Source organism: Pseudomonas sp. B6(2017) (genome assembly GCF_002112765.1).
GTDB lineage: Bacteria > Pseudomonadota > Gammaproteobacteria > Pseudomonadales > Pseudomonadaceae > Aquipseudomonas > Aquipseudomonas piscis.
In genome coordinates, this window is sequence record NZ_NEIQ01000012.1 from 1 (window position 1) to 229327 (window position 229327).

General features: G+C 64.4%; 204 protein-coding genes and 6 pseudogenes (1 of these 210 cut by a window edge). 91 read left to right on the forward strand and 119 right to left on the reverse strand.

Features of this window, described 5'->3' with window-relative positions; genetic code table 11:
- The coding region (locus CAG11_RS34550; RefSeq protein ID WP_177409153.1) for a beta-ketoacyl synthase N-terminal-like domain-containing protein at nucleotides 1-148 on the reverse strand (148 nt) is incomplete at its 3' end.
- Between the two features lie 423 nt (nucleotides 149-571).
- Entirely contained in the window at nucleotides 572-1555 is a 984-nt protein-coding gene (locus CAG11_RS20485) for a GlxA family transcriptional regulator (RefSeq protein WP_085597674.1), read from the reverse strand.
- A gap of 105 nt (nucleotides 1556-1660) precedes the next feature.
- Here CAG11_RS20485 and CAG11_RS20490 point away from each other — a divergent pair, with 105 nt between their 5' ends.
- Nucleotides 1661-2851: an acetyl-CoA C-acyltransferase family protein gene (locus CAG11_RS20490; protein ID WP_085597675.1), complete on the forward strand. Its 1191-nt coding sequence runs from the start codon at nucleotides 1661-1663 to the stop codon at nucleotides 2849-2851.
- A 247-nt stretch (nucleotides 2852-3098) separates the two neighbouring features.
- On the opposite strand, the gene CAG11_RS20495 is transcribed toward CAG11_RS20490, so the two are convergent.
- The 6 genes from CAG11_RS20495 to ectB all read right to left on the reverse strand — a co-directional run bounded on the left by CAG11_RS20495 (nucleotide 3099) and on the right by ectB (nucleotide 9003).
- The gene (locus CAG11_RS20495) at nucleotides 3099-4604 is read right to left on the reverse strand and encodes a sensor domain-containing diguanylate cyclase (protein WP_085597676.1); all 1506 of its coding nucleotides are present in this window, start codon (nucleotides 4602-4604) and stop codon (nucleotides 3099-3101) included.
- A 266-nt stretch (nucleotides 4605-4870) separates the two neighbouring features.
- Nucleotides 4871-5269: a hypothetical protein gene (locus CAG11_RS20500; protein ID WP_085597677.1), complete on the reverse strand. Its 399-nt coding sequence runs from the start codon at nucleotides 5267-5269 to the stop codon at nucleotides 4871-4873.
- A 9-nt stretch (nucleotides 5270-5278) separates the two neighbouring features.
- Nucleotides 5279-5902, reverse strand: a complete 624-nt coding sequence (locus CAG11_RS20505; RefSeq protein WP_053129770.1) for a LysE family translocator — start codon at nucleotides 5900-5902, stop codon at nucleotides 5279-5281.
- Nucleotides 5903-5958: 56 nt separating this feature from the next.
- Complete coding sequence (locus tag CAG11_RS20510; RefSeq protein ID WP_158091436.1) at nucleotides 5959-7272, reverse strand: SidA/IucD/PvdA family monooxygenase; 1314 nt, start codon at nucleotides 7270-7272, stop codon at nucleotides 5959-5961.
- A 10-nt stretch (nucleotides 7273-7282) separates the two neighbouring features.
- Nucleotides 7283-7747, reverse strand: coding sequence for a GNAT family N-acetyltransferase (locus CAG11_RS20515; RefSeq protein WP_022640982.1), 465 nt, complete (start codon nucleotides 7745-7747; stop codon nucleotides 7283-7285).
- Nucleotides 7744-9003 (reverse strand): diaminobutyrate--2-oxoglutarate transaminase, encoded by a 1260-nt coding sequence (gene ectB, locus CAG11_RS20520; protein WP_207245088.1) that lies wholly within the window; start codon nucleotides 9001-9003, stop codon nucleotides 7744-7746. Before ectB ends, CAG11_RS20515 begins: the two co-directional genes overlap by 4 nt.
- 463 nt (nucleotides 9004-9466) lie before the next feature.
- Between ectB and CAG11_RS20525 the strand changes: the two genes are divergently transcribed.
- Nucleotides 9467-9823, forward strand: a complete 357-nt coding sequence (locus tag CAG11_RS20525; RefSeq protein WP_256578646.1) for an aldehyde dehydrogenase family protein — start codon at nucleotides 9467-9469, stop codon at nucleotides 9821-9823.
- 199 nt (nucleotides 9824-10022) lie between these two features.
- On the forward strand, nucleotides 10023-10583 hold the full coding sequence (locus CAG11_RS20530) for a TetR/AcrR family transcriptional regulator (RefSeq protein ID WP_085597681.1): 561 nt from the start codon (nucleotides 10023-10025) through the stop codon (nucleotides 10581-10583).
- A 168-nt stretch (nucleotides 10584-10751) separates the two neighbouring features.
- On the opposite strand, the gene CAG11_RS20535 is transcribed toward CAG11_RS20530, so the two are convergent.
- From CAG11_RS20535 to CAG11_RS20545, 3 genes are read right to left on the reverse strand one after another with little or no spacing between them, the layout of a single operon-like run.
- On the reverse strand, nucleotides 10752-12191 hold the full coding sequence (locus CAG11_RS20535) for an efflux transporter outer membrane subunit (RefSeq protein ID WP_085597682.1): 1440 nt from the start codon (nucleotides 12189-12191) through the stop codon (nucleotides 10752-10754).
- Nucleotides 12192-12196: 5 nt separating this feature from the next.
- Nucleotides 12197-15328: an efflux RND transporter permease subunit gene (locus CAG11_RS20540; RefSeq protein WP_085597683.1), complete on the reverse strand. Its 3132-nt coding sequence runs from the start codon at nucleotides 15326-15328 to the stop codon at nucleotides 12197-12199.
- 27 nt (nucleotides 15329-15355) lie between these two features.
- Nucleotides 15356-16501: a MexC family multidrug efflux RND transporter periplasmic adaptor subunit gene (locus CAG11_RS20545; protein ID WP_085597684.1), complete on the reverse strand. Its 1146-nt coding sequence runs from the start codon at nucleotides 16499-16501 to the stop codon at nucleotides 15356-15358.
- A 159-nt stretch (nucleotides 16502-16660) separates the two neighbouring features.
- On the opposite strand from CAG11_RS20545, the gene CAG11_RS20550 reads away from it, so the two are divergent.
- Both CAG11_RS20550 and CAG11_RS20555 read left to right on the forward strand, forming a co-directional pair.
- Nucleotides 16661-17230 carry a TetR/AcrR family transcriptional regulator gene (locus CAG11_RS20550; protein ID WP_085597685.1) on the forward strand — a complete coding sequence of 190 codons (570 nt, stop codon included), beginning with the start codon at nucleotides 16661-16663 and terminating at the stop codon, nucleotides 17228-17230.
- Nucleotides 17231-17255: 25 nt separating this feature from the next.
- Nucleotides 17256-17459, forward strand: a pseudogene (locus CAG11_RS20555) (paraquat-inducible protein A); the annotation flags it as partial.
- Between the two features lie 519 nt (nucleotides 17460-17978).
- Here CAG11_RS20555 and gcvA read toward each other — a convergent pair.
- The gene (gcvA, locus tag CAG11_RS20560; RefSeq protein WP_085597686.1) at nucleotides 17979-18869 is read right to left on the reverse strand and encodes a transcriptional regulator GcvA; all 891 of its coding nucleotides are present in this window, start codon (nucleotides 18867-18869) and stop codon (nucleotides 17979-17981) included.
- A 127-nt stretch (nucleotides 18870-18996) separates the two neighbouring features.
- On the opposite strand from gcvA, the gene CAG11_RS20565 reads away from it, so the two are divergent.
- The 4 genes from CAG11_RS20565 to CAG11_RS20580 all read left to right on the forward strand — a co-directional run bounded on the left by CAG11_RS20565 (nucleotide 18997) and on the right by CAG11_RS20580 (nucleotide 21450).
- Complete coding sequence (locus CAG11_RS20565; RefSeq protein ID WP_085597687.1) at nucleotides 18997-19620, forward strand: glutathione S-transferase family protein; 624 nt, start codon at nucleotides 18997-18999, stop codon at nucleotides 19618-19620.
- A 17-nt stretch (nucleotides 19621-19637) separates the two neighbouring features.
- Nucleotides 19638-20666: an LLM class oxidoreductase gene (locus CAG11_RS20570; protein ID WP_085597688.1), complete on the forward strand. Its 1029-nt coding sequence runs from the start codon at nucleotides 19638-19640 to the stop codon at nucleotides 20664-20666.
- Between the two features lie 216 nt (nucleotides 20667-20882).
- On the forward strand, nucleotides 20883-21128 hold the full coding sequence (locus CAG11_RS20575; protein WP_085597689.1) for a hypothetical protein: 246 nt from the start codon (nucleotides 20883-20885) through the stop codon (nucleotides 21126-21128).
- A gap of 22 nt (nucleotides 21129-21150) precedes the next feature.
- Nucleotides 21151-21450 (forward strand): hypothetical protein, encoded by a 300-nt coding sequence (locus CAG11_RS20580; protein ID WP_085597690.1) that lies wholly within the window; start codon nucleotides 21151-21153, stop codon nucleotides 21448-21450.
- Here the strand turns inward: CAG11_RS20580 and CAG11_RS33290 are convergent.
- Complete coding sequence (locus tag CAG11_RS33290; protein ID WP_143494685.1) at nucleotides 21440-21625, reverse strand: hypothetical protein; 186 nt, start codon at nucleotides 21623-21625, stop codon at nucleotides 21440-21442. The genes CAG11_RS20580 and CAG11_RS33290 overlap by 11 nt on opposite strands.
- A gap of 311 nt (nucleotides 21626-21936) precedes the next feature.
- Here CAG11_RS33290 and CAG11_RS20585 point away from each other — a divergent pair.
- The 3 genes and pseudogenes from CAG11_RS20585 to CAG11_RS20595 all read left to right on the forward strand — a co-directional run.
- Nucleotides 21937-22098, forward strand: a pseudogene (locus tag CAG11_RS20585) (general stress protein); the annotation flags it as partial.
- Nucleotides 22099-22182: 84 nt separating this feature from the next.
- Nucleotides 22183-22596 (forward strand): CBS domain-containing protein, encoded by a 414-nt coding sequence (locus CAG11_RS20590; protein WP_085597692.1) that lies wholly within the window; start codon nucleotides 22183-22185, stop codon nucleotides 22594-22596.
- Between the two features lie 96 nt (nucleotides 22597-22692).
- A complete protein-coding gene (locus CAG11_RS20595) occupies nucleotides 22693-23550 on the forward strand; it encodes an SDR family oxidoreductase (RefSeq protein ID WP_085597693.1) in 858 nt (285 codons plus the stop codon).
- Between the two features lie 31 nt (nucleotides 23551-23581).
- On the opposite strand, the gene CAG11_RS20600 is transcribed toward CAG11_RS20595, so the two are convergent.
- From CAG11_RS20600 to CAG11_RS20615, 4 genes are all read right to left on the reverse strand, one after another.
- Entirely contained in the window at nucleotides 23582-24025 is a 444-nt protein-coding gene (locus tag CAG11_RS20600) for a DUF421 domain-containing protein (RefSeq protein ID WP_085597694.1), read from the reverse strand.
- Nucleotides 24026-24033: 8 nt separating this feature from the next.
- A complete protein-coding gene (locus tag CAG11_RS20605; RefSeq protein WP_085597853.1) occupies nucleotides 24034-24492 on the reverse strand; it encodes a hypothetical protein in 459 nt (152 codons plus the stop codon).
- A 78-nt stretch (nucleotides 24493-24570) separates the two neighbouring features.
- The gene (locus tag CAG11_RS20610; protein WP_085597695.1) at nucleotides 24571-25794 is read right to left on the reverse strand and encodes a zinc-dependent alcohol dehydrogenase; all 1224 of its coding nucleotides are present in this window, start codon (nucleotides 25792-25794) and stop codon (nucleotides 24571-24573) included.
- Between the two features lie 108 nt (nucleotides 25795-25902).
- Nucleotides 25903-26124 (reverse strand): PLDc N-terminal domain-containing protein, encoded by a 222-nt coding sequence (locus tag CAG11_RS20615; protein ID WP_085597696.1) that lies wholly within the window; start codon nucleotides 26122-26124, stop codon nucleotides 25903-25905.
- A 194-nt stretch (nucleotides 26125-26318) separates the two neighbouring features.
- Here CAG11_RS20615 and CAG11_RS20620 point away from each other — a divergent pair, with 194 nt between their 5' ends.
- A complete protein-coding gene (locus CAG11_RS20620) occupies nucleotides 26319-26594 on the forward strand; it encodes a hypothetical protein (protein WP_085597697.1) in 276 nt (91 codons plus the stop codon).
- Between the two features lie 204 nt (nucleotides 26595-26798).
- On the opposite strand, the gene CAG11_RS20625 is transcribed toward CAG11_RS20620, so the two are convergent.
- Genes CAG11_RS20625 through CAG11_RS20640 form a run of 4 tightly spaced genes read right to left on the reverse strand, consistent with a single transcriptional unit; the run spans nucleotide 26799 to nucleotide 31444 of the window.
- Nucleotides 26799-27887, reverse strand: a complete 1089-nt coding sequence (locus CAG11_RS20625) for a M28 family peptidase (protein ID WP_085597698.1) — start codon at nucleotides 27885-27887, stop codon at nucleotides 26799-26801.
- Nucleotides 27884-29065, reverse strand: coding sequence for a carboxylate-amine ligase (locus tag CAG11_RS20630; RefSeq protein ID WP_085597699.1), 1182 nt, complete (start codon nucleotides 29063-29065; stop codon nucleotides 27884-27886). Before CAG11_RS20630 ends, CAG11_RS20625 begins: the two co-directional genes overlap by 4 nt.
- Before the next feature lie 12 nt (nucleotides 29066-29077).
- Nucleotides 29078-30058 (reverse strand): class I SAM-dependent methyltransferase, encoded by a 981-nt coding sequence (locus tag CAG11_RS20635; protein ID WP_085597700.1) that lies wholly within the window; start codon nucleotides 30056-30058, stop codon nucleotides 29078-29080.
- 15 nt (nucleotides 30059-30073) lie between these two features.
- Complete coding sequence (locus tag CAG11_RS20640; RefSeq protein WP_085597701.1) at nucleotides 30074-31444, reverse strand: iron-containing redox enzyme family protein; 1371 nt, start codon at nucleotides 31442-31444, stop codon at nucleotides 30074-30076.
- Nucleotides 31445-31655: 211 nt separating this feature from the next.
- Here CAG11_RS20640 and CAG11_RS20645 point away from each other — a divergent pair, with 211 nt between their 5' ends.
- The 4 genes from CAG11_RS20645 to CAG11_RS20660 all read left to right on the forward strand — a co-directional run bounded on the left by CAG11_RS20645 (nucleotide 31656) and on the right by CAG11_RS20660 (nucleotide 33821).
- Nucleotides 31656-32270: a Yip1 family protein gene (locus tag CAG11_RS20645; RefSeq protein ID WP_085597702.1), complete on the forward strand. Its 615-nt coding sequence runs from the start codon at nucleotides 31656-31658 to the stop codon at nucleotides 32268-32270.
- Nucleotides 32271-32359: 89 nt separating this feature from the next.
- Complete coding sequence (locus tag CAG11_RS20650; protein ID WP_053129707.1) at nucleotides 32360-32863, forward strand: DUF4142 domain-containing protein; 504 nt, start codon at nucleotides 32360-32362, stop codon at nucleotides 32861-32863.
- Nucleotides 32864-32954: 91 nt separating this feature from the next.
- A complete protein-coding gene (locus tag CAG11_RS20655) occupies nucleotides 32955-33332 on the forward strand; it encodes an NUDIX hydrolase (protein WP_085597703.1) in 378 nt (125 codons plus the stop codon).
- Nucleotides 33333-33449: 117 nt separating this feature from the next.
- A complete protein-coding gene (locus CAG11_RS20660) occupies nucleotides 33450-33821 on the forward strand; it encodes a hypothetical protein (RefSeq protein WP_143494693.1) in 372 nt (123 codons plus the stop codon).
- A 17-nt stretch (nucleotides 33822-33838) separates the two neighbouring features.
- On the opposite strand, the gene cyoE is transcribed toward CAG11_RS20660, so the two are convergent.
- The 6 genes from cyoE to CAG11_RS20690 form a co-directional block, all read right to left on the reverse strand.
- Nucleotides 33839-34720, reverse strand: coding sequence for a heme o synthase (cyoE, locus tag CAG11_RS20665; protein WP_085597854.1), 882 nt, complete (start codon nucleotides 34718-34720; stop codon nucleotides 33839-33841).
- A gap of 14 nt (nucleotides 34721-34734) precedes the next feature.
- Nucleotides 34735-35073 carry a cytochrome o ubiquinol oxidase subunit IV gene (cyoD, locus tag CAG11_RS20670; RefSeq protein ID WP_065365316.1) on the reverse strand — a complete coding sequence of 113 codons (339 nt, stop codon included), beginning with the start codon at nucleotides 35071-35073 and terminating at the stop codon, nucleotides 34735-34737.
- 1 nt (nucleotide 35074) lies between these two features.
- Nucleotides 35075-35689 (reverse strand): cytochrome o ubiquinol oxidase subunit III, encoded by a 615-nt coding sequence (gene cyoC / locus CAG11_RS20675; RefSeq protein ID WP_085597705.1) that lies wholly within the window; start codon nucleotides 35687-35689, stop codon nucleotides 35075-35077.
- A gap of 2 nt (nucleotides 35690-35691) precedes the next feature.
- Nucleotides 35692-37665, reverse strand: a complete 1974-nt coding sequence (gene cyoB / locus CAG11_RS20680; protein ID WP_085597706.1) for a cytochrome o ubiquinol oxidase subunit I — start codon at nucleotides 37663-37665, stop codon at nucleotides 35692-35694.
- Nucleotides 37655-38566, reverse strand: a complete 912-nt coding sequence (gene cyoA / locus CAG11_RS20685; protein WP_085597707.1) for a ubiquinol oxidase subunit II — start codon at nucleotides 38564-38566, stop codon at nucleotides 37655-37657. Before cyoA ends, cyoB begins: the two co-directional genes overlap by 11 nt.
- 203 nt (nucleotides 38567-38769) lie before the next feature.
- Nucleotides 38770-38976, reverse strand: coding sequence for a metallothionein (locus CAG11_RS20690; RefSeq protein WP_085597708.1), 207 nt, complete (start codon nucleotides 38974-38976; stop codon nucleotides 38770-38772).
- Nucleotides 38977-39219: 243 nt separating this feature from the next.
- Between CAG11_RS20690 and CAG11_RS20695 the strand changes: the two genes are divergently transcribed.
- Entirely contained in the window at nucleotides 39220-39531 is a 312-nt protein-coding gene (locus CAG11_RS20695; protein ID WP_085597709.1) for a hypothetical protein, read from the forward strand.
- 271 nt (nucleotides 39532-39802) lie between these two features.
- Entirely contained in the window at nucleotides 39803-40135 is a 333-nt protein-coding gene (locus CAG11_RS20700; RefSeq protein ID WP_085597710.1) for a hypothetical protein, read from the forward strand.
- 65 nt (nucleotides 40136-40200) lie between these two features.
- On the opposite strand, the gene CAG11_RS20705 is transcribed toward CAG11_RS20700, so the two are convergent.
- Nucleotides 40201-40737, reverse strand: coding sequence for a hypothetical protein (locus CAG11_RS20705; RefSeq protein ID WP_085597711.1), 537 nt, complete (start codon nucleotides 40735-40737; stop codon nucleotides 40201-40203).
- Between the two features lie 257 nt (nucleotides 40738-40994).
- Between CAG11_RS20705 and CAG11_RS20710 the strand changes: the two genes are divergently transcribed.
- The 14 genes from CAG11_RS20710 to CAG11_RS20775 all read left to right on the forward strand — a co-directional run bounded on the left by CAG11_RS20710 (nucleotide 40995) and on the right by CAG11_RS20775 (nucleotide 52971).
- Complete coding sequence (locus CAG11_RS20710; protein ID WP_085597712.1) at nucleotides 40995-41552, forward strand: ATP-dependent Clp protease proteolytic subunit; 558 nt, start codon at nucleotides 40995-40997, stop codon at nucleotides 41550-41552.
- 102 nt (nucleotides 41553-41654) lie between these two features.
- A complete protein-coding gene (locus tag CAG11_RS20715; protein WP_085597713.1) occupies nucleotides 41655-42335 on the forward strand; it encodes a polysaccharide lyase family 7 protein in 681 nt (226 codons plus the stop codon).
- A 10-nt stretch (nucleotides 42336-42345) separates the two neighbouring features.
- Nucleotides 42346-43698, forward strand: a complete 1353-nt coding sequence (locus tag CAG11_RS20720; RefSeq protein WP_085597714.1) for a sodium:proton antiporter — start codon at nucleotides 42346-42348, stop codon at nucleotides 43696-43698.
- Between the two features lie 266 nt (nucleotides 43699-43964).
- Nucleotides 43965-44996, forward strand: a complete 1032-nt coding sequence (locus CAG11_RS20725; protein ID WP_256578648.1) for an acyl-CoA dehydrogenase — start codon at nucleotides 43965-43967, stop codon at nucleotides 44994-44996.
- Nucleotides 44993-45751, forward strand: a complete 759-nt coding sequence (locus CAG11_RS20730) for a PIG-L deacetylase family protein (RefSeq protein WP_085597715.1) — start codon at nucleotides 44993-44995, stop codon at nucleotides 45749-45751. Before CAG11_RS20725 ends, CAG11_RS20730 begins: the two co-directional genes overlap by 4 nt.
- Nucleotides 45748-46347: a class I SAM-dependent methyltransferase gene (locus CAG11_RS20735; protein WP_085597716.1), complete on the forward strand. Its 600-nt coding sequence runs from the start codon at nucleotides 45748-45750 to the stop codon at nucleotides 46345-46347. Before CAG11_RS20730 ends, CAG11_RS20735 begins: the two co-directional genes overlap by 4 nt.
- Nucleotides 46344-47066, forward strand: coding sequence for a glycosyltransferase family 2 protein (locus CAG11_RS20740; protein WP_085597717.1), 723 nt, complete (start codon nucleotides 46344-46346; stop codon nucleotides 47064-47066). The genes CAG11_RS20735 and CAG11_RS20740 overlap by 4 nt, the downstream gene beginning before the upstream one ends.
- Nucleotides 47067-47153: 87 nt before the next feature.
- The gene (locus tag CAG11_RS20745) at nucleotides 47154-48314 is read left to right on the forward strand and encodes a zinc-dependent alcohol dehydrogenase (RefSeq protein ID WP_085597718.1); all 1161 of its coding nucleotides are present in this window, start codon (nucleotides 47154-47156) and stop codon (nucleotides 48312-48314) included.
- A gap of 18 nt (nucleotides 48315-48332) precedes the next feature.
- Nucleotides 48333-49265 carry a DUF72 domain-containing protein gene (locus CAG11_RS20750; RefSeq protein WP_085597719.1) on the forward strand — a complete coding sequence of 311 codons (933 nt, stop codon included), beginning with the start codon at nucleotides 48333-48335 and terminating at the stop codon, nucleotides 49263-49265.
- Nucleotides 49262-50038, forward strand: a complete 777-nt coding sequence (locus tag CAG11_RS20755) for an endonuclease/exonuclease/phosphatase family protein (RefSeq protein ID WP_085597720.1) — start codon at nucleotides 49262-49264, stop codon at nucleotides 50036-50038. Before CAG11_RS20750 ends, CAG11_RS20755 begins: the two co-directional genes overlap by 4 nt.
- Nucleotides 50035-51243 (forward strand): cardiolipin synthase ClsB, encoded by a 1209-nt coding sequence (gene clsB / locus CAG11_RS20760; RefSeq protein ID WP_085597721.1) that lies wholly within the window; start codon nucleotides 50035-50037, stop codon nucleotides 51241-51243. The genes CAG11_RS20755 and clsB overlap by 4 nt, the downstream gene beginning before the upstream one ends.
- On the forward strand, nucleotides 51240-52193 hold the full coding sequence (locus CAG11_RS20765; RefSeq protein ID WP_085597722.1) for a lysylphosphatidylglycerol synthase domain-containing protein: 954 nt from the start codon (nucleotides 51240-51242) through the stop codon (nucleotides 52191-52193). The genes clsB and CAG11_RS20765 overlap by 4 nt, the downstream gene beginning before the upstream one ends.
- 281 nt (nucleotides 52194-52474) lie before the next feature.
- A complete protein-coding gene (locus tag CAG11_RS20770) occupies nucleotides 52475-52732 on the forward strand; it encodes a DUF6555 family protein (protein ID WP_085597723.1) in 258 nt (85 codons plus the stop codon).
- A complete protein-coding gene (locus tag CAG11_RS20775) occupies nucleotides 52729-52971 on the forward strand; it encodes a hypothetical protein (RefSeq protein ID WP_256578649.1) in 243 nt (80 codons plus the stop codon). Before CAG11_RS20770 ends, CAG11_RS20775 begins: the two co-directional genes overlap by 4 nt.
- Nucleotides 52972-52978: 7 nt before the next feature.
- Here the strand turns inward: CAG11_RS20775 and CAG11_RS20780 are convergent, their stop codons facing one another.
- Genes CAG11_RS20780 through CAG11_RS33835 form a run of 3 tightly spaced genes read right to left on the reverse strand, consistent with a single transcriptional unit; the run spans nucleotide 52979 to nucleotide 55023 of the window.
- A complete protein-coding gene (locus tag CAG11_RS20780; RefSeq protein WP_085597725.1) occupies nucleotides 52979-53734 on the reverse strand; it encodes a S9 family peptidase in 756 nt (251 codons plus the stop codon).
- The gene (locus CAG11_RS20785; protein WP_085597726.1) at nucleotides 53724-54821 is read right to left on the reverse strand and encodes a DUF3182 family protein; all 1098 of its coding nucleotides are present in this window, start codon (nucleotides 54819-54821) and stop codon (nucleotides 53724-53726) included. Before CAG11_RS20785 ends, CAG11_RS20780 begins: the two co-directional genes overlap by 11 nt.
- A gap of 52 nt (nucleotides 54822-54873) precedes the next feature.
- Complete coding sequence (locus tag CAG11_RS33835; protein ID WP_177409154.1) at nucleotides 54874-55023, reverse strand: hypothetical protein; 150 nt, start codon at nucleotides 55021-55023, stop codon at nucleotides 54874-54876.
- A gap of 339 nt (nucleotides 55024-55362) precedes the next feature.
- Here CAG11_RS33835 and CAG11_RS20790 point away from each other — a divergent pair.
- Nucleotides 55363-55530, forward strand: a pseudogene (locus tag CAG11_RS20790) (general stress protein); the annotation flags it as partial.
- Nucleotides 55531-55577: 47 nt separating this feature from the next.
- Here CAG11_RS20790 and CAG11_RS20795 read toward each other — a convergent pair.
- From CAG11_RS20795 to CAG11_RS20810, 5 genes are all read right to left on the reverse strand, one after another.
- Nucleotides 55578-56402 (reverse strand): sensor histidine kinase, encoded by an 825-nt coding sequence (locus tag CAG11_RS20795; RefSeq protein WP_371857907.1) that lies wholly within the window; start codon nucleotides 56400-56402, stop codon nucleotides 55578-55580.
- A gap of 114 nt (nucleotides 56403-56516) precedes the next feature.
- A complete protein-coding gene (locus CAG11_RS34555) occupies nucleotides 56517-56684 on the reverse strand; it encodes a hypothetical protein (protein WP_371857903.1) in 168 nt (55 codons plus the stop codon).
- A 187-nt stretch (nucleotides 56685-56871) separates the two neighbouring features.
- Nucleotides 56872-59352 carry a DNA ligase D gene (gene ligD / locus CAG11_RS20800; protein WP_085597728.1) on the reverse strand — a complete coding sequence of 827 codons (2481 nt, stop codon included), beginning with the start codon at nucleotides 59350-59352 and terminating at the stop codon, nucleotides 56872-56874.
- 143 nt (nucleotides 59353-59495) lie between these two features.
- Nucleotides 59496-60332 (reverse strand): Ku protein, encoded by an 837-nt coding sequence (locus tag CAG11_RS20805; RefSeq protein ID WP_085597729.1) that lies wholly within the window; start codon nucleotides 60330-60332, stop codon nucleotides 59496-59498.
- 198 nt (nucleotides 60333-60530) lie between these two features.
- Complete coding sequence (locus CAG11_RS20810) at nucleotides 60531-61334, reverse strand: phytanoyl-CoA dioxygenase family protein (protein WP_085597730.1); 804 nt, start codon at nucleotides 61332-61334, stop codon at nucleotides 60531-60533.
- Nucleotides 61335-61576: 242 nt separating this feature from the next.
- Between CAG11_RS20810 and CAG11_RS20815 the strand changes: the two genes are divergently transcribed.
- Entirely contained in the window at nucleotides 61577-62992 is a 1416-nt protein-coding gene (locus CAG11_RS20815; protein WP_085597731.1) for an amino acid permease, read from the forward strand.
- On the opposite strand, the gene CAG11_RS20820 is transcribed toward CAG11_RS20815, so the two are convergent.
- Nucleotides 62989-63885 (reverse strand): LysR substrate-binding domain-containing protein, encoded by an 897-nt coding sequence (locus tag CAG11_RS20820; RefSeq protein WP_053129604.1) that lies wholly within the window; start codon nucleotides 63883-63885, stop codon nucleotides 62989-62991. The genes CAG11_RS20815 and CAG11_RS20820 overlap by 4 nt on opposite strands.
- Nucleotides 63886-64188: 303 nt before the next feature.
- Here CAG11_RS20820 and dkgB point away from each other — a divergent pair, with 303 nt between their 5' ends.
- From dkgB to CAG11_RS20845, 5 genes are all read left to right on the forward strand, one after another.
- A complete protein-coding gene (dkgB, locus tag CAG11_RS20825) occupies nucleotides 64189-64992 on the forward strand; it encodes a 2,5-didehydrogluconate reductase DkgB (protein WP_085597732.1) in 804 nt (267 codons plus the stop codon).
- A gap of 4 nt (nucleotides 64993-64996) precedes the next feature.
- Nucleotides 64997-65962 (forward strand): TIGR03571 family LLM class oxidoreductase, encoded by a 966-nt coding sequence (locus CAG11_RS20830; protein WP_085597733.1) that lies wholly within the window; start codon nucleotides 64997-64999, stop codon nucleotides 65960-65962.
- Nucleotides 65959-66303, forward strand: a complete 345-nt coding sequence (locus CAG11_RS20835) for an adenylate cyclase (RefSeq protein WP_085597734.1) — start codon at nucleotides 65959-65961, stop codon at nucleotides 66301-66303. Before CAG11_RS20830 ends, CAG11_RS20835 begins: the two co-directional genes overlap by 4 nt.
- Nucleotides 66300-67469: an MFS transporter gene (locus CAG11_RS20840; RefSeq protein ID WP_085597735.1), complete on the forward strand. Its 1170-nt coding sequence runs from the start codon at nucleotides 66300-66302 to the stop codon at nucleotides 67467-67469. The genes CAG11_RS20835 and CAG11_RS20840 overlap by 4 nt, the downstream gene beginning before the upstream one ends.
- Nucleotides 67470-67665: 196 nt before the next feature.
- On the forward strand, nucleotides 67666-68553 hold the full coding sequence (locus CAG11_RS20845; protein ID WP_085597736.1) for an AraC family transcriptional regulator: 888 nt from the start codon (nucleotides 67666-67668) through the stop codon (nucleotides 68551-68553).
- 104 nt (nucleotides 68554-68657) lie between these two features.
- On the opposite strand, the gene CAG11_RS20850 is transcribed toward CAG11_RS20845, so the two are convergent.
- The 8 genes from CAG11_RS20850 to CAG11_RS20885 all read right to left on the reverse strand — a co-directional run bounded on the left by CAG11_RS20850 (nucleotide 68658) and on the right by CAG11_RS20885 (nucleotide 77368).
- Nucleotides 68658-71843, reverse strand: a complete 3186-nt coding sequence (locus CAG11_RS20850) for an efflux RND transporter permease subunit (protein ID WP_085597737.1) — start codon at nucleotides 71841-71843, stop codon at nucleotides 68658-68660.
- 9 nt (nucleotides 71844-71852) lie between these two features.
- Nucleotides 71853-73028, reverse strand: a complete 1176-nt coding sequence (locus CAG11_RS20855; RefSeq protein ID WP_085597738.1) for an efflux RND transporter periplasmic adaptor subunit — start codon at nucleotides 73026-73028, stop codon at nucleotides 71853-71855.
- A 329-nt stretch (nucleotides 73029-73357) separates the two neighbouring features.
- A complete protein-coding gene (locus CAG11_RS20860) occupies nucleotides 73358-73996 on the reverse strand; it encodes a c-type cytochrome (protein WP_085597739.1) in 639 nt (212 codons plus the stop codon).
- A 4-nt stretch (nucleotides 73997-74000) separates the two neighbouring features.
- Entirely contained in the window at nucleotides 74001-74435 is a 435-nt protein-coding gene (locus CAG11_RS20865) for a hypothetical protein (protein ID WP_256578652.1), read from the reverse strand.
- Nucleotides 74436-74437: 2 nt separating this feature from the next.
- Complete coding sequence (locus CAG11_RS20870) at nucleotides 74438-74959, reverse strand: methylamine dehydrogenase light chain (protein WP_371263417.1); 522 nt, start codon at nucleotides 74957-74959, stop codon at nucleotides 74438-74440.
- Nucleotides 74960-74967: 8 nt separating this feature from the next.
- Entirely contained in the window at nucleotides 74968-75603 is a 636-nt protein-coding gene (gene mauD, locus CAG11_RS20875) for a methylamine dehydrogenase accessory protein MauD (protein WP_256578653.1), read from the reverse strand.
- A complete protein-coding gene (locus CAG11_RS20880) occupies nucleotides 75603-76154 on the reverse strand; it encodes a MauE/DoxX family redox-associated membrane protein (RefSeq protein WP_085597741.1) in 552 nt (183 codons plus the stop codon). The genes mauD and CAG11_RS20880 overlap by 1 nt, the downstream gene beginning before the upstream one ends.
- Nucleotides 76148-77368, reverse strand: a complete 1221-nt coding sequence (locus CAG11_RS20885; RefSeq protein ID WP_085597742.1) for an amine dehydrogenase large subunit — start codon at nucleotides 77366-77368, stop codon at nucleotides 76148-76150. The genes CAG11_RS20880 and CAG11_RS20885 overlap by 7 nt, the downstream gene beginning before the upstream one ends.
- Before the next feature lie 263 nt (nucleotides 77369-77631).
- Between CAG11_RS20885 and CAG11_RS20890 the strand changes: the two genes are divergently transcribed.
- The 6 genes from CAG11_RS20890 (at nucleotide 77632) to CAG11_RS20915 (ending at nucleotide 82269) form a co-directional block, all read left to right on the forward strand.
- On the forward strand, nucleotides 77632-78648 hold the full coding sequence (locus CAG11_RS20890; RefSeq protein ID WP_085597857.1) for an AraC family transcriptional regulator: 1017 nt from the start codon (nucleotides 77632-77634) through the stop codon (nucleotides 78646-78648).
- A gap of 158 nt (nucleotides 78649-78806) precedes the next feature.
- Entirely contained in the window at nucleotides 78807-80168 is a 1362-nt protein-coding gene (locus tag CAG11_RS20895; protein ID WP_085597743.1) for an FAD-binding oxidoreductase, read from the forward strand.
- Between the two features lie 83 nt (nucleotides 80169-80251).
- Nucleotides 80252-80854, forward strand: a complete 603-nt coding sequence (locus CAG11_RS20900) for a TetR/AcrR family transcriptional regulator (protein ID WP_085597744.1) — start codon at nucleotides 80252-80254, stop codon at nucleotides 80852-80854.
- A gap of 19 nt (nucleotides 80855-80873) precedes the next feature.
- On the forward strand, nucleotides 80874-81626 hold the full coding sequence (locus tag CAG11_RS20905; protein ID WP_085597745.1) for a DUF3313 family protein: 753 nt from the start codon (nucleotides 80874-80876) through the stop codon (nucleotides 81624-81626).
- 59 nt (nucleotides 81627-81685) lie between these two features.
- Nucleotides 81686-81964 carry a transporter suffix domain-containing protein gene (locus CAG11_RS20910; protein WP_022644365.1) on the forward strand — a complete coding sequence of 93 codons (279 nt, stop codon included), beginning with the start codon at nucleotides 81686-81688 and terminating at the stop codon, nucleotides 81962-81964.
- Nucleotides 81961-82269 carry a hypothetical protein gene (locus CAG11_RS20915; protein WP_085597746.1) on the forward strand — a complete coding sequence of 103 codons (309 nt, stop codon included), beginning with the start codon at nucleotides 81961-81963 and terminating at the stop codon, nucleotides 82267-82269. The genes CAG11_RS20910 and CAG11_RS20915 overlap by 4 nt, the downstream gene beginning before the upstream one ends.
- 39 nt (nucleotides 82270-82308) lie before the next feature.
- On the opposite strand, the gene CAG11_RS20920 is transcribed toward CAG11_RS20915, so the two are convergent.
- Nucleotides 82309-82650 (reverse strand): hypothetical protein, encoded by a 342-nt coding sequence (locus CAG11_RS20920; protein ID WP_085597747.1) that lies wholly within the window; start codon nucleotides 82648-82650, stop codon nucleotides 82309-82311.
- A 238-nt stretch (nucleotides 82651-82888) separates the two neighbouring features.
- On the opposite strand from CAG11_RS20920, the gene CAG11_RS20925 reads away from it, so the two are divergent.
- Entirely contained in the window at nucleotides 82889-83137 is a 249-nt protein-coding gene (locus tag CAG11_RS20925) for a hypothetical protein (RefSeq protein WP_022644362.1), read from the forward strand.
- Nucleotides 83138-83203: 66 nt separating this feature from the next.
- Here the strand turns inward: CAG11_RS20925 and CAG11_RS20930 are convergent, their stop codons facing one another.
- Nucleotides 83204-83638: a nuclear transport factor 2 family protein gene (locus CAG11_RS20930; RefSeq protein ID WP_085597748.1), complete on the reverse strand. Its 435-nt coding sequence runs from the start codon at nucleotides 83636-83638 to the stop codon at nucleotides 83204-83206.
- Between the two features lie 73 nt (nucleotides 83639-83711).
- Nucleotides 83712-84431 carry an SGNH/GDSL hydrolase family protein gene (locus CAG11_RS20935; RefSeq protein ID WP_085597749.1) on the reverse strand — a complete coding sequence of 240 codons (720 nt, stop codon included), beginning with the start codon at nucleotides 84429-84431 and terminating at the stop codon, nucleotides 83712-83714.
- Between the two features lie 125 nt (nucleotides 84432-84556).
- On the opposite strand from CAG11_RS20935, the gene CAG11_RS20940 reads away from it, so the two are divergent.
- Together CAG11_RS20940 and CAG11_RS20945 are read left to right on the forward strand one after the other, a co-directional pair.
- Entirely contained in the window at nucleotides 84557-85180 is a 624-nt protein-coding gene (locus CAG11_RS20940; protein ID WP_085597750.1) for a TetR/AcrR family transcriptional regulator, read from the forward strand.
- A 128-nt stretch (nucleotides 85181-85308) separates the two neighbouring features.
- Nucleotides 85309-85872 (forward strand): transcriptional regulator, encoded by a 564-nt coding sequence (locus CAG11_RS20945; RefSeq protein WP_085597751.1) that lies wholly within the window; start codon nucleotides 85309-85311, stop codon nucleotides 85870-85872.
- 342 nt (nucleotides 85873-86214) lie between these two features.
- On the opposite strand, the gene CAG11_RS20950 is transcribed toward CAG11_RS20945, so the two are convergent.
- Together CAG11_RS20950 and CAG11_RS20955 are read right to left on the reverse strand one after the other, a co-directional pair.
- A complete protein-coding gene (locus CAG11_RS20950) occupies nucleotides 86215-87537 on the reverse strand; it encodes an MFS transporter (RefSeq protein ID WP_085597752.1) in 1323 nt (440 codons plus the stop codon).
- A 26-nt stretch (nucleotides 87538-87563) separates the two neighbouring features.
- Nucleotides 87564-88739, reverse strand: a complete 1176-nt coding sequence (locus CAG11_RS20955; RefSeq protein ID WP_085597753.1) for a M20 aminoacylase family protein — start codon at nucleotides 88737-88739, stop codon at nucleotides 87564-87566.
- A 143-nt stretch (nucleotides 88740-88882) separates the two neighbouring features.
- Here CAG11_RS20955 and CAG11_RS20960 point away from each other — a divergent pair, with 143 nt between their 5' ends.
- From CAG11_RS20960 to CAG11_RS20970, 3 genes are all read left to right on the forward strand, one after another.
- Nucleotides 88883-89833, forward strand: a complete 951-nt coding sequence (locus tag CAG11_RS20960) for a LysR family transcriptional regulator (protein WP_085597754.1) — start codon at nucleotides 88883-88885, stop codon at nucleotides 89831-89833.
- A gap of 86 nt (nucleotides 89834-89919) precedes the next feature.
- Nucleotides 89920-90300 carry a RidA family protein gene (locus tag CAG11_RS20965; protein ID WP_085597755.1) on the forward strand — a complete coding sequence of 127 codons (381 nt, stop codon included), beginning with the start codon at nucleotides 89920-89922 and terminating at the stop codon, nucleotides 90298-90300.
- 113 nt (nucleotides 90301-90413) lie between these two features.
- Complete coding sequence (locus CAG11_RS20970) at nucleotides 90414-92414, forward strand: U32 family peptidase (protein ID WP_085597756.1); 2001 nt, start codon at nucleotides 90414-90416, stop codon at nucleotides 92412-92414.
- A gap of 240 nt (nucleotides 92415-92654) precedes the next feature.
- Here the strand turns inward: CAG11_RS20970 and CAG11_RS20975 are convergent, their stop codons facing one another.
- Nucleotides 92655-92846 carry a PLD nuclease N-terminal domain-containing protein gene (locus tag CAG11_RS20975; protein ID WP_022644352.1) on the reverse strand — a complete coding sequence of 64 codons (192 nt, stop codon included), beginning with the start codon at nucleotides 92844-92846 and terminating at the stop codon, nucleotides 92655-92657.
- Between the two features lie 301 nt (nucleotides 92847-93147).
- On the opposite strand from CAG11_RS20975, the gene CAG11_RS20980 reads away from it, so the two are divergent.
- The 3 genes from CAG11_RS20980 (at nucleotide 93148) to CAG11_RS20990 (ending at nucleotide 95038) form a co-directional block, all read left to right on the forward strand.
- The gene (locus CAG11_RS20980) at nucleotides 93148-93843 is read left to right on the forward strand and encodes a peptidoglycan DD-metalloendopeptidase family protein (RefSeq protein WP_177409155.1); all 696 of its coding nucleotides are present in this window, start codon (nucleotides 93148-93150) and stop codon (nucleotides 93841-93843) included.
- A gap of 85 nt (nucleotides 93844-93928) precedes the next feature.
- On the forward strand, nucleotides 93929-94399 hold the full coding sequence (locus CAG11_RS20985; protein WP_085597757.1) for a YbaK/EbsC family protein: 471 nt from the start codon (nucleotides 93929-93931) through the stop codon (nucleotides 94397-94399).
- Between the two features lie 249 nt (nucleotides 94400-94648).
- Nucleotides 94649-95038, forward strand: coding sequence for a hypothetical protein (locus CAG11_RS20990; RefSeq protein ID WP_256578654.1), 390 nt, complete (start codon nucleotides 94649-94651; stop codon nucleotides 95036-95038).
- A gap of 46 nt (nucleotides 95039-95084) precedes the next feature.
- Here CAG11_RS20990 and CAG11_RS20995 read toward each other — a convergent pair.
- Nucleotides 95085-95978: pseudogene (locus tag CAG11_RS20995) on the reverse strand (helix-turn-helix domain-containing protein); the annotation flags it as partial.
- A gap of 163 nt (nucleotides 95979-96141) precedes the next feature.
- On the opposite strand from CAG11_RS20995, the gene CAG11_RS21000 reads away from it, so the two are divergent.
- From CAG11_RS21000 to CAG11_RS21010, 3 genes are read left to right on the forward strand one after another with little or no spacing between them, the layout of a single operon-like run.
- Nucleotides 96142-97500, forward strand: a complete 1359-nt coding sequence (locus CAG11_RS21000) for a glutamine synthetase family protein (RefSeq protein ID WP_085597759.1) — start codon at nucleotides 96142-96144, stop codon at nucleotides 97498-97500.
- 48 nt (nucleotides 97501-97548) lie between these two features.
- Complete coding sequence (locus CAG11_RS21005) at nucleotides 97549-98637, forward strand: polyamine ABC transporter substrate-binding protein (RefSeq protein WP_085597760.1); 1089 nt, start codon at nucleotides 97549-97551, stop codon at nucleotides 98635-98637.
- Nucleotides 98634-99947, forward strand: coding sequence for an FAD-binding oxidoreductase (locus tag CAG11_RS21010; RefSeq protein ID WP_085597761.1), 1314 nt, complete (start codon nucleotides 98634-98636; stop codon nucleotides 99945-99947). The genes CAG11_RS21005 and CAG11_RS21010 overlap by 4 nt, the downstream gene beginning before the upstream one ends.
- A gap of 12 nt (nucleotides 99948-99959) precedes the next feature.
- Here the strand turns inward: CAG11_RS21010 and CAG11_RS21015 are convergent, their stop codons facing one another.
- Both CAG11_RS21015 and CAG11_RS21020 read right to left on the reverse strand, forming a co-directional pair.
- Nucleotides 99960-100907 carry an alpha/beta fold hydrolase gene (locus tag CAG11_RS21015; RefSeq protein ID WP_085597762.1) on the reverse strand — a complete coding sequence of 316 codons (948 nt, stop codon included), beginning with the start codon at nucleotides 100905-100907 and terminating at the stop codon, nucleotides 99960-99962.
- Nucleotides 100908-101173: 266 nt separating this feature from the next.
- Nucleotides 101174-101929, reverse strand: coding sequence for a TetR/AcrR family transcriptional regulator (locus tag CAG11_RS21020; protein ID WP_022644339.1), 756 nt, complete (start codon nucleotides 101927-101929; stop codon nucleotides 101174-101176).
- Between the two features lie 378 nt (nucleotides 101930-102307).
- On the opposite strand from CAG11_RS21020, the gene CAG11_RS21025 reads away from it, so the two are divergent.
- The 4 genes from CAG11_RS21025 to CAG11_RS21040 are packed head-to-tail and all read left to right on the forward strand — an operon-like array spanning nucleotide 102308 to nucleotide 106952.
- Nucleotides 102308-102985, forward strand: a complete 678-nt coding sequence (locus tag CAG11_RS21025) for an ABC transporter ATP-binding protein (RefSeq protein ID WP_177409158.1) — start codon at nucleotides 102308-102310, stop codon at nucleotides 102983-102985.
- Nucleotides 102982-104181, forward strand: coding sequence for an ABC transporter permease (locus CAG11_RS21030; protein ID WP_085597764.1), 1200 nt, complete (start codon nucleotides 102982-102984; stop codon nucleotides 104179-104181). The genes CAG11_RS21025 and CAG11_RS21030 overlap by 4 nt, the downstream gene beginning before the upstream one ends.
- Entirely contained in the window at nucleotides 104174-105667 is a 1494-nt protein-coding gene (locus CAG11_RS21035) for a TolC family protein (protein WP_085597765.1), read from the forward strand. Before CAG11_RS21030 ends, CAG11_RS21035 begins: the two co-directional genes overlap by 8 nt.
- Nucleotides 105657-106952 carry an efflux RND transporter periplasmic adaptor subunit gene (locus tag CAG11_RS21040; RefSeq protein WP_085597766.1) on the forward strand — a complete coding sequence of 432 codons (1296 nt, stop codon included), beginning with the start codon at nucleotides 105657-105659 and terminating at the stop codon, nucleotides 106950-106952. The genes CAG11_RS21035 and CAG11_RS21040 overlap by 11 nt, the downstream gene beginning before the upstream one ends.
- A gap of 232 nt (nucleotides 106953-107184) precedes the next feature.
- On the opposite strand, the gene CAG11_RS21045 is transcribed toward CAG11_RS21040, so the two are convergent.
- From CAG11_RS21045 to CAG11_RS21090, 10 genes are all read right to left on the reverse strand, one after another.
- Complete coding sequence (locus tag CAG11_RS21045; RefSeq protein WP_085597767.1) at nucleotides 107185-108888, reverse strand: AMP-binding protein; 1704 nt, start codon at nucleotides 108886-108888, stop codon at nucleotides 107185-107187.
- A 19-nt stretch (nucleotides 108889-108907) separates the two neighbouring features.
- Nucleotides 108908-110206, reverse strand: coding sequence for an acetyl-CoA C-acetyltransferase (locus CAG11_RS21050; RefSeq protein WP_085597768.1), 1299 nt, complete (start codon nucleotides 110204-110206; stop codon nucleotides 108908-108910).
- Complete coding sequence (locus CAG11_RS21055; protein ID WP_085597769.1) at nucleotides 110206-111096, reverse strand: MaoC/PaaZ C-terminal domain-containing protein; 891 nt, start codon at nucleotides 111094-111096, stop codon at nucleotides 110206-110208. Before CAG11_RS21055 ends, CAG11_RS21050 begins: the two co-directional genes overlap by 1 nt.
- A gap of 3 nt (nucleotides 111097-111099) precedes the next feature.
- A complete protein-coding gene (locus CAG11_RS21060) occupies nucleotides 111100-112452 on the reverse strand; it encodes a 3-oxoacyl-ACP reductase (protein WP_085597770.1) in 1353 nt (450 codons plus the stop codon).
- A gap of 30 nt (nucleotides 112453-112482) precedes the next feature.
- Entirely contained in the window at nucleotides 112483-115032 is a 2550-nt protein-coding gene (locus CAG11_RS21065; RefSeq protein ID WP_085597771.1) for an acyl-CoA dehydrogenase, read from the reverse strand.
- 265 nt (nucleotides 115033-115297) lie between these two features.
- Nucleotides 115298-116743, reverse strand: coding sequence for an outer membrane protein transport protein (locus tag CAG11_RS21070; protein ID WP_085597772.1), 1446 nt, complete (start codon nucleotides 116741-116743; stop codon nucleotides 115298-115300).
- Nucleotides 116744-116865: 122 nt separating this feature from the next.
- Nucleotides 116866-117372, reverse strand: a complete 507-nt coding sequence (gene praB / locus CAG11_RS21075) for an alkane oxidation protein activator PraB (protein WP_085597773.1) — start codon at nucleotides 117370-117372, stop codon at nucleotides 116866-116868.
- 134 nt (nucleotides 117373-117506) lie between these two features.
- Nucleotides 117507-117998: an alkane oxidation protein activator PraA gene (praA, locus tag CAG11_RS21080; RefSeq protein ID WP_085597774.1), complete on the reverse strand. Its 492-nt coding sequence runs from the start codon at nucleotides 117996-117998 to the stop codon at nucleotides 117507-117509.
- A gap of 157 nt (nucleotides 117999-118155) precedes the next feature.
- Nucleotides 118156-119433, reverse strand: a complete 1278-nt coding sequence (locus CAG11_RS21085) for an alkane 1-monooxygenase (protein WP_085597775.1) — start codon at nucleotides 119431-119433, stop codon at nucleotides 118156-118158.
- Nucleotides 119434-119724: 291 nt separating this feature from the next.
- On the reverse strand, nucleotides 119725-120720 hold the full coding sequence (locus CAG11_RS21090) for an alpha/beta fold hydrolase (RefSeq protein ID WP_085597776.1): 996 nt from the start codon (nucleotides 120718-120720) through the stop codon (nucleotides 119725-119727).
- 260 nt (nucleotides 120721-120980) lie between these two features.
- Between CAG11_RS21090 and CAG11_RS21095 the strand changes: the two genes are divergently transcribed.
- Genes CAG11_RS21095 through CAG11_RS21105 form a run of 3 tightly spaced genes read left to right on the forward strand, consistent with a single transcriptional unit; the run spans nucleotide 120981 to nucleotide 124308 of the window.
- Nucleotides 120981-122549, forward strand: coding sequence for an NAD(P)/FAD-dependent oxidoreductase (locus CAG11_RS21095; RefSeq protein ID WP_085597777.1), 1569 nt, complete (start codon nucleotides 120981-120983; stop codon nucleotides 122547-122549).
- The gene (locus tag CAG11_RS21100) at nucleotides 122536-123435 is read left to right on the forward strand and encodes an SDR family oxidoreductase (RefSeq protein ID WP_022644322.1); all 900 of its coding nucleotides are present in this window, start codon (nucleotides 122536-122538) and stop codon (nucleotides 123433-123435) included. Before CAG11_RS21095 ends, CAG11_RS21100 begins: the two co-directional genes overlap by 14 nt.
- A 33-nt stretch (nucleotides 123436-123468) precedes the next feature.
- Nucleotides 123469-124308, forward strand: a complete 840-nt coding sequence (locus CAG11_RS21105; RefSeq protein WP_085597778.1) for a metal-dependent hydrolase — start codon at nucleotides 123469-123471, stop codon at nucleotides 124306-124308.
- Nucleotides 124309-124365: 57 nt separating this feature from the next.
- Here the strand turns inward: CAG11_RS21105 and CAG11_RS21110 are convergent, their stop codons facing one another.
- The 8 genes from CAG11_RS21110 to CAG11_RS21145 form a co-directional block, all read right to left on the reverse strand.
- Nucleotides 124366-125562: an MFS transporter gene (locus tag CAG11_RS21110; RefSeq protein WP_085597779.1), complete on the reverse strand. Its 1197-nt coding sequence runs from the start codon at nucleotides 125560-125562 to the stop codon at nucleotides 124366-124368.
- Between the two features lie 92 nt (nucleotides 125563-125654).
- Entirely contained in the window at nucleotides 125655-126515 is an 861-nt protein-coding gene (locus CAG11_RS21115; RefSeq protein ID WP_085597780.1) for an NAD(P)-dependent oxidoreductase, read from the reverse strand.
- A 124-nt stretch (nucleotides 126516-126639) separates the two neighbouring features.
- Nucleotides 126640-127224 carry a TetR/AcrR family transcriptional regulator gene (locus CAG11_RS21120; protein ID WP_085597781.1) on the reverse strand — a complete coding sequence of 195 codons (585 nt, stop codon included), beginning with the start codon at nucleotides 127222-127224 and terminating at the stop codon, nucleotides 126640-126642.
- 97 nt (nucleotides 127225-127321) lie between these two features.
- Nucleotides 127322-128083 carry an ABC transporter permease gene (locus CAG11_RS21125; protein ID WP_085597782.1) on the reverse strand — a complete coding sequence of 254 codons (762 nt, stop codon included), beginning with the start codon at nucleotides 128081-128083 and terminating at the stop codon, nucleotides 127322-127324.
- On the reverse strand, nucleotides 128083-129282 hold the full coding sequence (locus CAG11_RS21130; RefSeq protein WP_085597783.1) for an ABC transporter substrate-binding protein: 1200 nt from the start codon (nucleotides 129280-129282) through the stop codon (nucleotides 128083-128085). Before CAG11_RS21130 ends, CAG11_RS21125 begins: the two co-directional genes overlap by 1 nt.
- Nucleotides 129248-130087: an ABC transporter ATP-binding protein gene (locus CAG11_RS21135; RefSeq protein WP_085597784.1), complete on the reverse strand. Its 840-nt coding sequence runs from the start codon at nucleotides 130085-130087 to the stop codon at nucleotides 129248-129250. Before CAG11_RS21135 ends, CAG11_RS21130 begins: the two co-directional genes overlap by 35 nt.
- A complete protein-coding gene (locus tag CAG11_RS21140) occupies nucleotides 130084-131148 on the reverse strand; it encodes an acyl-CoA dehydrogenase family protein (protein ID WP_085597785.1) in 1065 nt (354 codons plus the stop codon). Before CAG11_RS21140 ends, CAG11_RS21135 begins: the two co-directional genes overlap by 4 nt.
- A gap of 47 nt (nucleotides 131149-131195) precedes the next feature.
- The gene (locus CAG11_RS21145; protein ID WP_022644311.1) at nucleotides 131196-131756 is read right to left on the reverse strand and encodes a carboxymuconolactone decarboxylase family protein; all 561 of its coding nucleotides are present in this window, start codon (nucleotides 131754-131756) and stop codon (nucleotides 131196-131198) included.
- 104 nt (nucleotides 131757-131860) lie between these two features.
- Between CAG11_RS21145 and CAG11_RS21150 the strand changes: the two genes are divergently transcribed.
- On the forward strand, nucleotides 131861-132772 hold the full coding sequence (locus CAG11_RS21150; RefSeq protein WP_085597786.1) for an AraC family transcriptional regulator: 912 nt from the start codon (nucleotides 131861-131863) through the stop codon (nucleotides 132770-132772).
- Nucleotides 132773-132775: 3 nt separating this feature from the next.
- Here the strand turns inward: CAG11_RS21150 and CAG11_RS21155 are convergent, their stop codons facing one another.
- Entirely contained in the window at nucleotides 132776-134263 is a 1488-nt protein-coding gene (locus CAG11_RS21155; RefSeq protein ID WP_085597787.1) for an MFS transporter, read from the reverse strand.
- An 89-nt stretch (nucleotides 134264-134352) separates the two neighbouring features.
- Between CAG11_RS21155 and CAG11_RS21160 the strand changes: the two genes are divergently transcribed.
- Entirely contained in the window at nucleotides 134353-135267 is a 915-nt protein-coding gene (locus tag CAG11_RS21160; protein ID WP_085597788.1) for a LysR family transcriptional regulator, read from the forward strand.
- Between the two features lie 8 nt (nucleotides 135268-135275).
- Here CAG11_RS21160 and CAG11_RS21165 read toward each other — a convergent pair whose 3' ends face one another.
- The 5 genes from CAG11_RS21165 to CAG11_RS21185 are packed head-to-tail and all read right to left on the reverse strand — an operon-like array spanning nucleotide 135276 to nucleotide 139044.
- A complete protein-coding gene (locus CAG11_RS21165; protein WP_053129481.1) occupies nucleotides 135276-135947 on the reverse strand; it encodes a methionine ABC transporter permease in 672 nt (223 codons plus the stop codon).
- Nucleotides 135944-136921 (reverse strand): methionine ABC transporter ATP-binding protein, encoded by a 978-nt coding sequence (locus tag CAG11_RS21170; protein ID WP_085597789.1) that lies wholly within the window; start codon nucleotides 136919-136921, stop codon nucleotides 135944-135946. The genes CAG11_RS21165 and CAG11_RS21170 overlap by 4 nt, the downstream gene beginning before the upstream one ends.
- On the reverse strand, nucleotides 136918-137721 hold the full coding sequence (locus CAG11_RS21175) for a MetQ/NlpA family ABC transporter substrate-binding protein (RefSeq protein ID WP_085597790.1): 804 nt from the start codon (nucleotides 137719-137721) through the stop codon (nucleotides 136918-136920). The genes CAG11_RS21170 and CAG11_RS21175 overlap by 4 nt, the downstream gene beginning before the upstream one ends.
- Nucleotides 137722-137748: 27 nt before the next feature.
- Nucleotides 137749-138786, reverse strand: a complete 1038-nt coding sequence (locus CAG11_RS21180) for an isopenicillin N synthase family oxygenase (protein ID WP_053129474.1) — start codon at nucleotides 138784-138786, stop codon at nucleotides 137749-137751.
- 42 nt (nucleotides 138787-138828) lie between these two features.
- A complete protein-coding gene (locus CAG11_RS21185; RefSeq protein WP_022638908.1) occupies nucleotides 138829-139044 on the reverse strand; it encodes a molybdopterin-binding protein in 216 nt (71 codons plus the stop codon).
- A gap of 232 nt (nucleotides 139045-139276) precedes the next feature.
- Here CAG11_RS21185 and CAG11_RS21190 point away from each other — a divergent pair, with 232 nt between their 5' ends.
- The 5 genes from CAG11_RS21190 to CAG11_RS21210 all read left to right on the forward strand — a co-directional run bounded on the left by CAG11_RS21190 (nucleotide 139277) and on the right by CAG11_RS21210 (nucleotide 147727).
- Nucleotides 139277-140098 carry an aldo/keto reductase gene (locus CAG11_RS21190; protein WP_085597791.1) on the forward strand — a complete coding sequence of 274 codons (822 nt, stop codon included), beginning with the start codon at nucleotides 139277-139279 and terminating at the stop codon, nucleotides 140096-140098.
- A 163-nt stretch (nucleotides 140099-140261) separates the two neighbouring features.
- Nucleotides 140262-143228 carry an ATP-binding protein gene (locus CAG11_RS21195; RefSeq protein ID WP_085597792.1) on the forward strand — a complete coding sequence of 989 codons (2967 nt, stop codon included), beginning with the start codon at nucleotides 140262-140264 and terminating at the stop codon, nucleotides 143226-143228.
- Nucleotides 143229-143369: 141 nt separating this feature from the next.
- Nucleotides 143370-146561 carry a hybrid sensor histidine kinase/response regulator gene (locus tag CAG11_RS21200; protein WP_085597793.1) on the forward strand — a complete coding sequence of 1064 codons (3192 nt, stop codon included), beginning with the start codon at nucleotides 143370-143372 and terminating at the stop codon, nucleotides 146559-146561.
- A 77-nt stretch (nucleotides 146562-146638) separates the two neighbouring features.
- On the forward strand, nucleotides 146639-147286 hold the full coding sequence (locus CAG11_RS21205) for a response regulator (protein WP_085597794.1): 648 nt from the start codon (nucleotides 146639-146641) through the stop codon (nucleotides 147284-147286).
- Between the two features lie 30 nt (nucleotides 147287-147316).
- Nucleotides 147317-147727, forward strand: a complete 411-nt coding sequence (locus tag CAG11_RS21210) for a TIGR03067 domain-containing protein (RefSeq protein WP_085597795.1) — start codon at nucleotides 147317-147319, stop codon at nucleotides 147725-147727.
- A gap of 41 nt (nucleotides 147728-147768) precedes the next feature.
- Here CAG11_RS21210 and CAG11_RS21215 read toward each other — a convergent pair whose 3' ends face one another.
- Nucleotides 147769-150054: an ATP-dependent DNA helicase gene (locus tag CAG11_RS21215; protein WP_085597860.1), complete on the reverse strand. Its 2286-nt coding sequence runs from the start codon at nucleotides 150052-150054 to the stop codon at nucleotides 147769-147771.
- Nucleotides 150051-151703 carry a VRR-NUC domain-containing protein gene (locus CAG11_RS21220; protein WP_085597796.1) on the reverse strand — a complete coding sequence of 551 codons (1653 nt, stop codon included), beginning with the start codon at nucleotides 151701-151703 and terminating at the stop codon, nucleotides 150051-150053. Before CAG11_RS21220 ends, CAG11_RS21215 begins: the two co-directional genes overlap by 4 nt.
- 202 nt (nucleotides 151704-151905) lie before the next feature.
- Between CAG11_RS21220 and CAG11_RS21225 the strand changes: the two genes are divergently transcribed.
- Nucleotides 151906-152130: a YgdI/YgdR family lipoprotein gene (locus tag CAG11_RS21225; RefSeq protein ID WP_085597797.1), complete on the forward strand. Its 225-nt coding sequence runs from the start codon at nucleotides 151906-151908 to the stop codon at nucleotides 152128-152130.
- Between the two features lie 10 nt (nucleotides 152131-152140).
- On the opposite strand, the gene CAG11_RS21230 is transcribed toward CAG11_RS21225, so the two are convergent.
- The 12 genes from CAG11_RS21230 to CAG11_RS21285 form a co-directional block, all read right to left on the reverse strand.
- Complete coding sequence (locus CAG11_RS21230) at nucleotides 152141-152530, reverse strand: hypothetical protein (protein ID WP_085597798.1); 390 nt, start codon at nucleotides 152528-152530, stop codon at nucleotides 152141-152143.
- Between the two features lie 167 nt (nucleotides 152531-152697).
- Nucleotides 152698-154551 (reverse strand): polyurethanase, encoded by a 1854-nt coding sequence (locus tag CAG11_RS21235; protein WP_085597799.1) that lies wholly within the window; start codon nucleotides 154549-154551, stop codon nucleotides 152698-152700.
- A gap of 108 nt (nucleotides 154552-154659) precedes the next feature.
- Nucleotides 154660-157770: an autotransporter domain-containing protein gene (locus CAG11_RS21240; RefSeq protein WP_371857904.1), complete on the reverse strand. Its 3111-nt coding sequence runs from the start codon at nucleotides 157768-157770 to the stop codon at nucleotides 154660-154662.
- 80 nt (nucleotides 157771-157850) lie between these two features.
- The gene (locus CAG11_RS21245; RefSeq protein ID WP_085597801.1) at nucleotides 157851-160847 is read right to left on the reverse strand and encodes an autotransporter serine protease; all 2997 of its coding nucleotides are present in this window, start codon (nucleotides 160845-160847) and stop codon (nucleotides 157851-157853) included.
- A 136-nt stretch (nucleotides 160848-160983) separates the two neighbouring features.
- A complete protein-coding gene (locus CAG11_RS21250) occupies nucleotides 160984-162669 on the reverse strand; it encodes a polyurethanase (protein WP_085597802.1) in 1686 nt (561 codons plus the stop codon).
- A gap of 47 nt (nucleotides 162670-162716) precedes the next feature.
- A complete protein-coding gene (locus tag CAG11_RS21255) occupies nucleotides 162717-164078 on the reverse strand; it encodes a TolC family outer membrane protein (RefSeq protein WP_031319918.1) in 1362 nt (453 codons plus the stop codon).
- Between the two features lie 2 nt (nucleotides 164079-164080).
- Nucleotides 164081-165397 carry an HlyD family type I secretion periplasmic adaptor subunit gene (locus CAG11_RS21260; protein WP_371857908.1) on the reverse strand — a complete coding sequence of 439 codons (1317 nt, stop codon included), beginning with the start codon at nucleotides 165395-165397 and terminating at the stop codon, nucleotides 164081-164083.
- 14 nt (nucleotides 165398-165411) lie between these two features.
- Nucleotides 165412-167199, reverse strand: coding sequence for a type I secretion system permease/ATPase (locus tag CAG11_RS21265; protein ID WP_085597804.1), 1788 nt, complete (start codon nucleotides 167197-167199; stop codon nucleotides 165412-165414).
- A gap of 210 nt (nucleotides 167200-167409) precedes the next feature.
- On the reverse strand, nucleotides 167410-167796 hold the full coding sequence (locus CAG11_RS21270) for an AprI/Inh family metalloprotease inhibitor (RefSeq protein WP_053129450.1): 387 nt from the start codon (nucleotides 167794-167796) through the stop codon (nucleotides 167410-167412).
- Between the two features lie 93 nt (nucleotides 167797-167889).
- Entirely contained in the window at nucleotides 167890-169341 is a 1452-nt protein-coding gene (locus tag CAG11_RS21275) for a serralysin family metalloprotease (RefSeq protein WP_085597805.1), read from the reverse strand.
- 286 nt (nucleotides 169342-169627) lie between these two features.
- The gene (locus CAG11_RS21280) at nucleotides 169628-170743 is read right to left on the reverse strand and encodes a P1 family peptidase (RefSeq protein WP_085597806.1); all 1116 of its coding nucleotides are present in this window, start codon (nucleotides 170741-170743) and stop codon (nucleotides 169628-169630) included.
- A 9-nt stretch (nucleotides 170744-170752) separates the two neighbouring features.
- Nucleotides 170753-172117, reverse strand: coding sequence for an APC family permease (locus CAG11_RS21285; RefSeq protein ID WP_085597807.1), 1365 nt, complete (start codon nucleotides 172115-172117; stop codon nucleotides 170753-170755).
- Nucleotides 172118-172322: 205 nt separating this feature from the next.
- Here CAG11_RS21285 and CAG11_RS21290 point away from each other — a divergent pair, with 205 nt between their 5' ends.
- Nucleotides 172323-173126 (forward strand): helix-turn-helix transcriptional regulator, encoded by an 804-nt coding sequence (locus CAG11_RS21290; protein WP_022638930.1) that lies wholly within the window; start codon nucleotides 172323-172325, stop codon nucleotides 173124-173126.
- Nucleotides 173127-173203: 77 nt separating this feature from the next.
- On the opposite strand, the gene feaR is transcribed toward CAG11_RS21290, so the two are convergent.
- The 4 genes from feaR to CAG11_RS21310 form a co-directional block, all read right to left on the reverse strand.
- The gene (feaR, locus tag CAG11_RS21295) at nucleotides 173204-174142 is read right to left on the reverse strand and encodes a transcriptional regulator FeaR (RefSeq protein WP_085597808.1); all 939 of its coding nucleotides are present in this window, start codon (nucleotides 174140-174142) and stop codon (nucleotides 173204-173206) included.
- A gap of 139 nt (nucleotides 174143-174281) precedes the next feature.
- Nucleotides 174282-174875 (reverse strand): DUF3156 family protein, encoded by a 594-nt coding sequence (locus CAG11_RS21300; protein ID WP_085597809.1) that lies wholly within the window; start codon nucleotides 174873-174875, stop codon nucleotides 174282-174284.
- Nucleotides 174841-176361 carry an APC family permease gene (locus CAG11_RS21305; protein ID WP_085597810.1) on the reverse strand — a complete coding sequence of 507 codons (1521 nt, stop codon included), beginning with the start codon at nucleotides 176359-176361 and terminating at the stop codon, nucleotides 174841-174843. The genes CAG11_RS21300 and CAG11_RS21305 overlap by 35 nt, the downstream gene beginning before the upstream one ends.
- A gap of 234 nt (nucleotides 176362-176595) precedes the next feature.
- Nucleotides 176596-178122 carry an aldehyde dehydrogenase gene (locus tag CAG11_RS21310; RefSeq protein ID WP_085597811.1) on the reverse strand — a complete coding sequence of 509 codons (1527 nt, stop codon included), beginning with the start codon at nucleotides 178120-178122 and terminating at the stop codon, nucleotides 176596-176598.
- A 225-nt stretch (nucleotides 178123-178347) separates the two neighbouring features.
- Between CAG11_RS21310 and CAG11_RS21315 the strand changes: the two genes are divergently transcribed.
- The 5 genes from CAG11_RS21315 to CAG11_RS21335 all read left to right on the forward strand — a co-directional run bounded on the left by CAG11_RS21315 (nucleotide 178348) and on the right by CAG11_RS21335 (nucleotide 183559).
- Nucleotides 178348-179682 (forward strand): aspartate aminotransferase family protein, encoded by a 1335-nt coding sequence (locus tag CAG11_RS21315; protein ID WP_085597812.1) that lies wholly within the window; start codon nucleotides 178348-178350, stop codon nucleotides 179680-179682.
- A 129-nt stretch (nucleotides 179683-179811) separates the two neighbouring features.
- Entirely contained in the window at nucleotides 179812-180477 is a 666-nt protein-coding gene (locus CAG11_RS21320; RefSeq protein ID WP_085597813.1) for a helix-turn-helix transcriptional regulator, read from the forward strand.
- Between the two features lie 89 nt (nucleotides 180478-180566).
- Nucleotides 180567-181382: a molybdenum cofactor biosynthesis F family protein gene (locus CAG11_RS21325; RefSeq protein ID WP_085597814.1), complete on the forward strand. Its 816-nt coding sequence runs from the start codon at nucleotides 180567-180569 to the stop codon at nucleotides 181380-181382.
- A gap of 36 nt (nucleotides 181383-181418) precedes the next feature.
- Nucleotides 181419-182801 carry an aspartate aminotransferase family protein gene (locus CAG11_RS21330; RefSeq protein ID WP_085597815.1) on the forward strand — a complete coding sequence of 461 codons (1383 nt, stop codon included), beginning with the start codon at nucleotides 181419-181421 and terminating at the stop codon, nucleotides 182799-182801.
- Entirely contained in the window at nucleotides 182798-183559 is a 762-nt protein-coding gene (locus tag CAG11_RS21335; RefSeq protein WP_085597816.1) for an SDR family oxidoreductase, read from the forward strand. The genes CAG11_RS21330 and CAG11_RS21335 overlap by 4 nt, the downstream gene beginning before the upstream one ends.
- A 437-nt stretch (nucleotides 183560-183996) precedes the next feature.
- On the opposite strand, the gene CAG11_RS21340 is transcribed toward CAG11_RS21335, so the two are convergent.
- Genes CAG11_RS21340 through CAG11_RS21355 form a run of 4 tightly spaced genes read right to left on the reverse strand, consistent with a single transcriptional unit; the run spans nucleotide 183997 to nucleotide 187805 of the window.
- A complete protein-coding gene (locus tag CAG11_RS21340) occupies nucleotides 183997-185088 on the reverse strand; it encodes a polyamine ABC transporter substrate-binding protein (protein ID WP_085597817.1) in 1092 nt (363 codons plus the stop codon).
- Nucleotides 185089-185134: 46 nt separating this feature from the next.
- Entirely contained in the window at nucleotides 185135-185476 is a 342-nt protein-coding gene (locus CAG11_RS21345) for a cupin domain-containing protein (RefSeq protein WP_085597818.1), read from the reverse strand.
- A gap of 55 nt (nucleotides 185477-185531) precedes the next feature.
- Nucleotides 185532-186938, reverse strand: a complete 1407-nt coding sequence (locus tag CAG11_RS21350; RefSeq protein ID WP_085597819.1) for an FAD-binding oxidoreductase — start codon at nucleotides 186936-186938, stop codon at nucleotides 185532-185534.
- A 51-nt stretch (nucleotides 186939-186989) separates the two neighbouring features.
- Nucleotides 186990-187805 carry an AraC family transcriptional regulator gene (locus CAG11_RS21355; RefSeq protein ID WP_085597820.1) on the reverse strand — a complete coding sequence of 272 codons (816 nt, stop codon included), beginning with the start codon at nucleotides 187803-187805 and terminating at the stop codon, nucleotides 186990-186992.
- 275 nt (nucleotides 187806-188080) lie between these two features.
- Here CAG11_RS21355 and CAG11_RS21360 point away from each other — a divergent pair, with 275 nt between their 5' ends.
- Nucleotides 188081-188350, forward strand: a complete 270-nt coding sequence (locus CAG11_RS21360; RefSeq protein WP_053129414.1) for a DUF1652 domain-containing protein — start codon at nucleotides 188081-188083, stop codon at nucleotides 188348-188350.
- Nucleotides 188351-188388: 38 nt separating this feature from the next.
- On the opposite strand, the gene CAG11_RS21365 is transcribed toward CAG11_RS21360, so the two are convergent.
- Entirely contained in the window at nucleotides 188389-190854 is a 2466-nt protein-coding gene (locus tag CAG11_RS21365) for a UvrD-helicase domain-containing protein (RefSeq protein WP_085597821.1), read from the reverse strand.
- A 273-nt stretch (nucleotides 190855-191127) separates the two neighbouring features.
- Here CAG11_RS21365 and CAG11_RS21370 point away from each other — a divergent pair, with 273 nt between their 5' ends.
- Nucleotides 191128-191823: a pirin family protein gene (locus tag CAG11_RS21370; protein ID WP_085597822.1), complete on the forward strand. Its 696-nt coding sequence runs from the start codon at nucleotides 191128-191130 to the stop codon at nucleotides 191821-191823.
- Nucleotides 191824-191901: 78 nt separating this feature from the next.
- Here the strand turns inward: CAG11_RS21370 and pgm are convergent, their stop codons facing one another.
- Nucleotides 191902-193548 carry a phosphoglucomutase (alpha-D-glucose-1,6-bisphosphate-dependent) gene (pgm, locus tag CAG11_RS21375; protein WP_085597823.1) on the reverse strand — a complete coding sequence of 549 codons (1647 nt, stop codon included), beginning with the start codon at nucleotides 193546-193548 and terminating at the stop codon, nucleotides 191902-191904.
- Between the two features lie 257 nt (nucleotides 193549-193805).
- A complete protein-coding gene (locus CAG11_RS21380) occupies nucleotides 193806-194828 on the reverse strand; it encodes a zinc-dependent alcohol dehydrogenase family protein (protein ID WP_022639901.1) in 1023 nt (340 codons plus the stop codon).
- A gap of 258 nt (nucleotides 194829-195086) precedes the next feature.
- Between CAG11_RS21380 and CAG11_RS21385 the strand changes: the two genes are divergently transcribed.
- From CAG11_RS21385 to CAG11_RS21395, 3 genes and pseudogenes are all read left to right on the forward strand, one after another.
- Nucleotides 195087-196001 (forward strand): LysR family transcriptional regulator, encoded by a 915-nt coding sequence (locus CAG11_RS21385; protein WP_022639902.1) that lies wholly within the window; start codon nucleotides 195087-195089, stop codon nucleotides 195999-196001.
- A 344-nt stretch (nucleotides 196002-196345) separates the two neighbouring features.
- Nucleotides 196346-196543: pseudogene (locus CAG11_RS34560) on the forward strand (hypothetical protein); the annotation flags it as partial.
- A 159-nt stretch (nucleotides 196544-196702) separates the two neighbouring features.
- Nucleotides 196703-198187 carry a glycosyltransferase family 9 protein gene (locus CAG11_RS21395; protein WP_371857906.1) on the forward strand — a complete coding sequence of 495 codons (1485 nt, stop codon included), beginning with the start codon at nucleotides 196703-196705 and terminating at the stop codon, nucleotides 198185-198187.
- Here CAG11_RS21395 and CAG11_RS21400 read toward each other — a convergent pair.
- The 8 genes from CAG11_RS21400 to CAG11_RS21430 form a co-directional block, all read right to left on the reverse strand.
- Nucleotides 198142-198933, reverse strand: coding sequence for a capsular polysaccharide synthesis protein (locus tag CAG11_RS21400; RefSeq protein WP_085597824.1), 792 nt, complete (start codon nucleotides 198931-198933; stop codon nucleotides 198142-198144). The two genes, CAG11_RS21395 and CAG11_RS21400, sit on opposite strands and share 46 nt — an antisense overlap.
- Entirely contained in the window at nucleotides 198933-200060 is a 1128-nt protein-coding gene (locus tag CAG11_RS21405; protein ID WP_085597825.1) for a hypothetical protein, read from the reverse strand. The genes CAG11_RS21400 and CAG11_RS21405 overlap by 1 nt, the downstream gene beginning before the upstream one ends.
- Entirely contained in the window at nucleotides 200057-200923 is an 867-nt protein-coding gene (locus CAG11_RS21410) for a histidinol-phosphatase (RefSeq protein ID WP_085597862.1), read from the reverse strand. The genes CAG11_RS21405 and CAG11_RS21410 overlap by 4 nt, the downstream gene beginning before the upstream one ends.
- A complete protein-coding gene (locus CAG11_RS21415; RefSeq protein WP_085597826.1) occupies nucleotides 200920-201948 on the reverse strand; it encodes a radical SAM protein in 1029 nt (342 codons plus the stop codon). Before CAG11_RS21415 ends, CAG11_RS21410 begins: the two co-directional genes overlap by 4 nt.
- Nucleotides 201949-202054: 106 nt before the next feature.
- Nucleotides 202055-203275: a hypothetical protein gene (locus CAG11_RS21420; RefSeq protein ID WP_085597827.1), complete on the reverse strand. Its 1221-nt coding sequence runs from the start codon at nucleotides 203273-203275 to the stop codon at nucleotides 202055-202057.
- 28 nt (nucleotides 203276-203303) lie between these two features.
- Nucleotides 203304-203447 (reverse strand): hypothetical protein, encoded by a 144-nt coding sequence (locus CAG11_RS33840; RefSeq protein ID WP_165605147.1) that lies wholly within the window; start codon nucleotides 203445-203447, stop codon nucleotides 203304-203306.
- Nucleotides 203444-204256 (reverse strand): ubiquinol-cytochrome C chaperone family protein, encoded by an 813-nt coding sequence (locus tag CAG11_RS21425; protein WP_085597828.1) that lies wholly within the window; start codon nucleotides 204254-204256, stop codon nucleotides 203444-203446. Before CAG11_RS21425 ends, CAG11_RS33840 begins: the two co-directional genes overlap by 4 nt.
- 19 nt (nucleotides 204257-204275) lie before the next feature.
- On the reverse strand, nucleotides 204276-204896 hold the full coding sequence (locus CAG11_RS21430; protein WP_085597829.1) for a helix-turn-helix transcriptional regulator: 621 nt from the start codon (nucleotides 204894-204896) through the stop codon (nucleotides 204276-204278).
- Nucleotides 204897-205412: 516 nt separating this feature from the next.
- On the opposite strand from CAG11_RS21430, the pseudogene CAG11_RS21435 reads away from it, so the two are divergent.
- The 4 genes and pseudogenes from CAG11_RS21435 (at nucleotide 205413) to CAG11_RS21450 (ending at nucleotide 215686) form a co-directional block, all read left to right on the forward strand.
- Nucleotides 205413-207286 (forward strand): annotated as a pseudogene (locus CAG11_RS21435) (AAA family ATPase).
- 2 nt (nucleotides 207287-207288) lie between these two features.
- Nucleotides 207289-207924: a 4Fe-4S cluster-binding domain-containing protein gene (locus CAG11_RS21440; RefSeq protein ID WP_085597831.1), complete on the forward strand. Its 636-nt coding sequence runs from the start codon at nucleotides 207289-207291 to the stop codon at nucleotides 207922-207924.
- Between the two features lie 14 nt (nucleotides 207925-207938).
- Entirely contained in the window at nucleotides 207939-214340 is a 6402-nt protein-coding gene (locus CAG11_RS21445) for an AAA domain-containing protein (protein ID WP_085597832.1), read from the forward strand.
- A complete protein-coding gene (locus CAG11_RS21450) occupies nucleotides 214337-215686 on the forward strand; it encodes a hypothetical protein (protein ID WP_085597833.1) in 1350 nt (449 codons plus the stop codon). Before CAG11_RS21445 ends, CAG11_RS21450 begins: the two co-directional genes overlap by 4 nt.
- 30 nt (nucleotides 215687-215716) lie before the next feature.
- Here CAG11_RS21450 and CAG11_RS21455 read toward each other — a convergent pair whose 3' ends face one another.
- Complete coding sequence (locus CAG11_RS21455) at nucleotides 215717-216787, reverse strand: AraC family transcriptional regulator (protein WP_053129365.1); 1071 nt, start codon at nucleotides 216785-216787, stop codon at nucleotides 215717-215719.
- Between the two features lie 184 nt (nucleotides 216788-216971).
- Entirely contained in the window at nucleotides 216972-217988 is a 1017-nt protein-coding gene (locus tag CAG11_RS21460; RefSeq protein ID WP_103325065.1) for a phosphotransferase enzyme family protein, read from the reverse strand.
- A gap of 214 nt (nucleotides 217989-218202) precedes the next feature.
- Between CAG11_RS21460 and fabG the strand changes: the two genes are divergently transcribed.
- From fabG to CAG11_RS21475, 3 genes are read left to right on the forward strand one after another with little or no spacing between them, the layout of a single operon-like run.
- A complete protein-coding gene (gene fabG, locus CAG11_RS21465) occupies nucleotides 218203-218976 on the forward strand; it encodes a 3-oxoacyl-ACP reductase FabG (RefSeq protein ID WP_085597835.1) in 774 nt (257 codons plus the stop codon).
- A gap of 29 nt (nucleotides 218977-219005) precedes the next feature.
- A complete protein-coding gene (locus tag CAG11_RS21470) occupies nucleotides 219006-220556 on the forward strand; it encodes an APC family permease (protein WP_085597836.1) in 1551 nt (516 codons plus the stop codon).
- Nucleotides 220557-220567: 11 nt separating this feature from the next.
- A complete protein-coding gene (locus CAG11_RS21475) occupies nucleotides 220568-221881 on the forward strand; it encodes an aspartate aminotransferase family protein (RefSeq protein ID WP_085597837.1) in 1314 nt (437 codons plus the stop codon).
- A gap of 330 nt (nucleotides 221882-222211) precedes the next feature.
- Here CAG11_RS21475 and CAG11_RS21480 read toward each other — a convergent pair whose 3' ends face one another.
- The 6 genes from CAG11_RS21480 to CAG11_RS21505 form a co-directional block, all read right to left on the reverse strand.
- Nucleotides 222212-224116, reverse strand: a complete 1905-nt coding sequence (locus CAG11_RS21480) for an acetate--CoA ligase (RefSeq protein WP_085597838.1) — start codon at nucleotides 224114-224116, stop codon at nucleotides 222212-222214.
- Between the two features lie 186 nt (nucleotides 224117-224302).
- Nucleotides 224303-224998 carry an anaerobic ribonucleoside-triphosphate reductase activating protein gene (locus tag CAG11_RS21485; protein ID WP_085597839.1) on the reverse strand — a complete coding sequence of 232 codons (696 nt, stop codon included), beginning with the start codon at nucleotides 224996-224998 and terminating at the stop codon, nucleotides 224303-224305.
- A complete protein-coding gene (gene nrdD / locus CAG11_RS21490) occupies nucleotides 224995-225162 on the reverse strand; it encodes an anaerobic ribonucleoside-triphosphate reductase (RefSeq protein ID WP_053129344.1) in 168 nt (55 codons plus the stop codon). The genes CAG11_RS21485 and nrdD overlap by 4 nt, the downstream gene beginning before the upstream one ends.
- Nucleotides 225163-225195: 33 nt before the next feature.
- On the reverse strand, nucleotides 225196-227208 hold the full coding sequence (locus CAG11_RS21495; protein WP_085597840.1) for a ribonucleoside triphosphate reductase: 2013 nt from the start codon (nucleotides 227206-227208) through the stop codon (nucleotides 225196-225198).
- A gap of 251 nt (nucleotides 227209-227459) precedes the next feature.
- Complete coding sequence (gene moaA / locus CAG11_RS21500) at nucleotides 227460-228452, reverse strand: GTP 3',8-cyclase MoaA (RefSeq protein WP_085597841.1); 993 nt, start codon at nucleotides 228450-228452, stop codon at nucleotides 227460-227462.
- Nucleotides 228453-228462: 10 nt separating this feature from the next.
- Nucleotides 228463-229327 carry the 3' portion of a peptidylprolyl isomerase gene (locus CAG11_RS21505; RefSeq protein WP_085597842.1) on the reverse strand. Its footprint extends 59 nt past the window's final position, so the window shows 865 of its 924 coding nt (coding positions 60-924); the start codon falls outside the window, past its right edge; the stop codon is at nucleotides 228463-228465.

Consider the following 229327-nt stretch of genomic DNA (forward strand, 5'->3'; position numbering starts at 1 on the left):
CCGCACAGCGGCCTTGAACCAGAAAGTCCCAATAACTCTCCAGGCTGGAAAGTTGCGGTGCGAAGCGACAGCTCATTCCGACAATCGCGATGGGCTGCAAGCCCACATGCTGACCAATACCTTGTGCAAGGCGCTGTTCGTCGTCCATGACGCACTCCTGAATATATCCATTTCGTTAGTTTTGCAGACCTCGAAACTTCATTCCCCAGTCAGTATTCCGTCCACTCGAAAGCCGCCATAGGCTCATATAAAAACCATGGATATCAATGGTTTGAGATGTCATTGAATATTAGAAAAAGCCGCTGGCACGCCGGCTTCAAGGCCAAAATCCAAAACTAGCAGAAACTTTTTCTGGCACAAGACGGCTACTTGAGCGGAATATAGCCAATCACGCTCAAGGCTATTTCCAATAAACCTGGAAAATAATTGTAGATATAACGATCTGCAACTAATTCGGCTCTATTTCCCACCCCGGCTTAACAAACAATTAGTCTTGTTATCTTTGCACTGCTGCGCAAATTGCCAATCGTTATATCGGCCTAGAGAGTTTTTTTGACCGACGGTAGTCCTCTCAAGCACCGCTGGCAAAACGCTCGCGATAGCTGCCTGGGCTGATACCGATGCGTTCGCGAAACAACCGGGAGAACGAACTCACATCCAGGTAGCCGACCTGGACCGCGACCTGGTCGATGTTCTGGTCGCCCTGCTCCAGCAGCACCTTTGCCGCATCCAGTCGCAGGTTCTGCAGGTAGTTCAGCGGCGTGCTTTCCAGGGCCGCCTTGAAACGCCGGACGATGGTCTTCTCGCTCACGCACAGGGCCTGGGCCATGTCGCTCATGCGCACCTCACGGTGCATGTGGTTCTGCAGCCACTGCTGCGCCTGGCTGACCAGCGAGTCGTTGTGCTCGCGGGCGACCAGCAGCGGCAGGAAGGCGGCCTGGCTGTTCTGGCTGACGTCGATGAGCATGGTCCTGGCGGTCTGCCGACTGACCAGTGGCCCGGAAAATCGCTCGATGATCCGTACCGCCTGCAGCAGGTAGGACGCTTGCGCACCGGCGCAGACCAGCCGCTCGGCCTCGGTCAGGATCGGCCGCGGCTGCAGGTCCACCAAGGGAAAACGCTCACGGAACTGGCGCTCCAGCCACCAGGTGGTGGTGGCCGTACGCCGGTCGAGCAAGCGGCTCTGGGCCAGGAGAAAGGTCCCGGTGCAATTGGCGGCGATCCAGGCCCCGCCCCGCCACTGGCGTACCAGCCAGGCGCTGACCGCTTGTTCGCGCTCCAGCAACTGGTCGAAGGCGCGCCCGCCGGCGTAGTGGATGCTGGGGATGAACACCAGGTCGTAACGGCTCCTGGAACTGATCTTGCGGGTCTGGAGGCTCAAGCCGTTGCTGGTGGTGATCGATCCACCAGCGCGGGAAACGAAGTGCCAGGAATAGCTATCCAGCCCGTCGTCCTGGCGCCGCAGGTGGGAATTGGCCACTTGCAGGATATCGGCGAAGCCGGTGGCACTGGAAGCGTAGCAGCCGTCGAAAGTGAGGATGGCGGCGCAAGGCATGCTGTCCGATCTCGCATAGAAATTGTCTTTATAGACAATATACAGCGCCAGGGCCGCTGCCTAGAGTGTCGCCACCGCAGTTTCCCTCAAGGATCGGATAGCGCTATGACTCAAGCATTTCCTGAAATCGTGGTGGCCGGTGCGGCTCGCACCGCCATCGGCAGCTTTGGCGGCGCGCTGCGCGACCAGCCACCCTGCGACCTGGCCACCCTGGTGGTGAAGGAAGCCATTGCCCGCGCCCAACTATCCCCGGCCCAGGTGGGCCAGATCGTACTGGGCAATGTGCTGCATACCGAACCCCGGGACATGTACGTATCACGCGTGGCGGGCTTGCAGGCCGGCATGGACCAGGCGTCCACGGCCCTGACCGTGAACCGCTTGTGCGGTTCGGGCTTGCAGGCGCTGGTGAGCGCGGCCAACGCCATCAGCCTGGGTGATTGCGAGATCGCCATCGGCGGCGGGGTCGAGAGCATGAGCCGCTCGCTGTTTGCCGTGCCCGCCGCCCGCTGGGGCGCACGCATGGGCGACAGCCAGTTGATCGACATGATGACCGGCGCTCTCAATGATCCGTTCGGCGCCGGTGCCATGGGCATCACCGCGGAGAACGTCGCCGGGCAGTATGAAATCTCCCGCGAGGAACAAGACGCCTTCGCCCTGGAGAGCCAGCGCCGGGCCACTGCGGCCATTGCCGCCGGGCACTTCCGGACGCAGATCGTGCCGGTCCAGATCACCACGCGCAAAGGCACGCTGACCTTCGATACCGACGAATACCCCAAGGCCGACGCCAACCTGCAAGCGCTGGCCGGGCTGCGGCCGGCGTTTCGCAAGGACGGTTCGGTGACCGCCGGCAACTCCTCGGGAATCAACGATGGCGCTGCCGCCTGTGTGCTGATGTCCGCCGCCGCGGCCCAGCGCCAAGGCATCAAGCCGCTGGCGCGGATGCTCGGTTATGCGGTGTCCGGGGTCGATCCGGCGGTGATGGGTACCGGGCCGATCCCGGCGGTGCGCCGGGTGCTGGAACGCACCGGCCTGGCCCTGGAGGCCTTCGACGTGATCGAGTCCAACGAAGCCTTTGCCGCCCAGGCGCTGGGAGTCTGCCGGGGCCTGGGCCTGGACCCGGCGCGCACCAACCCCAATGGCGGTGCGATTGCCCTGGGGCATCCGCTGGGCGCAAGCGGCACCATCCTGGCCATCAAGTGCATCTACGAGTTGCAGCGCATCCAGGGTCGCTACGGCCTGGTCACCATGTGCATCGGCGGCGGCCAGGGCATTGCCGTGGTCTTCGAGCGCCTCTGAGGCTCCTGGCGCCGGGCAGCGCGGTGAAGCCAGGGCGGGCCTGATCCATAGGATTGTCCCTGTGCGCCACCTGCCCTGATGCAGGTGGCGTCCTGGTCATTCGAACGATCAGTCATGCCGATCCTGAGTATCTTTTTCGCCAGCACCTCCCCGCATCGCCCCGGGCAACTGGATGCCTGGTTGCCGCAGCACCTTTGGCGCGTCGGTGTTGCCGGCCTGCCGCTAGACGCTGGCGCAGCTTTGCGGGTCAATCGACGGCATGCACCCGGGTCCGATTGCGGCCCTCGTGCTTGGCCCGGTACAGCGCCTGGTCGGCCAGGCTGACCCAGTGTTCCAGGGAGGCCTCCTGGTCGACCTGGACCATGCCGATGCTGACGGTGGACGCCAACTCCCCCACAGGCAGCGCCAAGCGGTGCGCGCTCCAGCATTCGCGCAGGCGCTCGAGCAAGGCCAGGGCCTGCTCGCGATTGGTCTGTGGCAGCAGCAATACGAACTCCTCGCCGCCATAGCGAGCGAACAGGTCCGTGCGCCGGACCTGGCTTTCGCAAACCGCACTGAAGGCCTTCAGCGCCTGGTCACCCACCAAGTGGCCGTGGTTGTCGTTGATCCGCTTGAAGTGGTCGATATCCAGCATCGCCAGGCACAACGAACGCCCCTGTCGACGGTCCTGGGCCAGCTCGAGCTTGGCCCGCTCGATGAAGGCCCGTCGATTGAGGACACCGGTCAAGGCGTCCCTGGCGGCAGTCTGGCGCAGCTCCTGCTCCAGGGACTTGCGCCCGCTGACATCGCGGATCTCCGCCACCTGGGTGCCATCGTCGAGGGCCGCGACGGTCAGTTCGGCGGCGAACTGGCTGCCGTCGCGGCGTACCGCCACTCGATCCAGCGGCACCCCATCGAACCGCCGCAGTTGTTGCTGCAGGTCGGCATCGGTTTCGAACAAGTGCTCCAGGGGACGCTCGTGGTAATGCTCGCGCTCGCAATCGAACAGGCGCTTGAGCACCGGGTTGGCATCGACGATCCGCCCGTCGCGGACGATCACCACGGCGGCGCTGGTGATGTTCATCAGGCGCTCGAAGCGCACCGCGCTGCGCTCGGCCGCCAGCAGGAAACGGCGCAGGCTGAGCAGGGTCAGGCCGAACAGGCAGAGGATCCACAACGGATAGCCAATGTTGAAAGCCAGCAGTTCGGCGGCCGCCTCCAGGCCTTTGCGCGGCCGCAGCGCCTGGAGCAGATCGAGGGCACCGCTGGCGGCTGCGCTCAAGGCCAGCAAACCGAACATCAGCGCGGCGAAGATCCGTACGCTGCGCAGCCGGCGATCGCCCGGCAGGCACAACAACGCACGACAGGCCAATGCCCGGACGAAGGCACTGACGAAGGTGTACAAGGCCACCACCAGCTCGGCTTCCAGCGGCTCGCCCAGCCAGTGCCACAACAGCCAGGGCACGGCGGTCAGGCAAACCGCCGGCACCAGCCACCAGGGCGCGGGACGCTCGAGGAAGCGGAACACGCCGATGACCAGCACCGCCTCCCCCGAGGTCAGCAGGCTGTAGCTCAACACGTTGTACGCCAGCCCCGCCGAGTGGCCACCGAACAGCAGCAGCAACTGGCCCAGCCCCACCAGCAGTATGCCGAGGGTCCACAGGCCCGGTCCCGGATAGGGGCGCGAGTAGTACCACAGCGCCAGGCAGATGATCGCGCTGGCGATCAGGATGTTGGTACCCAGCAATAGCGGGGAGAACAGCAAGGCATTCATGGCGTTGGGGAGTCCGGAAATCGAAGGGGCCGACTGCCGTGATGGCGGACAGCCGCCAGTAACGCCTGGGATACCAGGGCGGCCGGAGCTTCTCGATGCACGGGGTCAAGGCAGGGGCGCGATCATGGCTGGACCAGCACCTGGCGTTGCCTAGGGGTTTTCTGCCGGGCACGTCCGAACTTTAGGTGCCTGGGGTAAAAATCCGCCCGCCGGTTGCCGGTCGGGCGGAGCCTGGGTTGGCGGTCCCGGCCCCGGCCTTCAGGCAGTCAATGGGCAATCATCGACAGGGCCCGGATCAACTGCGCCAGGTTGCGCTGGCCGTCGGCGGCCAACCGGACGCCGGGGTGGTAGCGCAGGCTCGTTGCCGGCTCCTCGGCCTGCGGTGCCGGACGAGACCGGGCCGGGGGCTGGACCTGATATGGGCCGGGGGCGCGGGCCAGGTCAGCGGATTTCAACGACGCGGCATAGCCGACCCCGGGCTCCAGGCGCTCGAGCAACTGGAAGACACCGTCCAGGTCGCAGTCCAGGACCAGGGTCACGCCGGGGTAGGCCTGGGCCGGCGCAGCGCCAGCGCCTTGGGCAGAATCGTGTGGCTGATCGATCAGCAGCCAGCTGCGATGCTTGAAGCGCGCCCCCACCTCCTTGAGCAGATCGTTCCATTGCATGGCAGGTCCTCAACGGGCGGCAACCAGCACCGGGATCGCATTGTTCAGGGAGAACGCCACCAGGAACACGGCCAGCCCCACGTCGATCTGCCGCGTGTACTTGAGGAACAGCGCCTTGACCGGCCCCTGGCCGAACAGCAGCGCCACCAGGGAGTACCAGGTGACCTCCAGGGTCGAGCACAGCACCACCACCAGTACCTTCTCGAGATCCGAGCGTGGCGAGGAAAGAAACCCGGCATAGATGCTGATCATGAAGGCGATGGTCTTCATGTTGCTGATGTTGGTGATCACCCCCACGCGGTAGGCCTTGGTGAAACTGGTGGCTCCGGGCGCGCTGGCGGTCGGCGCGCTGGCAGTCCTGGCCAGCACGCTGCGGATGATGCTGTAGGCGATGTACAGCAGGTACAAAGAACCTGCCAGGGTGGCCGCCTTGGAGAATGCCGGATACTGGTCCAGCAGTACCGCCAGGCCCAACAGCGAGATGGTCGAAAAGAACACCCCTACGGTGCAGATGCCCAGGGTCGCGCCGATCCCCGTGGACACCGAGCCCAGGGAAGCGAAGCGACTGACGATGATGAAGTTGGGGCCCGGGCTGATGACCGCCAGGATATAGATCAATGCTGCGGTGAACATGGCAACTCCTTGTCATGGCGCGGCAGCCCGGCCGGGCTGCCGCCAGGGTGCGGGCTTCAGGCCAGCGCCGGCTCGGGTGAACGCAGTTCCTGGCCCGGGGCCAGCCGCTCCTGCAAGGCGGACAGGATGCGCTCCACCCGCAGCGAGATCAGGCTGAACGAGCCGGCATCGCCAAGCCCGTGGGAGCTCTCGCACAAGCCGTTGAGGAACACCGCCGGCAAGCCGTCCAGGGCCGTCAGGCTGTAGTCGCGGTTGACCACCAGGGCGCCCTGGCCGTCGCGGCGAAAGTCCTGGTGATAGGGCTCCAGCAGCGGCGGATAGAGCTCGCCGTTCTCTTTGTCGGCGATGTCCTTGAACCCGGTGGCCAGCACCAGTGCGTCCAGGGTGAGGTGCGAGGACTGCAACTGGTTGACCTCGGTCAGTGCCAGCTCGACCTGCCCTGCCGCGTTCAGGCTGGCGCGCTCCACGGCGGTATTGTTGAGGATGTGGATACGCTGCTTGCCCTGCAGCTTCTCTTCATGGATGCGCACGTACAGCGCGTTGATCACATCGGCATCGGCCGAGCTGTAGTTGGTACCGCGCAATTGGCGGTCGATTCGGGCCTTGGCCTCGCTGGAGAGCGCGAAGTAGTAGTCGATGAACTCGGGGAAATACACCTTGTCGCTGAATGGGCTGGTGTCCTTGAGGCGAAAGCTGAAGCTGCGGTGCAAGGCGTAGATGTCCTTGTCGGCGAACCGGGCACTCAGGTCGAGGACGATCTCCACCGCGCTCTGGCTGGAGCCCAGCACGCCGATACGCTGCACCTCGGGCGGCAGGTCGTGGATGTTCTCCAGGTAATGGTTGAGGTGGAATATGCGCGGGCCGGTCAGGCCTTCGAACACCGCGGGAACGTTCGCCGTGCGTCCGGTGCCCAGCACCAGGGTACGGCCATGGATCACCTGGTGATCGTTGTAGGTCACCTTCCACAGGCGCTGGCCCTTGAGCTGCACCGGTTCGACCTTGCTCACCCGGGCCGAGGATTCGACGCTATCGAGGAAATGCCCGGCCACCCACTTGATGTATTCGGCATATTCGCGGCGCAAGGGATAGGCCAGCGGCAGGTTCAGGTAGTCGAACAGGCGCCCGGTTTCCTTCAGGTAATTGACGAACCCGTAGTGGCTGCGCGGATTGCGCGGGGTGACCAGGTCACGCAGCGGGTTGTTCTGGATATCCGAGCCACTGAGCAGCATCCCGTCCTGCCAGTCCGGCTGGCGCTTGGCGTCGAGAAAACGATAGCTCAGCGGCGATTGCGCTTCCTCCAGGGCGATGGCCAGGGCCAGGTTGGAGGGGCCGAAACCAATACCGACAATATCGTAAACAGTACCTGACATGGGAAAGCTCCTATCCTTGGGCATGTTTGAGTGGAAGGTGGTAATAGTGATAGTCACTGTTCTCGATGAAACCGAACTGCGTATATATATTCCGCGCCTTCGGATTATCTTCGGCGCCTTCGATGAAAAGTTGCTTGGCCTGGGTATCGACCCCCAACTTCCGGGCGGCATTCAATAGTGCCAATCCGGCCCCTGCTCCCCTTTGCTCTTCATCGACATACAAGTCGTTCAATATCCATAAGCGCTCCAGGGTGACACTGGAGAAACTTGGGAAAAGTTGGCTGAAGCCGACGACCCGCTGGTCGAGTTCGGCGACGATGATGATCGACTCCCCAAGAAAGAAACGTTCCAGGATGAAAGCCAGCGAGCGCGACAAGTCGCTGGCCTGGCCATAGAACTGGCGGTACTTGTCCAACAGCGGCGCAATGGCCTGGGCGTCGTCGATCGAGGCATAGCGAGTCAGGACCTGGCTCATGGCTCACCCCTCGCGACGTCGGCGAAGGCCTGCTCGAGAAGCTTCAGGCCCTGGGTGATCTGCCCCAGGCTGATGGTCAGGGCGGGCAGGAACTTGAGCACCTGGTCGTCCACCCCCGAGGTCTCGATGATCAGCCCCAGGGCATAGGCCCGGGCGGCGATCTTCGGTGCCAGCCCCCGGTCCTGGAACTCGATGCCCCTGAAGAATCCCCGGCCCTTGAGCCGATTGGGCGCCTGGGCGGCGAAACCGGCAGACAGCTCCAGCAGCCCCTCGTGGAGGAACGCCGCCTTGGCCTTGAGCTCCTCGGTGAACCCCGACCGGCTCCAATAGTGGTCGATCACCGCCTTGCCAGTGACGAAGGCCAGGTTGTTGCCACGGAACGTGCCGTTGTGCTCTCCCGGCTGCCAGATGTCCAGGTGCGGGGCGATCAACGTCAGCGACATCGGCAAGCCGTAGCCGCTGATGGACTTGGACAAGGTGACGATATCCGGTGTGACCCCGGTGCCCTCGAAGCTGAAGAAGTCGCCGGTGCGGCCACAACCGGCCTGAATATCATCGATGATCAGCAGGCTGCCATGCTCCCGGGCTATGTCCCGTACCGCCTGCAGCCAGGCGGCGCTGGCGCTGCCGACACCGCCTTCGCCCTGCACGGTTTCCAGGACGATCGCCGCGGGTTTGTCCACCCCGCTGCCGGCACGCAGCATCTGCGCCAGGTATTGCGAGGTGTCCAGGCCATCGCCGAAGAAGCCGTCGTAGGGCATGAAGGTCACGTTGTTCAGGTTGACCCCGGCACCGGCGCGCTTGCGCGGGTTGGCGGTCAGGGCCAGGGAGCCCAGCGACATGCCATGGAAGGCATTGGTGAAGGCCACCACGTTCTGGCGCCCGGTGTACTTGCGCGCCAGCTTGATCGCCGCCTCGACGGCATTGGTTCCCGTGGGCCCGGGGAACTGGACTTTGTACTGCAGGTTGCGTGGCGCCAGGATCCGCTCCTGGAAGGTGGTGAGGAAGGCTTTCTTGGCCGTGGTCTTGAAATCCAGGCCGTGGGTGATGCCGTCGCGGGCGATGTAGTCGAGCAACGCCGCCTTGAGCAGCGGATTGTTGTGCCCATAGTTCAAGGCCCCGGCGCCACTGAAGAAGTCGATGAAGACCTCCCCCGTATCGCTGGTCAGCGTCGAGCCTTCGGCGGTCTGGAAGGTTGCGGTGAAGTCCCGGCAATAAGAGCGAACGTTGGATTCCTTGAGTTCGAAGATATCCAGGGACGAAGGAACAGCAGGAACAGCATCTACCAGCAAGTGATTTAGCGTGGCCGTCATGTCAGGTACCGTTTATCGATCCAATGAATGGACTAACAACGGAAAGAGCGTTTCCTCAGTGGCCAGGTAGCGAATGCCGAGAAGGCTTCAATCCTTTGCAGTCCGGATTTAAGTTTCATCCAATGAAACATGACCCGCTCTGTTGGCCAGCAGGAACAATGACGACTTTCGAGTTGCAGGCTAACAGCCCTGATAACTCTGCGGAATAATTATAATTTCATATGCATATAATTTAACCCGCGCATATATAGCCACCTGCAATGGCTCGCGAAAATGACAGCTTGAAATCACAGCGCCCCGCTGCCCTGACGCCCATCCGGGGAAGCCTGGCGCTTGCCCTTGGCCTGGGTGCAGGTGCCGCGCCTGGGGCGCAGCACCTGCCTGCGGGGCTCAACCCACCAGCGACTTGCCGAAGATCTGCCGGGCACTGGAGGAGGTCGTGGAGTACATCAAGGACCGCGACCAACCGCTGGCGCTCTACTTGTTCACCCGCCAGCCAGAGGTGCAGCGGCAGATCATCGCCCAGACCCAGTCAGGCGGCGTGGCGATCAACGACTGCGGATTGCACGTGGCCCAGCACGACTTGCCCTTTGGCGGTATCGGCGCCAGCGGCATGGGCCACTATCACGGCCATGAAGGCTTCTTGGAGTTCTCCAAGATGAGGCCGGTCTTCAAGCAGTTCGCCTGGCCGGCCTTTCCCATGCTCTACCCGCCCTGCGGCAAGCTCTTCGAGCGCTTGATGAGCCTGATGCTCGGGCGTTGAGCAACCCTGTCCGCCCCCACCCGAAGCGGTAAGGGCAGGGTTCCACAGATCTCCACCTGACACCCAAAAGAATCTTTAATGATACTAATGTCACAAATGAAGCCACAAAGACTCAGGCAAGTGATTACAATGTGCGGGTGCCGGCAAGGAGTGCTTCTTGCCAGGAATCTCCTCACTTGCCTGAAGCCCCGAACACCCCATGACACTGCATGACGCCCGCCTTCTCAAACAGCTGACCACTGCGCTAGTCAATCACCCACGTGCCACCATGAAGGAACTGGCGGAACTGGCCGGAGTGAGCAAGGCCACGCTCAACCGCCACTACGGGACCCGTGCCGGCCTGGAACAGCAACTCGAACTGCATGCCAAGAACGTGCTCGTCGGCATCACCAGCAACGCCGGGCTGCACGCCGCCGAACCGCTGGAGGCCCTGCGCCACCTGATCCGGGAGCACCTCACCCACCGCGACCTGCTGGCCCTGCTGATGTTCGAACATCGTCCCAAGGGGCCGATGCTGGAGCAGGAGGCGTCCTATATCGAGGATCTGGATGCGTTCTTCCTGCGCGGCCAGCACCAGGGGGTGTTTCGTATCGATATCAGCGCCGCGGCCTTCACCGAGCTGTTCATCAACCTGATCTACGGCATGGTCGATGCTGAACGCCGCGGCCGTGCGGCCAGTGCCAATTCCGTCTATTCCCTGGAGCAGATGTTCCTGCATGGCAGCGTCGCCCAGGAGGCCAAGTCGGGCAGGCGCCCATGAAAAAGGCCGGCTGGATCGCTCCAGCCGGCCTTTTTCGCCCCCTTACCAGGTCCGCCTGATGCTGTCCGGGCGGCGCACATGCAAGAGCGCCCGGCAACGATTGCACGCATCGTTACCCTCCTCGAGCGCCGCCCGCCGGGCTTGCTCCGGCGGGTGGCGGTCACTCATTCAGGGGCGGTCCTGGCGTTGCGCCAGTCGCTGGTCCTGGTTGTCCTTCCACCCACCACCCAGGGAGCGGAACAGGTCCACCAGGGCGATCTGCCGTTGAGTGCTGACTTCGATGAACGCCGTCTCGTTGGCGAAGTTGTTGCGCTGGGCGTCCAGGTAACGCAGGTGGCTATCGATACCGCCTTCATAACGAGCCTTGGCCAGCTTCAGCGATTCGTTGCTGGTGTTGGCCAGGGCCCGGCGTGCCTGCTCCTCGCGGCGCAGGGTATCGGTGGCCGCCAGGGCGTCCGCCACTTCGCGGAACGCGGTCTGGATCGTGCCCTCGTACGCCGCCACCGCCGAGTCCTTGCGGGCCTCGGCCAGGTTCAGCCCGGCGCGGTTGCGCCCGCCATCGAAGATCGGCAGCGACAGGGTCGGGATGAAGCTCCAGGAGCGCGAGCCGCCATCGAACAGGCCAGACATCTGCGCACTGGAGGTGCCGAAGCTGCCGGTCAAGGTGATCCGCGGGAAGAACGCTGCCCGCGCAGCGCCGATGTCGGCATTGCGCGCTTGCAGGCGGTGTTCCGCGGCGAGGATGTCCGGACGGCGCTCGATCAGCGACGACGGCGAGCCCGCGGCGATGTCTTGCACCAGTAGCGGCTGCTCCGACGGCTTCTCGGGAATCGACTTGGCCGCATCGGCGGTGCCCAGCAACAGCACCAGGGCATTGAACGCCTGTTGCTTCTGGCGCAAGGCGGCCTCCTCGTCGGCCCGGGACTGTTCCACCAGGCCCAGGGCTTCCTGGTAGTCCAGCGCGGTGGCGTTACCTACCGCACGGTGCCGGCTGATCAGGGCGAAGGAGTATTCGCGGCTGACCAGGGTCTGCTGGGTCAGGGCCAGGCGGCGCTGGGCACCGTCATGGGCCAGGTAGGCCTGGGTGACCTCGGCGATCAGCGCAATGCGTGCCGAGCGCCCCGCCTCTTCGGTGGCCAGGTACTGCTGCAATGCGGCATCGCTGAGGCTCTTGACCCGACCGAACAGGTCGACTTCGTATTCCGGCAACGACAGGCCGACCTGATAGGTACTGGCCACGCCGGCCCGGCCATTGCTGGAGAGGTCCGAGGGCAGGCGCTGGCGGTTACCCGAGGCCCCGGCGTTCAACCCGGGGATCCGGTCCGCCCGCTGGATGCGGTATTGCGCCCGGGCTTGTTCGATGTCCAGCAAGGTCTGGCGCAACGAACGGTTGTTGTCCAGGGCGGTGCCGACCAGGCGGCGCAGCTGCGGATCGACAATGAAGCTCTGCCAATCCAGTTCGCTGGCCTGGCGTCCCTGCTGGGCGGGTGAGTCGCTCCAGCTGTCGGCTACGGGCGCCGTCGGACGCTCGTAGGTCGGGGCCATGGAGCAGCCACCCAGGGCCAGGGCGATCAGCAGCGCCGATACGGTAAAAGCTGGGGTACGCATGCTGATCACTCCTGGGTCAGGGCTGGTTGTTCGGTGGCTGGCCGCTTGGTGCGCAGCACCGACAGCAGCCAGACGAAGCAGATCGGCACGAACAGCACGCCCAGCAAGGTGGCGCTGAGCATCCCGCCGATCACCCCGGTCCCGATGGCGCGCTGGCTGGCCGCACCGGCACCGGTGGCGATGGCCAGGGGCACCACGCCGAGGATGAAGGCCATGGACGTCATGATGATCGGGCGAAAGCGCAGGCGAGCGGCCTCGATGGCGGCGTCACGCAGGCTGTAGCCCTTCTCCCACAGTTCCTTGGCGAACTCGACGATGAGGATCGCGTTCTTCGCCGACAGGCCGATGATGGTGATCAGGCCGACCTTGAAGTACACGTCGTTGGGCATGCCCACGAAGATCACCGCCAGCACCGCACCCACGGCGCCGATCGGTACGATCAGCATCACCGACAGCGGGATCGACCAGCTCTCGTAGAGGGCCACCAGCAGCAGGAACACCACCAGGATCGCCAGGGCGAACAAGCCCGATGCCTGGCCGGCAGAGACCTTCTCCTGGTAGGACAGGCCGGTCCACTCGTAGCCGATGCCCTTGGGCAGTTGCGAGGCCAGTTGCTCCAGCTCGGCCATGGCCTGGCCGGTGCTGTAGCCTGGACCTGCGTCACCGACGATGCGGATCGACGGATAGCCGTTGTAGCGCACCAGTTGCACCGGCCCCTCTTCCCACTTGCTGCTGACGAAGGCGCTGAGCGGCACCTGGTCGCCCTTGTTGTTGGGCACGTACAGCTGGAGCACGCTTTCCGGAGTCATCCGCGCGCCCTGCTCGGCCTGGATCACCACCCGTTGCTGGCGACCGGCGTTGGTGAAGTCGTTGACCACGTCGGAACCGAAAGCCGAGGACAGGGTGGAACTGATGGTCTCGAAGTTGACGCCTTGGGCTCGGGCTTTTTCACGGTCGATCACCAGGCGCAACTGCGGCGCCTCGGCCAGGCCTTCCATCATGCCGTAGAGGAACTTCGGATTACCGTTGACCTGGCCCAGCAGCGTGTCCCGTGCTTGCAGCAGGGCCTCGCGGCCCAGGCCGCCACGATCCATCAATCGCAAAGCGAAGCCGCCGGAGTTGCCCAGGCCATCGATGGGTGGCGGCGAGACCGCCATGATGGTGCCGTCACTCGGCAGTGCGAAATGCTCGTTCAGCGCCGCCACTTCGGCAGCAGCAGACTCTTCCTTATCGCGTACCGACCAATCCTTGAAAACCGGGAATGCGAGCGCTGCGTTGTCGCCCTGGCCGGAGAAGCTGAAGCCGGAGACGAGAAATACCGCATCCACCGCCTTGCGCGACATCAGGTACTGCTCCAGCTCCTTGCCGGTGGTATCGGTACGCATGCGGCTGGCGCCGGGTGGCAGTTGCACGTCGACGATCATGTAGCCCAGGTCTTCGCTCGGCACGAAGGCTTCCGGCAGGCGCAAGTAGGTGTAGCCCAGCAGAGCGACGATACCGGCGTACACCAGCATGAAGCGTCCGGCACGCTTGACCAGCCCGGAACTGAGCACCGAATAGCGCTCGGTGACGCGGGCGAAGCCACGGTTGAAGGCACCGAAGAAACCGCGCTTCTCGTGATGGCCTTCAGGGATTGGCTTGAGCAGTGTGGCGCACAGGGCCGGGGTGAAGGTCAGGGCCAGGAAGCCGGAGAACAGGATCGAGATCGCCAGGGATACCGAGAACTGCTGGTAGATGACGCCTACCGAACCGCTCATGAATGCCAGCGGCATGAATACCGCGGACAGCACCAGGGTGATACCGACGATGGCACCGGACACCTGCTTCATCGCCTTGATCGTCGCTTCGGTCGGGGACAGGCCCTCCTCGGCCATGATCCGCTCGACGTTCTCCACCACCACGATGGCATCATCCACCAGGATGCCGATGGCCAGCACCATGCCGAACATGGTCATCATGTTCACCGAGAAGCCCAGCAGGTACATCACCGCCAGGGTACCGAGCAGGCATACGGGCACCACGATGGATGGAATCAGGGTGTAGCGCACGTTCTGCAGGAACAGGAACATCACCAGGAACACCAGGACCATGGCTTCGAGCAGGGTATGGATCACCTTCTCGATGGCCACGTCGACGAAACGCGAGGTGTCGTAGGGTACGGAGTACTGCATGTCGCTGGGGAAGAACTGCGACAGTTCGGCCAGGCGCGCCTTGACCAGCGTCGCGGTCTCGATGGCGTTGGCGCCCGGAGACAACTGGATCGCGCCACCCACGCCGGGCGTGCCGTTCAGGCGCGAGGAGATGTTGTAGCTTTCCTGGCCCACTTCCAGGCGGGCGACATCGGCCAGCTTGACGGTGGAACCATCGGGGTTGGAGCGCAGGACGATCTGGCCGAACTCCTGGGGATTGTCCAGGGTGCCCTTGACCGCCAGGGTCGCGGTCAGCTCCTGCTCACTGGTACCGGGCGCGCTGCCGAAGGCGCCGGCCGGAACCTGCACGTTCTGTCCACGGATGGCGCTGCTCACGTCTTCGATGGACAGGCCGTAACCCACCAGCTTCTGCGGATCGATCCAGACCCGCATCGCCGCTTCGGAAGAGAAGAACTGCAACTTGCCGACGCCGGGCAAGCGACGCAGTTCGTTGTTGATGTTGCGCGCGGCGTAGTCGCCCAAGGCGGTGGTGTCGTTGCGCTCGACCCCTTCCTTGTAGTTAAGGGCGTAGATCAACAGGAAGCCAGCGCTGGTCTGCTCGACCTGCAAGCCCTGGGTGAGCACGGCCTGGGGCATGCGCGCCTCGGCCTTCTTCAAGCGGTTCTGCACGTCGACCTGGGCCAGGTCCGGATCGGTGCCCGGCTGGAAGGTCACGACGATCTCGGCAGTACCGTTGGAGTTGTTGGTCGACTCGAAGTACAGCAGGTTCTTCGCGCCGTTGAGCGACTCTTCGAGCACGCTGGTGACCGAGTCCACCAATACCTTGGCCGAAGCGCCTGGGTAGGTCGCGGTCACGGTGATTTGCGGTGGCGCAACGCTGGGGTACTGCGCCACCGGCAACTTGGAGATGATCAGCAGGCCGGCCAGGGAGATGAACAGAGCCACCACCCAGGCGAAGTTCGGGCGCTTGATGAAAAAATCGGACATCAAAAAATCCTCGTGTCGTAACCGGGCTTATCGTTTCTGCTCGGTTTCCTGAGCCTGCTTGGGAGTGACCTTGACGCCCGGCTGCACGGCGGCCAGGCCACCGACGATGACCTGGTCACCGGCCTTGAGGCCTTCGATGATCTGCCAGCGCGAACCCTGCATGGTGCCGGTGGTGACCGCCCGGGCCTCGGCACGCTCGTCGGCGCCGACCACCATCACGTGGGAGCTGCCGTCGTTGCCACGCTTGACCGCACGCTGCGGGACGAGGATGGCTTGGTTGTCAGTGCCTTGCGGGGTCTTGACCCGCACGTACATGCCCGGCAGCAACACGCCATCGGGGTTGGGGAACTTGCCGCGCAGGGTGATCTGGCCGGTGCCCGGATCGACCGCCACGTCGGTGAATTGCAGCGAGCCCTGGCGCTCATAGGGCGTGCCCTCGACCCGCAGGGTCAGGGCCTTGCTGTCGCCTGCGGCCAGGCTGCCAGTCTTCAGCGCCTCGCGCAGGCGCAGGGCATCGGCGGCGGTCTGGGTGAAGTCGGCGTAGATCGGATCCAGTTGCTGGATGCGCGCCATCAGGGTCGCTTCGCCCTGGCCAACCAGGGCGCCTTCGGTTACCAGCGCACGCCCTACCCGGCCGGAAATCGGCGCGGCGACCGAGGCATAACCCAGGTTCAGGCGCGCGGTTTCCAGGTCTGCCTGGGCCGAACGGGTCGCTGCCTGGGCGCTGTGCAAGTCGGCACTGGCCTTGTCGTAGTCCTGCTGGCTGACCGCTTCGATCTTCACCAGCGGCTCATAGCGCTTGACCCGCGCCTGGGCTTCCTTCATCCCGGCCTGGGCCCGGGCCAGGTCGCCCTCGGCACGGGACACCGCTGCCTTGAGCGGCGCGGGATCGATCTGGAACAACAGATCGCCGGCCTTGACGTCGGCACCTTCCTCGAAGCGCTTCTTCAGCACGATCCCCGCCACCCGTGCCCGCACCTCGGCCACGCGTACCGGTTCGATCCGGCCTGGCAGCTCCGACGTCAGTGCCAGGGTTTCCGGCTTCACCGCGAACACATCCACAGGAAGCACCATCTCCGCGGCGCTCTGCTGCTCGCCCGAGGGACCACACCCTGCCAGTGCGATGACAACCGCCAAAGCACTGACCCTTCCTATTGCACGCAAATCGACCATGGCACACCTGACTATTGATTGAGAATGTCCAGAATGCTACTTTCAAACCCAAAATGAGTCAACAAAGACTCATATGAACTTTTTTGTCTCATCTATTGCGGAGCGCTGCGAGCTTTTTTGCACCATGCGCGCATTCGAGGACTCAACCAGGACTTGCGAATGACCCTGACGCCCCATGACGAACGATTCATCAAGGCGCTGGCCGTGGCCATCGTCGACCACCCACGCGGGACACTGAAGGAACTGGCTGAAGCCGCCGGCACCAGCCGGGCCACGCTGCACCGTTTTTGTGGCACGCGTGACCATCTGCTGGAGATGCTCGAATGGCATGGCAAGGAGGTGTTGCACCAGATCATCGAAGCCTCCCGCCTGCTGGATGCAGATCCATTGGAAGCACTGCACAATTTGATCAGGGAGCATCTCGCCCATCGAGAGCTGCTGACCTTCCTGGTATTTCAATACCGCCCGGATTTCCTCGACCCACACGCCGATGGCGCCCGGTGGCAGTCCTACATCAACGCGCTGGACGCCTTTTTCCTGGGCGGCCAGCACCAGGGAGCATTCCGCATCGACATCAGCGCGTCGGTGTTCACCGAACTGTTCATCACCCTGGTCTACGGCATGGTGGATGCCGAACGCCGCGGACGCGCGGCGAGCTCGAATACCGCCCAGACCCTGGAGCAGATGTTCCTCCACGGCGCCTGCCCCCAGGCCAGAACAGATACCTAGGCCACGCGCCTCCAGGACTTGCCCGATGCCCCAGACCAACCCCCGCGACTTGCCGAACCTGCCACTCCAAACCCTGGTCGCTAGCCATGAATGCGACCTGCTGATGTGCCGTGAACCACTGGAACCCGGTGAAAAGAGCTGCTGCCCGCGTTGCGGCTTCGAGTTGGCCGTGCACCGCCATCAATGGCAGCGCCGTTGCTTCGCCCTGTTGCTGACCCAGGTCTGGCTGGAAATGAGCATGTCGCCGCACCAGGTCTGGGAGGCGCTGGACGAGGACGAACGGGGCACACCCGACTGAGCCTTTCCCCAGGGTGTCATCAGAGATGCTTGAGCACTTCCCCGATCCCGGTGGCCGGTGGATGCGTATGGCTGGCGCGCGGCACATGGGCATTATCAGTCCCTTCGTTCGGCCTGGATCCAAGGGTGTGGATACCGGCTCCCAGTACCAGCGCAGCCATTAGCGAAAGCATGAGTCGACGCATGGAAACCTCCGCCGTCCGGAGGGAAACCGGACGCAGCTTTTTTGTTGTCAGGTCCTTGCAGTCTGCCTTCGCCCGATAACAAAAAGCTTAGCCTTGCGCGCCATGGAGTTGACATCTCATGCCGGCCGTACAGGTTGCTCGGAACATACCCGAGCGCTCCTGAACCCCTGCTGAAATTACCGGCAGCCACAGTCGCTTGAGCATAGCCTGCGACCCGGAACACGACGGGCAAGCCCCGGACTTTCTTCGCCCCTGCGGCTAGCGCTTCAAGCCGAGGCCTTCGCCTCTTGCCTGATCCAGGCCATGAACGCCTCCACTTCGGGCCGTCGCCAAGCTTGCGCCTGGGTCACCAGGTAATAGGCAAAACGCGCTGGCCAGGGCCTGTCCAGGGCCTGCACCAGGCGCCCGGCGGCAATCTCCTCGCGAGCATATTCCTGGGGCACCAACGCCAGCCCCTGGCCGGCCGCCGCCGCGCGGATCAGCAGGTAGTCATCCTCGAACGCCGTGCCGCGCTCGGCGCGCAGGTCCGCGGCGACCCCATGGGCCGCCAGCCATAGGGCCCAATCCGCGCGATCGGTATCTTGCAGCAGCGGCCAGGCCAGGCAATCGGCTGGCTCGCGAATGGGCTCGCCAGCAGCCAGCAGCGCGGACGCCGCGACCGGCAGCAACACCGGCGCCAGCAGGGGTTCCGTTACCAGCCCCGGGTAGTGGCCCAGGCCATGGCGAATGGCGATATCGACCCGGTCACGCTGTAGATCCACCAATGCCGCCGACGCCTCGACCCGCACCTCGATCTCTGGATGCTGGGAAGTGAAGCGCCCCAGTCGTGGTACCAGCCAGGATGCAGCAAAGGACGGCACGGTGCTGATGGTCACGGTGCTCCGGATGCGGTCCGCTTCCAGGGTCCACAAGGCTGCCTGGATCTGCTCGAAAGCCGCCAGCAATTGTGGGTGGACCCTGCTGCCCGCTTCGGTCAGTACCATGCGCTGGTGCCGGCGAATGAACAGCGGCATGCCGACCCGCTCCTCCAGTTGGCGGATCTGCTGGCTGACCGCACCCGAGGTCACCCCCAGGGCCTGGGCGGCATGCTTGATGCTGGCGTGGCGACCGACTTCGGCAAAGGCGCGCAATGCCAGCAATGGCAGGACTGGATTCATGGTTTAGCTCTTCTAAACAAGGCAAGTAGTTTAAATCGTTTCCTATCCACCTGATGCAAAAGGAAGATCCTCGGGAAGCGGCACACATAACTTTAGCTCTACTTAACCCGATGGAGATAGCCAGGCGATGCTCGATCTGTACACCGACAGCTCACCCAATGGTTTCAAGGTGACCATTGCCCTGCACGAGCTGCAGTTGCCCTACCGCCTGCACCCGGTGAACCTGGACACCGGTGAGCAACACCGTCCGCAGTTCCTCGCCCTCAACCCCCATGGCCGGATCCCGGTGATCCATGACCACGAGACCGGCATCACCCTGTTCGAATCGGCGGCCATCCTGCTCTACCTTGCCGAACGCGGCGGCAGTCTTCTGCCCCAGGACCCGGTCGGGCGCTGGGAAACCATCAAGTGGCTGCAATTCCATGCCTCCAGCGTTGGGCCGATCCTCGGCCAACGAGTGCACTTCGAGCTGTTCGCCCAGCAGCGACTGCCCGCGGCCATCGCCCGCTACCGACGACTGAGCGAGGAGCTGTTCGCGGTGCTCGACGCTCGCCTGGCCGAACACCCCTACCTGGCCGCGGACCAGTATTCGATCGCCGACATCGCCCATTTCGGCTGGACCCATATCGCCCGGATCATCGATTTCGACTTCAGCCAGCACCGCCACCTAAGCGCCTGGCACGACCGAGTGGCGCAACGTCCCGCCGTACGCCTGGGCGTAACCATTCCCGCGCCCGCCAGCGGCGCATGAGCAACAGGAGACAAACAATGCAGAGCACCCTGAACAACGGCGCCCCAGCGACGGCGAATTTTCATGGGCACCCCGGCTACCGGCGCATGTTCGCTCCCGAGCGCTTGACCCTCGGCCTGTTCCTGCCGCTGCGCTTCTACCAGGGCGACATGCAGGTCTTGGCCGGGCAAGCCGACTGGGTCGAGACCATCGACCGTCAGGGTTTTGCCGCCGTCTGGGTACGCGACGTACCGCTGTTCGATCCGACCTTCGGCGATGCCGGGCAACTGTTCGAGCCCTTCGCCTACCTCTCGTTCCTCGCCGCCCGGACCCAGCGAATTGCCCTGGCCACCGGCAGCGCGATCTTCACCCTGCGCCACCCATTGGATTTGGCCAAGTCGGCCGCCAGCCTTGATCGTTTGTCCGGTGGCCGGCTGGTGCTGGGCATCGCCTCGGGAGATCGGCCCGTAGAGTTCCCGGCCTACGGCCTGGAACATGCCGAGCGAGGCCAGCGCTTCGCCCAGGCGGTGGAGTACTTTCGCCAAGTCATGGCCGACGGCCCGCAGGCCATCGATTCGCCCCTGGGCCGTTTCGCCGGCGCCGAACTGCTGCCCAAGCCCAGCACTGGCGCGATTCCGCTGATCGTCACCAGCTCCTCGGGACAATCGCCGGAGTGGATCGCCCGGCACGCCGATGGCTGGCTGACCTACCCCTTCGCCACCCACACCGCCAGCGGGCCACGACAACTGGCCGAGAAGATCCGTGCCTGGCGCCAGCTGATTCCCGACGGCGGCTTGCGCCCCCACATGACCAACGAATGGCTGGACCTGGTGGACGATCCCGACCATCCGCGTACACCACTCAACGGCGGCTTCGTCTTGCGCACCGGACGCAAGGGCCTTTTGCAGTTGCTGGAGCAATGGCAAGAGGCCGGCGTCAACCACGCCGCGCTGGGCATCCAGTTCTCCCAGCGCCCGGTGGCCGAAGTCATCCAGGAACTGGCCGAGGAGGTACTGCCACATTTCCCCTCCCATCCCGGTCCTCCGGCGCTAGATGCCCGCTGGTAGCGCAGTAGAGGCAAAACGGAGCAACTTCCTGCGAGCCGCCATGGGTAATTCTCGTTGTCATGCGACCAACAAGCGGCAACTTGCAGGCAAGTTCAAAGTTGCTCCTGATGAGCTGCGCAGTTCAATACCGACGACTTTGCTATCAGCCTGACAGCATTTACAGCCTGGGCTACTGAGCTAGTCTTGATTTGCTCATGACCTCAAGCCGAAAAGCCCATGGACACCCTAAGCAAGTTCGAAATCGAGACGGCCCTTGCCCAGCGCTTGCCAAACTGTCGCGTGAACTGCGTGATCAATGCCGACGGCAGCCTCTCGCTGGACATCCTGGCGCCAGGATCGAACCAGTTCACCATTGCCAGCATCGACCGCAGCCACTACCACGGGGAATCGGGCATCAATCGACTGGTGCGCGAAATCCTCGAAGAGATGGTGGTTTCCCGGCGGTCTTCGCGCATGTCATGAACCTGCCAGGAGCGCTTGCACCATGCCCATGACGACGCCGCCACGCCTCACCACTATCAACTACCAGCAGGACACCCTGTTCGGGGTCAACGCACTAGCCTGCGAATGCCTGGTCCAGGTGACCGAACCCGGCGAACTCGGTGCCGGTAGCCTACAGCTCCTGGTCGACGCGCCCTGGCCCGAGCAACTGCAACACGCCCATGGACTGACATTCGACCGCGATGGCCACCCCTGCCACGGCGTGGTGCGCCATGGCCGGCGGCTGGCTAATGCTCAATTGCTGCTGGTACTGGAACTCCAGCCAGGTCCGATCAGGGCCTGAGGCGCTCCTGATCCGCCGGCCCGGGCTCCACTCGTGGTCCCGGTCGCGCCCGGGCCTGATCCTCGCGACGGACCCGCTGGTCGTCGGTCAAGCCCGGGCCCGGGTCCTGCTCCACCAGGCCTTGGGCCGGGGTATTCGATGGCGATGACGGGGATGATACGGCTCGATCTTGCATTTGTGTCCTCCTGCGGTGCGCTACTCGATGAAAGCTCTTCGTAAGTTTGAAAACTTACCCTTGCTGATGTTCAAAACATCCAGGCCCTAATCGCGCGTTAGACGGATAACTTATTTACGCGCCGCTTGCATATATACGGCATACCGGATCAACCCCTTGCGCAAAGTTGCCATTTCCAAGTTTCGAACCATTCGTCGCCGCTCATTCAATCAGTTCGACTTTTTAAAACTCAGCGTCCTCCCAATAAATGCCCGGTGCAATTATGGGCATATCTTTCCATTAACAAGAGGTATTCAACCATGGCCAATACCGGACACCCCAATCCTGGAAACTTTGCCAATGATCGGGAAAAAGCCGCCGAAGCAGGCAGGAAAGGCGGACAGGCCTCTGGCGGCCACAGCACCGGCGGCCGGCACAAGACATCCGGCGCCGGCAAGCAGAGCAGCCGCGGCGGCGCGGGCGGTCGTGGTTGATCGCCGGACGAGCGGGGTCGTAGCGAGCCCCGCTTTCTTCTACTTGCGCGGGTTCCGCGACCCGCTCCACCTCGGGAGACACCGATGAAAATCAACGAAATCATGACCCGCGACGTACAGACCACCAGCCCCGACCACAGCTTGCGCGAAGTCGCCAGCCTGATGGCCGATATCGATTGCGGGGCAATCCTGGTCAGCAGCCAGGATCGCCTGGTGGGCATGGTCACCGACCGCGACATCGCCGTGCGCGCGGTGGCCCGGGGCATGGCCTGCGACACCCCGGTCAGCCTGATCATGAGCAGCGATATCCGCTACTGCTATGACGACCAGGACGTGGACGATGTGGCCCGCAACATGGCCGACATCCAGTTACGGCGCCTGCCAGTGGTCAACCGCGACAAACGCCTGGTGGGTGTCGTATCCCTGGCCAACATCACTCGGGCCCACGACCACGGGGCCAACAGCACCCTGTTGCAGGGCGTTACCTGCACACACTGAATCCGTACCAATAATTGAACCCTCGTCCCGCGCCCGCTCGCCCCTGGCATGACTGCGGGGCAGCCGGGACCTGATCCGCCACCTCTGGAGGTATCCATGAAGTCCTATCCACGCCCCCCCTTCCCCGCCCAGCAGCAAGCAGTCCCAGGAGCCCAAGGCGCCATGGAGCCTTACCCCGATTGCGGCGAGCAGAGCTACCAGGGCTCAGGCCGCCTGGCCGGCAAGATCGCCCTGGTCACCGGGGCCGACAGCGGTATCGGCCGGGCGGTGGCCATCGCCTTCGCCCGGGAAGGCGCCGATGTGGCGCTGGCCTACCTGGACGAACACGACGACGCCCGCGAGACCGCGCGCTGGGTGGAACAAGCCGGACGCGAATACCTGCTGCTGCCGGGCGACCTGGCGGGCAAACAGCAATGTCGCGACATAGTCGCCAAGACCGTGGAGCAGTTCGGGCGCATCGATATCCTGGTCAACAATGCCGCCTACCAGATGACCCACCATGAGTTGGCCGATATCACCGATGAGGAATGGGTACGGACCTTCGATATCAATATCACGGCGATGTTTCGCATCTGCCAGGCCGCGGTGCCGCACATGGCCGCCGGCAGCTCGATCATCAACACCAGCTCGATCAACTCCGATGCCCCCAAGCCGACCCTGCTGCCCTATGCCACCACCAAGGGCGCCATCGCCAATTTCACCGCCGGCCTGGCACAACTGCTCGGTGCCAGCGGCATCCGGGTCAACAGCGTCGCCCCGGGGCCGATCTGGACGCCGCTGATCGTCTCCACCATGCCGCCAGAAGCTGTCACCCATTTCGGCGAGCAGACGCCCCTGGGTCGTCCGGGCCAGCCAGTGGAGGTGGCGCCCATCTATGTCTTGCTGGCGAGCGACGAAGCCAGCTACATCTCCGGCTCGCGGGTGGGCGTCACCGGCGGCAAGCCGATCCTCTAGCCCGCGCAAGAACCAGGAAGTCGCGACGGCCTCAAGGATAGGGAATGATCGAGATCTTGCCGTTGCGCTCCAGGATCGCATAGCGGATGTGCCCGATCTCCAGCACGCCCTGGCTGGAGCGGGCCGCTTCGAGGATGTCCTCTTCCACTAACCGCGCATGGTGCATGCGCTGGCGCAAAAGCCTGCCGTTTTCCACCAGAACCGTGGGCCCACCGTCGATCACCCGGGAAAACCAGCGCCAGCGCTGCTTGGCCAGCGACAAGCCGACATCGATGGCAATCAGCGTGACTATCACCAGCACCGCGTTGGTCAAGGAAAAGTCCTCTCCGAGCAGCGCTTGCTGGGTCGCCTCGCCAATCACCATCAGCAGCACCAGGTCGAAGGTGGTCAGCTCGGCCAGCGAACGCCTGCCGGCGATCTTGAACAACACCATCAATGCCAGGTAGATCGCTGCCGCCCGCCATACCGAGTCCATGAGGTCACCTAGGGATAAATGAATTGGTCGAAATCCAGGACCGGCCCAGCTGCCAACGCGATCCGGGTCGAATACCGCCCTGCGCCTTCGCTGCGCAGCCTCAAGTGCAACGACGCGCGGCCGTCGGCATCCGCCAGCAGCCACAGCCTGAGACCCTGGCCCACCGCGCTGGCCTTGAGCGGCTGGGGCAGCAAGCTCTCGACGCTGAAACCCTGCAGCAACTCGCCCCCCAACTCCAGTTCCAGGGGCTGGCCGGCGCTGCCACGCATGTGCACCACCAGGCTGTCGGTGGAACCGCTGCGCAGCAGCGCCTGGTAATGCACCTGTAACCGGCCATCGGCGCTGTGCAACTGACGCGAACTCAGCGGCCCCTTGGAGAACAGTCCGCCCAGGGTCAGCAGCACCAGCACCACCAGCAAGTACCAGCCCAGGCGCTCCAGGCGCCAGACCTTGCGCTGCAGGCCCATGTATTCGCGAACCGGCCGCTGCCGGCTATGCAACTCATCCTGCTCCACAGGCTCCTCCGCGACCGCCAGCGGCGGCCCTCAGACCACCAGTCCCGCAGCCCCCGGCAACGGCTCGGGCACGGGGGCCTGCTCCAGCCCCGGCACCAGCACCACCTTGCGGCACTCGTCCTGGCCCTTGTCGAACAGTTCGTAGCCCCGCGCCGCCTGCTCCAGGGAGAGCCGATGCGTGATGATCACCTCGGGCCGCAGGCGGCCGCGTTCGATATGTTCGAGCAGCTCGGGCAGGTAACGTTGCACATGGGTCTGGCCCATCTTGAACACCAGTCCCTTGTCGAAGGCATCACCGAACATGAAGCCATGGATGAAACCGGCATAGACCCCGGCCACGCTGACCACTCCGCCACGGCGCACGGCGGCGATGCACTGGCGCAGGGCCTTGCCGCTGCTGCCTTCGAGCTTGAGCGTGGACAACACGGTTTCGGTGGTGCTGCCCTTGGCCTCGAAGCCCACGGCGTCGATGACGCCATCGACCCCGCGCATGCCGACGGTCTGGCGAACGATGGTATCGGCCGGATCGTCGTCCTCCCCGAAATTGATGGGGATGATCCCGTAGGTACGCCGGGCATACTCCAGGCGATAGGCATGCTGGTCGACCATGAAGATCCGCTCCGCACCCAGCATCCTGGCACAGGCCGCGCACAACAGGCCTACCGGCCCTGCTCCGTAGATCGCCAGGCTGCTGCCTTCACCGATGGCAGCGTTGCACACCGCCTGCCAGGCCGTGGGCAGGATGTCCGAAAGAAACAGCACCTGGTCGTCCGCCAGGGTGCCAGGCACCCGGAATGGCCCGGTATTGGCCTTGGGCACCCGCACCAGCTCCGCCTGCCCGCCCGGAATGCCGCCGTACAAGCGGCTGTAGCCAAACAACGCGGCTCCCGGCGGGATGGCTTTCTTGTTGAGGATCGCACCGCGACCATCGTTGGTGGTCTCGCACGCCGCATACAACTGGTGCTGGCAGAAGAAACAGTCGCCGCAGGCGATCACGAAAGGGATCACCACCCGATCGCCACGCCGCACCCGGGTCACCTCCGGTCCCACCTCCTCGACTATGCCCATGAACTCGTGGCCGAACACGTCGCCATGTTCCACCGTGGGGATCTTGCCTCGGTACAGATGCAAGTCGGAGCCACAAATGGCTGTCGCAGTGACTCGCAGGATGATGTCGTCGGGCTGTTCGATACAGGGATCAGGCAAGGTTTGCACCGTCACCTTGTGAGCGCCCTGGTAGGTCATGGCACGCATCGGGTTTCCTCCTGGCCCCGGCCTGGATGCCGGGGCTCTTGGCGTTAGGGGGGAACTAAACGCTCTGGGGTTCCTTCGCCTGCGGTAGGCAGCGGATGAATGGTCGGCCTAACCCTTGCTGTGCTCGGGTGAGGACGGCCCCTTGGTCACGCCCCGCGGCCCGAGCACGCCCCACAGCCCAAGCCCAAGCACAGGCAGCAGGACCACCAAGGCCGTCCACAAGGCTTTGCTACCTGAGGAATTGTCGCTGCGCCATATGCTGTTGATGGCCCATAGATCGAGCAACACGAGGATCGCGCAGAGGCCGATCCATAGATAACTTGCGAGCATGATGCACCTCCGGGTTGATGCTTCTTTAGGCTCGAGGCGCATGTCCAGGGTTCACTGAATCTTTCATTCATGCACCCCGGCGGACCTGGCTGCGAAATAGCGAATCTTCCATGCCGGGCAATGGTCGACTGCAGTACCGCGACTGCAAGCGGCAACCTCTATCACCCCATCTAGCGCTGAGCGGAGAGCGACGAATGGACTACCTGGATGCACTGCAATGGCCAGCCATGCTGGTGACGGTGCTCGCGGCCTGGCTGATCGGCTCGCTACGCCCCGGGCGCCGAATGACCGGTTTCATCTGCTTCATGCTCAGCAACCTGCTGTGGATCGCCTGGGGCCTGTATGCCCACGCCTATGCCCTGGTGATCCTGCAGTGCTGCCTGGGGCTGATGAACCTGCGCGGGCTGGGCAAGAATGCCCGGCAACGCGAGACCGCCAAGCGGCCTGGACAAGGCTCGCCAGTACCCTAGTACCAGTCAGCCGAGCGAAGGCATCCTCTGCTGGAGCAGCCACTCGACGCTCGATTGCTCGCGATGGTGATTAACGGTAGCGCGTGCTTACTGGATAAACACAGGGCCCTGAAGTCCATCGCGGGCAAGCCTCGCTCCTACCCTTTCCTCAACTGAACGGCATGACGCCAGGTACCGGGCCAGGCGGATCGGCAAGGGGCGCGGTTAGGGACGATGCCCCAGGTATTCGGCCAGGGTACGGGCGCAGGCATCGATGGCGCCATCCAGCACCAGCTCGTAGCCATGGGTGTTCTCGGTGGCGATCCCCAGGCACCCCGCTTGCCCGCACAGGCCGCTACTGAGCACCGCGCTGGCATCGGAGGCGAAGTCCACCAGCAGGGCATACTGCGGCGTCAACCCGCAACGCTGCGCGGCATCGGCCAAGCCCGTGACCACCGAGCGGCTGTAGTAGCCCTTCCCGTCACCGGTGTTGATGATCGGATCCAGGCTCAATCGCGTCGCATACTCTTCAAGCACCGGGCCGACCTCCACCGCGATGCTGGTATCGCAGGCCAGGTGCGCAGCGGCATACATGGCCCCCGCGTTGGACTCTTCCTCGCAGGTGGTCAGCACCAGGTACACCTCGTGTTCCAGGCGCCCGCGCCGGTCGGCGAGCAACCGCGCACATTCCAGCACTGCCGCCAGCGGCGCCCGATCGTCCATGAAATGCGCGGCGATGGCATCCCCCACGCGCCAGGGGCTGCGCCAGTGCTGGCTCAGGACCACCCGCGTGCCCGGGCGCACGCCCTGGGCGCGCAGCTGCTGCGGGCAACAGCGGGTGATGACGTGTACATCCTTCCAGTGCACGTTGCCCGAAACCACGTCGCGCCCCTGGGGCGAGCCCGGCGTGGCATGCATCGAGCCGAAGGACAATACCCCCGGCAAGATCGCCTGGTCGCCGAGGATGTCCAGCGGGCACATGCCGAAGTTCACCGGATTGGCCCCTCCCAGGGCCACCACCTGCAGGGTGCCGTCAGGCATGACCCGCTTGACCACCATGGCGATCTCGTCCATGTGTGCCATCACGCAGATTCCCGATCCGGCACGTGGCGCGCCGTGGCCGGCGAACCGGCCGATGACGTTGCCTGCGGGATCGATCCGGGTCTCGTCGCAATAGCGCCGCAGGTGCTCGACGCAGATAGCCCGGACTTCGTCTTCCTGGCCACCCGGGCCGCGAGCCAGCAGCAGGCGCTGGAGCAGTTCCGGGCAGGCTTGGGGCCCCTCGGTGGGCGATGCGGCGGGTGCGACATTCATATTGGCTTTCCTTCGTTCATGGAGGCATGGGTCGTTTCCGGTCCTGGATCGCGGCTTTCCTGCAGCAGCAGGTCGACCACCGCCCGACAGCGGGTTTCGCGGTCCGCTTCTGCGGGTTGGGCGGCATGGCAACGCAGTTGCCGTTCAGCGCTGCAACCACCCCGCAGCAGCTGGCGCGCGCGTTCGAACAGCGACTCTTCGCCCAGGGCTTGCGCAGTGGCGCCAAATACCTGTTCAGCCAGGTCCAGCCATCGCCCAAGGTCCATCGGTGCCTGGTCCGGGCTCATCAGGTAGCGGCCCTGGGCTCCCCGGCGCCGGGCCTGGACACGGTTCTCCTTGAGCAGCCAGCGCCGGGCCTGGGTGTACTGGCTGCCCGCCGCGGGCGACAGGCAGGCATGTCGGACCATCACCGCGAACAGTCCGGCGAGGGTCTGGGCATCCGCGACCCGCGGGCAGGCATCGGTCATGCGCAGTTCCAGGGTCGGGTAGCGCAACGCCGGGCGAATGCCCCACCAGGCATTGTCCTCGGCACCCAGCGCGCCAATGCCGCGCAACAATCGCAGGTAGTCGTCATAGGCCTGGTGATCGTGCAGGTACTCGGGGATACCCATGCGCGGCCATTCATCGCAAGCGACCTGGCGGTAGCTGAGATAGCCACTGTCATGGCCTTGCCAGAATGGCGAGGACAGGCTCAACGCCAGCAACAACGGTGTCCAGGGCAAGACTTCGTTCATCACCGCGATCCGGTCCACCGCCGCCGGCACTTGGGCATGCACATGCAAGCCACTGAGCACGCTGCGCCGGGCCGCCAGGGCGAATTCGTCGAACAGCTGGCGAAAATGCGCCTGCGGCGTCGCCCGCTGCTCGTGCCAGTCAGCCAGCGGATGACTGCCGGCACAGATAAACCCCAGGCCGTGGCTGGCCAGGGCCTGGTCCAGGGCCGAGCGTACCTGGCGCAGGTAGGCGCCGGCCTGGGCGCTGTGGTCGAACACTGGCGAGGCGACCTCGATCTGCCCCTGGAACATCTCGTAGGCGAAGTTCTGGCCAAGGGCTTCGCGGCAGTCGCGCAGTACCTCGGGCGGTGGCTCGGCAACCATGCGTCGACTCCCAAGATCGGTGAGCAGGTACTCCTCCTCGATGCCCAGGCATTGCGGTTGGCCAGGGTCGAAAGCGCTCATGCCGTGCTCGCCTCAGGCCAGGCGAGTGACGGTCAGGGCCACCACGGCAATGCGCTCGACTTGTTCATAGCCTTGCTGTTCCAGCTCCTCGCCGAATACATCGGGGTCCAGTTCCTGGTAGGTCCAGCCGTAGCGCTCGCCTTGCAGCAACGCACGGGCGGCATCCAGGAACGGATCGCGACCGCGAACCATCGCCACCCCGGTGTACAGCAGCAAGGTTCCCTGTGGCTCCAGGCGCGGCAGCGCCTGGGCCAGGATGCGTAGCGACAGGTGCTCGCCCAGGGCCCCGCCGCCATGGCGATAGGCGCGCTGGCGAGGGTCCCGCATGTAGGGCGGGTTGGCCAGGATCAGGTCGAAATTCCCCTCGACACCGTCCAGCACATCGCTGTGATAGACGCCGACATTGCCGACCCCGGCCAATTCGGCATTGATTGCGCAGTAGCGCAAGGCTCGCGGATTGATATCCAGGGCCAACACCTGGGCCTCGGGCCGGGCACGCGCCACCAGCAAGGCCCCCGCTCCGGTGCCGCAGCCGATGTCGGCCACCCGCCGCACGACGGTGAAGCGCTGTTGCAGGCAGGCCTCGATCAGGCGTGCGAAACGATAGGTATCCGGGCCGAAGAACACCGCCTCGGCATCGTCGGTCGGATAGGCCGAGTGCACGAGCAGCAGCTCGTCCAGGCTCGACCAACGCACCGTGCTGTGCAGCCGCCCCGCCTCGGCCTGGATGATCCCGGCCTGGTACAAGAGATCCAGTTCCGTGGCCTCGAACAGGCTGGCGGCGAACGGCCGCGACCAGCCGAACACATCACGCAGGTCGGCGCTGCACGCGGCGTCCGGGCGCCGGTTGACCCGCTGGTGCGTGGCCGGGGTGGGCGTGACGAAGCGATAGCCCGCCGCTTGCAGGCGTCGCCCCAGTTGCAGCAAGGCCTGGTCGGCCTGGGGCCGGCTCGCCTGGCGCGGCGGACGGAAGGATGAAGGGCGTTGGTTCATGGCAGGCTCCCGAGGTCAGCGCAGGCGGTGGCGTAGATCGATGAAGGTGCGCGTGGCGAACAATCCCGCCGGCCGGCAATGCCGGGGCGCCGCCAGCCAGGGCAGCAGCAATTGCAGTTGCCGTTCGGCGTCTTGCTCGTGCAGCGCCTGGCGCAATGCCCGGGTCTCCGGATCCTGATCGTTGCGCTCCGGCAGGCCGTGGGACTGGATCCGGCGCTTGGGCGAAGGGTAGCGACCGACATCCCAGTCGCCGGCGATCCAGTCATGCAGCAGCTGTTTTTCATAGCCGCTGAACACACCGAACATGGCCGCGCCATGCCCGTGGACCAACTGCCAGAAGCGGCTGTCCTGCGGATCGTGGTTACGCTTGATCCAGCCCTTGTCCTGCAGGGCTTGCAGGAAGCCACGGATCTGCCCCGGCTGGTCCAGCCACTGGTTCACGCTCTTGCCATCGAAACGGCAGTAATCGCCATGCATGTGCCGTCCCGCCAGGCGCTTGCGCTCGAGCATCGCCACCAGCTCGCGCTCCAGGTCGAATGCCTTGATCACCGCTGCGGATCCCAGGCCCAGGTCGTTGAGCTGGTAGCCACGGGATACCCGACGCCAGAACTCCCCACCCTCCATGCCCACCGGCTGCAAGTCCCACAGCGCTTGCACGGCCTTGCGCGCATGCCCGCTGCTGGCATTGTCGATGGTCACGTGCAAGGTGAAGTAGTAGGGATCGATGCCCAACTCGTTCAACTCGTAGGCGCTGATCAACAGGTGCAAGGGCAACTGTTCATACCCCAGGTTGTAGCCCAGCACCTCCGGCATGAACGACTCGGCGCAATGGCCGAGGGCCAGCTGGATCGCCCCTTGGCGATAGTGCTCGTCGCTCAGGCCCGGGTCGCTGTCGCAGCCCTGCTCGGCCAGCAGCCTACGGTACAAGGCCACATGATTCTGCGCCGCCTCACCCTCGCCCAGCTCCTCCAGGTAGGTGCTGACCAGGCCGTCGTAGCGGTAGTCCCGCCAATGCGCCAACACCCCGTGCAACCAGGCGCCATCCACCAGCTTGGTAGGCGCCACGCCCTGCAGGAAGTACAAGGCATGGGCCTTGTTGCCGAAGAACCGCCGCCCGGCCCCCTGCCGGCGCTGGTCCAGGTAGTCGGCATATTGCCGGCTGACCGCCTGGCAGTTGTCCTCGACCATGGCCATCAGTTGCCCGGGATCGCCGGGCAGCACTTGGACCGCCGGATCCAGGCTTTGCAATTGCCGCTCCAGGAACTCCTGGCCCAGGCTGGGTGCCTGGGCATCGCCAGGCTCCAGCAACTGGTGGTACAGGCTCCGCAAGGGGGCATCGTGAGGTAACGCCGTCGGGCTACCGTGGAAAACTTCCAGCAGGCTCATGGCAGGCTCCTTGGATCAACACCAGCATCATTCGGGGGCGACAGGGTGTACGCCTTTCAAAGGCAGAGCGGCCACAGCGGCAAAAGATTCCATCGCGTTGCGCCAAGCACGGATGACCGGTGCCTTGAGGGATAAAACTTGAACCGCCGGATGCGCGCCCGCCTCCATATGCCAAGAAGCCGTGACACGGCATTCGCGTATCGGAGGTCCCATGAAAACCCACTTCGTCAAGCTACTGACCCAGCCGGAATCGGCCTGGGTCCAGATCCGTTCCGAAGAACAACGCAAGCCGCGGCAATACCTGCCCCACCTGCTGCTCTGGGCCCTGGTTCCCGCCCTTTGCCTGTTCATTGGCGTGACCCAGGTCGGCTGGAGCCTGGTCGATGCCGAACGGGTGCGCCTGAGCCTGGACAGTGCCATGCAGCTGGCCTTGCTGCTCTACCTGACCGCCCTGCTGGGCACCCTGCTGATGGGCGGATTCATCCGCTGGATGTCGCGCTCGTTCGAGGCCCGGCCGACACTCAACCAGTGCGTTGGCTTCGCCGCCTACACTGCCACGCCCTACTTCATCGCCGGCATCAGCGGCCTGTATCCCAGCCGCTGGCTGGCGGTGGCGGCTCTGCTGGCGGCCAGTGCCTATGCCAGTTACTTGCTGCTGGTGGGCCTGCCGAAGTTCATGTACCTGAACCAGGAGCGCGGGCGCTTGTATGCCGCCTCGGTCTGGGGCGTGGGCCTGCTGGTGCTGGTGACCATCCTGGTGAGCATGATCCTGTTCTGGTTCAACGTGCTGGCCCCCCAATACCTGCGCCCACTGGCGGCGCTTTGAACATGGGGCGAAAAAACTAAACCATTGGCCATGCTCCGTGTTCAACAGTAGGGCGACGCCTTTGTCGCGCCCTCCCTAAGGAGAATCTTATGAACCATAAACTCATGCGCCAACTGGGACTGTCGTTATTGCTAACCGTCAGCGGTTGCGGCCTGGCGCTGGCGGCCGGCAGCAGCGACTTCGTCGATGAAGCGGCCCAGGGCGGCATCAACGAGGTGGAGAGTGCCAAGCTGGCGCTGGAGAAAAGTACCGCCACCGACGTCAAGGCCTTCGCCCAGCAGATGGTCGACGACCACACCAAAGTCAACCAGGAACTGATGAACCTGGCCCACAAGCTCGATATCAAGGTGCCGGACGAAGCCTCGCTGACCGCCCGGGCGAAGAAGATGATCCTGGAAATGCGCGACGAGTCCTTCGACCAGGCCTATATCGATAGCCAGGTCGAGGCCCACGAGAAAACCGTGGCGCTGTTCGAAAAAGAGTCGCAGTCCAAGGACGACGCCCAGCTCAAGGCTTTCGCCCAGAGCACCCTGCCCCAACTGCGCATGCACCTGGACATGGCCAAGCGCTTGCAGACCCAGCACGCCAAATGACGCTGTGGTTGCTCCGGACATCACGCAGCCATGCCGTGCGGCTGCGTGCTGCCCCGTACTGGTCCCATGACGGCTACTCGCGAAGACAAGCATGAAACAACGCGCCACCGTGATCTGCTGCCAGGACCGGCAATGGTTGTATGTACGCAAGTCCAAGGCCGACTGGACCCTGCCGGGTGGGCGTATCGAGCCTGGCGAGACTCCCGCCGAGGCTGGCTGGCGTGAGCTGCAAGAAGAAACCGGGATTACCGCCCGGGACTTGCGCTACCTGATGCGCTATCACGATGGCGACTGCCTGCACCACGTGTTCCAGGCGCGCCTGGAGGAGCGGGAGCACCCCGTGCCCGCCAACGAGATCGCCGATTGCCGGTGGCGGCGAGTCGATCGCCAATCGTCAGTCAAGCCGCGCATCCGCCGGCTGATCGCCTCGGTCACGGCGCATTATCCCGACTTGCCGGTCGATCGCTGAGTGCAATTGCCATTCGTCGAGCCCCAGGCAACTTATTCAAACTTTGCCCACCAACGCCTCCTCCCACTCTATAAGGGGTCGCTACCCGGCCCTGGATACAGCACGAGGAACCTGCGAATGAAAACTCCCATTGCAAAACTCCTGATGGCGGTTGGCCTGGCTTGCGCCTGCAGCGGACCGATTTGGGCGGCCGGTACGGGCGCCAGCCCCAGCACCGGAGGCTCGTCTTCATCTTCCGGCGCCAACGATCCGGGGCCTGCCATGCCCCCTGCGGCCCTTCCCGGAGGTCCCCAGGGAGGCAACGGTGGCGATGCCAATGGCAGCAGCACCACCCCGGGCTCCGACCACGGCGGCAGCGAGAGCGGCGGTACTGGCAGCGGCAATGCAGGAGGAACAAGCGGGGGTGGCTCGGGCGGCAATGGCAGTACGGGCTCCGGCGGTTCCGGTAGTGCCGGTGGTGCCGGTGGTGCCGGTGGTGCCGGTGGCTGAGACGCTGTACCCCGGGGTCAGCCGCCCAGGGCGGGTGTCCCCCCGGCATCGAGCGACAGTCCCGGATGAGCCGTGGACATCATCAGGCTGCTGGCCAGGACCAGGATGATCGACCAGCCGAATATCCGCCGTGCCCAACGCCGTCCCTCGCCATGGCCAGGTCGCGCCAAGGCCACTGCCAGCCAGCAGCTTCCCAGGCCGCCGATCACCAGGAACCATGCCATGCTCATGGCGCTGCTCAAGCCCAGCACCACGGCGCTGAGGACGAAGGCCAGGATGCCGATCACGATCTGGCGCTGACCACGCGCCATCGTCAGGATCGGCAAACCGGCGGCACGCAGGTCCTCTCTGCGATACTGGGCAATGGCATGGGCATGGGGAATCTGCCAGCAACAGAACATCACCAGCAGCCAAAAGGCCGGGGCGTCGAAATGTGCACTGACCGCGCAATAGCCGATCACTGGCGGCATCGCCCCGGCCAGGCTGCCCACTGGCGTGCCGTACAGCGAGCGCCGCTTGAACCATAGGCTGTAGAAACCCACATAGAACAACAGCCCAAGCCCTGCCAGGGCGGCGGCCAGGTCGTTGCAGCAGCGCTGCAGCACCACCAGGCCCAGGCTGGCCAGGAGTACGCCGTAGACACTGGCCAGCCCTAGGGGACAAGCCCCCAGCGCCATGACACGGTGACAGGTGCGGACCATGCGGCGGTCGATATCGCGGTCGATGCAATTGTTCAGCACACATCCGCCGGCCACCACCAGCGTGGTGCCCAGGACCGTGGCCAGCAGGACTCGCGGCTCGTACCACTGGCCCCGGGACGCAAGGAAGTACCCCCCGAGTACCGCGATCAGGTTGCCGGCCACGATCCCCGGCTTGACCAGTTGCCAGGCCATGGTCATCAGCGCGGCGCCGTTCAATGGGCGAGCATGTTGTGATGGATGCTGTTCATGATCCACAGCGAAAGCCCTACCAGCAGGAAGATCACCACCGCGGAAAAAATCAGCGCAGTGAGGTTCCAGCGCTGCTCGGTGGCGGTATCCAGGTGCAGGAAATAGCGCAGGTGGACCAGGATCTGGATCACCCCCAGCCCCACCACCGCCCATAGCGTGACATTGCGCGGCAAGCTGGGGTACATCACCAGCGCGAAGGGAATCAGGGTCAGTACCAGCGACAGGGCGAAACCGACCAGGTAGGAACGCCGGCTGCCATGGCTGGAGCCAGCGCTGCTGCGTACGGAACTCTGGGTATACATATCAGGCCACTCCAAGCAGGTAGACGACGGTGAAGACACAGATCCAGATCACGTCCAGGAAGTGCCAGAAAAGGCTCAGGCAACTCAGGCGCGTGGCCTGGATGGCGCCCAGGCCACGGGAATGCACTTGCCACATCAACACCGCCATCCACACCAGGCCGCAGGCCACGTGCAGGCCGTGGGTGCCCACCAGGGTGAAGAAAGCGCTGAGGAAGGCACTGCGATCCGGCCCGTGACCTTCGCTGATCAGTTGGTGGAACTCATTGATCTCCATGGCGACGAAACCCAGGCCCAGCAGCGCGGTCAGGCCCAGCCAGCGCAACACCTGGGTCCGCTGGTCGCGGTTCATGGCCAGCATGGCGAAGCCGTAGGTGATGCTGCTCAAGAGCAGCAACAAAGTCTCGGCCAGCACATAGGGCAGCTCGAAGACGTCCATGGTCGACGGACCGCCAGCCACGCTGTCACGCAGCACCGCGTAGCTGGCGAACAGCGTGGCGAACAAGATGCAGTCGGTCATCAGGTAGACCCAGAACCCGAAGAGGCGCAGGGAGCCTGCATCTTCATGCCCCTGTTCATGGGAATGGGCGATGTCTTTTTCCAGCACGATATTGACCATGTTCAAGCCTCCGCCAGGTCTGCGAGCCGGGCCTTCTCGATCCGCGCCACTTCGTCGGCGGGAATGAAGTAGTCGGTATCCTCATCGTTGCTGCGCACCACCAGGGCGACCATCGTGGCCGCCAGGCTGGCCAGCGCCAGCCACCAGATGTGCCAGACCAGCGCGAAACTGCAGACCAGGGCGAAGGCACTCATGACCAGCCCGGCCGAGGTGTTGCGCGGCATGTGTATGGCCCGGTAGTCGGTACGGTTGAGGGTGCTGGTGCCGCGCTCCTTCATGCCCCAGTAGGCGTCGAGGTCGTCGACCACCGGTTGTTCGGCGAAGTTGTACAGCGGCGGTGGCGAGGTGGTCGCCCATTCCAGGGTCCGGCCATCCCAGGGGTCGCCGCTGCGGTCGCGGTTGGCCCGACGGTCGCGCACGCTGACCCACAGTTGCAGGAGCTGGCAGGTGACGCCACAGAGGATGATGCCCACGCCGATCAGCTCGAGCATCAGCCAGGGACGCCACTCGGGGTTGTCGAAGTGGTTGAGGCGCCGAGTCATGCCCATGAACCCCAGCACGTAGGACGGCATGAAGGCGAAGTAGAAGCCCACCAGCCAGCACCAGAACGACAGGCGTCCCAGGCGGTCATCGAGGGTGAAGCCGAAGGCCTTGGGAAACCAGTAGGTCAGCCCCGCCATGTAGCCGAACACTGCACCGCCAATGATCACGTTATGGAAGTGGGCGATCAGGAACAGGCTGTTGTGCAGCATGAAGTCGGCCCCCGGCACCGCCAGCAGGACCCCGGTCATGCCGCCGATGCTGAAAGTGACGATGAAACCCATGGTCCACAGCATCGGCGTGGCGAAACGTACGCGGCCGCGGTACATGGTGAACAGCCAGGTGAAGATCTTCACCCCGGTGGGCACGGCGATGATCATCGTCATGATGCCGAAGAAGGCGTTGACGTTGCCGCCGGCGCCCATGGTGAAGAAATGATGCAGCCAGACGATGAACGACAAGATGGTGATGGCGATGGTGGCCCAGACCAGCGACACGTAGCCGAACAGGCGCTTGCTGCTGAAGGTCGCGGCGATCTCCGAGAAGACGCCGAACGCCGGCAGGATCAGGATGTACACCTCCGGGTGGCCCCAGGCCCAGATCAGGTTGACGTACATCATCGGGTTGCCGCCGGCCTCGTTGGTGAAGAAGTGCATGCCCAGGTAGCGGTCCAGGGACAGCATCAGCAAGGTCGCGGTGAGGATCGGGAACGCCGCCAGGATCAGCACCGCGGTACACAGCGAGTTCCAGGTAAACACCGGCATCTTGAACAGGGTCATGCCGGTGGTGCGCATCTTCAGGATGGTGACGAAGAAATTCACCCCGGTGAGCAAGGTGCCGATCCCGGAGATCTGCAAGGCCCATATGTAGTAGTCCACCCCGACTCCGGGGCTGTAGCCCAGCTCCGACAACGGTGGATAGGCCACCCACCCGGTCCGGGCGAACTCCCCCACGCCCAGGGAAATATTGACCAGTGCCGCGCCGGCGACGAACAGCCAGAAGCTCAGGGCATTGAGAAAGGGATAGGCCACATCGCGAGCGCCGATCTGCAGCGGCACCACGAGGTTCATCAGACCGGCCACGAACGGCATGGCCATGAAGAAGATCATGATCACGCCATGGGCGGTGAAGATCTGGTCATAGTGTTCCGGCGGCAAGTAGCCCGGCCCGCCGGAGGCCGCCATCGCCTGCTGGGTGCGCATCATGATGGCGTCGGAAAAACCGCGCAGCAGCATCACCAGCGCCACCAGGATATACATGACGCCGATCTTCTTGTGGTCCACCGTGGTCAGCCATTCGCGCCACAGGTAGCCCCACTTGCGCTGGTAGGTGACGGCGCCAAGCACCCCGAGGCCGATGAGGCCGACCACCAGCAGGGTGTACATGATGATGGGTTCGCCGGTGGGCACCGCATCCCAGGTCAATTTACCGAACATCGTCCGAACTCCTTGTTTCGCCCAGGGGGTTGTCGGCGCGGGCCGCCTGGCGGGCGCTGCCACGGGCCTTGTTCATGCCTTCGTACTTGTCGACGATGACCTGGAACAGGCCCGGCTCGACGCTGGCGTAGTGCTGGATGGGGTGGCCGAGGGTGGGTCGGGCCAGCACGGCGTAGCTTTGCTGATCGAGGCGCAGCGGCCCCTGGCGCACCCTCTGGACCCAGGCCTCGAATTGCGCCGGCGTCTGGGACTGGGTGGTGAAATGCATGTCGGAGAAGCCCGGGCCGTTGTAGTTGGCGGCGATCCCGCGGAATTGCCCGGTTTCATTGGCGATCAGGTGCAAGCGGGTCTGCATGCCGGCCATGGCGTAGATCTGTCCACCCAGCGCCGGAATGAAGAACGAGGTCATCGCGGCGTCCGAGGTGATGGTAAAACTCACCGGGGTATGCACCGGCAGCGCCAGTTCATTGACCGAGGCGATCCCCAGGTCCGGATAGATGAACAGCCATTTCCAGTCGGTGGCCACCACCTGCACGTTCAGCGGCGGATTATCGGAAGCGATGGGTTTGTACGGATCCAGGGAGTGAGTGGTGCGCCAGGTGACGATGCCCAGTATCACGATGATCAACAGCGGCACGCCCCAGACCACCGCCTCGATCCGATGGGAACTGGCCCAGCCCGGCGAATAGCGCGCCCGCTTGTTGGTCGAGCGATAACGCCAGGCGAACACGAACATCAGCACGATGGCGGGAATCACCACCAGTAACATCAGCGCTGTGGCCAGGATGATCAGGTTGCGCTCGTCGGTGGCGATCTGGCCCTTGGGATTGAACACGATCAAGTTGCAACCGGATAAAAGACTGCAAGCAGCCGCCAACAGAAATCTATTGATAGTTTGCACTGTGAAGTTACCCCACAGTTGATAGTCTCAAGCGGCGCGAAACATTACGCCGCCCCATGATTTTTATTTTCTGTAGCCGCACGAACTGGCCATCGCAAGTTTGGATTAATCAGCCAGCCAGTTAGCTATCGAATGACTTTTAGCCTAGCTAGTTATACTTTCCATAATCAGCATGGATTCATATCCAGGAACTTCGGCGATAATCAGGCAATGGGGCCAACCCCTGCTTCACCACCATTGGCGGCCTCCTCGTCGCAGTGGCAATCGAGGTTGGTACAGGGCTCCCCACGGGGGTGATGATCAGCGCAGGCCTGGCAACAATAGGCCTTGCCGTCGCGCTCGAAAGGCTGTTGGGGATCGATCGGAATGTGACATCCAGGACAGGCGCAGCGCTTGGTCTCATCATTCATGGGGATTCTCCTGTTGATTTATCGAAGTTGTTCCAACCCTCTCGGGAACGCTTGGTCAACATTTGAAGGAGAGTTCTGGCCGATGGTTTAAATATTTTGCTACAACCCGGACGAGTGGTACTGGTAGCCCAATGACAGCAATTTGTTAAACCTTCCGTCGACACTTCTATAAACCAATAAAACACTCCACCAAGTCCGCCCTATACTGGCCAACTTGATTATCCGAAATCAGGAGGAACACCCATGAACCGGGGAAAAGTCTACGCGGCCTGGAAAACCCAGTCCCTGCCGGAGGCGTGCCATGAGCGCATGCTGGACAACGGCTGCCAGATGGATGTCCGAGCCCGCGAACTGCCTGGCGGCGACGTCGAATTGATGGTCTGCGTATATACCGCCCAAGGCCGGTGCATAGCCGAACGTTCGAGCCGTCTGCCCGGCAGCGAATGGTGCCTGGAGCACGCCTTGCGTCGCGGGGTGGACCAGGCCCAACGCATCGCCGGCGGCGAATCGGGACGCTTGCACTGCATCGACCCGACGCAGGACGAAGCGCTTTGAGTCCCTGCGGCCCGAGCTATGGCCAAGCCCTTGGCAAGCCTGCTTTTACTCAGAACTGATTTATTGGATAAGTCGATTTTTCAACCGGAGCCAGCATGTAAATCCAACGATTTTTCAGATGTTTATTTTTGCAGTACGTCCCTTGGCCGCCCGGTCAGATTATTACCAGTGCACGACAACGCGCATTGCCGAACCCGAGTCCGAAGCGCCCCGCAACCCTCTTTGGCGGTGGCGACACACTCCATCCACTCAAGATAAAAGGGACGACGTCATGTACAGCACCGACCAGCGCTTCCAGCTCCGCGCCTGCCGCAAATTTGCCCTCGAACAGAACCAGCGCCTGTTCAAGCAGGCCCATGACCTGAACCAGCAAGCCTATCAACTGCTGGAGCAGGCCCAGCCGGATCTAGAAACCTTCGAGCGCTATCACCTGTTGCGCAACAAGGCCGAGGAAAAATTCCACGAGGCCAGCGAACACCTGCGGCTGATCAACCAGGAATTCGCCGACAACCAAAGTCAGGCTCCAGCCCCTCTGCCCTTTACTCACGCCCAGTCTCGCCAGCGTCAACAGCCAAGACCGATCCTGCAGCACACCGGTCGCTAAGCCCGGGCCCACGCAGTTCCTGCGCCAGCGGTGCGCCCTGTACGGGCAGCCGCTGCCCCCCCCTTTCAACTCCCCGGGTTGGTCAGTTGGATATAGCTCGACCAGCCTCCCAGCAGCAACCAGAAGATCGCGAAGATCCAGGGTGTGCGCAGGGAAAACAGCAGCGACTTGCGATAGCCCCGGTGGGTCGACTCGCTTTCGCAGAACAGTGGCGACTCGTCATAGGCCAGGCCCATCAGCGGCTCGCTGCGCAGCAATTGCGCCTGCTTGAAATACCAGTGGTCGATGATGTCGTAGGCGGCACGGATGCCCGGCCAGGCATTGAGCGTCGTGAGGATACCCAGCAGGGCCAGCAAGGGCGGCACCAGCAAGGTGAACAGCTTGCCCCACTCGGGGTTCAGGTTTGACATGCACGAGGCGAAGGCGATCACCAGGAACGATTGCGCCGCCAGATAGGCATCGGTGCGGTTGGCCAGAATGCTGGTCTCGTACTGGATTTCCCGCCGATAAAAGTCCAGGCGCTCCTTGGGCGAACCGAACATCAAGGCATTGTGTTCGCTCAGTTCGGTGTCATCCGTCTGGGACGTCAGGATACGGGGCACGGCAATCTCCAGGGGTTGGGTCGATGATGGCGGCCCATGTAGGGCCAGCGGCCGGATGCCTGGGCCGCACGCACATGCATTAGGTCCGCAGCCCCAGGCGATGTTCAATCCGGTTTGCCAGGCCGGTCGATTCGGGGTTGCCCCGGGGACCTTCCCGGGCCTGTCTGCGGCAGAGCAGAACGTTTGAACCTTCGTCGGCGAGCCAGGCTCAACCAACAGGTAGAACGCCTACCTGAACGCCATGGGGAGAAAGTCCTATGACCGAACACATCGTTCATTTCCATTGCCAGATCGACCAGAGCACCAGCGAACGTTTTCGCGACTCGTGCCTGCAAGCCATCGAAGAAGGCGCCAGCTCGCTGCTGCTGAACCTGTCGACCACCGGCGGCAGCACCAACTTCGGCTTCACCCTCTATACCTTCCTCAAGTCCTTGCCGGTGCCCTTGTGCGCGATCAATGCGGGCAACATCGAATCCATGGGGATCATCCTGTTCCTGGCGGCCAACCGGCGCATCACCACGCCTCATTCACGCTTCCTGATCCATCCGATGAACTGGTATTTCAGCCAGAACTCGGTGGATCACCAGCGCCTGCGCGAGTACCTGTCGAGCCTGGACAACGACCTGGCGCGCTACGTGAAGATCTACGAGATCGAGACCGCTGCCGCCGAAACCCAGCTGGACATCTTCAAATGCCTGTCGGCCGAGGAAAAGGTCATCGCCGCCCATGAGTCGCTGGCCTACGGTATCGCCCACGAGGTGCGCCAGCCCGTGTTCGCCGACGACCTCAAGCACTGGAAGGTCAGCGGTGCCTAGGCGCGACCACCCGGCAGACTACGGGAACGGCCGCTGGCCTATGGCGTCATCCCGTTGAATGACCCTGAACCACAAGCCGCTTGCAGCGACGAGGAGTTCCCCATGGCAGTCGATATCCTTCCCTTCATGATTACCACCCCGGTTGCCAGTTCGCCGGGCAACCCCGTGGCCCTGGAGCTGATGGGCGCCCAGGCCCTGGCCCGGGTGCCCCAGGTCATCAGCCAATTGCCCGACGGCTCGATCCGCATGAGCGCGCCGACCCGTGGCGCCTCCAGCAAGAGCACCCACCGCACCCGTTGCGAATGGAAGGAGCCGCTGTACTGGTCCCTGGCCAGCGCCAACCTGCATGTCAACCGCCAGGTCATGCGCCTGGAGCAGGTCAATTCGGCGCAAAAAGTGGTGATTTCGCAAATGCACGTCAAGGACGACGACAGTCCGGCGGTCAAGGTGTTCTGGAACAAGGGCAGGATCACCTGGGGCTTTCGCGCCAGCTTCGACCAGGGCGAACCGGCCACCCGCATCATCGCCACCAACGTGCCGTTGCAGGTTCCCTTCGAAATCACCCTGAGCGCCACCACCGCTGGCCTGGTCCTGGTGGTGGTGACCTGCAACGGCGTCACCAGCGCCAGTACTCCAGGGCAATTGGACAGTAGTTGGAACGACCGCCGTTTCGACTTCCACGGCGGGGTCTACAACCAGGTCGACTACAGCGACAGCACCCCCGCCAGCGACGGCTCGGTGTGCATCATCAGCGAGCTGCAAGTCAGCCATACACTGGGTTGAAGCACAGGCCATGAGTTTTACGATCTGGGTCGCGGTGCTCGGTGCGGTGCTGCTGATCCTCGCCCTGACCTCCTCCTACCTGCGCTGGCTGCCGATCACCACCTCGGTGGTGTGCCTGGCCCTGGGCGTGCTCATTGGCCCGGGTGGAGTCGGCTTGCTGCAACTGGATATCCGCCAGGCGGCGGACTGGATGGAGAACCTGACCGAGGTGGCGCTGCTGTTCTCGCTGTTCGTCAGTGGCCTCAAGCTGCGGCTGCCGCTGGCCGACCGCAGCTGGTGGGTGGCCTTCGGCCTGGCTGGACCGGTGCTGGGCCTGGGCATCCTCGGTGTCGCGCTGGTGCTGCACGTCTTGCTGGATCTGGACTGGAGCTTCGCCCTGCTGCTCGGGGCGATCCTGGCGCCCACCGACCCGGTGCTGGCCTCCATGGTCCAGGTCAACGATGCCCAGGATCACGACCGGGTGCGCTTCGGCTTGTCCGGTGAGGCCGGGCTCAACGATGGCGTGGCCTTCGCCTTCGTGATCCTCGGGGTACTGCTGCTCAAGCAGGACAGCGCCCCGCAGCACTGGCTGGCGGACTGGATGCTCTACAGCCTGCTCTGGGCGATACCGGCCGGCCTGCTCTGTGGCTATGGCCTGGGCCATGGCCTGGGGCGCCTGACCTTGCGCCTGCGTATCCGCCACGCCGACAGTAGCGTCTCGCCCAACGACTACCTGAGCTTCGCCCTGATCGCCCTGGCCTATGTCGCGGCGGAACTGGTGCACGGCTACGGCTTCCTCTCGGTGTTCGCCGCCGGCCTGGGGTTGCGCCAGGCCGAAGTCCATGCCAGCAGCGCCGGCCACCCACCGGCGGAGCATCTGGTGCAGCCGGTGGTCGGCCACCTGCACGGCGACCCAGGCCAATCCGTGCACGGCGATGTCCAGGCCCTGGAAGAACGCCAAGTGGCGGCCGGCATCATGCTCGGTGACATGCTGTCGTTCGGCAGCCTGGTGGAGCGGGCCATGGAAGTGTTCATCGTCACCTTGCTGGGAGTGGTACTGCCGGCCCATTGGGATTGGCGGGCGTTGCTGCTGGGGGCACTGCTGTTCCTGGTGGTACGGCCCCTGAGCGTGCTGGCGATGCCCTGGGGCGCCCTGCTCGACCGCCACCAGCGCCTGCTGCTGGGCTGGTTCGGGATTCGCGGCATCGGCAGTCTGTACTACTTGTTCTATGCCCTGAACCACCAACTCGAACCGGCGCAGGCGACACTCAGCATCCAGCTCACCCTGTCGGTGGTGGCGTTGAGCATCCTGGTCCATGGCCTCAGCACCCAGCCATTGCTGCTGCACTACCAACGCTGTCGCCAGCAGGCCGAACGACGATAAAAACTGAACCGCGCCATCGCCGCTCTCCTCAATATGCTGACGTCGCCGCTGCGCTGCGCCCGAATCCCCTGGAGGACCCGTCGCCATGGACATCGAACGATATATCCGCAAATTCGCGTACCGGATCCGGGAAACCCAAGGGCGGGCGACCACCTCACCCGGGGGCAAGCACAGGCGGGCCGCCCCGTGCTGTGGGCTGGCCGCTGCCGTGCGAACCCACCCAGTTGGGCCAGGCCAAAGACTGAACGCAAGATCGAGGAGCTGATATGCACGGGAATTTTTCATTGACCAGGCTGGATACCTGCCTGCGTGAATGGCCATTGGGCTCCCCACTCGAGCCCCGTGCCCTGGCACGGCTCATGGAGCGACTGGTTGGCCAGGGTCTCGACCGGCTGCCGTTGCCCGGCCAGGGCCAGACCCTGCTGCGCTGGCAGGCCCTGGCCCGGGTGGCGGCCTGCGACCTGAGCTTGTGCAAGCTCTATGAAGGCCATACCGATGCCCTGGCGATCATGCGGTACTGGTCGGCGCCACTGCCTCCCGCAGACAGTACCTGGGGCATGTGGGCCGCCGAACCACCCCAGGCCAGGGTCACCCTGCACGCTACCCGGCATGCCGGCGCTGTGCGCCTGCGGGGGCTCAAGGCCTGGTGCTCCGGCGCCTCGCTGCTGAGCCACGGGCTGTTGACCGCCTGGGATGCCGAAGACCGCCAGTACCTGGTGGCCGTCGCACTGGACCAGAGCGGCGTGCAAGTCACGGGCAATGGTTGGCAGGCCGTCGGCATGGCCGCCAGTCAAAGCGTCGAGGTGGTGCTGGACGGCGCCCATGGGCAATTGGTCGGCCCGGCGCACGGTTACCTGCAACGGCCCGGGTTTTGGCAGGGCGGCGCGGGTATCGCCGCCTGCTGGCACGGCGCGGCGCAAGCCATCGGCCAGGCCCTGCGCAGGCATTGCACCGAACGTCCCGAGCCCCATGCCCTGGCTCACCTGGGCGCCGTGGACTGCGTATTGCAAGCCAGCGCCAACCTGGTGCGCAGCACTGCACGCTGGATCGACCAGCATCCAACGGCCGCGGCCGAGGTACCGGCACGCCGTCTGCGCGCCGCCTGCGAGGCCAGTGCCACGCAAGTACTGGAACACGTCGGCCGGGCCCTGGGAGCCACGCCCTACTGCCGCGATGCACACCTGGCCCGGCTGTTCGCCGACCTGCCGGTGTATTTGCGCCAAAGCCATGCCGAGCGCGATCTCGCCGTCCTCGGTGGCCTGGTGGCCGCGCACCCGGAAGGAGACTGGTTGCCATGAACGCCAATCCGATCATCGGCAACGGCACGTCGCCCGGGGCCTGGAACGCTTCGAGCCGGCTCGCCGCACTCGGGACGGTGACACCGCAACAGTTGGTGCCGGACGGAGCGCGCGCGGTGATCGTCTCGCCCCACCCCGACGACGAAATCCTCGCCTGTGCCGGCTTGCTCCAACAGCTGGCCCGGATGCAGCGCCAACTCGTGCTGGTCTCGGTCACCGACGGCTGTGCCAGCCATCCCGGCTCGCGCTACTGGACGCCGCGCCGCCTGGCGCAGGTGCGTCCCCGGGAAAGCGCTGTGGCCCTGGCGCGCCTGGGCCTGGCGCCGGAGCACATGACCTGGTTGCGCGCTGGTTTGCCGGACACCGCCGTGGCCCGCCACGAGCGAAGCTTGCAGGCTTTTCTGCAACGCTGCCTGCAACCTGGCGATGTGGTCTTCACTACCTGGCACCAGGACGGCCACAGCGATCACGAAGCCTGCGGTCGTGCCTGCCTGGCAGCGGCCCGAGAGGTGGATGTCCGGGTCCATGAAATACCGGTCTGGGCCTGGCACTGGGCCCTACCGGAAGATCCGCGCTTGCCCTGGCACAGGGCGCGCAAGCTGTTGCTGGATGCCCCGACCCTGGCCCGCAAGCGTCACGCGGTACACGCCTTCACCAGCCAGATCAGCCCCGACCCGCTGAACGGGAACGCCCCGGTCCTGGGCCCATTGACCCTGGAGCGCCTGCTGCGGGATTTCGAGGTGATATTCCTATGAGCGTCACCGACGACTATTTCGACCACTTGTTCGATGGCAACCCCGACCCTTGGGCCATGCGCTCTCGCTGGTATGAACAGCGCAAGCGCGACCTGACCCTTGCCGCCCTGCCCCGGCCCCACTATCGCCGTGGCCTGGAAGCCGGTTGCGCCAACGGCGAGCTGGCCCTGCGCCTGGCCGAGCGCTGCGACCGCCTGTTGTGCTGCGATACCTCGGCGCTGGCGGTACACGAGGCGCGCCAACGCTTGCAGCACCTGGACCAGGCCGAGGTACGCCAGGCACGCCTGCCCCGGCAATGGCCGGACGGGAGCTTCGACCTGATCGTCATCAGCGAACTGGGCTACTACCTCGACCTGCAAGACCTGCAACGCCTGATTGCCCAGGCCCATGACTCACTGGCCACGGACGGCACGCTACTGGCCTGCCACTGGCGTCACCCCATCACCGAATGCCCGCTGGACGGCGACCGGGTGCACCGGCAACTGGCCGCGCAACTGCAATTGCCCAGCTTGCTGCGCCATGTGGAGGCCGACTTCGTCCTTGAGGTATGGGGCACTCGTGCCACCTCGGTGGCCCAGCGCGAGGGCCTGGCATGATCGGGGTAGTGATCCCCGCCCACAACGAGCAAGCCTTGCTCGCCCAGTGCATCCAGGCCGTCGAGCAGGCTGCCCGGCATCCGCATCTGGACGGGGAACAGGTGCGGATCCTGGTGGTGCTCGATGCCTGCGACGACGACAGCGAAGCGCTCGTGGCGGCGGCTGGCATCCAGGGACTGAAGGTCGACGCACGCAATGTCGGTTATGCCCGGGCGGTGGGCAGCGACTACCTGATCGCCCAGGGTGCACGCTGGATCGCCTGCACCGACGCCGACAGCGAAGTCGCCCCGGATTGGCTGGTGGCCCAGCTGTCCCTGGGAGCGCAGATGGTCTGCGGTACGGTGCAGGTCCGCGATTGGGGCGAGCTGCACGAGGGCGTCCGCCAGCGCTATGCCCAGGCCTATACCCAGGCCGATGGCCATCGGCATATCCACGGCGCCAACCTGGGTTTCTGCAGCACGACCTATTTGCGTTCCGGCGGTTTCCTGCCGGTGTCGGCCCATGAAGATGTGCAACTGGTACGCACCTTCGAGCGCCTGGGTGCGCGCATCTGCTGGAGCCAACTGCCCCGGGTGACCACCAGCGCCCGCCTGCTGGGCCGCGCCAACGGCGGGTTCGCCGATTACCTGCGCCAGCTGGCGCTGGAGCAGCAGACGAGCACCGCACCGCTGGCGGACCAGTCGTCCCAGGCCTGCGGCAATAATTTGAACGGCGCCTGAACCCCTCCAGTCGGAACAGTGAAGAGTCCCGGCACCGCCTGCCGCACCTATTGCAAGGCGTTGCCCTGTTCCCCAGGAGGACCTGCCATGAAAGCCGTTGTATTCCATAGCGTGGGCGATATCCGCCTCGACGACGTCGCCGAACCCACCTTGCTGGCTCCCACCGACGCCATCATCCGCGTGACCGCCTCGGCGATCTGCGGTACCGACCTGCATTTTGTCCGTGGCACGGTGGCACCGATGAAGCCCGGCACCATCCTTGGCCATGAAGCAGTGGGCATCGTCGAACAGCTGGGCACTGACGTGCGCAATCTGCAAGTGGGCGACCGGGTAGTGGTGCCCTCCACCATCGCCTGTGGCAATTGCTCCTATTGCCGGGCCGGTTATTACGCCCAGTGCGACGACGTCAATCCCCATGGCAAGGAAGCCGGCACTGCGTTCTACGGCGGCCCCGAGATCACCGGGCCGTTCCATGGCCTGCAGGCGGAAAAGGCGCGGATTCCCTTCGCCCATATCGGCCTGGTGAAGCTGCCGGACCAGATCAGTGACGACCAGGCGATCCTGCTCTCGGATATCTTCCCCACCGGTTACTTCGGCGCACGGCTGGCCGAGGTCAGCGACGGCGACACCGTGGCGGTGTTCGGCTGTGGCCCGGTGGGCCAGTTCGCCATCGCCAGCGCCAGGCTGCTGGGCGCCGCCCGGGTGTTCGCCATCGACCACCATCCGGACCGCTTGCAAATGGCTCGCCGGCAAGGCGCCGAGACCATCGACTTCGACCAGGAAGATCCGGTGGCCACCCTCAAGCGGCTGACCGCCGGCATCGGTGTGGACCGGGCCATCGATGCGGTGGGGGTGGACGCCGAGCATACGTGCCATGGCGATGACGGCCAGCCAGCGCGCAGCGGACAATGGCAACCTGGCAACGCTCCGGACCAGGCCCTGCAATGGGCCGTCGAAGGCCTGGCCAAGGCTGGCACGCTATCGATCATCGGCGTCTATCCGCAGCAGGCACGCAGCTTTCCCATCGGCCTCTCGATGAACAAGAACCTGACCATCAACATGGGCAACTGCCACCACCGCAAGTACATTCCGACGCTGATCGACATGGTGCTGAACCAGCGCATCGATCCGGCCAGTATCCTGACCCAGACTCGGCCGATGGACGACGCCATCGCGGCCTTCGAGGCCTTCGACCGGCGCGAGCATGGCTGGATCAAAGTGCAACTGCGCCCGCAGCCCGAGCTTTGAGCGGCAGGAGCACCCAGCATGAGCAGCAAGGTCCATATCGGCATTTCCGGCTGGCGCTATGCCCCTTGGCGCGGTGATTTCTACCCCAGGGGACTGGCCCAGAAAGATGAACTGGCCTTCGCCTCGCGAGCGGTGGGCAGCATCGAGATCAACGGCTCGTTCTACGCCCTGCAGACGCCCGAGCGCTATGCCGGCTGGGCCGCACAGGTGCCCGCGGAGTTCGTCTTCAGTGTCAAGGCGCCGCGCTTCATCACCCATGTCCGGCGCCTGCGGGACATCCACGAGCCACTGGCGAACTTCTTCGCCTCGGGGCTGTTCCAGCTGGGCCGCAAGCTGGGGCCGATCCTCTGGCAGTTCCCGCCGAGCTTCAAGTTCGATCCGGCCCTGTTCGAGCAATTCCTCGCCCAACTGCCGCACCAGGGCCGTATGGCCCGGCAACTGGCCCGGGACTGCAACGAACGCCTGCGGCGCGAGGGCTACCTGGACATTCCCGCCGACGCAGCGCTGCGCCATTGCGTGGAGATCCGCAACGCCAGTTTCCTGGAGCCGGCCTTCGTGGCGCTGCTGCGCCGATATAACGTCGCATTGGTGGTGGCCGACACCGCCGGCAAGTGGCCCTGGATCGAGGAATTGAGCGCCGACTTCGTCTATGTGCGCCTGCACGGCGACCAGCAAATCTACAGCAGCGGCTATAGCGACCAGGCCCTGGAACGCTGGGGCCGGCGCATCGAGCTATGGCGCCAGGGCCGGCAACCGGCCGACGCCCGGCGCATTCCCGGATTCCAGGACATGGGGCGCGACCGAAGCGGCGCGCGGGACGTCTATTGCTACTTCGACAACGATATCAAGGTGCGCGCGCCCTACGACGCTCGTCATCTGCTGGAACGCCTCGGCCTGGCCGATACCCTGGCCGTAGAGCCCGGACATCTGCCCGAAGGCGACTGGCAATGAACGGCATGTCCCTGTCCAGGCCGGAGCAGGCACCGGCTGTGGCTTCGCTCAAGGTGCTGACGGTGAATATCCACAAGGGCTTCACCTTCCTCAACCGGCGCTTCATCCTGCCCGAACTGCGCGACGCGGTGCGCAGTACCGGCACTGACCTGGTGTTCCTGCAGGAGGTGCTGGGCGATCACAGCCACCACGCCAAGCGCTTCGACAACTGGCCCCAGCAACCCCACTACGAATTCCTTGCCGACAGCATGTGGCACGAATTCGCCTACGGGCGCAACGCGGTGTACCCCGAGGGCGAGCATGGCAACGCCCTGTTGTCGAAGTACCCGATCCTGGGCCACCGCAACCTGGACGTTTCGCAACAGGGCGACGAACAGCGCGGGCTGTTGCATTCGGTGCTGGCCGTGCCGGGGCGCGAGGTGCACGCGATCTGCGTACACCTGGGCCTGCGCGAAGCTCATCGGCAGTTGCAACTGGGCCTGCTGTGCGAACTGGTAGCGAGCCTGCCGCCACAGGCCACGGTGATAGTCGCCGGCGACTTCAACGACTGGCGCCTGCGGGCCGATGCACTCTTGGCCGAACAGGGATTGCACGAAGCCTTCGTTCGCCATCGCGGGCGTGCGGCCCGCAGTTTTCCCGCACGCTGGCCCCTGCTGCGCCTGGACCGCATCTATGTACGCAACGGCCGCACCTGCGACCCCCGGGTGCTCTCCACCCGACCCTGGTCGCACCTGTCGGATCACGCGCCGCTGGCAGCGCAGGTCTGGCTATGAGCCCCGGCTGGCGCGATGGCAACCGCATCGAGTTGCTGATCAACGGCGAGCAATTCTACCCCCGGGTACTGGCGGCCATCGCCGATGCCCGCCAAGAGGTGCTGCTGGAGACCTTCATCCTGTTCGAGGACAAGGTCGGCTGCGCGCTGCAGCAAGCCCTGATCGAAGCGGCCCGACGCATTTCCCGGGTGGAGATCACCGTCGACGGTTATGGCAGCGCCGACCTGGGCGCGGACTTCGTCGCACAGATGGTCGACGCCGGGGTGCGGGTCCACCTGTTCGATCCGCATCCCCGCTTGTTCGGCTTGCGTACCCACCTGTTCCGCCGCCTGCATCGCAAGGTGCTGGTGATCGATGGCCAACGGGCGTTCATCGGCGGCTTGAACTTTTCTGCCGATCATCTGCGTGACTTCGGTCCGATGGCCAAGCAGGACTATGCAGTGGACGTACGCGGGCCGGTGGTCGCCGATATCCGCGCCGCGGCCCTGGCCACCCTGGCCCAGGTCACTCCCGCCGGCCCCTCGCTGCCTGCGATGCCGCCTTGCGGCCCGGCAAGCATCCGGCTGGCGATCCGCGACAACCAGCGACACCGCGACGATATCGAGACCCAGTACCTGCAGGCGATCCGCGCTGCCCGCCAGCGCCTGATCCTGGCCAATGCCTATTTCTTTCCTGGCTACCGCGTGATCCGCGAGCTGCGCAATGCCGCACGCCGTGGCGTGGAGGTCAGCCTGATCCTCCAGGGCCAGCCAGACCTGCCCTGGGCTCGGGGGTTCTCACGGTTGCTGTACAACTATTTGATGCGCGATGGCGTGGCCATCCATGAATACGTCCGCCGACCACTGCACGGCAAGGTGGCCCTGGCCGACCACGACTGGGCCACGGTGGGCTCCAGCAACCTCGATCCCTTGAGCCTGTCGCTGAACCTGGAAGCCAACCTGATCATCCGCGACGTCGATTTCAACCAACGCCTGCATCGCCACCTGGAGCGGCTGATGACCCGCCACTGTCGCCAGGTCACCCAGCAGCGCTTGCTGCGCGGCCACTGGTGGCGCGGGCCGGTGATTTTCCTGTACTTCCACTTGCTGCGGCATTTCCCGGCCATCGCCGGCTGGCTGCCGGCCCACCGGCCGCGACTCGAATCGATACCGGGCCCGCCTGGACGCCAGTGCCAGCAGCCCCTGGAACGGGAGCACAGTTCATGAACGGCGGGCGCCATGGCTGGCTGGTATGCGCCCGGCGCCTGCTCAACCTGCTGTTCCTGGTGCTGGTGCCGGTACTGCTCTGGCGACTGGCCAGGAACCTGCAATGGCACGAGGTCAGCCAGGCCGTTGGCGCCTATAGCGCCACTACCCTGCTGCTGGCGCTGGGGGCCACAGTCCTGAGCTTTGCCTTGTACAGCAGCTACGACCTGCTCGCCGGACACTACGTACGCCACTCCTTGCCGACCCGCCAGGTACTGGCGCTGGGATTCGTGGTCTATGCCTTCAATCTCAACCTGAGCGCCTGGGTCGGTGCTATCGCCCTGCGCTACCGACTGTATTCGCGCCTGGGCCTGGAGGTGGGCACGATCACGCGGATCCTGAGCTTCAGCCTGGCCACCAACTGGCTGGGCTACCTGCTGCTGGCCGGCATGCTGTTCGCCCTGGGGCTGGTGCGCTTGCCGGACCACTGGACCCTGGGCAGCAGCGGCCTGCGCATGGTGGGTGGCGCGCTGCTGGCGGTGGCCGCCGCCTACCTGCTGGCGTGCCGCTTCGCCAAGCGCCGAACCTGGCGCTGGCGCAACCAGTGCCTGGAACTGCCCGGCACGACCATGTCGCTCATCCAGGCCGCGTTGTCATCGCTCAATTGGATGCTGCCGGCGCTGGTGGTGTTCCTGCTGTTGCCCGTCGGCGCCAGCTATCCCCAAGTGCTGGGGATCATGCTGATCGCCAGCATCGCCGGAATCATCACCCACATCCCGGCCGGCCTGGGTGTACTGGAAGCGGTATTCATCACCCTGCTCCAGCATCAACAGGGCAAGGGAGCGGTCCTGGCGGCTCTGCTGGGCTACCGGGCAATCTACCTGCTGCTGCCACTGGCCCTGGCAAGCATGGTCTACCTGGTGCTGGAACGACGGGCCAAGGCCCTGCGTCAGCAACGCCAGCGCGCCTGAGTTGTCCAGGCACAGATATGAACAACTAACAAGCGGACCGCGCCAATAAAGCCACGACCAGGAAAAGTTGTAACTTGCATGGCCATGCAACGCCTGCTCGTAGTGAGCAACTAGTTACCCAGCGCCATTAAAACGCCATAGTCGCTAAAAATTGAAAATAGTTTTTTGATAAAACATACGGCTCTGGCAGCTTGTACTAATTTGAATTGTCGAACAATCGATTTTACTTTGAATTCTTCACCCTGCATGGATATCGACTAGTTGTGTACAAGGAGATATTCATGAGTCAGGAAACCATCTACAAGATCCAATATCTGCTGCATGGCCAACCAAGATTCTTCATCATCAGGGCCAAGACCATGGATAACGCCAAGGCTTGGCATTGGGCCAGTTGCGACGCGGGGGTAGGGATCATTCCCAAGTCCGATCGTGACCCGGTCAGGAGAGTTTCCCGGCCACTGGCGGAAAAGTACGGGATAACCGACGTCAAGTGGTTCCAGTCGGCCCCGCTCTGTTGGACAACGGAGGGCCAGCAATGAAACCCCAATCGACCAGGAAACCAGCCGCCAGGGACTGGGACGCGGAGATAGCCGAAAACACCCGGATGTTCTACGAAGCCGACCGGCTGGATGACTTGGCCTACCAGATCATCGGCAATGGCGCCTGTGACCAACAGGTCTGGGCGCGCTATTCCCAGGCCAAGAACCGGGCGGACGGCAAACGCCGTGAAGCCTTCGCCCAGTGGTTGAGCATCCGGCGGGCCATGCAGCGCGGCTGATCCGCCCTCAGTTCCTGGGGCTGATGCTCAAGCGCTCGCCGACCACCATTTCCGTGACCCAATCCACCAGGATCGTGGTGTAGGCCTCCTGGGAGGTTTCGCTGGAGAGCGCGTGGTCGGCGTCGTCGATGATGCGATGGGTCAGCGAATGGCTGCGCTGGAAAGCCGCCCGATAACTCATGATGGTGGCGTGGGGCACATGCTCGTCGTGCTCGGACTCCACCAGCAACACGTCGCCACGAAACCCTGCGCAAGCCTGCAGCGCCCGATTGCCCCGCGCGTCGATGGGGCTGGCCCGATAGCGCTTGAGATCCTCGCGATCCAGGGCGCGCTTGGGCACCAGCCAGCCCTGATCGCGATAAATCGCCGGAACCCGGAGCGCCAGCCAGCGCACCCGGCGCAACTGGCTGAGGATGGTCGCCAGATAGCCACCGTAGCTGGTGCCCACCACCGCCACGGCCGCCGGATCGACGGCTGGATGGGCCACCAGGTGGTCATAGGCGGCAAGCACGTCCTGCAAGCTGTCCTCGCGCGTTACCTGGGCCTGGCGCCGATTGGCCGCACCGTGGCCGCGCAGGTCGAAGGTCAGGCACAGGCAGCCCAGGCCAGCGATGCCCCGGGCCCGGTTGAGGTCGCGCTCCTGGCTCCCGCCCCAGCCGTGGACGAACAACACGCCAGGGACCCTTGCCTTGGGGCTGAGCAGGTTGCCCACCAATCGTTGCGCTTGGACATCGATCAGGATCTGTTCGCTGTTAACCGCCATGGGCCTGCACCTGTGCATACTTGAGAAGAAAGCCGCCCGCCTCGTCAGGCCCGCGATATAGCAGCACCGCGTCCGGCGGCAATAGTTGCTCCTGGTCAGTCTCGCAGGTCCGGGCCCGCAGCCAATCCACCTGCGGCTGCTGGCGAAACACCTGCAGGGCCGCCAGTTCCGCGCCCGTGGCCCCGCCCACGCGCCACGACTGCTCCAGCACCCCGAGCCTGGACCGGCCATCGTGGCCCAGCCCGCATACCACGTCGTAGTTGCGCCGCGAAGCGAAGAAGCCTGGCAAGCAGGCCGTGGCCGCCGCGTCGTAGATCCGGGCATGCTCCACGGCCTGGCGCACTTGGGGATCCAGATCACGTTGCAGCAACTGGGTATAGTCCCCTCGCGCCAGCCACAGCTCGGAACCGGCGTATACCGGCTCGCCGCGCGGGTTGGGCCGCTGGTACTGACGACCGTGGTAGCTCATCAGCAAGCCGTCGATCAGGACCTGGCCCACGCTGTAGGTGCGGGCGTGGTGCAAGTTCTCCTCCAGCACCAGGCCCTGGCGACAGGTATCGCTGTCCAGTTGCCCGAGCCAATGTTCCAGGTCCTGGGCAGTGCGCAGCACCGCCTGGCCCACGCCGCCGCTGGCCTGGACCTGCTTGACGCGCAATTCGGCCGACCCCAGGTACTGGCGGGCGATACGCCGGGCATCGGCGATGTCGAATACCGTCAGCCCCGGCAGCACCACCTGGCGCACCTGGCGGCAGAACTGGGGATTCCAGCCGACAGGCCGATAAGCGGCGCTCCTAGGCAGCGGATGGGAAATCGCCTTGCTGGCCATGAAGGCCTGCTGCACATGACCTCCCAACAAGTCCTGGGCGCCGCTGACGCCCAGCTCAAGGCGCTGTTCGCCGATCAGAGTGCGCGTAGGCACCAGGTACATGCCGATACGAGGCATGGGCTCCTGCCAGTCGCCATCGAACGGCCAGCCGAGGATCTCGGCCAGCCAGCGGGCCAGGTTGAGGTTGGTCTGGCGCTCATGCAGTGCAGCGCCAACATGGCAGTGGGCCACGACCCTGCGAATGATGGAAGGTTCTGGCATCGTCCTGGCTCCCGTTCGAGCACTGCCATGGCTTGGCGCCGGCAGCGCGGTTTCACTTGTCCCGGGATTCGGGCTGGCTCATCTGTACCGAGGCCTTGGAGCGGTCCTTGTCCTTGTCGCCGCTGTTTTCAAAACACCCCTGCAAGGCCAGGAGAACAGCGAGCAACAGGGTTATTCGGGAACTCTTCACAACGTTGTTCATGGCACACCTCAACAATAAGGTAGGTAGTCATTCAGTAGAAAAACCTGACTGGCACAAGTTCAAGATTCAACGTCCCAGTAATGACCGACTATCGAGCCACCCATATGAATACCAAATACATCCATATGAGTGTTTATTTATAGGCTCAGGTTTAGCGAGCGCCGCTTGCTTATAAAAAATCGTCCGTAAACGAACTAGCTCATTGCCAGCCACTGCCATTCATCGCCACGGCGAAGATATTTTTCGACCTTGGGAATTTTCCTGTACTCCCAGTTAATGCTCACTATGTAGTGAGCACTGATATTTCATCACCAAGAGGAAATCATCATGACTACTAAAGGCAATAACAACCCGGGCAACTTCGCCAACGATCGCGAAAAAGCATCCGAAGCCGGGAAAAAAGGCGGTCACGCTTCCGGCGGCAACTTTGCCAATGACCGTGAAAAGGCCTCTGAGGCTGGCAAGAAGGGTGGTCAGCACAGTGGCGGCGGGCATGGCCGCAGCTGATACCTGAGGTGATTGCGCAAGGGCTCCGGCCCTTGCGCCTTTCATCCTTACGCCGCCGGGAGCGTCACCCGGAACGTGGTCCCCGCCTCCTTTGACGATTGCACCTGAATTTCCCCGCAGTGCCCCGCGACGATCTGTGCGGCGATGAACAAGCCCAGCCCCAGGCCTGAAGAAGCCCCCCGCTCATAACCGCTGCCGCCAGCGCTGAACAACAGCGGCATCGCCTCGGTGGCGATGGGTTCTCCATGGTTGTGCACTTCAAAGCAGATCTGGGTCGGATCACGCACCAGGCGCACCTCGATAGGCTGCCGAACATCGCCGTGTTGCACGGCATTGCCCAGCAGGTTGGCGAAGACCTGGCCCATGCGCCCGGGATCGAACAGACCATTGAGCGCTTCCCCCTCCGCGAACAAGACCCGCACCCCGGGGTAGCAGGCACGCACCTCGTCGACTATCTGGGTGCAGAGTGCAGTCAATTCCACAGGTTCCTTGCGGATCTGGATACCTTCGCCCAGGTTGGCCCGCGCCAGGTCCAACAGGTCGTCGACGATCCGGTTGGCTCGCCGCACGCTGGCACCGACCTGCAGCGCCAGATCCTGCTGGCGGCCCGCCGGTACCGAACGCACCAGCAGGTCGGCGCCCATCAACACCGCTCCCAATGGGGTTCGCAAGTCATGGCCGAGGATGCCCAGGAACAGCTTGCGAGTCTGCTCCAGAGCCGCCTCGAAGGATGCGATGGACTCAGTGAGCGCTTGGTCGATGGCCTCGTTGAAGCGCAGCATGTCGTCGGTGCGGGAGGCTTTCACCTCCTGCTCGTCGGACAACCACAAGCGCAGCACGCTGGCCCGCAAGGCCCGATACTCGGCAACCATCTGGTTCAAGGTGAAACCCGCCGACCAGCGCGCCTGGGCATGGTTCTGCGCCGCAATGTCGGCATCGGCGACCGGGCCACGGCCCTGGGACTTCTCGAACTGCTGCGCATCGCTCTACGGAGTGAGCATATCCTGGGCGATGCACCTGAGAATGTGCTCGGCCTGGTTGCGCAGGCCCTTGGCGTCCTGGGTCGGATAAGGGGTTTCGATGGATCTGGCGAACCTCTCCCATTCCAGCAGGATCGATTCCATGTGAGTGAGAATGAAATTGGCGAGTCGCATGGAGGCTCCTTGCGGCATCCCCAAGCCACGGCGGTCCGCTGCAACTGCCCCAACGGTGTCCTCGATGACCACGGGTGCCGACGTCATTGGATTCTCGCTGGCGACTCCACTTCAGGTGGCGCCGGCGGAAATAGAAGCATAGAAGCAATGACCGCCGTCGTTGCACCCGGTTCCAGGACAGGCGAAATCACGTCGCAGGCTCGCCTATCCCCAGCTTGCGACGCATCGCCGCGGTGATCGACTGGCGGGTGGCGGTATAGCCGGCCCAGGGATCTTCGGCTTCGTCCAGGCGTCGCGCCAGGTCGGCCAGGGTCCACTGCCCCGCTCCACGCAGCTGCTGCAATTCTTCGCGGTGCACCGGCACCGAGACCGGCAGGCCTTCCCGGGCCCGCAGGGAATAGGCACAGACCGTGGTCGCTCCCCGGCCATTGCGCAGGTAATCGATGAAAATCCTGCCCACCCGGTTGCGCGGCCCGGACACCGCCGACAAGCGCTCCGGAAACAACCCCGCCAAGTGCTGGACCATTGCCTGGCTGAAGGCCTTGACCTCGTCCCAACCGGCCCGCCGCACCAACGGCACCACCAGGTGCAGGCCCTTGCCACCGCTGGTCTTGATAAAGGCTCGCAAGCCCAGTTCGTCAAGCAGCGTCAGGGTCAGCTGGCAGGCCTCGACCATGGTCTTCCAGGGCAACGTCGGGTCTGGATCGAGGTCGAGCACCAGGCGGTCGGGGCGGTCGAAGTCCTTGCTGGTGGCGTTCCAGGTATGCAGTTCCAGCATGTTCATCTGCACCGCGCCCAGCAGCGCCGGCAGGTCCTCGATGACCATGGCCGCCTGGCCCGCCTTGGCCTTGGTAAAGGTCCGCAAGCCGGGAATCGCCAGTTGCGCGGCGTGCTTCTGGAAGAACAGCTCTCCCGCCAGGCCTTGGGGAGCACGCACCAGCGCCACCGGGCGCTGCTGCAGGTGGGGCAGGATCCACTGCGCCACCCGGGCATAGTAGTCAGCCACCTGCAGTTTGGTGGCACCGCTTGCGGCATCGACCAGGCGGTCGCCATGAGTGATACGCAGGCCATCTACCGCTGGCTCGGTCGTTTTGGCCGGTGCCGCTCGCTCCAGGACCACGCCAGTGGCCGGCTTGTCATCGCGCAGGCCATGGAAGACCCCGTGGCGTACCACCCCGTCACGGGTCATCTGGCTGTAGGAGACTTGCGCCAGCAAGCGCGGCTGCACCCAGTGCACCGTGGCCGCAGGCACCCCCGCAGGCGGTTCATCCAGCACCGGCCGGGATGTCTCCAACGGTCGCAACCGCTGGAGCAAGTGCTGGAGGGAAGCGCTGCTGAAGCCGGTGCCGACCTTGCCGGCGTAACGCAAGCCGCCCCGGTCCGGGTCGTGCAGCCCCAGCAACAGCGCGCCCAGGGCGCTGCGGCTGCCCTTGGGATCGGTGTAGCCGAGGATCACGAATTCCTGGCGTTGCTGGCACTTGAGCTTGATCCAGTCGCCGCTGCGCCGACTGACATAAGGGCTGTCGGGGCGCTTGCCGATCAGGCCCTCCAGGTGCATCTGGCAGGCGCCAGCCAACAGCTGCTGCACAGGCTGGTCGAAAGTCTCGGAATAGCGCAGCGCCGCCGCGCGGTTGTTGGCCAGCACGGCCTTGAGCGCAGCGCGGCGCTCGTGCAGCGGTCGCTGGCGCAGGTCCACGCCATTGAGAAAGGGCGCATCGAACAAATAGTAGCGGATGGATTGGTCGGCCCGGGCATCGAAGGCGTTCTGCAAGGCCTGGAAGTCGGCCACACCGTCGGCGTCCAATACCACCATCTCGCCGTCCAGCCAGGCCGACTCCAATCCCAGCTCGGCCAGGGCCCGGGCCTGGTTGGGCATCCTGGCCGTCCAATCCAGGCCGCTGCGGGTCAGCAGTTGTACTTGCGCTCCTTCGATGCGAGCCAGCATGCGGTAGCCGTCGAACTTGATTTCATAGAGCCAGTCGCCCGCTGGCGGCGTGTCCACCAAAGTGGCCAATTGCGGCTTGAGCGAGTCCGGCAATTCCTGGTTCGCAGTGGAGCGTGCCCTGCTCCCAGACCTGGGCCGGGAAGTGGACGCCGATGTCTGGCGCGGCGCCAGGGTGCGCTCGCTGAGCACGCTGTGCGGCTGCGCCTGGAGAATGTCGTACTCCGCTTCGGTGCGGGCCTGGTCATCGGCGGACTTGACCAACAACCATTGTTCCTTCTTGCCTGCCAGGCGGGTACGAAACAGATTCCACCAGCCTCCGAGCTTCTCGCCCTGCAAGCGAAAGCGCAGCTTGCCCCGGGCATAACCCTCGTGGGGGTCGCCCTCGGGAAACCAGCTGCCGCGGTCCCAGACAATCACGTCGCCCGCGCCATAGTGGCCTTCGGGGATATGCCCTTCGAAGCTGGCGTAGTCCAGGGGATGGTCCTCGACATGCACGGCCAGGCGGCGCACCCCGGGGTCCAGCGAAGGTCCCTTGGGAATGGCCCAGCTTTTCAGGGTGCCATCCAGTTCCAGGCGAAAGTCGTAGTGCAGGTGGCTCGCGTCGTGTTTCTGCACGCAGAACTGCAGGGCCTGCGCCGGCCTGGCACGCGGCCGCCGGCCCGCAGGTTCGGGGGTGGACTGGAAGTCACGTTTGTTGCGGTATTCCGTTAGCGGTCTAGCCATGGCGCTGCTCCACGTGTGGCGTGCCCGGCGGCCGACAAGGCCTGGGCCCTGTAACGGTGGAGACGGAGCCTTTGGAGAAGTTCAAGGCGCTTGCCAGCCTGGCCTACCGACGGTTGTCTGCCGCATGACCAGGGCTGCCTAGACTAGGAGGCCCGCCGTCGGGTGCGCTTGGCCGGCCTGTCCGGCTTGGCCTTGCCACCACCAAGGCTGCGCTTGAGCAGTTCGGTAAGGTCGAGGATATCGGCGCTCCGGTCTTGCGCCGCCTGCCCCGTGGGCACCGTGGCGATCCGGCCCTTGCTGGCTTTCTCTTCCACCAGCGCCATGATGCTGTCCTGGAAATCATCGTGATACAGCCCAGGCTCCCAATGGCCGCTCAAGTCCTCCACCAGCCGCTTGGCCATCTGCAGCTCGCGCTTGTCGAGCTTGGGCCGGATCACGCTGCTGTCCAGCTCCAGCCCCGCAAGACTGCGTACTTCATCGGGCCAACGCAGGGTGATCAACACCAGTGCATCCTCCAGCGCCCGCACCAGGGCCAGGTGTTGCCGGGTATGCAGAACCACACGGGCCAGGGCGACCTTGTCCGTGGCCTTCAGGGTTTCGCGCAGCAAGGCATAGACCTTGCCGCCGCGCCGGTCGGGACTCAGGTAATAGGGCGTGTCGAATTGCTGCAGGGGAATCTCCGCGGCGGCGATGAAGGAAAAGATATCGATGGTCTGGGTCGCCTCGGGCCGGGCCTGGCGGATCTCGTCCTCGCCGAGCACCACGTAGCGGCCCTTCTCGTACTCGATACCCTTGACGATCTGCTGCGGCTCCAGTTCCTCGCCGCTGATCTTGTTGATCCGCCGATAGCCCACCGGCTCCAGGCTGCGTTTGTCGAGCCAGTCGAAATCCAGCCCACGGCTGGCGACGAAGCTATTGAGGGATACCGGGATATGCACCAGCCCGAAGCTGATGGCGCCCTTCCAGATCGCTCGGGCCATGACGACCTCCTGCAAGGCAGTGACGGGAACATCCGCAGGACAACCTGTCCTGCGCATCTGGAAGATTCGACCGCAGGGGCAATACCCCGTTCCGACATACTCTCTGCGTGCCCTGCATGTGGCTGGCCCGCTGCCTACTCGCGCTTCGGACAACACTCCCAGCATGGAGATTAGGCAGGCGCTGCGCTGACCTTGGGATCACCCACGCCGCCAGACCACTGGGAACCAGTCTTCACGCATGGGATCGCCATCGTTCAGGTCGATGCCGGGAAATGGCGGCGAGGTGCGTCCCGGGCGCTGGATGTAACGCACGTCATCGCCCATGAACCGGGTGGAGAACGCCCGTCGACGGCCGCTCCCGTTATTGCCGGCGGCGCCATGCACGGTGCGGAAGTCGAAGACGATGGCGTCCCCCGGTTGCAGCTCCGGGGAGAGTATCGGGTACTGGCCGTTGTCCACGTCCGGCATGTCCATGAACAGGCTCTGGCCGGTGTGGTCGTCGGTGGCGCCGTAGAAGTCCTGGTTGCTGGCCCAGCTCTTGGGCCGTACCGGCTTGGGCCAGCGATGGGAACCCAGGACCACGCTCAGGGTATTGCTACGGGTCACCGGGTCCAGGGGAATCCAGTAGCTGGCCGTCTGCAAGCCGTCGACGCAGTAGTAAGGCAGGTCCTGGTGCCAGGGCGTGGGCTTGGAGGTGCCGGGCTCCTTGACCAGGATGTGGTCATGGAAGACCTGCACTTGTTGCGACTCCATCAATTGCCCGGCGATGGCCGCCGCCGGCGAGTTCAGCACGAAGTCCTGGAACGCCGGGATACGCTGCCAGTTGCAGTAGTCCTCGAAGAAGCGCCCGCCTTCGCCGTTGCCGACGTTCTCGATAGCGAAGGCGCTGGGTTCGGCCAGGTTCTGCTCGAAACCTTCACGCAAGCGCTCGATCCAGTCGCCAAAGACCCCACGCAGGACAATGGCGCCATTGCGTTGAAACTCTTCGATCTGCGGATTCATCAAGTCAGCCTCTTGTTGTTTTGATCCAGTATCGAGGCCCTGAACTTTTCCCGTAAACGACAGATTACTTATTCATCAATATAGGCACTTTATATAACCAATCGGTTGCCAGCCCCGGCATTTGCCCGGTTAATAGCCCTGCCTGGCCCCTCATCCATTGCCGGAACAGGAACACCGGCCCCTTGCGTTTCATCATCGGCAGTTGACGCCCGAATAATAAGAACAATCAGGAGTTACTTGAGATGAACGATAAACAGCCTTCCATGCGGCGGGGCCTGAGCACCCGTCATATTCGTTTCATGGCCCTGGGTTCGGCCATCGGCACCGGGTTGTTCTACGGTTCCGCCGCAGCGATCCAATTGGCCGGCCCTTCGGTCCTGCTGGCCTACCTGATCGGTGGCGCGGCCATCTACATCATGATGCGCGCCCTGGGCGAAATGGCAGTGCGCGACCCGGTATCGGGGTCCTTCGGGCACTACACCAGCCTGTACCTGGGACGCTTTCCCGGCTTTCTCACCGGCTGGAGCTATGCCTTCTCGATGCTGGTGGTGTGCCTGGCCGACGTCACCGCGTTCGGTATCTACATGGGCTTCTGGTTTCCCGACACGCCCCGTTGGATCTGGGTCCTGGGCATCGTGTGCGTCATCGGCGCGCTGAACCTGTGCAGCGTCAAGGTCTTCGGGGAAATGGAGTTCTGGCTGTCGCTGCTCAAGGTCACGGCGATCGTCGCGATGATCTTCGGCGGGCTGGCGATCCTGCTGCTGGGCATCCAGCCCGGCGGGGCGGCCCAGGTCCAGTCCGGCATCAGCAACCTGTGGAACCATGGCGGGTTCTTCGCCAATGGCATCGGCGGGCTGGTCGCTTCGTTCACCGTGGTGATGTTCGCCTTTGGCGGCGTCGAGATGATCGGCGTCACCGCCGGCGAGGCCAGGGAACCGCAACGGGCGATACCCAAGGCGATCAACTCGGTGCCACTGCGGATCCTGCTGTTCTACGTGCTGACCCTGTTCGTGCTCATGGCGATCTACCCATGGTCCAAGGTGGGTAGCGAAGGCAGCCCGTTCGTGCAGATCTTCAGCGCCCTGGGCATCGAGTCGGCGGCGGCCTTGCTGAACATCGTGGTGATCTCGGCGGCGATCTCGGCCATCAACAGCGATATCTTCGCCGCCGGGCGCATGATGTACGGCATGGCCGAGAATGGCCAGGCGCCGGCGAGCTTCGCCAGCCTGTCGCGCTTCGGCGTGCCCTGGATGACGGTGGCGGTGATGTCGCTGGCGCTGCTGGCCGGTGTGCTGCTCAATTACCTGGCACCGCAGAACCTGTTCCTGATCCTGGTGGCGGTGGTGACCTTCTCCATCGTCTGGGTGTGGCTGATGATCCTGCTGTCCCAGGTCATGATGCGCCGGCGCATGACGCCCGAGCAGGTCGCCGCCCTGGCCTTCCCGGTGCCGCTCTGGCCGGTCGGGCCGGCCCTGGGCATCGCCTTCATGCTGTTCATCTTCGGCGTCCTGGCCTGGTTTCCCGATACCCGCACCTCGCTGTTCGTCGGGCTGGGCTGGCTGGCGCTGCTGTCCATCGGCTACTGGCTGTGCATCGCCCGGGCAGGCAAGCAGCCGGGCGCCGTGAGCAAGCCGGTCCCGGCCGCCCCCGTGCCCTAGCAGGCAAACTGCTGGCTGGCCCACTCCTGGAAGGCCTGGGCCACCGGCGACGGACGCATGGCGCTGGACTGAGCCAGCACCACCGGCTGCGGACTGACGGCCTCCAGCAACGGCCGGCAGGCCAGCGGCTGGCCGTCATAGCTGCGATCGCCCACCGGCCGTGTGCAGGACAGCGCCACGCCATACCCATGGGCCACCAGGCCGCGCTGCATCTCGAAGGTCTGGGTCAGTTGCAGCGAGGCCGGTTGCAGGTCCTGGGCCCAGAACAACGACAGGAAGTACTCGCGGGTACGGGCGATGTCCTCGAGGATCAGGCACTCGGCGGCCAGGTCCACCAGCGAGACCTGCTCCCGGGCCGCCAGGGGGTGATCCACCGGCAACAGCGCATAGGGCGTCAGCCGCTCCAGTACCTGTGCCTCGATGTTCGGACTCAGGCCCACGCCGTAGGTCAGGGCCAGCTCGGCCTGGCCCTCCAGCAAGCGCCGGTTGACCCCCGCCAGGTCGCTCTCGAACAGGGTGATCGAGACCTGCGGGTGCAGCTGGCGAAAACCGGCCAAGAGGCGCGGAGCGAAGTACGGCCCCAGGTCCTGGAAGCACACCAGGCTCAGGTTGCCGCGTAGCCCGGCCTGGTGATCCTCGACGCCGACCATGGCCCCTGCCCGGCCCAGGATGTCCCGTGCCTGTTCCAGGAGCTTGCGGCCCGCCGGGGTCAATTCCAGGCCACGGCTGACCTGGCGGTGGAACAGCTTCTGGCCGAGCACGGTTTCCAGCTGGGCGATGGCCAGGGATACCGATGGCTGGGAAATATGCATGGCCCGGGCCGCGGCGCTGACACTGCCCTGCTCCGCGGCGGCGACAAAATACTCGAGCTGGCGAAAGGTGAATCCGATCATAGGCCTGGCCCCCTGATTATTGTTTGTCCCGATCATACAGCCGCCGCCCCCGGGCCAGCTCCGGTAAAGCCTGCGACGATGAGCTTCCCCGCTCCCCCCTCTACCCTGGAATCCATGCCCAAGGCGCGCAGCCCTGGGTTCGATTCGTGACTTCAAGTCAAAGGTGTTTGGTCAACCGATGGCTTAATCCGCCAGCGCCCGGTGGACATACTACGTCCATTCCCAAGCGGTCCTGCGCTCCGGGCCGCCAGGCCCGACCGGCAACGGCCGCGCCTATGCGCAACAATCACCAGGAGCAGATCCATGAGTATTCCATCCTTTGGCCTCGGTACTTTCCGCCTGACCGGCCAGGCTGTCATCGACTCGGTCAAGTCGGCGCTGGCCCTGGGCTATCGCGCGATCGACACCGCGCAGATCTACGGTAACGAAGCCGACGTCGGCCAGGCGATCGCCGAAAGCGGCGTGGCCCGCGACGAACTGTTCATCACCACCAAGATCTGGGTCGACAACTACGCCGCCGACAAGCTGGTTGCCAGCCTGCGCGACAGCCTGGCCAAGCTGCGCACCGACTATGTCGACCTGCTGCTGATCCATTGGCCGGCCCCGGGCAACGGCGTCGAGCTGGCCGAATACATGGAAGCCTTGCTGGAAGCCAAGAAGCTGGGCATGACCCGCCAGATCGGTGTCTCCAACTTCAACATCGAGCTGACCAAGCAAGCCATCGCCGTGGTCGGCAAAGAACAGATCGCCACCAACCAGATCGAGCTCAGCCCCTACCTGCAAGGCAGCAAGCTCACCGCATTCCTCAAGGAACAAGGGATCAGCATCACCTCGTACATGACCCTGGCCTACGGCAAGGTGCTCAAGGACCCGGTGCTGGCCGAGATCGCCGCCAAGCACAAGGCCACCGTGGCCCAAGTTGCCCTGGCCTGGGCCATGCAACTGGGCTATGCGGTGATCCCGTCGTCCACCAAGCCGGAGAACCTGGCCAGCAACCTGCTCGCCCGCAGCCTGCGCCTGGACGAGCAAGACATGGCGCGTATCGCCACCCTTGAACGCAACGGCCGCGAAGTCAGCCCTGACGGCCTGGCGCCAATCTGGGACTGATGCCATGACCACGCCCCTCGAACGCCTGACCGCCGGTGGTTTCAGCATCGGCCTGGAAGCACCGCTGGACCATGACTGGACCCCGGCCGGCGACCAGGCCCGGCGCCAAGCTGGCCGCCTGCCCGGCGAACCTGACCTCAAGCAGCATGCCTACCTGGCGCAACTGGCCGACCGCCTGGGCTTTCGCGCCCTGTGGATCCGCGACGTGCCGCTGTACGATCCGGCGTTCGGCGATGCTGCCCAGGTGTTCGAGGTGTTCTCCTACCTCGGCTACCTGGCCGGGATCACCCGCGACATCCTGCTGGGTACCGCTGCCGTGGTCTTGCCCATCCGCGAGCCGTTGCTGACCCTGAAGTCAGCCAACAGCCTGCAACGCCTGAGCGGCAATCGCCTGCTGCTGGGCGTGGCCAGCGGTGACCGGCCGGTGGAGTACCCACTGTTCGGGCGGGATTTCGAGGGGCGCGGCCATAACTTCCGCGAGCAGGTCGCCCTGCTCAAGGACGGCGCCAACGGCCACCTGCCCGAGGGCATGGCCGTGCTGCCAGCCAGTACCTCGCCCCTGCCCTTGCTGGTGGCAGGCCTGGCCCAGCAAAGCCCGGCCTGGATCGGCAACCACATGGATGGCTGTCTGGCCTACCCGGGCCCCCCCGACGACCACCAGCGGCGCGTTGCCGACTGGCGCTCGGTGGCGGGCAACAAGCCCTACAGCAGCTTCATCCACCTGGACCTTACCGAGCGTGCCGACGAACCCATGCGCCGCTGGCGCTTCGGCTTGCGTGGTGGCCGCAACGCGCTGATCGCCGAGCTCATTGCCCTGCGCGCAGCCGGTGTCGACCATGTCGGCCTGCATCTGCGACGCAACATACGACCACTGGACGAAACCCTGCGCGAGATCGCCGAGTACGTACTGCCACAATTTCATGCCACTGCTGCGACTGCATCACACCCACAACCGGAGGCCATTTCATGAGCAGTTCCCCCCAGGTACCGGCCTTCGCGGGCCGCAGCTTCCAGGTCGCCTACGACGGCCTGGTGGCCCATAACATCTACGCAAGCGATGGCCTGAGTATTCGCTACGCCATCGTCTCCGGGCCCTATGCCGGTGCCAGCGGCGAAGCCGCGTGCCAATGGCGACAAATCGCCGACGGCGTCTACGTGATCTCCTGGCAAGAAGCCGACGGCGCCACCGTGGTGCATGTCGACGACTTCGCCCGTGGCCATTCCCAGGCCTTCTTCACCGCCAGCGACCTGAGCTTCTATCGCATGCAGGGCCCCTTGACCGCCCTCGCCAACCAGGAGTGCCCACAATGAAACCCGGACGCGTTCTCTTCGCCCTGGCCATCGGGGCCTTCGGCATCGGTACTACCGAATTCACTCCCATGGGCCTGTTGCCGGTGATCGCCGAAGGCGTCGGCGCGAGCATTCCCAGCGCCGGCATGCTGATCACCGCCTACGCCATCGGCGTGATGATCGGCGCACCGATCATGACCCTGTTGTTCAGCCGCTTCGGCAAGCGCGCGGCGTTGATGATGCTGATGGGCATCTTCACCCTCGGCAACCTGCTCTCGGCCCTGGCGCCGGACTACTACACCCTGCTGGCCTCGCGGCTGGTCACCAGCCTCAACCATGGCGCCTTCTTCGGCCTCGGTGCCGTGGTGGCGGCCAGCGTGGTGCCCAAGGACAAGCAAGCCAGTGCCGTGGCCACCATGTTCATGGGCCTGACCATCGCCAACATCGGCGGCGTGCCGGCGGCCACCTGGCTTGGCCAGCAGGTCGGCTGGCGCATGGCCTTCGCCGGTACCGCAGTGCTTGGCCTGCTGGCCATCGCCGCACTCTGGTACGCCCTGCCCAAGGGCGAGCGTGGCAGCGTGCCCCATGTCCGCCGCGAACTGGCGGTGATCGCCCGGCCCAACGTGCTGCTGGCCATGGCTACCACGGTGCTGGGCGCTGGCGCCATGTTCACCCTCTACACCTACGTGGCCCCGGTGCTGGCGCAACTGACCGGCGCCTCGGATAGCTTCGTCACTCTGGGCCTGGTGTTGATCGGGGTCGGCTTCACCTTGGGCAACAGCCTCGGCGGGCGCCTGGCCGATTGGTCGCTGGATGGCTCGGCACGGATCTTCCTCGGCGTGCTGGCCTTGATCATGGTGTCTATGCCACTGGTACTGGGCAACCACGTCACCGCCGCCCTGGCGCTGCTGGTATGGGGCATGTTCACCTTCGCCGTGGTGCCACCGCTGCAGATGCGGGTGATGATCGCCGCGGCCGAAGCGCCCGGCCTGGCCTCGTCGATCAACGTCGGCGCCTTCAACCTGGGCAACGCGGTGGGCGCCGCGCTCGGTGGCGCCGTCATCAGCCAGGGCCTGGGCTACGCCGCGGTCCCGGTGGCCGGCGGCCTGCTGGCGGCGTCGGGGCTGCTGCTGGTGTGGTTGGGCGGACGACGCAAGGCCAGCGATACCGCCACTGACCTGGCATGACGCCAGGCCTGGGCGAAAGCCCGCTGCGCGCCGGGGATACGATCTGGCTTGAGGCAGGGCTGCCCTGTCCTTGAGCCGATCCCGGAACAGATCGCCCAATCCTCCGAGAGTTGTGCCTGATCCTGTAAACGAGCGCAGGAACGGATCTATCTGCGGATAAGATCCACAGGTCATCTCAACCGATCAGTGATCTGCCATGAACACTAGCGCGCTTGAAGAAGTTACCCAGCTCGTCGCTCGCCATGCCTTAGCCGAAGGAGCCAGCTCCACGGCCAACCCCAGCCTGGAAGTGGCGCGCCATAGCACCCGCCAGACCGCAATCCGCTGCCCACAATCCCCATTCTTCGGCATGGTGGTGCAAGGCCGCATGAGCATCCAGTTGGGGGGCACCGTCCGGCACTTCGTCCAGGGCGACTACCTGTTCGTGTCATTCAGCGTTCCCGTGGCCTTCCATATCGTCGAGGCCAGCGCAGACCAGCCCTGCCTCGGGTTCGGCATGGCGATCACCCCAGAACGCCTGCATGAAGTGCTCGCCCGGATGGACATCCCACCTCATCCGGCCAGCACTCATGATGCATGCAGCGTGGTAGTCGATCGGCTGACCCCCGAGTTGCTCGACGCGACGCTACGCCTGCTGCGCCTTCTGGACGCTCCTGGCGATATCCAGTCCCTGGCACCCTTGGTCGAGCAAGAGATCATCTATCGCCTGTTATCCAGCCCTTATGGCTGTAGGCTGCTGCAACTGGCGGTGGTGGACAGCTCGACCAATGGCATCACCCGGGCGATCGACTGGCTGCGCAAGCACTACATGCAACCCTTGCGCATACCGGAACTGGCCGGCCAAGTGGGGATGAGCGAATCCTCCCTGCACCATCATTTCAAGGCCATCACCGGCCTAACTCCCATGCAGTACCAAAAGCAGTTTCGCCTTCACGAAGCACGCCGGCTGATCCAGATCGAACGCCATAACATCGGCAATGCGGGGTTCGCCGTCGGCTACCAGAGCCGCTCGCAATTCACCCGCGAATACAGCCGGTTCTACGGTGTCTCGCCGTTGCAGCACCTGCGCGACTGCGAGGAGTAACTGGCACTTGAGCGATACAGCAGCGTAGTCGAGTGACGGTCCGGGCGTTAGGTAGCTGCAGGGCCGGCTGCACGTAAGCCTCGGCAACCGGCTCTCGCTGCAAGCTACAGGCCGTGACCGCTGGCCTCCCGCGCTTGACCCATGCTGCTCTGGCCATGCTGGACCAGTTTGCGCCCGGACAGCTTGCGCAGGCCGACATAGAACACCGGCGTCAGGAACAGGCCGAACAGCGTCACCCCGATCATCCCGGCAAGCACCGTCACCCCGGTGATTGAACGCACCTCCGCACCGGCACCATGGGAGAACACCAGCGGAATGGTCCCGGCGATGAAGGCGATCGAAGTCATCACGATCGGCCGCAAGCGCAGGCGGCACGCCTGCAGCGCGGCCTCGACTATCCCCTGCCCCTGGAACTCCAGCTCCCGGGCGAACTCGACGATCAGGATCGCGTTCTTGCAGGCCAGTCCCATCAGCACCACCAGCCCCACCTGCACGAAGGTATTGTTGTCGCCGCCGAACAGCTTCACCCCGAACAATGCCGAGAGCACGCACATCGGCACGATCAGGATCACCGCCAGCGGCAGGGTCCAGGATTCATACAACGCCGCGAGTACCAGGAACGCCAGGAGGATGGCCACCGGGAACACCACCAGCGCAGCCTTGCCCTGGGTGGACTCCTGGAAGCTCATGTCGCTCCATTCGAACTCGAAGCCGTTGGGTAAGGCCTCCCTGGCGACTGCGGATATCTTGTCCATCGCCTGCGCCGAGGACAGCAGTGCCGGATCGGCTTCACCCGAGAAGTCCGCCGCCGGATAGCCGTTGTAGCGCAGCACCGGATCGGGACCGTAGGTCTGGCTGATCCTGATCATCGAGGCGATCGGTACCATCTCCCCCCGTTCGTTGCGCGTCTGCAGGTTGCCGATGTCCTCGACACGCTTGCGAAAATCGCCTTCGGCCTGGGCATACACCCGCCAGGTACGGCCAAACAGGTTGAAATCGTTGACATAGGCGGAGCCCAGATACACCTGCAACGTCTGGAACAGATCCGCCAGTGCCACGCCCTGGGCCTTGGCCTTGATGCGATCGACCTCGACATCCAGTTGCGGCACGTTGGACTGGTAGCCCGAGAACGGAAAGCCCATGCCCGTCTCCTTCATCAACGCAGCCTGCAACACGCCGGTGGCTTGCTGCAAGGCGCCATAACCGGCACCGGCGCGATCCTGGACGAACATCGAATAACCGGCCCCGGTACCCAGGCCGAGGATCGGCGGCGGGTTCATCACGAACGCCATGCCTTCCTGTATTTCATTCATCCTGGCCTGGATCTCGCCCATGATCTGCTTGGCGCTGCGTTGGCGCTCGTTGAACGGCTTGAGAATCACATAAGCCACCGCATAGTTCGGGGTGTTGTTCTGCTGGATCGGGTTGAAGCCGGCGAACGTCAGCACATGGGCGACGCCCTCGATGGCCAGGGTGCTCTTGCCCAGTTCATTGACAACCGCATCCGAGCGGCTGATGGAGCTACCCTCGGGGAGCTTCACCACTCCTACCAGGAACAGCTTGTCCTGGGTGGGGATGAAGCCCCGGGGCACGTTATCGAACAACAGCCCCGTAGCCGCCAGCAGCGCTCCATAGATCACGAACGCTGCGCCACGCCGCTTGAGGATGCGGGACACCGCGCCCTGGTAGCGGTTGGAGCTGGCGTCGAAAAACCGGTTGAACGGCACGAACAACCAGGCCAAGGCACGGTCGATCCCTCGGGAGAGCCCATCCTTGGGCGCATCATGGCCACGCAGGAGCATGGCCGCGAGCGCAGGCGACAGCGTCAGCGAGTTGATCGCCGAGATCACCGTGGAAATGGCGATGGTCACCGCGAATTGCTTGTAGAAGGTACCGGTGACTCCGCTGAGGAAAGCCATGGGCACGAATACCGCGCACAGCACCAGGGCGATCGCGACTATCGGCCCGGACACCTCCTTCATCGCCTGGTGCGCGGCGGCCAGTGGCGTGAGGCCCTCGCCGATGTTGCGTTCGACGTTCTCGACCACCACGATGGCATCGTCCACCACGATGCCGATCGCCAGTACCAGGCCGAACAAAGTCAGGGTGTTGATCGAAAAACCCAGCACATGCAAGACCGCGAACGTGCCGATCACCGACACCGGCACGGCTATCAACGGAATGATCGAGGCACGCCAGGTCTGCAGGAACAGGATCACCACCAGCACCACCAGCACGATCGCCTCGGCCAATGTCTTGACCACCGCGTCTATGGCTTCGCGCACGAAAATCGTCGCATCGTAGTCCGATCGGTAGTCCATGCCGGGCGGAAAACTTTTCTTCAGTTCCTCCATCTTGGCGATCACGTCCCGACGCACATCCAGCAAGTTGGCGCCCGGCGCCTGGAACACGCCGATGATCGGGGCCTCCTGGCCATCGAGCCGGGTGCGCAGCGTGTAGTCGCTGGCCCCAAGCTCGATACGCGCGACATCGGCCAGGCGCACCACTTCCCCGTTCGGACCGGTCTTGAGCACGATATCGCCGAACTCGGCGGTCGTGCGCAGGCGACCCTGGGCGTTGATCGCGATCAGGAAATCGCTGCCGCCCTTGATCGGCTCGGCACCCAGCTGGCCGGCCGAAACCTGCAGGTTCTGGTCCTCTAGCGCACGCACCACATCGCCCGCGGTCAGGCCGCGCGAGGCGACCTTGCCCGGATCGAGCCAGACACGCATCGCGTAGTCTCCGCTACCGAAGAAACGCACCTGGCCGACCCCCGAGATACGGGAAAGCTGGTCCTTGATCTTGATATTGGCGTAATTGCGCAGGTACAGGCCGTCGTAACGTCCGTCCGGGGAGACCGGGGTGATCATCAAGGCGAAACTCGGCGACTGCTTCTGCGTGGTCAACCCAAGCGCCACCACTGCCGCAGGCAGGCGCGACTGGGCCTGGGCCACGCGGTTCTGTACGTCCACCTGGGCCTTGTCGGGATCGGTGCCAGGCTCGAAGGTGATCGTCATCATCAAGACGCCATCGGAGCCGGCCACCGACTTCATGTACATCATGTGCTCGACGCCATTGATCTGCTCTTCCAGCGGGGCCGCGACAGTCTCGGCGATCACCTTGGGGTTGGCACCGGGATAGGTAGCGGTGACGACCACCGTCGGCGGTACCACCTCGGGGTATTCACTGATTGGCAACAACGGAATGGCGATCAGGCCCACCAGGGAAATGACCACGGATAGCACTGCGGCGAAGATCGGGCGTTCGATGAAGAATCTCGAGAAGTTCATTGGCAGCCCTCACTTCGCCGTGATCGAAGTGGCTGCACCCATGGCCACCGTGCTGGCGTCCACCGGCGCGCCGGGGAACAGGATCTTCTGCAAACCGGCGACTATGACCCTGTCCTCGGGCGCAAGGCCGGCCTGCACGATGCGCAGGCCATCCGCGAAACCGCCAAGCTTGACGTCCTTGCGCAGCGCCTCGTTCTTCGCCCCAACCACGTAGACGTACTTGCGATCCTGGTCGGTGAGGATGGCCTTGTCATCGACCAGCATGGCGCTGAACTCACCGCTACCCTGGAGCTGCACCCGGGCATACAAGCCTGGGATCAACAAGCGCTGGGGATTGGCCACCACCGCGCGCAACGTGATGGTGCCAGTGGCGGGGTCGACCTGGTTATTGACGAAATCAACCACCCCGACGTGGGGAAAACCGCTGTCGCTGGCCAGGCCGATGCGCACCGGATTGGCCGAGCTGCTCCGCTGGCCGGCGCGGGCCAGTGCCATGTAGCGCAGGAAGCTCTGCTCGTCCGGCTGGAAGTAGAGGTAGAGCGGGTCCTGGGAGATCACGCTGGTCAACACGCTCTGGTCGGCCTGGACCAGATTGCCGACCGTCAGCATGGCCCGGCCGACTTGCCCGGCAATGGGCGAACGGACCTCGGTGAACTCCAGGTTGAGCTGGGCACTGGCCAGTGCCGCTTCTGCCGCGCGTACATCGGCGGCGCCCTGGGTCGCGGCGGCGCGGCGAGTATCGAACAGCTCGCGGGAAATCGCATTGACCGCAACCAGCACTTGCGCCCGCTGCTCTTGCACCCGGGCAAGCTCTGCCGTCGCTCGCGCCCGGGCAAGTTGCGCCTGGGCGCTGTCATAGGAGGCCTTGTACGGCCGCGGATCGATCCGATACAGCAAGTCGCCGGGCTTGACCTCGTCGCCTTCCTTGAATGCGATGCGCTCTATATAGCCGCTGACCCGCGCCCGGACCTCGACCGCATCGGTGGCGGCAATGCGCCCGCTGAACTCGTCCCACTGGCGCACCGGCTTGATCACCACCTGGGCCGCGCTGACCTGGGCCGCCGCAGGGACACCCGCTTGGCCGCTGTCGTCACTGCACGCCGTCAGCGCCGCTGCGATCGAGGCGATGACAACCAGGGAAGTCCCTGGCCCGAATGAAGTCCAATATCGCTTTAGGTCAGGCACAACCGTCTCCTTTGAGTGATTTCGGAGCGCGCCTGGCCCTGCGCCGGCATCAGTAGATGCAACGTTGCCGCGAGAGACAGGCGAGGGTCGAAATCGAAAGAGGGAATGAAAAATAAGTTGCGCACGACGCAACTTGCACAATCGGAAAGCCTGACCACTGGTTTGAGCTGGCCTGCGTTGGCTTTCGGCATGTGCACGATGCCATTCGGACCTTTGCGAGGGTTACATCGATGCCACGAAAGCCGTGCCCGATCCTGCGAGCGGACGCAGGGCTCCCCATGCTGTCCGGCTTGGCCACAGGTGCATGGAAGCCATGCACCGCATGCCGCTCAAGGCCCGGGCGCCCTGGCGGGCGCGGCTCCCAGCCCGGTGATGTAGTCAGCCAGGGCCTGGCGCTCGCTGTCCTGGCGAATTTGCAGGGAAATTCCGCGCATCCAGATACCCAGCGTACCGGCATGTTCTTCACTGCCCCGGATGCCCTGGGCGTAATGCTCGAGCTGGCGCTGCAGGTAGGCATCATCGAGGAGGTTGAGCCTGGGCGTCTTGAGATGGGCGAAACCCTGGCCTTGCGGACCATGGCAGCCAGCACAGGTCCCCTGGTACAGATCCCTTCCCTGGGTGGTGTTTGCCGTACCTGGCGCCTCGGCCAAGCCAGCCTCCAGGGCGGAGTAGTAGCGAGCCAGGCTGGGCAACACGGCATCATCCAGGCTCGCCGCCATGGCCCGCATCTGCAGGCCATGGCTGTCGCGCGCATCGTAGCCGCGGCGTCCGGCCTTGAAGTCCTGCAACTGGCTCAACAGGTAGTCGGCTTGCTGGCCGGCCAGGCGCGGTGCGCCCAGCAGCGGATTGCCCTGCCCCCGGTCGCCATGGCAGGCGACACAGGCCTGGGCCTCGGGAGGCGGCGCAGCGGCCATGGCACTACCAGTCGCGGCCAGCAGGAGCAGCCCGACATAGAGCGGTTTGTTCATCGGTTCAGGTTCCCTGTTGTAGTTCTTGCCGGGCGATCCGCTGCAGCAGCCGATTGCGGACCTGTTCGACGTTGGCCGGCACGCCCTGGCGCCAGGAATGCACTTCGGCCTCGGTATAAGGTTTGAAATCGCTGGGTAGTTGCTCGGCGCCAAAGCGCACCAGCATCCAGTTGAGCACGCCGGCCAGGGCCTGGTCGGAGAGTCCCGAAAGCGCCGAACCGGGCACCTGGACCAGGTATTCGCGACCGCCGGCAACGCCCAGGAACTTGCCCAACTGCCCCGGGAACGCCGGCACCTGGCGCTGGGGATTGCCTTGCCCGCCCGGCAGGTGGCAGCCCTGGCAGTTGAGCATGTAGTCCACCTGGGCAGGCTCGGTGGCGCTGGCCACCGGTGCATCGGTCGCCCATGCGACAAGGACCAGCAGCGCGAAGCGCGCCACGCTCACGACTCCTTCACCCCGATCACCACCGACAGCGAACAGTGGTACGGCATGTCCGCATGGCTGCCAGAGCACCAGTTCAGGTCGTTGGAACTCTGCGGCCGATACAGCGGCGTATCGCCCTGGTCGCGCTGGCACACGCAACGCCCGCAATTGCTCTTGCCGCAGCAGTCGTTGTAGGAAATCACATAGTCGCGGCCGTCGGCGGGGTTGCGGCAGGTGCCGATCCAGGTGATGTCCGAACGCACGGTACCGGGTGGGCAACTGTTGGCCGTCCCCCCGCAGCAACCGCAGAGGAAACCGTCGATGGCGCAATAGCGCCAGTAGTCGCAACTGTTCGGATCACCGCTCTCCACCAGGGCCGTACCGTCCTTCGCGAAGGCACCGGTGCGCAGTACCGGCAACAGGGTGGTGGCACCGACGCCTATCATCAGGGTCCCCAGGCCGCCGAGAAAACCCCGCCGCGAACTGCCGCGGGCGACCCGCCGGGAGAACATCTCGGCAGCTTCGTCGAACCATTTGATCGCCATGCTCAGTGCACCTGCTTGTAGAGTGAGTCGCCAGGCGCTTGCTGCGCGGCCTGGAAGGACTGGATCGAGGAATGCCCCGGCGCCTGGGCTTCCAGCAGGCTTTCCAGGTGTTCGCGGGAATTGATCAGGCCGTGGGCGGCCACGGTGCCCTGGGCATCGATCAGCACGCCATAGGGCAACTTGCTGATCTGGTAGGCCAGGCCCACTTCCCGGGACAACAGGTAGGGAAATGCCCACAGTTGCTGGGCCTCGATGAACGACCGGTGAGCCTGCGGCTCGCCGTCACTGGCCAGTACGATGCGCAACTGCGCCCGCTCATGCTGGGCCAGGGACTTGAGCACCGGCAGCAAGGTCTTGCACACCGGGCAGCTCTCCGACAGGAAGAACAACAAGGTCGATTGTCCCATCAGGCTGGCGCCACCCAGGCTCACCGAACCGCCGGTGAGACTGGGCAGATTGAAGCCTGGTGCCTGCTCGCCGGCCTGGATCGCCTTGCCCAGGGACAACGCGCCCACCGGCCTGATGCGTTCGTGCAGCACTCCGACCTGGCGGGCCAGGGCCCAGACCGCAACGATCAGGGCCAGGGTCATCAGCCAGGAAAACACCGTGGATATCAGCAGCGCCTGGATCATGTTCATCACAACTCCTTGAGCAAGGCGTGGTTGGAAATCAGTACGTGCGCCAGTTGGTAGATCGCCACCCCGGCCATGAGCGCCAGGCCCAGGGTCAGAGCGTCGAACCCCTGCAGCGGACGATCGGTCATGGGCAGCAGCAGGTTGAAGGCCATCAGCACCAGCAACAGGTTGCGCCAGACCAGGGCCGCGGCCGGCGGCTGGCGGCGAGCGCCCAGGTGGCAGCCGCAGTCTTCGACCCGTCCCAGGCTGGCGGCGAGCACCAGGGCATAGCCGCCCAGCAGGAGCGCCGCGGGGATGGCGCTCCAGCCCAGCCAGGGACTGCACAACAGGCCCACGGCCGCCAGCAGCTCCAGCGCCGGTAGCAACAGCAGCAGGACCCCGCGCAGCACCGCAGGCAGCCACTGGCCCCAGGCCTGGCCATAACTCTCCAGCACCAGGGCGAAACCTTGTCGATCGCGCAATTTGCCCAGGCCGCCCAGGCCCAGCAACAGGGCCAGGCCCAGGGCGCTGAACAGGTGGATCAACGGGTCGTGCAGCCAGCTGAAGGTCACCATGGCATCACCACGTTCATGAAGCCCAGCGGGATATCACCGATGCTGCGCAGGTGCTGGCCAGTGTCGGCGTCGTAGAGATTGATGCCCTGGCGCAACAGCGGGGCCAGCCCCGCGTCGCCCTCGGTGAGATAGACCCAGAGCGTGAACAGCTTCGGCATCGGCACCAGCCAATCCAGGCTGTACAGTCGCGGGTGCTGGCCCTGGCTGACGCCGATGGCGGTGCTCTGCTCCTTGAGTTCGATCCGAGCCAGGCGCTGCTGGCTGCGAATGTCGTAGACCCACACCTCGGTACCGGGCTTCTGGTAGTTCTCCGGCTGGTCCTTGTGCATCAGCACGAACAGCCGCCCACTATCGGCGTGCAAGGCGGTGCCATGGTTGCCGGCGATTCCCCAGCCATCGGCACGCTCGGCGTCGCTGACCAGCGACCATTGCTGCTGTAGTGCAACCCCCTGGGCATTCATGCGCAGGCTGTAGGCGCGGTTTTTCTGGGAGACGAAGAACCACTCGTCCCCACGGCGCATGCCGGTGGTCAGCAGCAGGTCCTGTAGCGGATCGAACAGCGGCGCAGTGCGCTCCTGGGAGGCCACATGGCCCTGCTCGTCGAGACGCAAGTGGAAGAAGCCGCCATTGCCGCAAATCGCATAGAAATCACGGGGGCCGGCCGGGTAGATGGAGGCACAGCCGGGGATCGGCACTTCCTCGACGAAACGCCGCTGCTGCAGGTCGACAATGGAGATCGACTGGGCCGGAGTGAAGTTGAGCACCAGCAGGAAGCGTTCATCGTCGGAAAGCACGCTGAGCCCGGTGGAGATCAAGGCGCTCATGCGCTTGGCCGGGATCGGGATCTCATGCTTGGGGCTCAGGGTCCGGGCGTCGTAGACGCTGACCACATCCGAACGAGTGCCGCGCACGCCGCGGCTGAAATAGATCTCGGTGGCATACAGCTCGTCGCGCTGTTGCGACATCACCAGGCCGTTAGACCAGGTCCCGGTGCTCAGCAGACCCAGGTTGCGGCCGTTGTCATCGAACAGGTAGGCGCGGCCATCGACCATGCTCGGTGCATTGCTGCCCCAGATCCAGAACCAGTGTTGGCCGCGGTGGCCATCCAGGACTTCGACCCCCGCCTGCTCGGGGACGAATCCGGCCAGGGCCGCGCCGCTGGCGATGGTGAGCGACAGGCCACAGAGCCAGTATCGAAATGAACGCATCAGCATAAGGAGGGGGTTCCTTGGCGTCGGCCCTATGGAGGCCGATCTGTTTTGGCCGAAGTCTATCCACGACCAGCAAGAGACGACTTGCCCGGCGATGACAGCTCGCTTGTCATCCCGTGCCACCCCCCCTGCCACGGCCGGCTGGTGCCCGCACAAAGACGGGCAAGCCTTGACTTGAAGGGCAGATCCCTGTGCAGTTGCCGCACTAGAACAAGAGGTGCGGCATGACGGCGATCCACAAGGCAAAGACTTCCCCCGACCGACCCATGTTTCGTCCCCCCACCCAGGCCTGGCCGGTGCGCACGGTGCTGTCCGAGGATTTCTTCCGGCGCTTCAGTCCACTGTTCGCCCCGCACCTGGAAGCGCTCGGCATCGATGACCTGCTGTTGCAACAGGCCGACGTGGAGATTCCGGGAGAGCAATACATCGCCCTGTGGGAGGCGGCCAGCAAGGACAACCCCAATATCGGCCTGGAGCTGGGCGGCCGGACCGAGGCCAATGACTTCGGCGCCCTGGGCCATGCGCTGCATTGCGCCACCAGCGTCGAGATGGCATTGCGCACGCTGCAGCGCTTCATCGTGGTGTTCTCCCAGGAGTCGACCATCAACGTGCAGTGCAATGCCCGCTCGGCCAGTGTCGAGTACCTGGTCAATGCCCCGGCCATTCTCTATCGCCGACAGGACTCGGAGTTCGCCATCGCCTCCATCCTGCGCCAGTTCGAGCTGATCACAGGCAGCGCGATCAAGCCACTGCGGGTGGACTTCGAGCATGACAAGCCGGCGGATATCTCGGTGCACAAGCGGGTATTCCAGTGCCCGGTGCATTTTCGCCAGCCATCGAACCGCATCCATTTCGCCGCCGATGCCATGCGCCTGCCGGTGGCCCACGGCAACGAGCGCCTGTACCAGGCCCTGGTGCCCTACCTGGAGCAGGAACGCCAGAACCGCAGTATCGGCGACGAGATCCTGCTCCAGGTCTCGCACCTGATCGCGACCGGCATGAGCAGCGGCGCCCTGTCACTGGATGACGTCAGCCAGCAACTGGGGCTCAACCGGCGCACGCTGCAACGCCGCCTGAAGGATCAGGACATCGAGTTTTCTTCGCTGACCGAGGACGTGCGCCGAGACATGGCCATGGCCTACATGCGGGGCTCGGACTATTCGGTGACCGAGATCTCGCTGCTGGTGGGTTATGCCGAATCCAGCTCCTTCACCCGCGCCTTCCGCCGCTGGACCGGCTTGTCGCCGCAGCAGTACCGCGCTTCCTGCCTGCCCCAGGGGTGAGTCCCCTGCCACCGGCGCGCCAACGCTGACGCGATCGGCCGGCCAGACTGGCACCGCCGGACAATTCGCCGGAACACCGGCTGGTTACCCTCAAGGCTCGCCCCCTGCCTGCTCCTGGTGCGTGGCAGGCGGCATCCCCCGGCCAAGAGAACAACAATATGACCTTGATCCAAGACCCACTGCGAAGCCCCCAATCCTTCTGGCAGCACGCCTATGGCGACTATCAGGCCAACCCTGCGCTGGACGAGGACCTGAATGTCGATGTCGCGGTGGTCGGCGGCGGCTTCACCGGGCTCAACAGCGCCTGGCAGTTCAAGCAGGACAACCCCAACGCCCGGGTGGTGGTGGTCGAAGCGGCGGTCATCGGCTTCGGGGCCAGCGGTCGCAATGCCGGCTTCAGCACCAAGCTGTTCGGCCTGGAGCCGGAACTGGTGCTGCTGCGCTGGGGCAAGCAAAAGATGATCGATGCCCACCACTACCTGAAGCTGGCGGTGGCTCATACCCGCGAGCTGATCGAGACCCATGCCCTGGGTAGCGACTATCGCCACACGGGGCTGGTACGCATCAGCTACTCGCCGAAGCAGTCGCAGCGCATGCGCAAGACCTACCAGTTGTTCCAGGACCTGGGCCTGGACAGCGACATGCAATGGCGGGAAGCGGCCCAGGTCCGGGACGATTTCGATTCGCCGCGCTTCAACGATGCCATCTACGAATCCGATACCGGCTACCTGGACCCGTGCAAACAGGTCCGCGGACTCAAGGCCCTGGCCGAGGCGGCCGGGGTGAGGATCCATGAGCTGACCCCGGTCAGCGCGATCCAGCCTGCGGCAGGCGCGGTGATCCTGCAGACTCCCGGCGGGCGGATCCGCGCCGACAAGGTGGTGCTGGCGACCAACGCCTATTCACGCCAGGTCCCCGGGCCCGAGCAACTCAAGGAACGCCAGTTTCCCCTCTGGACCTACCAGGTCGTTACCGAGCCCTTGAGCCCGGCCATCTGGGACAGCATCGGCTGGCAGCAACGCCAGGCCTTCGGCGATAACCGGCAGATGCTGCATTACTTCAGGCCCACCCTCGACGGCCGGATCGTCATGGGCGGTGGCGACGTGATCGCCCAGCGCAGCCCGGCCATGCAGGACGCGCCCTCGCCCAGCACCTGGCAGCACTGCGAGGCGCACCTGAAGTGGATCTACCCGCAGTTGGCGAACACCAGGATCGACTACCGCTGGGGCGGACCGGTATCGGTGAACCTGGACATGGTGCCGCAGATCAGCTTCATCGGTGACGAGCGCATCATCTATTCCGGTGGCTGCTTCGGCCATGGCGTGGCCCTGACCCACCTCAACGGCCGCACCATTGCCGACCTGCTCAATGGGTACAAGACCGAGCTGACGGACTTCTGGATCGTCAACCGCAAGTCGATCGCCATGCCCGGCGATACCCTGGCGTTCTGGGGCGGCAAGGTCGCACGCCGGGCGCTCAAGGCCTGGGATTGGTGGGAGGAGCGCGAACTCAGGGCCTGACATGGCCGATCACCGACCATTGACGGAGCGAATGGGCTGCCAACATAATGCGACTATTCAGTCCGATTATTAAGCAACTTCCCATGGCCCGTACCCGCAACGAACAACTGCATGAACAGCGCCGCGAACAGATCCTGTTGGCGGCCGCCCGTGTCTTCAAGGAAAAGGGCTTCCATGGCGCCCGCACCGAGGACATCTGCCAACGGGCGGGCATGAGTGCCGGCGCGGTGTTCCGCTATTTCCGCGACAAGCGCGAGATCATCGATGCGATCGTCGAGATCGAGATCGAGCGCTACACCAACCAGGTCCGGCAACTGCTCAGCAAGGAAGGCCTGCATGCGCTGGCCAGGATCAGCGCCGAGGAACTGCTGGCCGAACTGCATTCAGGAGAACTGGATCTCAGCCTGGACAGCTGGCTGGAAGTGACCCGTGGCAACCAGCACGGCCGGATGATCGAAATGGACCAGCGGATGCGCATCGAGCTGGGCGAGCTCCTGGCCACCGGACAGCGTGAAGGCTGGATTCGCCCCGAACTGTCGCCCCTGGGTGCGGCGGGCCTGGTGTTTTCCCTGTTCAGCGGCCTGTGGCTGGAGCTGAGCCTGGGCCTGGCCATCGACGCCAACCAGGCCGCAACAGCCCTGGGCGATTTCGTCCGGACCTACCTGCTTACTCCTCAATCTCAATGAAACCCAGGATCGCCACACTATGCAGAACCCTCTCTCGCGCCTGTCCACCGCCCGTGCCCGGGGCGGCCAGGGCATCAACGAAAAACGCCCCTCGCCGATGGGCTTTTTTTTGCCCAATAACGAGACGAAGTACTCCGTTTATTTTTCACCAAGCCAGCTCAAGAACCGTCATTGGCTACTGATCGCGATCGCCGTCCTCCTGCTCAGCGCTTGCACTACTCCCCAGGTCACGCGCTCGGGCCAGGCCAGGAGCTACCAGGGGCTGCACAAGATCGGTGAGCACGGCATGGGGATCACTCCCCAGGCGGCTCGCGGCGGGCACTATGCCCAGGTCCTGGTGGCACCGCTGCAAGTAACGGCGGCAGTCGCCCGGCAGGTCGCTCCCGAGGTAGCGCTGGAAGTCGAACGCACCCTGCGTCAATCCCTGGAAGCCGAGTTGAGCCGCAGCTTCATGCTTACACCGCGCAACCCTGGCGCCGACACCCTGATAGTCAGGACCCGCATCACCCGGGTCGCTGAAGCCTCGCCGGTCATCAATGCCATGACCACCCTGCTGCTGGGCCCGGTGAAGAACGGTGGACTGTCCGTGGAGTTCGAAGCCGTCGATGGCCGCAGCGGGCAACAACAAGCCTTGTTGCTACTGGCCGACGATGCCGGGTTCGCGGACATCCTCGACAGCTACCAACGCGCCGCCCATGCCCGGGCCCTGGCACGAAGATTCGCCGGTGAAGCGGCTGGCTTCTTCTCTCCACTCGGGCGTGCTGCCCGCTAAGACGAATCGGTGCGAGGGGCGGCGCAGGTTCGCCGTAACCTGGCAACAAGAGGTTGGACATGAAAGAAAAAACCACGGGGTTGCGGAAAAAAATTGGCTTGTCGCTGCTGGCGCTGGTGTTGCTTTACTGGATCGCGCTGCCTATCTTGCCGTTCCTCGAGATACCCCATAAGGCCCTGGTCATTCCCTCCCTGGCGCTGTTCGGCGAACTGCTGACCCTGGTGGTCATGGCCATCCTCGGCAAGGAATACTGGGGACAACTCAAGCTCGGGGCCCGGCGGTTGTTGCGCCGCCACGAAAAACAACCGCCAACCACGGATGACAAGCAAACACCATGAACCAGCCCCCTGCCCTCGACGCCCGCACGGTTTGCCAACGCCTGCGCGAAGCCGCCCTGGGCACCCATCGGCTACAGGTGCTGGATCGACCATGCAAGACTGATCCCCTCAGGGTGGATATCGAGGGTTGGCGCCTGATGCTGGAACTGGACGCTGGCCGTTTGCTGCACTGCCAGAGCTGCCAGGCCCCCGGAGGGTTGCAATGGCAACTCGACACCCGGCAACGCTTCGGTACCGATCCGGTCAGCCTGCTCAGCACTTGGGAACTGGCCCGGATCGAACACCTGCTCGAAACGGCGGGTTGAATCCGCCCCGGGCACACCAGGGCGACTCATTTCAGCCGGTTACAGGCAATCCTGGGCGGCCCGGGAAAAGTTCGAGGGCGCAAAGCTCGACGCCAGCAAATGGCGCTCGTACAGGAACACCTTGCCGCCATTGGGCGCCTTGTACGCCTCCAGCACGTTGTTGGCCGCCACTTTGCTGGGCACTACGATCCGGTAGCTGCGCTGGGTCTGGGAAACCGTGGGGGCCAGCGCCTGCTCACGTAATTTGGGCACTACGCAATCAGCGTATTCGGCGGGAGTCTTGTTCGTCTGCATGACCAGGGTCGGGTCGTTCGGGGCCGTGGCGCAGGCGCTCAGCAGCAGGGAACCTAGGGTCAAGGCAACAACGGGTGCAACACGCATCGGTGAAATCCTGGAAAAGTCTGGTTCGGTGCACAGCGGTTCGGCGTCACGGCGCCGCCGCTGCGTTCATCAATGGACTCCAGACGCCAGGGGGCGGCGTCTGTGACGGTGGCGATTTTCCCTGATTGGCGGGCGCAGCAGAATAGGTGTTTCTTGATTGTCACTATTACTTGAACCGATAGTTACGCCACGTGCAGACTGCCTGACAGCCCGAATACAAATAGAAAAGGAAATCCCCGTGCGAACTTTTGACCTGATTCGTGATGCCGTCTTGCCGGAATTCCGTGAGCGAGTGGCCGACTATCTCATCGACTATGAAACCGCCCTGGGCGATAGCGCGACCGACTCGCAAGAGCGACGCGCCGTTGCCTACCAGTTGCGTGGCTACCTGCGCGGCTTGAACACCACCCGGGTCCTGGGCATGGCTGACTGGGAAGAACTCGACCGGCGAGTGGTGGCGTCCTGGCTGAGCCAGCCACCAGCCTGAAGCCCCTGCCCGGCCAGACAGCACTCGGCGGCGGCCGATGGCACGCCGCCCCCGGATGCGAAAGTCCTAGGCCCCGGACTTGCTGGCGGCCAGGTAGGCCCCCAGGCGCCGGCCCATCTCTTCGCCCAATGCCTGCAACCCGCTCATGGGCCGAACCATCACCTCGAACTCGACGATCTTGCCGTGCTCATCGAAGCGGATCATGTCGATCCCCTTGAGCTGCCGGTCGCCGACCCGTGCGCTGAACTCCAGCACCACGCTCAAGCCGTCGGCCGTGGCCAGTTGCCGGTGGTAGGCAAAATCCTCGAAGACTTGCAGCACCGTGCGCAAGATGCTCGCCACCACGGGAGCCCCGGGATAGGCGGTGTGGGCCATGGGCGAACGGAACAGCACATTGGCGTCGAGCAACTCGGGCAGGTCGCCGAGATCCTCGCGTTCGACCATCGCGTGCCAGCGTTTCAAGGAAGCGTCGGCCTGGGGATGCAGTTTCAATGCGGACATCGGGTTCTCCTATCCAGCTTCAAGGGTACGTCTCAAGAACCCTCGGCCCGGTCGGTCCGGGAGCGAGGGCGTTTCAGGCGCCAACCGGCGCGGCAAAACGTTGGCGCAGCAAGGTCGCGGACTGCTCGGCCCAGATCCGGTAGGCCGGTGCTCCGGGATGAAAACCATCAGCGGCCAGCAGGCTGGCATCCAGTGGTAGAGAGTCGCCCAGCAGCGTCAGCTGGGGCTGATCCCGGCTCCACTGTTCCAGCAGGCGATTGAAGTGCCGCGCCCTGCTTCCCAGGTACCAGCGCAAAGGCTGCGGCAAGGCGATGAAGGCATGCATCGGTGGCAGGCGTGAGAGCAAAACCTGATGTACCCGGAATCGTTGCCGCAGGCGCTGTACCAGCGTCGCCAGGCACGCCAGCCAAGCCTCGGCGGTAATCGCGCTGGTGACGTCGTTGACTCCTACACACACCAGTACCGCATCGAAGCCTTGCCCGGGGCTGTCTTCGATCCTGCGCAACAATTGCCGGGTATCGAGGCCAGCCTCGGCCAGCAGTTGCCAGGACAGGCTGAAGTCACGGGCCAGGCAGGTCGCCAGCTGGCCGGCCAGGGCATCGTCCTGGTGGCTCACGCCGACGCCGGCGGCGGCCGAATCACCGACGACCAGCAGGCGCAGGGATGGGCCTTGGCCACAGCTGCCGGCTCGCGGGCCCTGGGGCTCGGGCAGCCTGGGGGTGCACCGACGCACATACAGCCCCTGGGCCAGCAGCAGCGGCCCCAGGACGATCCTGGACAGGCTCTCGATCATGATCCATGCACCCGATGGCAGTGGTGGCACGCAGGCTACGGCGCAATCTTAACAGCGTCAAGATTCTTCCTCATGCTAAGATTCGCCGCGCTCCAGCCCTTCTGTCCGACCTTTTCGAGCCATGCATGACCAAGAATTCCCCGCGCTCGCGCGACTCCTACCACGTGGGCAACCTGGCGCCGCAGTTGCTGGACGCCGCCCGGACGCTGCTCGAGGAAGTAGGCCCGACCCGGCTGTCGTTGCGGGCGGTGTCCGAGCGGGTCGGCGTCAGCTCCACTGCCGCCTACCACCACTTCGCCAACCGCACGCAGTTGATCGGCAGCCTGGCGGCCCAGGGGTTTCGCGAGCTGGCGGCGGTGCTGGTACTCAAGGACCGCGACAGCGGCGGCGTGCAACGATTGCGCAGCGCCTGCCTGAGCTATTTCAGCTTCGCCCGGGGCAATCCCGCGTTGTACCAGCTGATGTTCGGCCCGGAGTTCGCCGGCGGCGACATGCCACCGGAACTGGGCAGCGCCCGCGAGCAGGCCTTCGGTGAACTGCGGCGGATCATCGCCGGCCTGCTGGAGCAGGATGTGCAGAGCGCCGAGGTACGCCGGGCCGCCCTCGCCGGCTGGTCCTACACCCACGGCCTGGCGTCCCTGGTGATCCACGCAGTGCTGGACTTCCCCGAGGGCACCAGCGACGAGCGCTTCGTCGACAGCACCCTGCAAGGCTTGCAACAGCTGTTCCGGGCCAGCAATCCGGGCTGAGCCCCAGGCGATCAGCGGCAAAAGCCCGCTGGAACGATCATTTTCCTGGCCGAAGCGGTCATTTACGTTGAAGCCAACGACTATTTCTGCACAATGCGTGCAATTGAAAACTGACTAGAGGCCCACTGATGCTCTTGACCTCTCAAGACGAACGACTCATCAAGGCGCTGGCCCAGGCCATCGTCGACCGTCCGCGGGCGACCCTCAAGGAGCTGGCGGAACTCGCCGGAGTGAGCAAGGCCACCCTGCACCGCTTCTGCGGCACGCGCGACAAGCTGTTGCAGATGATGGAAGACCATGGGCAAGGCGTGCTCAAACGCATCATCGACGGTACCGACCTGCAACATGACGAACCCGTGGCCGCCCTGCGCACGTTGGTCAGCGAACACCTGGCCCACCGCGAGATGCTGGTGTTCCTGTTGTTCCAATACCGTCCCGACACCATGCTCAACGATGGCGAGGACGAGCGCTGGCAGTTCTACACCGATGCCCTGGATGCGTTCTTCCTGCGAGGCCAGCAACTGGGGGTGTTCCGTATCGACATCACCGCCCAGGTGTTCACCGAGCTGTTCCTGACCCTGATCTTCGGCATCGTCGATGCCGAGCGCCGTGGCCGCGCGGCCAGCGCCAACTCGGCCAATGTGGTGGAGCAGATGTTCCTCCACGGCGCCATCGCCACCAAGCCTGCCTGAGCCCTCACCTCTTGCTCCGGTGCCTTGCCGGAGCATAAAAAAGCCCCGCGGCCCTGGGGCCAACGGGGCAAAACTGGCTGGTTGCGGCCAACCAAAGGAGCTGGACCGGCAAATCCATCCGTACCATGGCCCCTGGCAGAGCGACGCGGCCATGGCACTGCGTGCTGCTGGAGCCCCAGGGACGGTGTCAGCGCCTTCCCTGCGCACACGGATTGCCGATGAAACGCCCGGAGCGGTTCCGGACTGGAGCGAAGATACTTTCATGGCTCCAATGAGTCAATATTGACTCACATGAATCATAAAAATATCCAACGATCCTGCCCCTGACTACCACCTCGCCGCTCAGTCCAGCTCCTTGCCTGCCGTTTCAGGCGCCAGCTTCAGCCCCGCCAGGCACAGCATGATCGCCGCGAACATGTACCAGGCCGGAGCATTGGGGCTACCCGTAAGGCTCACCAGGCCAGTGGCGAACAGCTGGGTAAAGCCGCCGAATACCGCCACACCGAGGCAATAGCAGATGGACATGCCGCTGGCCCGTATGCGCGCCGGGAACAGCTCCGGCAGCAGCGCCATGTTGGGCACTATGGTGTAGGTCAACGGGATGCTGAGCAGCGTCACCAGCGCCAGCAGCACACCGATATGCGGGTGCTGGTTGATCAGCAGGAACGCCGGGTAGATCGCCAGCAGCAGGATCGGCAGAGGCCAGAAGATCGACTTGCGCCGGCCAATGCGATCGCTCAAGCGCCCGGCATGGGCCGACAACAGCAAGGGTGGCAGGCAAGCGAAGATGGCAGCCCAGGTGGCGATCCCCAGGGGCATGTGCAACACGCTGATGGCGTGGTTCGCCAGGTAGAACTGAATGGTGTAGATCGGCACCGTGGCGCCGATCACCAGCAGCACTCCCGCCGCCAGTTGCCGGGGGTGGCCCAACAGCAGCCTGAGGGAATGGGCGGCGGTATCGCCGTGGCGCCCCTGGTGCCGGTGTACCGGGGGCTCCGGCAACCGGTGGCGGATGTATTCGCTTACCGGAATGGCCAGGATGCCGATGGCGAACACCAGCCTCCAGCCCCAGCTGTCCATGGCCTCGGCGCTCAGCAGGTTGCTCAGGGTCATCACCAGTACACCGCCAAAGACGATGCCCAGGCTCTGGCTGAAGGTTTGCCAACTGCAGTAGTAGCCCCGTGAATGCTTGTCCGCATACTCCATCAGCAGGGTGGTGGAGCTGCCGATCTGCCCGCCCACGGCGAACCCCTGGATCAGCCGCGCGATGATGATCAGCGCCGGTCCGAGCAGGCCAGCCTGGGCATAGGTCGGTGCCACGGTGAACAACAGCGAGCCCGTGGCCATCAACCACAGCGTCAGGCGCAATGCCGCCTTGCGTCCGGCGTGGTCGGCATACAGGCCGATGACCAGGCCACCCAGCGGGCGCATGACGAAGCCGGTGCCGAACACGGCCAGCGACAGCATCAATGGAATCAGCGAATCATCGCCGAAGGGAAAGAACAGCCGCGCCATCAGGGTCGCCAGCATGCTGTAGACCAGGAAGTCGTAGAACTCCAGGGCGTTGCCCAGGCAGATGGCGGCAATCGCTCGAGGGTTCTTCACCAAGGGAGGGGCATGGCAGGTATCGGTGATGGAGTTGATGGTTGTTTTTGTTGTTGTCATCGATGGTTCCTCTCAGGGTGTTCGGTTCAGGTCAGGAAACGCTGGGCCAGGCGCACCCAGAAACTGGCCCCCAAGGGCAAGGCCTGATCGTTGAAGTCGTATCCGGGGTGGTGTACCTCGCAACCGCCGGCGCCATCGCCGTTGCCGATCAGCAGATAGCAGCCGGGCACGCGCTCCAGCCAGAAGGCGAAATCGTCGCTGGCGCAGATCGGCCGCATGTCCGGCACCAGCCCCTCCTCACCCAGCCAGTCGCGGATCACCTGGGCGGCCAGTGCACTGGCGCCCGGATCGTTGACCAGCACGGGGTAGCCCTCGCCGAAGATCACCTCGGCCCTGGCGCCGAAACTGCTGGCATGCAGCTCGGCCAGGCTCTTGATCCGCTGCCTGAGCATCTGCCGGACCTCAGGCTGCAGGGCCCGGACGCTCAAGCGCAGTTCCGCGCGTTGCGGTATGACATTGGCCGCGTCGCCAGCCAGGAAGGCCCCGACGGTGACGATGGCGGTCTCGCTGGGCGGCGCGTTGCGCGAGACCAGGCTCTGCAGGGCCATGACCAGCGAGGCGCCGACCACCACCGGGTCCTGGGTCTTGTCGGGCATCGCGCCGTGGCCGCCGGCGCCGTGGATCAGGATCACGATGTTATCGGTACTGGCCATGCATGGCCCGGCCAGCACCCCGAACTTGCCCAGGGGCATGCCCGGCGAATTGTGCAGGGCGAAGATGGCGTCGCAGGGAAATCGCTCGAATACCTGCTCTTCGAGCATGTGCCTGGCCCCGGAGCCGCCATGGCCCTCCTCGGCGGGCTGGAAGAACAACTGCAGAGTCCCGCGCCAGGCAGGTTTGCGAGCCAGCTCCCAGGCCGCCGCCAGGAGCATCGCGATGTGCCCGTCATGGCCGCAGGCGTGCATCTTGCCCGGGATGCGGCTGCGCCAGGGGCGCTCGCCCTGCTCCTGGATCGGCAGCGCATCGAGTTCGGCACGCAACCCCAGGCGCGGGCCCTGGCCATTGCGCAGGGTGGCCACCAACGCGGTGCCGGCCATGGCCGGGTGGATCTGGTAGCCCCACTCTTGCAGGCACTGGGCCACGCGCTCGCGGGTGAGGAATTCTTCATGGCCCAACTCCGGCTGGGCATGGATCGCCCGGCGCAGCTCGATCATGGCCGGGGTGATTTCGGCGATGCCGGGGGTTATCCAGCTTTCATGCATGGGGAATGTCCTGAGTGACAAGGAAAGCCTGCAACGGCGATTGGACCGGTCTTGGCCCAGTGGCTAACCTAGCGCCGGAAAAAGCCCGGCATAAGCCGCAAATACGTTGTCGTGACAACCTTTGGTATTCAGGGGAAAGCGCCGTGAAGCTACATCAACTGCAAGCCTTGCTGGCCGTTGCCGAAGGCGGTGGGATTCGCGCCGCCGCGCGTATCCTGGGGTTGTCCCAGGCCGCGGTGACCCGAGCCTTGCGCGAACTGGAGGAGGAACAAGGCCTGGCCTTGCTGGTGCGCCATACCGGGGGCGCCAGGCTGACGCCGGCAGGCAAGGTGCTGCTCCCCCACGCCAGCCAGATCGCCAGCCAGTTGCAGCGGGCCCAGCACGAACTGGCGCAGTTGCGCGGCGCAACCCCGGCGCGGCTGTGCGTAGGCGTCACCCCCTGGCTGGGCCAGACCCTGCTCGCGCCGACGCTGCGGGCATTCCGCCTGGCGCTGCCCTCAGTCCAGCTGGAGATCTATGAAGGCCTGCAGGCAGTGAGCCTGCCATTGCTGCGCAGCGGCTTGATGCACCTCGCCCTGGGCCCGGCCAGCACCCTGCCGGCCCAGGAATTCGTCCACCAGCCCCTGGTTCGCTACCGCATGCAGGTCCTGGCTTCCTGTGGGCATCCGCGCGGCACGGCGCGCTCCCTGGGCGAGCTGCTGGAGGACGACTGGGTGATGAATTTCGGCCCCTCCGGCCCTGCCCCGCTGGTCCAGCAGTTGTTCGAGCGCCACGGCTGGAGCATCGCCGCCGGGCGTATCGTCGGCGCCCAGTCCAGTGCCATGCTCAGCAGCCTGATCGTGGATGCCGGCATGCTTGGGTATTCACCGGAGCCCATGCTGCTGTGCGCCCCCCTGCGGGGCCGGGCCCAGGCCCTGGACCTGGTCGAACCGCTGGAAGAAGCGCAAGTCAGCGTGATCCACCTGCGCGACCAGCCGCTGGACACCGCCGCGCTGTGCTTCGTCCAGTGCCTGCAGGACAGCCTGAAGGCCTGCGGCCGCTCCCGCAGCCCCGAGCAGCGCCAGCTGGCGGGGATGCTCGAGCTGCTCTTCTGAGCCCCTCACCGCGTACGCCTCGACTGGTAAATGCCGCCATTGATGGCATCATGCGAGGCCCGTTTTCCCAAGGACAAGAAAAGCCCATGGCCAACCACGATATCTCCTTCCTGCCCGACCCGGACGCCGACTCCATTTCTTCCGACGTTGCCGGCTTCGGCGGCCTGCTGGTCTCCACCCAGATTCCGACCCATGCCGACGGCAGCCTGGAGCTGGGCGACATCACCCGGCAAAGCGAGTGCACCCTGCAAGCGCTGAAAGTGGCCCTGGAACGCGCCGGCAGCTCCATGGACCGGGTCCTGCACCTGACCATCTACCTCACCGACATGGCTGACCGCCCAGCCTTCAACGAGGTCTACCAGCGTTTCTTCGCCAAGCCCTGGCCGGTACGCGCGGCCGTTGGCGTGGCGGCGCTGGCGGTTCCCGGCATGCGTGTGGAAGTCACCGCGATGGCCGCCAAGGCCTGACGCCAAGCGGCTGCGCCAGGTGCGCAGCCGCCACCGGGCAGTACACGGGTGCCGGGCAAGCGTTTCGCCGCTACAATGCGCGCCTTGCCCCTGATAAGCCTGATTAGAAAAACATGTCCTTGCCCAAACACCACCTCGAACTGCTCAGCCCTGCCCGCGATGTCGGTATCGCCCGCGAAGCCATCCTGCATGGCGCCGACGCGGTCTACATCGGTGGCCCGAGTTTCGGCGCCCGCCACAACGCCAGCAACGAGGTGAGCGAGATCGCCCAGCTGGTGGAGTTCGCCCGCCGCTATCACGCCCGGGTGTTCACCACCCTCAACACCATCCTCCATGACAACGAACTGGAACCGGCGCGCAAGCTGATCCACCAGTTGTACGACGCTGGTGTCGACGCGCTGATCGTCCAGGACCTGGGGGTGATGGAGCTGGACATCCCGCCCATCGAACTGCATGCCAGCACCCAGACCGATATCCGCACCCTGGCCCGGGCCAAGTTCCTCGACCAGGCCGGTTTCTCCCAGCTGGTACTGGCCCGCGAGCTGAACCTCAAGGAAATCAGCGCCATCGCCGCCGAGACCGACGCGGCCATCGAATTCTTCATCCACGGCGCCCTGTGCGTGGCCTTCTCCGGCCAGTGCAACATCTCCCACGCCCAGACTGGCCGCAGCGCCAACCGTGGCGACTGCTCCCAGGCCTGCCGCCTGCCCTATACCCTGAAGGACGAGCACGGCGGGGTGATTGCCTACGAGAAGCACTTGCTGTCGATGAAGGACAACAACCAGAGCGCCAACATCCGCGCCCTGGTCGAGGCCGGGGTACGCTCGTTCAAGATCGAGGGACGCTACAAGGATGTGGGTTATGTGAAGAACATCACCGCCTACTACCGCCAGCGCCTGGACGATGTGCTGGAGGACCGTCCGGACCTGGCCCGCGCTTCCAGCGGCCGCACCGCACACTTCTTCGTTCCCGATCCGGACAAGACCTTCCACCGTGGCAGTACCGACTATTTCGTCAGCGAGCGCAAGATCGACATCGGTGCGTTCGACTCACCGACGTTCACCGGCCTGCCGGTGGGCGTGGTGGAAAAGGTCGGCAAGCGTGACCTGCAAGTGGTGACCTTCGAGCCGCTGTCCAACGGTGACGGCCTCAACCTGCTGGTCAAGCGCGAAGTGGTGGGTTTCCGCGCCAACATCGCCGAAGCCCGTGGCGAGTTCGAGGAAGACGGTGAAAAACGCTATCGCTATCGCGTCGAGCCCAACGAGATGCCCGAGGGCCTGCACCGCCTGCGTCCCAACCATCCGCTGAGCCGCAACCTGGACCACAACTGGCAACAGGCCCTGACCCGCACCTCCGCCGAACGTCGCATCGGCCTGGCCTGGCAGGCTCGCCTGCGCGAAGAGCGCCTGGAACTGAGTGCCACCAGTGAAGAAGGCATCGGTATCAGCGTCGCCCTGGACGGTCCCTTCGGCGTAGCCAACAAGCCGGAGCAGGCCCTGGAGCAATTGCGCGACCTGCTGGGCCAGCTGGGCACCACCTGCTACCACGCCACCGACATCAAGCTGGATGCGCCCCAGGCCTACTTCATCCCCAACTCCCAGCTCAAGGCCCTGCGCCGGGAAGCCATCGAGGCCCTGGACGCCGCGCGTATCGCCGCCCACCCCCGGGGCTCGCGCAAAGCCGAGAGCAACCCGCCACCGGTCTACCCCGAATCGCACCTGTCGTTCCTGGCCAACGTCTACAACCAGAAGGCCCGTGACTTCTACCACCGCCACGGGGTGCAGTTGATCGACGCGGCCTTCGAAGCCCACGAGGAACACGGCGAAGTACCGGTGATGATCACCAAGCATTGCCTGCGCTTCTCCTTCAACCTGTGCCCCAAGCAGGCCAAGGGCGTGACGGGGGTGCGCACCAAGGTGGCACCGATGCAGCTGGTGCACGGTGACGAGGTGCTGACCCTGAAGTTCGACTGCAAGCCTTGCGAAATGCACGTGGTGGGCAAGATCAAGGGCCATATCCTCGACTTGCCGCTGCCCGGCAGCGCCGCAGACTCGGTGGTTGGCCATATCAGCCCCGAGGACCTGCTCAAGACCATCCACCGCGCGCCGCACTGACAGCTGGGCGAGCGCGGCGCAATGCCGTCGCGCTCGCGGCTCCGATCAGGGGCCACATCTGCCGACGGCATCCCCGGCTACAGCGCTGTCGGCCCCCCCCAGAAAGCTCCAGATGCCACAGCTGCCACAGCTGCCAGCCCATGCCATGGGCGATATCCGTCGCGCTCTACCTTTTCCGGCACCGCAAGCCGCCCCGGCTGTGCCGACCAGCGCGCCTCAGTCTCTGCCCGCCCCGGGATGCTAACCATGCGCTTGCCTTGGGCCCACGCATAACCAGAGCAAGAACCCCAGCAGCGGGACGAAGATGATCACCACTAGCCATGCCCCCTTGTTTTCGGAGCTGGCCCCGCTACGCAGCAGGCTCTTGATGGCCCAGAACTCGATCAGCAAGACGATGACGGCCAACGCGATCCAGATGTATTCGATGTGCATGGATTTCCTCCCGGTCTGTACTTGCTTAGGAAGGAACCTTTAGCCGGGGTTCAGTTTGATTGACCCGGGGCGTCACGACGGAGCCGGCGAACCAGGGCTATCTGGCGGGAGCAGGAGTCAGGCCACTATGGCCATGGCGGCTTTTTTTCCGACGGCGGGAGTTCGAAGCCTGTTGCGGTGGTCTACTACGCGCCGAGCGTTCGGCAAACAGGTATAGTTGCCGGCTTCGTCGCCCAGCGATTGGATTCAGCGCTGGCCGTGCGTTCCGGGCCCAGGCCCATCAAGACAGAATGGATAGCGTGTGTTCGCAAGATTCATATTCATTGCCCTGCTGCTGGCCCTCTCGGCCTGCAGCTCCAACTCATCCAGCTCCGGGCCTCTGAAGGCCGGGGAGTACCGGGTCAAGCGCGGCGATACCCTGTATTCCATCGCCAGCCGCAACGGCACGAACTGGAAGGAAGTGGCGCGACTCAACGGCCTGAAGGCGCCCTATACCGTGGAAGTCGGCCAGGTGCTGAAGGTTGGCGGCAGCACGCCCAGGACGACCCGGGTGGCCAGCAGCAAGACACGAACCTCCAGCAGCCGGAGCAAGGCCCCGCCGCCCCCGCCGCCGATGCCCAAGGTCACCCTCAAGGGCTGGACCTGGCCACTGCGTGGAGTGCTGATCGGACGTTTCTCGCCCACCGGCAAGCTCAACCAGGGCATCCGCATCGCCACCACCCAGGGCCAGCCGATCCACGCCAGCCTGGGCGGCAAGGTCGCGTTCGCCGGCTACATGCGTGGCTACGGCAACCTGATGATCCTCCAGCACGGCCCGTCCTACACCAGCACCTATGCCTACAACAGCAAGCTGGTGGTCAAGGAAGGCCAGATGGTGATCAAGGGCCAGAAGATCGCCGAGGCCGGCTCCCAGGACACCGATCGCGCCCAGCTGTACTTCGAGATCCGCGCCAACGGCGTGCCGGTGGACCCGTTGCGCTTGCTGCCACCGGGCTGAGTGCCCAGCCCAGCGGTTCATACGACCCCAGGCCGTGGCGCTGGCGCCAGCTATTCTCCGCCTTCCCATCCCAGGAGAAATTCCCATGAGCATCAGTAAACGAGCCCAACAGTTCCAGGACCTGCTCCACCAGCGTGGACTCGACCTGACGGTACAAGAACTCCCGGACTCGACCCGCACCGCCGACGACGCGGCCAACGCCCTGGGCTGCGAAAAAGCCCAGATCGTCAAATCCCTGGTGTTTCGGGGCACGCTCGACACGCCTGTGCTGGTCCTCGCCAGCGGTCCCAACCGAGTCAATGAGCAAGCCATTTCCCGTTTGCTCGGCGACAAGATCACCAAGGCCGACGCCGATTTCGTCAAGCAGGTGACCGGCTTCGCCATCGGGGGCGTGCCACCGCTCGGGCATCGGCAGGAACTCAAGCTGTTGGTCGATGAAGACCTGCTGAACTTCGATGAAGTCTGGGCCGCCGCCGGCACCCCCAATGCCGTGTTCCGGATTACCGGCCCACTGACCGCCATCCTGCCCAGGCACCAGGTGATCTGCGTCAAGTAGCCAAGCAGCGAATGCACCCGCGATCTACCCGACGCCTTGCCGCGTCGGGCGCCTCTGGAATCGGTTGACGACTGTCGAGCCGGCGTTTCTAATGCGTCGCCCCACGCAAGTCCCCATTCCAACGACAGGTGCAGGATGCACGTTCCACTCAATTGCGCAGTTCACGACGATTTGCAGCCCCCACTGCCAGCCAGTCTCCGGTTTCATCCCACACCCCGCTCGTTTGCTCCTTTCATCAGGGGCGCGCTATTGGCCCTGACGACGTTCGCACTCCATGGCTGCGTGGGCGCCTGGGTGGACATGCCTGAGGAACAGGTATCGAAGACTGCTGCCCACCGACGACTGATCGAAAATGCCATAACGCCCGTCATCACGCGCACGCAGAAGAACTCGCCCGAACGACAATGGTGTGGCGCCACACTCCTGGTGGTGATCCTGCCGATCCCGCTCAAGCTGCCGGTGTGCGAGTCCTACAGCAATGCCATCGCCTACGGCAACGACATCAACGGCACTGAGGTACCCCTGCTGCGCTCGAGCCGCAAGATCAGTTCGGACTTCCATGCCTGCGGCCCCTTCATGTTCCTCGGCCCCCTGATGCACGGCTACCAGGGTAATGCGCTCTGCGGAACATTCCGCTAATCGCGCTTGCGCCATCCCGTGGGTTGAAGATGGTGGCCCCGGGCGCGCGCCTCAGGGTCTGGCTCGGCAACTCCCCGAACAAGGCCCGATAGCTGCTGGAAAAACGCCCCAGGTGCCAGAACGACCAGTGCATCGCCACCTCGGCCACCGTGGTGTCCGCCGGGCCGCGGCTGAGCAATTCGCGATGGGCGCTGTTGAGCCGGCGCAAGCGCAGCCATTGGCTGGGAGCCATGCCGGTAAAGCCCTTGAAGGCGCTCTGCAACTGGCGCAGGGACACCCCGGCAACCTGGGCCAGCTCCAGCAGGTTGAGGGTTTCCTCGGGGACATCGGCGGCCCATTGCGCAACCCGCTGCATGATCGCCCGTTCCTCCGTGCGCCGTTGCAAACCACCGGGGTCCAGACGCACGCAGGCGTTGTCGAGGATGTACAGGCAATCGTCCAGCAACTGCTGGGCCAGGGCCTCGCGACTCGGTGGATCGAGGGTCTGTGACAGCCGGGTCAGGGTCGCGCTGAGCCAGCGACAGAACAACGGGTTCTGCTGGCAGGTCAAGGGCGCCATGAACAAACCATCGAGGCGCTCGACTCCCAAGGCCTGGCCCTGGACGAACTCGGGGCCGAACACCACCGCCACCTCCTGGTAGTTCTCGGGGGTGATCCAGATGTTGCGGCTTTCGCCATTGAGCACGTACAGCGCGTTGTCGCTGCGATCGAAACAGAACGCCAGGGCCCCTTCGGGGGCGTTGAAGTTCTGTTCGACCCGGGTATTCATGCGCTCTTCGTAGATTTCCACGCCCTGCAGGTCCAGGTAGCGCACCAGGCCATTGAAATGCCCGGGGGACATCTGCCGGTACTGCTGGACCCAACCTGGCGTGGCCCGGACCTGGTCGAGCACATCGAAGCTCTTGAAAGCCTGGACCTGAAGCGGATTGGACGTCGTCATGGGAAGACCTTACGCACTCTTTTGGTGCGTTTTGCTTCTGTTTAAAGTGGATAGATGGAACCACGAGGCTTGCCCAAGATAGTCGCCAATGCGCCGCAGGGGAAGCCTTGCCGGGATACTCCCGCTCACCTGGGTGCAGATGAAAACAATCATCGAGGTCTTTATGAACGCCCCTTTCGATCAGCTTTCCTCATGGCTGAAAGAGCACAAGATCACCGAAGTAGAGTGCGTGGTCAGCGACCTGACCGGGATCGCCCGCGGCAAGATCGCCCCCACCAACAAGTTCCTGCATGAGCGAGGCATGCGCCTGCCGGAAAGTGTCCTGCTGCAAACGGTCACCGGGGATTTCGTCGACGACGACCTGTACTACGAGCTGCTGGACCCGGCGGACATCGACATGCTCTGCCGCCCCGATCCCTCGTCGATCTTCCTGGTGCCCTGGGCCCTGGAACCCACCGCCATCGTCATCCACGACACCTTCGACAAGTTCGGCAACCCCATCGAGCTGTCGCCACGCAACGTGCTGAAGAAAGTCCTGCAGTTGTACACCGACAAGGGCTGGCAGCCGATCGTGGCTCCGGAAATGGAGTTCTACCTGACCCAGCGCTGCGAAGACCCGGACCTGCCGCTGCAAGCCCCCCTGGGGCGTTCGGGGCGTGCCGAGAGCGGCCGGCAGTCGTTCTCCATCGATGCCGCCAACGAATTCGACCCGTTGTTCGAGGATGTCTACGACTGGTGCGAAGCCCAGGGCCTGGACCTGGATACGTTGATCCACGAAGACGGCCCCGCGCAGATGGAGATCAACTTCCGCCATGGCGACGCCCTGGACCTGGCGGACCAGATCACCGTGTTCAAGCGCACCATGCGCGAGGCCGCGCTCAAGCACAACGTCACCGCCACCTTCATGGCCAAGCCGATCACCGATGAGCCCGGCAGCGCCATGCACCTGCACCAGAGCGTGGTGGACATCGCCACCGGCAAGCCGGTGTTCACCAACGACGACGGCAGCATGAGCGAGCTGTTCCTGCAGCACATCGGCGGTTTGCAGAAGTACATCCCCAAGGTGCTGCCGATGTTCGCCCCCAACGCCAACTCGTTCCGCCGCTTCCTGCCGGATACCTCGGCCCCGGTGAACGTCGAATGGGGCGTGGAAAACCGCACCGCCGGCCTGCGGGTACCGACCTCCAGCCCGGATGCCACGCGGGTGGAGAACCGCTTGCCCGGCGCCGATGCCAACCCCTACCTGGCGATCGCCGCGAGCCTGCTGTGCGGCTACCTGGGCATGGTCGAGGGCATCGCCCCCAGCGCCGCGGTAGAAGGCCGCGCCTACGAGCGACGCAACCTGCGCCTGCCGATCACCATCGAGGACGCCCTGGCGCACATGGAGGAGTGCCCGGTCATCGAGCAGTACCTGGGGCGCAAGTTCGTGCGTGGCTATGTCGCGGTCAAGCGCGCCGAGAACGAGAACTTCAAGCGGGTGATCAGCTCCTGGGAACGCGAGTTCCTGCTGCTCAGCGTCTGACCCCGGCGATCTTTCGCACAACAAAAACATCCCACAGAGGTGTCGAACATGCGTCTATTCAAAGCAGTGATCCCGGTCGCCCTGGCGACCTTGTGCAGCACCGCCGCCCAGGCCGAGCCCAGTGTCAGCGTGTACAACTGGAGCGACTACATAGGCAAGACGACCCTGGCCGACTTCCAGGCCCAGACCGGGATCAAGGTGATCTACGACGTGTTCGACTCCAACGAGACCCTGGAGGGCAAGCTGCTGGCCGGACGTACCGGCTACGACGTGGTGGTGCCTTCCAACCACTTCCTCACCCGCCAGGTGAAGGCCGGGGCCTTCCTCAAGCTGGACCGGGCGCAACTGCCCAACTGGAAGAACCTGGACCCGAAGCTGATGATCCTGTTGCAGCAGAACGATCCCGGCAACCAGTACTCGGTACCCTACCTGTGGGGTACCAATGGCATCGGCTACAACGTCGACAAGGTCAAGCAGGTACTGGGCATCGACCATATCGACTCCTGGGCGGTGTTGTTCGAACCGCAGAACCTGAAGAAGCTGGCGCAATGCGGGGTCTCGCTGATGGACTCGCCCGATGAGGTCATGCCGGCGATGCTCAACTACCTGGGCCTGGACCCCAACAGCCAATCGGCGGCCGACTACCAGAAGGCCGAGGCCAAGCTGTTGAGCCTGCGCCCCTACATCACCTACTTCCACTCCTCCAAGTACGTCTCGGACCTGGCCAACGGCAATATCTGCGTGGCGTTCGCCTACTCCGGCGATGCCTTCCAGGCCGCCAACCGGGCCAGGGAAGCCAAGAATGGAGTGAACATCGCCTATGCCATTCCCAAGGAAGGCAGCAACCTGTGGTTCGACCTGATGGCCATCCCCGCGGACGCCACCAATACCAAGCAGGCCCATGCCTTCATCAACTACCTGCTGGACCCGCAGGTGATCGCCAAGGTCAGTGCCCAGGTCGGCTACGCCAACCCCACGCCGGCCTCCCAGCAGTACATGGACGCCCAGCTGGTGAACGATCCCGAGGTCTATCCACCCAAGGAGGTACTGGACAAGCTGTACATCGCCAGTACTCCTTCCCCGGCGATCATGCGCGTCATGACTCGTTCGTGGAGCAAAGTGAAGTCCAACAAATGAACCAGCCACTCTCCCTGGGCGGCGCCAACGGGCACGCCCCCTCCTACTACGCCGCCTCGGTCGGCGCCCTCCCCGGCTACCCATCCCTGGAAGGCGACCTGCACGCCGATGTCTGCGTGATCGGCGGCGGTTTCACCGGCGTCAACACCGCCATCGAGCTGGCCCAACGCGGGCTCTCGGTGATCCTGCTGGAGGCCCGGCGCATCGGCTGGGGCGCCAGCGGGCGCAACGGCGGGCAACTGATCCGTGGCATCGGCCATGAAATCGGCGGCTTTGCCCGTTACGTCGGCCAGGAAGGACTCAAATACCTGGAGCGTGCCGGCATCGACTCGGTGGAACTGGTGGGCCGGCGCATCGCCGAACACGGCATCGACTGCGACCTGCGCTGGGGCTTCTGCGAGCTGGCCAACACCAAGGCCCAGTACGCCGCGTTCCAGGCTGAACAAGAGCACTTGGTGGGCCTGGGCTACCGTCACCCGACTCGCCTGGTGGCCGCGCAAGACATGCAACAGGTGGTGGCGTCCCGAGTCTATGCCGGCGGGCTGGTGGACATGGGTTCCGGACACCTGCACCCACTCAAGCTGGTGGTCGGCGAAGCCCGATTGGCCAGCAGCCTGGGGGTGCGGATCTTCGAGCAGAGCCCGGTGCTGGAACTGCGCCACGGCGATAGCGTGACGCTGCGCTGCGCTGCGGGTACGGTGCGCGCCGGGCGCCTGGTGCTGGCCTGCAACGCTCACCTGGAAGACCTGGAGCCACGCCTGAGTGGCAAGGTCCTGCCCGCTGGCAGCTACATCATCGCCACCGAACCGCTGCCCGAGGCCCTGGCCAGGCAACTGATCCCGGACAACCTGGCGCTGTGCGACCAGAAAGTCGGCCTGGACTACTACCGCCTCACTGCCGATCGCCGCCTGCTGTTCGGCGGCGCTTGCCATTACTCAGGCCGCGACCCGGTGGATATCGCCGGCTACATGCGGCCGAAGATGCTCAAGGTGTTCCCGCAACTGCGGGACATCGGTATCGACTTCCAATGGGGCGGCAAGATCGGTATCACCGCCAACCGCTTTCCCCAGGTCGGGCGCCTGCGCCAGTATCCGAATGTGTACTACGCCCAGGGTTACTCGGGCCATGGGCTGAACGTCACCCACTGGACGGCGCGCCTGCTGGCCGAGGCGATCCATGCCGGACACAGCCAAGGCCTGGATGTGTTCAGCGCAGTGCCGCACATGACCTTCCCTGGCGGCCGGGCCCTGCGCGCGCCGCTGCTGGCACTGGGCATGCTCTGGCATCGGCTGCGCGAGGTGCTGGGCTGATATCCGGACGCCTCAAGCAAAGCGTCGCTGCAGGAAGTCCAGCAACAAGCGGTTGACCTGTTCGGGACATTCGCTTTGCAGCCAGTGCCCGCAGTCTTGCAGCAGATGTTGCTCGAGGTCGACGACCCGGTCGGGCATGCGCTTGAGGGTATGGGCTTCCAGGACCCCGACCGGGTCGCTGTCGCCCAGCAGGAACAAGGTAGGCTGGACGATTCGGGCTTGAGCGAGAAACTCGCTGCGCTGCCAGTTGCGCTCGAAGTTGCGGTACCAGTTCAACGCCCCACGGAAACCGCGGCCGGCGAAGGTTTGCCGATAAGCCTGGAAATCCTCTTCGGAACACCAGGCGGGCAAGCCCTCGGGGATAGTCACGCCGTCGAACAAGCGGGCCTCGGCCGGCTTGGGTTGCAGCAACGCGTCGATGTTGCCCATGAACAAGCGCAGGCTGGCATCGATATCCGCATCCAGCTCAGCTTCGGCCAGCCCCGGTTCCTGGAAATACAGGATGTAGTTGAAGTGCGCGCCGTGCACCTGGCGCATGATGTCCGTAGCCGGACGCTTGGGCCTTCCGGCAAAAGGCACCGACATCGTCACCAGCGCCGCCACCCGCTGCGGTTCCAGCAGCGCCAGGTGCCAAGCCACCGGAGCGCCCCAATCGTGGCCGACCATGCACACCCGGCCATGATCGAAGGCGTCCATGGCCTGCTGGATGTCGGCGCACAGGGTCAGCAGGTCATAGTCTTCTAGTGCCTGGGGAGCCGAGCTGCGGCCGTAGCCACGCATTTCCGGGACGAAGACCTGGAACCCTGCCGCCACCAATGCCGCCACCTGGTGGCGCCAGGAATGCCAGCATTCGGGAAACCCATGCAGCAACCAGACCGGTCGGCCCTGCTGCGGGCCGGCCACGCGGACGCTGAGTTCGATGCCGTTGACGGCCAGAATGTGCTGCTGGAATGAAGTCATGGCGAGGGCTCCTGGCGAGTGCCAGGAAAACCTAGCAGATGTCCCGCCAGGTACTGAGCATCATCCACCGGCCGAATGATGCAGGTAGCGCACCTGCCCAGCGAGGTGAATGAGTGGGGGCTGGCGTTTCGTGTAGTCGCAGCCGCAGGCTGCGCAGCGGGCATCGGCTCAGGTTGATCCGCGAACTGCGACTGCTGAGCAGTCGGTCGCAGCCTCGCCAGCTAGCAGCTACGAGTCGCAAAGCAGGCTCGTTGGGCTGGGGAAAATCAGCTGGTGGCCAGCCCGGCCATGGACTGGCTTTGCTGGCGGATCGAGCGCTGGGTAGCCAGGACCTTGCCCAGCGCCTGCTCGGAATCCGGGTCCTGCATCGGCGCCCGAATGGCCGCCGACACCAGGCTGATCAGCTTGGCCATGACCTCGGCGTCGGTAGCCGGACGCCCCAGGCTCATGGCCTGCATCAGCAAGCGCAGCTCGGTACCGGCCATTACCCCGGAAATTGCCTTGAGGGCGAACTGCAAGCGCACCCCCAGCTCGTTGCGCGGCAGATCCGGCAGAGCCAGGGCGAACGCCTTGAAAAAGCGCTCGAACACCGGCTGGTAGTGTTCCTTGAGGTATTCCTGGATGAAGGGCGAGGTATCGCTGTACACCCGGCCAAGGAAGCGGATGAACGAACGTCCTTCCACCCCGCCGCTTTCATCACTGCGCTCCATGCCCATGGCCGGGGCGAACAACACCCCCAGCAGGGTTTCGCAGTCCAGGGGGCCATCGGCCTGCTCCTCGCACTTGGCCAAGAGTTCCAGGCGTTGGTCGTTGAGTGGGCCCAGGCGCTGCATGAGCAGGGCTTTCATCAGCGAGTCCTTGTCGCCGAAGTGATAGTTCACCGCCGCCAGGTTGACCTTGGCCCGTTCGGTAATCTGGCGCAGCAGCACGGCGTCGTAGCCGTACTTGATGAATAATGCCTCGGTCGCTTCCAGCAGTCGGGTCTTGGTGACATTGGGGGCACTGAGTTTCTTGGCGACCATGGAGGGCTAACCTTTACTGGATGAAAAACTGACCGTTCGAACAGTGTTTTAAAAAAAAATTTGATTTTTTATACCCGCGAGATTCCCTAAAAGCAAGGGCCTTAGGGACTCTCAAAGCGCCCATAGGCCGTTTTGTGACCAGTGGGTTCCTACCCCGAACCTGTCAAAAAAAGCTCTCGATTACCCGCCCTAGACGGCTGGCGCATGGGAATGAACGCAGTTACTATTCAAACAAGTTTTTTAAAATAATAAATAAAACCAGAGCTTGGCGCTGTCTCGAAAAAACCCTCCATGCCCTTCAAGGCGTGGTTTTTTTCGAACAGGCCGCCGAGCCAGCCGGCGCAGTAAGCAATGACAGAGACGATAATCGAACAAGGTTTGATCTCCCTGCAAGGCATAGGCAAGAGCTATCGGCTGGCAGAACAACCTCTGCATATCCTCAAGAATGTTTCCCTGTCCATCAATGCCGGCGAAAGCTGCGCCATCCTCGGCGCCTCGGGCTCCGGCAAGAGCACCCTGCTGAATATCCTCGGCCTGCTGGATCTGCCCGACAGCGGTGACTACCGCTTCGCCGGCCACGATATCTTTCGCGCCAGCCCCGACCAGCTGGCGGCGATCCGCAACCGCCAGATCGGCTTCGTGTTCCAGAGCTTCAACCTGCTGCCGCGCCTCAGCGCCCTGGACAACGTCGCCCTGCCCCTGAGCTACCGGGGCGTGGCCCGGCGCGAATCCCTGGAGCGGGCCATGCACGTACTCGACCAGGTCGGGCTCGGCCAGCGTGCCGATCACCGCCCGGCGGACCTGTCCGGCGGCCAGCGGCAACGGGTGGCCATCGCCCGGGCGCTGGTGGGCGAACCCTCGGTGATCCTGGCCGACGAGCCCACCGGCAACCTCGACAGCCACACGGCCCGGGACATCATGGACCTGCTGCTGTCGCTGAACCGCGAGCGCCAGGTGACCCTGATCATCGTCACCCACGACCCTGGCATCGCCCAGCGGCTGGAGCGGCAGATCCGGGTCAACAACGGCGTGGTGCAAGAGGTCTGCCCGGCATGAGCCTGATGCTCGAGCAAAGCGCCAGCCAGCTGCTGCACGAAGCCTTCGTCAGCCTGCGGACCCTGGGCAAGCGCTCGGTCCTGGCCTTGTTGGGCATCGTCATCGGCAGCTCTTCGGTGGTGGCCCTGATCAACATCGGCCATAACGCGGCAGAGGACGCCGCGGCGATTTTCCAGGACATGGGCACCGACACCCTGGTGGCACGCTTTCCCGGCAATGGCGACACACGCACGCCGATGCCGGAGGCTCTCGATGCCCAAGCGCTGAAGCAAGCAGTTCCCAGCCTGCTCGAAGTCGCCCCCATCGCCCTGCTCAGCGGACCGGTGGTGTTCAATGGCCGCACCGCCAATGCAAGCCTGGTCGGAGCCACCACCGGGCTGGCTGCAGCCATGCGCTTGCACCTGCGCGAAGGGCGCTTCCTGTCCGATTTCGATCAGGGCGAGACCTATGCGGTGGTAGGCCACCAGATCGCCCAGATCCTGGGCACCCCGGGACAGCCGCTGAGGCCGGGTGAGCGGATACGAATCAACGACTACTTGTTCCTGGTCATCGGCATTCTCCAGAGCCAGCCCAACGCGGTACTGGTGCCGGTCCAGGCCAACGACTCGGTGTTCCTCCCCCTGTCCGGCATGCGACGCATCTTCACTTCGCCGCAGATCAGCAACGTGGTGACCCGCGCCGCACCAGGCCAGGACATGGAGCAAGTGGCGGCGGCCATGACCCAGGCGTTGAAGACCATATTGCGCGGTAGAGACGTGGAGGTGCAGGTGCCGCAACAGATCATCGATGGCATGACCCGACAAAGCCGGACCTTCGGTTACCTGCTGATGGCCCTGGGTGGCATTTCCCTGGTGGGAGGCGGCGTCGGGGTGATGAACGTGATGCTGATGAATGTCTCCGAGCGGCGCCGGGAGATCGGTATCCGCATGGCACTGGGCGCACGCCAGCGAGACATCCGTAACCTGTTCCTGTTGGAAGCCGTGAGCCTGACCGCAGTCGGTGCGCTGTCCGGGGCGGTGCTCGGGGTCACATCGGCCTTCATCTACGCCAAGATGTCCGGCTGGCATTTTTCCCTGGCTGCCGCCTCGCTACCGCTGGGTATTGGCAGCACTCTTCTGGTGGGCCTGTTCTTCGGCTTGTATCCGGCGGTCTCGGCCTCCAAGCTGCAACCGGTGGAGGCGCTGCGCGATGAATGATTGGCGTCTCTGGACCCTGGCCTACCTGTGCCTGTGCCTGACGAGTCCCTGGGGCCAAGCCAGGGAGCTGGTCGCGCCACCTTCGGTGCCCACCATGCGCAGCAGTTACGAACGCAGTGCACTGCTCAGCCAGCAACTGACCGACCTGACCCTGGGAGATGCCGTCTACCTGGGATTGCGTAACAACCGCAGCATCCGCAGCACCTATCTGCAACGTGTGGCACAGAAGTTCGACTTGCGGGTAGCCGAGGACACCTTCAACCCCAAGCTGCTGATCACCGGTTCCTACCGTAGTTCCAGAAGCTCCAGCGACGCGGAACAAAGGGCCAGGGTGACCCCCACCACCAGCCTGCTCAGCGAATATGGCACCAGGCTGAGCATGGCCTGGACCCAGGACCTGAGCAGGGCCGACAATGCGGGGCGCTATCGCAGTGACGGCCTGGACCTGTCGATAGTCCAGCCGCTGCTGCGGGGCGCCGGGTGGGACGTGACCACTGCCCCGTTGCGACTGGCACGGCTCACCGAGCAAGGCAACCGTCTGAACCTCAAGGCGACGGTCGCCCAGACCATCAGCACGATCATCACCACCTACCGGGAGCTGCTGCGTTCCCAGGAACAACTGGCTATTGCCCAGGATGCCCTGAAACGTGCAACCACCCTGCTGGAAGTCAACCGGGCATTGATCACGGCCGGGCGCATGGCCGAATTCGAGATCGTGCAGACCGAAGCCGATATCGCCAGCCAGGAGCTGGGAGTCGAGGAAGCACGCAACCAGGTGGATCTCAACCGTCTGTCCTTGCTGCGCCTGCTGGCTCTGGACCTGTCATCGCGGATTCGCGCCAGCGAAGCCTTGCAGGCATCGAAGATCAGCATCGACCAACGTGAAGCCTTGCGCCTGGCCCAGGCCCAGCAACCCGAATACCTTGCCACCCTGTTGGGCAGCCAGCAGGCCGAATTGGGTCTGGTGATGGCCAAGGACCAGGCACGCTGGGACGTCAACCTGGTTGCGGGAGCCAACCAGACTCGCAACCGGTTCGACACCGACACTCGCAATGGCTCGGAACGCAATTGGAATGGCTACACCGGTGTCGAGATCAGTATTCCCATCGGCGACCTGAGTACGCGCCAGGCCGAAGTCCGGGCACAGGTCAATGTGGAGAACCAGGAGATCCTCCTGGCCGATGCGCGCCAGGTACTCGAGCGCGACGTCGACAACGTGGTGCGCGACCTGGGCACCCGCTGGCGCCAATACGAGATTGCCCAGCGAGCCAGCGAGCTGTCGAAACGCAAGCTGGAAATCGAACGGGAAAAGCTCAGCGCCGGTCGTTCCAGCAACTTCCAGGTACTGAGCTTCGAGAGCGACCTGCGCAATGCCGAGAATGCCCGGCTAAACGCACTGATCGCCTACCTCAACGCGCAAACGCAACTGGACCTGACCCTGGGCATGACATTGGAAAGCTGGGAGATTGCGCTCAATGACTTCTGACAAGCCACAGGCTGGCAAGCGTCGTCGCCACGCCCTACAGGCGCTCGCGCTGGCCGTGGGCATCGCCATCGGCGCAGCGATCCTGATCGATTACCGATCACCGGCAGCCGACCAAACTGGCACTGGCCGCTGGATCGCGATCCAAGGTGCCCAGCTCACCCACCAGATCGGCCTGGTGGGCAAGATCGAGCCGCAGAAGACCATCGTCCTGACGGCGCCTTTCGAAGGGAATGTCCAAGCCAACCTGGTAGAACAGGGCCAGCGCGTGGAGGCTGGGCAGGTGCTGTTGCAGATGGACCCGGCGCTGGTGGAAATCCAACTGCGCGACGCGCTTGCCGTACAGCTCAAGGCTCGTCGTACGGTCCAGGAACTGCGGGACTGGAACAACGGCAGCACGGTCGCCCGGGCACGACGAACCCTGCGTAATTCGCAGATGTCCCTGGCCAACAGCGAGCGCAAGCTGCGTGAAAGCCAGGACCTGTTCAAGCGCGGCATCATCCCGCGCAATGAACTGAACGACCAGGAACAGCAGGCACAGATCCAGCGCATGGACCTGACGGCCGCCCAGGGTGAGTTGCAGCAGGCGCTCAACCAGGGATCGGGTGAATACCGGCAGATTGCCGAGATGGAGTTGACCAATGCCACGGTCAAGTATGAAAGCCTGCGCAAGCTCCTGGAGGCCAAGGAAGTGGTCGCGCCCTTCGCCGGAATAGTCGTTCCACCTCCCGGCGGCAGCTCAGGCAGCAATCCGGCAACCACCAGCACAGGACCGGTACAGGCTGGCGCGCACCTGGGCCAGGGCCAGGTATTGTTCGGCCTGGCCAACATCGAACAGCTGAAGATCGTCAGCAAGGTTTCGGAACTGGATATCAACCAGCTGCACCAGGGCCAGCGCGTGGAGATCCTCGGCGATGGCTTCGATGGTGAACGCCTGGAAGGCGTGGTGGATATCGTCAGCAGCCTGGCCATCCCCAACGATTCGCCCGGGTCCAGCGCCCAGTTCCCGGTGACCCTGTCGATTCCCCAGCTGGCCCCGGAGCAACTGCAACGGGTGCGCCTGGGCATGAGTGCCCGGCTGACCATCATCACCTACAGCAACGACCAGGCGATCGTGGTGCCCCCCGCGGCGATCCAGCGCAGCGCCGAAGGCATGAGCGTGGAGTACCGCCCCGCAGCCGACCAGCCGGCACGGCGAGTACCGGTGACCACAGGTCAATCCACAGCCGAGGGCGTGGAAGTGTTCGGCCTGCAAGCGGGCCAGGTACGCCTGCCCGAGGGCCAGTGAACACCCAGGGATGACATGGCTTGCCAGCCTTGTGGAAACAGCGAAGGTAAAAAACGCCCCGCAGGGCAATGCCGATCGGTCAAGGAAATCAGGCGCGAGGCTTGCCCGCAATGGCGTTCAGTGCGCTGCGTTTATCCAGCCAATACGCGCTACCGCTAACGACCATCGCGAGCGAGCTTGGCTCCTGCAGGGGATCCTATGCCCCCGGCAGGAGCGCCCGGTTTGCTCAGGTTCAGCGCAGGGCCCGGCGCAGGACCTTGCCGACGGTGGTCTTGGGTAGCTCTTCGGTACGGAACTCGACGTAGCGCGGCACCTTGTAGCCAGTGAGGTACTCGCGACAGTGGGCGAGCAATTGCTCCTGGGTCAGGTTCGGGTCCTTGCGCACCACGAAGATCTTAACCTTCTCCCCTGTCACTCCATCCTCGACGCCAATGGCCGCCACCTCCGCCACCCCCGGATGCAAGGCCACCACATCCTCGATCTCGTTGGGGTACACGTTGAAGCCGGACACCAGGATCATGTCCTTCTTGCGGTCCACCAGGCGGATGAAGCCGCGTTCGTTCATCACCCCGATATCACCGGTTGAGAGCCAGCCATGGCGATCCAGGACCTTGGCGGTTTCCTCGGGCCGCTGCCAGTAGCCCTTCATCACCTGCGGGCCACGTACCTGCAGCTCGCCCTCTTCGCCGATGTCCGCCAACTGGCCGTCCTCGCGTATGAAGCGCACCCAGGTGGAGGGCAACGGCACCCCGATGGTGCCGCTGAAGTCGCTTTCACGCATGCGGGAAATGTCGATCGGACTGATGCTCACCACCGGCGAGCATTCGGTCAGGCCATAACCTTCGACGATCGGCACCCCGGTGACTTCCTTCCAGCGTTGGGCCACGGCGGTATGGGTGGCCATGCCTCCGGCGATCGTCAGCTTCAGGTCGGAGAAGTCGCGCCCACGGAACTCCTCGTTCTCCAGCAGGCCATTGAACAGGGTGTTGACCCCGACGATGCCGCTGAACTTCTCCTTGCGCAGGATCATCTGCACCCGCTTCACATCCCGCGGGTTGGCGATCAGGATGTTGCGCCCGCCCAGGCACATGAACATCAGGCAGTTCACCGTCAGCGACAGCACGTGGTACAGCGGCAGCAAGGTGACGTTGGTTTCCTGCTGGTTTTCGTCCAGTTGGTCGCCGACCCAGGCCTTGGCCTGCATCAGGTTGGCCAGGATGTTGCGGTGGGTGAGCATGGCACCCTTGGCATCGCCCGTGGTACCGCCGGTGTACTGCAAGAAGGCGATATCGTCCTGCGCAAGGTCCACCGGCCGATGCTCCAGCACCGCCGCCAGCTTCATCATCGCCGGGAAGCGAATCGAGCCTGGCAGGTTGAACTTGGGAACCTGCTTCTGCACGTGGCGCAGGACGAAGTTCAGTGCCGCGCCCTTGAAGGTGCCTACCAGGTCGCCGATGGAGGCCACCACGATGTTCTTCAGCTTGCTCCCGGGCATGGTCTGCTCCAGGGTGTGGGCGAAGTTCTCGAAGATCACCACCGTCTCGGCGCCGCTGTCCTTGAGCAGGTGGCGCAGTTCGTGGGCGGTGTACAGCGGGTTGACGTTGACCACCACCGCTCCCACCAGCAGGGTGCCGAACAGGCAGATCGGGTACTGCAGGCTGTTGGGCATCATCAACGCCACCCGGTCGCCCTTCTTCACGCCCTTGGACTGCAGCCAGGCGGCGAAGGCGAACACCCGCTTCTCCCACAGGTCATAGCCCATCTCGGTGCCGATGCTGACATAGGCCACCCGTTGTCGATACTTGTCCACGTGTTCGAGAAACACCTCGCGCAGCGACTGGTAGCGGTCGATGTCGGCTTCGATATCGCTGGGTACACCCGGCATATAGGCGTTGAGCCAGATACGCTCCACGGGCTGCAGGCTTACGACGCTCATTGGCAGTCTCCTTGTTATTTTATTTTTCGACGATGGCGGTGACACCCAACCCGCCTGCCGCACAGACGGAAATCAGTCCGCGGCCTCCACCGCGCTCGTGGATGGCCTTGGCCAGGGATGCCAGCAGGCGCCCGCCGGTGGCGGCAAAAGGATGCCCGCACCCCAGGGAACCGCCGTTGACGTTGAGTTTGGCCCGCTCGATGCTGCCCAGTGGTCCTTCGAGCCCGAGCTTGTCCCGACAATAGTCGGCATCTTCCCAGGCCTTTAGGGTACACAGCACCTGGGCAGCGAAGGCTTCGTGGATCTCATAGAAGTCGAAGTCGCCAAGCCCCAGCCCCTCCCGGGCCAGCATGCGCGGCACCGCGTACGCCGGAGCCATCAGCAGGCCCTCGGTGCCATCGACGAAGTTCACCGCCGCGGTCTCCCCGGTACGCAGGTAGGCCAGCACCGGCAGATTATTGGCTGCGGCCCATTCTTCGCTGGCCAGCAGCACCACCGAGGCGCCATCGGTCAGGGGCGTCGAGTTGCCCGCGGTCAGGGTGCCGTTGTTGCGATCGTAGGCCGGGCCCAGGCCGGCGAGCTTCTCCAGGCTGGCATCGGCGCGCAGGTTGTTGTCCCGCGCCAACCCGCGATACGGCGTCAGCAGGTCGTCGAAAAAACCCCGCTGGTAGGCCGCACTCAACCGCTGGTGGCTGGCCAGGGTCAGTTCGTCCTGGGCCAGGCGCTTGATCTGCCAGCGCTTGGCCATTTCTTCGCAGTGCTCGCCCATGGACAGGCCGGTGCGCGGCTCGCCATTACGCGGTAGCAACGGCTTGAAGAACATCCCCGGGCGCACCTTGAGCAGGCTGCGCAGCTTGTTGCCGGTACCCTTGGCGCGATTGGCCGCGAGCAGGGTGCGACGCAAGCCCTCGTTGATGCCGATGGGCGCATCGGAGGTAGTATCGGCCCCCCCGGCGATGCCCACCTCGATCTGCCCCAGGGCAATCTTGTTGGCCACCAGCAGCGCTGCCTCAAGCCCGGTACCACAGGCCTGCTGGATATCGTAGGCCGGAGTCTGCGGCGACAATGTAGTGGACATCACGCACTCGCGGGCCAGGTTGAAATCCCGCGAGTGCTTGATCACCGCCCCCGCGGCGAACTCCCCCAGGCGTTGTCCGGCAAGACCGTACCTGTCCACCAGGCCCTGCAGGGCCGCCACCAGCAGGTCCTGGTTACTGTCGTTGGCGTACACCGTGTTTGAGCGGGCGAACGGAATCCGGTTGCCACCGATGATCGCTACCCGGCGTACCGGCGCCGGATTGAAACTGTACTCAGTCATTACCGAGCTCCCCAGGTCAGTAGGCCGCGCATGTGGGGCTTGTCGCCCGCGTTGTTGCGCACTTCGAATTCATGGCGCGGGCCGTCGGGCACGCGACTCCAGAGGCTCACCGAGGCCGGCAGGAAGATCGGCAGCTTGAACTCGCAATCCAGCTGCGCCGCAGCCAGTGGATGCGGTGGTTGTTGTGCCGCCAGGGCCCGGCCCAGGGTCCACATGCCGTGGGCGATGGGCCGGCGGAAACCGAACAGCCGCGCCCCCAGCCAGGAGGTGTGGATCGGATTGAAGTCGCCGCTGACCTTGGCGAAACGCCGGCCCAGGTCCCCGGCCAGGCTCCAGCGTTGGGTACGTACCAGGGCCTGTTCGTCCACCTCCAGCGCGCCCGCCCAGGGTTCGCCCACAGGACCGGAGACGCCGCGGCGCAGGTACAGGCTATCGCCCTCCCAGACCAAGCCGCCGCCACTGAAGGCACGAGTGGCGATGGACAGGGCCTGGCCCTTGGGATGAGCCACCCAGCGCTCGGCAAAGACTTCCAGGCGCAGGGCCTGGCCCTCCTCCAGGCGCTGATGCTGGCGAATGCGGTTGGCCAGGTGGACCATGCCGCTGGCCGGATAGGGAAAGGTCCGGCTGGTGAGCAGCAATAGATGCAGGGGGAACGCCAGGGTATGAGGGAACGACAGCGGCACCCCATGCTCGCGGCGGAACCCGCAGGCCTGGGCATAACGGGCGACCTGCGTCGCCTGCAGCTCCACCGCCGGGCGCACCAGGCGCTCGGTGGGAAGCTGCGGTGCAGTCTCCAGCTTGGGCTTGCGCAAACCGCGCAGGCCGTCGTAGAGCAACTGGCCACGGGACGGTGGCGGCTCGATGATGCGAATCGCGGAATCGGCGCTCATGGCTCAGGCTCCCAGCAGGCTTTGCCCGCAAACGCGGACCACCTGCCCATTAATCCCGCCGGAGGCTGGATGGGCCAGCCAGGCGATGGTCTCGGCCACATCCACCGCCTGCCCGCCCTGGGACATGGAGTTCATCCGCCGTCCCGCCTCGCGGATCATCAACGGGATCTTCGCGGTCATCTGGGTTTCGATGAATCCCGGAGCCACGCCGTTGACCGTGATCTGCTGGCGAGCCGCCAACGGCGCCAGGGCCTGGACCAGGCCGATGACCCCGGCCTTGGATGTGGCGTAGTTGCTCTGGCCGAGGTTGCCGGCGATACCGGAAATCGACGACACGCAGACAATCCGCCCGCCTGGATTGAGCCCCTGCCCCTCCAGCAGCGCCTGGCTGAGCAGCAACGGCGCTTGCAGATTGACGGCCATGACCTTGCGCCAGGCGGCCTCGGTCATCTTCGCCAGGGTCTTGTCCAGGGTGATGCCGGCGTTGTGCACCACGATATCGAAGGCGCCCTGCTCGGCGACGAACGCCAGCAAGCGCTGGCCGGCATCGGCCGCGGTGATGTCCAGGGCCAGGGCGCTGCCGCCCAGGCTGTCGGCGGCCTGTTGCAGCTCGGCCTCGCTCTGTGGGATGTCCAGGCACACCACCTGGGCGCCTTCGCGGGCCAGGACCTTGGCGATGGCCAGGCCGATACCGCGACAAGCCCCGGTAACCAGGGCCCGGCGCCCGTCCAGCGGACGCTGCCAATCCAGCTGGCGAGGCACATCCACCGGTTCGCCGATACGCACCACCTGGCCCGAGACATAGGCCGAACGCCGGGACAGGAAGAAGCGCAGGCTGCTTTCCAGCTCGGCTTCGGCACCGGGCTCGACATACAGCAGCTGTACGGTGATGGCCCGACGCAGCTCCTTGCCCAGGGAGCGCACGAACCCTTCCAGCGCGCGCTGGGCCACGGCCTGCTCCAGTCCGGTGCAATGCTCCGGCGGGGTTCCCAGGATCAGCACCCGGCCATGGGCGGTCAGGCGCCGGACGTTGGCATGGAAGAAGCGGTACAGCTCGTCGAGCTGGGCCACATCGCCCAGCCCGGTGGCGTCGAATACCACGCCCTGGACCTTCACGGTCGAGGGTGCGTTGATGCTTGCGGCCTGCGCCGCCACGATGTCGGTGGCGGCGAAGATCCGTTGCAGCTCGCCCAGCAACCGCCCATCGGGCGCCGCCGCGAGGATCACCGGGTTGATCAGGTTGCCGCCCTGCCCCTCGCGGTTGCGCTGCAGCGGCACCGGTTGTGGCAGGCCGGTGCGCTGGGCCAGCCAGCGGCCCCAACCGGAATTGACGAACGAAAGATAACCGTCAGACATATAAGGATCCCGAACAAAACCAGTAGAGGGTCAATAGGCCGAATCGCTGGCCGCCACCGCGTCTTCGCTGCTGGCGCTGCGTTTGCGCGACGCTGGCTTGGCGCCCTGCTCGAAGTGCGCCTGGCGCTGCTGCAAGGCCTCCAGCAAACCGAAGTCCTGCGGGAAGTCGTCCACCTGGATCGCGTGGTCGCCGTACTCCACGTAGCGGTCGAGCAATTCGTCCTCGTCCTGGCTGATCAACTGCAGCTCCAGGGCCTGTACCCGCCAAGCGTCGAAAGCCGTGCGGGAAATCGGCAACGGCCCCAGGGTGCCCTGCTTGATCGCCGGCTTGAGTCGCGCCTCGATCAGCTCCACCTGCGGTTGCAGGCGGAACGCCAGTTCGCCGTAGGCCAGCTTGTCGATATCTGGTTGCGGAATATAGGAATCGGCCAGCAGGCGATCGCGGGTCGCGCCCGGGGTCTGTACCAGTTCGGCGACTTCCGCCAGCAGGCGGTCGCTGGGTTTGTGCTGGGGAATGCCGAACGGGAAGCTCAGGCCGCGAATGATCCGCGCCGCCGCCCTGGACGGGTAGTTTTCCAACACTTCGGCCAGGGCCTCATGAGCTCGCAGCAGCGCGTCCTGGGCAGCCCAGTGCACCAGGGGCAGGTCGGCCTGGGGCCGGCCATCGTCCTCGAAGCGCTTGAACACGCAGGACAGGATGTACAGCTGGGAGAGGATGTCGCCCAAGCGCCCGGTGATGCTTTCCTTGCGCTTGAGCGCGCCGCCCAGCACACCCATGGAGATGTCCGAGGCCAGGGCCAGCACCACCGACAGGCGCTCGACCTGGCGGTAGTAAGGCGCCAGGGCCTTGTCGGTGTTGCCCGGGGCCTTGATCAGGCGCCCGCCGGTAACCGCATGCACGGCAGCACGCACGGTGTTGGCGAAGACGAAGCTGATATGGCCGAACATGGCGCTGTCGAACGCTTCCAGGCCCTTGCGCCCGGTATCGCGGGCCGCCTCCATCTCGCGAAAGACGTAAGGATGGCAACGGATCAGCCCCTGGCCGTAGATGATCAGGCAGCGGGTCATGATGTTCGCGCCTTCCACGGTGATGGCGATCGGGCTCTGCTGGTAGGCGCGGGCCAGGAAGTTGTTGGGCCCCATGCAGATACCCTTGCCGGCGACGATATCCATACCGTCGTTGACGATGATCCGCGCGCGCTCGGTGACGTGGTATTTGGCGATGGCCGAGATCACCGAGGGTTTTTCCCCGGCATCCAGGGACGCCACCGATACCCGGCGCACCGAATCACAGGCATACAGGTGCCCGGACATGCGCGCCAGGGGCGCCTGGACACCCTCGAACTTGCCGATGGGCAAGCCGAACTGCTTGCGCATCGCCGCATAGGCGGTGGTGCCGCGGACCGCAACCTTGCCCAGGCCGACGTTGGACGACGGCAGGGAAATCGCCCGCCCGGCGGCCAGGCACTCCATCAGCATGCGCCAGCCGTTGCCTACCTGGGCCGCGCCGCCAATCACCCACTCCAGGGGAATGAACACATCCTTGCCGGTGGTCGGGCCGTTCTGGAATACCGCGTTGAGCGGCCAATGCCGGCGCCCGGTGTTCACCCCCGGATGGGTGGTAGGAATCAGTGCGCAGGTGATGCCCAGGCTGCCCTTCTTGCCCAGCAGGCCGTCCGGGTCTTCGGCACGAAAGGCCAGGCCCAGCACGGTGGCGATCGGCCCCAGGGTGATGTAGCGCTTGTCCCAGGTGACACGAAAGCCCAGCACTTCCTGGCCTTCGAACTGGCCTTTGCAGACCACGCCGGTATCGGGGATGGCCCCTGCGTCGGAACCGGCATAGGGGCTGGTCAGGGCAAAGCATGGAATGTCTTCGCCGCGGGCCAGGCGCGGCAGGTAGTGCTGGCGCTGGGCCTCGGTGCCGTAGTGCAGCAGCAGCTCGGCCGGGCCAAGTGAGTTGGGCACCATGACCGAGATCGCCGCCGCCGAGCAGCGGGTGGAAAGCTTCATCACCACCTGGGAATGGGCATAGTGGGAGAAACCTTTGCCGCCGTACTGCTTGGGAATGATCATCCCCAGGAAGCCGGCCTCCTTGGTGTACTGCCAGGCCTTGGGCGACAGGTCCTGCCAGACCTGGGTGGTCTCCCAGTCGTTGGCCATGTCGCACAGGGTTTCCACTTCGTTGTCCATGAACGCCTGTTCCTCGGCGCTGAGGCTGGCCGGTGCAGCGCCCAGCAGGCGTTTCCAGTCGGGCTTGCCACTGAACAGCTCGGCATCCCACCACACGGTGCCGGACTCGATGGCTGCGCGTTCGGTATCGGACATGGCCGGCATGATCTTGCGAAACATCGCCAGGGCCTTGCTGGTGAGCAAGACACGGCGCAGGGGCTTGACCGTCATCAGGGCCGCCGGCAGCACCACCAGCAACACGCCCAGGACCAGGCCCAGGGTGCCCACCAGGCTCAGCAGATGACCAGCCGCCAGCCACACCAGGCCGGCGCCCAGCCACAGGGCCGCGCTCGCCTGTCGATACGCCAGGGCCAGCGCCGCGGCAACTCCCACCAATAACCAGACAATCATGGAATACCTCTCTTGTTCTAACGAGACAGCTCCTTGGAGCCCGGGCGTTATGCCGGCCCCTCGGAAACCACACTACAAAGGAACCAAGCGCGTTTCAAATTTTATTTTGAAATTTTTATTTAACGAATTTCAGCAAAGCAAAATGGCCGAACGAAGTCAGCCTGGGGTTGGAAAATGAATGAAAACGGGCACTGGAACGGCCCGTTCAGCCAACGGCAGCAGCGCAATCCCTTGGCGCTGCCGTTGTGTCTTGCGGGGTCAGCCCTTAGAAGTGATAGGTCGCGGACAGGCTGACCACCTCACCCTTGGCGTTGACCTTGCCGTCCAATCGCGAGGCACCGAGACGATCCACGTTCTGGGTCTTGATCCTGGCTTCCTTGACGAACTGCCGTGAATAGGCGCCATCGATGGTCAGGCCGGGAATCGCCTTGATGTCATAGCCAAAACCCAGTGACGTGAACCAGCGATCGTTGTCCGGAATCCGCGGATCGCGGGTCGAGTTACGGGTAGGCGTCTGGTCATAGGCCACACCAGCACGCAGGGTCAACTGGTCGGTGAAGCGATAATCCCCACCCAGTGAGTACATCATGGTGTTCTTGTACTTGTAGGGGATCGACACCAGGGTATTACCCTGGGACTTCAGGGTCAGGTCCTCGAATGACGACCACTCGGTCCAGAGCATGCTGGCACCCAGGGTGAAGCGATCATCGAACACGTGTACCCAATCCAGGCCGATGGTGGCCGGGATGTCCAGCTTGGCCGTGGCTTTGGCACCATCCGGGTTCAGCGTCAGGCCAGGATAAGCCGCTTCCACCAGCGGTTTCCCGTTAATCACGGGCGCTGTCATAGCATTGCGCCCATACTCATCGGCATAGATGTTGTAGTTCCCTTTCATATTATTCTTGATCTTGGCGTGATAACTCAGGCCAAGAGTGTCGCGATCCGTGGGTTTCCAGACCACACCAGTGAACCAGCCCACCGAGGTGTTATCCACCTTGACGCGCATCAGGTTCGACCCGACTCCTGACGGCAAGAGGGCTCCTCCTAGTCCTGGGGAAACTGCGGCTGCGCCGGTAAGGTTGAGGTTCTGGCTGACGAAGCCCTTGCTGTGCTGGACGATTACACCGGCACCCAGGGAGAAATCGTCGCGAACCTTGAAAGACAGCGAGCCGGTCAGGCCCACGGTCTCGATCTTGGTGTCGACTGCGAAATCACGAATCTTGGAATCGTTCTCATCCCAGGTGCTGCGCATGCCCATGGGCACCACTTGGCTGAGACCGAAGGCGAGCCGATCATTGATCGGCATCACCATAAAACCTGTTGGGAGCCAGGCAGTGAAGCCACCCTGGCCACCGTTGCCATCCAGGGGCACCGGGCCACTGGTGGGAACACCATTGTTATCAACCGGCAAGATAGTTGCGGGGTTGCCCTGATAGTCGTAGGCATCGCCCTTGTATTTCATCTTGATGCGGGCATAGTCGACCGTCATCTGGGCCACGTTCTGATCGATAAACGCCATGGCCGCCGGGTTGTTGAACGCCGCACTAGGGTCATTCTTGAACAGCGAGCCACCACCAAAAGCCCGGCCCCATCCAGGAGCACCATAGGTGGGCGTGGAGAAGCCGCCTGCCTGCACGATGTCGATAGCGCCAAAACTCCCCAATATGGCCAGTGCTACTGCGGCCCGCAGCTGTTGTTTCTTATTATCCATGCCCCACTCCTTATTATTATCGATAGCAACCGACGCTGCAGGGCGGCCCTTGTCTGCAGATCACCGCCTCTTGCGAGGCGGTGTCCTTCAGCGGGTGATCAGCCCTTGGTTCCAGAGAATGCTTAAATCACTTTCGCTTTTGGCGATGGCTTGGCGTTCAGGACATCAACGGTGCAACCACCGGCCAGAGACTGAGGTGAGTTCAGGCTGATGGAGTTGGTAGCATTGCTCCAGGCCACGCTGATAGTGGTCGGACCGCAGTTGGTGGCTGGGAAGAACGAAATGCTGTAGCCGACGTTGGTCACAGTACCGGCGGTATCAGAGGAGGCGCTCAGGAGCCATGGCAAACCGGTGATCTTGGGCAGGTTGCACAGTGCATTGCTGCCACTGACAGTCGCCCCCGTGATGCTGGCCACGCCGTTGTTGATGGTGCCGCTGAAGTTGATATCGCAGGTTACAGCTGCACCAAACGACGAAGGCGAACGTACGGTGATGCTGCCGCCCGGAGTGGTGAAGTTGCCGCTCGTAGCTCCGCTATCGAAAACGATGCTGGCAGCGTTCGCCATGGAGGCAGCGCCCAGGCAGGTGAAGAGAGCAGTAGCGGACACGAGAGTTTTGATGCCTTTCATTGTTGTTTTTCCTCACATGTATGGCGATTTATTCGCCGGGGGTTAATGGCCCTGAACGAGATGACGCGGAGAACAACGACCGAGCTTCCCTTTCCAGCCAAATCTTCAATTCGTTTTCTAGGTACACCGTCGACTCAGGGCGCGACCCGGAACGTGGGTGGCATCTGGATCGATACGGTCTTGATGGTGCAACCGCCGTCGAGGCTGACCTGGGTCGCCTCGAGCTTGCCGGTGCTGTTGTTCCAGCTACCTTCGGCGGTGCTCGGCCCGCACTCGCCCCCCACCAGGGGTGCGTGCACCGTGACTCGGATACCTGACATGGCGCCGCTGGTTTCATCCTTGGCGACCAGCTTCCAGGGCAAGTGCGTGGCCTCGACCTGGCCACACTTGAGCCCGCCGCTGAAATCCACTTGCTCGACACTGGCATAGCTACCGTCGGCGCTGACCTTGCCGCTGACCTGGATGGTGCAGTCGGCGTTGATGATGCTCTTGGCGAAACTGATGGGGCCCTTGGCGGTGAACGGCGTATTGGCTGGCTCGATGCGCGCGGCCTCGGCCGCATTCATCAGCGACACACCCACCAGGACAACGAACAGCCGGGCTGCGAATAGCGGTGAGATGGACATCGGTGACTTCCTTACAGTTGCTTATTGTTGTTGTCGGTCAACGTGTTTAAGGACTTCTGTCTTGCTTTGCTCACCGCTCAAGGGGCCGAATCACAGGCGAACACAACCTATTCACGAGCACTTGAGGCGGTGAGCAGTAAAGCTAAAGAGCGGTATCTCAATCGGTTGCGTTGAAGCCGTAACGCTTGAGAATCTCGGCGCGCTTGGCCGGGTGGATGTTGGCCAGTCGCACGTCACCCGAGTAATGGGCCAGTACCCGGTGATCCATCAGCCGACGCCAGAGGAACGGCACGTAGGCCCAGACGATCATGGTGGCGTAGCCGTAGGGCAGTTGGGGGGACTCGTCGAAGTGGCGCAGGGCCTGGTACGCACGGGTCGGGTTGGCATGGTGGTCCGAGTGCCGCTGCAGTTGGAACAGGAAGATATTGGTGACGATCCGGTTGCTGTTCCAGGAGTGACGTGGCGAGCAGCGCTCGTAGCGACCGTTGGCCTGTTTCTGGCGCAGCAGGCCGTAGTGCTCCACGTAGTTCACCACCTCCAGCAGGGAGAAACCGTAGATGCCCTGGATCACCAGAAAGGGAATCACCGCGACACCGAGCCAGGCGATCAACACGCCCCACAGCACCGCGCTGTAAGCCCAGGAACTGAGTACGGTGTTTTTCCAGTGCAAGGTCGGCAGGCCCTGCTTGCGCAGCCGCTCACTCTCCAGGTGCCAGGCCGAGCGCAGGCTGAACCATACGGTGCGCGGCAGGAAGCTCCAGAACGATTCACCCAGGCGTGAGCTGGCGGGATCTTCCGGCGTTGCTACGCGAACGTGGTGCCCGCGGTTGTGTTCGACGAAGAAGTGTCCATAGAAGGTCGAAGCCAGCGCCAGCTTGGCCAGGAACTTGGCCATCGGCAGGTTCTTGTGCCCCAGCTCATGGGCGATGTTGATGGCGATGCCGGTGGCCGCGCCAGTGGACATGGCCATGCCTATATAGGTGAACCAGGTCACGCTGCCGTGCAGCTGCGAACGCTCGGTGACGAATGCCGCGAAGTTCGCCAGGCCGCCCTGCAGGTGCAGTTGCTCACTCAACTGGACCAGGCCGCCGGCCATGACCCAGTCCACCCCGTGGACCGCCATCCAGGCGGTGACGACCAGGGACAGCACCGAGAGCACGGCGCAGCTGTAGACGATGAAACGGTAGTAGGGTTGTTTTTCCAGGTCCGGAACGGCGGACTCAGGCGGGTTGCTGGTGTCTTCGCCGATCAGCCCGTCGATCAGGGGAATCAGGCCGAAAATCACCAGTACACCAATCCACCAGGAAAGCTGGACGCCGGTGAGGAGCGCGAACACTCCGGACAACAAGGGGGTGATCATGGGCAAGGTGCCCAGCCACCACAGGTGACGCTTGCCATCGGTCCAGACTTGAGGTGCCGCCACTGAAATATTCATGGCAGCCTCCGCAGGATGGCAGTCGACAAGGATGCTATAAAGGAAAGCGCATCAGCGCTGTCCGAAGCGTGAATGAATGAAGATGAAGCGTGAAATGGCGGTATTTTCATTATTTTAACCACTCAATTGCACTTTCAAAAAAAACATTCAAAACATTTTTTTAAAATAAATAGCGCGGTTCCGATAGCTCGTCAACTATTTTTTCAGTCTGTTTTGAATGTCGCCCGTAAAGCAGTTACAGCTGCTGCCAGAGTCGTCGCCAGGTACCGAAAGCACCTCCGCATCACGCCCCTAGCCTGCCCGTGAAGCCGCGAACGGCGGATGCAGCACCGTGGCGCTGCGTTGTGGCGCGGCCTGGGAAGCTACCTGATGGACCATCGCCACCACGTGCTCCACGGCGCTGATGGGCAGCATGTGCCCACGCCCCTGAACGATTTCCAGCATCAATCCCGGCACCTTGCCGACCATGGCTTCACCATGCCGGCGATAGCTGAGCACCGGGTCCCTGGAGCCGTAGATCAAGCCCACCGGCAGCTTCAGGCTCGGGTAATGCTTGACCATGTCGGGCAAATCCCGATTGACCACGGCGATCTCGCTGGAAGCGTTGTAGAAATTGTTCGAGCGCATGCCCAGCAGGCCGCCGCCGCGCACATCGAAATCCTCGGGCACCGAGTCCGGCGCGAATACCGCCTTGACCAGCTTGTGCCGACCGAGCATGGCCATGGGGGCCGCCAGCGTCAGCGACATCCAGCGGCGCAGCAGCGCCGGGCGCACCCCCAGGGACAGGAACACCAGGGGCAGCATGCGTTGGGGGTGGGTCAGCGGCGCGACCAGGACCAGTCCGGACACCGACTGCGGATGGTTCAACGCCAGGGACAAGGCGATGGCACCGCCCAGTGAGTGCCCGAGCACCAGGGGCTGGTTCAAATCCAGGGCGCGAATGAACTTGGCGACCAGGCTGGCTTGGGCCGGCAGGTCCGCCGGCGCCCCGCGACTATGGGTGGAATAACCGGAACCTGGCCGATCCAGGGTGATCACCCGGTAGCGGTCACGCAGCTGCGGCGCCAGGGAATGAGTCAGGTTGCGTCCACAGCCGGACAGGCCGTGGATCATCAGCAAGGCGGGCCCCCTGCCCTCATCGGTGTAGTGCAGGCGCTCGCCACCGACTTCGAGGAAACGCCCATTGATCGGCACTTGGCTTTCGATCCGGCGGTCGATGCGAAAACTCACCACCCAGAGCATCACGCTGACTACCAGGAATATCGCCGCCGCTATCAGCCATTCCATGACTCGCCCCCTCGAGCTGCCCCGCACCATGACCGGATCGGAATGATCCGGCTGGCTTGCCAACCCGGCCTGGTGCCGCCTGTGGCGCTTCGTTCCGCTTGCGGAAGAGCCCCGTAAATCCACAGGCGACGAGCGCAGGTGACATTTGCAGGTGATTTATTTAAATTAATTTTTAAAACATTATTTTAAATTGTGCAATCCTGAGTTTTCATCCACGGACGAAAGTCACCCCAAGCGTCAATACAATCGAGGTACACACAATGAATGCGTACTCGCCACCCGACGGCCCCGAGGTCGTCGATATCGCCATCATCGGCGCCGGCTTCGCCGGACTGTGCATGGCGATCAAGCTCAAGCAAGCCGGAATCACGGATTTCTTCGTCGCCGAACAGGCATCCTCCCTGGGGGGCACCTGGCGCGACAACCACTACCCCGGCTGCGCCTGTGACGTGCAATCCCATGTCTATTCCTTCTCCTTCGCCCCCAATCCGAACTGGACCCGGCAATTCGCCCCGCAGCCGGAAATCCACGAATACCTGGAGAACTGCGCCCGGGATTTCGCCCTGGCGCCCTACCTGCGCTTCAACATGGCCCTTGAGCAGGCAGTCTTCGATGAGGATCGCGAGCGTTGGCAACTGCGCTTCAGCGATGGCCGCCGGGTCAGCGCACGGGTCCTAGTGTCCGGCATGGGCGGCCTGTCGCGACCGGCGATCCCGGACATCCCTGGGCTGGAGGACTTCACCGGCAAGCGCTTCCACTCCCAGCAGTGGGACCATCGCTATTCTCTGCAAGGCAAGCGGGTGGCCGTGATCGGCACCGGGGCCAGCGCGATCCAGTTCGTACCCAAGATCGCCCCGCGGGTGGCCCAGCTCAAGCTGTTCCAGCGCACCCCGCCGTGGATCATGCCCAAGCCCGACCGCAAGCTCGGCGCCCTGGAGCGCTGGGCCTTCAAGCACCTGCCCTTCACCCAGCGCCTGGCGCGTTCAGCGCTGTACTGGGCCCTGGAAAGCCGGGTAATCGCCTTCGCCCGACGGCCCAGACTGATGAAGGTGGTGCAACGCGTAGCCCTGCGCCACTTGCGCAAGCAAGTACCCGACCCATTGCTGCGCCAGCGCCTGACTCCCGACTACACCATCGGCTGCAAGCGCATCCTGATTTCCAACGACTACTACCCGGCGCTGTCCCGGGGCAACGTCGGCGTGGTCAGCGATGCCATCCAGCGAATCGAGGCCGATGCCGTGGTCACCGCCGACGGCAATCGCCATCCGGTGGACTGCATCATCTTCGGCACCGGCTTCCAGGCCACCGACCCGCTGCCCCATGGCCTGCTCTTCGGCCGTCGTGGCCAGGACCTGATGGACTACTGGTCCCGCGGGGCCCATGCCTACCTGGGCACCTGCCTGCCGGGCTTCCCCAACCTGTTCATGATCATCGGCCCCAACACCGGGCTGGGGCATAACTCGATGATCCTGATGATCGAGGCCCAGGTGGACTACATCCTCAAGGCCCTGGAGCGGATGCGCCAGGAAGGCATCGCCACCCTTGAGGTCAAGGCCGACGTCGAGCGCCAGTACAACCAGCGCCTGCAGCAACGCCTGGCCGGGACGATCTGGTCCACCGGCGGTTGCCGCAGCTGGTACCTGGACCCGCGCAGCGGGCAGAACACCACGCTCTGGCCCGGCTCCACCTTGAGCTTTCGCAAGGCCGTGCAGCACTTTGAGCTGCAGGACTACCTGGCCAGCCGCCTGCCGGCTGCCGCTGTCGCCAGCGCGCCGGTCGTCGCGCGCCCACTGAACCTGCAAGAGGCCGCCACCCATGAAGAACTTTAACGGTAAAGTCGCCGCCATCACCGGCGCCGCCTCAGGCATGGGCCGCGCCCTGGCCATAGCCCTGGCCCGGGAAGGCTGCCACCTGGCCCTGGCCGACAAGAACCCCCAGGGCCTGGCCCAGACCGTGGCCCAGGCCCGTGCCGCCACCTTGTTGCCGTTGCGCATCAGCAGCCAGGAACTGGACGTCGGCGACCGTGACGCGATGTTCGCCTGGGCTGCCGCCAGCGCCGCCGAGCATGGCCAGATCAACCTGATCTTCAACAACGCCGGCGTGGCCCTGTCGAGCACCGTCGAAGGCTCGAGCCTGGCGGACCTGGAGTGGATCGTCGACGTCAACTTCTGGGGCGTGGTGCACGGCACCCAGGCCTTCCTGCCCTACCTCAAGCAGGCGGGCGAAGGTCACATCATCAACACCTCCAGCGTGTTCGGGTTGTTCTCGCAACCGGGCATGAGCGGCTACAACGCCACCAAGTTCGCCGTGCGCGGCTTTACCGAGTCCCTGCGCCAGGAACTGGACCTGCAAGGCAACGGGGTCTCGGCCACCTGCGTGCATCCAGGCGGCATCCGTACCGAGATCGCACGCACCAGCCGCATCAGCGACAACGTCAAGGGGTTCTTGATCGACAACGAACAACAGGCCCGCGACGACTTCGAGAAACTGTTCATCACCTCGGCAGAAACCGCGGCCAAGGTGATCCTGCTGGGCGTGCGCAAGAACAAGCGCCGGGTGCTGATCGGCCGCGATGCGCATTTTCTCGACCTGTTCATCCGCTTGCTGCCCAGCGCCTACCAGGCCCTGGTGGTGTGGGCCAGCCGGCGCATGGCGCCCAAGCCTGGCAAACAGCACGCACCAGTCTACGAACCCCAGGACGAGCGCGGCCTCTAGGCCGCCCTTGCCATGTCTAGAGGAGCGACAGCCATGCTGCCCATCCGCCGCGACATCAAGGTCGAACTGCCTGCCCAGCGCATCTGCGACTGGCATGAACAAGGCAGCCACGTGACCCATTTCTTCAATGCCCTGTCCCTGCTGTTTCCTTCCGGCGAGCTGTTCTTCATGGACAGCGTGCGCCACTACCGCGAGCGCATCCACGACCCCGAACTCAAGCGCCAGATCCAGGGTTTCATCGGCCAGGAGGCCATGCACAGCCGCGAACACCAGCACTACAACGACCTGCTGCAGGACGCCGGCTTGCCGGCCCACCTGCTGGACCGAAGGTTGCGGTTGATCCTCGACTTCCAGAAGAAGCACTTCGCACCGGCGTTCAACCTGGCCCTGACCATCGCCCTGGAGCACTACACGGCGATCCTCGCCGACCTGCTGCTGCGCGACCCCAGCCGTTTCGGCGCTTCGGTCGAAGGCTACCGGCAGATGTGGCAATGGCACGCCCTGGAGGAAACCGAGCACAAGGCGGTGGCCTATGACGTGTGGAACACCGTGCTCAAGCCAGGGCCCAAGCGCTACCTGATCCGTACCGGCACCATGCTGTTCACCACCCTGACCTTCTGGCTGGTGGTGTTCGATTTCCACGTGCGCATGTTGATCGCCGATCGCAAGCGCGGCGGCCACTGGCGCGGAATGTGGCAGGTGATCAAGTACCTGTACGGCCCCAAGGGGGTGTTCCCACGGATCGCCCTGCCCTGGCTGCAGTACTTCAAGCCGGGCTTTCACCCCTGGGACCATGACAACCGCCACCAGCTGCAACGCATCGATGGCCTGGTGCAGGACATCCAGCAGACTCGCGCCGCAGCGACCAAGTGACGTGGGCCAACCACCCTCGATCGACAATCCGCCGGCAGCGGCCATGGCTGCCGGCACTCATCCGGCCAGCCGCTGACCGGGCTTGAAGGCATGCCGATGGGCACTCCAGACCAGCACCAGCCCCACCACGGCCAGCGCCGCCATCGCCCAGGGGAACGACCCCGCACCATGGCGTTGCAGCAGCAGGCCGCCCACCACACCGCCGCCGGCGATCCCCAGGTTGAAGATGGTCACCAGCATCGACTGGGCGACCTCGGCGCCCTCCCCGGCAGCATCCGCCACCGCCGTCTGCAGCAAGGTCGGCGCGCCCCCGAAGCTCAAGCCCCAGGCGACGATGGCCGGCCACACCAACCACGGCTGTTCGGCACCGATCCCCAGGAGCAATGACGCCAGGGCGAAGCCGGCCAGGCTGCACAGGGTCAGCCCACGCAACCAGCGGTCCACCAGCAGCCCGGTGCCCCAGATGCCCAGCAGCGAGGCCAGGCCGAACAGCAGCAAAGCCCGGTCCAGGGCGCCGGCCAGCCCCAGGGATTCGAGGAATGGGGCGATGTAGGTGTAGAGAATGTTGTGGGCCAGGATCCAGGCGAAGATCACCAGCAGCGCCTGGACAATCCCCGGGGCCAGGAAAATCTCCAGCACCGGTTGGCGTCGTTCGGCCTGCTGGCCGGGATGATCGGGCACCGCCAGGCGTACCCAGATCCACAGTCCCAGGGCCAACAGCGACAAGCCCCAGAACACCAGTTGCCAATCCATCCAGCTGCCCAGCCAGGTGCCCAGGGGCACGCCCAGGCACAGGGCCAGCGGCTGGCCCACCCCGACCACTGCCAGGGCCCGCCCCTGCAACGCCGGGACCACCAGGCGCCGAGCGTAGCCGGCCAACAAACCCCAGATCAGCCCTGCGGCCATGCCGGCGGCGAACCGCACGGCCAGGGTCAAGCCGTAATGAGTCGAAAGCGCCGTGAGGCTGTTGCACAACAGCAAGCCGCCGATGGCCAGCAGTAGCAATGGTCGGCGCCGCCAGCTGCGGGTCGCGGCGATCAACGGAATGGCCGCCACCACCGAGCCCAGGGCATAGACGCTGATCAACTGCCCGGCCATGGCCGGGTCGATGGCCAGGCCAGTGCTGATCTGGGGCAGCAGCCCGGCAGGCAGGGTCTCGGTAACGATGGCGATGAAGCCGGCCAGGGTCAGGGCCAGCAGGCGCCAGACCGGCAGCCGGCTGGCAACGGCCGGTACAGGTGGGTGGATAGTCATCCGCAAGGTACTCACGCAAGAAGAGAACAAAGCGCCGCCAGGCACGGTCGGACCGCGCCTGTACACGCCCAGGATCGATTGGAGCAGCAGGCTCAGGCCAGGTAGGAGGCGGCCATGTCCTTGTCGCCGTGGCCCAGGTCCAGTGCACGCTGGAAACGCTGGATGCCGGCTTCGGCCAGGTCCACCCTGACCCCAGCCTGCTGCGCCGCGGCCACCATCAATTGGGCGTCCTTCAGGGCGTTGGCCAGGGTGAAGCTCGGACGGTAGTCGTCATTGAGCATGGCGGCGGTCTTGGCCTGGAAATAACCGCTGTCCAGCGGACCACCCGTCACCAGCTCCACCACCAGCGCCGGATCCACCCCCAGCCCCTTGGCCAGGGCCAGGCTTTCCGCCGCACCGTGGGTCAGGGCCAGGACCCAGCTGTTGAGGGCCAACTTCAAGCGGCTGGCGCCGCCGGGCTGCTCACTGGCCCACAGCACCCGCTTGGCAATGGCATCGAACAGTGGCTGCAACTCGGCCCGGTGCGCCTCGGGCCCGGCCCCCAGCACCAGCAGTTGTCCCTGCTCCGCCGGTTGCCGGGTACCCAGTACCGGAGCGTCGTAGAACACCAGCTCCCGGGCCCGGGCAAACGCCTCCAGCTCGGCGCAGGCCTGGACGCCCACCGTGGCCATCTGCAGCCACAGCGTGCCCGGTTGCAAGGCACTGGCGGCCTGCTCCATGGCTGCCAGCACCGCCGGCCCGTCCTTGTGCAGGGTGATGATCACCTCGGCCCCGCCTACGGCTTCGCTCGCCTGCGTGCAAAACCGGACCCCATCGGCTGCCAGTGCCTGGGCCTTGTGCAGCGTGCGGTTCCAGGCCCGCACGGCGAACCCCTGGCGTTGCAGGTTGCGCGCCACCGCGGCGCCCATGATGCCGATACCCAGTACAGCCACGGAACGCAATTGCTTGGTCATCTTCGATTTCTCCGGTTTCAGCAAATTAATGGAATGATCATTCCAATACAGGGTAAAAAAACCGGCCATTCCACCGGATGGCCGATCGACAATCAGTCTTGCCCATGGTTCGCAGCCTGGGGAACTAGGCCAGGCTGGCCAAGGCTACCTCCACCACATCCAGCAGCCGCCGACGGCGCTCCTGCGGCAAACTGCCCTTGCCCAGCACCCGCAGGCCCTGGACGGTGCATACCACGAAGCTGGCCAGGGCCCGCGGATCCTTGTGCGCGGCGACCTGCCCCTGCTCCTGGCCGCGGCGCAACAGCCGCTCCAGGGCGGCCTCGATACGCTGGAAGTTCTGCGCCACCAGTTGCGCCACCAGCGGATCCTGCCCGGCGACCTCGAGCGCGGCATTGGCCGCCAGGCAGCCCAGGCGCTGGTCGTCTTGCAGTTCGTTGTCGACGATCTTCATCAACAGGCGCCGGACCAGCTCCGGGGCCGGGGCGTCTTCGGCCAGCAGCTCGACGTTGGCCGTGGTCAATTGCTGGTAGCGCTTGAGCGCGCAGGTGTACAGGCCGTGCTTGCTGTCGAAGGCGTTGTACAGGCTGCTGCGACTCAGGCCAGTGCCCTCCACCAGGTCCTGGATCGAGGTGGCGGCATACCCGCGCTGCCAGAACACCTGCATGGCCGCATCGGCGATCTGGTCGGGGTCGAACTCCTTGGGACGCACGGCAAGTACCTTTTCTGGAATGAACGTTCCACAATTTAGAGGTACAAGCGCTGTTCGTCAACCGCCCCGGAGAAGGCTCCAGGGCGGCGAGCTGGGTTCAAGCGTGGACCCAGCGCCGATGCAGGTCCCGGGCCAGGGCATCGAGGACAAAACCGAGGACGCCGATCAGCAGCACCATGGCCATCAGTTCCGAGTAGGCCAGGCGATCGCGGGTATCGAGGATGAAATACCCCAGGCCGGCACTGACCCCAAGCATCTCGCACGGCACCAGCACGATCCACAGGATGCCGATGGCCAGGCGCACGCCGGTCAGTACATGCCCCAGCACCCCCGGCAGGATCACCTTGCGCAGGGTTTCCCAGCGCGTGGCACTCAGGCTGCGGCTCAGTTGCAGCCAGCGCGGGTCCAGTTGCCGGACCCCGGCTGCGGTGTTGAGCAGGATCGGCCACAGGGCGGCGAAGGCCAGCAGGAAATAGATCGGCTGGTCGCCCACGCCCATCAGCATCACCACCACCGGCATCCAGGACAGCGGCGAGATCATCCGCAGGAACTGGAACGCCGGGGTAGTGGCCGCCTCCAGATGCCGATAGCTGCCCACCAGCAAGCCCAGGGGCACGCCGATCAACAGGGCCAGCAGCAGCCCCACCAGGATCCGCTTGAGGCTCACCCAGGCATGTTCGTACACCTGGGGTTGCCCAAGCAGCTCGAACAGGCTGGCGAACGTCGCCTCGGGAGAGAAGCGTGCCGCCAGTCCATCGTCACCCGCCAGGTGCACGCCCAGCCACCAGCCCAGCAACAGGCTCGCCAGCCCGGCCAGCCCCAGGCCCCAATGCCCCAGGGAGGAAGGTCGCTTGTCCATCAAGGGGCGAACTCCTCACTGCGTTCGAAGCTATCGGCCAGGCCGAAAGCCTTGAGCCCGCCGACGCTGGCGATGGCGTTGCGCACGAAGCGATCGTCGACCAGGTCCCGGGCGGTGTGCTGGGGGTCGAGAGCGGCAAGGAAACCCTTGTCGCCTTCGATCAAGGTGTCCTTCAGGCGCTTGACCAGTTCCTCGGTGTAGCTGGGGAACGGATACGGCTGGAAGTCGATGCGCTGCTCGTCCCATTGGCCGTTGCGGATCGCTCCACTGGCCAGGTAAGCCTCGCGGTCCGTGGCGGCTGGCGCCAACACCCGGTCCAGCACCTGGGGCGCGTGGGGGGTGTAGCGGTTGCTGCCGTCCTTGGACAGCAACCGGGCGGCTTCGGCGCGGTGCTCGCGGGTCCAGAGCTGGGCCTTGACGATGGCGTTGACCACCTTCTGCGACCACTCGGGACGGTTGTTCAAGTCTTGCTCGTGCATGAACACCACGCAGCAGGCATGGTTACGCCAGACATCACCGGTGAAGCGTTGTACCCGGCCGACCTTGAGTTCCTCGGCCAGGGCATTGAAGGGCTCGGCGACGATGTAGCCGGCAATGCGCTTGCTGGCCAGGGCCGGCGGCATGTCCGACGGCGGCAGCACTACCAGGTTGACCTCGTTGGCACCCAGGGCGCTGCCTGCGGCCTTGCTCACCGGCACCAGGCCGTTGTCGCGCAGCAGCTGCTGCAGCACCACGTTGTGGATCGAGTACCAGAACGGAATCGCCAGGGACTGTCCCGCCAACTGCCGGACCTCGGTGATACCGGGAGCCACGGTCAGGCCGGAACCGCCGACATGGTTCCAGGCCACCACCTTGGCCGGCACCTTGCTGCCGTAGCGGGCCCAGACGGTCATCGGCGACAGCAGGTGGATGACGTTGACCTGTCCGGAGATGAAGGCCTCGATCACTTGGGCCCAACTGCGTAACAGCACCGGACGCTCGGCCTTGATTCCCTCGGCCTCGAACAGACCGTTGTTGTGGGCGACCAACAATGGCGTGGCATCGGTGATCGGCAGGTAGCCGATGCGTACCGGCGCATCCGGCTCCAGGGCCGCGCGAGCCTGCAGGCTGTTGAGCAGCGGCAAGGCGCCACCGGCGGTCAGTAGCGCGCTGAGCTTGAGGAAGTCACGACGCGTGTGGGTGAAGTCGTCCAGGCACATGGTCAATCTCCGACGGTGCAGGCAAAGGGGAAGTGAGAGGATTGCGGCTCGCCCGCCGAAGGGTCTTGAGAATCTCGATGCGCAAGGCGCCCAGTTCCTCGATCCGTTCGGCGCGCGGAGCCGGCAGGTCGATGCGCCACTGGCCGAGGATGTGCGCCGGGCTGTTACCCAGTAGCAGCACCCGGTCGGACAGCAGCAGGGCCTCGTCGATATCGTGGGTGATCAGCAGCGCCGCAGTGCGGTGCTGGCCGATCACCTGGAGCAGCAGTTGCTGCATGTCGGCCCGGGTCACCTCGTCCAGGGCGCCGAAGGGCTCGTCCAGCAACAGCACCTGGGGTTGGCGGGCCAGGCAGCGGGCCAGCGCGGTACGCTGGGCCATGCCGCCCGACAACTGCGCCGGGTAGCGCTGGCGCGCATGTTCCAGGCCGACATCGGCGATGGCCTGGTCGATGCGCTCCTTGCGCTGGCGGGCACTCAGGTGCGGCTGGCGAGCGAAGTCCAGGCCAAAGGCGACGTTATGTTCAAGGTTCAGCCAGGGCAGCAGGCTCGGGTCCTGGAAAGCCACCGCAACCCGTGGATGGGGGCCTTCCAGCACCTCGCCGGCCAGGCTCACCTGGCCCTTGTGCGGTGCCTGCAAACCGGCCAGGACCCGCAGCAGGCTGGATTTGCCGACGCCGCTGGGCCCCAGTACCGAGACCAGTTCCCCGGCTTGCAACTGCAGGTCGAAGTCTTCCAGTACCGAGTGCCAGCCATCTGGCCCGTGGTATCCCAGGCTCACCTGCCGGGCGTTCAACAGGCCGCTCATGCAGCGTTCCGCGCCTGGCGTTGCAGCTCGGCGCGCAGTTGCACCAGGCTCGGGGTGACGATGGGCACGAACGCCGACTCACGCCAGCGCCGGGCGAAACCACTGCCGTGCTCGCACAGGTAGGCCTTGCCGCCACTGGCCTGCAGTTCCAGTTGCACGGCACTGGTAGTGGCCTCGGCCAAGGCGATGCGCACCCGGAACAGCGCCGCTGGCTGGCTGAGGAAGCGTCCATCGAGCAGGCCGGCCTTGAGCTCCGTGACGCTCTGCTCCAGCGCCTGGCGCTGCTGCTGAAGAGGCTCCTGGAGTATCGAGCGCTCCCCCAGGTGGCTCTCGACTTCGGCCAGGGCCCGGCGCGCCAGGCCAATGGACAAGGCGCATTGCAAGCCGAGGAACCCAGGGCGCACCGCCGGCAGGAACACCCGGGCGTCGTCGTGCAGCAGCCAGTCGCGAGTGAGCTGCACCTGTTCCAGGTCCAGGGCCGCGGTGTTGCTCGATTGCAGGCCCATCAGTTGCAGGTCGTCGGAACGCTGCAGGCCCGGCAAGGCATCGGGGATCGCCAGGATCAAGGGCGCACCGCCCTCCTCGCGTTCCACCGCCGCGGCCACCACGAACCCGCTCCTGCGCAGGTTGGTGACCCAGTGCAGGCGCCCGTTCAGGCTCCAGCCGTATTCCTGGTCCCGGGCGCGGACCTGCAGGGCCTCGATTCCGGAGAGGAACTTCATGGCGTTGGACAGCCCGGTGGCACCGGCCAGCTCGCCACTGAGCAGCGCTGGCAACAGGCGCTCGCGCAGGGCCTGGTTGGGGCTGTGCAGCAAGTACTCGATGAAGGCCCGCTGGCCCCAGCAGACGAACGCTGCCGCCAGGGAATGACTGGCCACTTCGGCCATGGCCTCCAGGGTATCGGTCAGGTCGCCGCCGCTTCCCCCCAGGTCCTGGTCGATGCCGATCCGTAGCACGCCACCGGCCGCCAGCTGGGCGAGCACCGACTGCGGGTCGCATTGCCCCAGGTCCAGTGCCTGGGCCTGGGCATCCAGCCATTGACTCAATTGCGTATCGAGCATGTGATTTCTCCTTGAAAAAGGCGCCGCCAACCTGCCGGCGCCCTGGCTCATTGACCTTGCGCGGACCAGCGATACTTGGCCAGCTCGGGGTTCAGTTCAGTACCGGCGAACACGTTGGCGAAGTTGCACAGGGTCGCCAGGCTGATGCCCAGGATCACCTCCAGGGCATTGCCTTCGCTGTATCCTGCGGCCTTGAATTCGGCATAACGCTGGTCACTGACCTTGCCCCGGGTGGCGATGACTTCCCGGGCGAAGGCCGCCAGGGCCTCCAGCCGGGCCTCGGGCAAGGTGCTCTGCTCACGCAGGGCGCTGACCACCGGATCGGCGAGTTTGGCCTTGTTCAGGGCCACGGCGGTATGACCTGCGACACAAAAATCGCAACCATGGGTGGTCGCGGCAATCAATTGCACCACTTCACGCTCGGCCAGGCTCAGTTCGGACTTGGCGTTGAGTCCCGAGACCGTGACATAGGTTTCCAGGGCAGCCGGGGCATTGGCCAGGATGCCCAGCAGGTTGGGAATGTAGCCTGAGTTCTTCTGGGCGTTTTCCAGGAATGGCCGGGCCGCTTCTGGAGCGCTGGACAAGGTGTGTAGAGTGACGCGGGACATGGAGTGGACTCCTGCTGTGTAGGTGTGCGTCAAGTCTGTTGGTTATAAGAATTCCGATCCATATTCTAAAGTAGCGATTACTTGCTCCTGAGTATTTCCCTTAGATGATTTCGTCGAACCCAATGGTTGATTGGTTATTAGAAGGCCTGGAGCTGGACGCCAGCCTGTTCCACGTCGGACGCTACTGCGGCGGCTGGCATGCCAGTACCCAGGGCCTGGCCCGGGCCAGTTTCCACCTGATCGTGCAGGGGCACTGCTGGCTGCATATCGACGGGCTGTCCCAGGCCGAGCGCCTGGAGGCTGGTGATGCGGTGTTCCTGTTGCAGGACCTGGACTACCGGTTGTCCAGCGCGCAGCAGGCCCCCCAAGCGCAGCAATTGCCACGCATGCCCATGGCCGCCCTGGACCTGGGCGCCCAGGATGGGGTCGGGCTGGTGTGCGGTTTCTTCCACTTCAAGTCCGGGCTGTCGTCGCTGATCATCGAAGGCTTGCCCGGCTGGATCGTGCTGCGCGCCGGCGATCCATCGCTCGCCGCGGCCCGGGCCCTGTTCCAGCTGATTCTCGAGGAATGCCGGCGCGACCCCGCACCATCCGCCGCCCTGCTGGAGCGCCTGAGCCACTTGCTGTTCCTGTATGTGCTGCGCCAGCAAGTCAATGATCGCCAGGACCTGGGTGGCCTGGTGGCGCTGGCCCGGCACCCGGCCTTCGCGTCGTTGCTCGAGCAGTTGATCCAGCATCCCGGCCAGCCCTGGCCCCTGGAAAGCATGGCGGCCCTCACCGGCCTCTCGCGCTCGGCGTTCTTCAAGCGCTTCAACGAGCTGGCCGGGCAGTCACCGGGACAGGTACTGCTGGCCTTGCGCATGCGCCATGCCTGCCAGTTGCTCAAGGCCAACCAGACCGTTGAACAAGCCGGCGCCGCCGTCGGTTACCAGTCCATCGCCGCCTTCACCCGAGCCTTCACCAAGGCCGTGGGCCTGCAACCGGGGGCCTATCGCAAGCAGCATGAGGGACGCTGAGCCTCAGGAGCGGCTCGGGCACCCCAGCGACCGTGGCTGGCGCAAGGCCAGGGCGCAACAGCAAGCCGCGACCAGGGTGATGGCGGCCATTACCTGCAGCAACTGGGCGAAAGCCTGGCTATAGAGCTGCCACAGCAAAGGCTGCGACAGCGCATCGGCCAACGTCGGCAGCACGGCCCCATCGCCCATGGCCAAGGCAGTGGCCGCAGCCGCCACGGCACTTGCGCCATATCCCGGCAAGCCGCTGGCCAACCCACCAGCGAGCAGGTCCTTGAGCAAGGCCAGGCCGGCCGCCACGCAGATCGCTTCTGCGCAGGCGCGCATGGTGGTGAAGATGCCCGTAGCCATTCCGGCCCGCTCCACCGGCACCACACTGACCGACAGATCATCCATCAGCCCCCAGGGCAGGCCGGTGCCGATGCCGATCACCAGCATCGACCAGAGCAGCGCCATGGCCGGCTGTCCCACCGGCACTTGGCTCAACCAGAGCAGGCCGCCGGCAGCGATCACCAGCCCCAGGCACGACAGGCTGGCCGCGCTGCACCAGCGAACCAGCAGGCCCGCCACGAACGGCACCACCGCCATCGGCGCCGACAAGGCGATCATCATCGCCCCGGCACGCCAGGGGCCCAGGCCTTCGATGCCGATCAGGCGCAATGGCAGGAGAATCAGCAGGACGATGAAGCAGACAGCGGTCGCCACCGGCAACAGCTGGATCCCGATGAACCTTCGGTAACCGAACAGGCTCAGGTCCAGCATTGGCCGCCGGTGCCGCAACTCGATGTGGATGAACAACCCCAGGCTCAGTGCTGCGCCCACCAGCAGGCCCAGGACTCGCAGGCTAACGAGGCCATCCTGGGGGATCTGCATGATGGCGAACGTGAGCAATACCAGGAATGTGCTGAAGGTGAAGATGCCTGGCTTGTCCAGTACCTGGGCCCCGGGATCGCGGCTCTCTTGCATACGCGGTACACCGAAGATCAGCACCGCGCCACCTATCACCGCACCCAGCAGGAAGATCGATTGCCAGCCCGCTAGCTGTACCAGGGCCCCGGCGATCACCGGCCCGGAGGCCAGGCCCAGACCGAAGGCGCTGCCCAGCAGGCTGAAGGCCCGGGCCCGGGCCCGACCTTCGAACGCCTGGGCCAGGGCCGCCGCGAATCCTTGCAAGCCCCGCAACAGATCCAGCAGCCAGACCTCGCGGCAGAAACCGATCAGCAGCGACAGCGCGGTGAAACCGGCCATGCCCAGGACGAAGATGCGCTTGCGCCCGTAGCGATCGGCCAGGGTTCCGGCCAGCATCACCGAACTGCCGAAGCTCAGGGCGAAGGCGTTGATCACCCAGGCCAGTGCCACCGGGCCACCGCCCAGGGCATGCTCGATGGCGGGCAAGGCCATGGCCGGGCCGGTGTACTCCAGGGGCAGGATCAGGCCAGCGGCGCAGACGGCGAACAAGATCCAGTAACGATCGGTAGCAGTGGAAGAAGACATGGGGCCGGGCTCGAAATCCAGTGAGCCTGTGATGCTATTGCTGCGCCTTGCGCATTGACATGACTGCGATATCAAAATCAAATTGCGTCATGCGCAAGAATCCAGACAACGCCGCATGGCGGGTATTTTTCCGGGTAGTGGAGCGCGGCAGCCTGACCCTGGCCGCCGAGGACCTGGCCCTGGAGCCCTCCTCGGTCAGCCGCCAGCTCACCGCCCTGGAGCACCGGCTCAATACCCAGTTGCTCAATCGCAGCACCCGCAAGGTCAGCCTGACACCGGCCGGCACCCGGGCCTATGAACAGATGCGCCCGCTGCTGGAGGAGATGGACGCCTTGCTGGCCAGCCTCGACCAGGGCACTCCCGAGCTCTCTGGACGCCTGCGGGTCAGCGCCCCGGTGGCCCTGGGCGAACGTCATGTCAGCATCTGGCTCGCCGGTTTCCAGCGCCAGCATCCGGCCGTGGTCCTGGACCTGGTGCTGTCCGACCGGGCGCTGGACCTGATGGCCGAAGGTATCGATGTCGCGCTGCGGGTGGGCCACCTGCGGGCCTCGTCCCTGGTGGCCCGGCCCCTGGGGCAGTTGTCCCATGGTCTGTACGCCAGCCCTGACTATCTGCGAGTCCATGGCGCCCCACTCCAGCCAGCGGATCTGGGCGAACATCGGGCGCTGGTCTACTCCTGGATGACCGAGCAGAACCCGAGCCAGCTGCTGCTCAGCCAAGCCGGCGAGGTGGCGAAAGTCGAGCTCAAGGCCAGCTTCTTGCTCAACAGCCTCGGCGCCATCCACAGCGCCCTGCTGGCCGGTGCCGGACTGCACGCCGGGCCGGACTGGCTGCTGGCGCCGTCGGCACGCCGTGGAGAATTGGTGAAGCTCCTGCCCGACTGGCAGCTACCCGCCCTGCCGGTACACCTGGTGCGCCTGCACAGCCGTTTCGTGCCCCAGCGCATCAGCGCCCTGTGCGATTGGCTGGAGCAATGCTGGCAGCAGTTGGAAGACTTGCGCTGAGCGTCAGTTCAGCGTCGATGAGCCAAGGACCTGACCAGGCGATCGCCGGCACTCTGCACCCCCTGGACCAGCAGCACCAGGATCACCACCGTGGCCACCATGACCTGGTTGTTGAAGCGTTGGTAACCGTAGCGGATCGCCAGGTCCCCCAGGCCCCCGCCACCAATGACCCCGGCCATGGAAGAAAAACCGATCAGCAGCACCAGGGTCAGGGTCAACCCGGCCAGCAGCGCCGGCAGGGCCTCGGGCAGCAGCACCTTGCCAATCACATGGCCGACATGTCCGCCCATGGCCAGCACCGCCTCGATCCGGCCCTTGTCCACCTCGTCCAGGGCGTTCTCGACGATCCGGGCAAAGAACGGGAAGGCACCGATGGTGATCGGCACTACGGCGGCGGTGCTGCCCAAGGTGGTCCCCACCACCAGTCGGGTCAGGGGGATCAGGGCGATCAGCAGCACCACGAAGGGCAATGAGCGCCCCAGGTTGACCAACATCCCCAGCAAGCGATTGAGTCGCACCATGGGGAGCAGCCCGTCCTGGCGACTGACGAACAGCAAGATACCCAGGGGCAAGCCGATCAGCACAGTGAACAGCGCGGCCAGCAGCACCATGTACAGGGTTTCGCCGGTGGCGTTGAGCAGCAGTTGCGCCAGTTCGGTCCCATCCAGTGCCAGGCTCATAGCCGCTCACTCCGCACGCCGCGCTGGGCCAAGGCGCCCAACAGCTGCTCGAAGCGGCCTGGGTCCGCAGCGCCGGCAGCGATGCGCAAGCGCCCTACCCGCTGGCCAGCCACGGTCTCCACTCCGGCGGCCAGGACCTGCAGCTTCAGCGCCTGCTGTTGGCTCAATTGTTCCAGTAGCGGCGCGGCGCGCTGGTTATCGAAAAAGGTCAATTCGGCCTGCAGTTGCTCGCCTGCCACGGGCAGGTTGTAGCCCGGCAGCAGTGCCCGCCCGAGCGCGGACTGCGGGTCCGCCAGCAGGCGCTCGATCGGCCCGCACTCGAGCAACTGCCCGCCAGCCAGCGAGGCCGCGTGGCTGCAGATCGAGCGCACGACCTCCAGCTCATGGGTGATCAGCACTATGGTCAGCCCCAGCTCACGGTTGATCCGTTGCAACAGCTGCAGGATCGAGGCCGTGGTTTCCGGGTCCAGGGCACTGGTAGCCTCGTCCGAGAGCAGGTAGCGCGGACCGGCCGCCAGGGCGCGGGCGATGCCTACCCGTTGCTTCTGGCCACCGGACAACTGCCCGGGAAACGCCAGGGCCTTGTCGCCCAGCCCCACCAGTTCCAGCAGCTCCAGGACCCGGGCGCGGCGTTGCGCCTTGGCCAGGCCGGCGATCTCCAGCGGTACCGCGACGTTATCCTGCACCGTGCGCGAATGCAGCAGGTTGAAGCCCTGGAAGATCATGCCGATGCGCCGGCGCTGGCGACGCAACTCGGCCCCGGACAGGCAGCCCAGGTCCTGGCCGTCCACCAGTACCCGCCCGCTGCTGGGGCGCTCCAGCAGGTTCAGGCAGCGCAACAGGGTGGACTTGCCCGCGCCGCTGCGGCCGAGGATGCCGTAGATCGCCCCGTCGGGAATCTCCAGCGATACCTGCTGCAAGGCCGCCGGCTGGCCGTCACCGTAGCTCTTGCCCAGTTGCTGGACCTGGATCATGGCTGCTGGCCCGTGACCGGGAGTACCGAACCAGCGAAGGTCCGGGTGATGAAGCCGGCCACTTCGGGCGACGCCAGGTCCTTGGCCAGTTGGCGAATACGGGGATCGTCCTTGAGTTCGGGCGTGGTCACCAGGATGTTGGCATAGGGGTTGTGCTCGGCCTGCTCCAGGCCCAGGGCATCCTTGGCCGGCACCAGCCCGGCCTCCAGGGCATAGTTGCCGTTGATCACCGCCAGGTCCACGTCCTCCAGGGCCCGGGGAATCTGCGGCGACTCGATCTCGAGGATCTTCAGGCGCCGGGGGTTCTCGGCAATGTCCTTGGGAGTCGCCTGGTCGCGGGCCGGATCACTGAAGCCGGGCTTGAGGCGGATCAACCCATGGTCCTGCAACAGGTACAGGGCGCGACTGAGGTTGGTGACGTTGTTGGGCACCGCCACCGTACCGCCCTGGGGCACTTGGTCGAAAGCCTGGTGCCGCCGGGAATAGATGCCCAAGGGTTCGATATGTACGCTGGCCGCCACGGCGAACGGCTGCCCGAGGGCCTGCTCCTGGGACTTGAGGTATGGCAGGTGCTGGAAGTAGTTGGCGTCCACGTCGCCATGGGCCAGCAGCTCATTGGAATTCACACCATTGGGAATCTCGATCACCTTGAGCTCCAACTGTGGGTCGAGCTTTTGCACATAGGCGAGGATCTGGGCGTGGGGCACCGGGTCGGCGGCGACTCGCAACGGTTGCGCGGCGGCGCCCAAGGGGCCGAGCCCGATCAGCAACGCCAGGGCGGACAGATAGGTCTTCTGCATGGGCAATGTCCTTGATCGACGATAGGGTCAGGCACTCACGGCCTTGGGCACCAGGGCATCGGCATAGAAGCGCCGGGCCACATCCGGATGCGAACGCAGGCGGCCCTTGAGGTAGTTCCAGCCAACTTCTCGAAACAGCGGGTTGTGCGGGTCGCTGGCCGGGCCGCGGGCCTCGTCTCGCAGCGCTGCGGGCAATGGATACAGCGGCACTCGGGCATCCAGCTGGGCGCCGAGGAAAAACGCCAGGGACAGCCGCTCGCGCCCCGCCGGTGGCGACAGGACCCGGTGCACGGTAGCCCGCAGGTAGCCATGGGTGGCCAGCTCCAGCAGCTCGCCGATGTTCACCACCAGGGTGCCTTCCCGTGGCGGGGCATCGATCCAGCGGTCCTCCTGCACTTGCACTTGCAAGCCTGCCTGCTGGTCCTGCAACAGGAAGCTGAGGAACCCCGAGTCCTTGTGCGCCCCGACGCCCTGGTTGCTCTGCCCGGGCACCTGGCCCGGATAGCGGATCAGCTTGATATGTTCGTTGGGACGCTCCCCGTACAACTCATCGAACGCCGCCTCCGGTAACGACAACGCCTGGGCGAAGGCGCGCAGCAGGCGCAGGGACATGCCGGTCATCGCCTGCTGCCACTGAAGCAGCAGCGGCTTGAATTCAGGCAACGGCCCAGGCCACTGGTTGGGTCCTTGCAGGCGGGCCCAGGCTGGACTGTAGGGTTCAAGGTCCAGGGCCGGGCGCTCGGCTCCCAGGTCGAACTGTTCGCGCAGGTCCGGCTGGCCACGGGTGATTTCCGACGCCGCGCGGGTGTAGCCACGAAAGTGCGGCGAGTGGATCATGTCTACCGCAGCCTTGTCGGCCTCGGGCAAGGCGAAGAAGGCCCTGGCCTGGTCCTGCACCCGACGCAACAGCTGGCCATCGATGCCATGCCCGCTGAGGTAGAAAAAGCCGACATCCCGCGCCGCCTGGCGCAGGCCGTCGAGAAAGGCCTGGCGCGGTTCGGGCGCGGCGTCCAGCTGGGCCAGATCCAGGACAGGTAATGCAGTGATATCCAGCGAATGCGACATGTTTCACTCCCCTGTGAATGACCATCTCCGAAAAGCGATGGCTCAGAGCTTGGCGAGGGAAACCTCGGTGGACTTGACGAAGGCGATCACTTCGCTGCCGACCTTCAGCTCCAGGTCACGCACCGAACGCGTGGTGATCACCGAAGTGACGATGCCCGAAGCGGTCTGCACATCGATTTCCGAAACCACCTGGCCCTGGTGGATCTCCTTGATCACGCCCTTGAACTGATTGCGTACGTTGATCGCTTGAATGGTCATGCGGGCACATCCTCTGTTGGTACCGGACTCAGGAGTTGAGCGGCTGGCGATTAACATGCACCTTCGATCAAAGCCTTAAAAGGAATAAATAATTAGAACTTTATTCTTTTTAGAGATATGCCAGGTGCCACCTTCCTACCCTCATTCCCACGCCTTCGGTGCTTGACCGGCACTGGACGCTTTGTTTCCCTGTGCCCTTCCCTCATCGATCCACAGATGCCAGGAGATAGTCATGCGCAGGTTGCAGCTCGCGGGTATGCAGGTTCCAGTCATTGGCCAAGGCACCTGGCGAATGGGCGAGGATCCTCGGCAACGAGAGCGCGAAGTCGCGGCATTGCGCTGCGGACTCGACCTCGGGCTGAGCTTGATCGACACCGCCGAAATGTACGGCGAAGGCGGCGCCGAGGAAGTGGTCGGCCGAGCCATTGCCGGACGGCGCGACGAGGTCTTCCTGGTCAGCAAGGCCTATCCCCACAACGCCGGCCGCAAGAGCCTGCCCCAAGCCTGCGAGCGCAGCTTGAAACGCCTGGGTACCGAGGTCATCGACCTGTATCTGCTGCACTGGCGTGGCCAGTATCCGCTGGAGGAAACGGTCGCGGCCTTCGAGCGCTTGCGCCAGGACGGCAAGATCCGCCGCTGGGGCGTCTCCAACTTCGATGTGGCGGACCTGGACGAGCTCGATACGCCGGCCTGCGCCACCAACCAGGTGCTGTACAACCTGGAGTCCCGAGGGATCGAGTTCGACCTGTTGCCAACCTGCCAGCGACTGGAAATGCCGCTCATGGCCTACTGTCCGATCGGCCAGGGCGGCGCCTTGCTGGCCGAACCGGTGCTGCAACAGGTGGCACGGCGCCACGGCGTTACACCGGCCCAGGTGGCCCTGGCCTGGCTGTTGCGCCAGGACGGCGTACTGGCCATTCCCAAGGCCGTACGCCCTGAACATGTACGCCTCAATGCCGAGGCTGGCGAGCTGCAGCTGCAACCCCAGGATCTGCAGGAGCTGGACCGGGTGTTTGCGCCCCCCGCTCGCAAGCAGCGCCTGGGAATGGTCTGAGGCATGTCCGTACCTGAACCCGGACAAGGTTCCAGGTGAATGCCCGACGCCCGCCATGACCCCAGGTGGGCTATGGCGTTGTACTCGGAAAAATCTAATTTGCCGCCGATGATTTAAGAATTGTCTGATCCCGGCCTGTCATGCCCACAATTACAGTTGGCGCATGAGATTAAAAAGCTATCTACATCAGATCAATCCTCTCTTTTCCTCTCCCGAAGCAGCCCGCCGGCTGCTTCGTGTCGTTGCGCTGATTTTCCTGATCGTCCTGCTGGGCGCCGTCTACAACTTCCTGCGCTCGACCCTCAACAACGAGCTGTCTCAGCGACGCAGTTACATGAGTAGTGCCATCACCGAAGCCCAGGCATTCTTCACCACCCGTGAAGCCCTGCTGGAAAGCCTCAGCCTGGCCACCGTGTACCAACCCCTGCCGATCACCGACGATCTCACGCCAAGCAACGATTCCTCCGAAGAGATCCACCTGCGCCTGGGCTCCCATGGCGAACAAGAGTGGGGTCTCTGGCTCACCCAGCGCATGCGCGACCATCTCAAGCACAAGCAACTGACGCTGTTGTACGTCCAGGCAGGGCCACAGCCTGAAGTCCAGCAATTGTTCAGCCCCCATCACGAAACCGCCGATCTGCCCCGCCCCCTGCTCGCCAGGTTGTCCAGCCTGACGCCCGACGAGGTGCCCATGGGCGATGAGCTGTGGCTGACGGATCATTCTTCCGGGGCTGCCCGGCTATACATCTTCACCCGCCTCGACGAACGCTTCGCCGACTCCGGCTGGCTGGGCCTGGAGATGGACGGAGGGAGCGTTTCCGAAGCCCTGCAGAACCAGGACGCCGGTGACTTCATAATGTTCAGCTCCCTGGGCGGGCTGCTCCTGAGCAGCACTCCCAACCGCCAGTTGGTCGAAGCGGTGCAGCGGGTCAAGGGTGAAAGCTTCTTCGGTTTCCTGGGCGGCCGCTGGTGGCCCGACCACGTAGTGATCCGCAAGCAACTCGGCACTTCCGATTGGCAGTTGGTGTACTCCTTCGACCTGTACACCCTGCTCAAGACCCTGTTGCCACAACTGCTCGCCGCGTCGCTGATCAGCCTCCTCGGCATGGCCCTGATCGGCTTGCTGGCCCACTGGATCGAGATACGTCTGATAGCCCCAGCCATGCATCGGCTCCAGGCCCTGATCGAAAGCGAAGCGTTCAGCCGCGACGTGATCCAGATCGCCCCCGTGGCCCTGTGTGTATTGCGCCGCAGCGATGGCCAGGTAGTGCTGGAGAATGCCCTGTCCCAGCAGTGGCTGGGCAACGGCAGCGAACGCGAGCAATTATGCGCCGGCTGGATCGGCCGGGCGTTCGATGCCAATCGCTCCGATGGCTCGGACTATTTCGAGACCGCCGGTGGCCGTCACCTCTATATCAGTTCTGCGCCCACCCGCTACAAGGGCGAAGACGTGCTGTTCTGCGCTTTCAGTGACATCACGGCGCGCAAGCAGATCGAGGCCACCCTGGAAGAAGCCAAGCGCCTGGCCGATACCGCCAACGAAGCCAAGACCCTGTTCCTGGCCACCATGAGCCACGAGATCCGCACGCCCCTGTATGGAGTCCTCGGGACCCTGGAGCTGCTGGCGCGCACCCACCTTGACGAGCAACAACAGGACTACCTGCGAGCCATCGAAGGCTCCTCCGGTACCCTGCTGCAACTGATCTGCGACGTGCTCGACGTATCCAAGATCGAGGCCGGGCAACTGGCCCTGGAACTCAGCGAGTTCAATACCCTGGAACTGGTGCACGAGCTCATCCAGAGCTATGCCGCAGCCGCCCAGGCCAAGGGCCTGCAACTCTATGCCTGTGTCGACCCGCAATTGCCGGAGATGCTCCTGGGCGATGTCACGCGGATCCGCCAGATCCTCAGCAACCTGTTGAACAACGCGGTCAAGTTCACCGATTCGGGACGTATCGTCCTTCGGGTCAGGGGCGGCCTCCACGACGGCCAGCACCACTACTTCGCCTGGCAAGTGTCCGACACCGGCCGGGGCATCTCCCGAGACGATCAGGCGCTGATCTTCGAGCCCTTCTACCAAACCGAAGGCAACACCAACGTCATCGCCGGTACCGGCCTGGGCCTGCCTATCTGCCAGCGCCTGACCCTGCTGATGGGTGGCACCTTGCGCATGGTGAGTGAACCGGGGCTGGGCAGTAGCTTCAGCCTCACCCTGCCACTGGAAGCTGGCAGCACCACGCCACGGCTCGTGCTCGCCGGCCCATCGCCTGCGCGGATGATCCACGTGGTATCGCCGATACGCGAACTGGCCGAATCGGTGACCGGCTGGCTACGTCGCTGGGGCGCGCGGGCCCAGGTCGGCCTGTCGGGCCGCAGTAGCCATGACAGCGACAGCGTGCTGATCGAAGTGCACCCCGGCACCATGGAGCAGCGACTGGAACCCGGCTGGACCGGACCATTGGTACTGGCCAGCGGTGACGGGCACCACGCAACACGCACCCACGAAGGTGCCTGGCAGGTCAACAGCAACAACCTGCGGGCGGTCCATCAGGCCGTCAGCCAAGCCTTGGGAACCTGGACGAATCACGATGAAGAACACCATGAGAGTCGTGAGCTGAAGAAGCTCAGCCTGCATGTACTGGTGGTCGAGGACAACCTGATCAACCAACTGATCCTCAAGGACCAGCTGGAAGAACTGGGCTGCAGCGTAGAGCAGGCAGCCAATGGCGAAGAAGCGCTGGGCATCTGGGAGAACGGATACTTCGACATGGTGCTGACCGATGTGAACATGCCCAGGCTCAACGGCTACCAGTTGGCCAGGGAGCTGCGTCGCCGCGGTTGCTCGATACCCATCATCGGGGCGACGGCCAATGCCATGCGCGGAGAAGAACAACTGTGCCTTGACGCCGGGATGAATCATTGCCTGGTCAAACCCTTCGCCTTGAGGGCGCTATTCAACTACCTGGCGTTGTATGAAAAAACCATCCATGAAGCCCCCAAGCATTTCGATCGCCGAAAGCCCACGATTACCGGGCCGCGACACTCTGGTGCCCCACCACCCGGGGACGAGCCCCGACGCACCAGGCCGACCTTGAGCCGAACGCTAGCCCCGCGACCGGGCGCCGGCTGATTCGCAGGGGCTCGGCCAGCGGGCCGGGCCATCCGACATCGATCCCCCCGCCCACTGTCCCGGCCCTCTGCGGGACGTAGAACCGTATTCAAAGAAACAGCCCCGTCATCGGGTCTTAGCCATGTGCTCGGTATATCAGTGATGAAGTACACCCCCCTCTTCCTGGAGTACCTGGTTCGCTACCAGACGCGACTGAACCTGGGCCTGTTGATCCTGCTGGGTCTGGCCGTGCTATGCAGCAGCCTGGGCTGGGTAGCGATGCACCTGGCGGAGCGACAGTCCGACCACCTGCGGGTGCACTTCACTCGATTGATGGAAAATATCCAGGAACAGGAGCTGTTCCTCAAACATGCAGCTAGTCTGGCCCCAGCCAGCTCGCATCTGGGCAACACCCGCTACCCACTGCCGTTGCATCCTGCCTCCGGGTCCCTGGCCCATGACAATTGCAATGACCGGCAACTACCGGGCTCCCTGGTCCTGGATCGCCCCCTGATCGCCAATGACCTGCCGCGACTGCTCATGGTGGGCATGCATCTGTCGACGTTCTATCGCAGCTTCTGGTCGGACTCTCGCCACAGTTCACCCAAGGTGCTGCTGCTCAATGCCTGCAGCGGTCTCGACCTGGCGAGCCTCGCGCCCCGCACCCGATCCGGCAAGCCTGAATCACGTGATGATGCCGTCGGTCCGTCGCTACCAGAGCTACGCCTGGCGCTACTGAAGCAGCAACACCTCGCCTCGCAGCAGGTTAACTGGCAACCCTATTCACAATCCGGCTCGAACGGCAGCGGTGCTCAACTGCTGGCCTATACCACTCTGCGCTTGGCTCCGACACAGCTACAAGTGGTTGGAGCCGACGGCTGGATGAAGATGGTCTCGCTGCTGGCACTGGACGAAACCGGCAAGCAGGAAGGCCTTCTGGCTGCGCCAGTCTATGACGACTTCACCCTGATCGACCCGGCCGGCACCCTACTGACCGGCTCCCGAGGATCGGCAACGGCCCTGCACGACGGCCTGAACTTCGGCCACCAGGGCATCACCCTGAAGCTCACCAGTCACACCCCGCCCCTCTGGACCGGGCTCTACGGCATCAGCTACCGCAAGCTCTACGGGCAGGCACCATGGGTCACGGCCAGCCTGCTGGGGTTGATACTGGCAGCGGCCACCTGGGGTTGGGGGGCCAGCCGCTGGCAACGCAACCGCAAGCCGGTCGCGATGCACACGCCACACGAGCAGGTAGTGGAAAGCGAGGCCTTCAGCCGCACCATCATCGAGACCGCCGCCACGGGCCTATGCGTGCTGCGTCGTGAAGACTTCAAGCTCCTGCTGGAAAATCCCCACGCCCGACAAGGAGCAGGCAGCAGCGACATGCTATCGATACTGGAGCAAGACCCGCACCGTATCGACAACGGCGAGTCTTGCCTGGCCGTCGGCGGGCGCCACTTGCAAGTGAAGTTCGTCGCGACCCGCTACCAGGACCAGGAGGCGGTGCTCTGCGCCTTCAACGACATCACCCGCCAGGTTGAAAACAGTCGTGCGCTGAAGCAGGCCAGGCGTGCAGCGGAACTGGCCCGCGAAGCCAGGGCCCGCTTCCTGGCGGTCATGAGCCACCGGCTGCGAACGCCGCTGTATGCAGCACTGGGGACCCTCGAGCTGCTCGGCCTGACCCCATTGGACCCACGCCAGACTGACTACCTGCGCACCAGCCAGCGTTGCTCGAATGCCCTGCTCCAATTGATCAGTAATATCCTCGACGTCTCCCGGATCGAGGCCGGGCATATCAGCATCGCTGCGGTGGAGTTCTGTCCGCTGGACATGGCAGAGGCAGCCCTGCAAGAGTTCGCGGCCGCCGCCCAGCAGCGGGGCCTGCTGCTCTACGCCTCCATCGACCCCAAACTGCCGGATCTGCTGCGGGGGGACGGCCGGCGGATCCGCCAGGTACTCGACAACCTGCTGGGCAATGCCATCAAGTTCACCGACAGCGGCCGGGTGGTGTTGCGCCTCCGGCTACTGGAATCGGTTGGACAGCGAGCCTGCATCGAATGGCAGGTCTCCGATACCGGCATCGGCATCCCCCCCGCGGATCAGGCACGGTTGTTCGATCTGCATCAGCAGTTGGGCGATACTTCCAATCGTGCCGGCTTGGGCCTGCCCCTCTGCCAGCAGCTCTGCACCCTGATGGGTGGACGATTGCAGGTCACCAGCGAACCTGGCTTGGGCAGCAGTTTTTCCCTGCGCCTGGAGTTGCCGCGCCTTCCCGGTTCCTCGCCAAGACTGAGGCCTCTTGCGGAAGGGCCACCCGTGCACGTCCGGGCACCGGTACCGGAGCTGCTGAAAAACACCTGCGACTGGCTCAACCGCCTGGGCATCCAGGCCTCGCCGGCACCTGCCGACTGGAGCCAGCAGCCCCAGCAATGGGTACTGGTCGACTTGCTACCCAAAAACACCCTGTGCTCCTGGCCAGGACCACGGGTCAGCGCGCTATGCGCACCATCCCCGGAGCAACAACCCCAGGACCAGGAATGGATAGTCAGCGCCTACGATATCCGGGCCATCGCCGAGGCGGCCTCCCAGGCCCGTCAAGGGCGACAGTCTGCCGTGGCGCCACCGGCCGATGGCACCAGGAGCCCGCTGCGCCTGCACGTACTGGTGGCCGAGGATAACCCCCTCAACCAGGCCATCATCCAGGAGCAGCTACAGGCCCTGGGCTGCCGCACGACCCTGGCGGCCGATGGCGAACAAGCCCTGCAGCACTGGCAACCACAGCTGTTCGACGTGGTGCTGGCGGACCTGGACATGCCGCTCATGGACGGTTACGAGCTGACCAGGCAACTGCGCCAGCGCGACCCTCGACTACCGATCATCGGCATCACCGCCAATGCCCTGCGTGAGGAGCGCAGTCGTTGTCTCGCCGCCGGGATGAACGCCTGGATCGTCAAGCCCATGGACCTGCAGCACCTGTGGCGGCAACTGTCACAGCTCTGCCCGCCCACGGCCGGCACGCTTGCGCCTGCGTCACAACCGTCCGCCCCCAGCGAACCCGAGCACCCACATTTCCCCCAGCTCTCTGCGAGGATGCGCCCGTTGTTCGTCCAGACCATGAATCACGACCTGCAACGCCTGGATCACACGCTCGCAAGCACCGACCTGCAAAGTGCCGCCGAACGCCTGCACAGCATCGCCGGAGCCCTGGGCGCAGTTCAGGCCCCGGCCCTGGCCAGGGCCTGTGCCGAGATGGAATGCCGCCTGCAGGACGAGCCATGGAGCTCATCCCTGGAGCAGCAGGTCCGGCAACTGATGCAGCGGTTGTCCGAACTGCTGGCGTTTCTTGAATAACCAGTGGCGGTGATTGCATATGCCGCCCGCCCTACGTTCACCCAGCCGATTGGCGTACTACACGGATTGTCTCTGTCATGGAAAAACTCAAAGTAATCATTGCCGATGATCACCCCATCGTACTGCTCGGCATCCGCGAACTGATGGAACGCGACGAACGCTTCGAGATCGTCGGCGAGGCCATGTGCTCGGGGGAGCTGGTACGGCTGCTGGAGAGCCGGCACGCAGACCTGGTCATCACCGACTACAACATGCCCGGGGATTCGCCCTACGGCGATGGCCTGAAGCTGGTGGAGTTCATCACCCGTAACTTCCAACACGTGCAGATTCTGGTTCTGACCATGATCTCCAACCCGCTGATCCTCAGCCGCCTGCATGAACTGGGAGTGATGGGAATCATCCAGAAGAACCAGCTGCACGAGGAAATCCAGCTGGCTCTCAAGGCCTTCGCGCAGAAGGGTATCTACCGTAGCCAAGCGCTCTGTAGCCAGTCGGTGGTGGAGTCGAACATAGCGCTCAACGAGCGGATCGCGACCTTGTCACCCAAGGAATATGAGATATTGCGCCTGTTCATATCCGGCAAGAGCGTCAGCGATATCGCTCGTAGCCAGAATCGCAGCTCCAAGACCATCAGCGCCCAGAAGATCTCCGCCATGCGCAAACTGGAGGTGCAGAGCGACCTGGACCTCCTGACCTATTGCATTGGCCGCAATCTCTTCAGTTGAAACCCACGCGCAAAAGGAATCGCCCCGACCATGAACCCGTCAACGGAACGTGACACCAGCCTGCTGGACCTGGAACGCCTGCAAGGCGCCTGGGAACAGACCGGGATGGAGGACAGCGGCATCGTCAACCCGCCCGACGAGCACAGCGCCCCGGGCGCCCTGACCTGGATCGAGGGCGAACGCTTTCGCGTGGTGACCGTGGATGGCCAGTTGCTGCTGGCCGGCAGCTTCACCCTCGATAGCAGCACCACGCCCAAGTCCATTACCTGGGTCGACTCGATCGGCGCCGATGCCGGCCAGCCATTGCCGGCCAGCTACGAGCTGACGGACGACGAGTTCGTCTTCATCGCCGCCGATAGCGGCCAACCCCGGCCTACCCGCTTCCACACCGGCCCCGGGCAAACCCTGCGGCGCTTCGCCAGGGTTCGTCAGGGCCGCTGAAGTCCAAAACCCTGCACGCCCCATCGACGGCGCAGCAACTGCTACTGGCAGTCCTGCGCCGTTTCCTCTTCGGCGATAGCCCACCAGCGCGGCAACAACCGACGTACCTGTGGCTCGGCAAAACGATCGTCGATCAGCATCAGCACCCCTCTATCGGCCTGGCTGCGGATCACCCGCCCTGCCGCCTGCACCACCTTCTGCAAGCCGGGGTAGAGGTAGGTGTAGTCATAACCTGCACCGAACAACGCGCCCATGCGCTGCTTCATCTGCTCGTTCAAGGCATTGAGCTGGGGCAAGCCCAGGGTGGCGACAAAAGCCCCGATCAAGCGCGAACCCGGCAAGTCGATGCCTTCGCCGAACGCACCGCCGAGTACGGCGAAACCTATGCCCCGCCCCTCGGCCTGGAACCGCTGCAGAAACTCCTCCCGCAAGCTTTCGTCCATGCCTCGCGACTGCAGCCAGATGGGAATTTCCGGATGCTTGCGGGCCAAAAGCTCGGCCACCTGCTGCAAGTATTCGAAACTGCTGAAGAACGCCAGGTAGTTGCCAGGACGAGCCGCGAACTGGCCGGCCATCAACTCGACGATGGGCACCAGCGAGGCCTGGCGCCGGGCATAACGGGTCGAGATCTGGCTGACGATGTGCACATCCAGTTGCGTGGCCGCGAACGGCGATTCGACATCCAGCCACACGGCACTATCGGGTACACCCAACAGGTCGCGATAGTAATGCTGGGGTTCGAGCGTCGCGGAAAACAGCACCACGCTGCGGGCCGCCTCCAGGCGCGGGCGCAGCAGCGCCGCCGGCACCACGTTGCGCAGGCTCAGGCGCGACAGGCTGCGCCGGGCGTTCAAGGTGCGTTTGCTGACATCGAAGATGAAGGGCTGCTCGTCGAACAGCTCCGCCACCCGGGCAAACTGCAGTAGCTCGAAATACAACCCCTGCACAGCCGCGTCCAGGCCCTGGGGGTGTTCATTGAAGTAGTCGCCGATGGCCGCCACGCACAACCCCAGGGCCTTGAGCCAGGCGCCGGGCAAGCACCCATGGGCCTGGTACGGCGCAACCTGGTCCTTGTGCAGGGCATTCCACTCGCGATTCAGGCGCTGCAAGGGGCTCTTCAGGGCCTGCGGCGCATTCTTGCGCACCTGGGCCAGTTGCTGCTGGTCGAGGCTGGCGCTGTACATGCCGCGACCGCGCTCCACCAGGTTGTGGGCTTCGTCCACCAACACCGCCAGTCGCCACTGGTCGGCCTGGGCCAGGCCGAACAACAAGGCCGTGAAATCGAAGTAGTAGTTGTAGTCGGCCACCACCAGGTCGCTCCAGCGGGCCATTTCCTGGCTCAGGTAATAGGGGCAGACCTGATGTTCCAGGGCCAGCTGGCGCAACGCCTGGCGATCCAGCAATGGCACCTGGCTGGCTGCCTGGCGGGCCGCCGGCAGACGCTGATAGAAACCCTTGGCCAATGGGCAGGACTCGCCATGACAGGCGTTGTCCGGGTACTCGCAGGCCTTGTCCCGGGCCACCAGTTCCAGGACCCGCAGCGGCAACCCGGCATGCTCGGCGAACAGCACCCTGGCGGCATCCAGGGCCAATTGTCGGCCCGGGGTCTTGGCGGTGAGGAACAGTACCTTGTCCAGTTGCTGCGGGGCCATGGCCTTGAGCATGGGGAACAACGTGCCCAGGGTCTTGCCGATACCGGTGGGAGCCTGGGCCAACAAGCAGCGACCGGTACTGACCGCCTTGTACACCGACTCGGCCAAGTGGCGCTGGCCGGGGCGGAACTGCCCATGGGGGAAAGCCAGCTCGCGACAGGCCCGGTCCCGCTCTGCGCGGTGCTGCAACTGCTGTTGCGCCCAATCCAGGAAGATCGCGCATTGCTGCTCGAAGAACGCCTGCAACTGCCCGGCGCTGTACTCCTGTACCAGGGCGGTTTCCTCTTCGCTATGGATGTCGAAATACACCAGTGCCACGCGGATGCCCGGCAACTGCCGACTCTGGCACAGCAGCCAGCCATAGACCTTGGCTTGGGCCCAGTGCAGTTGCCGATGGTTGTCGGGCATGCGCGACAAGTCGCCGCGAAAGGTCTTGATCTCCTCCAGCAGGTTCTGCCGGGGGTCGTAGCCATCGGCCCGGCCCTTGACCAGCAACGGGCCATGCTGGCCCTCCAGGGATACTTCGCTCTGGTACTCGGGATTGCGCCGGGCGGCCACCGTGCGATGCCCCTGCATACCCTCCTGGGCGGTGGGCGATGGAGTGAAGCGCAGGTCCAGGTCCCCGTGCTTGGCGCTGAACTCGCACAAGGCACGCACCGCGATGCGATAACTCACGCCGGGGCGTCCTGCCATTGCACGTAGCACACCGCCACCGGCATGCCGTGCTCCTGGCAGAAGTCCAGCCAGCGCAACTGGTTGTCCTGCAAGCGGTCGCCCGGGCCCTTGACCTCGATCATGCGGTAGCTCTTGTCCTCGGGCCAGAACTGGATCAGATCCGGCATGCCGGCGCGGTTGGCCTTGATATCCAGCAGCAGGCGTTCGAACCAGTGCTTGAGGTGCGCAGCCGGCAGGCAGTCCAGGGCCAACTCCAGCAGTTCCTCGCTCAAGGCTCCCCAGAAGACGAAGGGCGATTGCAGGCCCCACTTGGCCACGAAACGCTGGCGGATGCTGTCGCGGTAACGACCATCGTCCAACTCTTCCAGGCAGGCCTGGAACAGCTCGCGGCGGCGCTCATGGAAGTCCTCGCTCAGCAAATCCACCGGACCGCGCTGGAACGGGTGGAAGAACGCGCCTGGCAACGGTGCGAAGATCGCCGGCCAGCAGAGCAATCCGAACAATGAATTGACCAGGCTGTTCTCCACATAGTGCACCGGGGCCAGGGGTTGGTGCAGATGAGCCTGGACCACCTGCTCCACCGCCAGGCCCTCGCCATCGCGCGGCAGGCACAGCTCCAGGCGCGATACCTCACGGCTCGCCACCCGGGCCACCGGCGGCCCACCCAGCTTGCGTCGCAGGCGCGGCAGCATGCGCAGCAACTGCTGGGCCTCGGCAGCGCTTTGCGGCGCCGAAGCGGCCTGCTCGGCCAGTGCCAGGGCGCCAGGATAGTCGGCGCTGCGCTCCAGGACCCGGATCAGGCGCAAACGGGCCCCGGGATAGGGGCAGCGCTGGTAGATCAGCCTCGCCTGCTCCCAATCCGCCAGGCGCTCGCAGTGCTGGCCCAGCATGAACAGCAGCTTGTCGCGGCGCTTGTGCAGCCAGGGGTTGGCGCTGTCGAAGGCGCTGATGCGAGCCAGCAGCCCAGGCAGCTGTGCGCCGGCCTCGAACGCTTCCTGGCACTGATGCAGGTAGATGAAGCCATCCACATCGGCGCGGCTGCGCAAGCCCCGGGCATCGGCGCTGATCTGCACGGTCTCGTAGCTGTAGACCCCAAGATCCGCCAGGACGAACTCCGACCAGTCCTGGTAGAGGTTGCCGAAGAACATCAGGCGCAGGCGATCGCACAGGTCCATGACCGTCAGGCTCAGCAACCGATCCTCCAGCTGCGGGCACCACTGGCCGAATGCCCGGGCCCGGGGATAGGCCTCCTGCAGCACTTGCAGCCACTGCTCCTTCCTGGCCTTGGCCGGCAAGGCCTGGTCCTTGAAGCACAACTGGATCTCGGGCTTGGCCAGCAGGCCGAACAGTTCTTCCAGGGGCAGTGGCGCCTGGTCGTCGATCCAGCCCAGGTCGAGCAATGGCGCCAGGGCCCGGGCCGTATCGCCGATCTCCGGATAGCTCAGCCGGGCCAGGCGAAAATGCCGCCCCTTGCGCATCACCATGCGCACCAGCAGTGCCTGTGCCGGCTGCCCAAGCGAAGCGAAATCGGCGATGAAGCGCTGCTCTTCGCCGCTCAGCACATCGGCATAGCGTTGCTCCAGCCAGCCCAGCACTTGCTGGAAGTTATGCAGGTAGTAAAGAGGGTTCTCGAGGGGGTTGGAAGTCACGGAAGAAAGGCGCCACGGCAGGTCTATACTGGTTATGCGTACAGATAACAGCCGCTACCCCTGCCTGGCAAACGTTATTGGATAAATGGTGGAGAGAAGTTTTTTTCCATGGACCAGCGAACTTTCGTCGTCTTCACTACACCAAGGGCCAGGACTTATAGTGCCCGCGCAATGCGGATACCCCATCGATATCGAGGTCTGTATGAACCTGAAGAACCTGGGCCTGCCCCTGGCCATCCTCGCCACCCTGGCCCTGACAGGCTGCTCCACCCCCACCGTGGTAACCCTGCAAAACGGTACCCAGTACCTGACCCGCGACCAACCCAAGACCAAGACCGCCGACGGTTTCTATGAGTTCCAGGACATCTCCGGCAAGACCATCCGGGTCAAGGCCGACGATGTCGCCACCGTCCGCAAGGAAAAATGACCCGCCCGGTTCAGGGCGACCAGGGTGACCAGGGCAAACCGCCCTGCCCCGGTTCACAGAACACCCCGGCAGCCTTGCCACGCTTGACCAGTTCATCCCTTACCTGTCGGCAGCGCTGACGCTCCCGGGCGTTGGCATTGTCGATGCTGATATTGCCGGTAGCGTCCGGTACCTTGTTGTCGCCCAGGCGCAGGTTCACCACTGGCTGCTCGGGCTCCAGCCGGAAGCGGCTACTGGTGGTCGGTTGGCTGTCTGCTGGTACCGGCTGTCCCGCCGGCAGTTGGTCCGGGCTGATCCCGTAGCGTTTCAGGATCGAACTGGGAGGCAGCTCCCCGGCCGATGCCAACGTGGCCCACAGGGCCAGCACCAGGCCGCTCGCATACCTCTTGCTGCTACTCACTGTCAAAACTCTCCAATACCTTGAATCGATTGCACCGCGCGTCATGTGCCTGAAGTAACGCATCGACGCCACGACACTTTAAGAATATTGGAGTCACTGGCTGACCATATGGTCACTTGATTGCCTAAAAACAGCGCGAGTCCTGTCGAAGTCGCGCTGCTCGCCTGTCAGGCGATGGTGATGCCGGAACCGTTGAGCTGCGTGAGGCTGACGCCCACCAGCGTCACCGAGTCCTGGCCGAAGGTCAGTACCGTATCGTTGCCGCTACTGCTGGCATGGGCCCGGTAGTCCTGTTCCGGCAGGACTCCGCTGACGCCCATGAACACCAGCTTGTCGCCGCCTTGATAACCGACGATACGGTCCTGGCCGAAGTGGCCGGTGAACAGGAAGGTATCGTTGCCGCCCCCCGACTCCATCAGGTCGTTGCCGGCCCCGCCGACGAATACATCGTTGCCCTGGCCACCGATCAGGTGGTCGTTGCCATCCAGGCCGAACAGCCAGTCGCCGCCGGCATGGGCCTTGAGCACGTTGTCGCCGGCATCGCCCCGCACCGACGAGGCGTAGCGGGTCAGTTCGCCACCAACCTTCAGGCCCTGGTCGGTGACCTGGTGCACCACGTCGTCCTTGAGCAAGCCCCAGAGGAACCCCGGCTCCTTGCTCTGGATCGCGCCAATGTCGCGGGTGATGCTGATCCCGCCGTTGGCGTCGCGTACATACAGGGTGCCGGCACCGTCGCTGGCGAAGCTGTAGTCGCTCACCGAGTGCTGCAGGTCGAGGACGTTGCTGCCCTTGCCGCCGAGGATGATGTTGTAGCCGCCGGCGTCACGGAAGGTATCGTTACCATCGCGACCCTCCAGGTAATCGTTGCCGCTGCCACCCTGGATCAGGTCGTTGCCGTCGGTGCCGATGATGAAGGTGCTGCCCTTGTGGGTCTCGGCATTGCGGTTCAGGTCCTGGACCCAGGTGCTGGCCCGGGCCGGGTCCGACAGGTTGGCCACCACGATGGTGGAGTCCTTGCTGGTGTACTCATAGAACTTCGAATCCAGCACCCGGGTCAGGCCATCGCCATAGCCGGTGGGCAGGTGGGAGATCCAGGTGGAGATCTTGAGGATCGAGAACGGCACCACGTTCCATAGGGTCGAGGCGTAGTGGTCGTTGAAGTTGACGATGTTGTTGGTGGCCGACGCCTGATGGGTATCGTGGATGCCCACCGAGGCCAGGTTGAAGCTCGAGCCGTCGAGGGCGCGGAACACCGGGTCGTTCTCATAACCGATGTTCAGCACCTTGTCGCTGGCACTCTGGGTCGGCGAGGCATAGGCGATGTAGTTGGCGTCCTTGAAGAAGCCCGACCAGCGTCCACCACTCAGGTCCGCCAGGCTGTTGACCGCCAGGCCGCCGAGGCTGTGGCCACTGACCAGGATGTCCTTGCCGGACAGGCCATTGGCCTGGGCGAAGGCCGCGACATCCCCCAGCAGCTCGCCGAAGGCCTCGCCGGCGTAGTTCTTGGCGTAGTCCTTGGGCCCCAGGGCTGCCAGCAGGTCGCTGATCAGGTCGCCGATAGAGTCGCTGATCAACGACTCCCGCGGCCCACTGGTACCGCGAAAGGCGATGCCGATGGAACTCAGGTGCCCTTGTGCATCGTACTTGCCGAGGATCTCCACCTGGGCCGTCTCATAGCCGTTCTTTTCCCCGAAGAAAGTCCCCCGGGCATCGACCTTGCCGGTATAGCCCAGTTGCTGGGCGCTGATGGTGGACCAGCCCGCCTCGTTCAGCGCCTCCTTGGCGGCCTTTTCCGAATCCGGGTTCCAGGGGATGCCGGGGATCACCCCCTGGGAATCGCTACTGCCGATCAGCGCGGTGATCAGGGTCGCCGGCAGGCCGAGGCCGAAGCCATTGTGCTGGTAGCCCACGGCAAAGCCGTTGTCGAGGTTGTGGTAGGAATACAGCGTGATGGCCATGGCATCGGTGAACAGCGCCTTGGATTCAGCCGTACTGAGGTTTTTGTAGTCATAGACACCCATGGTATTGCCTCTCTTTTGTTGGAGTTTTCAGAGATAGCTCGTGCCCCGCGAACCCGTTGCCAGGTTCGCGGGGCTGGTACAACACCTTGCATATCCGTTGCCGGGGCCTCAGAACGCCCAATCCAGGGTCAGGCCGACCCCGTGGCTCTTGTCGCGACTACCCAGCAGTGCGTTGTAGTCCAGGTTGACCCGGGCCTGGCGGCCCAGGGCGATTCCCGCCCGTGCGCCGACCACGGCCGCATCGCGATCCAGGGACAGCGCCTGGACCTTGTAGGTATCGCCCTGGCCAGCGAAGGCCAGGTGCTGGTCGGACCCGGTGGAACTCAGGTTGTGCTGCCAGCCCAGGGTGGCGGACAACTCCAGCGCCTGGCCGCCGGACAACTGCAGTTGCTTGCCGGCACGCATGCCCAGGGTCGAGAGCCAGGCATCGCGATTGTCCTGCCCTCCCTTGAGCGCGGCGGCGCCGCCATGTTCCTTGAAGCTGTCGCTGGCGATATGCACATAGGTCAGGTTGGCGAACGGCTCCAGCGCCATGCTCGGCAGCGCGACCTTCCACGCGGCCTCGCCGAACACCTGGGTGCTCTGGGCATCGCGCTTGCTCTTCTGGCGATCGGAGACCTCGTTGTACTGCAGCTCGCGCTTGGTCTCGATGCGGTGCCAGCTGTGGCTGCCGCCCAGGCTCAGGCGCACCTGCTCCAGCTCCTTGCCGGCATAGGCGCCCAGATGGTAGCTGTCGACACTGGCCGAAGAGTGACGGTCATCGCCCATGCTCAGCGAGCTGTCGCTGTAGCCGGTGAAGACCCCGACGCGGGTGTCCTCGCTCATATGCCCGTCGATACCCAGCAACATGCCGCCAATCGAACTGCTATAGCGCGCATGTCCGGAGTCACCGTCGGCCTTGCCCCAGGCTCCCAGGGCCTTGACCCACAGGCCGTTGCCCTGGCCTTGCGCTGCCGGAGCGGCGGCGATGTCCTGCTGACGGGTACGCTCGCCCACGGCATCGCGCAGTTGGCGGCTGTCGTTGAGCAGCAGGTTACCCACCGCCGGGTGGATTTCCCCGGACAGTTGATCGAAAGCCTGCTGCGCGCTGCTGGCATTGGCCGACAACAGCAGGCTCTCGTAGACCGGATTGCCCGCGCCAAGCTGATCGGCAGCCGCGGCCACCGAACGCTGGTTGGCGGTCAAGCCGACACTGGCGAAGGACGTGGCGTTGCGCTGCACGGCCAGTTGGACCCCGCTGCCGGTATAGGCCAGGCCACCCCCGAGAAACAGCGAATTGGACTGCACATTGGCGAAACCACCCTGTACCCCACCTGCGGCATCCAGGATGTCGAATTGCCGTCCCACCAGGCTCGTGGCTTGCCGGGACTGCAACGAAACCCCGGGGTTCTGCAGATCCAGGGCAAGGTTCGCACCGCCCAGGCTGACCTTGCCATCGCTGGCCAGGCGGTCGCTGCCTGCGGCGTCCACCTCCACGGCATAGGTCGAGCCCGGCTGGAAGGTCACGTCGGAACTGACGTGCAGGGTGCCGATGGAATTGCCCGGGGCCACCACGCCGCCGGCATTGGCCACCAGCGCGCCGATCCGGCCATTGCCGCCCAGCACGCCGCCGTCGTTGACCGTCACCGTCGATTGCAGCGAACCATTGACCGCCAGGCGTCCCTGGTTGACCAGGGTCGGCCCGGAATAGCTGTTGTTGCCGGTAAGCACCAGGGTGCCGATGCCCTGCTTGGTCAGGCCGCCGTGGCCGGAGATATCGTTGCTCCACAGGTCCAGCATGCAGCTCAGGTCGTTGCAACGCCGCTGGGTCGGCTTGCCGGCATCCACCAGGGCGCCGACTCCCGGCAGGTCGACCACGAACTGGCTCGGGCCGTAGCCGCCGGCGATGCGGAACTCCTCGGGAATATCCTGCTCGGTAACCAACATGCCCGGGCCACGGATGCCCTTGTCCAGGTTGATCATGCCCCAGCCGTACAGGGCATCGATGCCCGGCGCGCCCAGGTCGGTGGCAGTGGTACGCAGCACGCTGGCGATCTGCGCACCGCTCATGTAGGGGAAGCGCTCCATCAGCACCGCCGCCGCTCCTGCGGCATGGGGCGCGGCCATGGACGTGCCGTTCTTGTTGGCGTAGCCCAGGGTCAGGTCTTCCAGGCTGGTACCGCCAATCACCGCGCTGTAGATCCGGGTACCTGGGGCCGATACGCAGAAGCTCGCGGTATAGCCGCAGCGGGACGAGAACGTACTGATCACGTACGGATTGGCGCTGCTGGTGTCGGGGTTCTGCTGCAATGCCGCCACGGTCATCCAGTTGGGAGCGATTTGCGGGACGAAATAGCCCAGTCCGGCAATCGCATCGGGGTTGTTCAGGTTGTAGTCGTTGCCGGCGGCGAAGATGGTCAGGACTCCGCTACGGGCCGCAGCGATGGCGCCGTCATAGGCTCCGCCGGGCAAGGTGCCCAGCAACGGCTGGATCTGCGCGAACTGCGCACGGGCGTCGTCCACGGTGAAATGCGGGAAGTCCGGATTGCGCCCACCCTTGGCGAAGCGATCGGTGATGCCGATGCCCCAGCTGTTGTTGATGATCCGTGCGCCGCTGTTCACCAGGCTGTCCCAGCCGGCCTTGTACACCGCGCCATCGTTGCCCAGGACGATGCCGTCCTCGGGGCCGGGGTCGCCGTTGTCGGCGCTGATGATCTGCGCGTCATAGGCTACGCCATGCATCTCTACGCCATCACGGTTGCCAGCGGCGATGCCGCCGACGTGGGTGCCGTGGGAACCCAGCTTGCCGTCCGAACCCACCGACGGGCTGCCGTCATAGCGGAAGGCATCGCCGGCCTTCACCGGGATGTAGGGGTCGGTGTACTGGCGGGTGCCACTGGTGATGAGGGTCACGATCTTGTCCTTGCCGGCGAACTCCGGGTGCTTGGCATACACCGGTTGGTCGAAGATCCCCAGCTTGACGTCCTTGCCGCTGTAGCCGGCGGCATAGGCGCTGTCGGCGTTGATCGCCCCCAACCCCCAGTCGGCCTTGAATTCACTGCTGCGCCAGCTGCTGGCATCGCCCAGCCTTCCAGTCTCGACGTAGGGCGCGGCCTGGGCCGTGCCCACTAACGCTGCCCAACCCACCAGCACTCGCCCCAGTGGGGCCAGGGACCAGCCCTGCCCGAGCGCGCGGTCATCCTTTCTGACTTGCTTCACTACGACCTTCCTTAGCTGCATTGATGAAAAACTGCGTTGGTCAAACTCCGTATTGCGACGCCTGGCTGGCAAGCCCATGGGCTCGCCAGTGCCACGGCGCTTCAGAAACGCCACTGCAGGTTGAGCCCTGCTCCATGCTGTTGCTCACGACTGGCCAGGCGTCCCTGGTAGTCCAGGCTCAGATCCAGGTCACGGGTCAGCCCGACCCGGGCCTGCAGGCCCACCAGCGCGGCGTCGCGCAAGGCCGGCGCGGCTTGCACCCGGAACGGCAAGTCGCTACCGGCAAAGGCCAGGTGCTCGCGATCCTGGGTCCCGCTCAGGCGGTGCTGCCAGCCCAGGCTCGCCGCCAGTTGCAGGTCCTGTTGCGGGCCCAGTTGCCATTGCTGGCGCCCACGCAAGCCCAGGGTGCTGAGCCAGGCATCACGCTGCTCGTCACCGGTATGCAATGCCGCAGCGTCGCCCTTCTCGTGGAAGGCATCGCGATCCAGGTGCTGGTAGGTCAGGTTGGCGAAGGGTTCCAACTGTACCGCCGACAACGCCAGGCGATAGGCCGCCTCGGCGAACAGCTGCTGGCTGCGGGCATCGAGCCGTGCGCGCTGGCGGCCGGACACCTGGCCATAGTCCAGGTCACGCCGGACCTCGGCGCGGTGCCAGCTGTAGCTGCCGCCCAGGCTCAAGCGCCACTGGTCCAGGTCGTGACGGGCATAGGCGCCAAGGTGGTAGCTGTCGACCGTGGCCCGGGAGTGGCTGCCGCCCATGCCCAGGGAGCTGTCGCTGTAGCCGGCGGCAAGGCCGGCCCGGGTCTGCTCGTCGAAGTCACGGTCCAGGCCCAGCAGCAGGCCGCCCAGGGAACTGCTGTAGGATTCGCTGCCCTGCACGCCCTCGATCCGCCCCCAGCTGCCCAGGCCCTTGAGCCAGAGCTGGGCACCCGACTCGCCCGATGTGGTGCCAGTGGCGTTGGTCTGCGGGGCCCCACCTTGCGCACGCTCGCCCAGCGCATCGCGTACCACCGCGCCCTGGCTGAGCAGCATCGAGTCCAGCGCCGGGTAGATCTCCCCGGCCAACTGCCGCAGGCCATCCCGGGCCTGGTCCGCCGAGGTCGAGAGCAACAGGCTTTCATACACGGGGTTGCCCGGCCCCAACCGCTCCACGGCGCCGCCGCTGGCGCGCTGGTTGGCCGTGGCCCCGACACTGTCGAAGGTCGCGGCGCTGCGGGTCACGTCCAGCTGCACGCCGTTGGCCGAATAGTCGAGCAAGGTCCCGAGGAACAGGTAGCCGGGCTGGACCTGGGCGAAGCGCCCGTTGACTCCGCCCGCGGCCTGCAAGATGTCGAACTGGCGCCCCACCAGGCTCGCCACCGGACCGCCGGCCAGCAGGTTCGGCTGGGCCTCGGGCACCAGGCTGAGATTGGCGCCAGCGATACTGGCCTGGCCGCCAACCACAAGCCGGTCGCTGGCCGTGGGCGACAACTCCACCCGATAGGTCGAGCCCGGCTGCAAATCCAGGTTGCCGGCGACATTCAAGGTACCGATGGAATTACCCGGGGCCACCACGCCCCCGGCGCTGGCAGTCAGGGCAGCGATCCGGCCGTTGCCGCCCAGGGTGCCGCCGGCGTTGACCGTCACCGCCGACTGAAGGTTGCCATTGACCGCCAGCAACCCGCCATCGACCCGGGTCGGACCGCGGTAGCTGCTGTCCCCCGCAAGCACCAGCCAACCGGCGCCGGACTTGACCAGGCTGCCCTGGTAGACCCGTTGCGCGGCGGCCGCGTCCCGGGCCATGCCCAGGGCGTAGTCAGTGCGATCCTGCTGGCTGGCTCCCGCTGCCAGGCCATTTTCCCAACCGCGGTCCTTGAGGGTCTGCTGCCAGGCTTGGCGTTCCGCGGCATCCTCGGCTTGGCGCTGCACCAGGGCCTGGTCGGAGATCCCGTTGCTCCAGATATCGCCCTGCCCACGTCCCAGGTTGACATCGAATTCCCCCAGCAACTGCCCGGGGCCGTGCAACGCCCGATCCAGGTCCGGCACCCCCCAGCCCACCAGGTTGCTTGGCCCCTGGGTCGGCGAGCCATCGAGCTGGCGCGAGGTGGTCAGCAGCACTTGCAGGGCCTGCTGGTTGTTCAGGTAGGGATAACGCTCCATCACCAGGGCCAGGGCCCCGGTGGCATGGGGTGCGGCCATCGAGGTGCCGTTGTAGGTGGCATAACCGCCACCCGGCACGGTACTGGTGATCGCCGCGCCCGGGGTGGCCAGGCACCAGTACTTGGCGATGCCGCACTGGTTGTATTTCTGCTGGTTGTTCTTGTCCAGGCCCGACACCGCCAGCCAGTGGCCTTCCAGCTCCGGCTGGAAGTACGGCAGCGCCGAACGCACACTGGCATTGGCATAACCACTGTTGCCGGCGCTGAACACGTTGATCACACCGCGGCGCGCCACGTCGCCGGCGGCGTCGAGCCAGGTGTCCTGCTGGAAATGCTGGGCATAGGCCGCGCGCAAATCACCCAGGGTCTGGTAGCTGACGTCCTTGGGCTGGCTGCCCCAGCTGTTGTTGATGGCCCGCACCCCGGCATCCACCAGGGCGCCGTAGACCGCCTTGAAATAGCGCGGATCGGGGTCGGTGCCGAATAGCAACTTGTCGTTCTTGTTGGTGTTGCCCACATACACCTGGGCATTGAAGGCCACGCCATGCATGCCCACGCCGTCACGGGCCGCGCCCATGGTGCCGGTGACGTGGGTGCCATGGCTGTCGTTGGCGCCATTGAGTATCCCGGACACGCTGAACGGGGTGCCGTCCAGGTACTGGCCGGTGGCGGTAACCGAGTGAAAACGTCCGGGACTGGCCTCGGGGTGGGCGGCATCGAACCCCGAGTCCAGGGCACCGATGCTGACCCCGGCGCCGGTGATCCCGGCGGCGTAGGCCTGGTTCGCCTGCATGCGCTCCAGGCCCCAATCCTGCTGGTATTCGGCCGAACGCCAACTGGCGGGGTCGCCCAGGCGGCCGGACTCTTGATAGGCCGCCGCAGCCGACAGCGGCAACCCGGTGGCGAACGCCAGGCACAGGGTGCCTGTCAGCGTCTTGAGCTGATCACATCTCACATCCATGTCGATGACTTCTCTTGTTTTTGTTGTCGGACCGCCCATTCCGGGTCGATCGGTGTGTCGCTGCATTGCCTGGCCGCAAGCCCGCGGCCCTATCGAGCCGGAGGCGGTCGCCCGCCCCTGGCCTGTTACTTGGACTTCAGGCGAAAACGAAGCTCGAGCCGTTGACTCCCTCCATGCCGACGCCCAGCAGCGTCACCGAGTAGTCGCCCACCTTGAGCAAGGTGTCGCCACCGCTCTGGGACAGGTGCTGGCTGTAGTCGAAATGGCCATCGACACCCGGCACTCCCATGAACACCAGCTTGTCGCTGGCCTGGTAACCGTGGATCAGGTCATCACCGAAGTTGCCGCTGAACAAAAAGGTATTCACCCCGCCACCACCGGACTGCATCACGTCGTTGCCGCTGCCACCGACGAAGGTCACGTTGGGTCTGTCGCTACCCAGGAAGTCGTTGCCATCATGGCCGAACAACCAGTCGCCATCGACCCCGGCCAGCAGGGTGTTGCCATAGCCATCGCCATTGAGGGAATGGTTGTAGGCGTACCACGCCTGGCCGTCGAACATGCCGTCGGCGCTGAGGCTGTAGGTGACGTCCCGACCGCCCCACTGCCAGAAACTGCCCTGCTCGTGGCTGACCAGCGCGCCGATATCGCGGGTCATGCTGATACCGCCGTAGGCATCGCGGATGTACAAGGTGCCGTCGCCGTCGTTGGCGATGGAGAAGTTCTGCAAGGGTTGGCGCAGCTCCAGCACGTTATGGCCCTGGCCACCGTGGATGATGTTGTAGCCGCCGTCATCGCGGAACCGATCATCGCCGGCGCCGCCATCCAGGTAGTCGTTGCCCTTGCCGCCGCGCAGCAGGTCGTTGCCTTCGGTGCCGATGATGAAGGTGCTGCCGCTGTGCTGCTCAGAGTAGAGGTTGAGGTCCTTGACCCAGACCTGGTCGCGCTTGCCCTCGGACAGGTTGGAGATCACCACCGTGGAATCGCGACTGGTCAGGTCATAGAAATCCGAGGCGATCAGGCGATTCAGGCCCGCGGCGTAGTCCACCGCACTATGGGCCGACCAGGACGCGGGGTTGAGGATGCTCTGGGGCACCAGCTTGCCCAGCAGCGACGAATAGTGATCGGTGAAGCTGACGATGTTGTTGGTCGCCGACTCCTGGGGCCGGTCATGGGTGCCCAGGGATGAGCCGTTGAAATGGGTACCGTCCAACACCCGGAATACCGGATCGTTCTCATAACCGATGTTCAGCACCTGATGACTGTCGGCGCTCTGGGTCGGCGAGGCGAAGGCCACATAGTTGGCATCCTTGAAAAAACCGCCCCAGTGCTCGCCGCTCATGGCCGCCAGGCTGTTGACCCCCAGCCCGCCCAAGCTATGCCCGGTGACCAGCACGTCCTTGCCGGCCAGGCCCTGGGCAGCGGCGAAGGCAGCGACCTTGCCCAGCAGGTTGTCGAAGGCCAGGCGGCTGTAGTTGTCGGCAAAGCCCGGGGAAAACGCCGCCTGCAGGTCGTTCACCGCATCGGCCAGGCTGTCGGTGCCGCGAAAGCTGATGCCGATGGACAGCAACTGCCCACTGGCGTCGTACTTGCCGAGGATCTCCACCTGGGCATCGCTGACCGAGGCTTGCTCGCCGCAAATGGTGCCCTGGGCGCTGACGTTGCCCTCATAGCCCAGCTGCGTCGCGCTGATCGGCCGCCAGGATGTGCCCGGCAAGGGCTGCCCCGTAGGGGATGAGGCGTACAGGGCCAGGTTGATGGCGTCGCTGTACTGGGCTTTACCGGCACTGCCAAGGGCGTTCTTGTAATCGAAGATGCTCATCTGCTTTCTCCTTTTTCATCCCTGTGCCCGCGTCCTTCGGCAAAGGCCTAGGGCACCGCGCGTTGACCGAAGGCCTCGTCGACCCGGGCCAGGTCAGCTTCACGCAGGGTTCCTGCGTAGTAGTGCAATTTGGTCCAGGCCATCAGGTAGTCGTAGCGGGCCTGGGCCAGGTCGCGTCGGGTGGTGTACAGCTGCTGCTCGGCGTTCAGCGCGTCGAGGTTGACCCGCTCGCCCCCCAGGATGCTCTGCTTGGTGGAGACCACCAGCGCCTCGGCCGAGGTCAGGGCCTTCTGATAGGCACGCAGCTTGTTCACCCCTGATAGACAGGCACTGAATTGCCGGCGCAGTTCAATCAGGGTTTCCCGGGTCCTGCCGTCCAGCTCGTACTCGGCCTGCTCCATGTTGCGACTGGCCTGGCGCGTCGAGGCCGAGACGCCGCCACCGGCATACAAGGGCATGCTGATCTCGATACCGATGGTGTTGGTGTCGTAGCGCTGGTTATAGGTGTTGCCGCTCTCCGATTCGTTCTTGCGCGACATCGCGTAGGCGCTGAGCCTGGGCAGGTGTCCGGCGCGGTTGCGTTCCACTTCGTAGCGGGCCACCTCCACCCGCTGGCGCTGGGAAGCCAGCATCGGGTTGTTGCTCAGGGCCATTTCGTGCCAGCTGTCGTAGTTGGCCGGGCTCAAGGCGAACGACTGGAAGCCCTCCTGCAGCGGATCCAGGTCACGCACGTCGATGGCCGGTTCGCCAATCAGCGCCGCCAGCTCGCGCAGGGCCGCGTCTTGCTCGTCCCGGGCCTGGATCTCCTCGGCGGTGGCCAGCTCGTAGCGCGACTCGGCCTCGAGGATGTCGGTACGGGTGCCCTCGCCCTGCTCGAACAGATGGCGGTTCTGCTGGAATTGCTGGTCGAAGGCCTTCTTCTTGGCCAGGGCGATGTCGATCTGGTCTTGGGCGAACAAGGCCTTGGTGTAGTAATCCAGGACCCGCACCAGCAGTTCCTGGCTCTTGCTGCGAAAGTTCTCGTCGGCGAACAGCGCCTGGGCCACGCCCTTGCGGTAGTTGGCGTAGGCCTCGTAGTCCAGCAAGGGTTGCTGCAGGGTCAGGGACGAGCCATAGCTGTCGTAGTTGCGTTTATCGGTCTGGCTACCGCCCCGGGGGTCCGGATAGGTGGCCTTGGAATTGTTGTGGCCCTTGTTGTAGCTGTAGCTCAACTTGGGCAGCAACCCGGCCCGACCGATGATGCGGTTCTCGAGGCCGGCGTCGCGTTCCTTGATGGCGCCAAGGAACACCGGGTCGTTGCGCAGCGCCAGTTCGTAGACCTGGAACGGCCCCATGGCCTGGGCTCCCTGGCACACCAGCAAGGACAAGGTTGCAGCGAGGATGGAAAACTTACTCATGCGACGCGACATCCTTATTCTTCGGTCAGGGCGGAACCAGCCCGGTCGATCAGGGGCTTGAACAGGTAGTTGAGCAGCGAGCGCTCGCCGGTACGCACGAACATCTCGGCCGGCATCCCGGGCTTGATCATCAGGCCGTCGAGTTTTTCCATGGCCTGGTCGCTGACGCTGCTGCGCAGCACGTAGTACGGCATGCCGGTGCGCTCATCGATCATCTGGTCGGCCGAGACCAGGCTGACCTCACCGGAGACCCGGGGGGTGCGGCTCTGGTTGAAGGCCGTGAACAGGATGTCCACCGGCAGCTGGGTGCCGACCTTGTCCACCAGGTTCACCGGCAGCCGCCCTTCCACTTCCAGGTGGGTGCCCTGGGGCACGATTTCCAGCAAGGTGTCGCCCTGGCGTACCACCGCGCCCTCGGTATGCACCCCAAGGTTGACCGCGATGCCGTCGGCGGTGGCGATGATCTCGCTGTGCTGCAGGTCGAACCCGGCGGATGTCAGCTGCTGCTCCAGGGTCTGGGTCTTGAGCTGGGCCTCGGCCAACTGGCTGCGCACCTCCTTCTGGTACTCCTCGCCGTGCTGCTGCAGCTTGAGCCGGGACTCGAGGATGCCCTGCTCCACCCGGCCACTTTCCCCGGTGTTCTGCGCCAGCTCCTGCTGGACCTGGGACAACTGGCGCTGATACTCCAGCAAGCGGTTGCGCGGTATATAGCCGTTGTCGGCCAAGGGTTGCAGGTTAGCCAGCTGCTGGCGCAGAGAATCGGCCTGGTTGCCCAGGTCGTTGCGGGCCCGACGCATGCCCGCCAGTTGCGCGGTGGCGCCTTCGATATTGGCGCGGATCCCCGCCTGTTCGCGCATGAAGGCCTCGCGCCGACTGCTGAACAGCTGCCGCTGGCCCTCGAGCACCAGGGCCAGGCGTGGGTCGTCGCTGCTGGTCAGTTGTGCCGGGAAGTCCACCTGCTTGAGGTTGTCGCGTTCGCTGCGCCAGCGCGCCAGGCTGGCCATGGCCATGCGGTACTGGGCCTGCAACGACTGCACGTCCGCCGCCACCTGGGTCTGGTCCAGGCGGAACAGCGGTTGGCCCTGCTTCACGCTTTCGCCTTCACGCACCAGGATCCGGCTGACCACACCGCTGCTCATGGATTGCACGGCCTTGCGCTTGCCGGACACCACCACCGTGCCCTGCACCGGGATCCCCTGGTCCAGGGGAGCCAGGGCGGCCCAGAGGAAGAAGCTGCCGGCGCCGGCCAGCGCCAGGAACCAGCCCAGGCGGGCGAAGAAACCGGCGTCGCGTTCGACCCGTTCGGGCACGTAGTCCTGTTCGATCATCATGTTGCTGTCCTTGCTCATGCGCCTTGATTCCGCGTCGGGGCCTGATACTGGCGGCTCATGCTCAAGCCGCCGGGAGCCGCTGCGGCAGGTCGCTCCCGAGGTGCTTCCGGGGCCTGGGCTTGCTGTGCGCCGGCCAGGGCCTTGAGCACTTCCTGGCTGGGGCCGAAGGCTTGCAGGCGTCCTTCATTGAGCACCAGCAGCTTGTCGGCCAGGGCCAGCACCGAAGACCTGTGGGTTACCAGCACCACGCTGGTACCCCGGGCCTTGAGCTGGGCGATCGCCGCCGCCAGGGCGCTCTCGCCCACGGTGTCGAGGTTGGAGTTGGGTTCGTCGAGCACCACCAGGCTCGGGCTGCCATACAGCGCCCGGGCCAAGGCCACCCGCTGCTTCTGGCCGCCGGACAGGCCGCTGCCGTCATCGCCCAGGATCGTGTCGTACCCCTGGGGCAGACGCAGGATCAGCTCATGCACCCCGGCCATCTGCGCGGCCTGGACCACCTGCTCCGGATCGGCCTGGCGAAACCGCGCGATGTTCTCGGCGACGCTGCCGGTGAACAGTTCGATGTCCTGGGGCAAGTAGCCGATGTAGGGGCCCAGTTCATCGCGGTTCCAGCGGTGGATATCGGCGCCATCCAGGCGCACCGTACCGGCCAGGGTCGGCCACACGCCCACCAGCACTCGGGCCAGGGTCGACTTGCCGGAGCCGGAAGCACCCAGCACCCCCAGTACTTCACCGGCATTGATGCTGAAGTTCACCTGCTGCAGGGGCGCCATGCGCCGCCCGGGCGGGCCGGCGCTGACCTGTTCGAAGCTCACCTGGCCCTTGGGCGCGGGCAGCGACATGGCGCTGTCACCCGGAGGAAACTCGCGCAGCAGTGAATCCAGCCGGTTGTAGGCCAGCTTGGCGGCGCTCCACTGTTTCCACACCGCGATCAGCTGGTCGATGGGACTCAGGGCCCGGCCCATGAGGATCGAGCCGGCGATCATCATCCCGGCGGTCATGTCGCCCTTGATCACCAGCCAGGCGCCCAGCCCCAGCACCAGGGATTGCAGGCACAGGCGCAAGGTCTTGCTCAGGGAACTGATGACCGCGCCAGTGTCGCTGGCCTGGTTCTGCAGGCCGAGAAACCGCGAGTGCACGCCGAACCAGCGCTTGCGCAAGGAGCCGAGCATGCCCATGGCCTGGATGGTCTCGGCGTTGTGCAAGTGGCTGGTGGCCAATTGCGTGGACTGCTGCGAATACCCGCTGGCCTCGCTCAAGGGCTTCTTGGTCATGGCCTCGTTGAGGAATGCCAGGGCGATCAGCAGGGCTGCGCCCGCGGTGGCCATGACTCCGAGCCAGACGTTGAAGGCGAAGATCACCAGCAGGTAGATGGGGAACCAGGGAGCGTCGAAGAATGCGAACAGCGCCGGCCCGGTGAGGAACTGGCGGATCTGGGTCAAGTCGCCCAGGGACTGTCCGGCATACCCCTCGCCGCGGGCGAGGTTGCGTTCGAACGCGGCCTGGTAGACCCGCAGGTTGAAGCGCCGCTCCAGTTGGCTGCCGATGCGGATGACGATGAAGCTGCGCAGCACTTCCAGCAGGCCGATGAAGACGAAGAAGCCCACCACCATCAGCGACAGCATCGCCAGGGTGGTCTCGTTCTGCGAAGACAGCACCCGGTCATAGACTTGCAGCATATAGATAGAAGGAACCAGCATAAGCAAGTTTATCAGCGCGGTAAAACAGCCAACGCTGATCAGGATGCCTTTATATTCGCCCAGTGCCTTGAACAGTGGTGCGGGATGAGTGTTCTTCACCATTTTTTAACCATATCCCTGAGCTGTTAATCCGCGTTCGATTGCGAGGAGACAATGTAGTACATAACTAACAAAGTGCTCTTCTTAGTTCATAAAGCCTGCGGACACAGACAATTCGGACAGCTGTTTGCAACAGCAGCCCGAACATACTCCTGTCGGTCAAGCGAAAGACCATCTAGTGGCCGTCGAATACTAGACGAACATCACCAGCCGTTAATTAGCGGCGCGCTGCAGGACTATCAGACCGTCACTTTTCAGGCGCGCCTCGTACAGGCCCTCCTGCTGGCGACTGAAAAAGATCACCCTGGAACCTTCGCGCCCGGTGATGGAGATGCCGTCGGGTTCGGGGAACCAGCCCACGGCGGCTTCACCGATCCATCTGGACAGGCATTCAGCGCCATCGCCCAGGGCCGAGCCCTGCAGCAAGTCCAGCGTGCAGGACTCGCCCGGCTGGGCCGCCTGCTGCAATTGCCAGTGTCCAACCAGCTCCGAGGGGTCCGCCAAACGCAGGCTGCTTGCCATGGTCATCGCTCCATAAAACATCGTCAGCGTCGCCAGCAGCCGCAAGGCCGCCTTGCAACTCAAGGTGTGTGGGGTCATAGGGTACTCCGTCAGCGCAGTAGAATCGCTCAGCCCCAGGGCCGATACAACAAAGGAAGGCGACGCATGTGCGTCGCCTTCCGCCTACTTCACTCAGGCGACGATGTCGCTGACTGCTGCCTGGCCGACGGTGGTGACCAGGAAGTCCGCCACGCCGTGCCCGGAGAAGTCCACCGACAGGGTGCTGACACCACCGGAGGTGGTGAGGATGGCATCACCCGCCGCGCCGGTGAAGGCGTTGACGAAGTGCAGGCCGGCGCCCTTGGTGATACCGGTCAGATCGATCTTGTCCTGGCCACTGACGAAATCCATGATCTGGTCGGCCGCACCCGGCTTGGAGTCGGTGCTGGCACCGAACACGAAGGTGTCCGAACCGGAACCGCCCCACAGCTTATCGGCACCGCCGCCACCGTAGATGATGTCGTTGCCGGCACCACCCTTGAGTTGGTTGGCGACGTTGTTACCGATCAGCAGGTCGTTGCCCGAACCACCGATGGCGTTCTCCACGGTCACGCCCTTGGCAATGGAAACGTTGCCGATCAGGCCACCAACGTCGGAGAACGAAGTCTCATTGAGGTTGATTTTCTGATTCTGGGTAAAACCGGAGAAATCCAGGGTGTCATTGCCACCACCGTCCCACACCGAGAACACCAGCTTGTCGGCCGACGAGCTCGCGCTGTAGAAATCGCGCCCGGTGTTGGAGTTGAAGCCGTAGGTGGTGTCACCGGCACGGGTGGCGTAGTTGGCTCCGTAGAGCTTCTGGATCGCCGCGATGTCATCGATCAGCGGACCGGACGCATAGGCTTCTACCCCGCCCTTGCTGAAGTTCTGGCTGGTATTGCTTTCACTCCAGTAGCTCATGATGCTGTAGCCGCGGGTGTCCTGCCCGTAGGTCGCATCCTTGTAGGTCGGGTTGCCGTTCCCGGCGTTGTAGTCGCCAGGGTGGGCCAGGCCCAGGGTGTGGCCGATCTCGTGGGTCAGGGTCTGACGGCCATAGTTGTTCAGGTCCGGGGTCTTGTTCGGGGTATAGCTGCTGTTGATCAGGTACCACGAAGTACCGTCATAACCCGCGCCAGTGCCCGGCAGGTAGGCAAATGCCGCTGCGCCATCCTGGCCGCCGCTGTAGTTGCCGAAGGTCATGTGGCCGTCACCACCGGAGGCCTTCTCGGTGAAGACCACGTTGGCCACATCGGCCCAGGATTGCATGGCCAGCACGGCCTGGGCTTTCTGCTGGGCGTTGAACTGGCTGAACCCGGAGATACCATGCTTGTTCATGGTGGCCTGGGTCGCCGAGGTCAGGAAGGTATAGGTCAGATCGATCTTGCCATTGCCGTTCAGGTCCTTGTAGGAAGCACCATCACGCAGGATCTGCGTGGCAGCCTGGTCGACCGAGAACGAAGGTTTGCCATTGACCGTGAGATTGCCGCCACGATCGTACTGGTGGCTGAAGCTATTGACCTGGTTATAAGCCGAACTTGCTGCTGCCAGTGGCACCAGTTGTTGTTCAGCTGCATCAATAGCGTCATTCACTTTTACTTTCGACATAAACACACTTCCTTGTAATCAATGGAACAGTTTTTGTCCGATAGCGACAATCCCTGGCGAGATCGTCCTATCACTCGCCCTAAGTAGGCGCAAGGAAACTGACACAATTTGAAATCGGGCGTCCACTACTTTTTTGACGTCAAATTCCACTGTTCCGCAAAACTCCAGCAAACAATGACTGCCCAGTCAAAATATTCCCTTTTCAATTGCTGGACAGCACTCATTGTCTGACAATCTACAATTTAATTATTAAATATCGCTCCTGTTGAATTATGCCGACTGTGTCTCAATTTTCTGGTACTTGCTTATTGTTCCAACCACTGAGTTGCAATGCATTCCTCAATATTTGTGGGGTCAGGGCCGGTACTTGCACGCCGTCGTCGCTGGTCATCGGCTCGCCGGCCAGCAAGGCATTGATGATCGCCTCTTCCACCGCTTCGGCGGCAGCGCTGAACAGCGGCGAAATATGGTCGTTGTTGAGCATTGCCAGCGGTGAAGTGAAGCCCAGGTCCTTGCGCGCGTAGTCCGCCGCCGGCAGGTCCCGGTTTCCCGTGGCAAAGGCCAGGAAGATATCGCCGCTGGAATCCTCGGTACCGCCGCCGGTACGTGCGATACCGACGGACGCTCTCTGGGCCAGCCGTTGGCACTGGTGCGGCAACAGCGGCGCATCGGTGGCCAGGATCACCACGATCGAGCCCATGCCCGGGGTTCCGCGCTCGGCGAAGGGCGAGACGATATCGCGCAGTTGGCGCCCTACTGGATAACCATCGACCCGCAGCTCCTCGCGCTTGCCATGGTTGGCCTGGACCAGCGCGCCGACGGTGTAGCCGCCCTGCTCCGGCGCCAGGCGCCGGGACGCGGTGCCGATCCCGCCCTTGAACTCATGGCAGATCATCCCCGTGCCACCGCCCACCGCACCCTCGTCCACCGGCCCGGATTCGGCCAGGGCCGACGCTTCGCGCACCTGCTGCGGCCCCACATGCTGGCCCCAGATATCGTTCAGCAGGCCGTCGAAGGTTTCCATCACCACCGGCATGCACCAGTACACCGAAGGATCGGCCAGTTCCTCGCGCTCCAGGGCGATCAGCGCATCGCGCACCACGCCCACGCTATGGGTGTTGGTGATGGCGATCGGCGTGGTCAGGGTGCCCGCCTCGCGGATCCATTCCAGGCCCGTGGCATCACCATTGCCATTGAGTACATGGCAACCGGCGAAACACGGCTGCAGGCGCGCATGCCCGGCGCGCGGCTGGATCAGCGTGACGCCGGTGCGCACCTGCTTGCCGTCGATCTCGGTCTTGAGGGTGCTGTGGCCGACCCGCACCCCCGGAACATCGGTGATCGCATTGAACGGGCCGGGTGTTCCCAGCCCCAGGCTGATGCCCGCTTGACGTGCTCGCATAACCACTCCTTACAGTTTCTGGAACGCCGGGCTGTACCGGCCATTGGTGCAGTAGAGGATCACCGACAGCGCCAGCAGGCCGATGATCACCATGATGTCGCGCAGGGACGCATCGAGAAACAGGTTGACCAGCAGGTACCCGGCACCGATCACCGCCAGCAGGGCCGGCAACGGCCACAGCGGCATGCGATAGGGATGCTCGCGATCGCGTAGCAACACGCGGCTCATCAGTGCGCTCAGAGCCACCACCAGGTACACCAGCATGATCAACAGCACGCTGAAGGACGTCAGGTCCGCCAGGTTCGAGCTGAAGCTGAGCACCGCCGAGGGAATCGCCAGGAACAGCGTGGCCAGCCAGGGCGAATCCCAGCGCGGATGAATGCGGGTGAACAGGCGATTGATGCCTGGCGTCCACAGGGCATCGCGACCGCTGCTGAACACCACCCGGCCGATCTGGATGACGATGGCGACGATGGCGTTGAACACCGAGAGGAAGATCCCGGCGCTGACCACCCGGGCCAGGGTTTCGTTGCCATGGCTGGTGAGCAGGTAGCCGATGGGATCGGGGCTGGCGAGCATCTGGCTCAGCGAAGGCGCGCCGATGAGCAGCGCGGTGAGCGGCACCAGCTCGATGATCACCACCAATACCAGGGACCAGAGCACCGCCTTGTGCACCCCGCGCCCGCCGCACTTCATGTCTTCGGCCAGCAACACCGCCGGACCGTAGCCGTTATAGGAGAACAGGCCGATGCCCACCGCGCCGATCACCAGGGCCCAGGGCGCCAGTTGCAGCACCCCATGGTCGACGATCTGCGGCTGCAGCAGGATGCTCACCGGCTGGCTGGCGTTGCCGAACCCCAGCCAGACGATCACCAGCAACGCCGCCACTTCCAGCAACAGGCAGGTGCCGGTGATCCAGGCATTGAGCTTGATGTTGAGAATCCCCAGCAGGTAGCTGCAGGTGACGATCACCAGCGCCACGGTCTGGGAATCGTACTGGGTGCCCAGGGCATTGTTCAGGTAAGTGGCGGCACCCGTGGCCAGTACCGGCGGGATGAACAGCAACATCACCAGCACCGTGAGGAAGGTCGCGTAGCCGGCCAGTCCGCCGAACACCCGCTTGGCATACACATACTCGCCGCCGGCGCTGTTGTGGGCCCGGCCCAGTTCGGCGTAGCAGAAGGCGAACATCAGCGCCAGCAACCCGGCCATGACGAAGGCCAGGAATACCCCGCTGCCGGCTTGGTGGATGGCGAAGGGGGCGATCACGAACACCGAGCTGGCGGGGGTCACGCCAGACACGGTGATGGCCACCACATCGAACACGCTCAAGGTGGGTTTCAGCGCGCCATCGGGCGCGGAGGGAGAGCTCATATCGTTATCCTCGTGCTTATTGTTGGTCTGAGGCAGGAACGAGATTCATCGGGCGGGTGCGCTCTGGGTCGCACTTGACCGCAGCTACTCTAGGCAGTGGCGCGATGGCGAGAAATTCCCCTATTGGAGTACTCCCCCTTGACGGCATCCGGCAAATCGACGAAACCCTGCCAGGACACTTGCAATAGACCTTGGAGTAAAACCTTTGAGTAACCTGTTCAGGGAAGTCGGCCTGCACGCCAGCCTGGGGCGTACCCTCTCGCTGATCGGCCACCCACGCCTGTGGAAGCAGTTGATCCTGCTGTTGCACCAGGCCACGCCGTTCGACAACGCCCTGGCGATCTTCTACCCGGTGGACGGCCCGCCCCGGGCGCTGGAGGAGTACGACGCCGAACCCAGCAGCAAGCCGGCGTCGATGCTCACCTACCTCAATGGCCTGTATCTGCTGGACCCGTTTTTCCAGGCCTGTCGCGAGGGCTACCCCAGCGGCCTGTACCGTCTCGAAGAAGTGGCGCCGGACCACTTTCGCCAGAGCGAGTACTTTCTCAACTACTTTCACGACAACGTGCTGGAGGACGAAGTGCAGTTCATCCTGCAACTGCCTGGGGCCGGCACCCTGTCGCTGTCGCTGGGCAGCCAGCGGTTGTTCAGCAGCGAAGCCATCGGCCAGCTCACCACCTTTGCCGCCTGGGTGCTGCCCCTCATGGAACAGCACTGGCAGCACAGCCAGGCCCGCCCACAGCTGCCGGCCGCCGAGGAAATGGCCAGCCAGATCCGCGATGCCCTGAGCCATTTCGGCAGTGGCGTGCTGTCGGAGCGGGAACTGGAGATCGCCCGGCTGATCCTGCGCGGATTTTCCTCCAAGGCCATGGCCGAACGCCTGAAGATCTCCCCGGACACCGTCAAGGTCCACCGCCGGCACCTCTACGCCAAGCTGGACATCTCCAGCCAACCGGAGCTGTTCTCGTTGTTCATCCAGTCCCTGGGCCACGACCTGGAAAATCCCTGAGCTTGCGAGGCTGCGACAAGGCCCGCAGGGCCTTCTGGAAATCGCCTCGCCCCACCGACGCCGGCGGCAAAACGCCCTCAGGCATTCAATGAACGCGCGCGGTAGTCCCGGGGCGACTGCTCGAAGTGTTTCTTGAAGGTGCGGCTGAAATGCGCCGAATCGGTGAAGCCCCACTTGAAGGCTATATCGGTGATCGATTCGTTGCGCAGGTGCGGATTGCTCAGGTCCGCCGCACTGCGCTTGAGCCGCGAACGCTGGATGAAGCGACAGACACTGTCGCCCTGCTCCTCGAACAGTCGGTACAACTGGCGCACCGAGATGTTCAGCTGGCCGGCCAGGGCCACCGGGGTCAGCCCCGGCTCGTTGAGCGATTGCTGGATCAGTTGCCGGGCCTGCTCGCGCAGGCACTGGCCATGCAGGGTTTCATCGTGACCGGCAAGGCTGTCGGCGGTCTGGCGCAGGGTCGGGCCGAGCAAGGCGATCAGCGCCTCCTGCAAGGCCTGGCCCTCCTGTTGCGCCGCACAGCCATGCAGGTCGCCGGCGCAGATCTGCTCCACCAGCAGGCGCATCAGCCGGCCACTGGCGCAATTCTGCGACAACTTGCCGAACTTGCGTTGTTGGGCCGGCAGGTGCCGGTAGACCTCCTCCCGGCACAAATGGAACGAGGCATGCTCGATCAAGCCATGGGGCACGATTTCGCAAGCGCCGGCGGAATCCAGCAAGGCCATGTCGCCAGGCGCCAGTTCCACGCTCTCGCCATCCTGGCTCAGGCGCGCATGGCCGCTACGCTGGACGATCAGGAAACAGTGCCGATCGTCGGCCTGGTCGGCCCGGGTGCCTTGCCGGGAAATCAGCCCGGCATTGGTGCGGATCTGCGCCACCTCCAGCCCGGCATAGTCCTGCAAGCCCACTTCGCCGATGAACAGCGCGGGGTTGTGCGCCGGGCGGGCATCGAAACGACCGCAGACGCCCTGCAGGGCGCCCAGCCAGGAACTGAAACTTTGGGAAGCAAGCACTGTGCACCTCCAGGAGCCGGTTCGGGCCGCCATTGTTTTTATGGCGATATCATTAACATGTTATCTATTTGCCAGGCAAGGCGCCCGGCAGCAGGAATAACCTGTCACGGCTCGAGCAGGGGTCGTGCCAATGGACGCTTCAGTAATCCGCCAGCAAGCGCTGCAGATGACCGAGGCTGCCCAGCAGCGCCTCTCGTTGCACAGCATTCAAACGGATATAGCGGCGCATGCCCGGCAGGCGATTGACCACCTCGCTGGCGCCGAAGTGCTCCAGGCGCACCTGCCAACCCTGGTCATCGCGGTGCAGCTCCAGGCGCTTGAAATCCAGGGGCAGCAACTCGGCCAGCAGCTGTGGGTCCTGGCACAGGCGCTGGAGAAGGGGCGCCCAGCCGGCCTGCTCGCCGTCACGCACGCGAGCGGCAAGCCCCTGGCGGCGAATTGCCCCGGTATGGCGCAAGCTGATGCGCGCCCGACCCGGGCCGGCAGCGGGCACCCGCATCTGCCATTGGCACACCACGATATGCATCAGGAACTGCGCCTGGGGGCACTCCGCCACTTCGAACTCCAGGCCGCGCCGAGGGCAACGAAAGCGCCCCTGGGCTGCGCCCTGGCCAACATAGTCGAGCCCCGCCAAATCCCGGCGCAACTGGCCCAGGGTCAGCCCCGGGCGATAACCCGAGGGTGGCCGGTGCCACAGTTCAAAGAGGTTTTGTCGCCAGCTTGAAAGGTTCATCGGCCACCTCCTGCCGAGGGTTCGGGAGATCTTCCGGGGCCAGGCCCAGGGCCTGTTCCAGCACATCTTCCACCGGTACCGGGCGAAACGGATTGACCTTCTGCACCACCAGGGTCCAGACCAGCGCATACGCCGCGGTCAGGCCCAGCATGCTGCCGAACGGCAAGTAGATGTCCCTCGGGTTCATCCCCGGTGGAGTGATGAACCACATGCCCAGCAGGATGCCCACCGAAGAAAGGATCTGCGGCAGCGGGAACCACGGCGACTTGTAGGGCCGTGGCAGGTCCGGCCGGCGAATGCGCAGCATCACCACCGACAGCGTGACCAGCAGATACGCCGTGCTCCAGGCACAAACCGCCGCCAGCACCAGGTGCATGATGCTGTCGGTGCTGCCGCCCAGCCACCAGGCGTGCAGGCAAGGAATCAGCACCGCCACGGCGATGCACAGCAATGGCGTCTTGAAGCGCGGATGCAGGTAGGTGAATACCTTCGGCAAGGCGCCGTCCTGGGCCATGCCATAGAGGATGCGCGGCAACCCGGCCATCAGCGTATTGATGGTAGCGGCACCGGCGAACAGCAGGCCGATCCCCAGCCAGATACGCCCGAACGGCCCCATGATCTGCTCGGCGAAATGCGGGATGGCCATGGGTGTCTCCAGCAGATGCACGCTGCCGTCCTCGCTCAGGGCGACGTTGGCCACCTGGCGCTTCATCGCCGCGCCATAGATGAACATGCACACCGCCACCCCCACCAATCCCAGGGCCATGGCCCGGGGAATGGTCCGCGCGGCCTTGCGTACGTCCGGGGTCAGGGGCGTGACGAACTCGCAGCCGACGAACATGAACATCGCCATGCCTACCAGGGACAGGATGGTGGGCAGGTCGGTGCCCACCGTGGAAGCGCCGAACCAGCCATCGAGCTGCACCGCCGGGGCCTTGAGCACGCCCATCACGCCGAAGATGATCAGGGTGCTCCACATGCCGAATGTCAGGATCACCTCGGCGCGGCTGAAGGCCGTGATCCCCACGGCGTTGAGCAGGCCGAAGAACAACACCAGCCCCACCCCCACCAGCCAGGCGCTGCCGCTCTGCTCCAGCAGGGTATTGAGGGACTCGAAATTGACCAGGGCCATGACCCCGCTGAGGATGGTTTCCGCGGTGCCGGCGAACACGTGGACGATCAGGTAGGCCGACAGGGTGCCGGTGATGGCGAAGAAACGCCCCAGGCCGCAGGCCAGGTAGTCATAGACCGAACCGTTGGTGGGCAACAGGCAGGCCGCCTCGGCGAAGGTGGTGGACTGCGCCAGCATCATCAGCAGGGCGATCACCATGGCCGCGGCGAAGGCCCCGCCGCCGATGCCGAAACCGGTGGTGGCGGTGAGGATCACCGGGCTGGCCATGATCAGGCCCACGGCACTGGCCAGGGCCGTGGGAAAACCGACGACACCCTGGTGCAGGTGCCGGTTGAGTCTGTCGTTGAGCGACATGCTGGTAAACCTCGAAAGCATGGGTTGATGATTATTGTTCTAGGCATTTCAAGGGCACGCGCGGCCGCCATGCTCGGCTGTCTGGCGCAGCCTGGAGTCGTCCCGCAGGGCTGGCCTGCGAGGTCTGGCTCAATAGCAGGCCGTTGAAAAACGTAGGCGAGGCAACCAGCGCAAGGCGAAAACAGGCGAAAAAGCGCAGTTTACGAGTGGTAAATGAGCATTTTGAGCCTGTTTTCAACGCAGCGATGGCAACGCAGGTAGTTTTTCAACGGCCTGATAGGCGATGCACACCGACTTGTTCTCGGTGTAGGCCTCGATGGCCGCATGGCCCATCTCGCGACCGATACCGGACTGCTTGTAGCCACCGAAGGGCATCGATGGGTCGAGCATGTTGTGGGTGTTGACCCAGACCGTACCAGCCTTGATCTGCGGGATCAGCTGCATGACCTGCCCCAGGTCGTTGGACCAGATGCTCGCGCCCAGGCCGTACTGGTTGTCGTTGGCCAGCGCCACCACCTCTTCCAGGGTGTCGAAAGGCATGGCGACCACCACCGGGCCGAAGATTTCCTCGCGCACCAGCTGCTGTCCGGACTGCACATCGGCCACCACCGTGGGCCTGACATAGAAGCCGCGCTCGCCAAAGGGCGTTCCACCACACAGCACCCGCGCGCCCTCCTCGACTCCGCGCTCGACCATCTGCAGTACCCGGCGCTGCTGCTTGGCCGAGACCAGCGGGTTGATCTGCGCCTGTTCGTCCAGGCCCGGGCCGATGCTCAGCGAGCCGGCAATGGCCACCAACCGGTCGAGCACCTGCTGATAGATGCCGCGCTGGATGTACAGCCGCGAACCAGCAGTACAAACCTGGCCCTGGTTGAAGAAGATCGCCGCACTGGCGCCAGCGGCAGCGGTGTCCGGGTCGCAGTCATCGAGCACGATCACCGGCGATTTGCCACCCAGTTCCAGGGAAAATCGAGTCATGTTGTCCACCGCCGCATGGCCGATCAGCTTGCCCACCTGGGTGGAGCCAGTGAAGGCCAGCTTGTCGATGCCCGGATGGGCCGCCAGCGCCGCCCCGGCCCCGGCACCAGTGCCGGTCACCACGTTGACCACCCCGGGGGGGATTCCCGCCTCCAGGCACAACTGGCCCAGGCGCAGCGCGGTGAGCGGGGTCTCGTCCGCCGGCTTGAGCACCACGGTGCAACCGCAGGCCAGGGCCGGGACGATCTTCCAGATGGCCATCAGCAGCGGGAAGTTCCACGGCACGATGGCCCCCACCACGCCCACCGGCTCCGGCACCGTGTAGGCCCGGTACTGCGCGCCGGGCACTGCGGCGATGGACACATCCAGGCTCTTGCCCTCGATCTTGGTCGCCCAACCGGCCATGTAGCGGGTGAACTCCGCCGCCGCGCCCACTTCCAGGGCCCGGGCCAGGTGGATCGACTGGCCGTTGTTGAGGGTTTCCAGTTGCGCCAGCTCCTCGCCATTGGCCTCGAGCAAATCCGCCAGTTTCAGCAACAGGCGTTCGCGATCGGCCGGGCGCTGGGCTTTCCAGCTACCTTCGAAGGCGCGCCGGGCAGCGCCCACCGCCAGGTCGATGTCGGCCTGGGCGGCCATGGCCACTTCGGTCAATTGCTCGCCGGTGGCCGGGTTATGGACCGGCATCCGCGCCCCGGAGAGCGCCGGGCGGCTATGGCCGTCGATCAGCAGGCCGTGCTGGCTGTCTATGAATGCGGCGACACGTGGGTCGATGGCAACGCTCATCTTCAATCCTCATGGTTGTACCTGTTGACCGAGACTCTGAGCCCAAAGCCCGATGCCGTCTTGATCCTGGCTGCCGCAAAACTTGGCGCTGGCTGCCAAGCCCGACAGCCTCGACAAACACCTGGCAGCCTGGATCAAATGCCCTGGCACACAGAGGCAAGCAACACGTCGGCCAATCGCGCCCTAATGGCCCCAAGCTGTTCGAGCCCTATCAGGAGATCCAACGTGAGCCAAACAAGCCATTTCTGGCATCCCATGCTGCACCCCAAAGAGATGAAGCAACGCGAGCCGATCCGCATCGTGCGCGGCGATGGCTGCTATGTGTACGACGACCAGGGCCGTCAACTGGTGGATGGCGTGGCCGGGTTGTGGAACGTCAACGTTGGCCACAACCGCAAGGAAGTGAAGGCGGCCATCACCGCCCAGCTCGACGAGCTGGAGTACTTCCAGCTGTTCGACGGAGTCAGCCATCCCCGCGCCGAGGAGCTGTCGCGGGTCTTGATGAACCTGCTGGAGCCTGAAGACATGCGCCGCGTAGCCTTCAGCTCGGGCGGCTCGGACGCCATCGAAAGCGCCCTGAAGCTGGCTCGCCAGTACTGGAAGCTCGAGGGCCAGGCCGATCGCACCAAGTTCATTTCCCTGCGCCAGGGCTACCATGGCACCCACTTCGGTGGTGCTTCGGTCAACGGCAACACGGTGTTCCGGCGCAACTACGAGCCGCTGCTGCCCGGTTGCTACCACATCGACACCCCGTGGCTGTACCGCAACCCCTACAGCCAGGACCCGGAGGAGCTGGGCAAGATCTGCGCCGACCTGCTGGAGCGGGAAATCCAGTTCCAGAGCCCGGACACCGTGGCGGCCTTCATCGCCGAACCGATCCAGGGCGCGGGCGGGGTCATCGTGCCGCCGGCCAACTACTGGCCATTGATCCGCGAGGTTTGCGACAAGTACGGCGTGCTGTTGATCGCCGACGAAGTGGTCACCGGCTTCGGCCGCAGCGGCTCGATGTTCGGCAGCCGCCTGTGGGGGGTCAAGCCGGACATCATGTGCCTGGCCAAGGGCATCACCTCGGGCTACATCCCCCTGGGCGCCACCGTGGTCAACCGGCGGATCGAGGAAGCGTTCGAGAAGAACGGCAACTTCACCGGCGCCATCATGCACGGCTACACCTACGCCGGGCATCCGGTGGCCTGCGCCGCGGCCCTGGCCTGCCTGGACATCGTGGTCAAGGAAGACCTGCCGGCCAACGCGGCGAAGATGGGCGACTACCTGCTGGCCAAGCTGCAGCCGTTCGTCGAGCGCTTCGACAGCGTTGGCGAAGTGCGTGGCCAGGGCCTGATGGTGGCCCTGGACCTGGTGGCCGACAAGAGCACCCGCGAGCCCATCGACCCCACCAGCGGCTACGCCAACCAAGTGGCGCAGATCGCCCGGGAACACGGGGTCATGGTGCGCCCGGTGGGCACCAAGATCATTCTCTCGCCGCCGCTGGTGATCCAGCCGGCGCAGGTGGATGTCATCGTCGACGCCCTCGCCCAGGGCCTGAGCCAGGCCCGGCGCTGACCGGCCCACCGGCGCTGCCCGCATTCGCGGCGGGCAGCGCCGGCACTCTCCAATGGCCGGCCGCCATCGCGCGGCCCGCTACCTGCGCCAGCCCCGAGCCCCTGCCCAGCGGGCAGCCAGGAGTCTTCCATGCACGCAGCCGCCATGCCCCATGAGCTGGGCCAACGCTGCATCGCCGCCTTCACCCGGGTAGTGCCCGCCAGCCTCTGCGCCTTCTACCGCATCGACCCACAACTGCAAGCCCAAGACTTCGCGCTGTACCGCATGCCCGAACAGATGCACCAGGCCTACCTGCAACGCTATCGGCGCTACGACCCGCTGCAACCACAGCTGTGCGCAGCCGCCGGACGCCCGGTGCTGTCGCTGCACATGGGCATGGCCCGCCAGGATCGTCACGACACCCTGGTGTACCAGGGCTTCCTGCAGCGCCACGGAGTGCTGGATGTGGTGGAGATCCTGGCCTGCGACAAACAGCGGCCCATCGCCGGGCTTTCGCTGCTGCGCGACGCCAGCCTGGGGCGCTTCAGCAACGATGAGCTGATCACCCTGCAAGCCCTGCAGGGGCTGCTGGAAATCGCCGCACGAGCCCCGTACCCCGAGGCCGACCCGCGCTTGGCCGGGCTGACGCCCCGCGAGCGGGAAATCGCCTGGCTGCTGCGCGACGGCGCGGACAACAAGACCATCGCCCGGCGCCTGGACCTGGGCCTGCCCACGGTCAAGACCCACCTGATCAACCTGTTCCGCAAGGTCGGCGCGGGCAACCGCACCGAACTGGTAAGCACGCTGTTCCTCTGAAACAGCCAGGACTCAACCATCCGGTTGATGGGCAGGCGCCGCACCAGGCCCGAACATGCAGCTCTACGACAACGAACAAGAGCCTTGCCATGAACCTGCAACCTGAATGGATCACCGTCGGCGCCCTGGCCGACGGGTTTGCCGGCGACAACCATATCCTCCCCGCCCTCGACGATCTGGCCGGACGCCACCTGACCCTGCACTTCGACAACGGCTGGCAGATCGAGCATCGCTTCGGCGCCGCCACCCTGAGCTGGAACAACGTCGGCGAAAGCGCCGGCGAGGAACTGGCCTACCGCGCCACCTCCGTGCGCCCCGGCCTGTACCTGGTGGATTTTCTCAAGCAGGACCAGGGCGCCACCCATTCGGTGAGCCTGGTCCTGGACCTGGAGCGCCAGTGCTTCACCGCCGTCCTCGGGCAGATGCCCAGCCGTGACGAAACCCGGACCGATCTGTTCAGTCGGGCCCTGGCCGGCGGCGAGCTGACCAGCGTCAAGGCGCAGTTCCTGCACGGCGCCATCGACGGCCCGTGCACCGCCGACACGCCACGGCACGCCCCCACAGAGGAACTGATCGGCCTGCGCAACCAGTACGTCTACAGCGCCAGCGAGGCCTACGAACACGTCTACCTCAATGCCGACTTCTACAGCTGGCAGTGCCTCAAGGGCGTCGAGCAAGGGTTGGCGGACACCGACCGCTGCCACTACTACAAGGTCGCCGAGCAACTGTACCTGTTCGTCTGGCGGGAAAAGATCGTCCCGACCCTGGGCCTGGTGCTGATCGACCTCGCAGCCGGGCGCAGCGACGGCAAGATCTTCGGCTACCAGGGCGCGGACTTCGAAAGTTTCGCCAACTTCCCGGTGGGCGCCCTGGCCCGGGTGCTCAATCGCACCAGCCATTGCTGAGCCTTTGCCACCGCACATTTTTCACAGGACCTTGCCATGACCCTGGGACTCGACCTGCAACGCGTCGCCGACTGCTACCAGAGCGAATTGCAACTGTTTGCCGAGCGCCATCCACGCTCCGGCGCCTTCTACCGCCAGAACCTCGAGCATTGGCTCTACGGTGCCCCGCTGCACTGGATGCAGCAATGGCCCGGCTCGTACCCGATCATGGTGGCCGATGCCCAGGGTGCGACCCTGACCGACTGCGACGGCCGGCAGTACGTCGACTTCGCCCTGGGCGACACCGGGGCCATGTTCGGCCACGCCCAACCGGTGGTGGCAGCAGCCATCGCCGAGCAAGCGCGGCATGGCTCGACCCTGATGCTGCCCACCGCCGACAGCCTGTGGGTCGGCCAGGAGCTGAGCCGGCGCTTCAAGCTGCCCTATTGGCAGGTCACCACCTCGGCCACCGATGCCAATCGCTTCGCCTTGCGCCTGTGCCGGATGATCACCGGCCGGCAGAAAGTGCTGGTGTTCAACTGCAACTACCACGGCAGCGTCGACGAGTCCCAGGTGGAGCTCGATGCCAGCGGCCAGATGATTCCCCGCGAAGGCGTGCATGCCAACGGCCTGCATCACGAGGCCACCACCCGCCTGGTGGAGTTCAACGACCTGCCGGCCCTGGAGGCGGCCCTGGCCCATGGCGATGTGGCTGCGGTACTCACCGAACCCTTCATGACCAACGTCGGCATGGTGCCGCCGGCGCCGGGATTCCATGATGGCCTGCGGCAACTGACCCGGCGCTATGACGTGCCGCTGATCATCGACGAGACCCATACCCTGTCCTGCGGCCCTGGCGGCTATTGTGGCGAGCATGGCCTGGAACCGGACTTCTTCGTCCTCGGCAAGTGCATCGCCGGGGGCATTCCCACCGCGGTCTGGGGCGCCAGCCAGGCCATGGCCGAGCGGATCTGGCAGGTGCTGCCGCACTTTGCGCCGGGCCAGGCGATCAACCATTTCGGCTTTGGCGGCACCCTGGCCGGCAACGCCCTGCAGATGGCCGCCATGCGCGCCACCTTCAGCGAGGTGATGAACGAGGCCAACTACCAACGCATGTTCCAGCTGGCCGAACGCCTGCGGGCCGGGGTCGAGGCGATCATCCAACGCCACCGCCTGCCCTGGCACGTGACCCGCATCGGCGCCCGGGTCGAGTACCTGTTCATGCCCCATGCCCCGCGCAACGGCGGCGAAGCCCACCATGCGCGGCACGGGCTGATCGAGGCCTACCTGCACCTGTACCTGCTCAATCGCGGGGTGCTGCTGACGCCGTTCCACAACATGGCCCTGCTGTGCCCCAGCGCCAGCGAGGAGCAGGTGGACCTGCACAACCGCCTGCTGGACCAGTGCCTGGCCCAGGTGCTGCCGGGAGCAGGTTCATGAGCGGCGAACAGGCAGGACGCATCGCCCTGGTCACCGGCTCCGGCCAGGGCATCGGCCGGGCCATCGCCCAGCTGTTCGCCGCCCAGGGCGCCAAGGTGATGCTGGCCACCCGCAGCGCCGCCTCCGGCGCCGAGACCCTGCGCCTGATCCGCGAGGCCGGCGGCTGCGCCGAGCTGCTGGCCATCGACCTGGGTACCCGGGCCGCCGCCGAGCAGGCCGTGGCCGCTACCGAACAGGCCTACGGCGGCCTCGACCTGCTGCTGCACAACGCCGGGATCTTCCCCATGCAGCGGCTCGCCGAACTGGAGGACGCGACCCTGGACAGCACCCTGGCGGTCAATCTCAAGAGCTGCTTCTGGCTGGCCCGGGCCGCGCTGCCGGCGCTGCGCCGGGCCCAGGACCCGCGGATCGTCGTGACCTCCTCGGTCACCGGGCCGCGCACGGCGATTCCTGGGCTGGCCCACTACGCGGCGTCCAAGGCCGGGGTCAACGGGTTCATCCGCGCTGCGGCGCTGGAGCTGGCGGAATACGGGATCACGGTCAATGGCGTCGAGCCGGGGTTGATCGCCACCCAGGCCACCGACAACCTGGGGGATGCCGGTGCCCTGGCCAGGCACATTCCGCTCAAGCGCCTGGGGGCGCCACAGGACATCGCCTGGGCCATGGCCTTCCTGGCCTCCCGGCAGGCCGGCTACATCACCGGGCAGACCCTGGTGGTGGATGGCGGCGCACTGCTTGCGGAGAACACCCAGATCTAGCAGGAGGTTGAAAACTACCTGCGTTGCCATCGCGGCGTTAAAAACACGCTGGTGCTCCAGCCCGGTCAAAATGCTCATTCAGGGTCTTTTGCCATTTCGCCGCGACCGCGCCGGAGCCAGTTTTAGCGCGGGGCTAGGCACGAGACGCGAAGTTTGGCCGTCCAAATGAGCGCTCGAGGAACGAGGCGCCGCGCTAAAACCGGCCCGTCCCTTCGGGTTGCGCGACAAATGGCGCCATACGTCGTTGCAGGACTTGGCAAGGGAACGACCATTGCCTGCGTCCTACGCCTAGCCTGGCGCCATTTGACGCAGCAACGCGGTTTGCGCCGAAACGGCAACAGACCCTAGCACTCGTAAACTGCGCTTTTTCGCCTGTTTTTGCCTTGCGCTGGCTGCCTCGCCTAGGTTTTTCAACGACCTGTTGGCGGCTGGGGCTGTCAGTTGCCGCTGCGGACCTTGTTCCACAAACGGGTGCGGAGCCGGTCGATATCCAACGGCATGGCCTGCAAGGCGAACAGCTTGTCCATCATCGCCGGACTCGGGTAGATCTTGGGGTCGCCCTTGATCGCCGGATCCACCCGGCTGTCGGCTTGCTGGTTGCCATTGGCGTAATGCACGTGGTTGCTGACTTCGGCCATCACCTCTGGATGCAGCAGGTAGTCCATGTAGGCGTAGCCGGCCTTCTCATCCGGGGCGTCCACCGGCATGGCCACCATGTCGAACCACAGCGGCGAGCCCTCCCGGGGAATCGAGTAACCGATCTGGATACCGTTGCCGGCCTCCTTGGCGCGGCTTTCGGCCTGCAGGATGTCTCCGGAAAAGCCCACTGCCACGCAGATGTTGCCGTTGGCCAGGTCGCTGGTGTACTTCGAGGAATGGAAATAGCTCACATAAGGCCGGACCTTCATCAGCACGGCTTCGGCTTTTTTGTAGTCCGCCGGATTCTTGCTGTGGTGCGCCAACCCCAGGTAGTTCAGGGCCGCCGGTATCAGTTCCGGGCCGTTATCCAGGATCGCCACCCCGCACTTGTGCAACTTCTGCATGTACTCGGGCTTGAAGATCAGGTCCCAGGAATCCAATGGTGCATCGTCCCCGAGCACTGCCTTGACCTTGGCCACGTTGTAGCCGATGCCCGTGGTGCCCCAGAGGTAGGGGAAGCCGTACTGGTTGCCCGGGTCATTGACTTCAAGGGCCTTGAGCAGCACCGGGTTGAGGTTCTGCCAGTTGGGTAATTGGGTCTTGTCGAGCTTCTTCAGGGCCCCGCCCTGGATCTGCCGGGCCATGAAGTGGTTGGAAGGAAAGACCACGTCGTAACCGGATTTTCCGGTCATCAACTTTCCGTCCAGGGTTTCGTTGCTGTCATAGACGTCGTAGGTGAAACCGATCCCGGTCGCCTTCTGGAACTGGCGGTTGGTGTCCGGTGCAATGTAGTCGGACCAGTTGTAGATCTTCACCGTATCGGCGGCCTGGACCAGGGCGGCGGCCAGGCACAACGGGCTCAGCAGCAAAGCGCGAGTCTTGCGGGTCATGGAGCGATACCTGTGGTTGGTTTTGTTATTGGCAGGCAGTTGACGATCAGAAGATCAGGACGTAGGTCTTGCGCACAGTCTCAAGAATGTCCCAGGGCCCGGTGCTGTTGGCCGGCAACATCAAGGCATCGCCGGCCTGGATGTGCACGGTTGCGCCGTTGTCGGGGGTGAAGGTGCAGCGGCCCTGGATGAAGTGGCAGAACTCCTGGGCGACGATCTGCCGTCGCCAGCGTCCTGGCGTGCACTCCCAGATGCCGGTCTCGACCCCGTCGCTGCGCTCCACGGCGGTGACCGAGGTCACGGCCAACGGCTCGCCAAGTGGCACGGCGACCGGAGCCGATTGCTCGAGGATGGCCGTGGCGGTGTTCTTCAATTGCGTGATGCTCATGGTGCTACCTCAGGCGGAAGCGCCGAGCGCACAGCGCCCGGCAGGTGAAGCCGGGTCAGTGCATGAAGCCTTCCATGAACCCGGCGATCCGGCTGGCCATCCTGCGCCGCCAGGGAGCCGTGGCCGGATTGGCCAGGGTCTGGTCTTCGTGAACGAAGCTTTGAATGATCGCGTTGTAGCCCAGCCAGCGGCACGGCTCGGGCTCCCAGGCCCGCAGTCGCTCCAGGCCGCCTTCGGGCAGGACCCAGGGCTGGCGTACCAAGGGGCTGTCACGCTGCAGAATCAGCTCGGCCAGCGTCCGGCCGCCCAGGTTGCTGGCCCCCACTCCTTCGCCACCGTAGCCACCGGCCAGGGCGATGCCCTTGCGGCGGTCGCAGAGCATGTGCGGATGGAACTGGCGCGACATGCCCAGGTTGCCGCCCCAGGCATGGGTGATGCGCACGTTCTTGAGTTGTGGAAACAGCTCGCCGAACAGGTAGCGGCGCAATTGCACTTCGTCCTCGCTCAGGTTGAAGTCGTGGCGCAGCTTGCCGGCGAACTGATAGCCACCCCGGGCGCCGAACACCAGGCGGTCGTCCAGGGTGCGCTGGCCGTAGGTGACCTGGCGACTGCCCTCGCTGAAGGCCTGGCCCTGGCTCAGGCCGATCTCGTCCCAGGTGGACTGGGGCAGCGGCTCGGTGGCCACCAGCAGGCTCTGCACCGGCAGTTGGTAGCGCCCCAGGGGTGCCAGGGTCACCGAATAGCCCTCCACCGCCGGTACTATCCAGCGGCTGCGCACCGCCGCCCGTGGAGTCTGCAGGCTGCCGGACTGCCAATGGGTCACCGGGCTGTTCTCGTAGAGCGCCACCCCCAGGCGCTCCACCGCCCGGGCCAGGCCGCGCACCAGCTTGGCCGGCTGGATGGTGGCGCAATGGGCAGCCTGGATCGCCCCATAGGCATTGGCCACGCGCAGTTGCCCAGCCAGTTGCTCGGGAGTCAGCCACCGGTAGTCGGCCTCGCCCAGTCCCTGGTCATGCAGATGCACCAGGTACTGGCGCAGGCTGGCGTGCTGCTCCGGATAACGAGCGGCGCAATACAGCACGCCGCCCTTGCGGTAATCGCAGTCGATGCCTTCACGTTCGATGACGCTGGCCACCTCATCGGGTATGCCATGCAGCAGTTCATAGGAGGCCCGGCGCTGTTCGGGCGGTAGCGGTGCCAGCAGGCGGTCCTCGCCCAGCAGGTTGCCCATCAGCCAGCCGCCATTGCGCCCGGAGGCACCGAAACCGGCGATCTGTGCCTCGAACACGGCGATCTTCAACCCAGGTTCCAGGCGCTTGAGGTAATAGGCGGTCCACAGGCCGGTGTAGCCGGCGCCGATGATCGCCACGTCCAGGTCCAGGTCCCGTTCCAGGGCTGGCCGGGGGGTTAGCGGCTCGTCGAGCTGATCCATCCACAAACTGATATTGCGCCAAGCAGGCATGCCAACACTCCGCCAACCGAACTTTCGAGGGGCCGATGCTAGTGCCCGGCCTCAGGCGCTGTCTTGTGCCCGTGCACGCAAGGAAATTTCCCGGGCATAGGCCTTGGGGGTCTGGCCGGTGTGCTGGCGAAAGCAGTTGTAGAACGCCGACAGTGAATTGAAGCCCGCGGCGAAGGCCAGCTCATCGATCCGCAGCGGCGGCACAGCCTGCTCCAGAGCCGCCAGCACATGTTGCAGGCGCGCCTGGTTCACGTAGCGGTAGAAGCTCTGGCCCAACACCTGGTTGAGCAGGTAGGAAATCTGGTTGCGGCTGTAGCCGGATTCGCCGGCCACCCGTTGCAGGTCCAGCTCCGGGTCCAGATAGGGTTGCTGGTGCTGGAAATACTGCTCCAGGTCGTCGGCCATGCGTCCCAGCTGGCGCGGCGACAACCCCAGGCGGCTGGCTGCCGGGCGCGGGCCGCCGGCAGCCTGGGCCGAAGCCCCCTCGCGCACCAGGGCCGCATATTCGTTGACCCGCCAGATCAGGCCGTCGCGTACGGTGATCGCTTCGCTGGCCCGGAACGACGCCAGCCCCTGGCCGCCCCTCAGGGTCACCTGGTATTGGATAAAGGCCGTGTCGCCATCCAGGCGGATGCGGTCGCAGTGCTCCAGAGTCTCGTCCGGGGCCCGCGGCATGCTGGCCTGCACGTATTCGCGCAGGTCGGCCAGGGCCAGCGTGCGGTTCTGGAAGAAGTCGTTGTATTGGATCTGCGGGTGATACAGCGCCAGTACCCCCTCGAGATCGCGCAGTTTCCAGCACAGGTGGTAGCGCATCACCGTATCGCCGGTGATGGCGGCTTGCAGGGGCCCGTCGTCAGCGGCAGCCATAGATTTTCCGAGAAGAAAAAAGTGCAGCTTGCCGAACTTGCCGACAAGCGGCAATCACCACCCCGATAACCGGGACAAACAACACGCTCGGTCATCCAATGCAGGCGTGACTGGCATCAAACTTTCATGAACGAACCGCCGGACGGTGGCCAAAAAAACTGCAAGCGCCCATGACCCGGTGCTATTTTTAGAGCCTCAACCGAGCGGCTCAGCGACGAGCCCTCGTTCCTACCGCGAGCACAAGGAAGCGCTCAATGAATCAAGGTGGGCCATCGATGAACACAGTCTGGGCCAGCAAAGTCACCTTCCCCAACGCCTGCCAGCTGATGCGCTGGCATTTTCATCCCATGGGTTTCGAAGCCAGCATGGATGCGCCTGGCAGCATGATCGCCCGGCTCTTCGACCGCGCCAGCGGCGAAACCATGATCGCCATCGCCGGTATTCCCTGCGCAACGGTGATGAGCGCCGCAGACGTCGAACGAATAATCGAGGCGGTGGAGGATGAGCTGGAAGCCTTCTCGCCCTCCCTGGCCCTCAAGGCCTGATCCCCCTTCACCCAGGCCCGCCCAACCGGCGGGCTTTTTCATGACCGCTGTCGCAGATCCTGGAAATACGGCTTGTCCTTCGGCACCCGGTCCGAGGCCCTCGGAGCATTGCCCGCACTGGAGTCCTGGCGCTCGACATACCAGTAGCAATGCTTGACCGCACGGGTGATACCCACATAGGCCAGACGCAGGATCTCGTCTTTCTGGGCGCTGTCGTAGGGCGTGGCGTCGCCGTCCTTGCCCAGCCCGGCCATGCGATACACCTGGTTCTTGTAGGGTGAGCTGCTCAGGTGCTGGCAATCGCCCAGCAGGAACACCACATCCGCCTGCAAGCCCTTGGCGCTGTGATAGGTCAGTTGCTTGAGCCGGCGAGCCGCCAACGGCAAGCTAGAATCAACATTAACTATTTGTGAAATACTGTTTTCAATCAATAACTTATCGCTACTTTTTCGAAACAACATCAATATCGAATCACCCTGTCGATAGTGCTCCGCCAAACACAGGGCCAAGCCTTCGTCATCCCGATCCAGCACCTGCACCGGCCATGGCTCGCGGGCCTCGCCGCTGGCCTTGGCCTTTTTCCCGGCGATGGCCGGGGCCGCACGGACAATGTGCTCGGCGGCATCGATCACATGCTGATGACTGCGGTAGTTCTCGCTGAGCATGACCCGGGTGGTGCTCGGCGAAACGAACTCCTTGTTGAACTCGATGAAGTAGCGCGGTGAGCTGCCACGCCAGCCATAGATCGACTGCCAGTCGTCACCCACGCACAACAGCGAGGAATGCTGCGCACCACGCCCGACATGCAGCGCCGCGCCACGGCGGCGGATCTCGCCGAGGCTGGCCTTGATCCAGGAGACGATCTGCGGTGAGACATCCTGGAACTCGTCGATCATCAGGTGCGACATCGGTCTCAGGCAGGCGTCGGCCAACAGCTTGAAGTTCTCCGGCGAACGCTCGCTGAACAGGGCGAACATGCGGTTGTAGGTCATGATCGGTGGCGACTGGTCCAGCAGATGGTCCTCCAGGGCGCGCCAGAACAGGCTCAGTGCCTCGAAGAAGTACCGATCCGGGTCGTCCTGGGCAAAGCTCATGCGGCCCACGGCGTCGCCCACCTCCAGCCCCAGGTTCTCGATGAACCCGGCGGCGGCGACGAAACAGTCCAGCAACGGCGCCGAAGCCAGCTCGCCCTTGACCCGGTAATCGAAGCCAGGGCCGGCGCTGGCCTGGGCCGAAAAAGCGCCGAGCGCGCGCCTTGAATCTTCATAACTATCAAGCCAAATCAATGGTTTATGGCAGAAAGCTTGAAACAAGGTGCGCTTTACCGCCCACTCCGCACGGACGCTCAGCTTGGCCCCGGGCCGGGTAATCTGCGGGTTTTCCCGCGGGTCGAAGCCCAGCACCACCCAGGCATCGAGTTCGGCGCAGTAGCCATGGCAGTGGAACGGTGCGCCGTTGATCTCGAAGCGCTGGCGCTTGGGTTCGATACCCTTGATCGGCCAGGCCCCGGCCCTGAACCACAGGTCCTCGAGGGTGTCGCACAGTTCTTCGTCGCGCTTGGCCGCCAGTTCGGTGACGGCCATGCGCTTTTGCACATCCGGGTGGTCACGCTCCAGCTCCTTGAGTTGCAGGGCATGGCGCAACAGCGGTTTCAAGGCCAGGCGAAAGCGCTCGTCGTTGTTGTACAGCGCCTGGTAGCAGGCATTGAGGTGCTGGCGCTGGGCATCGTTGATGCGCAGGTCGAAGGGGTTGCTGTCCAACTCGGCGTCGAGGCCCGGCTGCCGCTCGTTGAGGTTCTCGAACGCCTGCAGCCGCTCGAACCCAGGCAGGCTGCGAACCATGGGCAGGATCCGTGAATGGAAGGTGCGCACCAGGTCCCGGGCCTGCCGGGCATCCAGTTGCCGGCCCCACAGGGCGAACACCTGGATCAGCTTGGCGATGAAATCCTTGCGCGACTCCCGGGTGAAGGTCACCACGGTCATGGAGTCCAGCTCGAACCCCAGGTAGTGATGGAGCAACAGCAGACGCAGCACCAGCGAGGTCGACTTGCCGGCCCCGGCGCCAGCGATCACCGCGGTGGCTGGAGTGTCGCTGAAGATCATTTTCCATTGCGCGGCGCTGGGCTGGGCCTCGGGCGCCAATAGGCGCGCGACATCGGCCTTGAAGCGCTTCTTCAGCTCGGCGTCCAGGGGCAGGCGCCAATCGTCGAACAACCGGTCATCCACGCCAGGGGGCCTGTGCTCGGTATCGCGGCTGTCGCGGATCAGCAACACCTGGCGGCCTTCCTCCAAGCCTTCGAGTCGCCCCTCGCGGTAGCCGTACTCCACGCCCGCGGTATGGCCACTGCGAAAGCCATCGGCCTGGCCGTGCAGCCAGGAAGCCCGATGCTGGGCTCGCAGGCGGGTCAGGCCGTGGCCGAAGAAACGCGCCGCCAGGCGCTTGAACAACGACATCTGGGCCAGGGGCATGAGCTCGGGGGGCAGATCGGGGGTGTGTTGCGACACGCGGACTCCAGGGTGTGGTGCTTGAGCGGTAATGGTCGCTGGATTTTCTCGGAGCATCCAGCGAATTGCTTGCAGGTCATCAACTTAAGCGATGAAGCGAAGGTTTGACACCAGCTTTCGGCCCGATAAAGCATCTAATTTATCGATTGGATAAAGGCATTTTTTGCGCTTTTTATCGATCAATGACTGATAGAAGATGCACGCCATCAACCCACGGCTATCGTCCTTGGCCAGGTACAACATGCCATGACGAGCCTTGATCAGGAGACGATCATGCTTGAACTCAGACCCTTCAGTTCCCTGGGCGGCGCCAACCACGGCTGGCTGGATGCCCATCACCACTTTTCCTTTGCCGAGTACTACGATCCCGAGCGCATGCACTGGGGCAACCTGCGGGTCTGGAACGACGATGTGATCGCCCCTGGCACCGGCTTCCCGCAGCATCCGCACCGGGATATGGAGATCATCACCTATGTGCGCGAAGGCGCCATCAGCCACCAGGACAACCTGGGCAACAAGGGGCGTACCGAGGCTGGCGACGTGCAGGTGATGAGTGCCGGTACCGGCATCGCCCACAGCGAGTACAACCTTGAAGACACGCCAACCAAGATCTTCCAGATCTGGATCATCCCCAACCAGGCCGGCTCTGCACCTTCCTGGGGTGCCAAACCGTTTCCCAAGGGGCAACGTGAAGGCTTCGTGACCCTGGCCAGCGGCAAGGATGGCGACGCACAGAGCCTGCGCATCCGTGCCGATGCGCGGTTGGTGGCAGCCAACCTCAAGGCCGGTGAAAGCGCCGAGTATCGCCTGGACGCCGGGCGCCGGGCCTACCTGGTGCCGGCCACCGGGATCATCGAGATCAATGGCTTGCGCGCCGAAGCTCGAGACGGCGTCGCCGTGCAGGATGAACAGGTGCTGCGGGTAACCGCCGTACAGGACAGCGAGATCGTCCTGGTGGACCTGGCCTGAGACTAGGCGCGATACAGCGGCGAATAAAAAAGGGCGACCGAGATGGTCGCCCCTTTTTCATTGCCGGCAATCGCCTGATCAGTTACCGCTGATGGCGCCATCCACCAGGGCCTGGGCTTGCTCTACCAATTGCTTGAGGTGATCGTCGCCGATGAAGCTTTCGGCGTAGATCTTGTAGATGTCCTCGGTGCCCGACGGCCGAGCGGCGAACCAGCCGTTCTCGGTCATCACCTTCAAGCCGCCAATGGCCTGGTCGTTGCCCGGAGCGTGGCTGAGGATCTGCTGGATCGGCTCGCCAGCCAGCTCAGTGGAGGTCACCTGCTGTGGCGACAGCTTGCTGAGCAACGCCTTCTGCTGCGGGTTGGCCTTGGCATCGACCCGTACAGAGAACGGCTCACCCAGCTCATCGCACAATGCACGATAGGCCTGGCTCGGATCGCGACCCGTACGGGCGGTCATTTCCGCCGCCAGCAATGCCGGGATCAGGCCGTCCTTGTCGGTGCACCACACACCGCCATCCCGACGCAGGAACGAAGCACCCGCACTTTCTTCGCCGCCAAAGCCCAGGGAGCCATCGAACAAGCCATCGGCAAACCACTTGAAGCCCACCGGCACTTCATACAAGCGCCGGCCCAGGCGGGCCGCCACACGGTCGATCAAGCCGCTGCTGACCACGGTCTTGCCTACCGCGGCATCTGCGCGCCATTGCGGACGGTTCTGGAACAGATAGTCGATGGACACCGCCAGGTAGTTGTTCGGTGCCAGCAGGCCACCGCTGGGGGTGACGATGCCGTGGCGGTCGTGATCCGGGTCGCAGGCGAAGGCCACGTCGAAGCGCTCCTTCAGGCCGATCAGGCCCTGCATGGCGTGGCTGGAGGATGGGTCCATGCGGATCTGCCCGTCCCAGTCCACCGACATGAAGCGGAAAGTCGCGTCGACTTCACGGTTCACCACGTCCAGGTCCAGCTTGTAGTGCTCGGCGATCGCCGACCAGTAGCGCACCCCTGCTCCGCCCAGCGGATCCACACCCAGACGCAGCTTGGCGTTGCGGATGGCATCCAGGTCGATGACGTTGATCAGGTCGGCGACATAGCTATTGAGGTAGTCGTGGCGATGGGTAGTGTCGGCCTTCAGCGCCTGCTCATGGCTGATGCGCTTGACCCCGGCGAGCCGGGCCGCCAGCAGTTCGTTGGCCTTGGCCTCGATCCACTTGGTGATATGGGTATCGGCCGGGCCGCCGTTGGTGGGGTTGTACTTGAAGCCACCGCTTTGTGGCGGGTTGTGCGACGGCGTGATGACGATGCCGTCCGCCAGGCCCGAGGTACGACCGCGGTTGTAGCAGAGGATGGAGTGGGACACCGCCGGCGTCGGCGTGTACTCGTCGCCTTCGGCGATCATCACGGTCACGCCGTTGGCGGCCAGCACTTCCAGGGCGCTGGCCCCGGCCGGGGTGGACAGGGCGTGGGTATCGATACCGAGGAACAGCGGGCCATCGATGCCCTGGGCTTCGCGGTACAGGCAGATGGCCTGGCTGATGGCCAGGACGTGCCATTCATTGAAACTCAGGTCGAACGAGCTGCCACGGTGCCCGGAGGTACCGAAGGCCACGCGCTGGGTAGGAACCGATGCATCAGGCTGACCGGTGTAGTACGCCGTAACCAGTCGCGGGATGTCGACCAACAACTGCGTTGGTGCCGGTTTGCCCGCAAAAGGACTGAGAGTCATGCAAAACCTCAAAAAAAGGATGGTTCGGAAATGCCGCGCAGTTTACTGGCAGTTCGACCATCGCGCGACGGAATCTATCCCGGAATCGACAGCAAGATTTATCGACGGATATACGCCCGCAATACCGGCCATGGGCGGTAGCAGGGAGCAAGGAAGGAAAGAAGGAAAGAAGGAAAGAAGGAAGGAAGGAAGGAAGGAAGGAAGGAAGGAAGGAAGGAAGAAGCGCCAGGCCCCGCGACTGGGGGCCTGGGATCGGGTCATGCCGGCTCGACCTGCAAGGCGACTCGTTCGCGGCATGGGCATTCGTCCATGTAGCGGTGCGCCTGGACGAACTCGTTGAACGGGAACACCCGGGTCTTGAGCGGCAGCAATACCCGGTCGGCGGTCAACTGGTTGATGTCGCGCAGGGCGCGCTGCAGCGCCACCTGGTCCTGGCTGATGCCCAGCTCGGGCTTGCCGGTGAAGTTGCCGATGCAGTGCACGAAGAACTGGATGTTCTTCTGGAACGCCGCGCAAGCCGGGAACGGTGTCTGGTTGCCACCCTGCAAGCCGTACAGCACCAGGCTGCCACGGGGCGCCAGGACATCGCCGAGCATCGACATCTGCGGCCCGCCGAGGCCATCGAAGACCACGTCGACCCCACGGCTGTCGGTGAGCTTGTTGACCTGCATCAGCAGGTCCTGCTCCTCGGTGACTATGACTTTTTCCGCCCCCAGGGACAGCAGGTATTCACGCTCGTCGGCATTCTTGGTGACCGCGATCACCCTTACGCCCAAGGCCTTGCCCAGCTGCACGAAGGCCGGTCCGGCGCAGTGGCTGGCATCGGTGACCAGGGCGAACTGCCCGGGCTTGACCCGGGCCAGGTCGGCGTAGGCGAAGTAGGCGATCAGCAACGGCGTGTAGTGCACCGCCGCCTCGATCGGGCTCAAGACCTCCGGATAACGGGTCAGGGCCGAGCGCGGCAAGACGATCTGCTCGCCATACACCGGGTAGTCGTTGGGGCTCTCGGCGGGGAAGCTGGCGACCTTGTCGCCGACCGCCAGGTCCTCGATCCCCTCGCCCACGGCGGTGACCACACCGGCCATCTCATGGCCCAGGCCGGAAGGCAGGCGGGCATGGGAGGAAGCCAGGTTCTGCCGCCAGAGCACGTCATACCAGCTGATACCGATGGCTTCGACTCGTACCTGCACTTCGCCTGGCGCAGGCAACGAGGCCGCATGCTCTTCGCATTTGAGCACCTCGGCCGCTCCAAACTTGTGAAAACGAATCGTGCGGGACATCGCAAACCTCGTCAAAAAATAACCTCTAATGCCGCGGACTTTATCCGGGCTTTGAAAGCAAGACTATCAGTGCCTATTAATAGTCGACATGCCTGTCATCGATTCCGTGCCCTTGAAAATCGGGGCTGGGCGGTCTGCGAGCCGCCTGCCAGGCAATTAGCCGGTGCAGAGTAGCAGTCTTTACCCGTAAGATTCACGCCGGCCATTGTTTCGATATGGCCGCTCCAGTCAAGCTCGCTGAATCTGCCAGGACTCCAGATGAATCGTAATGACCTGCGTCGTGTCGACCTGAATCTGTTGATCGTGTTCGAAACATTGATGCACGAACGCAGTGTGACCCGCGCCGCCGAGAAACTGTTCCTTGGCCAGCCCGCCATCAGCGCGGCCTTGTCGCGCCTGCGCAACCTGTTCGACGACCCGCTGTTCGTGCGTACCGGCCGTAGCATGGAGCCTACCGCCCGGGCGACGGAGATCTTTGCCCTGCTGTCCCCGGCCCTGGACTCGATCTCCACCGCCGTGAGCCGCGCTGCCGAGTTCGACCCGGCCACCAGCAATGCGGTATTTCGCATCGGCCTGTCCGACGACGTCGAGTTCGCACTGCTGCCGATGCTGCTCAAGCGCCTGCGCGCCGAAGCCCCAGGCATCGTGCTGGTGGTGCGCCGGACCAACTACCTGCTGATGCCCTCGCTGCTGGCTTCCGGGGAGATCTCCATCGGCGTCAGCTACACCACCGACCTGCCGGCTAACGCCAAGCGCAAGGTCCTGCGCCGCAGCATGCCCAAGCTGCTGCGCGCCGACACCGTACCCGGTCCACTGGGCCTGGACGACTTCTGCGCCCGCCCCCACGCCCTGGTGTCGTTCGCCGGCGACCTGAGCGGCTTCATCGATGAAGAACTGGAAAAGCTCGGGCGCAAGCGCCATGTCGTGCTGGCGGTGCCGCAATTCAACGGCCTGAGCACCCTGCTGGCAGGCACCGATATCCTCGCCACCGTCCCCGACTACACCGCCGAAGCTCTCACCGCCGCCGGCGGCGTACGTGCCGAAGACCCGCCCCTGCCGGTGCGCAGCTTCGAAATGCACATGGCCTGGCGCGGCTCCCAGGACAACGACCCCGGAGAGCGCTGGCTGCGCTCGCGGATCCAGATGTTCTTCGGCGACCCTGACAGTCTTTAGAGGCTTCGCGCATGCTTGTTAGCTGGTCAAAAATATCCTGCACATGTAATCGCCCCTCCGAGTGCGGATGCCAGGCCTCCGGTGGATACGCGCCCTCATGGCGGAGACCGTTAAAACCCTTTAAAGAATCGCCGCATTCAACATGCCTGCCTCACCAAACTTCTTTGGACAACCGCGGCTTCCATGGTAGGACCTGGCTCCCTTCGGCTGATGCGTCATTCGCGTGCTTAATTTACCAGGTAGGCGGAAAGCATCGAGGCCCCCTGAAAGGCCACCATCCAACTCGCTGAACTTTCAGACAGCAATACTGGAAAATACGCGCAAGGAACAATACCCTGCCAAGGATGCACCCTAGACAAGTTGATCTGTCAGGGATTGCTTCGTTTCAGACCCCGCGCTGGATGCATGACCTCGTCCGCTTCCTGCCACTGAAAAGCCAATTCGTCCTGTCAGGCAATATCCGCGACCTCCAGGCCTACGAGGTCGCCCCAGGCACAATCACGGCCCAGAGTTTCAACCAGGCCCTGTGCGACGCCCTGCTCGGATAGTCAGGTCTCAAAATCTTCTAAAGCTTTTCGTCCGCGACTCAGAAAGCGTCAACGACAGCTTTGACTCAATGAAAGTAGACTTTGAGCCGATGACCCTAGGTGATTTTTTAAACGCTCATGCACTACACATCTATGACTCGTTGGAACTCATGCTTGAAAAGTTGTGCACGTCGGTTGGCCCGCCTGCTGGCCGACCGATCGCTGAAAGCAACTGCTGCTAATGTTAATCCTCATATCGTGGTGTTGCGCTGGGATGCAAAGCTGGGCGACGCCATCGTGTCGTCCTTCTTTTACCGCGAAGCCCGCAAGCTTAACGTCCGGGTCACCGTGATCACCGTTGCCGAACTCGCCGAGTTGCATGCCTTGGACTTTGCAGCGGATGAGGTGATGATCACGCATGCAGCGCCCGGCCCTCTCGAACTTTGGCGGCTGGCTCGGAAGCTGAACAGAGTCGATGCCGTGGTACACCTGGTCGGTACAATCCAGCCTGCTGAAATCGTATTCCTTCGATTGCTCAACCCTGCCCTGATCTACTCGCTCGATGACAGCCTGCGCTGCGTCAATCGCAAGTTCGGCGCAGCATCCTGGGGACTGGACACGGCTGCTCGGTATCGCCAGGTACTCGTAGACTTGGGTGCTGCACAGGTACGAGGCGAGTACATCGTACCGTTGCCTGCGCAGTTGCCCGCCCCTGAAGTGGCGCCCCACATTCTTTTCAATCCCTACGCGAGCCGTGCCGAAAAGAGCCTGGCCGCTGAGCGCTCGACTACCTTATTGCAGGCAGTCGCCGAGACCTTTGCGTCACGCACCATCGGTATTCTCAGCAGCCCCGCCACCCTGGCCGATGCCCAACAGTTGGAAGCCAAGGTGGCACGTGCTAACGTCAAAGTGGTGGACGGGTTGGCATCGCCAAGGGATGTCGCCGGCTACCTTTCCCACGCGCAGGTCATCGTCAGCGTCGACACAGCGATCGTGCATATGGCGGTTGGCCTTGGCACCGCCCTGGTGGCCATCTATCCTGCACTAGAAGAAGCATTCAACCCTTGGCTGCCCCCGCCTAGCGCAAGAACCCGCGTGATCTACAGCCAACAGTCGACGGGACGCACCGGCAGAAACATGAACGCATTTCCGAACCACATGGTAATCAATGCGCTCGAGTACCTGCTGTCAGCATCGGACGTCCTGCAACTGGAAGCCAAAATCGTGGCGGGCCTAGGCGTGGCTAGGGGAACTCTGGCTCGTCAGTTGCCACTTATCAGTGAGCACTTCCCTGAAGTTGCGGCCTGTCACCCAGGGACTATCAACGTCACGCTCGATCGACCTTTGCTACTGACAAAGCCAGACCATCGTACGGCCCCCCTGGCTTGGACACCCAGCGGAAGAACCACTGAAGTGTTCGACCTGCTGCGTGTAGAACTTGAGCTGGGCTCATCCCCAGCCCGTATCCCGGCTTGGTTGTATGTCGCGCATGGCTCACCGCACCGCGATACGCCGACGGTGCATGAGCTAATCGCTCCCACCCTGGATCTGACCGACATACGTCGCTGCCGACTGCACATACGCGCGGATGCAGTGACACTGCCAACCACCGATCAGCCAATCTCGGCCATCAGCTCCTCAACTTGCGCCAGCCAGTAGTCGAGACTCGTCTCCAAATGCAGGAACAGGTTGGCCAGCAGCGTTCCGCCAGCCAGGAACTCTGCAACCGTCTCAGAACGTACAGAGGTACGCCTGAAGTACGTGTTATAGAGCTTGAGCAGAGCCACATCCCGCTGCAAAAAATCGGCGACGCCGACATCCCGACGTCGCATGACTTCGCAATTGGCGAAGTTGTAGCGCGGATGGTAGCCAGGGTCGACGACCTCGTCCGGGATAATCACAAGGCCATCGTCTCTGCAGGCGACGATATCCTTGATTCGGCCCGGGTTGCCCCAAGTATGTGCACGGGCACTCAAGCCTTGTTGTAACGCCTGTGCGAGCAAGGGGTTGCCTGGTTGTGACGCGAAAAGACACTCGCTGTACCAGTGCAGTTTGGCGCTTATGCCCTGAGGAAAAACCACCTTGCTCGGGTCGCGTAGAAACAGGGTATCGGCATCCACCCAGGCACCACCATAACGGTGTACGAAGGCCATGCGGATGAAGTCACTCTTAGCAATGATGTCCTCGACTCCTGCGGCCAAGCTGAACGCCAACGGCTCGAAGGCCCAGTGTCTTTCGAGTATGTCCGGTCCAAGGTAATTCTCGACCGTGCGCGGGGTGAGCAGCAGCAGTCGATCTCCCAGCGCCCTGCGCATCGATACCAGGGCCAATGCGACATAGGACGGTATGGGTTGCCCTGGCGCATGCTCCCAGTATGTGACGTACGGAACGTTGACATCCCTCATCACAGGTCCGCCCTGCCGACACCATCAAGCAAACCGAGGTTGGTCAGGTAAGACCGGAGCAATAGCAGCGACGGCATGCATTGGGCTTGGGCCAAAAACTCGTTGCCCAGAGCGGCTTTGTACAGGTCAAGCCATGTGAGCGCCGGTACCTTTGGCAGAAATGCCCCGAGCGCATTCTGGTTGCCCTCTCCAAACACCAGACGTAGCGTGCGCAGGATAGGCCGGTAGCCCGGAGCTGACAGTAATTGTGCCAGGGGATCATCCAACCGCTGAGCGATTGCCACACCATTCAAACGGTCCTCAATCATGGCATCGGTCAACGCCACCCTCGGATCAATCGCTACCGGATAAAGCGCTCTGAATGACTTTGCACCATTGCACAGGGACTCGTACAACACCTTGTCAGCAGTAGAGCCAGTGACAAGTACGTCATCGCCAAAGATCACATGCACTCCGCTCCAGCGGTAGAAGTTTTCGGCAGGAATGACATGATCCTGCACGCGGTTTACCTGCTCACGTTCCTCCAGACTCAGGCTTGCATAGTTCTCACAGGGTGGCGCCAGTCTGGGCAGTTTGACATTGATGATGGTGGGTAAAGCCAGATGTGCCAGCTTGAGGTTCACTGCCTCGACCACCATGTCATAGAGAACGTTGGCCGTGGACGGTACGTTGCGCCATCCCGTGGTCATCATCACCACGCAGTCACCACTGGCTTTGGCATCACGGAACATTGCTGTCCATTGCGAGCATGGGTCATCCAGTTCGGCATACAGGTAATCGACCAACCTGCGAGCTAGGTAACTAATGTCGTCAACCCCACCATATTTCGCCCGACTGTAGATCGCTGCAAGTTCACTGGCTTCCTGACCGGTACGCATGTCATGAAAATGGCCCTGTGGGCCCGGCTCCAGGCAGTACAGTGCAGTGCCGCCTAGGATCGTGACGTACTCGCCCATCTCGATCAGACCACGCCTGAGCATATCGGCAGCAAATGCCCTGAATCCATTCTTTACATCATCGCCGCAAGGATGCGCTAACGCCTGATGGAACAGGGAAATTTGAACTTCGTCCGGCGCCTGCAGAACTTCGGACCACGAACGCGCAGCAATGGAGGAAAGCAGAGTCATGTCCGTGCAGCCCCTTGGTTCAATGTAATGGTCGTGCCCACAGGCAGCAGAGTATCGATGTCGACATCGACTCTCCTACGATCCTTGTAATAACTGATGCGCGATAGCCCTAGCGGCCTCAGCGCGGACATCAGTTCAGCCACGCCCGCGCCTGCGTCCTCAGGCGCATGGGTGTCAGACCCGATGGTGAACGGCACATCGTGGGCGATGAGTTGGGGCAATAGACGTTGCGATGGGTACGACCATAGCCCCTGCACTTCCTGCCTTGTCAGTGGAGACAAGCTCGACTTGCGTAACCCGGAGGCATTCAGCTCGAATGCCATTGCGCTGCGCGCTAGCGGCTTCAACAAGCGCTCGAAGCGACGCAAGAAGACGTCCTCTGGCAAACCGCGCAGCAGGGTGTCGGCATGCCCAATAGCGTCGAACAAGCCGCAAGCCACAAGGCCTTCAAGGTAGTCGAAATAGCGATCGAGAAAAGCCTCAGCGGCCAGCCGTGGCAACTCCCAGACTTTGACCATAGCTTCTCCCGGCACCTCCACGTAGTGCACCGAGCCGATCGCGAAGTCCAGCGGGTAGCGCGCCATTAGATCACGGGTGAAAGCTTCGGTCCCTGGCATATAGTCGAACTCCAGCCCCTGCAGGAGCGTAATCTGTCCCTGGTACGCCGTCCGCGTTCGCTCGATGTCGGCAAAATAGCGATCAAGCTCGCTCGCCAAGAGCCGGTTGTTCGTATCCACCGGGAACGGCGCATGATCAGTGATGGTGAGGGTGCGCACACCAGCTGCGATGGAGGCACGCACCAGCTCATCGACGGAACCAGTGGCATGCTTGGAGTAAACAGTGTGGCTGTGAGAGTCAATCATGCTGCCTCCCATGCCTGGAGCAAGCCGTCGTGGTTAGCCAGCTCTTTGACCAGCCAGTAAGGATTGTTCACCCGGGCGATGATCGAGCTCACAAGGTCGGGCTTCTCCAGCTGTCTCAGCAGCTCCGTCAGTGGCTGGGTGTAGAGTGCTCGGGCCAGCGGGTTGTGCAACAGGCGGGCCTCCAACCTTGGCCAGTCCAAATCGTCGAAATGCATGTTGCCCAGGCGTTGGGTTTCGATACCGTACAGGTACACATCGCCATTGGGCTTGATGGTCACATCCATTCCGTTGGCCTGGGGCGCCTGATTCAGGCTGCCGAAGGTGAAGTGCTTGTTGACCTTGGCTTCGATGGCAGCAATGTAGCTATGCATATTGAGATAGCCCTTGGATGTACCTGCGGCAGGATGCACCAAGTTTTTGTAATCGATGCCAAAACGCTGCTGTCCTACCACAAGCACGTCCTCCAGCGGCCCGACCTCGATGAAGTCCGCCTCGAGCCCCCAATGCTGCAGTTCCTGGACGAGATACTGACGCGTGAAGTTCCTGTCGGTATCGATGGAGCGGAACGAGAAGCTCAGCCCCGACGGCTGACGCTGGTTTAGGTAGTCAAGACTGAATCCATGAGCACGCCATTTGACTTTCTCGATGTGGTGGCTATCGGCACTGAGGCGGATGTTGCAGGTGTCGCCATTGGCAGTCACGATGCGATCGGTCTCATCGTAGAACTCTGCCATCCTGGCGTGTGGGAAGAACCCGCTGGTGATGAACTCGAAGCGCTTGCCTCCATTCGAGAGACCAAGTATTTCGTGGAACACCTTTGCATTGTTAAGCGGCTCGCCTTCGCCGCTGATGGAGATGCGCTTGACCGAAGGTTCGTTGATCAACACTGAGAGGTTCTCCCGCGCCAGTGTTGACAGTTCCATGCTCATGCCCGCCTTATGCTTGTCAGCGTACATACAGAATGCGCAGCCAATGCCACAGATCTGAGTGATGTCGATGTACAGCAAATGGCCTTGAAGTTCCATGTCCAATGTCCTATGAGCTTGACTCTGAGTCGAAGCAAAGTGGTTTCTAACGGGCGCGGGTTGCCGCAGCCACGCTTGCTAGCTGTAGTGGGCTGCCGCCGTGTGTTCAGTAAGGGATGTTGACCTGCAACTGCTGGATCTGTACTGAGTGGGGATGGATGATGTGGGTCAACAAACGGCGCTGCTTGATCGCCGGCTGCTCTGGATAGTCCGCAAAGCGGTCATTGCTGACGATGTAGGCGCCCTGATCGTAAGCGGCTGCGGCGAGCAGGCCTTCGTCCGCCTTGGCATCGTTGCCCATCACCATGACATTGGCCTGAGGGAACAGCGCCCGAAGCTGGGCTTCGTCGGTAGACAAACGGGCACAGATGCCAGGGTCGAATATCAGCCTCACCTTGTAGCTCTCGCAGAGGTGCGGCACCAGCGCAGTCAGCGCTTTAAGCCCGATGAAAGTCCCTTTGCCGTTTTCCGAAGGTAGGTAGCACAGGTTGTTGCCATCGATCACCAGCGTCTCGATGTGCTTTTCCAGCAGTCGCATGATGTCCTGCAAGCGCTCCTGCAACTTCTCCACGTGACGCTCGAGCTTACGCCGCTTGACGTTCAGCTCACTGAGCACCGCTTTGGGTTTGCTGTTTTCAAAGAAGCTTTCACAGGCCTGGTGGACCATTGCCCGCGCCTTTGCGCTGTCAGCATTCGACAGTTCCCATTCGAAGCCGCGTGCCTTGGCGATGTCATTATCAATCTGTTCCAATTGCCGCTGGAGGCGTTGCCATTCGCGCGCCACCTCTCCCGCCATAGCTTCCCATTTTTCGCTGGCACTGCGGGTAACCTCCATCAACTGGCGCAGGTGCAGCAGCTCCTCGTTCAGGCCTGTAATGGTGGCACTGGTTTCCAGTGGATCGAAGCTACGAAAGCGCCTGAGGTCGGCAGCCAGACGCTGCTCTTCAGGTTCATGGCGGGCCAGTTCGGCATGGGCCTCGCTGCGCGATTGAGACAGCAGTGCGAGTCGTTTTTCCAGTTCAGTGGCCTGATGAAGGGCAACCTTTTGCTCAGGGGATCGCCACAGCATTGCCAGCCAACCTCCCGCCATGCCCTCATGGGTCAATTTGAGCTGGCGAGTCGACTCGATGGTCGAGGTGAGCTTGCCAAGCCGCTGCTTGATCTCAGTGGTGATCCGTTTGCGGTGGGCCAGTTGGCTACTGGCCTGCTCGCAATCAAATGAGCCATACCACTGCGTATCGCCCTGGAGCCTTTGGATATCCTGGTTGATCGAGCCGGCCTTCTGGGTCAGTGCGGCGAGGCGAGCCGCGTGCTCATTGCTGTACATGATCAGTCCTTTCAGTCAAAGGCGATGCTTAGGCATCGCTGTTCGCGTTCCGCTGCCCTGCGCGAAAAGCCGCGCGACCTGCCCACTGCAACGCCACAACTGCGGCGGCACCGGCGGCAAAACAAATGGCGTTGGTTAACAGAAACTCCAGCGGAGAAATCGTTGTGTTCATGTCAGGCTCCTCTGCTCCAGGCGTACGCCGCAATTGCCGCAAAAGCGGCTAACGGCATCGACCGGTTTCGCACAGGCTGGACACACCTTGGCCAGCAGCATCTTCTGGCGCATATGACCGATCTGAATGACGCATGGCACGGTCACTCGGTATGCTGGGCTGGCCAGATCGAAAGCAGTCCACAGGCCAGTGATGGCCCAGCCGACCGGGCCGGCGAGCACAGCCAGCCCCCGGCCCAAACCCGCGCTACCGGCCATCACCACGCCACGCCCAACCAAGCTGCTCATGGTTGCACTGGCAACCACCGCTGCCATGCTGTAGGCGTTTGAGGCGCTCAGGCTGGTGAGCAGTGCAGCCAAAGCACCTGGGCCCATACCTGGGCGATAGCTCGACCCGATCGACTCAAAGAAAGTCACCTTGTCAGCCTCGCTCATACGCCCAACCGACTGCTCGACCACTTTGGAAATAATGGACATTTCCATAATTTCACAGTTGCCCAGGCCGCTCTTGGCTACCCCAACATGCGAAGCCACGTCATTTAACAATTCCTTGTAGGGCACGCCATTGCCGCCACGGAAGACGTTCATCAGCGAGTTACCACCAAAGCGGGTGAGTTCCTCGGCAACCAGACCGCGCTCGTACTCGGTAATCTCGCGATCCTTGGCTGCACTCAGTTGCCGACATGTTGAAGACGACAACGAAATGCGCCCTTTGCCGCTGTCGGTGATGACGTCGATCAGCAATCCGATATCGTCGCTGCTCGCATGGGTCAGAACGTCTACCAGATCAGGGTCCTGGATCATGGACATGGGGTACTTCCTCTGTTGTTCAGTCGATATTGGTCGGGGTATGCGGGGTGCTATCGCTAACCAACGCACCGGCGATGGCCGCGAGCCAGGCCCTGGGCTGAGCAGCACGCACTTGACGCAGCATCAGTGCGTCTAGCTTCAGGCAATTGCGCCGGCGCCACTCATCACGAGCGTTGACGCGGCCGACCTCAGGCGAAGCGCCTACGCCAATAGGACGAACATCAGGATGAACCTTGCATTCGCGCAATATTTTTTCTATCGGATTGCTCAGGGCTAACTTGTCTTCGCTCTGAAGTTTCACCGCAGCAGCCAAATAGTCACTGCTACCCCCTACGGCCTGTCCCAGGGCCAGCCAGTCCTGCGGGCGCATGAGTAGGAAGGCCGGTGGCACACCCAAGACTTTGGCGATACGGGCCAAAGTGTGAAGGTCCGGATTGGGAGCGACATGATCCTGTGGCGATTTCAACGCTCGCAGTGTGCTGCGTGCGATACCAGTTTGACGTTGAATGCAGCTGGCTGTTATCGGACCGGGTCTTCCGCTCTCGCGTTGCTTCCCGCCGACGGCGAGCACTGCGTTGAGGTTTTCGCTGAAGTAATGCCCCAAAGTCTTGGTAGGGGCGGCGGGTAGATGACTGTCCATGCTGATCTTCTCCACATTGCGATGACGGGAGGATAAGCATGGCCATATGCCATTTCAAATGATATCGGAGCGCCAGCACTCCAAGTCAGATCTTTAATGGAGCCCACACGCTCCGTTTTTTTTGCAAATATCAGAAAAACCCTTTGCCACCTTGATAATCCGTTGCAGTCGACTCCAATCCTTAAACAAGTTTGTCCGCCCGGCCGTACGGCCATGGCGGTACAAGGAAACCCAGTGTGCGTCACCTCGATAGCTGTCAGAAATCGCTCGATCGCACATCCTGCTGGGGGTATCGATGGGTATTTCTGGGGGTACATTTCTACTTCTGCTAACCAAAAAACCCGTAATAGAGCCATGTACAAATGCTCTGTGGCGACCCTGACAGCCTCTAAGGCCACGCCCGGGACTTTCCATCGATCTGCAGGCTCGCTGACCAGGTCCACGCCAGTATCGACCGGCACCATCAATAAGCAGGAAATTTCCTAACCCGAAGCTGGAAAACCTGAGCATGGGGCAATACCCTGCCACCACCGCCCAAGGTTACGAGCTGAAACATGTCAGGGAATACACCGTTTGAAAGCCCACGTTGGATGCGTGACCTGGTCCGCTTCCTGCCACTCAAGAGCCAGTTTGTCCTGTCCGGCAATATCCGCGACTTGCAGGCCAGCGAGGTGGCCCCCGGCACGGTCACGGCCCTGAGCTTCAACCAGACCCTCTGCGACACCCTGCTCGCGGCCGGCTACGCCCATGTACTGACGTGGGACCCGGTGACCGGCATGCGCGCCATCGGCAAGCCGGACAGCGATCCGGCGGCGGGCCAGACCCTGCTCAAGGAGCTGGGCCTGACCCCGGTGGATGGCGCCGCCCCGGCAGGCCCCGATCTCTTGGCCGCCACCGTGCAGCGCCTGGTGAATCGCGCCGGCCCGCCGATTGCCCTGGTCATCGACTTCGCTTCGCGCCTAGTGGTGCGCAACGATTCCCTCAGCGCCGCCGAACACCAGCTGTTCACCCAGGCCCTGGTGCACTCCCACCAGGCCCGCAGCCGGCCGCTGCCGGAGCTGCGCAAACCCTTCTTCAATACCCTGCTGTGGCTGGTGGAAAAGGAAGGCGACCTGCCCGACTGGCTGCTGGTGGACAACCCGCGGCTGCGGCACATTCCGGTATCCCGGCCCGACCAGCTGACCCGCCGCGCCCTGGCCCCGGCCCTGCTCAAGAGCCTGGCCGGCAGCCAGGAAGCCAGCGAGGACAGCACGCGCGAGGCGGTGGATGCCTTCGTGCAGAATACCGAAGGCCTGCTGCTGCTCGATCTGAGCGCCATCGCCCAACTGGCACGGGTCGAGGGCGTGGCCATGGAGCAGATCGCCGATGCCGTGCGCCGCTACAAGATCGGGGTCACCGAAGATCCCTGGCTGCGCATCGACCGCCAGCAGATCCGCCAGGCCGATGAACGAGTGCACCAGCGGGTCAAGGGCCAGGATCATGCGGTGACCCACATGCTGGACATCGTCAAGCGGGCGATGACCGGGGTCGGCGCCAGCCGCAAGGGCAACCGGCCCCGGGGCGTGGCCTTCCTCGCCGGTCCCACGGGCGTGGGCAAGACCGAACTGGCCAAGACCATCACCAGCTTGCTGTTCGGCGATGAAAGCGCCTATATCCGCTTCGACATGTCGGAGTTCAGTGCCGAGCACGCCGACCAGCGCCTGATCGGCGCGCCGCCCGGTTATGTCGGCTACGACGTGGGCGGCGAGCTGACCAACGCCATCCGTGAAAAACCCTTCAGCGTCGTGCTGTTCGACGAAATCGAGAAGGCCCACCCGCGCATCCTCGATAAATTCCTGCAGATCCTCGACGACGGCGTGCTCACCTCCGGGCGCGGCGACCGGGTGTATTTCTCCGAGGCGCTGATCGTGTTCACCTCCAACCTGGGCATCTATCGCCAGGGCGACAACGGCGAGCGCGTTGCCAACGTGCTGCCCGGCGAACCCTTCGAACAGATGCAGGAGAAGGTCCACAACGAGATCGACCGCTACTTCAAGCTGGTGCTGAACCGCCCGGAGATCCTCAACCGCATTGGCGAGAACATCATCGTCTTCGACTTCATCCGCGAGGATGTGGCGATCCAGATCTTCGAGCAGATGGTCGACACCACCTTCAAGGACCTGCAACAGCAACAGGCGTTGTTCATCGAATTGAGCCCCCAGGCCCGCCAAGGCCTGCGCACGCTGTGCCTGCATGACCTGTCCAATGGCGGCCGGGGCATTCGCAACCAGCTCGAGGCGCGCCTGCTCAATCCATTGTCCCGGGCCCTGTTCGACCAGGATGCGCAGCCGGGCGAGCGTTTCTCGATCACCGCGCTGGACGCCGGCGGGCTGCTCATGGAACGCCGCTGAAGATGCAACTGAGCCTGTCGCGGGTGCATTTCCCGGTCACCACCCTGGGCCCCGGGCGGCGCCTGGGCATCTGGTTCCAGGGCTGCAGCATCCGCTGCCCCGGGTGCATTTCCGCCGATACCTGGGGGCCCGGCCAGCGGCGCCTGGACATCGACCAGCTGCTCACGCAACTGGTGCCCTGGCTGCGCGAAGCCGACGGCATCACCCTGTCCGGCGGCGAGCCCTTCGATCAGTTCGAGGCCCTGCTGCTTTTACTCCAAGGGCTGCGCCGCCAAAGTCCGGTGGACATCCTGGTCTACAGCGGCTATCCGCTGGAGCGCCTGCAACCCCAGCTACGCAAGGCCCAGGGCCTGATCGACGGGCTGATCAGCGACCCCTACGAGGAACGCCTCGAACAATCCCTGGCGCTGCGCGGCAGCGACAACCAGCGCCTGACCCTGCTCACGCCCCTCGGCCATGCGCGCCTGGCGTCCTATGAGCGTCCACTGGAAGCCGCCGACAAGGCCCTGGACCTGATGTTCGACGCCAATGGCAGCGTCTGGATGGCCGGCATCCCCCGACGTGACGACCTGCTGCACCTGCGCGACCTGCTGCAGGAGCAAGGCCACCAAATACAGACCAGTGCGCACCGCCACTGAATGGAATTCTCCCGATGATTCGCTTCTGCCCCAATTGCCAGACCGAACGCCCGCTCCAGGAGCTGTTCTGCGAAGGCACCGTCGACCAGCACCCTTGCAACTGGGACCTGGCCGGCGAACCACCGCGCGCCGACGGCTGGCGGCCCCAGGTCATCGTCACTCAAGACGCCCTGCCGCAAGATCCCATGCCCCGGCACGGCCCAGGCCAGGGCAGTCCAGGCCAGGACAGCCCGCCGCCAGATGCCCCGGCCCAGCCCGAGACCATCGCGCCGGGCCTGGTTTGCAGCAACGGCCATGCCATGGAACCAGGCGACTTGATGTGCCTGGAGTGCGACGCGCCCCCGGCCCAGGACCAGGCCCAGGTTCCTGGCAACGCAACGCCTGGGCCGGCACTCCCTGATGCCGGAGACGACCCGGCCAGCCCCAGCCAGACCCTGATCGACGGCTGGGCGTTGATCCGCCAGATCAGCAGCACCGACGGTGTGCGCGAACGCTACCTGGCCAGCCACCAGGCAACGCCACTCCAGGCGGTGTTGACGCTCTACCGCCCCGGCGCCGAACCCGACCCGGCGATCTACGATGTGATCCGCCGCCTGCCCCGTGCGCATGTGCCCGAGATCATCGCCACCGGACGCTGGGACGGCCGGGCCTACGAGGTCATCGAAGAGCTCAGCGGCGGCACCCTGGCGGACCTGGGCAGCATCATTCGCGACACCGACAGCGTGCGCCATGTGGTCCGGGAACTGGGCCAGGCGCTGCATGCCTTCAACGAAGCCGGGCTGCGCCATCGCGACCTGCGCCCGGCCAGCCTGCTGGTACGCGCCCGCGAGCCGCTGGACCTGGTGATCAGCGGCTTCGGCTCGGCGCGCCTGTCGGAGTTCGACCTGGATATCGTGTCGCCCCTGGAAACCAGCCGCTACATGGCCCCGGAAGCCATCGCCGGCGGGGTAGCCGCGGCCTCGGACTGGTGGAGCCTGGGGATGATCCTGCTCGAGCAGTTGACCCAGGGCGCCTGTTTCGAAGGCATCCATGCCAATGCCTTCCTTATTCATGTACTGGCCAACGGGGTGCCGATCCCCGATGACCTGGACCCGGGGCTCGACCTGTTGCTGCGCGGGCTGCTGGCCCGGGACCGGCACCAGCGCTGGCAGTGGCCCGAGGTCGAGGCCTGGCTCGATGGCCATCCGGTCGCGGCGCCGGCCTCGTCGTTCCAGGAGCGCGACGACGGCGAAGGCGCCACCTTGCAGCTGGGCCAGCGCCACTACCACAAACCCCGGGTGTTCGCCCTGGCCGCGGCCCAGGCCGAACACTGGGCCCAGGCCCTGGACCACCTGCTGCGCGGGGTGATCGTGACCTGGGCCGAACAGCTCGGCCTGCCCTCCTCGCTGCTCGCCGGCCTGCGCCAGGTGGTCCAGCATGACGGCCTGGAAGACGACTTGCGCCTGATGCTGGCGCTCAAGCTGCTCAATCCGCAAGTGCCGCTGATCCATCGCGGCGACATCGTCACCCCAGGCTGGTTGCTCGAACACCCGTTGGAAGGCTACCGGCTGATCAGCGGTTCGGCTCCCGATCTGCTGGAGCAGCTGCAGACCGACAACTGGCTGTCGCGCCTCAAGCTGCGCGCCGAGCAGGTGCGCCAGCGCGCCCTGCACCAGCAGGTCGAACTGGTGGAAGAGACCCTGCGCATCTACCTGCTGTCGACCTCTCGCGCCAGGCTCGCCACCCAGTGGCAGGAGCGCCAGCGCCTGCTGCCGGATACCGAGCATCCTGGCCTGGCCTACCTGTCGGAACGGCGGGTGATCGCCGAAGAAGACCTGATCGTGCTGCTCAGCGCCGCCATCGAGCAATTCCGCTCGGTCGACTCGATCATCCAGGAAGCCACCGAGCTGGCTCAGCGCACCGAGGTCGGCTGGTTCGACAGCGAGCAAGCAAGCGCACTGCTTGAGCACCCGCGCCAGGAACTGTACCGCAGCGTCGACGAACGCATCCGTGGTTTTGCCCGCAGTGGCGTGCCGGCGGTGGATGAGTGGGCCGAGCAGTTTCGCCTGGAACGGCGCATGCCCCTGGCCAAGGTCCTGGTGCTGCTGGCCATTCCCGAGAGCCAGTGGCTGGAGCCGCAAAAGCAGCACTACGTATCGCAGATCCTCGACTTCTTCGAAAAGAAGGTGGTCACCGCGGTGATGCGCGGCCCGCTGGTGCGCATGAACATCGGCAAGACCACCGCCCGCGTCGACCTGGCCGAATTGCACAGCGAACGCCGCCCCGCCGCCGCCCTGCTCGACCACCTGCTGCAACGCAACGAGCGCGCGGTGAACCTCGACCCGGAATGCTTCCAGGCCGATCCGCGGATCGAGGCCCGACTGCATGCGCTGTACCGCCAGAGCGCGTTGTACAAGCGCGATACCGGCATCGACGGTCTCTACCTGGGCTTCCCCTTCTTGCTCAGCCGCGATCCGCGCGGCAACGCCCGCCCGCGGATCATCCCGTTGCTGCTGTGGCCGGTGAAACTGCTGCTGGAGCTGGGCCAGCGCGGCAACGCGCGGCTGGCCTTCGACGGCGAACGCGAAGAGGTGCGCCTGAACCCCGCACTGGACAGCGTGCTCGGCGCCGAGACCTGCAAACTCTGGCGCAAGACCGCCGATGAATTGCTCGGCCGTTCGTCCATCCGCACCAGCGACGTGATGGATGCCTTCGGCATGCTCGCCGGCGTACGCTCGCGCACCTTCGCCAGCCTGCCGGCCGGCACGGTTGAGGTCGCGCCCTACCAGGAGGAACTGGCCTGCGCGGCGGTGCTGTTCCACGTCACCTTCATGGGCCAGGCCATTGGCGAGGACCTGCGCCAGCTCAAGTCGCTGTCACCCAACGGCACGGGCCTCGAGACCGCCTTGCGTCTCAGGAATGGCGAGGACGAACAGCCACCGGCCGATCCCGGGGAGCTGCAGCGCTATTTCACCGTGGCCAGCGACCCGTCCCAGGAAGCGGCAGTGCTCCAGGCCCGGCAAGGCCCCGGCCTGCTGGTGGAGGGGCCTCCCGGCACGGGCAAGAGCCAGACCATCGTCAACATGGTGGCCGACGCCATCGGCCGCCAGCGCAGCCTGCTCATCGTCTGCCAGAAACATGCGGCGCTGGAGGTGGTGCACAAACGCCTGGTGGCCGAAGGGCTTGGCCAGCGCATCGTCATGCTCAACGACGTCAACCGCGACCGCGAGCCGATCATCCGCAGTATCCGCGAGCAGCTGGAGGCCCTGTTCGTCGCTGGCGGCGACAGCCAGGGCTGGTTGCGCCAGCGTGAACAGACAGCGGCGCGCATCGAGGCCCTCGAGGGCGAGCTCGATCGCTACCACCAGAGCCTGCATCACCCGGACCCGGCCAGCGGCCTGAGCTATCGCCGCCTGTTGGGCGAGCTGATCGAACTGGAAGATGGCCCCGCGCCCCTGGAGTTCCCGGCCCTGCGCCAGCACCTGGCGCCCCTGGACCCCGCCAGCCTGACCCGCCTGGAAGAGCGCTGCGCGCCGCTGGTTCGCCTGTGGTTGCCGGCACGCTACGAAGGCAGCCCCCTGGCGCAGCTGCAAGCCTTCGCCGCCGATCGCCCGACCCTGCAAGCCTTCGACGACAACCTGCGGGACTTCGCCCAGGCCGAGGCCGATCGCCAGGCCACGCTGCAAGCGCATCCGGCCAGTTTCGAGATCGACGACCCCGCGCCCTACCGCGCATGGAGGGCGGCACACGTCGCCACCTTGCTCGACCTGGAGCCGCAGCAGCGGCTGCGCCTGGCCCGCTGGCTACCGCTGTTCCGCCTGCGCGAGCATGAGCCGCTGCCCCGTGGCGAGGCGATCCTCGACGAGCTGCGGCAATTGCAGCAGCAACTGCGCCAGTTGCCGGAAGATCGCTACCAGGCGGCGCTGTCGCCCGCCCTGGGGCTGATCGACCACAAGCGCCTCGGCAGCCTGGGCCAGGATTGCGCCAAGGTCATGGCCGCCCGTTCCTGGTGGTCGCGAATCAACCCCTTGCACCTGCTGCGCCGTGGCCGGCTGCGCGAGTTCCTGCAGGAACAGGGTGAAAACCGGGTCGAGGAAGTCCTGCCCACACTGCACGCGGCCATCGACCTGGAGCGCCAATGGCGCCCGCTGCGCGCCGAACTCACGGCCCTGCAACGGGAGCTGGGACTGGACGCCCCGGCCCCCGAAGCCGGCCTGGAGCTGAGCGCGACAGTCACCCACGACATCCGCCAGCTGCTGGAGATCCAGGTCCTGGCCCAGGCCCTGGCCCAATCGCCCCGCGCCCGCCAGGCCGACGCTGCGGTGCTCAGCGGCGACAAGCGCGAGTTCGAAGCGTTGCTCGGTGACCTGGACGCCTCGCTGATTCGCCAGGGCGTACGCCAGACCAGCCTCGACCAGCTCAAGCTGCTCGGCCACTGGCTGGGCGCCGAACTGCTTGGGCAACTGCAACAGGCTATCGAGCACAACCAAAGCAACGAGTTGCCCCTGGCCCGCCTGCAACAAGCCCTGCCCTGCCTCGGCGCCTACCAGGCGTTCCGTGGCCGAGCCAGCCTGCTGGGCCCAGAGGAGCTGGAGCTGCTGGCCCTGCTACGCCAACGCCAGGCGCAATTGGACGCCCTGGCGCCCGAGCAACTGGAAGCCGCCGTGCGCCGCCTGCTGAACCGCGAGGCGCGGCTGGGCTGGAAGCACCGCATCGAGCAAGCCAACCCCGAGTTGCTGTACGGCCAGGACGAAACCCAGGCCAAGGTCGCCAGCCTGGCCCAGGCCGATACCCGCATGCGCGAGCTCAACCGCGAGCTACTGGCCAAGGGCATCGACCCCTCGCGCCTGGGCAATCGCAAGCAATGGGAAGACGTGACCCGGCTCACTGGCAAGCGCTCGCGGCGCTTGCGCGAATTCATCGAGCTGGGCGCGCCGCTGGGGCTGATGAACCTGCGCCCGGTGTGGCTGATGAACCCGGACGTGGCCAGTCGCGTGCTGCCGCTCAAGGCCGGCCTGTTCGATACCGTGATCTACGACGAAGCCTCGCAGATGCCGGTGGAGTTCGCCCTGCCGACCCTGTTTCGCGGGCAGGTCACGGTGGTCAGCGGCGACGAGAAGCAGATGCCGCCGACGGCGTTCTTCTCCAGCCGGGTGGAAAGCGACGAAGCCGAACTGTTCGACGGCGACGAGCCCGACGCAGAAGCCGACCAGGAGCAACGCGAGGCCTTCGAAGACACCTGGAACCGCCGGGAGATCAAGGACTGCCCCGACCTGCTGCAACTGGCGCGCAATGCCCTGCCCAGCACCACGTTGCAGATCCACTATCGCTCCGCCTACCGCGAGCTGATCGGCTTCTCCAATGCCTCGTTCTATGGCAACCGCCTGAATGTGCCCGTGCGCCATCCACAAGCCAGCATCGAGCGGGTCAAGCCGCTGGAGCTGATCCAGGTCGAAGGCCTGTACCAGAACCAGAGCAACGCCCAGGAAGCCGAGCGTGTCGTGCAGTACCTGGCCGAGCTGTGGCGCCAACCCTACGAAGAGCGCCCCTCGGTCGGCGTGGTGACCTTCAACCGCAAGCAGGCCGAGCTGATCGAGGAACACCTGGAGGCCCACGCCGCCCAGGACGAGGTGTTCCGCAGCGCCTACGCCCAGGAGCGCGAACGCAGCGAGGACGGCGAGGACATGTCGGTGTTCGTCAAGAACGTGGAGAACGTCCAGGGTGACGAGCGCGACGTGATCGTCTTCTCCTCGACCTTCGGCCGCAACAGCCAGGGCACCTTCCGCCGCAGCTTCGGCGTACTTGGCCAGACCGGCGGCGAACGGCGCCTGAACGTGGCGGTCACCCGCGCACGGCACAAGGTGGTGATGATCACCTCGATGCCCATCGGCGACATCTCCGACATGCTCAATACCCACCGTGCGCCGGCCAGCCCCAGGGACTACCTGCAAGGCTACCTGGAATACGCCCGGGCGCTGTGCGCCGGGGAGTTCGCCTACACCGGCAAGCTGCTCGACCGGCTGCAAACCGACCGCGGCAACCTGCAACGCGGCCAGGGCCAGGATCGCGACGGCTTCGCCAGGATCGTCGGCCAATACCTCCAGGCCCAGGGTTGGCAGGCCGCGCCGGCCAGCGAAGGCGACGCCTTCGGCCTGGACTTCGCCATCGAAAACCCCGGTACCGGCACCTACGCCATCGGCATCGAATGCGACGCCCCCAGCCACGCCCTGCTGGAACGCGCCCGCGCACGGGAGATCTGGCGCCCGTCGGTCCTGCGCCGGGCGATCCCGCATATCCACCGGGTGTCGTCCCAGGCCTGGTACCACGACGGCGATAACGAACGCGCCCGTCTGCGCGAGGCCATCGAACGGGCACTGCCGTCCGCCCAGCCAGGTCCGGTCACGGCCCCTTCCAGCGATACGGAGATCTGCCCATGAGTGGTCCCAAGGTTGTGCGGATCGTCACCCGCGAAGAAATCATCGCCCTGTGCGAGGGGCACCTGCAGCGCCTGGAACAGGCCATGGCCCGCTGGGAAGCCCAGGCCGCCAGGCTCGGCGAGTTGAACGAGGAACAACGCAACGCCACCCGCGCCCGCGCTGAGCGCCTGCGCGCCCTGCTCGGCCAGGAACAGTTCGCCCAATTGCAGAAAGCCGTGCCAATCGAGATCGAGTACCTGCGCCGCGACCAGACAGAACGTGAGGAACGCGCGGTGCTGCGTGCGACCGAGCAACGCCAGCGCCAGCGCCGCCAGCAAGAAAATGCCGCGACCCTGCTCGGCGCCCTGCGCGCCGCACAGGCAGCGGTTGCGCCCGAGCTGTTGCAAGACGTGGCGCGCCTGGCCGAAGGCACCGACCTCGCCCATGCGCAGCAGGTCCTGGCCCAGGGCTTCAGCCAGCTGGCCAGGGTCGACGAGACGGACAGCTTGAGCGAGCGCCAACGCGAACTGGCCCGGCAACTGCGCGAAGAGACACCCCAAGCCAGCCTCGAACAGTGGATCGCCGCGCAACAGCCAGCCGAGCGTGATCCGCGCCTGCAACGCATCGACCGGCATATCGCCGAACTGCAACTGCTCCAGGGCGCACCAGCCGCGACTCCGTTCCTGCAACGGCTGGCCCGGGCCGAAGCCCAGCAGCAGGCGCAGCAGCGCAACCTGTTGCTCGACAGCCTGGTGATCGAACTGGCCGAGGCCACGCGCGACTTCCAGCAGCGCCGCGGACTGCTTGGCCAGGTCCAGGACCTGGCCAGCGAACTCCATACCCATGCCACGACCGATCACGCGGCCCTGCTGCGCCAGGTCGCCGAGTGCCACGAGCACAGCGACCTGGCGCTGCTGCAAGCGCTGAAGTCCGAATGCGAGGTCGCGCTCACCGCTGTGCTACAGGCCCAGGCTGCACTGGCCCGGCGCCAGGCCATGCTTGAGGGGCTGGCCCGGCTCGGCTACGAGGTTCGCGAAGGCATGGCCACCGCCTGGGCCGAGTCCGGCAAGGTGGTACTGCGCAAGAGCGCCACCCCAGGTTACGGCGTCGAAGTCGGTGGCAAGGCCGACAACGGCCGCCTGCAGGTGCGCGCTGTGGCCCTCGACCCACAGCGGGACAAGGGGCGCGATCGGGATATCGAGACGATCTGGTGCAACGAATTCCAGCGCCTGCAAGCGCTGCTCAAGGACAGCGGCGGCGAACTGCTGATCGAACGCGCCTTGGGGGTGGGCGAGGTGCCGCTCAAGGAAGCCACGGTCATGGACGAGGAACGAGAAGCGGCGAACCTCCAGCAGCGGAAGCTTTGAGCTCGCCGCAAGCTCGCCCCCTCTCTCGGTTCAGGCCGACCCTGGTTCCAAGCCGCGATGGGCCTGGCGCCACTGGATCGGGCTGACGCCGTACCAGCGGCGAAAGGCCCGGGAAAACGCGCTGATTTCCGAATAGCCCAGGGCCAGGGCCAGCTCGGAGATCGGCAGGGTCGATTGCTGCAGGTAGTACAGCGCCAGTTCCTGGCGCACGGTGTCCACCAGGCTCGAGAAGGTCAGGCCGCTTTCTCCCAGGCGGCGCTGGATGGTCCAGCTGGGCATGCGTAGGTTATGGGCCACTTGCTCCAGGCACGGGTAACCCTCGCCGAGCAGGTCGCGCACCTGGGCCCGCACCTCGGCGACCATGTCCGGACGGGCCTGGTCGCCGCCGGCCACCGCGAGCTTGTGCAGGCTCTCCAGGAGGATCGCCAGCAGCTTCGGGTCGTGCCCGGGCATCGGCCGCTGCAGCACGCTGCGGCGAAACACCAGGGCGTTGCAGGGTTGGCCGAACAGTACCGGGGCATCGAACACCTTGCAGTGCTCATGCCAGGCCTCGGGCTGCGGATGCTCGAAATGCACCCGCTCCGGCGCCCAGTTCTGGCCCAGGGCATGGCGTATCAGGTTGGCGAACATGCCCAGGGACAGCTCGGCATCCTGGCGCTTGCGCAAGATGGCGCCGTATTGCACCTGGTAGTCGAAGCGACACAGCTCGCCGTCCTCCACCAATCGCAGCAGGCTGCCCTGCTGGTGCGCCGGAAAGGCCCGGGCGACGTTGCGCAGGCCCTCGCCAAGGGTCGCCGAGCACATCCCCACATAACCCAGCAGGCCCAGGGAGTCCGGACGGAACTGCTGGCCATAGCGCAGGCCGAAATTATGGTTGCCGGTCTGCCGTGCCGCCTCCTCGAACACCGAGCAATACTGGTTCAGGTCCAGGCTCAGGGTCGGGTGCAGCAGTTGCTCGGGATCGATGCCGGCCATGCCCAGGATGCGTTCGGGATTACCGCCGTGCATCTGGATGAAATCGCTCAGGCCGCTGGCGGCCGAGGCCAGGACGCCGACCTGGCTTTCATGGGGACGGCTCGTGGACGTGGTGATGAGGGGCACCGGGAACCTCCTTGCGCAATCACCATGGACGGGGGGCTGGACTACGCAAGTTCCATTCCAGATCCCCGCCTGGCCCCGCTGCGCCGGGCTCCGTGGTCTCAAGCCCGGCACTGTCGGCGCTAGGCGTTGCTCGGTGCCGGGCGACAGTGCACCGGTGCAGGGCGTAGCGGTTTGTAACATCGATTCAGTACCCCCCGTGCGCCAGGACACCCCGCAAGCCGTCATCCAGGTAGCGCCGGCATAACCCCAGGGTCTGCTGCACCCACTCGCGCCCCAGGCACTCGACCTGCGCCGTCCCCCGGTGGGTTCCGGTCCAGGCCAGCAATTGCAGGCGCCGCTGCATGATCAGGGTCGGCAGCATGGCCAGGTCCTCGGCCGCAAGCGCCAGCTGGCTGCAGTAGCCCTGCAGCCAATTGTCGATCCATTGCGCCAGCTCAGGGTGATGCTCGAAGAAACTCAAGGCCGCGGCCAGGTCGTGCAAGTACCAGCCCAGCCCGCAATCGTCGAAGTCGATGATGCGCGTGTGCTCGCCCTGCACCAGCAGGTTGGCCAGGCGCAGGTCGGCATGGATCAGGCCGAAACGCTCGGGCCCCTGGCCATAGTCGGCCAGGCGCTGGCCGAGGACGCCGACCACCTCGCCGATCAGCGCCCGAGCCCCCTCGTCCAGGTAGGGTGCCTGCTGCCAGGGGCCCCAATGCCCTTCGGGACCGAGCATGCTCGCGTGGTTCCAGGTCATGCGCGTGAAGTCCCGGGGCTGGTGCCAGCGCCGGGCCTGTTGGTGCAGGCGCGCATTGATCGCCCCCAGGCGGCGAAACGAAGCATCGAGGCCGTGGGACGAAGGCTCGCTGCCCTCGATCCAGTCGAACAGCACCACATACCGGCTGCCCAGCCCGGCCAGCTCGACTTGCTGGATCAACTGGCCATCCAGGCCGGCGATGGCGTCGGGCACTTGCAGCCCCTCCTCGCGCAGCGCCGCCAGCCAGGCCAGCTCGCTGGCGATCTCCTGGTACGAGTGATAGGCCTGGCGATGCACCCGCATCACCGAACGCCGGCGGCTGTTGTGCAACAAGTAGGTGGCGTTCTCCGAATGGCTGAGCAGGCGCAGCTCACCGTGCAGCGCCGGGGCATAGCGCAGGATGGCCTGGCTGGCCAGGGGGGCAACGGCATCCAGGTCGTTGGCGGGGTTCGAGGCAGTCATCATCAGCGCGCTCCAGGGTAGATAGGCCACCACAGGATGCGAGGCGGCCGGCGCGCATCGCTTGACCGCCCGGGGCGAAATCTTGACTCCAGGACACAAGGCACGCGGCCGTCGCCACAGATTTGATATTTCAGGGTAAAAGTTGTGCCGCGCGGTCAAGTGCGACCCAGCGTCCGCGCTCCACCATCCAGATCAATCCACGCAAAAGGACTTATCCATGCTCACTTCACTTCAAGGCAAAAGCGTCCTGGTCACCGGCGCCACCAGCGGCATCGGCCTGGGCATCGCCTATGGCTTCGCTCGCCAGGGCGCGCGGGTCGCCATCAGCGCTCGCCACGCCGACAAGGTCCAGGGCGTTGCCCGGCGCATGCGTGACGAAGGCCTGCAGGTCGAGGGGTTCGTCGCCGATGTGGCCCAGGGCGCCGCGGTCCGCCAACTGCTGGCCGACGTCGCCGGCAGCCACGGCGGGCTGGACGTGCTGTGCTGCAATGCCGGGGTGTTCCCCTCGGCCAGCCTCGAACAGATGAGCGAAGCCGACTGGGACGGGGTGCTGGCCACCAACGCCAAGGGCAACTTCCTCTGTGTCCAGGCGGCCCTGCCCTACCTGCGCCAGGCCGAGTACGGGCGGGTGATCCTCACCTCGTCGATCACCGGCCCCGTGACCGGCTTCCCCGGCTGGGCCCACTACGGCGCCAGCAAGGCCGCGCAACTGGGCTTCATGCGTACCGCGGCGATCGAGCTGGCCCGCGATGGCATCACCATCAACGCCGTGCTGCCGGGCAACATCCTCACCGAAGGCCTGCAGGACATGGGCCAGGCGTACCAGGACAGCATGGCCGCCTCGGTACCGCTGCGGCGCCTGGGCAGCGTCGAGGACATCGCCAGCGCCGCGCTGTTCTTCGCCTCCCGCGAAGCCGGCTACATCACCGGGCAGAGCCTGGTCGTCGACGGCGGCCAGATCCTGCCCGAATCCCTCCAGGCCCTTGCCTAGAGGCTTCACCTCTCTGACGGAGTGCCCCCATGAGCGAGATCTACGCGGACAAGCTGTCCCAGCAACTCGATGACCCGGCCCGGCCCCAGGAAGTCCAGCGCTTGCGCAGGAACGCCGTGGGCTTGATGGGGGTACTGTTCATGACGGTGGCCACGGCGGCGCCGATCACCGCCATGCTCGGCAACGTGCCGATCGCCATCGGCAGCGGCAACGGCCAGTACGCGCCCGCCGGCTACCTGGTGGCGACGGTGATCCTGGCGCTGTTCGCCATCGGCTACGCGCAGATGGCCAAGTACATCACCGCCACGGGGGCCTTCTACGGGTTCATTTCCCACGGGCTCGGGCGGGTGGTGGGCATGGCCGCCGGCATCGCCGTGACCCTGACCTACATCGTCTTCGAAGCGGCCCTGGTGGGCATCTTCGCCTTCTTCTGCGTCGACCTGCTGGCCAGTGCCAGCGGGCTCCAGGCGCCCTGGATCCTGTTCGCCCTGGCCATGCTGGCGGCCAACGGCATCCTTAGCTACTTCGACATTTCCCTGACCGCCAAGGTGCTGGGCATCTGCCTGGTGCTGGAGATCCTGATGCTGGCACTGATGGCCGGCGCCGTGCTCTGGCACGGTGGCGGCCCCCAGGGCCTGGCGCCAGAGTCGATCAATCCGCTCAAGGCCTTCACCCCGGCCCAGGGAGTGATCGGCGCCAATGCCGGCATCGGCCTGTTCTTCGCCTTCTGGTCCTGGGTCGGCTTCGAGTCCTCGGCCATGTATGGCGAGGAATCGCGCAATCCGAAGAAGATCATTCCCCTGGCCACGCTGCTGGCGGTGATCGGTATCGGCGTGTTCTACGTCTTCGTGTCGTGGATGGCCATCGCCGGCTCCGGCCCCAGCGAAGCCATCCGCCTGGCCCAGGACCCGGCCCAGGCCGCCGAGGTGTTCTACGGCCCTACCCGGCTGTACCTGGGCGAGTGGGCGGTGAGCCTGTTCAAGCTGCTGGTGGTGACCGGCTCGTTCGCCTGCGGCATGGCCTTCCACAACTGCGCCTCGCGCTACATCTATGCCCTGGGCCGGGAGAACCTGTTCGACTGCCTCGGCCGCAGCGTCGGTCGCACCCACCCGCGCCACGGCTCGCCCCATGTGGCCTCCACCGTGCAGAGCCTGATCGCCACGGCCATCGTCCTGGCCTTCCTGGCCGCGGGCAAGGACCCCTACGCCGATCTCTACGCGTTGCTGGCGATCCTCGGCACCATGGGCATCCTGATCGTTCAGGCGCTCTGCGCCTTCGCGGTGGTCTGCTACTTCCACCTGGGCACCCGCCATGTGGCCCAGCGCCATTGGTTCAAGACCTTCCTCGCACCCTTGCTGGGCGGGCTGGGCATGCTCTACGTGGTCTACCTGCTATTCGCCAATCTCAGCTTCGCCGCCGGCAGCGCCGCGCAATCGCTGCTGTTCAAGCTGATCCCTTGGATCGTCGCCGCCAGCTTCGCCCTGGGTGCGGCCATCGCCCTGTACTTCCGGCATTTCGACCGACGCAAGTACCACATCATCGGCAGCATCGTCATGGACGATGAGCGCCAAGAGCCCTGAGGAGCCTCGCCATGTTGAAAGTCAACGCCTTCCAATCCGAACACGCCGAGGCCCTGGACAGCGCCCAGCGCGCCATGATCGAGCGCCGGCAACGCTTGCTGGGACCGGCCTACCAGCTGTTCTACGAACAACCCCTGCACCTGGTCAGCGGCAGCGGCGCCTGGCTGCAGGACCGCGCCGGGCGGCGCTACCTGGACCTGTACAACAACGTCGCCTCGGTCGGCCATTGCCATACCCGGGTGGTCCAGGCCCTGGCCGGGCAAGCCGCACAACTCAATACCCATACCCGCTACCTGCACGAAGGCGTGCTGGACTACGCCGAAAAACTCCTGGCCACCCTGCCCGTGGAACTGGGCCAGGCGATGTTCACCTGCACCGGCAGCGAGGCCAACGACCTGGCCCTGCGCATCGCCCGGGACTACAGCGGCGGCACCGGGGTGATCGTCACCCGCTACGCCTACCACGGCATGACCCTGGCGATTGCCGAGCTGTCGCCCTCGGTGGGCGACTACGTGCCGCTGTCCCGGGACTGCCGGGTGATCGATGCGCCCCTGCATGACCCACTGCACCCGGAACGGGTGGGCCAGGTCTTCGCCAACCAGGTGCGCGCGGCCATCGCCGATATGCAGCGCCATGGCATCCGTCCGGCGGCGTTGCTGGTGGACACCCTGTTCACCAGCGACGGGGTGTTCGCCGACCCGCCGGGCTTCCTCGCCCCGGCGGTGCAAGCCATCCGCGAGGCTGGCGGCCTGTTCATCGCCGACGAAGTACAACCGGGGTTCGCCCGCACCGGCAGCCACATGTGGGGCTTCGAGCGCCACGGCCTGGTACCGGACCTGGTGACCATGGGCAAACCGATGGGCAACGGCCACCCGCTGGCGGGCTTGGCGGTACGCCCGCATATCGTCCAGCGCTTCGGCCAGCACGCCAGCTACTTCAACACCTTCGGCGGCAACCCGGTGTCGGCCGCGGTGGGCCTGGCGGTGCTGCAGGTGATCGAGGAAGAAGGCCTGCAAGCCAATGCCTTGCAAGTGGGCGGCCTGCTCATGCAGGGCCTGCAGAGCCTGGCGGCGGATCATCCGGTGCTGGCCGAGGTGCGTGGCGCCGGTTTGTTCCTGGGCGTCGATATCCGCCAGCCGGACAGCGGCACGCTGGACTCGGCGACCGCCCGGCGCCTGGTCAACAACTTGCGTGACGAAGGCATGTTGATCGGCGTTGCCGGAGCGGCCAACAGCACCCTGAAGATCCGCCCGCCGCTGTGCTTCAGCCAGGATCAGGCCGGGCAGTTCCTCGACGCCCTGGAGCGAGTCCTGCGACGCCTGTAAGGGCACCGCTAAAAACTACCTGCATTGCCATCGCTGCGTTAAAAACCGGCTGGTGCGCCAGCCCGGTCAAAATGCTCATTTACCCCTTGTAAACTGCGCTTTTTCGCCGGTTTTGCCTTGCGCTGGCTGCCTCGCCTACGTTTTTAGAGACGCCCTGCAAGGGCCAGGCCCGCGTTGAAAAACCCGCCAGCCAGTCAACCTGCAGGAGCGAAGCTTGCTCGCGATAATCGTTAACGCCAGCGCGTTTTGACTGGCTCAACCCAGCGTTCCGAAGTCCATCGCGGGCAAGCCGGAGCGCCGCCCGCTCGCTCCTACAATCTCCTTTAAAGCCTAGCCCGGTCCTGCTCCATAGAAGCCCTGCTCGGCGAACAGCTGGCGCAGCTCATCGAGCACCTGGACGTCCTCGATGGTCGCCGGCACCGCCACTTCCGGACGCCGGGCCAGGCTGCGCATGGTCTTGCGCAGGATCTTCCCCGAGCGGGTCTTGGGCAGGCGCTTGAGCACCAGTACCCGACGCAGCGAAGCCAGGGCCCCGACCTGCTCGCGTACCCGTTGCACCAGTTCCTGCTCCAGTTGCCCGGGGTCCACCCGGGCGTCCTGCTTGAGCACCACGAAACCCACCGGCACCTCGCCCTTGAGGGCATCGTCCAGGGCCACCACGGCGCATTCGGCCACCGCCGGGTGCTCGCCCAGGGCCTGTTCCAGGCTACCGCTGGACAGGCGATGGCCGGCCACGTTGATCACATCGTCGATGCGCCCCATGACGAACACATAACCCTGGGCATCCACATAGCCACCGTCGCCGCTCAGGTAGTAGCCGGGAAAGGTCCCCAGGTAGCTGTCGAGAAAACGCTGGCGGTCCTGCCACAAGGTATTGAGCACCCCGGGCGGCAAAGGCAGGCGCAGCACGATGTTGCCCGGTTCGCCACAGGGCACCGGCTCGCCCTGGTCATCGAGCACCGCCAGCTGGTAGCCGGGCACCGGTAGCCCGGCCGAACCGGCCTTGACCGGGTAACCACCGGTTGCACGCGGCGTGCTGACCACCGGCCAGCCGGTCTCGGTCTGCCACCAGTGATCGATCACCGGGCATGGCAACGACTCGCGCAGCCAGTCGTAGGTGGCAGGGTCCAGGCGCTCGCCGGCCACGTACACCGCCTTCAGGCAGGACAGATCGTGTTCCTGGCGCAGCCGGCCATGGGGGTCCTCGCGCTTGATGGCGCGAAAGGCGGTGGGCGCGGTGAAGAACACATTCACCCGGTGCTCGGCGATCACCCGCCAGAATGCCCCGGCATCGGGGGTGCGCACCGGTTTGCCCTCGTAGAGCAAGGTGGTGCAACCACGGATCAGGGGCCCATAGACGATGTACGAATGCCCCACCACCCAGCCGATGTCCGAGGCAGCCCAGAACACCTCCCCGGGCTGGGCGTCGTAGACCGCCTGCATGCTGTAGTTCAGGGCCACCGCATGGCCGCCATTGTCGCGCAGCACGCCCTTGGGCTTGCCCGTGGTGCCCGAGGTATGCAGCACGTACAACGGTTCGCCGGCCAGCAATGGCACCGCCGGCACTGCCTCGGCATCGGTCATCAGCGCCGCCCAGTCGACATCCCGGCCTTGGCGCAGTTCGGCGCCGGCCTGGGGCCGGGCCACGACCACCACCCGCTCCGGCGGCTGTGCCACCAGTTCCAGGGCCTTGTCCACCAGCGGCTTGTAGGGCACCACGCGTTCGTACTCGATGCCGCAACTGGCGGTCAGCAGGGCCTTGGGCCGGGCATCGTCGATGCGTACCGCCAGCTCCGCCGCCGAGAAACCGCCGAACACCACCGAATGCACCGCCCCCAGCCGGGCGCAGGCCAGCATGCCGATCACCGCCTCGGGGATCATCGGCATGTACAGCACCACCCGGTCACCCTGCTCCACCCCCAAACCACGCAGCATGCCGGCGCAGCGCGCCACCTGTTCCAGCAACTGCGCGTAGCTCAGGCGTCGTTGCTGGCCGGTGACCGGGGAGTCGTAGATCAATGCCAGGCGCTCGCCATGCCCGGCCTCGACGTGCCGGTCCAGGGCCAGTTGGCAGGTATTGAGCTGCCCATCGGCGAACCATTGGTAGGTCTGGGGATCCTGCTGCTGGAAGATCTGCCGGGGAAAGCGCATCCAGTCCAGCAAGCGGGCCTGCTGGTGCCAGAAGTCGACGGGATCGGCCTGGGCATGGGCCAAGGCGGTCAGGTAGGCATTCATTGCGCGATGTCCTGTTCTTGTTGGAGGTTCGATAGGCCGCGCTCGCCGTGCAGGTCCGCCGCCGGCCTGCGCCCATCCTGGGCAGGCCGCCCGGTCCCTGCTTGACCCTGCACCACAGTTTTTTGACTCTGCGCCGCGAGCCTCCTGGCAGCCTAGTCGATCCGCCACGGCCGGCCAGCCTGGCCCTCAGCTGCGCAGTTGGAAATCGGCGAAGAGTTCGCCCAGCTCCTGCCACAATCCAGGCAACCCCTGCTGGGGCGCTGCCGCAGGCAGGTCGGCATCGAGCATGCGCGCCGTGCGCACCAGTTGCACCACGAAGCGTTGCACGCCGTAGGCCTGCAAGCGCCGCCCCAGCGCCAGCAACCGCGCAGGGTCCACCAAGTGCCAGTGCACCGTGGTCCGGCATTCGTAGTCCACGCCACTTTGCAGCAGGTATTCCAGGCTGCGCCAGTTGGCCGCACCACTGCCACGCACGCCGGTGATGGCCTGGCAATCCTCGGCCAGGGACTTGACGTCGAAACCCACCCAATCGGCCAATGGCAAGGCCCGGGCCAGGGCTTCGGGCTTGATCCCGGCGCTGTGCAGGCCCACGGCGAAGCCCAGCTCCCGGACCTGGGCCATGGCGTCCGGCAACCCCTCCTGCAAGGTCGGCTCGCCACCACTGAACACCACCGCTTCCAGCAGCCCCTGGCGGCGCCGGAGGAATTCCAGGACCTGCTCCCAGGGACGCTCATCGAGTCCTCGGGGCGGGATCAGTTGCGGGTTGTGGCAGTAGCGGCAGCGCCAGGCGCAGCCCTGGCAGAACAGCACGCAGGCCAGCCGCCCCGGGTAGTCGAGGGTGGTCAGGGGCACCAGGCCCCCGACCCGTAGTGCTCGGTTCAAGGGTGAGCGGCCGTGGCCGCGCGTTCGTTGAAGTGCAGGCGCTCGCGGTGCTCGGACTGTTTGCCGGGATTGAACGCGGCGACCGGGCGGTGGTAGCCCATCACCCGGGTCCAGACTTCGCAGCGCTGGCGTTGTGCGGTAGGCAGGTTGGCTTGTGCAGTCATGGGAGAAACTCCTTGGTCTTCAGGGAAAGTGGCTCAGTGCAGGCTGCCCTGGCGCTGCGCCAGCAACAGGGCCTCATCGCATTTCGGGCAGAACTCGTGCTCGCCATCCAGGTAGCCGTGTACCGGGCAGATGGAGAAGGTCGGGGTTATCGTCAGGTATGGCAGGCGGAACCGCTCCAGCGCCCGGCGCACCAGTTGCTTGCAGGCCTGGGCCGAGGAAATCCGCTCGGCCATGTACAGGTGCAGCACCGTGCCGCCGGTGTACTTGCATTGCAGCTCGTCCTGCAGTTCCAGGGCCTCGAACGGATCGTCGGTGTAGCCCACCGGCAGCTGCGAGGAGTTGGTGTAGTACGGCGCCTCATGGCAGCCGGCCTGGAGGATGCCGGGGAAGCGCTTGCGATCCTCCTTGGCGAAACGGTAGGTGGTGCCCTCGGCCGGCGTGGCTTCGAGGTTGTACAAATGCCCGGTCTCTTCCTGGAAGCGCACCAGGGTGGCGCGCACGTGGTCCAGCAGGTTCAGTGCGAAGCGCCGGCCCTGGGCGGTGTGCAGGCCCATCTGGTCGTCGCTGAAGTTGCGCAGCATCTCGTGCAGGCCGTTGACGCCGATGGTGGAGAAGTGATTGCGCAAGGTGCCCAGGTAGCGCTTGGTGTAGGGATACAGGCCGGCGTCCATGTGGTGCTGGATCACCTTGCGCTTGACCTCCAGGCTCTCCATGGCCAGTTCCATCAGCAGGTCCAGGCGCCGCAGCAAGCCGCTGGCATCGCCCTTGTACAGGTAGCCCAGGCGCGCGCAGTTGAGGGTCACCACGCCCAGGGAGCCGGTCTGCTCCGCCGAGCCGAACAGCCCGCCGCCGCGCTTGAGCAGCTCGCGCACGTCCAGTTGCAGGCGGCAGCACATGGAGCGCACCTGGTTGGGTTGCATGTCCGAGTTGAGGAAGTTCTGGAAGTACGGCAAGCCATAGCGGGCGGTCATCTGGAACAGCCGCTCGGCGTTGTCGCTGTCCCAGGGAAAGTCATGGGTGATGTTGTAGGTGGGAATCGGGAAGGTGAACACCCGGCCCTTGGCGTCGCCGGCCTTTATGACCTCGATATAGGCGCGGTTGATCAGGTCCATTTCCTCTTGCAGCTCGCCATAGGCGAAAGGCATTTCCTCCCCGCCGATCACCGGGATCTGCTCGCGCAGATCCTGCGGGCATACCCAGTCGAAGGTCAGGTTGGTGAAGGGGGTCTGGGTTCCCCAGCGCGACGGTACGTTGAGGTTGTAGATGAACTCCTGGATGGCCTGGCGCACCTCTTCGAAACCCAGCCGGTCCTTGCGCACATAGGGCGCAAGATAGGTGTCGAAGGAACTGAAGGCCTGGGCCCCGGCCCATTCGTTCTGCAAGGTGCCAAGGAAGTTGACCATCTGCCCCAGGGCGCTGCCCAGGTGCTTGGGCGGCGCTGCCTCGACCCGCCCCGGCACGCCGTTGAGGCCCTCGTGCAGCAGGGTGCGCAGGGACCAGCCGGCGCAATAGCCGGCGAGCATGTCCAGGTCGTGGATGTGCAGGTCGGCCTCGCGGTGGGCGCGGCCGATGGCTTCGCTGTAGACCTCGTCGAGCCAGTAGTTGGCGGTGACCTTGCCGGATACGTTGAGGATCAGCCCGCCCAGGGAATAACCCTGGTTGGCGTTGGCCTGGACCCGCCAGTCCTGGCGGTCCAGGTACTCGTTCATCGAGGCCGCCACCTCCACCAGGGTCTTGCGGTCGCGGCGCAGGCGCCCGTGCTGTTCGCGGTAGACGATGTAGGCGCGTAGCGAGAGGAAGTGCCCGGCATCCATCAGCACCCGTTCGACCCGATCCTGGATCTGCTCCACATGCAGCTGCGGACACCCTTGCAGGTGGGCCAGGACCGCCGCCAAAAGGCCTTCGCTTTCGGCTTCGGCGTACTCGCCGGTGGCCTTGCCGGCGGCGATCAGCGCCTGGCGGATCTTGTCCGCGTCAAAGGCCACCAGGCTGCCATCGCGCTTGTGCAGCCGGTTGTGCCCCACTTCGATCAGTGTGCTGTGCATCCACCCTCCCGACACTACATATAGGTGTTTTGGAATTTCAAAACACAAGATGCAGGGATATTACGGAGCATGAGATTGATTGCCATTGATCGTGATCAAGTATTTTCCCGCTCCCCGGCGAATGCCCGACGCCTAAGCCCGTAACCGCCGCCGAGCGGCGCGAGGTTGCGTACGAGGCCGCAGGACTCGCCGGGCAGGCAACACGTTTCGCAAGGTTCTGCGGGATGGAAGGGTTGGCGGCAAGTGGCGCGTCAACCCCCGCTCATGTTCATGAAGCGCACCAGTTGCACCGCGCCTTGGGGATCGAAGTCATGGCGCAGCGGCTTGCGCCGCAACGCCTGTTGCAGGGCGTCGATCAGCGGCGCATCGTCCAGCGGATAGCGGCGCAGCAGGCCGCGCAAGTCCAGGGAATCTTTCTGGCCCAGGCACAGCAACAGCTTGCCTTCGACGGTCAGGCGCACCCGGTTGCAGGTGGCGCAGAAGTTGTGGCTGTTGGGTGAAATGAAACCGACGCGGGTTCGCGGGTGCTCCACCAGGCGCATGTAGCGCGCCGGGCCGCCGCTGTTCTCGGCGCTGTCGAGCAAGGCATGGCGGCTGGCGATCAGTCGCCGCACCTGGTCGCTGGCACAGAACGCCTCGCCCCGCGAGCGCCCCACCTCACCCAGGGGCATTTCCTCGATGAAGGTGATATCGATGCCCTGGTCGATAGCGTATTGCAGCAGCGCCGGCACCTCGTCGAAATTGCGTCCCTGCATCACCACGCAGTTGAGCTTGATGCCTTCGAAACCGGCATGCCGCGCGGCCTCGATACCGCGCAGCACCTGGTCCAGGTCACCGTTGCGGGTGATGGCCCGGAAGCGCTGGCCGTCCAGGCTGTCCAGGCTGATGTTCAGCCGGCGCACCCCGGCGTCGGCCAGGGGCCGGGCCAGGCGCTGCAACTGCGTGCCGTTGGTGGTCATCACCAACTCCCGCAGGCCCGGCAAGGCCGCGATCTGCCGGCACAGCTCGACAATCCCCGGGCGCACCAGCGGTTCGCCGCCGGTCAGGCGGATCTTGCGCACGCCCTGGCCGACGAACAGCGTGGCCAGGCGCAGCAATTCCTCCAGGGTCAGCACCTGCTGGCGCGGCAGGAACGTCATGTCGCTGGCCATGCAATAGACACAACGCAAATCGCAGCGATCGGTCACCGACAAGCGCAGGTAGTCGATCTGCCGCCCGAAGCCATCCTGCATCAGCTTGCCCATGCTCCTGCTCCTATTGCACCAGCGGCGAATCGGCACCCTGCAGGCGGATCCCGCGGATGTCCGCGGCGCCCACCAGGGTCTGCAGGTATTGCACCACCGCCTTCTGCCATACCCCCTGCTGCAGCTGGGTACGGATCGCCGTGGCCACCGCCTCGTAGGGCAAGGGCTGGCCCTCGATCCGCTGGTCGACGCTCAGCACGTGCCAGCCATAACGACTCTCCAAAGGCTTGGCCACCAGGCCCTGGCCCTGGGTGAACAACTGGCGCTCCAGCTCCGGCACGGTCTGGCCCTTGCTGATCTGCCCCAACTCGCCGCCCTGCTCCTTGGACGGACAGGCCGAGTACTTGCGCGCCAGCTCGGCGAACTGCCCGGGGAACTGCACCAGCCGCTCGCAGAGAATCTGCGCCTGGGTGAAGGCCTGGGCCCGCGCCTGGGCATCGTCCGGGGCGCACTCGAGCAGGATATGCCGCACCGCCAGCAGCGGCGCGCTGTGGAAGCGCCCGCGGTTGCTGGCGTAGTAGCGCTGGCAGCTGGCCTCATCGCATTCGGGCACCTGCACCTCATGTTCCAGGAGCAAGCGGGTGGCCGCCTCCTCCTGGTTCTCCCCGGCCCCTAGCCGGGCCGCAAGGCCCAGCTCGGCGATCCGTTGCTGCAACAGCTCGCGGATCACCAGCGCCCTGGCGGCCAGGAACACCGCCTCCTGGCGATCGGCCGCTGGATGGTATTGCAGCTCCTGGGCCATGGCCTGGGGCTCGATCAGGGTGCCGTTGACACTGACCACCGGCCATTCCCGCTCACTGCTGGCAATCAGCTGCGGCGTTATCTCCACCGCCAGCTCCGGCCCCTGTCCCACCGCCTGGGGCGGGTGCACTGCC

Coding starts and splice junctions, on each gene's coding strand:
- CAG11_RS20485 (WP_085597674.1), bottom strand. CDS start 1,555: ATGCCTTGCGCCGCCATCCTCACTTTCGACGGCTGCTACGCTTCCAGT.
- CAG11_RS20490 (WP_085597675.1), top strand. CDS start 1,661: ATGACTCAAGCATTTCCTGAAATCGTGGTGGCCGGTGCGGCTCGCACC.
- CAG11_RS20495 (WP_085597676.1), bottom strand. CDS start 4,604: ATGAATGCCTTGCTGTTCTCCCCGCTATTGCTGGGTACCAACATCCTG.
- CAG11_RS20500 (WP_085597677.1), bottom strand. CDS start 5,269: ATGCAATGGAACGATCTGCTCAAGGAGGTGGGGGCGCGCTTCAAGCAT.
- CAG11_RS20505 (WP_053129770.1), bottom strand. CDS start 5,902: ATGTTCACCGCAGCATTGATCTATATCCTGGCGGTCATCAGCCCGGGC.
- CAG11_RS20510 (WP_158091436.1), bottom strand. CDS start 7,272: ATGTCAGGTACTGTTTACGATATTGTCGGTATTGGTTTCGGCCCCTCC.
- CAG11_RS20515 (WP_022640982.1), bottom strand. CDS start 7,747: ATGAGCCAGGTCCTGACTCGCTATGCCTCGATCGACGACGCCCAGGCC.
- CAG11_RS20530 (WP_085597681.1), top strand. CDS start 10,023: ATGACACTGCATGACGCCCGCCTTCTCAAACAGCTGACCACTGCGCTA.
- CAG11_RS20535 (WP_085597682.1), bottom strand. CDS start 12,191: ATGCGTACCCCAGCTTTTACCGTATCGGCGCTGCTGATCGCCCTGGCC.
- CAG11_RS20540 (WP_085597683.1), bottom strand. CDS start 15,328: ATGTCCGATTTTTTCATCAAGCGCCCGAACTTCGCCTGGGTGGTGGCT.
- CAG11_RS20545 (WP_085597684.1), bottom strand. CDS start 16,501: ATGGTCGATTTGCGTGCAATAGGAAGGGTCAGTGCTTTGGCGGTTGTC.
- CAG11_RS20550 (WP_085597685.1), top strand. CDS start 16,661: ATGACCCTGACGCCCCATGACGAACGATTCATCAAGGCGCTGGCCGTG.
- gcvA (WP_085597686.1), bottom strand. CDS start 18,869: ATGAATCCAGTCCTGCCATTGCTGGCATTGCGCGCCTTTGCCGAAGTC.
- CAG11_RS20565 (WP_085597687.1), top strand. CDS start 18,997: ATGCTCGATCTGTACACCGACAGCTCACCCAATGGTTTCAAGGTGACC.
- CAG11_RS20570 (WP_085597688.1), top strand. CDS start 19,638: ATGCAGAGCACCCTGAACAACGGCGCCCCAGCGACGGCGAATTTTCAT.
- CAG11_RS20575 (WP_085597689.1), top strand. CDS start 20,883: ATGGACACCCTAAGCAAGTTCGAAATCGAGACGGCCCTTGCCCAGCGC.
- CAG11_RS20580 (WP_085597690.1), top strand. CDS start 21,151: ATGCCCATGACGACGCCGCCACGCCTCACCACTATCAACTACCAGCAG.
- CAG11_RS33290 (WP_143494685.1), bottom strand. CDS start 21,625: ATGCAAGATCGAGCCGTATCATCCCCGTCATCGCCATCGAATACCCCG.
- CAG11_RS20590 (WP_085597692.1), top strand. CDS start 22,183: ATGAAAATCAACGAAATCATGACCCGCGACGTACAGACCACCAGCCCC.
- CAG11_RS20595 (WP_085597693.1), top strand. CDS start 22,693: ATGAAGTCCTATCCACGCCCCCCCTTCCCCGCCCAGCAGCAAGCAGTC.
- CAG11_RS20600 (WP_085597694.1), bottom strand. CDS start 24,025: ATGGACTCGGTATGGCGGGCGGCAGCGATCTACCTGGCATTGATGGTG.
- CAG11_RS20605 (WP_085597853.1), bottom strand. CDS start 24,492: ATGGGCCTGCAGCGCAAGGTCTGGCGCCTGGAGCGCCTGGGCTGGTAC.
- CAG11_RS20610 (WP_085597695.1), bottom strand. CDS start 25,794: ATGCGTGCCATGACCTACCAGGGCGCTCACAAGGTGACGGTGCAAACC.
- CAG11_RS20615 (WP_085597696.1), bottom strand. CDS start 26,124: ATGCTCGCAAGTTATCTATGGATCGGCCTCTGCGCGATCCTCGTGTTG.
- CAG11_RS20620 (WP_085597697.1), top strand. CDS start 26,319: ATGGACTACCTGGATGCACTGCAATGGCCAGCCATGCTGGTGACGGTG.
- CAG11_RS20625 (WP_085597698.1), bottom strand. CDS start 27,887: ATGAATGTCGCACCCGCCGCATCGCCCACCGAGGGGCCCCAAGCCTGC.
- CAG11_RS20630 (WP_085597699.1), bottom strand. CDS start 29,065: ATGAGCGCTTTCGACCCTGGCCAACCGCAATGCCTGGGCATCGAGGAG.
- CAG11_RS20635 (WP_085597700.1), bottom strand. CDS start 30,058: ATGAACCAACGCCCTTCATCCTTCCGTCCGCCGCGCCAGGCGAGCCGG.
- CAG11_RS20640 (WP_085597701.1), bottom strand. CDS start 31,444: ATGAGCCTGCTGGAAGTTTTCCACGGTAGCCCGACGGCGTTACCTCAC.
- CAG11_RS20645 (WP_085597702.1), top strand. CDS start 31,656: ATGAAAACCCACTTCGTCAAGCTACTGACCCAGCCGGAATCGGCCTGG.
- CAG11_RS20650 (WP_053129707.1), top strand. CDS start 32,360: ATGAACCATAAACTCATGCGCCAACTGGGACTGTCGTTATTGCTAACC.
- CAG11_RS20655 (WP_085597703.1), top strand. CDS start 32,955: ATGAAACAACGCGCCACCGTGATCTGCTGCCAGGACCGGCAATGGTTG.
- CAG11_RS20660 (WP_143494693.1), top strand. CDS start 33,450: ATGAAAACTCCCATTGCAAAACTCCTGATGGCGGTTGGCCTGGCTTGC.
- cyoE (WP_085597854.1), bottom strand. CDS start 34,720: ATGACCATGGCCTGGCAACTGGTCAAGCCGGGGATCGTGGCCGGCAAC.
- cyoD (WP_065365316.1), bottom strand. CDS start 35,073: ATGTATACCCAGAGTTCCGTACGCAGCAGCGCTGGCTCCAGCCATGGC.
- cyoC (WP_085597705.1), bottom strand. CDS start 35,689: ATGGTCAATATCGTGCTGGAAAAAGACATCGCCCATTCCCATGAACAG.
- cyoB (WP_085597706.1), bottom strand. CDS start 37,665: ATGTTCGGTAAATTGACCTGGGATGCGGTGCCCACCGGCGAACCCATC.
- CAG11_RS20690 (WP_085597708.1), bottom strand. CDS start 38,976: ATGAATGATGAGACCAAGCGCTGCGCCTGTCCTGGATGTCACATTCCG.
- CAG11_RS20695 (WP_085597709.1), top strand. CDS start 39,220: ATGAACCGGGGAAAAGTCTACGCGGCCTGGAAAACCCAGTCCCTGCCG.
- CAG11_RS20700 (WP_085597710.1), top strand. CDS start 39,803: ATGTACAGCACCGACCAGCGCTTCCAGCTCCGCGCCTGCCGCAAATTT.
- CAG11_RS20710 (WP_085597712.1), top strand. CDS start 40,995: ATGACCGAACACATCGTTCATTTCCATTGCCAGATCGACCAGAGCACC.
- CAG11_RS20715 (WP_085597713.1), top strand. CDS start 41,655: ATGGCAGTCGATATCCTTCCCTTCATGATTACCACCCCGGTTGCCAGT.
- CAG11_RS20720 (WP_085597714.1), top strand. CDS start 42,346: ATGAGTTTTACGATCTGGGTCGCGGTGCTCGGTGCGGTGCTGCTGATC.
- CAG11_RS20725 (WP_256578648.1), top strand. CDS start 43,965: ATGCACGGGAATTTTTCATTGACCAGGCTGGATACCTGCCTGCGTGAA.
- CAG11_RS20730 (WP_085597715.1), top strand. CDS start 44,993: ATGAACGCCAATCCGATCATCGGCAACGGCACGTCGCCCGGGGCCTGG.
- CAG11_RS20735 (WP_085597716.1), top strand. CDS start 45,748: ATGAGCGTCACCGACGACTATTTCGACCACTTGTTCGATGGCAACCCC.
- CAG11_RS20740 (WP_085597717.1), top strand. CDS start 46,344: ATGATCGGGGTAGTGATCCCCGCCCACAACGAGCAAGCCTTGCTCGCC.
- CAG11_RS20745 (WP_085597718.1), top strand. CDS start 47,154: ATGAAAGCCGTTGTATTCCATAGCGTGGGCGATATCCGCCTCGACGAC.
- CAG11_RS20750 (WP_085597719.1), top strand. CDS start 48,333: ATGAGCAGCAAGGTCCATATCGGCATTTCCGGCTGGCGCTATGCCCCT.
- CAG11_RS20755 (WP_085597720.1), top strand. CDS start 49,262: ATGAACGGCATGTCCCTGTCCAGGCCGGAGCAGGCACCGGCTGTGGCT.
- clsB (WP_085597721.1), top strand. CDS start 50,035: ATGAGCCCCGGCTGGCGCGATGGCAACCGCATCGAGTTGCTGATCAAC.
- CAG11_RS20765 (WP_085597722.1), top strand. CDS start 51,240: ATGAACGGCGGGCGCCATGGCTGGCTGGTATGCGCCCGGCGCCTGCTC.
- CAG11_RS20770 (WP_085597723.1), top strand. CDS start 52,475: ATGAGTCAGGAAACCATCTACAAGATCCAATATCTGCTGCATGGCCAA.
- CAG11_RS20775 (WP_256578649.1), top strand. CDS start 52,729: ATGAAACCCCAATCGACCAGGAAACCAGCCGCCAGGGACTGGGACGCG.
- CAG11_RS20780 (WP_085597725.1), bottom strand. CDS start 53,734: ATGGCGGTTAACAGCGAACAGATCCTGATCGATGTCCAAGCGCAACGA.
- CAG11_RS20785 (WP_085597726.1), bottom strand. CDS start 54,821: ATGCCAGAACCTTCCATCATTCGCAGGGTCGTGGCCCACTGCCATGTT.
- CAG11_RS33835 (WP_177409154.1), bottom strand. CDS start 55,023: ATGAACAACGTTGTGAAGAGTTCCCGAATAACCCTGTTGCTCGCTGTT.
- CAG11_RS20795 (WP_371857907.1), bottom strand. CDS start 56,402: ATGGTTGCCGAGTATCGGGCCTTGCGGGCCAGCGTGCTGCGCTTGTGG.
- CAG11_RS34555 (WP_371857903.1), bottom strand. CDS start 56,684: ATGCGACTCGCCAATTTCATTCTCACTCACATGGAATCGATCCTGCTG.
- ligD (WP_085597728.1), bottom strand. CDS start 59,352: ATGGCTAGACCGCTAACGGAATACCGCAACAAACGTGACTTCCAGTCC.
- CAG11_RS20805 (WP_085597729.1), bottom strand. CDS start 60,332: ATGGCCCGAGCGATCTGGAAGGGCGCCATCAGCTTCGGGCTGGTGCAT.
- CAG11_RS20810 (WP_085597730.1), bottom strand. CDS start 61,334: ATGAATCCGCAGATCGAAGAGTTTCAACGCAATGGCGCCATTGTCCTG.
- CAG11_RS20815 (WP_085597731.1), top strand. CDS start 61,577: ATGAACGATAAACAGCCTTCCATGCGGCGGGGCCTGAGCACCCGTCAT.
- CAG11_RS20820 (WP_053129604.1), bottom strand. CDS start 63,885: ATGATCGGATTCACCTTTCGCCAGCTCGAGTATTTTGTCGCCGCCGCG.
- dkgB (WP_085597732.1), top strand. CDS start 64,189: ATGAGTATTCCATCCTTTGGCCTCGGTACTTTCCGCCTGACCGGCCAG.
- CAG11_RS20830 (WP_085597733.1), top strand. CDS start 64,997: ATGACCACGCCCCTCGAACGCCTGACCGCCGGTGGTTTCAGCATCGGC.
- CAG11_RS20835 (WP_085597734.1), top strand. CDS start 65,959: ATGAGCAGTTCCCCCCAGGTACCGGCCTTCGCGGGCCGCAGCTTCCAG.
- CAG11_RS20840 (WP_085597735.1), top strand. CDS start 66,300: ATGAAACCCGGACGCGTTCTCTTCGCCCTGGCCATCGGGGCCTTCGGC.
- CAG11_RS20845 (WP_085597736.1), top strand. CDS start 67,666: ATGAACACTAGCGCGCTTGAAGAAGTTACCCAGCTCGTCGCTCGCCAT.
- CAG11_RS20850 (WP_085597737.1), bottom strand. CDS start 71,843: ATGAACTTCTCGAGATTCTTCATCGAACGCCCGATCTTCGCCGCAGTG.
- CAG11_RS20860 (WP_085597739.1), bottom strand. CDS start 73,996: ATGAACAAACCGCTCTATGTCGGGCTGCTCCTGCTGGCCGCGACTGGT.
- mauD (WP_256578653.1), bottom strand. CDS start 75,603: ATGAACATGATCCAGGCGCTGCTGATATCCACGGTGTTTTCCTGGCTG.
- CAG11_RS20880 (WP_085597741.1), bottom strand. CDS start 76,154: ATGGTGACCTTCAGCTGGCTGCACGACCCGTTGATCCACCTGTTCAGC.
- CAG11_RS20885 (WP_085597742.1), bottom strand. CDS start 77,368: ATGCTGATGCGTTCATTTCGATACTGGCTCTGTGGCCTGTCGCTCACC.
- CAG11_RS20890 (WP_085597857.1), top strand. CDS start 77,632: ATGTTTCGTCCCCCCACCCAGGCCTGGCCGGTGCGCACGGTGCTGTCC.
- CAG11_RS20895 (WP_085597743.1), top strand. CDS start 78,807: ATGACCTTGATCCAAGACCCACTGCGAAGCCCCCAATCCTTCTGGCAG.
- CAG11_RS20900 (WP_085597744.1), top strand. CDS start 80,252: ATGGCCCGTACCCGCAACGAACAACTGCATGAACAGCGCCGCGAACAG.
- CAG11_RS20905 (WP_085597745.1), top strand. CDS start 80,874: ATGCAGAACCCTCTCTCGCGCCTGTCCACCGCCCGTGCCCGGGGCGGC.
- CAG11_RS20910 (WP_022644365.1), top strand. CDS start 81,686: ATGAAAGAAAAAACCACGGGGTTGCGGAAAAAAATTGGCTTGTCGCTG.
- CAG11_RS20915 (WP_085597746.1), top strand. CDS start 81,961: ATGAACCAGCCCCCTGCCCTCGACGCCCGCACGGTTTGCCAACGCCTG.
- CAG11_RS20920 (WP_085597747.1), bottom strand. CDS start 82,650: ATGCGTGTTGCACCCGTTGTTGCCTTGACCCTAGGTTCCCTGCTGCTG.
- CAG11_RS20930 (WP_085597748.1), bottom strand. CDS start 83,638: ATGTCCGCATTGAAACTGCATCCCCAGGCCGACGCTTCCTTGAAACGC.
- CAG11_RS20935 (WP_085597749.1), bottom strand. CDS start 84,431: ATGATCGAGAGCCTGTCCAGGATCGTCCTGGGGCCGCTGCTGCTGGCC.
- CAG11_RS20940 (WP_085597750.1), top strand. CDS start 84,557: ATGACCAAGAATTCCCCGCGCTCGCGCGACTCCTACCACGTGGGCAAC.
- CAG11_RS20945 (WP_085597751.1), top strand. CDS start 85,309: ATGCTCTTGACCTCTCAAGACGAACGACTCATCAAGGCGCTGGCCCAG.
- CAG11_RS20950 (WP_085597752.1), bottom strand. CDS start 87,537: ATGACAACAACAAAAACAACCATCAACTCCATCACCGATACCTGCCAT.
- CAG11_RS20955 (WP_085597753.1), bottom strand. CDS start 88,739: ATGCATGAAAGCTGGATAACCCCCGGCATCGCCGAAATCACCCCGGCC.
- CAG11_RS20965 (WP_085597755.1), top strand. CDS start 89,920: ATGGCCAACCACGATATCTCCTTCCTGCCCGACCCGGACGCCGACTCC.
- CAG11_RS20970 (WP_085597756.1), top strand. CDS start 90,414: ATGTCCTTGCCCAAACACCACCTCGAACTGCTCAGCCCTGCCCGCGAT.
- CAG11_RS20975 (WP_022644352.1), bottom strand. CDS start 92,846: ATGCACATCGAATACATCTGGATCGCGTTGGCCGTCATCGTCTTGCTG.
- CAG11_RS20985 (WP_085597757.1), top strand. CDS start 93,929: ATGAGCATCAGTAAACGAGCCCAACAGTTCCAGGACCTGCTCCACCAG.
- CAG11_RS21000 (WP_085597759.1), top strand. CDS start 96,142: ATGAACGCCCCTTTCGATCAGCTTTCCTCATGGCTGAAAGAGCACAAG.
- CAG11_RS21005 (WP_085597760.1), top strand. CDS start 97,549: ATGCGTCTATTCAAAGCAGTGATCCCGGTCGCCCTGGCGACCTTGTGC.
- CAG11_RS21010 (WP_085597761.1), top strand. CDS start 98,634: ATGAACCAGCCACTCTCCCTGGGCGGCGCCAACGGGCACGCCCCCTCC.
- CAG11_RS21015 (WP_085597762.1), bottom strand. CDS start 100,907: ATGACTTCATTCCAGCAGCACATTCTGGCCGTCAACGGCATCGAACTC.
- CAG11_RS21020 (WP_022644339.1), bottom strand. CDS start 101,929: ATGGTCGCCAAGAAACTCAGTGCCCCCAATGTCACCAAGACCCGACTG.
- CAG11_RS21030 (WP_085597764.1), top strand. CDS start 102,982: ATGAGCCTGATGCTCGAGCAAAGCGCCAGCCAGCTGCTGCACGAAGCC.
- CAG11_RS21035 (WP_085597765.1), top strand. CDS start 104,174: ATGAATGATTGGCGTCTCTGGACCCTGGCCTACCTGTGCCTGTGCCTG.
- CAG11_RS21040 (WP_085597766.1), top strand. CDS start 105,657: ATGACTTCTGACAAGCCACAGGCTGGCAAGCGTCGTCGCCACGCCCTA.
- CAG11_RS21045 (WP_085597767.1), bottom strand. CDS start 108,888: ATGAGCGTCGTAAGCCTGCAGCCCGTGGAGCGTATCTGGCTCAACGCC.
- CAG11_RS21050 (WP_085597768.1), bottom strand. CDS start 110,206: ATGACTGAGTACAGTTTCAATCCGGCGCCGGTACGCCGGGTAGCGATC.
- CAG11_RS21055 (WP_085597769.1), bottom strand. CDS start 111,096: ATGAGCGCCGATTCCGCGATTCGCATCATCGAGCCGCCACCGTCCCGT.
- CAG11_RS21060 (WP_085597770.1), bottom strand. CDS start 112,452: ATGTCTGACGGTTATCTTTCGTTCGTCAATTCCGGTTGGGGCCGCTGG.
- CAG11_RS21065 (WP_085597771.1), bottom strand. CDS start 115,032: ATGATTGTCTGGTTATTGGTGGGAGTTGCCGCGGCGCTGGCCCTGGCG.
- CAG11_RS21070 (WP_085597772.1), bottom strand. CDS start 116,743: ATGGATAATAAGAAACAACAGCTGCGGGCCGCAGTAGCACTGGCCATA.
- praB (WP_085597773.1), bottom strand. CDS start 117,372: ATGAAAGGCATCAAAACTCTCGTGTCCGCTACTGCTCTCTTCACCTGC.
- praA (WP_085597774.1), bottom strand. CDS start 117,998: ATGTCCATCTCACCGCTATTCGCAGCCCGGCTGTTCGTTGTCCTGGTG.
- CAG11_RS21085 (WP_085597775.1), bottom strand. CDS start 119,433: ATGAATATTTCAGTGGCGGCACCTCAAGTCTGGACCGATGGCAAGCGT.
- CAG11_RS21090 (WP_085597776.1), bottom strand. CDS start 120,720: ATGGAATGGCTGATAGCGGCGGCGATATTCCTGGTAGTCAGCGTGATG.
- CAG11_RS21095 (WP_085597777.1), top strand. CDS start 120,981: ATGAATGCGTACTCGCCACCCGACGGCCCCGAGGTCGTCGATATCGCC.
- CAG11_RS21100 (WP_022644322.1), top strand. CDS start 122,536: ATGAAGAACTTTAACGGTAAAGTCGCCGCCATCACCGGCGCCGCCTCA.
- CAG11_RS21105 (WP_085597778.1), top strand. CDS start 123,469: ATGCTGCCCATCCGCCGCGACATCAAGGTCGAACTGCCTGCCCAGCGC.
- CAG11_RS21110 (WP_085597779.1), bottom strand. CDS start 125,562: ATGACTATCCACCCACCTGTACCGGCCGTTGCCAGCCGGCTGCCGGTC.
- CAG11_RS21115 (WP_085597780.1), bottom strand. CDS start 126,515: ATGACCAAGCAATTGCGTTCCGTGGCTGTACTGGGTATCGGCATCATG.
- CAG11_RS21125 (WP_085597782.1), bottom strand. CDS start 128,083: ATGGACAAGCGACCTTCCTCCCTGGGGCATTGGGGCCTGGGGCTGGCC.
- CAG11_RS21130 (WP_085597783.1), bottom strand. CDS start 129,282: ATGTGCCTGGACGACTTCACCCACACGCGTCGTGACTTCCTCAAGCTC.
- CAG11_RS21135 (WP_085597784.1), bottom strand. CDS start 130,087: ATGAGCGGCCTGTTGAACGCCCGGCAGGTGAGCCTGGGATACCACGGG.
- CAG11_RS21140 (WP_085597785.1), bottom strand. CDS start 131,148: ATGCTCGATACGCAATTGAGTCAATGGCTGGATGCCCAGGCCCAGGCA.
- CAG11_RS21145 (WP_022644311.1), bottom strand. CDS start 131,756: ATGTCCCGCGTCACTCTACACACCTTGTCCAGCGCTCCAGAAGCGGCC.
- CAG11_RS21150 (WP_085597786.1), top strand. CDS start 131,861: ATGATTTCGTCGAACCCAATGGTTGATTGGTTATTAGAAGGCCTGGAG.
- CAG11_RS21155 (WP_085597787.1), bottom strand. CDS start 134,263: ATGTCTTCTTCCACTGCTACCGATCGTTACTGGATCTTGTTCGCCGTC.
- CAG11_RS21160 (WP_085597788.1), top strand. CDS start 134,353: ATGCGCAAGAATCCAGACAACGCCGCATGGCGGGTATTTTTCCGGGTA.
- CAG11_RS21165 (WP_053129481.1), bottom strand. CDS start 135,947: ATGAGCCTGGCACTGGATGGGACCGAACTGGCGCAACTGCTGCTCAAC.
- CAG11_RS21170 (WP_085597789.1), bottom strand. CDS start 136,921: ATGATCCAGGTCCAGCAACTGGGCAAGAGCTACGGTGACGGCCAGCCG.
- CAG11_RS21175 (WP_085597790.1), bottom strand. CDS start 137,721: ATGCAGAAGACCTATCTGTCCGCCCTGGCGTTGCTGATCGGGCTCGGC.
- CAG11_RS21180 (WP_053129474.1), bottom strand. CDS start 138,786: ATGTCGCATTCGCTGGATATCACTGCATTACCTGTCCTGGATCTGGCC.
- CAG11_RS21185 (WP_022638908.1), bottom strand. CDS start 139,044: ATGACCATTCAAGCGATCAACGTACGCAATCAGTTCAAGGGCGTGATC.
- CAG11_RS21190 (WP_085597791.1), top strand. CDS start 139,277: ATGCGCAGGTTGCAGCTCGCGGGTATGCAGGTTCCAGTCATTGGCCAA.
- CAG11_RS21195 (WP_085597792.1), top strand. CDS start 140,262: ATGAGATTAAAAAGCTATCTACATCAGATCAATCCTCTCTTTTCCTCT.
- CAG11_RS21200 (WP_085597793.1), top strand. CDS start 143,370: ATGAAGTACACCCCCCTCTTCCTGGAGTACCTGGTTCGCTACCAGACG.
- CAG11_RS21205 (WP_085597794.1), top strand. CDS start 146,639: ATGGAAAAACTCAAAGTAATCATTGCCGATGATCACCCCATCGTACTG.
- CAG11_RS21210 (WP_085597795.1), top strand. CDS start 147,317: ATGAACCCGTCAACGGAACGTGACACCAGCCTGCTGGACCTGGAACGC.
- CAG11_RS21225 (WP_085597797.1), top strand. CDS start 151,906: ATGAACCTGAAGAACCTGGGCCTGCCCCTGGCCATCCTCGCCACCCTG.
- CAG11_RS21235 (WP_085597799.1), bottom strand. CDS start 154,551: ATGGGTGTCTATGACTACAAAAACCTCAGTACGGCTGAATCCAAGGCG.
- CAG11_RS21240 (WP_371857904.1), bottom strand. CDS start 157,770: ATGCAGCTAAGGAAGGTCGTAGTGAAGCAAGTCAGAAAGGATGACCGC.
- CAG11_RS21245 (WP_085597801.1), bottom strand. CDS start 160,847: ATGGATGTGAGATGTGATCAGCTCAAGACGCTGACAGGCACCCTGTGC.
- CAG11_RS21250 (WP_085597802.1), bottom strand. CDS start 162,669: ATGAGCATCTTCGATTACAAGAACGCCCTTGGCAGTGCCGGTAAAGCC.
- CAG11_RS21255 (WP_031319918.1), bottom strand. CDS start 164,078: ATGTCGCGTCGCATGAGTAAGTTTTCCATCCTCGCTGCAACCTTGTCC.
- CAG11_RS21260 (WP_371857908.1), bottom strand. CDS start 165,397: ATGATGATCGAACAGGACTACGTGCCCGAACGGGTCGAACGCGACGCC.
- CAG11_RS21265 (WP_085597804.1), bottom strand. CDS start 167,199: ATGGTGAAGAACACTCATCCCGCACCACTGTTCAAGGCACTGGGCGAA.
- CAG11_RS21270 (WP_053129450.1), bottom strand. CDS start 167,796: ATGACCCCACACACCTTGAGTTGCAAGGCGGCCTTGCGGCTGCTGGCG.
- CAG11_RS21275 (WP_085597805.1), bottom strand. CDS start 169,341: ATGTCGAAAGTAAAAGTGAATGACGCTATTGATGCAGCTGAACAACAA.
- CAG11_RS21280 (WP_085597806.1), bottom strand. CDS start 170,743: ATGCGAGCACGTCAAGCGGGCATCAGCCTGGGGCTGGGAACACCCGGC.
- CAG11_RS21285 (WP_085597807.1), bottom strand. CDS start 172,117: ATGAGCTCTCCCTCCGCGCCCGATGGCGCGCTGAAACCCACCTTGAGC.
- CAG11_RS21300 (WP_085597809.1), bottom strand. CDS start 174,875: ATGAACCTTTCAAGCTGGCGACAAAACCTCTTTGAACTGTGGCACCGG.
- CAG11_RS21305 (WP_085597810.1), bottom strand. CDS start 176,361: ATGTCGCTCAACGACAGACTCAACCGGCACCTGCACCAGGGTGTCGTC.
- CAG11_RS21310 (WP_085597811.1), bottom strand. CDS start 178,122: ATGAGCGTTGCCATCGACCCACGTGTCGCCGCATTCATAGACAGCCAG.
- CAG11_RS21320 (WP_085597813.1), top strand. CDS start 179,812: ATGCACGCAGCCGCCATGCCCCATGAGCTGGGCCAACGCTGCATCGCC.
- CAG11_RS21325 (WP_085597814.1), top strand. CDS start 180,567: ATGAACCTGCAACCTGAATGGATCACCGTCGGCGCCCTGGCCGACGGG.
- CAG11_RS21330 (WP_085597815.1), top strand. CDS start 181,419: ATGACCCTGGGACTCGACCTGCAACGCGTCGCCGACTGCTACCAGAGC.
- CAG11_RS21335 (WP_085597816.1), top strand. CDS start 182,798: ATGAGCGGCGAACAGGCAGGACGCATCGCCCTGGTCACCGGCTCCGGC.
- CAG11_RS21340 (WP_085597817.1), bottom strand. CDS start 185,088: ATGACCCGCAAGACTCGCGCTTTGCTGCTGAGCCCGTTGTGCCTGGCC.
- CAG11_RS21345 (WP_085597818.1), bottom strand. CDS start 185,476: ATGAGCATCACGCAATTGAAGAACACCGCCACGGCCATCCTCGAGCAA.
- CAG11_RS21350 (WP_085597819.1), bottom strand. CDS start 186,938: ATGCCTGCTTGGCGCAATATCAGTTTGTGGATGGATCAGCTCGACGAG.
- CAG11_RS21355 (WP_085597820.1), bottom strand. CDS start 187,805: ATGGCTGCCGCTGACGACGGGCCCCTGCAAGCCGCCATCACCGGCGAT.
- CAG11_RS21360 (WP_053129414.1), top strand. CDS start 188,081: ATGAACACAGTCTGGGCCAGCAAAGTCACCTTCCCCAACGCCTGCCAG.
- CAG11_RS21370 (WP_085597822.1), top strand. CDS start 191,128: ATGCTTGAACTCAGACCCTTCAGTTCCCTGGGCGGCGCCAACCACGGC.
- pgm (WP_085597823.1), bottom strand. CDS start 193,548: ATGACTCTCAGTCCTTTTGCGGGCAAACCGGCACCAACGCAGTTGTTG.
- CAG11_RS21380 (WP_022639901.1), bottom strand. CDS start 194,828: ATGTCCCGCACGATTCGTTTTCACAAGTTTGGAGCGGCCGAGGTGCTC.
- CAG11_RS21385 (WP_022639902.1), top strand. CDS start 195,087: ATGAATCGTAATGACCTGCGTCGTGTCGACCTGAATCTGTTGATCGTG.
- CAG11_RS21400 (WP_085597824.1), bottom strand. CDS start 198,933: ATGAGGGATGTCAACGTTCCGTACGTCACATACTGGGAGCATGCGCCA.
- CAG11_RS21405 (WP_085597825.1), bottom strand. CDS start 200,060: ATGACTCTGCTTTCCTCCATTGCTGCGCGTTCGTGGTCCGAAGTTCTG.
- CAG11_RS21410 (WP_085597862.1), bottom strand. CDS start 200,923: ATGATTGACTCTCACAGCCACACTGTTTACTCCAAGCATGCCACTGGT.
- CAG11_RS21415 (WP_085597826.1), bottom strand. CDS start 201,948: ATGGAACTTCAAGGCCATTTGCTGTACATCGACATCACTCAGATCTGT.
- CAG11_RS21420 (WP_085597827.1), bottom strand. CDS start 203,275: ATGTACAGCAATGAGCACGCGGCTCGCCTCGCCGCACTGACCCAGAAG.
- CAG11_RS33840 (WP_165605147.1), bottom strand. CDS start 203,447: ATGAACACAACGATTTCTCCGCTGGAGTTTCTGTTAACCAACGCCATT.
- CAG11_RS21425 (WP_085597828.1), bottom strand. CDS start 204,256: ATGTCCATGATCCAGGACCCTGATCTGGTAGACGTTCTGACCCATGCG.
- CAG11_RS21430 (WP_085597829.1), bottom strand. CDS start 204,896: ATGGACAGTCATCTACCCGCCGCCCCTACCAAGACTTTGGGGCATTAC.
- CAG11_RS21440 (WP_085597831.1), top strand. CDS start 207,289: ATGCAACTGAGCCTGTCGCGGGTGCATTTCCCGGTCACCACCCTGGGC.
- CAG11_RS21445 (WP_085597832.1), top strand. CDS start 207,939: ATGATTCGCTTCTGCCCCAATTGCCAGACCGAACGCCCGCTCCAGGAG.
- CAG11_RS21450 (WP_085597833.1), top strand. CDS start 214,337: ATGAGTGGTCCCAAGGTTGTGCGGATCGTCACCCGCGAAGAAATCATC.
- CAG11_RS21460 (WP_103325065.1), bottom strand. CDS start 217,988: ATGATGACTGCCTCGAACCCCGCCAACGACCTGGATGCCGTTGCCCCC.
- fabG (WP_085597835.1), top strand. CDS start 218,203: ATGCTCACTTCACTTCAAGGCAAAAGCGTCCTGGTCACCGGCGCCACC.
- CAG11_RS21470 (WP_085597836.1), top strand. CDS start 219,006: ATGAGCGAGATCTACGCGGACAAGCTGTCCCAGCAACTCGATGACCCG.
- CAG11_RS21475 (WP_085597837.1), top strand. CDS start 220,568: ATGTTGAAAGTCAACGCCTTCCAATCCGAACACGCCGAGGCCCTGGAC.
- CAG11_RS21480 (WP_085597838.1), bottom strand. CDS start 224,116: ATGAATGCCTACCTGACCGCCTTGGCCCATGCCCAGGCCGATCCCGTC.
- nrdD (WP_053129344.1), bottom strand. CDS start 225,162: ATGACTGCACAAGCCAACCTGCCTACCGCACAACGCCAGCGCTGCGAA.
- CAG11_RS21495 (WP_085597840.1), bottom strand. CDS start 227,208: ATGCACAGCACACTGATCGAAGTGGGGCACAACCGGCTGCACAAGCGC.
- moaA (WP_085597841.1), bottom strand. CDS start 228,452: ATGGGCAAGCTGATGCAGGATGGCTTCGGGCGGCAGATCGACTACCTG.